This is a genomic window from Nitrospira sp. (assembly GCA_024760525.1).
GTDB lineage: Bacteria > Nitrospirota > Nitrospiria > Nitrospirales > Nitrospiraceae > Nitrospira_D.
In genome coordinates this window covers 3837235-4067920 of record CP060499.1, presented here as the reverse complement: position 1 = coordinate 4067920, position 230686 = coordinate 3837235, and the positions used below count along the sequence as shown (strand labels likewise).

Genomic DNA, 230686 nt, shown 5'->3' with positions numbered 1-230686 from the left:
AGAACGGATTGAAGACCACAACATGCAGGAATTGCAGCTTAAATTAGGGAAACCGTTGCAATAGCGAACCTTCGTCATAACCATACATTTCGAACTTTTAAGGCGAGGGCCTTCATCCCCCTCTGTGTATCGTTGAGATAGTTCTGGTCGCCAACGGCGATAGCCGACCGGCTCACACCTGAGAGGCGCATCGCTCGCGCCAGTATCCTGTCACTCTCGCTGCGTGTCCCTCTCCGGCAAGCCGGTTCCGGCCTCTGCCTGCCGTTTCCTTTGTGAACTGTGCGGTGCCTCTCCTCCTCCCGTGAGAGAGTCACCTGCAGTTCAACAATAAGGAGGAAACACCATGGCGACCAACAACTCATCCAAACGACCGGCAACCACGCTGCGATGTGGGAACATCAAAGCGACGATCTGGCAGAACGTCAGCGAGAACGGACCGTTCTTCGCCGCGACCTTCTCCCGGCCGTTTAAGGATCAATCTGGTGCATGGCGCAATGCCACTTCATTTGGTCTTAACGACCTTGAGGCGCTCATGAATGTCGCCTTTGAGGCCAAAGAGTGGATCGCCGCTCATGTCTTAAAGCGCTGAGCGGTTTCCTGGGAAGCCTCTGGTCCTCTGGGGGCTTCCTTCACCTAGTGAGATCGAGGCTCAGTTCGTCGAACAGAGAAATATAACCAACTTGCTCCGCTGGTTTATCGTTCCTGGGTACCGATCGGTCGGTGAAGAGCGACACAGGTAAAGCGTCATTCCGGTCGGATGCGGCCAACGTACTGCTATGAACCAGATAGCGGCCGCCCGTCATCGAAGGCTCAGTGCGCACTGTCGCCTACAGCCGACGCTGCGGTAAATGGGGGTACGGATCTTTCAACTGATGTGTTTCTTGAAAAACTGTAGCCGGTCGTTGCAGCGTATATGCCGCCGTTAGAATGTCTCAGTTCGGCCACGAGCAGACGTTCGCCGCCGAGATCGCACCGCCGTAAAGCAGTCCTCAGCCCTGCCGCATTAACGTTCGAGCTGAGCCGCCTACCGTAGCGGGTCGGCTCGAACGAGGGGTTAGGCATCGCGGGTCACTCCCAGAACTGCCACCACTTCTTTCTTCGAGTGCTTCGCGAGTAGCACGCGCCATGAAAGGGCACAGACTTGCCTCCTGATCCAGGAGCACTACTGGAGACCCATGTTCCGTCCTTTGGCTTCTTGCAGACCCAACAAACCTCTTCTGGGAGTGGCACAGACTGATGCCGAACTACTACTGCTCCGGAGTCGCTCTTCTCTATGGCATCCCCGAGACAAATGCTCTTGATGTCATCCGATGACAGAGCGAAGCCTAGCTCGTCGAGGAAGGCGCTTGCAAAGAAAGCGCTATCCTCGCGCTTTACCGAAATCGAAATGAGCGCCCCCTATCTCAGAGACCATGTTCGAGGATTCTGATGGCGGCAGGGCGAGCGTTCTCTTGTATCGCTGAAATGATTGGATTGACACCCGCACAGGCTCGAAGTAGACTAAGGTTAGTCTACTTTGGAGGTCTGTATGAAAGCCGCCGCACGAACGGTGAATATTCATGAGGCCAAGACCCATTTTTCCAAACTCCTTGCCGCGGTCGCGAAGGGCCAGCGCATCACCATTTGCAAAGACGGGACGCCCGTGGCGCAGCTTGGACCGCTCGATACTACAATTCCTGCTCGCCGTCCGGGGTTGTTGAAAGGGCGAGTGACCGTCTCTGAGGATTTTGATGCGCCATTACCACCCGACATGAGGGTCGCGTTCGAGGGTGGAGAGTGAATCTCTTATTAGATACCCATATCTTTTTGTGGTTCGTGATTCTGTCTCCAAGACTTTCGAAAGCCGTGTATCACCAGATCGAGAACACCCCCGTGGTCTATATCAGTGCTGCCTCTCTGTGGGAAGTGGTCATTAAGATCCAGCTGAAAAAGCTCTCCGCAGATCCCGACGAGCTTGCCGCCAAGATCGGTGACAGCGGTTTTCAGGAATTGCCGGTGTCAGTGCCACATGCCCTTGCTCTTGAACATTTGCCCCTTCATCATCGTGACCCCTTCGACCGAATATTGTTGGCGCAGGCTCATGTCGAAAACCTGCGCTTGCTCACCTGTGATTCGAGTTTGAAGGCGTATGGTCCATTGTGTCAGATCATCCCTTAGACCAACCAAGCGATCACCTAGTGTAGGTATTGAGGGAATGTCACCTTCGATCTGCAGTCCCTTCGTGTCATTGCGCCACCCTATGTCGTTCATACCCTACAATGCCGCACTTCGTGTGAGCCGCGCGCTAATTATCCTCGTAGCGTAACAAACTGCGCGCGGGAAACCCCCTCCACCGTTCTTTTCAGTAGCTTCAATACCGCACTGCGTATGAGTTTGCGCTCGCAAAGCGCTATCCTCACGCCTTATCGAAATCGAAATGAGCGCTTCCTCCTCAGGCATCATGCTGCCCTGGAGGACTGACATGACTGAAAACTAATTCAGCGGAAAGTTCCAGGACGTGGGCTTTGAATCTTCCAACTCGTGCGCCGGCAGGCGATGCCATGCCCGTAATGCCCGTCGCTGTGCTGCACTGTGCTGAGAAGAGGCCCAGACGAGCGTCCATTGCTTTTGCGCTGGAACACACAGGTTAGTGTAAGGGGTTGCTGTGATCACCCATGTCTCAACACGATCCTCCGGGGGTGGCGTTCGTGGGGTGACCGGTTCCTTCGCAGACCAATCCCCGCAGACCCATCCTCTCGGCGTGAGATGCCATTCAAGATGGACAAACAGGGCCGCGCTGATCGTTTCACGGATGAGCAGTCCATGCTCCATAACAACCTCCCTTGTAATCTGTCCAGCAACCTGTATCCGCAAGTTGAATGCCAAGAGAGATACGCCAGAACACTGGGTGCTATTCGTCTGTAGATGTAATGGGTTACATGTGGAAGCGACATGGGATGAGAGGTAGCGCGGGTATCGCACTGTAGGAAGAAGTGGAGAGTGAAGGTCCGTCTTGTATGGATATCACACTAGGCAGACCCCTGGGTTGCGGACCGTAGCTCCCGCCCGGCAGTGTGGCCACCGCAGCTTGAAACCTCCTCTACACGTTCTCTTACATTAAGAGTACACTCCACCCCACATCGTGCACCCGTGGTGTATCCTTCCGATCCACAATGCCGTGAGGATACACAACCTGACTGAAGGGCCAAGGCTCGAAGCTGATTGGCGCGTGTGCCATCAACGACAAGGGCGAGATTGCAGCGCAGGCCTCATCCAATAACGACCGAGGCGTGCGGTCCTTCTCCTGCCGTCCAGAATTTTGGCGGTTTCGGTCAGACATGCCCGGCTGTGCTAGACTGACGCCCCGGCGCTTCGCTCTTTTGGTTGGATTAGGAAGCCGCTATGGAGCAAGGCCTATGATTCGCTCCACCCGCATCTTGCAATTTGCCAAGCACGATCTCTGGACCACAGATCTCATGGGCGTTTCATTCCTCCGTCGGTTGGGTATTCAGGCGCTTCGGCTGGGGACAGCTGTCGGACTGGAGTTCCGTCATCGCTTGCTGGATGCCCGGGCGGCCGGGCTCGTCTACACCACACTGCTCTCACTGGTGCCCTTTCTGGCCGTGACGTTCTCGGTTCTCAAGGCCTTCGGCGTCCACCATGGAGTCGAGCCCTTGCTGGCCCAGGCCTTGGAGCCGCTGGGTCCGAAGAGCCGGGAGATCACCGCCACGATCGTGGGCTTCGTGGATAATATCCAAATTAGTGTGTTGGGAGCGATCGGGATTGCCGGGCTCTTTTACACAACCTATTCGCTGATCGACAAGGTCGAACAGGCCTTGAACGCGATCTGGCTCGTCAAGCAAGGGCGCACGTGGGAGCGGAAGTTTGCCGATTACTTGAGCGCCGTTCTTGTTGGACCGGTCCTGGTCGTCGGCGCGTTCGGCCTCCTGGCCTCACTCCAAAGCCAAGCTCTGGTCCAGCGCCTTGTGGAGTTAGAACCGCTCGGAACCCTGTTCGTCTGGAGCGGCGAACTGGTTCCCTTCGCGATGTTGTGTGCCGTGTTCACGTTCTTTTACAAGGTCATTCCCAACACGCATGTTGACTTGCGCTCAGCGGCGGTCGGCGGCGTCTCGACGGCGGTTCTCTGGGGCATCGCAGGGGAGGCCTTTGCAAAATTCGTTGCGGCCTCCGCCAATTACAGCGCGATCTATTCGGGTTTTGCGGTCCTCATTCTGTTCCTGCTGTGGCTTTATGCCAGCTGGATGATTGTACTCATCGGCGCGCAGCTCTCATTCTTCCACCAGTATCCCACGGCCTATCTTTCGCGTTTGCTGTGGGAACAGGGCACCTATGTGTTTCGGGAACAACTGGCCCTCAAGGTGTTGCGCGTTCTAGGGCATCACTATCTCAAAGGAGATCGCCCATTGGGTGTGGCCGAGTTGGCCGGCGAGTTGAATCTTCCCTTGTCTCTGGTGGAGGAAGAGGTGGAACGTCTTGTCGACAGGGGCTTTGTAGCCCGGCTCCAGGAACCGAAAGGCGTGAGCTTGATCAAGGCGCCCGATCTGATCTTGGTGAAAGAGGTTCTGGATTCGGTCCGAAACGGAAGTCCGCCGTGGGTGCTCACCCATTTGGAAACGACCGATCCGATCTCCAGCCTTTTGCGCCGTCGAGACAAGGCCGTGGAGCATGCGCTGGACGGTGAAACGGTGCACTCGCTTCTCCAGGAGCAACCACAATCCCGTCAGTAGGTGTCCGATGATATACGGGTCACGAGTCTGAGCGAGGAGGGCTGAGTTGTGTGGATGAGGAATCGGACCGAGTCGGTGTAATCAGGTGTTGGGTTTGAGACGGAATCATCCCCTGAGCGTCCATCATTTCAAACAGCAAACAACACTTCAGTCGGCCACATACGCCCAGCAAACGCGGGTCATCGATCGGTAGGTCGAGTTTTTTCGCCTGTTTGGCCGTGATGGGCTTCACATCAGTCAAAAAGCTCGCGCAACACAGCACCAGCCCGCAGGTATCGATGCCGCCAAGCCGCCGGGCTTCTTCGCGCACCCCGACTTGACGCATTTCGATGCGGCCGCCGAAGCGGCGAGCCAGGTCACGAACCAGTTCGCGAAAATCGATTCGGTCCTCCGCAGTGTAGACAAAGGTGAGTTGCCGGCGATGTATGGCCCCATAGACTTCGACGAGCTTGAGGGAGATATGGAGCTCGGCCGCTTTCGCTCGGCAATAGGCGGCCGCTTCTCGAGAGAGCGCCTCCAGCCTGCCGATCAACGCCGTTTCTTCAGCATCAGGCTTTCGCAAAATGGATTTCATGGCTCGCATGGGAGGGATAAATGGGGTCGAGTAAGGCTCCATATAGACGATCCCATACGTGACCTCGCCTTCAACCTCAAGTAAGACGGGGTCACCGCTGCGTAAGAGCACACCGGACGCACCCAATTTCTTGACCTCTCCTTGATTCCTGATCTTCACTCCAACAAGGCGGACCGAGGTGGGATAGGTGTGGGCAGACTCTTCGGTGATCGCCGGTTCCATGAGGCGATCATACACAAATTTTGTCGATGGGGGAACTAGTAAGGGTGAGTGCGGCGGTCAAAAGATGCCTGGAAGCATTACCGGAGATGAATCGTAACACGCTGATTCTAAATGACAAAATTACCAGTACTCCGCCTGCCTTGTTATGATAGGCTAAATCCAGAGTCGGAGGAAGATGGAGTGACCCATGGCGACGATGCTCAGAGAACGAAAGAAGATGTTGCGCATTCCCAATCAAGTTGTCCTTCCCTTTGGGTATCGGATTTCGGTCAGACAATTGTCGGATGCAGAAATGGACAAACGCGATGCGAATGCCGATGGTATTTGGGATGACGACACCAAGACGATCTACGTACGGAAACGACTTCCTGTCACACGCCGCCGGTACATTTTAGCGCACGAACTGGGTCACGCCTGGCTGGACTGGCAACATCGGTACATGGACGATGGAAAAGCCAGCACGTAACGACCGGAACGGCTCAGTCTTCTACCAGGCCCATGATGTGTTTCCACTCGATCGGGGTGACCGGCTGAACGGAGAGCCGTGAACCCTTCTGCAGCAACACCATTCCTTTGAGCTTGCGATCCTTCCGCAATTCATCCAGCGTCACGGGCCGTGGAAATGTTCTGACATACCTGATATCGACCATGTCCCATCGAGGCTGGAAGGGATTGCTGTCCGGATCGTAGTGCGTGTCCTTCTTGTCGAATTGCGTTTGATCAGGATAAGCGGTCTTGACGACCTTGGCGACGCCAACGACTGCGGGTGGATCAGCGTTGCTATGGTAGAACAGAACGTGATCGCCTACAGCCATGCTGCGCATGAAATTACGCGCTTGATAGTTGCGGACTCCATCCCAACAGGTCGTCTGATCGGGAGCGCGCATCAAGTCGTCAATCGAAAATGAGGAGGGTTCTGACTTCATCAGCCAATACTGTGCGGGACGCATTTATGCTTCTCCTTATCGAACCGGATTGCAGACACGCCGATATCATGCCTTACGGAAGCGAGAGACGGTAGACTCCTCCCTTATGATCGAGGACATAGAGCTCGCCGGCCGCATCGATCCCAAACGATGAAATCTGTAGCGAAGTCTTGAGTATCGGTCGCGGCTCGTTGAGTGCCTGATTTCTAGCAGGGGCGTGCAAGGCAAAGATTTCCCCGCTACAGAAATCGCCGTACACGTAGGCCCCCGTCAGGTCCGTAAGGAGTCGTCCGCGGTAGACATACCCACCGATAATGGAACAGCGCCCATTTTGATGCGAGTATTCGAGAATAGGCAAGCTCAGGGTGACCGTTGAACAATCGGCGGAAGGATGAAAACAATGGGTTCCTTCCATGACTCGCCAGCCGTAGTTTCCGCCGAGGGTAACCAGGTCGATCTCCTCCCAGTTGTATTGCCCGACGTCGGCTACCCAAAGGTGCCTGGTTGTGCTGTCAAAAGAAAACCGCCACGGGTTTCGTAATCCGACTGCATAAATCTCCGGTCGGCCACCAGTTTTCGCGAAAGGGTTGTCGGTCGGAATCCCATAGGTATCGCCGCGGTCCACATCGATCCGGAGAATCTTTCCAAGGAGGTCATTGGGATTCTGAGCGCGGTTTTCCGGGTCGCCTTTTGAACCGCCGTCACCGAGGCCGACATACAAGTAGCCGTCGGGTCCGAAGGCCACCATACCGCCATTGTGATTGGGATAGGGTTGCAGCACGGTCAGGAGAATCCGTTCTTCGTGAGAGGCCGACGTCTCCGCTGCTCCCCGGTGGTACTCAGCCACGATCGTCGCGCCATCCGGCTTTCTCGTGTAATTGACGAAGAAACGCCCGTTCCGGCGATAGTCAGGATGAAACGCAAGTCCTAGAAGGCCGCGCTCCCCGCCGGAAAGTACCCGCTCGGTGACGTCCAGAAAGGGGCTGGAACGCAACGCGTTCGCCTCCAGCACACGGATGCGACCGGGTTGTTCGATCACAAAGAGTCGCGTAGACCCATCACCGGCATGGGTGAGATACACCGGTTGCTCGAGACCCTGTGTGATGAGCGGAGCGAGTGCGACCACATGGCGCCCGTCAGAAGGCTTGGCAGGGGGAGCCAACGCGTCGTCCGCATGCAGACTGCCGGTTGGGACCAGGATGAGTGTCAGGAACCACCGGATGATCCAGGAATCCATACGTCAGCTTCGTCTCGGTGAGCGGGATTCGATGAACTCGATCAAAGCCCGATAGGTAAGCTCTCTCGTTTGAGCCTTGCTGAGGTTCCGACCTTCAATGTTTCCTTCCAGCCAAACCCGGTCGGATACCGGCGCGACCGCCTCATTACAGAGACTCCACATATCATGGAGAAATCCTTCGGGCAATCCGACTTGCACCCCTTCCGATTCGATGCGATCGTCCAGCAGCGCGAGGAGATCGGAAATGGCTTGGTCCGGACGGTATGGGAGTGGAGTAAAGCCGAACTGTTCCTGCGAGAGCGTCTCCTGTGTCGCCTGATCGACGAGATCCCGCATGTATTCTTTCAGCAGGCCGATGACATGGCCGGAAAAGACGATCCGAGGTTCCATGCGCCATTATCGAGTTTCTGTAATGAAGGAGCAAGATCAAGACAGGTTGGATGATGGATGATTCACGTTGGACGTTGGAATGACCGGAACGGAACCACAGGCAGCGATACCGGTTCGGCTTGCTGGGAGCATCCTCTGCAGCGGGGAATGAGCGGGAGGGAATTGAGCGGGGGTACACCTCGCTGGCAGTTATGAAGTAGCGGCTCGTGATAATCGCAGGGTCGGTGTACCCGCGCAGAATAGACTCTACGCCTTTTCACCAACTGCGCAAGGCCCGAAGATGGCCTTATGAGGGAGTCCGTTTGGGCTAGGGGCATACGCACCGGCAGGATCTGCTGGTCCACTTCTTTTCTTAGGTGATTGAGTCGTCGGTCATGGCGAATGGAGGACGAGGGGAGAAGGCTGAAGCGCGGTGATGTTGTTCAATACCGCCGATATGACGGCTATTGATTCATCGAGCAGCGGCATATTACTTTCTGGTGAGCATCACGCGAACATGATGCCTGTCAAGGACCGATCTGTTACCAAGAGAGCCTGCAATGACCGAACGTTTCGAGATAGCCATAAACACGCCGGCTGGTCAGATCACCAGCGCAGTGGAGGTGCCGACCGGATTTGTTCCCATTACAGCGATTGTTCCCTTGATACGGCGTTTGGGAGAGGAGGCACAGACTCTTGAGGTCGAGCGCTCCGTGGAGTCGGGCAAGCCGCCATCCTGTCGCAAGGGGTGTGCAGCGTGCTGTCGAATGCTCGTCCCGCTCTCGGCCCCGGAGGCCTTGGCGTTGCGAGAGTGGGTTCGGTCGCGCCCCGCTGAGCAGCAGGCGCGCATTTCGGCGCGGTTTTCGGAATCGAAGCTTCTGCTGCTGTCCCGCGGGGTATGGCGAAAGCTCTCGGAGTTGTGCGATGCCCCCGAGGAGCCGGGCGATGATGCCTTGGATGGTGTGAATCGCGAGTACTATGCACTGCGGATGCCATGTCCGTTCCTGGAGGAAGAGATATGTACGATTTACGACGAACGTCCCGCTGCGTGCCGTGAGCTGTTGGTGACGTCCCCACCCGAAGACTGCGAAGACATGATCGAAAATCCGGTTGTGCCGGTACCGACACCGATACGGGTCAGCACGGTGTTGGGGCTAGTGTGGCAAGAATTGACGAAGACTCCGACGAGACTGATTCCGCTCCCGGTGGCGCTCGATTGGGCAGAACGTCACGAACATGAGAATCGGCGGACATGGAAGGGGGCACAGTTACTGGATCAGGCTTTGGACAAGGTCTGGCGCTTCTTGAGCCAGTCGTTTTCAGGCGGCGGAGAAAAGGCCGTCAGGTGATCGCCTAAGTCGGCGGTATCGTCTATGGACGAAGAGGAGAGATGCATGCAGAAGCCCGTGGTGGTGTGTTTGGATCTGGAAGGAGTGCTCGTTCCGGAGATCTGGATTAATGTCGCACTGAAGACCGGCATTGATGATTTGAAGATCACAACCCGTGAGATGCCGGATTACGACACGCTCATGAGGCAGCGATTGGAGATACTCGACCGGCACGCGTTGAGAATCGGCGACATTCAAGCTGTGATTGCCAAGATGGGGCCATTAGATGGGGCGACCGATTTCCTCACGTGGTTACGGGAGCGCTGCCAGGTGATTATTTTGTCGGACACGTTCTATCAGTTCGCCGAACCCCTCATGCGACAGCTGGGCTTCCCGACTCTTTTCTGCAATCAGCTGGAGATCGATGGGAGGGGCCGCATCGTGAATTACCATATGAGAATGCAGGATCCAAAGAAGCATGCGGTCGCCGCGCTCAAATCGCTGAACTTCTTTACGATGGCGGCCGGCGACTCATACAACGACACGGCCATGCTGGGAGAAGCTCACGCCGGATGTTTCTTTTGCCCTCCTGCACATCTCCCGAAAGAATTCCCTCAGTTTCCTGTGACACAGACTTACGGCGAACTGCAGGAGCGGTTTGCGAAAGCTGGCCAGTTCGTGATCCCCTGAAAGTGCTGGAAGGGCTTGCGGACCAACGTTAGCCTAGAAGTTGATCCAGAGCTGGGCATAAGCCCAATCCTGGCCGACTGCACGGCGTCCCAGGTTGTGTGAAATATACGGACCGGGAAATAGATGACCATAGCCGGTTTGAAAGGCGACCATGCCGTTCATGAAGAAATGGGTCCAGACAACATCGATTTCGTCCCCGATATAGGTCTTGGTGTTGTCCGGCCGTGAGAAGACATAGACGCCCTGGCTCGCCCGATACCAATTGTCCCGGGCGTTGGCCAGGTGCATGTTCGTGTACCAGACCTCGACGTGATCATTGACGCTGAGCTTCGCTTGGACGTTGCCGGAGAAGCTCATCATGTTCTTCCATCCCTGTACGTCCATGTATCCCATGTGAATGTGATTCGTCGGGAAAAAGTTCTCAAACGTATTGGCGGTTTTACATTCCCCATAGGCGGCGTTTAACGTGCAATTCGCACGGCCGTCTCCCGAGGCATAATCAAAATTGAAGGCAATCCGAGGTTTGCCGGGCAGGTTGAATGCGGTGTACCCGATCCAGTTTCTGGTGGCCCATGCATTGATGTGGAGACATTTGCCTTCACCTCCGGGATCTCCACACAAGCTGCTGGCGCTGGCAGCAGTGTCGCCCATCTGGCCGAACTGATAGACGAATTCGCTGGAGAAATCGAAATAGCCTTTCTTCATGGCGACACGGTTACCGACCACATGACGGGTCTGGTTTCCATGCTTTGGGGTGCCGAGTCCCTGCGACGAAATGTCTCCTCCGCCAAGGTTACTTTTGTAATAGACATAGAACGGTTCGATCAGAAATCCCGGGACCGTTTTGATCTGATTGTAAAAGATGAACACGTCGGCATCGCCGGCGGCATTTCTGGCCTGACCGGTACCGCCGATGTTGGGGTTGCCACTGCCCAGAGGCGCCCCTTGCAAGAGATCCGTTTCTGCAGTGCGAAACCAGCCGAGATGGGTATCGAAGATGTTGGTCGCATACTGCAACATGATTCCGTCGAACGAAAAACCTGTGTTGGCCCAGTCAAAGTGGCCGAACAGGCTCTGATCGCCGAAGACCACATACTGCCGACCGGCTTTGATGCCCAGACCCTGCACGCCGGCAAAGTTGCGGATCAGCATATAACCGGCCCGGATGCCGAGCGTACAGACCGGCCTTCCACCTTGGCTGGGCGTAGATCCACATGTATGGATCAAAGGGTCTCCATTGTTCCCAGCGCCTCCGGCACCGACGGGAGTGCCGTTACCACCCCAAGAACGGGAATCGATGAACTCCATGTAGAAATTGACGTCGGGTGACAGATCGTATCCGATGCCCAACCGGGTCATCTGCTGGACGTATTGATCGTTGGCTTTGCCTGGAAGGTTATTGGGGAGAAGACCGGGGGCGTTACATTGTCCGGCACCACCGATCCCCCCTCCGAAACAGACGTTGTTGCGGTATTCAGGCCGCACGCGCAGATCAGCGCGGATCCAGAGGTTTCGGAGGTCGAAATTTCTACCGATCTTGGGGTCAAACGGCTCGTAGGCTTCCTTTTGGGGAATGCCGCGTCCGATCACGATCGGATTGGTGATCTTTTCTCCTTCCGGCAATTGGAAGGCAGCGTAAGCCGACGAGTGGAACACGATGAAGCCCAGTGCAACGAGAGTGCCTGCGAAAACCCTGACGAACCTGAGCCACACGTTCTGTCCCTCGATTTCAGAGAGAGTCTGCATCTTGCCTGCCGAATGAGTGATGTGCGTTTGTTCGAAACGGTCCCTTCAGGAGGAAGAGCAAATGTTCGTCAGCAGAGATAGTGGAGCTGAATCTCGGTAGGCGGCGACACTAGTCTGAGCTGCAAGGTAACGAGATCCGAAGCAGGAGCCGGAGGAGACTGCACGTTTCCGGTATTGGTGATAGAAAAATTCCGCGCCGATCATGTTGGGTTGTGCTCAGGCGTGTCCCGACTTGTCAACTGACTTGGTGCCGTCGTCTGCCGGTTTGTCTGCGGCAGTGATTTCTTCTTCCGCTTCTTTCATGGAGGCCTGAAAGTCCTGCTCGACCATCTTGACTTCCTGTTGAATGAGATTCAGCTCCGGCTCCACCGACTTACGTAGATCGTCAGCCGTATCTTTGAAACTCTTAATGGCTTTTCCGACTTGCCTGCCGACTTCCGGAAGCTGCTTTGGGCCGAACAGGAGAAACGCGATCACCAGAATAATTAAGATCTCACTGGCTCCCAATCCGAACATACGTCACATTGGTACGAGGATGTTGCTGATCCCCACTCTCCGGTGGTACCGGCGCACGCGGACCTGTCTAACCTTGTTTCACCTGGCCCGTTTGCGTGGCTTGTGATGCGGGCGATGGTTTTTCTTCGGATTGGGCGCTGACTTGAGCGGATGAGGGGGCCTGCGTCTGGGCCTGTTGAGACTGTTCGGCCGGCGTGACATCGATCGCATCGGCCTCATGAACGGACTTCTTGAAGCCTTTGATGGCTTTACCAAGGCCTTCTCCCAATTGAGGAAGCTTGCCGGCGCCGAAAATGATCAACACAATGATCAAGATCAGCATCAGTTCCATCCACCCAAATGAACCGAACATCAGTACCTCATATGAACAAAAGGAGCGTGGACGGAGTACGACAGAGCATCCAGGGCGACAAAGGCAAACCACACCCTCACGTTCTAGTAAACTGAAGGCTATAGAAGATTCTACGACAAGTCAAGATGAAGCGCGTGGGTCACCAGCATTAGAACGCTTGAATGATGCCACCCCCGAGGACTTCGTCACCGTGGTAGAAGACAGCAGATTGTCCCGGGCTTAGGGCTCGCTGAGGTTCGTGAAACCTGATGCGGAGGCTGGATGGGGTGAGTGGTGAAACAGTGGCGGGAGTCGGGGGCGTGGCGTAGCGTACTTTGACGTCAACCGTGATTTCGCTTTCGCGGAGCCATGGGACGAAGAGGTTCAGGTCGCTCACCGTACACTCCTCCTTCCGAAGTGAGTGTTCCGGGCCGAGGAGAACGGTATTGGTCGCCGCCTGAACTTGCTGAACATACAGACGTTCGCCGGTTGCAATGCCAAGCCCTCTGCGTTGACCGGGCGTATAGAATGCAATTCCGTCATGCTGCCCCAGGGGCTGGCCGGCGGTATCGACAAAGAGCCCCGGTTTTTTGGCTTCGGGTGCTTCCTTCTCAATGAAGGTGCGGTAGTCTCCCTGGGAGACGAAGCAAATTTCCTGGCTCTCCTTCAGCTCATCGGCGGGAAGGCCCATGGCTTCCGCTTCAGCCCACACGTCTGACTTCTGGAGCCCGCCAACGGGGAAGAGGAGTTGGGGCAGCCATCGAGGGTTCAGTCGGTAGAGAAAGTAGGTTTGATCCTTGCGTTGATCCGCGGCGCGAGCGAGGACCGAATAGCCGCGGTTCATCCGAAGACGAGCATAGTGTCCCGTCGCGACGTAGTCGAAGCCCCGTGATGTGGCGAGGTCCACGAGCCCCCGAAGCTTGACGCGCTCATTGCAGCGGACGCAAGGGTTGGGCGTGGTGCCGCTGGTATAGCCGCTCAGAAAGTCGTCGATCACCCCCGTGCGAAATGTGTCGCGAGCATCAAACACTTCGTGAGGGATGTGCAGGACTTTCGCGACGTGCTTGGCGATGCCGACTTTGCAACAGCCTCGTTCTTGCCACTTCTTGGAGGTCGCGACCGATTCGTCTTCGTGTTCCCAGACCTGGAGGGTCACGCCGTGGACATCATAGCCTTGGCGCACGAGCAACGCGGCAGCAACGGAGCTATCAACTCCGCCGCTCATCCCAAGCAGAACGGTGGGGCGAGTCATAAGGGGGCCATTGTACCGGGAGAATAGTCAAAGGGCTAGAGGCTGGAGGGGCGTAGCTTGCTACGAAGAGCCGTCAAATCGTGAACGTTCTTGGAGGACGATGGATGCTCATCCACCCATTTGTGAGCACCCATGTCGCACATGCCGTGGAAGTGGGCCCCGTCTTCGATTGAAATCCCCGGGGTTCGGATATCGCCGATAAGAATACCAGGCTTCTGGATTTGAATCTTGGCAGTGGCCGTCACCGTGCCGTTGATCTTGCCGCTGGTCATCAAGACTGCGGCGGAGATAATCCCTTTGACGACCGCTTGTTCGCCGACGATAAGGGTTCCGGTGGTGTGGACTTCGCCTTCGACGCGGCCATCGATACGGATCGTTCCATCAAAGTTGACGATCCCTTTGAAATCGACACCTTTCCCAAGAAAGGTGAAGTTTTGATCGTTACCGGCGTCCTGCGCATGTTTTTCACCGAGAGCCCACATCAGCGTTCCTTGCTCCTTATGACAGAAATCGACGAGGCACTATGCTAAATAGCGTCGAACGAAGAGCTGCTGTGTCCGCCTATGTCTAGAATAGCATATGGCTAGACGTTGACCCTCCTCACTCCGCTATCGGTAGGAGGTGCGACAGGATGAAGGGACGTGTCTCGAGGAACTTCTCTCTGTACAGGGCGCACGGCCTGTTCCATCTCCAGGGTGCCATTAAACAGGACTCCTTCTTCGATGGAAAGCATCGGAGTGACGACTCCCCCGCTGATTACGGCGGGAGCACGGAGTTTCATCTTTTCTCGCGCGTGAATTTCTCCTGTGATCTTGCCTTTGCACACAATGGTGCCGGCGGTGACCTTGGCTGTGAGAACGGCATCCTCACCGACCAATAAGATGCCGTCGGTGTGGATTTCTCCCTCTAGGGTTCCATCGATACGCACAGTCCCGTTATAGGTAATCGTGCCCTTGAAGACCACACCCTTTCCCACAAAGGCGCTGACATCTTGTAGAGCGTCGGGCCTTGTCGAATCAAAGCTCGTTCCGCTGCCCTCAAGGTCCACTTCATCAGGGCGTCTGCCGTCCTGTTTGTCCTTCCACATACGCTCGCCTCCTCTCACAGGGTGGGATAGGGGTGCCTAAGTCAATCCTGTTCGTTGCCGTTAGATGTCGTATCGGTTGGTCCCGACAGGATATTTAGCGTTCATAGGCGTCAAAATGCAATAAGGTGCACCTTTTTTGAGGGTTTGTTAAGACCGGTCGCCCCCAAATGAAGGATTACCCGAGCAGCGTCTCAAGGACGCCATCGAGTTCGTCTGAAGAAAAATAGTGAATGACGAGCTTACCTCCTTGCTTCTGGGGATGAACGGTCACTTTAGTGCCGAGACGCTTCTGTAATCGGGCTTCCAGGTCGGCCCATTGTGTACTGCGGGCGGCCTTTGGCTGCCGCTTCTTCCCCACGAGGGAGAGGTCGACGAGTTTTTCTGTGTCTCTCACAGAAAGGGCGCCGGCTGCGACGAGTTTACCGACTTTCAACTGGTCTTCAGGGGACTGTAGTCCTAAAAGCGCTTTCGCATGCCCGGCTGAAAGGGTGCCCACTTCGACAAGTTCCTGGAGCTCGGGATGAAGATGGGTGAGTCGAACGAAATTCGCGACTGAGGAACGATCACGGCCGACTTTCACGGCCACGGCGTCCTGGGTGAGGCCGAATTCGTTCATCATGCGCGAATAGGCGCGCGCCGTTTCCATGGGGTTCAAGTCTTCACGTTGGAGATTCTCAACCAAGGCCAGCAACAGTGATTCCTGATCGCCGCAATTCTTAATAACGGCCGGAATAACAGCCAAACCGGCTTCTTTGCAGGCCCTCCATCGTCGCTCTCCGGCGATGAGTTCGTAGATCCCGTCGCCCTTCCGACGGACGATAATCGGCTGAAGGACCCCACTCTCCTTAATGGACGCGGTGAGATCGGCGAGTTCTTCAGAGGCAAAGGTCTGCCGTGGCTGATAGCGATTCGGCACAATATCCTCTATGCGGATCCGCTGAACGTCGGCCGTCTCAGCCGGCTTGGCCACCTTGGAGGAAGGTAAGAGGGCGTCGAGTCCTTTACCGAGCGCTTTTTTCTCCATGTGCTATAAACTCCTTAGCTAGAGTTACGTAAGCTTGCGAGCCCGCCGAGGCAACGTTGTACAAGATCCCGGGACGGCCATAACTCGGCGCCTCAGCGAGGGCGACATTTCGTGGAATAACGGTTTGGTAAACCTTGTCTTGGAAGTGAGACCGAATTTGTTCGGCAACCTGCCGTGACAAGGTGTTACGGGAATCAAACATCGTCAGGACTATGCCCTCGACGTCTAGGTCTGAATTAAACGATTGATGGACGAGATCGATACTGCCGATGAGCCGCGTCAGGCCTTCCATGGCATAGTATTCACATTGGACGGGTATCAGGACTGAGCTGGCAGCGGTAAGCGCATTGATGGTGAGAATTCCAAGAGCCGGGGGGCAGTCGAGAAAAATGAAATCGTATTTATCTCTGACGTCACTAATCATAGACCTCAGATGACTCTCGCGGCCTTCAACATTCGCGAGCTCGACTTCCGCTCCAGCAAGATCTGCGTTGGCCGGTAAGAGTGAGAGTCCTGGAACGGGTGTTTCCGTTACAGACTCTTGGATCGTACTGCTTCTAACGAGACAGGTGTAGGTGCTCCCTTTCAGCGATCTTTGGTCGATACCAAGGCCGCTGGTCGCATTTCCTTGAGGATCCATGTCAACCAACAGCACGGACCTTCCCTCCAGGGCAATTGCTGACGAAAGATTTATGGCTGTAGTAGTTTTCCCGACGCCACCTTTTTGATTTGCAAACGCGATAACCTTCCCCATTCAGATGCTCCTACACTCAATTCATGTTCCACGTGGAACATGAAAACAATTTGACTAGGACGCTAGAGAAAAGATGGATATCGTTCGATGCCCATAATCTCCAGGAAGGTCAAATGTATGTTCATTTATCAACTGCCATTCAGTGAAATCATATGACTTTTCAATTGATTGCGAAGAATATAGGATTGCTCCTCCTCCTTGACGAACGACCTTTGTACCTGCCCGCAGAACCAAGGCGGGATTCAATGCTCGAGTGGTAATGTAGTCAAATGATTTTTTGACTTGCTGCATGCCTATAAAACGGTCCAGAGTGATGTTGTATATGTCCACTGTTTCAAGCCGGAGAAGCCCAACGATAAAATGAAGGAACGAGGATTTCTTTTTGGCTGGTTCCAGGAGGGTGACACGAAGATCAGGTCGCACAATCTTTAGCGGAATTCCTGGAAAGCCTGCCCCTGTCCCAACGTCAAGAAGCCGTGATCCAACCTCAATATCCGTCGCCGTTAAGGCGGCAAGAGAATCCACAAAATGTTTGATGACGATCTCCTCGTTGACGAGAATTCTCGTGAGATTGAAGGATTGATTCCAAGTTTGGAGCTGTTTGAGGTACGCCATGAACAGTTGAACCTGTTCGCTTTTGAGAGGAAATCCAATTTCCGCTGAACTTTCATGAAGCAGTGAGGAAAGTGAGCTCTCTTGTTCCACGTGGAACAATTACGCTGATGGTATTAGGAGGTCAATAGGAAAGGAATGGATCAGCCGAATTTTATGGTGCGACTTGTCGGTCAGGAGGGAGTCGGCGCCTATTTTTTTCTATCGCAACCATGAGTAAAGAAATGGCGGCCGGAGTCACCCCTGATATTCTAGATGCTTGGCCGACCGTCTCCGGTCGCACCCGGTTGAACTTCTCGCGAACCTCACGAGAGAATCCGGAGACCTTGTCATACTCAAACGTGTGCGGTATCAATTTTTGCTCGAGTTTCTTAAATTTTTCGACTTGCTGGATCTGTCGACGTACGTAACCTTCGTACTTAATCTGAAGTTCAACCTCTTCGGCTGCTTCATCATCCGGAATCGCAGGCGTTCCAAACACTCCTAAGAGATCTTTATAGTTCGCCTCCTGTCGACGCAGGAGCTGCGCCATGGTCTGTACGTGTGAAGCATTCTCCAGATAGGTTCCTCTGATCTGAGAATGAATCTCGTCCGTGAATCGTGGTCTAGTTGCATGTAAGTGCTCGATTTCATGCTCGATCATTGTCTTTTTCTGTAACAGTCTATCGTACGCTTGTGGCGCAACCAAGCCCATCTCGTACCCAATTTCCATAAGGCGAAGATCTGCATTGCCATGGCGGAGGAGCAATCTGTATTCGGCTCTGGATGTGAACATGCGGTACGGTTCGTAGGCATCTTTCGTAATGAGATCATCGATCAGGACGCCGATATACGCTTGAGATCGGTCTAGGATTAGCGGGGGTCGCTCCCGAAGTTTCAAAACAGCATTGATCCCGGCAACTAAACCCTGTGCAGCAGCTTCCTCGTACCCGGATGTGCCGTTGATTTGTCCAGCATGATACAGACCGGAGACATGTTTAGTTTCAAGCGTTCTGTACAATTGACGAGGGGGGAAGTAATCGTACTCGATAGCATAGCCAGGCTTAAGCATCCTGGCATGTTCCAATCCGGCAATCGTCTTCAACATGGCTGCCTGAACATCGACCGGTAGACTGGTGGAAATACCGTTCGGGTAAAATTCATTCGAGTCGAGACCTTCAGGTTCGATAAAAATCTGGTGACGTTCCTTTTCGGCAAAGCGGACGACTTTATCTTCGATGGAGGGGCAATACCGCGGTCCTACAGATTCGATCACCCCGCTGTACAAGGGGGAGCGATCAAGGTTCTGTCGGATGATGTCGTGCGTCTCAAGTCCGGTATAGGTCAGGTGACAGAGAACTTGTCTCGTTGTGATGCTCTGCGTGCGATAGGAGAAGGGCGGAGGGGGAGAGTCGCCGGGTTGAGGGATCATCGCTGAAAAATCAATCGTAGATTTATCCAATCTGGGCGGGGTTCCCGTCTTCAAGCGTCCGATCTCAAACCCGAGGTCCCTCATGCAATCAGAGAGGTGTTCTGCTGAAGCCTCTCCAGCGCGGCCGGCCGGGAAATGGTTGAGGCCGATATGGATAAGACCCTTAAGGAAAGTACCTGATGTCAGGATGACGGCCTTGGTCCCGATCGTCTCTCCAGAGCCTGTCACAATCCCGGTTATGGTCTCCCCGGTTACGAGCAGTCGATCCACGACTCCTTCCGCCATCGACAAGTGTTTCTCAAAAGCGAGGGTTTCTTGCATGGCGATGCGATACAGCGCCTTGTCACACTGGGCGCGCAACGCACGAACCGCCGGCCCTTTGCTCGTATTGATGAATCTGAATTGAATCCCGGCGCGATCGGTGTTGCGACCCATTTCGCCCCCGAGAGCGTCAATTTCCTTAACGAGGTGCCCCTTGGCGATTCCTCCGACAGCCGGATTGCACGACATCTGTGCGATCCGCCCGAGCTCCATCGTTAAGAGCAAGGTCTTTGCACCCATTCGTGAAGCAGCCAGTGCCGCTTCACAGCCGGCATGGCCTCCTCCGACCACAATGACGTCAAACTCTCTTGCCAATAGACCCTCTACTTGCCGATACAAAATTCAGAAAAGATTTGCTCCAATACCTCATCCGACGTAATGGCTCCGACGATCTCACCAAGCGCGTCAGATGCGCCACGAAGATCGACCGCAACACACTCCGGCTCGACGCCGCCGTGAATCGAGGTCAATGTCTCCTCAATCGAAGCCGCTGCCCGCTCCAAAGCTACGCGATGCCGCATGTTGGTCACCACGACCCCATCGTTGGATTCAAGGGAAGTGCCAAGAAATTGTGATTCAATCGCGCCTTGAAGGTCAGCCAGTCCTTGTCCTGAGCGCACGGAGATGGGAAAAACCCTACGATTCGTGCGTTCAGAAAGTCGACCCACGAGATCCTTGGCTGTGGTCGGGTCGATCAAATCCGTCTTGTTGAGCACGAGCACATCTTCCCGAACCAGAGCCGGAAAGGTCCAGTTCTCAACGCCGGTGTCCGTCAGTTCAGCGGCATCCAAGACATGCAAAATCATATCTGCCTGTTCCTGGGCACCCTTCGAACGATTGATACCTTCTCGTTCAACCGCGTCGGAAGTTTCGCGCAGGCCGGCCGTGTCGACCAACGTAATCCGTAGTCCCTGCCAATTAACCGACTCCTCAATCAGATCACGGGTCGTTCCTGGAGTATCCGTCACAATGGCTCGATTCTCTCGAAGCAAGCAGTTCAACAAACTCGATTTCCCGACATTCGGCTTCCCGACGATTACCACCCGTGCCCCGTCTCTCAGGACGCGACCGGTCTCAGCAGTCGCCAGCATCTTCTGTATCTGGGCCGACGCATCCTGGAGAGACGCGACCAATTCTGCACGTCCCACGAACGCGATATCCTCTCCTGAAAAATCAATCCCGGCCTCAACGTGTGCCAGCAAGGCTGTGAGGCAGCTCCGCAGCCGGTTGACTTGCTGCCCGAGTTCGCCTCGGAGCTGTCGCTGTGCCAACCGGAGACCAAGGTCTGACTTCGACTTGATGGTATCCAGCACTGCTTCAGCCTGAGACAAATCCAACCGTCCGTTCAGGAATGCCCGCTTGGTGAACTCACCCGGCTGGGCCAAGCGAGCACCGGCAGCAACGCAGGCCTCGCAGATTCGCCGAAGGACAATTCCACTGCCGTGGCAATGAATTTCAACGACGTCTTCCGCGGTGAAAGAACGGGGTGCCTTCATATAGACGACGAGCCCTTCATCGATGAGATCACTCTCCCCACTCCTCGTGGGAGGAGTGGGGAGAGACCCGGAAGACGTGTGAGCGCCAAGGATGTCGGCGAGGTACAGTGTGTGAGAGGAGACATTCCGCAGAGATCGATTCGACTGCAATCGAACGACTTTGTCGGCTACATCAGCGGCCTTTTGTCCGCTAACCCGGACGATCCCGATACCTCCCTCTCCAACGGGAGTCGCGATCGCGCAGATTGTATCTTCAGGTGCTCCATCGATAGGCATGATCCCACACGCTCCTAATGCCTATTCGCATCGGAAGAAACCGCCCGACATCATTTCTTGCCGCTCTCTTCATCCGTCGTGAGCGGAATGAGGGGACTCTTAAAGAAGAAACGGTCCGTGACGAACTGCTGGACGATGGTCAGTACATTGTTCGTCAGCCAATACAGTACCAAGCCGGCGGGAAAGTTAATAAAGAGAAATGTCATGAACACCGGCAGCATGAGCATGACTTTCGTCTGGGTCGGGTCCATGGTGGTGGGTTGGATCTTCTGCATGACCACCATGCTGATCCCCATGATGATGGGGAGAATATAGTAAGGATCCTGCACCGACAGATCGGTAATCCATAGCCCCAGCGGCGCTTGGCGTAAATCGATGGTCATATACAGAATATTGAAAAGCGCGACAAAGACCGGCATCTGCAGCACCATCGGCAGACACCCGCCCACGGGATTCACCTTGTGATCCCGGTAGAGCTTGATGAGTTCCTTGTTCAGGCGTTCTCGATCATCTTTGAATTTCTCCTGGACGGCCGCCACTCTTGGTTGAATGCCCTGCATCTGTTTCATGGACTTGTAACTCTTGTACTGCAAGGGCACAAACAGCAGCTTGATCCCCACGGTCAGCAGGATGATGGTCAATCCATAATTGTGCGTATACTCGTTGATAGAGCGGAGTACGTAAAAGATAGGTTTGGCCACGGCTCTGACCGTGTCCCAGCTTCCAAAAAGAAACCACCCAAAATCGATGGTATCTTCCAGGCCGATTTGTAAGCTCTGGAGCGTGTCATACTCCTTGGGGCCGGCGAATAGCTGAAGGCCAAGCGGTGCACCTGACGGATCGATCGGCATACGAACGGCGGTGGAAACCAGCTTGTCGCCTTGTTTCTTGACCACGGCGGACGAACTCACCTTCGGCATGAGCGCAGAAATGAAATACTTATCCTGCAGCGCGGCCCATTTCACGGAGCCTTTGCGCTCTGTCTCGGCATCCGGCGTGTCCTTTTCGACCTTGTCATCGACCAGCGTTGCCGTCCCAACCGAGCCGATGAACCCCTCCCCCCATTCCACAACACCGAAATTGGTCCCCAATTCGACTTTCAGCGACTCGGTAAGGCCTCCGGGCTTCAACTCAATATCCGCCACATAGCTGTCGGCATGAAATATGAGGTGTTTCTCCAGACGCACTCCTGTACCGGGATTTTCATAGGAGAATTTTAAATGGCCGGTAGGATGATCCTGGTCTAAGGTCGTGAAGTCCTTTTCGACCCTATAGATTCCATCACTCAGTTCCTTGGTGAGCGCGGCGTCGTCGGTGGTGACAGTCAATGGTTCGGGAAACTTGCCTCCCTGCCTGACAAGCTGTACAGCCGGTTGTCCCTCGGAACTGCTGCGATAGCGTTTAAGCTCCCAACTCGTCAGCGCTGCTCCTCGTGTTGTGAACTTGGCCCGGTAAAGATCCGTCTCCACCTCGACGACTTCTGACGTTGCCGGCTCTCTACGCGGCTCCTGCGCTTTGGCAGCATCCACCTGGGACTTTTGAGGTGTTGCCGCTTTGCTTGATGGGGCGCTCGTGGGCTCCGACCCTCGAGTGCTCACGGCAGGCGGCGGTGTTTCCGTTCTCGCCGGCTCGCTCGGCTCCGAGATCGTCGGTTCTGGGAACAGTCCCATCTCTTTGAGGACGTACTCCCACCCGAAGATAATCGTCAGGGAGAGGAGCAAGAATACAATGACTCGCTTGTCCATGCGGAGGTTATGCCTTGTTAAAAGATGGAATCGCCGCTACTTGACCGGGTCTTCCCCTCCGGGATGGAAGGGATGACATTTCAACAAACGAACCATGGTTAGACCGAGCCCTTGTAACGTCCCGTACTTGCTGATCGCGTCTGAGGCATATTGGGAACAAGTCGGCTCGAATCGGCAGTTCCGACCGTACATGGGAGAAATCACCATGCGGTATCCCTGAATGAGCCAAAGACACAGATGACGCATATCAATTCAGCTTTGGGCGAAGAAGATGCATGCGCTCCAGCGAGGTTTTCCACGCCTGCGTCAATTCTTCCCGGGATTCAAACAGCGCGTCCCTCTTTGGAAACACGAGAAGCCCGCGACCCGGAACCAAGTCCCGATGTAATTGCCTAACCAGCTCACGAAACACTCGCTTCGCTCGATTGCGTCGAACCGCATTCCCAAAGCGCTTTCCGACGATGATCCCCACGCGACTGGGGGCATCATCCATCTTGTAGGCTAGGAGATTGAAGAGTGCCGTCGAAATTCGACGACCATGATGTTTGACCGTCTCGATATCCCGGTTGCTGCGTAAAAAAATGGTCGACCGTCCACGGGCTTTGGGTGTCATTGGAAAGAGGTATTCGTTCGTCGCATCCCACCAGAGATATTCGAGAGAAGACTGCGAGGTGGTAGGTGACCGTACACAACTCAACAGCACGACGAAGAGATGGGAGAGCAACCTGAAGACCACCCACTGATCAGGCACGTTGGATCTAGACAGTCAGCCGAGCTCGTCCTTTAGCCCGTCGGCGCGCCAAGACCTTGCGCCCGTTCTTTGTGCTCATGCGCTTTCGAAATCCATGCTCGCGCTTCTTTTTCAAGTTGGACGGTTGTTGAAATGTGAAAGACATAGCCTTCCTTTCCACTCCCTAACGATAGGTACGCTTAAATGAACTGCGGATTATAGGGGAGGCACTAAGACCTGTCAATTTTTTGCCGTACCGGTCATTGGATCGCTTTTGGTACCCATAAAGATGATTTGTGATCCATCAGATGTTTGGGGCGCTTTTGCCTTTTCCCACCAGAATGCCACAAGATACGCTGCCTCCCGATGATGGAGTTCAGCTAAATACGCGAAATAGGTTGAATATTGGTCACATAATAGGGAATATCATTGGCACCGAGCTTGCTGCTCCCTTTGATTGTTCGATCCCGGTGAAGGGTTTCTGTCTGTCAAGGCAGGACAGTCCTGGCCCGCAGGTCGGATCGCGGTAACTGATATAACGAACAGAATCAATCCATAGAGCCTGTAAGGAGGATCCTTAGTATGCAGAGAAGAGTATCCCTTGTGTCTCTGGCGCTCGCACTCGTGATCATGGCCGGATGTGCGGATCCGCCCACTCAACAAATCCAGGAAGCGGAAAAGGCTCTGAAAGAAGCACAGCAAAGCGGTGCTGCCAAGTATTCCGCTGATGAATACGCAAAGCTAGAGGGCACTTTGGATACGTTGAGGAAGGAAGTCGCGGAACAGGATGGAAAGTTCGCTCTCTTTCGAGATTACGGCAAGGCTCAACAGTTGTCTGTCTCGGCCAAAGCCGATAGTGACCGGATCAAGGCGGCAGCGGCTCAAAAGAAGGAAGAAGCCAAAGCTGCTGCCATGCAGGCTCAGCAAGTCGCCGAAGAGGCGGTAAAAGCAACACAGGATTTGGTTGCCAAGGCGCCGGTCGGCAAGGATCGGGCGGCCGTGGAGGCCATCAAGAACGATGTGGAAGGGCTTAAATCGTTACTGAAGCAGGTTCAAGTTTCGATCGACAAAGAAGATTATCCGGCAGCGCAGACCCAAGCCAAAGCCATCTATGACATGAGTCAAGGGGTGTCGACTGAAATACAGAACGCCTTGGCGAAGGTGGGAAGAGGAAAGCCTGCTTCTTCGAAGAAAAAGTAGGGTCGCTTGTTATGGTGTTCGGTCACGTGAATAGGACTCTCGCATCGATCGGCTGCGCGCTCTGCCTAAGCGGTTGCGTTCAGGCCGTCCCACCCGACCTCCTGGCAGCCCTTGAGACCATCGATCGGGACCTGATCGCATTGCGTGCTCCGGAAACAGCGCCGAGAGAATACGCTGAATTCGTACGCAATTGGGTCTCTCTCAAATCTCGCGTTGACTTGGACGATGACCTGATCAGGTGGCCGTGGGAGTCAAGCGACCTCGAGAACGATCTCAGACGGCTGTACGTCATCGGCGAGCACACCGTCTCTCAGCTCCACGATCGACAGGCGTCTCAACATCGCACGACAGAATCCAAGCTGGCCCGCCTTGAAGACAAGTTTCACCGCATGACATCGAAGGTCGAGTCGATCGATGGCCGTATCTTGTTGGGAGAACAGGTCGTTCAAACGGGTCTTCTCGTGAAGCAGGCCCGCACGTTCTTCGAGCAGAAGGAGTACCAACGGGCTATGCAGGCTGTAGAGAAAGCGGACCACGCTCTGGCCGCCCAGACTTCACTGCTCACCCGAGAGCTGGGACGGTACGCCGATGACCGACGGATCACTCATTGGCGGACGATGGCTCAACAAACGATCGACTGGTCGAGAATCCACCAATCCACAGCCCTTGTGGTGAGCAAAGCCGACCGGGAGCTGACTCTCTACAAGAACGGCCGGAAGGTGCTATCATACCCTGTCCGATTGGGGTTCAATGGCATGAAGGAAAAACAGTTCCAGGGTGACGGAGCGACACCGGAAGGCCGGTATCGTATCACCGACAAGCGCGGTCAGGGGCAGACTCAGTTCTATCGAGCCCTGGTTCTGGATTATCCCAATGCCGAGGATCATCGGCGCTTCGCCCTGGCGAAGAAGTCCGGGAGGATCGGCTTGGCAAAAGGCATCGGAGGTCAGATCGAAATCCACGGAGTAGAGAACCAATTCATCGAGCAGACTCTTGGGTGCGTCATGCTCGACAATCCGCACATGAACGTTCTCTACGAGGGCGTCTCCCTCGGCACTCCGGTGACGATCGTCGGGGCATTGACCGGCCAGAACGCAGTGGCGCTTGCCTTGTCTGAGTTAGAGAATCACAGAGAAGAAATCTGAGGGTAGGCTGATGGGCCGATTCCTTCTAGCTGCTTCAGCGGTATTCTTACTCGCACTCCTGGTTGTGACCGCGCCGACCGGCCGTGAGGTCGCATTGAAAGATTCACAGGCTGTTCACCAGTCTCCAGTGGTGGACGAAACGAGTCTGCGTACGCTGCAAGCCCGGTACAAGGCGCTTTCGAGACAGTTGGCCCAACTGATGCCCAACCAGCCGTATATCTTGGTCGATACGGCCAGAAACCGGCTTTATGTGAAGCGCCAGGAAGAGGTGGTCCTCGATGCCATCGCGTCGACCGGGAGCGGGACGATTCTCGACAAACCCGGTGAAAGCAACAACCAGTGGATCTTCGACACCCCGCGAGGAGAGTTTCTCGTACAGTCGAAAGTCACCAACCCTACATGGATCAAACCCGATTGGGCGTTCGTCGAGGAAGGACTTGACGTGCCGAAAAACCCCGCTGAGCGAGCCGAGCAAGGCGTTCTGGGCGAGTACGCCCTGGGGTTTGGCAAAGGCTACTTCATCCACGGGACGCTCTATACTCGATTGTTGGGGAAAAACGTGACGCACGGCTGTATCAGGCTGAATGACAGCGATCTTAAAGGTGTCTACAAGCTCGCTCGAGTCGGGACACCGATCCTGATCTTTTGATCCCTCACGAGAGCGCAGACAGCACTCATGAACCTCTGCGCCATTCTTCTCCTTCTCTTGACCTTTGCGGCGCCAAGTTGGGGAAAGGACCTTGAAACCTTTCCCAACCTCAATCTCAACGACCCCATCAGTCTGAAAGAAGCCACGCGCGTTCTTGAAGAAGAACTCAAGCTGGCCGCTCGCCCTCAAACGTACCTGCTGATCGACCTCGTCACAGGCACGATTCACATCAAGAGTCGCGGCATGGAGCTGCATCAGATTCCCATTGTTCGGTGGTCCGCTGGGTCACCGGAGGAATTGAAAGGCATTCATCGATTGGTTGCGCGGCCTCAAGTCGTCAGGCGCAAGATCGAACCCGGTGCCGGTGTCGAACAGGAACCCATCTCCCTCACGGATATGCCTGTCGACTACGCGCTGTCGTTTGCTCCCGGGCTCACCGTCAGCGTGGTACCCTTGGCCGCCAAGGACAATCTCCTTCAGGGAATCGTCTTCCTTGGGAAATCGTGGTGGCGCAGTTTCAAAAATTGGAGCGGCACTGCCGCAACGGACCAGTCATCGGCGACCGCTGCTCATCTCCAGCTGACGATCGCAGTCGATCACGCACAATCCTTGGCATGGTCGATGGTTGACGGTATGCCGTTGGTCATTCGTCGCCCGACCGATAAATAGGAAAGCACAGCATCGAGTCTGTGTTGCCTTTTCTCTACCGGCTCAATAAGATATGAATGAGTTCCCCACCGACTCCACCACCGAGATTTCTTTGAAGAAGGAGGCCCATGTCTATGCGGCTGAGTGACACGCTTCCACCATCGTTTCAATCCGCGATCAACCCCGCTCTTGATGCGCTCCGCCAGACGCAGGTCATTGACCGGTTATGGGCAAAGGACCATCGAATCTGGAAGCCAGATCCCAAGGAGATCAGCGATCGTCTTGGTTGGCTGGTGGTTCACGAGCAGATGCGACAGCAGCTTGCTCAACTGCAGCACTGTGTCTTGTCGGCGAAGGACATGAAGATCAACGATGTCGTGCTGCTGGGTATGGGAGGAAGCAGCCTCGGGCCGGAAGTACTGCGCACCGTGTTTGGATCGCAGAAGCGTGCCCCTCGTCTGTGGGTGTTGGACTCGACCGTTCCAGGGTGGGTTCGACAAGTGACCAAGTCCGTTTCGCCCGCCAGAACACTTTTTCTCGTTGCCAGCAAGTCCGGCGGAACGATCGAGGTCATGTCGCTCTTCAGCCATTTTTGGCAACTGGTATCAAAGGCGAAGGGCAATCATGGGGGGCGCCAGTTTATCGCGATCACGGATCCGAACACGGGCCTGGAGAAATTGGCAAAGGATCACGGATTCGGACAGATCTTTACGAACCCTGCTGATATTGGTGGACGCTACTCCGTCCTCTCTCTCTTCGGCCTGGTCCCTGCTGCGCTCCTGGGCCTCGATATCACTCGCCTCTTGGACAGGGCAGCCAACATGGCTGAGCGATGCCGAAAGCAGCAAGACGTTGAGACAAACCCCGGCGCTTACTTGGGAGCAGCCATGGGGAGTCTTGCGAAAAGCGGGCGCGATAAGGTGACGATCATCGCCTCGCCATCTCTCGCCACGTTTGGTCTATGGGTGGAACAACTCCTTGCTGAAAGTACAGGGAAGCAGGGAACCGGTCTCATTCCCATTGCACAAGAGCCGGTCCTGAAACCAGGTGCGTATGGAACTGACCGATTCTTCGTCTATCTCAAGCTCAAAGGAGAGCGCAACAGACCGCTCGATCAAACAGTCCAACAGCTGCTCAACGCTCAACATCCGGTCCTTCAATTGGATCTACAAGATCGTTACGACTTAGGGGGCGAATTTTTTCGATGGGAGTTTGCGACCGCGGTCGCCGGACACATTCTTGGCATCCATCCCTTCGATCAGCCGAATGTTCAGGAGAGCAAGGACAACACCAATCGGGTCCTGGAAAGGTTCCGATCGACCGGACGACTTCCGGAACAGGCAAGCACCCCTCCAAAGGACATCGCGCAAGATCTGTCAAGTCGTCTGCAGCCGGGAGCCTATGTTTCCGTATTGGCCTATACCACTCCGTCACGTTCATTCGACACAGCGGTTCGTCGCCTTCGCCAAGTCCTGATGTCAGGACATCGGGTCGCCACGACGTTCGGATATGGACCCCGTTATCTCCATTCCACCGGACAACTGCACAAGGGCGGCCCCGCCTCGGGTATCTTTCTGGAATTCGTGGACCGCATGATACCGGATGTGACGATCCCCGATAAACCGTTCTCGTTCGGCACACTCGCGCAAGCGCAGGCGGCCGGTGATCTGGAATCTCTTCGAGCGCACCATCGTCACGCCGTTCGTGTGCAACTCGGGCCGGACCAAGCCGCCGCGGTCAATCGAGTCACGGCATCATTCAAGACGGCCGCCTCACGCCGGCGGCACACGACGGCGAAGAAGCGGCGTACACGTGCTCGGCGTTGACATGGCCGTCACCCCGGAAATTCACGTTTCGCGCGATGGTCGGGAATGGACGCAAGAAGCGGCCGCGTTCATCCTGTCCGCGTGCGAGCAGGCGATTCAGTCCACCGGTCGGTGTCTGGTTGCGCTTTCGGGAGGATCGACGCCGAAGACCCTCTACAGAACCTTATGCGAATCTGAGTGGAAGTCGCGCTTCAATTGGCCGCGAATCTTTTTCCTCTTCGGAGACGAACGATGCACGCCGCCTGAACATCCCGAGAGTAACTTTGGGATGGCCCAGGCCGAGCTCTTTCGGCCGTTGAACATTCCGTCAGACCATATCTATCGGATGAAGGGCGAATACCAAGACTCAACGGTCGCAGCGCAAGAGTATGAGAGGCAGCTTCGAGAATTGACGAAATGTCCTGTTCCAGAGTCACCGCGTCTAGACGTGATCCTCCTCGGCCTCGGGGAAGACGGCCATACCGCATCGCTCTTCCCTGGAACAGAAGCCCTACAGGAACAATCCAAGATCGTCACGGTCGGCCATGCCCCGACAGGTATTCGACATCGCCTAACGTTGACCCTAGGTGTTCTGAATCGGGCCGCTGTGGTACTGTTCCTGGTAACCGGTTCCGGTAAGGCCGAAATGGTTCGCCGGGTCATCGAGTCTGAATCCGACGCAGATCGTTCATTGCCGGCAGCGAGGATCTCACCGGAATCGGGCCGGCTCGTATGGATGCTTGATGAGGCCGCAGCGCGACGGCTTACGAAGTTATCGCACAAAGAGGGGACATGATTCTCGCGGGGGATATCGGCGGAACGAAGACCAACCTGGCGCTGTACGAGTGGACCACCGAGCGAGTGGAACCGTTGCGCCTGGAAAGTTTTCACAGTCGTGACTATCAATCCCTGGAAGACATTCTCGTAGAATTTCTCACGCCGCCGAAAGCGCCGTCCCCTCTGGATTCCGCGACAAACGAAAAGGAGGACCACAGCGAACAAGCCGGCAGTCCTCCGTCTGAGCCGGTACAGTTGTCGGCAGCCTGCTTCGGTGTCGCGGGACCGGTGATCGACAATCGATGTCAAACCACGAACCTCCCCTGGGTGATCGACGGCCGGGCCATCGCCAAACAGTTCACCATTCCGCGCGTGCAGTTGCTCAATGATCTGGAATCCACCGCCTACGGCCTCCTGTGGCTGCGCTCCGACGAGCTGGAAGTGCTGAATGCCGGAAATCCGCCGACCAAGCGGCAGGCGTTGGCGCTCATTGCCGCCGGCACCGGACTGGGTGAAGGGATCCTGTTCTGGGACGGCAAAACCTATCGTCCGATGGCGTCCGAGGGAGGCCACGCAGACTTTGCGCCGAACAACGATCAAGAGATCGAACTCCTTCGCTATCTCCGGAGTCAGTATCTCCACGTGAGCTATGAGCGGATTCTGTCAGGTCCCGGCCTTCATGCGATCTATGAATTTCTACGCGACACCAAAAAGAACGAGCCGACATGGCTCGCGGAAAAGATTAAAGCCGGGAATCCGGCCGCGGAGATTGCCCAAGCAGGGTTGCAGGGACAAGCCGAAATCGCCACACAAGCGTTGGAGCTGTTCGCGTCGATTTATGGCGCCGAAGCCGGGAATCTTGCCTTAAAGGCGCTCTCGCTCGATGGCGTGTATGTGGGCGGCGGGATCGCTCCCAAGCTCATCAAGAAACTTCAAGATGGGACGTTCATGAAGGCATTCATCAATAAAGGTCGGTACAAACGTCTGATGGGTCAGATGCCCGTAAAAGTGATCATGAACCAACAAACAGCCCTCATCGGTGCGGCCTCCGTCGCGGCCGCCATTTCCCTCCCGTCCGCGTCATGACCTCCGAAGATCTAGACAGTCTTAAAAAAGCCGCTGCGATAAAGGCGGTGGAATTCGTTCGCGACGGGATGATTGTCGGCCTAGGGACAGGATCGACCGCAAAACACATGCTGATCGCACTCGGCGCACTCGTCCGTGCCGGCATGAAGCTGCGAGGAGTGCCGACCTCCCAAGAAACCGCTGCACTGGCCAGGAAGGCCGGCATCCCTCTCGTTGACACGGAAGACCGATGGGATATTGACGTTGCCATCGACGGCGCCGATCAGGTGGATCAAAATTTCAATCTCATCAAGGGCGGCGGCGGGGCCCTCCTGAAAGAAAAGATTGTGGCGGCATCGGCCAAACAATTCATTGTCATGGTCGACCACACCAAGCAAGTCCCGGTGCTGGGAGGGTCTTTCCCCTTGCCCATCGAAGTCATTGCCTTCGGCTGGGGAAGTACCGCGCGCGAAATCGAATCGCTCACGAAAAGTCGTGTGATCCTGAGGGAACGAAGCGGAGTTCCGTTGAGAACCGAGTCCGGTAACCTTATTGTCGACGTCCATATGGATCGCATCGATCGGCCAGGAGACCTGGAGAGCGCGCTCAACCTGATTCCTGGCGTGGTGGAAACCGGTCTGTTCGTCCGTCGGACTGACGTCTTGATCGTCGGCACACCGCAAGGCGTCCAGACTCTTTATGCCGCTCGGAGGTGACGATTCAATCAACAGGCGAGAGATACTGCTGGATTTTCTTCGACAGGCCCGCTTCCTTCTGACCCTTCCAATAGCGTATACGTTCTGCGTTCCATCAGTGTCGCCCAGCGCCGCAGCAACGGCGATCAGGCCGAAAGGTGAAGAGATGAATCTTGACGATATTCCAGGCAGCAGTAATCCCTATCGACTCCCACGGCATGTTCTTCCCGCTCGCTATGACTTGCGGCTTGAACCGGATCTCACGACGGGGATATTTCAAGGCCAGGCGACTGTCGCGGTTTCAGTCAGCCAGACGACCCAGACCATCCTATTGAATGCCGTCGATCTCGTCATTACCTCGGCTGTGGTCGAAGGGTCGAACGGCCGGCGATTCGAGGCCTCCATCGAATTGGAGCCGTCGACCCAGCGTGTCCGGCTCTCTTGCAAGCAGCCCGTGACGCCGGGTGAATGGCGGCTGTCTCTTTCCTTTCATGGGAAACTGAACGATCAGCTCCGCGGGTTTTACCGCAGCACGTACAAAGACTCTTCGGGAGCCACCCAAACTCTGGCCGCGACACAGTTCGAAGCCACAGATGCGCGCCGGGCTTTCCCCTGTTGGGACGAACCGGATTTTAAAGCGGTCTTCGCGACGACGCTCGTTGTTGATCCGCAGCTCACGGCTCTCTCCAACACATCAACGGCGTCTGAGGCTCTGGAAAACGACAAGAAGGTCGTGCGCTTTGCCGATACCATCAAGATGTCGACCTATCTCGTGGTCTTCGTGGTCGGTCGTCTGGAAGCGACAGAGCCTGTATGGGTCGGCAAGACACCCCTTCGCCTGTGGACGGTCCCAGGAAAAAAGCCGCTCACGCCGTTCGGACAGGATATTGCGGCGGCATCGTTGAACTTCTTTCAGACCTACTACGCTATGCCCTACCCTGGAGACAAGCTCGATCTCGTGGCGATCCCGGACTTTGCTTCAGGAGCGATGGAGAATCTCGGCGCCATCACGTTCCGTGAAACGGCGCTCCTCGTGGATCAGCGTACCGGAAGCCATGCCGAACTCGAACGCGTGGCCGATGTGGTGGCCCATGAGAACGCCCACATGTGGTTCGGCGATCTGGTGACGATGGCTTGGTGGAACGGGCTCTGGTTGAACGAGGCCTTCGCGACCTTCATGGAGATGCTGGCCGTGGACGCGTGGAGGCCGGAATGGAAACGATGGGAAACGTTCAGCGTGGCCCGCGCAGCCGCGTTTTCCGTCGATGGACTGCATAGCACGAGGCCGATCGAATATCCCGTCCATGCGCCGAAGGATGCCGATGCGATGTTCGACATTTTGACCTATGAAAAAGGTGCGTCGGTTCTTCGGATGCTGGAGCAACACATCGGCTTCACGGCCTTTCGGGACGGTGTGCGGCAGTATCTTCGCACCCATGCCTATGGCAATGCCGATACGAACGACCTCTGGACGGCTCTCGGCACGGTCGCCAAGCAACCGGTTCCCGAGCTGATGAACGGGTGGATCTTCCAACCAGGCTTTCCCTTGGTGACGGTGGACGTGCGCGGTCAAGAACTGCTTCTTTCACAACAGCGCTTCACGTATGTATCGCAAGGGCAGTCCGCCGAGCAGATATGGCAGATCCCTCTCCAGATTCGACTGAGCATCGGGGAACGAACGGAACATCGACGGGTGTTGTTGACGGAACGGGAGACGAGCATCGGCATACCGGCCGGAGTCACCTCCGTGTTGGTCAATGAAGGAGGGCATGGATTCTATCGGGTCCGCCATCGCGATCCGCTCCTGCAGCAACTTCTCGATCAAGGCCTCGATCGTCTGGCGGCGATAGAACGGTTCGCCCTTGTCAGTGATGCCTGGGCTACGACGCAGGCCGGGGTCATGCCGCTCTCCGAGTATCTCCAGCTCACCGCGCATTTTAAGGGTGAACGAGACAAGAACGTGTGGATCGTGTTGCTGGATTCGTTTTCCTATTTGAACAGGCTCATCACTTCAGAGGATCGCGCAACATTGGAAGCCTTCGTTCGCGAGCGCGTGGGGGCGGCTGTGAACGATCTCGGATGGGATCCGCAGCCGAAAGAATCGGATCTCCTCCGGCAATTGCGGGGGGATCTCCTCGGCGCGCTCGGCAGGATGGGCAATGATCTTGCGACGCAACAGCAAGCGACAGAACGGTATCAGCGGTACCTGAACGATCCGTCCACCGCCGACTCGAATGTCGTGCCCGCGCTCGTCGCCATTCTGGCGCATACCGGAGACGGGGCACGGTACGATGAATTTTTAGCCCTTTATCGCACGGCGTCTACTCCGCAGGAAGAACGGCGGTATCTGTTTTCGTTGGCCTCGTTTCGGCACAAGGAATTACTCGCGCGCACGCTGGCCCGTACGATCAACGGCGAGATCCGCACACAAGATGCCCCGTTCGTCGTCGGAGCACTCATGATGAATGTGTATGGCCGTGAAGTCGCCTGGGATTTTGTGAGAGCCAACTGGGATCATATGGACCGGCTGTACCCGAAACAAGGTCTTAGGCGGATGTGCGCGGGAATTGCCGGGCTCGCCACGCCGGAACTCGAACAGGATGTGCGCGAGTTCTTCACCGCCCGCAAGATCGACCTGGGTGGGAAAACACTGGATCAGTATTTGGAACAACTGCGTATTGCCGTGGCTTTCCGGGAACGGGAAGGACGCACGCTTAAAGCTGCCCTCCTCGGTTCGCTAAAGACGTGAAGTGCGTGCTGCGATTATCACCGGCCCATACCGCTTCTTGACAATTCTTGGTCGGCATGCTGGGGAGCTGGCGCATCAATGGCACTCATGATCGTACAAGCGTGTCATCCGTCTGCGTAGACAACCGTGCACTCTTGGAGACATCGGCATGCACGGCCCGAAACATGCCAAAGCGACACAGCCCTGCCCCAAATGCCAGACGCATTAACAGGAACGTGGGCACTTCCCGCAATGATTTAATCAAGCCGACCATGCCAAACCGGACAATCCCTGCCGGACGGACAATTCCCTGCCAGATGGAATCGAGCCAGGAGGGTAAGGTTTCGGCAGTCCAATCCGCTGTGGTGACTTTACCCGCCACCAGTCCAGTTGCCTCCAGTAATTCTGAAAACCCCTCAATGCTGGAAAACGCTGGATGAGACCACTGATCCAGTAGTTGCCGCATCACTGGCTTTTCCCAAAAATTGAGTGGAACCTGGCGATCGTCTCGCTGATTCCAATCGGCAACAAGCAGAATTCCACCCGGTTTCAGAACGCGCAAGAGCTCTCGAGCAAATTGTGCCTTATCGGGCATGTGCGGTCCTGCCTCGACCGACCAGACCACATCAAAACTGGCATCGGGGAACGAAAGTGCCAGCGCATCATCAACCTGAAAGTGCGCATTCACCTCCGGGGAAGTCAGTTCTTGAGCACGTCTGACTTGCTGAGGGCTGATGGTGATTCCTGTGACTGCAAACCCATAATCCCGCGCCAGCATGCGACTGCTGCCCCCAATGCCGCAGCCCACATCTAACACTGTCCTACCGGGAGGAAGCTTGTCTAACCCACCCCAATGCACCATTTCATGCACAAAGTCTGACTTGGCTTTGAGAAAATCCTTTTTGCGCGGGGGAGAGCCATAGTGTCCCAGATGCACATGTTCGCCCCAGTAGAACTCTAGAATGCCGTCGTTCGTCCAGTCATCATAGGAATTGGCGACAGAATCGGCAGACTGATACTTGCGGGGAAAGAGCAGGTACAGCACGAATCCAATCAGCAGAAAGCCCAGGAGAAGGACGATCATCCATATGAACATATTCATCATATCGACTGTCTGAATGAACGAGATTGCATTAGCATGTATGAACCATACAAAGAAAGGGACACGAGTAACCGAGGGAACACCCAAACCCAGCTCTATTGATGAGCCAACAGAGACAAAAAGTGGCGTAGATTAGCCATGGAAATGCTACTCAGTCAATGCGAAGGGCACTGGAATCTCAGGCGACGCAATCCATTTAAGAGACGCCCACTCATACGCATATTCCCCGGTTGTCGCCGGGCTGTGAACCTCGTTACAATTGCCGCACGCCATTCGGAAATGAACATGCTTGATCTACGATGTCCGGCTTGCGGGGCGATCAAAATTCGCCTCGCAGCGAGAACGACTCTGCCTGATGCCGTCCTGAGTGGCTTGACCATTTATCCCTTTCGCTGTCAGCTGTGTGGCAGGCGATTTCGAACATTTCTCGGCCGTCGGACATCCAATCCGCGTCGAAGCTTTGAGCGCATCGACGTATCTTTTCCAGTCTGGTTTAGACATCGCGAATCCGCCTTCTCCTCTGAGACAACGAAGGAAGGGACGATCGACAACCTTTCGATTCGCGGATGCCGAATCCGTTCCACCATTCCGATCAGAATCGGCTCGCGGCTTGAACTGGAGTTCCAGTATTCCGACGATTCATTCCCGGTTACGATTGATGAGGCCGTTGTTCGGTCCGTCGTCGATGGCGCGATCGGCCTGCGCTTCACCCGGCTCCATCGAGACGATGAGCGGCGAATTCGACACATCGTCGATGTGTGGTTGCCTGAATTCCTATAATCGCGCCGGTAGCCTCCCAACCTAAGCCGCTGCCATAGCCATGATCCATCAGCTGGTTCTGCCTCGCATCACCCGTTAAATTCCCTCGCTTCGATCGCAAACTCACGACAGGTGTTTGGCGCGGCGGATTTGCTTACCAGGGTTTTGTCCGAACAGAAGCGAAAGGCAGACGAACGATCCTTTGGAGCAGATACATGAAGATGACGCTCACAGTCCCCAATATCAGCAGCGTCCATATGGACCAGAAGAGCGGCGGGTCCACCAGGGGCGTGATGTAGATGTATAGGTTTCCATTCTGGTGTACTCGCCACGGGATGCCGGGGGCAAGATAATGGCTTGCATATCGATATTCCGCTTCACCTCTGACGATCTTGCCAAGTTCGCGGTCCAGCAGCGTCAGCCAGTCGTGACTGAGCTGCGGAACGCCATGTGCACCGAAAAAGAGCGTATCGGAATTGGTAAGCTGCAACAGCCGACCGCTGTGTGTCTTGTACGCCAGCAGATCAGATCCCGGCGCAAAGGCAATGATGCCGCCAAGATGCTGATAGACGAAATCGCCCGTAAAGACCTGATTGCGGCTTCTGTCGAGCAGGATTATTGATTCCGTGGTATGCCCAGGCATGTTAAACACGTCCAGCTTACGGTCTCCCAAATCAATCACGTCGCCATCGGCAATGAACGCGGCCACCTTGAGCGGTCGTCTTTCAATGTCCAGCGATTCCCAGGGGCCGATGGTAAAGACACCGTCTTTGACATTAGTGCGGATTTCCGGTCGGTCGATAAGATTGGTGCGGTTGAATGTTGTTGCGTCTCCGATATGGTCATAATGAAAGTGGGACAGGATAAGCGTGATGGGTTTGGCCGTGTAGTGCTCCGCTATTGCGCGCATGGATCGCGATCCGGGAGGACGTTCGCCGCTGCCTGCATCGAACATGATGGCTTGCGCGTCCCCGATGATCAGATAGCTGGTGTTGTACTGAGAAGATTTTGGTTCGTTAATGGCGAAGGTCTGACTGTCAATTGCTTCGACCGCGTACCAGTCATCAATCATCGTCGAAGTGAGACTGTAGGTTTCTCCTTGCTTCACGTCGCCGAACACCTCGGTTGAGTCGACAATCCTCTCAAAGCATCCGGCAAGACCGAGACACACAAGCATCGAAGCGACAACCGCCCCATGTCTTATTGCACCGGACGGGATGGACAAATGTTGGGTATACACCTGTAGGTAAGGCGTATCACAAGGCAGGACAACAATAAATACCCAGGTAACTATTATTACGCAATCACTCGTGGCGAAGCACCGCCAACGGAGGTTGGCCCAGAATGCGATAGGTGCTGAGAAAACCGACCGACACCGTCAAGGTGATCGTCGCGATCACGCCTATGGCCAGCACGGCTGGCTGAAGATTCCACGATAACTCAAACACGGTCTCAAGGACCGCCCAAGACAATGCGCTGGCCAGCGTGCTGCCGAGAAACCCGCCCAGGGCTCCAAGCAAGGCATATTCGACCGCAAAGGAGCGGGCGATCACGCTACGTGTCGCTCCAAGGGCTTTGAGAATCACGGATTCATACAGACGGCGATAACGCGTCGCCGCCAAGGCTGCCGCCATCACCACAGCTCCCGATAGGACACAGAACAGCGCCACGGCACGGATAGCGAGAGACAGTCGATCGAGCACGCGCGCAAAGCTGTCGAGGACATCTCCGATGTTGATGGCCGTCACATTCGGGAATGAGGCCACCACTGCTTGCTGGAGCGGCACTTCCTCGGATGGAGCGACTCGAGCGGTTGCCACGTAGGTGTGGGGAGCACCGTCGAGGGCACCCGGGGACAAAATCATGTAGAAGTTGGTGGAGAAGTTTCCCCATTCCACTCGGCGAATACTGCTGATCTCTCCGGTGATGGACGCACCTTGTATGTCAAGTTCCATCGTATCTCCGACTGTCAGGCCGAGTTGCTTCGCAGCCTCTTCTTCGATCGAGATCAGAGGTTTGGTGAAGACTTGTCCCGCTTTCCACCACTTGCCCTGAATCACCGTGTTGTCTTTGGGAAGCTCCTGGAGGAACGTGAGGACATACTCTCGTGTCAGAAACCACTTTTTTCGCCGCTCTTCCTTCTCGGAGGCCTTCTCACGTTGCTCTTCTGCCTCCGATGTGGCTTCAAGTTTGACCGGTTCCCCCTTAAGGGCAGCAAGGCGAGAGCGCACCAACGGTGTCAACCGAGGGGTCGAGTCGCCGGCTCGTTGATGGAGGAGCCGCAGAAACTCACCGGTCTGATCCGGCTGAATATCGATGAAGAAAAACGTCGGGGAATCAGTCGGTCGATTCTCGCCCACCTGCACGAGTAACGACCGTTCGACGAGCGACACGGTCGTCACGACCATCACCCCGATTCCAATCGCGATCGTGATGCCCACCGCCTGGCTTCCCGGGCGCATCACATTTCCCAGCGCTTGGCGAAGGACGAGGCGCTCGGGACGAGGCCATTTCTTGACCGCTGCCAGGACGGCACGGGCTGACGCCCCCAACAGAAGAACCGCTGCTCCAAACGCCAGAATGAACAGCAGGCCGACTTTCCAGGACCCCGCTTGCCACACGGATAAGAGAGCCAACCCCAGGCCGATCCCGCTCGATACGATTCCTTTGATGGGGTCAAAGTTTTCCCAGACCGTCCACCATCGGAATCTCTGCTGCTTTCGAGCCGGGGCAAGCGGAGCGACATCACGGCGAAAGATCCGAGCCGGTTTGACTTCACGGATCGTGAGCAGCGGCCACAGGGTGAACAGCAACGTGGACAGTATGCCCAATGCCAGACCCTTCGCGAGAGGCGTGAAAGCAAGGTTCATCGCGCCTTTCGTGAATCCCAACTGCTCGAGAAGATCCGACGCCACCAGAGCCGCAATCATCCAAGGGAGTCCCTGATGGAGGAGGACGCCGATAATGAGGCCGACCAGACTTCCGACCAGCCCAAGGATCATCGCCTGCAATCCATAGGTTCCGATGATCGTTGGAGAATCCGCGCCGACTGTCTTCAACACCGCGATCGTATTCAACTTTTCTCGCACAAAGGCATGAACCGAAGTTGCGACTCCCAGACCGCCCACGAACAGCGCCGTCAATCCGATCAGTCCCAAGTACCGGGTCAGTTGTTCCAGCGACTGCTTCAGTTGTGGTTGGGCGTCCCGGTATGTCGAGACACGGGCAGATTCAGGTGTCAGGCGTGTTCTCAACTCATACAGCAGAGGCTCAGGCGCCATGTTGCCAGGGACTTTCAAGAGATAGCGTTCACGGATTCTGCTGCCTGCTTTGATCAGCTCAGCCGCATCAAGCCCCTCTCGCGACATCAGGATGCGGGGACCGAGGCTGAACGCATTGGCCATGCGATCGGGTTCCGTCCTGATCACACCGGTGATGACGAACTGACCTTGACCGATCTTGAGCCGGTCGCCGACGGCCAACGCCATTCTGATTAAAAGCGACTCCTGCACTACGACTCCGAAACAGGTACGCCCAGGGCACCCTCGAGTTTGTTGGTGAAGGAGTTCCGCTAAGTTGCTGTTGGGCTCCAATCGCAGCGAGCCATACAGCGGGTACTCAGGTTCGACGGCCTTGAGCTCAACGATCTGTGTCAGCTGGCCAGTGGTGGAAGGTTCTGCCGGCGCCGCCATTGCGACCAGTTCGCTGATATGCGTGCGCGAGATTCCACGATCGCTCAGTGAGTCCAAGATTGCCTGGCCGTTCGGACTGATCTGCCGCGATAACCGGATCTCCAGGTCGCCTCCCAGCAAGCCCCGCGCTTCTTTGGTGACGGTTTGCTCCACTTGCGTACCGAAGAGGGAGACGCCCGTCAATGCGCCGACGCCGATGGCGATACAGACCAAAAAATACAGAAAATGTCGCCACGCCGCGCGTGTCTCCCGCCATGCCATCTTGAACATGAAGGATGTCATGAATTTGATTCGGCGGGGGAATCGGAAGGTGAACGATCGGCGGAGAAGACTCGGTCAGAGCCTGGCAGCCCGGCCGGGAGGTCATCGACAAATTCGGAATACGAGGGCATGGTATCCGACTCCAGGCGTCCGTCGCGGAGCGAAACCACCCGCTGCATCGAAGAAGCCAGCGTGGCATCGTGCGTCACGAGCACAAGGGTGGTGCCGTGATCTCGGTGAAGAGAGAGCAGCAACTCGATGACATGGGCGCCGGTCGAGCTGTCGAGATTACCTGTCGGCTCATCGGCCAGCAAGATCGGTGGCCGGCAAGCAAAGGCGCGAGCCACTGCGACCCGTTGCTGTTCACCACCGGACAATTGCACTGGATAGTGCCCCATGCGGTCGGACAACCCGACCGCGTCGAGCAGTTCTGCCGCACGACCACCGGCCCGACCCACTCCGCTAAGCTCCAACGGAATAGAGACGTTCTCGATTGCCGTCAGGGTGGGAATGAGATGAAACGATTGGAAGATATACCCTACTTTTTCCCGTCTGAATCTGGCCATCTGGCTCTCGGCCATGCCGACGATGTCGGTTCCATCCAGCTCGATCGCTCCGGTGGTCGGCCGATCCAGGCCGGCCATCAAACCGAGTAATGTCGACTTTCCACTCCCTGAAGGTCCCACGATGGCCACGGTCTGTTTGGCCGGAATTTCAAACGAGATGCGGTCGAGGATGGTGACAGAACGCCCCGCCGCGGTTAAGACCATCGAAATCTGTTTCACGTTGATCATTGAGAATCCTTTTTGCCTCAGAACGAGACCATAGAGAATGATATTATACTGTACCGAAGAAGTGAGCGACTGTTGTGTGGGATCATGTTACGAGCCAAGCGATTTCACCATATACTCTTGCCGGTGTTCATCATGCTTCTCTGGACGTCCACGACCGAAGGCGTCTCCTCCTCAACCTCGGACACCAGGCCCCGCATCGTGGCCTTTGGAGACAGTCTCACCGCCGGACTCGGGGTACAAGCCGATGAGTCCTACCCCGCCCAACTCCAGCGCAGGCTGGATCACCTGAACTATCAGTACCGGGTGATCAATGCCGGTGTCAGCGGCGACACCACGGCCGGTGGATTGCGCCGCGTGCCGTGGATTCTCAACAACAAGCCTGAACTGGTGATTGTCGAATTGGGGGCGAACGATGGACTCCGGGGGCTCAGCGTCGATCAAACCAAGAACAATCTCCGCCAGATCGTTCAACGCCTGCTGGAGGCCGGCACGACCGTCGTCTTGGCCGGCATGAAACTACCGCCGAATTACGGACAGGATTACACCGCGAGCTTCGAAGCCGTCTTCCCGGCGATTGCCCACGAATATCACCTTCCCTTGATTCCATTCTTTCTTCAGGGGGTTGGCGGGTCGTCGTCACTGAACCAGGCGGACGGCATTCACCCGACAAAGGAAGGTTACGAGATTATCGTTGAGCAGGTGGTGAACGTACTCAGACCCGTGCTGAATGAGCGAAGACAGAAATCATGACTCGCTCACGGGCGGAGTTGAGTGCGTGACGTTCCCCTCGGAACTTGCGAGAAGTGAAACAAGAGGACCTGCAGTTGAACAAGAGGACGTGACTCGTTACGACTTCTTGAAAAAGGTATCATAGACGCCGTAGACGAGGATCACTCCGATCAAAAAATAGTACAGACCGGTGATTCCGCTATAGTCCGGAGCCCCTCCTCCCTCTGGGGCGTTGGCCATCGCCGGCAACGCGTGGCTTAGCAGAACACCGGTTATCAGACCCATACCTGAAAGTAGCTGTTTCATCTCCGTCTCCCTCCAAATCGGACAAGCAAAAGAAGGGCGTATTTTACTGGACCTCAATTGGAAGGCGCAAGAGGCATTAGAAGCGGAAGTAGGCGCGTAAATGATGGGGGAAATAGCTATTATAGAGGGGGATTCTTGACCGCTGCTCTGAGTGCTTCCGCGACTTCCTTGAAAGAACCGGCGAGCTTATCGAACTGAGAACCCTTCTGAAGCATGTCGCGAGCAGCCGCTTGCATCTGTTCATCATAGCGGACCACCTCGGCCGTCAACTCACCGACTCTGGTGAGCGTCTCTTTATATGTTGCGATTTGGCGTTGAAGCTCTTGTACCGTCATCCGTGTGGTGTCTATCTGCGCCGTTGCAGTTTGGAGTTGTTGAGTCAGGCGTCCCACGTGCGCATGATGACCGTGCAAATCGGCTTCCAGCTGACCAAAAGCGTCTTCACTTTCGCGGCATCGTTCCTCAAGATTTATAATGGCTCGGATCCATGTCGAGATTTCTCCGGGGCCGAGTTTGGGAGGTTCGGGAAGCACCTCTTGCTTCCCGATCGCTTTCGTCGCCGACTGCAACCACTCCATAAGTTGCATGATTTCGTTGAGCTTAACGTCGACTGCAGGCGCTTGCATGGTGGGCGCCTTTCCATTCGTCGGAGAATCGACCTGCGGTAGCGGTTTCGATTCTTTTGGAGACCCCGGTTTGCGCGCTTGCCGAGGTTGGGCCCACCGATGGTATTCCAGCAGGACCGCGATGCAATGTCGGCACATGGGCTCTTCAGCAGCCGTGCAGGAACATTTCGAGATGAGATGACCGTCTTTCAGCCGGATGGTTTGCTCGTACAAACCCGAGTTGCCGATGACGGCCGAAGTGATCTGGGAGTCGTCGGCTTCCACAATACGAACCCGATTCTCGGTCAGGTATTGTTGACCGATTTGATAGGCGGAAGCTTCGCTCACGGCCTTGATCATCTGGGGGTCTAGCAACCCGAGCCGCTCCGCGCTGCAAGGAATCTTATTTCGCATCTTCGACACCCGAGTCTCTAAGACGCCGAATTATGAGAATGATTCTATCAGTGTGACGAGCGAACGAAATCCTGTCAAGCGCTGATCAATTTTGAGTTGCTCTTGGATGGTGGCGCGGTGGAACGCACGGTGAGACGGACCTACCGGCAGGGTTGGGAAGGCTGTCGCTTACCCATAGGCGTCAGCCAGATGTAATCTGCAATGGGTTCCCGCAAGAGCGCGCGTACGTCATCCGTTCGGCTTGCGTCAAACGAAACCATATAGACGGTTACCTGTTTGACAGCACCTCCGAGACGCCTGGCAACCCGCTTCGGCACGGGGAGGTTGTACTGGACATGGCCTCCTCCGGTATAACTTACGATGATGTGGCGGACACCGCCGGCACGTCGGAGTTCTTCCTGCCTGATAGCCAGCGTCTTGGCCATGCCCTCATCACGAACCATCGATGCTTCGTACATCGTTCGGTAGTGCTCCTCGGTTCCTCCATGGCACCGCCTCAGCTGGTCGACAATCCTTTCCCGGTAAGCAGGATCGTCAACGATATCTTCTTGAAGTATTTCCCAGTCGGCCCATTCCGGCTCTTGTTTGGCCTGGTCAAGCCCTAGTTTGACGACGCGACGAACCAACGGTTTGGGAGGGTTCATCGCTCGGACAGATATCCGATGGTCGCGAGCAAACGTGACGAGCGGGGCATAGTCTTCAAACGCTCCACCCCAGTTTTGTTTCCAGCGCACCTGTTCCAAAAACTCGTTCGTAACCGGCTGAGTCGTCGATATGTAGCCGTCCAGTGCTTGTTGGCCGTCCCAGCCGAACATCTCCATGCCGATCGTCGGGTCGATGCCGTCGGCGACCAGTTGGTCCAATACTTTCAGTGCGGCTTGGATATGGGACGGGTTGTGATGCTCCTCCCCCAGATACACAATGTCGTGACGCTCCAAGTCCTTGATCCACTCCGAAAAAGGAAGGGTGCGACCGGTTTGGGTCTCGAGAATTTGCCAGGGCTGCCATCCACCATCACTGGAGCCAGGGTTGCTATGGCGCTCAACCGCGCAACTGGCCGTGAACGTCAGAAGGCAGGCCAGCAGGCCCAGCATGACGGCCGACTTCCACTTTCCAGAGGCAGCAAATCCGAACTGTGTTCCCATGGATTCAGTCCTACCACACCGATTGAGCGTGAACAAGCGGACTTGACGCTATTGTTTGAACGCTACTATGCTCTTGATGTAGTCTCGTTGAATCCCTGATACACAAAGCCGATCACTCTCCGATGAATCCCGACCCGCTCGCTGAATTCCGCCGTGTCGTGAGCCATCGCGCCCGCCGGTCTCCAAGACAATGGGACGCATCAAAGCAGCTGATTGAAAGGACCACTCTTCCTTCCACCCTTCTCCGGCTTCACCAGACCATTCGGGAAAGAGACCTTCCGGTTTTAGTGAAGAAATCCCTGCTGCGTCTTTTCGAATCGCAATCGGCACAATCCGTTCAGGACCTCGACGGAGAGGGTCTGAGATCCGTGACCGGTTTCCCCCCGGCCAAAGCGCTACGGTCGCTCAGTGTCTTTTTTGAACTCGTTCCGGAACCGGGAGCAAGATGGCCGCAGACTCGCCTATCAAATGCAGAGATCGAAGAAGCGATCCGCAATCTGAAGAATCCATTCGACCTCCTTCATCGCGCAGACGTGGCTTCTCTGTTGGATATCGGAGCCGGTGATCTCTCGTTCGCTGAAGAACTGGTTGATCTCTATGGGCCGGCGCTTATGCAGCAGAACCGAGAGTTTATTCTCCATTGCCTGGATCGACTCGATCCTCTTTCGAGGCTGGGTGGACCGCTCCATGCGAATCCGGAGAGGCTGCGGCGACTACAGCAGGAACCCGGGCTTTCGTTCTCCTTCTACAGTAACCAGAATATGTTCGAGCTTGGACAGCTGGATGAGCAGGAGTTGTTGGCACCTCGATATACCATTGCCACCTGTTGGGCTCCGGCCACGCCCACCTTTGCGTATGAACCGACGCGGCTCTCTCAGGCACTCATCAGGCAGGAATTGGAGCGGACCAAGGGCGTATTTCACCAGACACGCTTTGGAAAGGAGCCTGCCTTGGAAGTTCAACATGGTGATCGCGCCCTTCTTTTCCCTCCTTGGAAGTTCGAGATCGCCGGACCCGTCGCTCTCCTGAATCTGCTTGCCCGTCGTGGATCTGTTTGCGTGCTGGGCTCAGTGGATGCGCAAGTCTTCTGGGAACTCCTCGGGCAGCTTCTGGAGAATCCACACTATCGTCCACAGGACGAGCCATTTACCGCCGTCAATCTGCCGAAGATTTTCGGCAAGGTCTACGATGTGCTGGCCGCTCTGCCGGTCGGTGAATCGGTTGATCTCGCCGAGTTGGCGGCTCTTCGGCATCAACCTCCGACATCGACTCCATCTCGTTCACTGGACGGCTTGGATGGGACCTTCCGGTATGTCCGTATCAGCCGAGGCGCAACGTTTCCAGGCACTCCCGCGAGCAGTACCGCTCGGAAGTTTTCCTCTATGATCGAAGAAGTTCCCCCGTGGATGGTCACCCTTGTCCAGGCTTAGAGCGCTCATCGAACACCTCCGCCCAGCGCCAAGATCCTAGAGGCGCAAAAAACATGAATAATTGACCGTCTTTAGACCCTTTGTTAGACTTCGATTGTGTCCGATCACCAAGCAACTCTACAGCCACTTCCCACACGTTAGTCCCAAGATGAATTCAACGCAGACCATTCAGGCCATTCAGGAGAATATTGCCCGAGTTATCAAAGGGAAACCGCATGTCATCGAGATGAGCATCGTCGCCCTCCTGGCGCGAGGGCATCTCCTCATCGAAGATGTGCCGGGGGTTGGGAAAACCACGCTCGCTCATAGTCTCGCGCGATCGCTCGATTGCTCCTTCAAACGCATTCAATTCACGAGCGATCTGCTGCCGTCCGATATCGTGGGAGTCTCCATTTTCAACCGCCAGAAGCAAGCCTTTGAATTTATCCCGGGTCCGATTTTTGCCAATGTCGTACTGGCGGATGAGATCAATCGAACGACGCCCAAAACGCAGAGCAGTCTCTTGGAGGCGATGAGCGAAGCGCAGATCTCGTTCGACAACAAGACCTATCCCCTGAGCCAGCCGTTCATGGTCATCGCGACGCAGAATCCCGCTGAATACCATGGGACCTTTCCACTCCCCGAGTCACAGCTCGATCGGTTCTTGATGCGGCTTCGCATCGGCTACCCATCGCACGAAGAGGAAAAGAAGGTCCTTGATCGAGCGCAATCCCTCCACCCGGCTGAGGAGCTCCAACCGCTGATCACGGCACAGGATGTCCTTCTGCTCCAGGAGCAGGTCGATCGGGTGCTCATGGAGGAGAGCATCACGGACTACCTCCTGGCTGTTGTCCAGAGCACCAGGCAGTCGGACCTGCTGTCTTTGGGGGTGAGCACACGAGGAGCGTTGGCGCTGAGCCGGGCTGCTAAGGCATTGTCGCTCGTTCGCGGTCGGACCTATTGTGTGCCGGATGATGTCAAGGAGCTTGCCCCCATCGTGTTGTCTCACCGCATCATGGTTGCGCGCACGCAGAGTCTGCACCAACGAAGTTTTGAGCAGGCCGAGCGGATCATCCAGGATTTGGTCGAGTCGATTCCTGTTCCGGTCTAGGTCTCGCCTGAAGTCTGCCGGCCGGCGTGGAGCGAATGGCACATGCCTTTTCAATCTCCTTCCTTCGTTCGGCGGATGTTTCGCCACCGCTCAACACGCGTGACCTCAGTGGGCATTCAGTTCCTGATCTTCACCCTCGCCATTGGCGCGGCTGCCATAAATACGGGTAACAACCTCTTCTATCTTCTGCTGGCCATGATGCTGAGCCTCATTTTGGTCTCAGGAATCGTGGCGGAATACTGCCTCCGGCGGCTGGAATTCCACCGCCATCTTCCCGATCTGCTCTTTGTGAACGAGCCCGTCACAGCGACCCTGGTGGTGAAGAACCGCAAATCGAGGCTCCCCAGCTTTTCATTGAAGGTATTTGACGTCAGCGATGGTCGCGATCTGGATCGCGGGGTCGACGTTTCCCAACTTCCTCCAGGCGGCAGCCGCCTGTTGTCGTATCCCTTGATTGCCACGCGCCGCGGGAAGCTCCAATTGGAGGGCGTGCGCATCGCCACGGAGTTTCCCTTCGGACTCTTCATGAAAAAGGCCTTCTATCAAGTCGAAGGGACAGCCGTCGCCTGTCCGGAGATCAAACCGCTTGAAGACACTCTGTTACGAGGTCTTCACGTCACGGGGCAAGAGCAAAGCGTCTATCGACGAGGCCATGGCAACGATTTGTATAATCTACGGCTGTATCAGGCCGGGGATGACTCGCGAAGTATTCATTGGCCGACGACGGCACGGACCTCGCAATTGACGGTTCGAGAAACTGAGGCCGAAGACCAACGCCGAGCCGTCGTTCATTTGCCGACCATTGCTCCGGTCAGCCATGACGCCTTGTTTGAACGAGCAGTATCCCTGACCGCCTCCATCGTTCACTACCTGGCACATCGAGGCTATCTCTTCCAATTGCTTCTCGGGACATCGCGCTCTTCGTTTGGCCAGGGGGAAGCCCACTACTTCGAACTCCTGCGCATGCTCGCCCTCTGTGAACGACGCGCTCCAACTACACAGTTCGTACTATCTGAAGGACTGGGCGCCGACTGTCCAGAAGTCGAAGGGGGGACCCTGATTGTGGTGCGGTCATGGCGCGGACCAGAGGATGTCAAGGCAGAGGACCTTACCCTTCTGATCAACGGAGAAATGGTGGGTGGAGTTTCACATGTCCTTTGATCAGGCCCTTCGACTCACGTCGATTCTGCTGGCATCGGCGTCCTTCATAGGGTTGACGCTCGGAGCCGGTTTGCCTGGATGGCTGGCGGCGCTGGCCGGGGCTTCCCTGATCCTGGTGCTCTCGAGGAACTTAAGAGTTGGATCGATTGAAAATCTTGCAACGCGCACTCCCTTCTCGACCACCGGATGGAATCTGCTTGTGATCGTCGGCTTTCTTGGATTCTGGGTGGACATGTTGTGGGTTTCTGGTGAGCTCCTGCCCGCGGGAATTCACTTCCTCATGATCCTCATGATCATCAAGCTGTTCAACCTCAAGCTTCGTCGGGACTATCTGCATCTCTATGCCATCAGTCTTGTGGCAATCCTCGCATCTGGGTCTCTGACGACGGATCTCTGGTATCTCCCGATTTTCCTACTCTATCTTATTACCGGAGTTTGGACGCTCCTTCTGTTCCAGCTCACCAAACGATCCGAGGGAATGATGGGCTTCGGAATGTCGGACCAGATTCGGCAGGAACAACCGGAGTCTCTCTGTCGGGTCACTCCACAACTCTTCTGGTTTGCGAATGGATTGGCGCTGGCCACCTTTGGGATGACCTTGGTGATTTTCTTCACAATCCCGCGAGTCAGCGCGGGGTTTTATCAGAAAGGCTTCGGTGAGAACATTCGGACGTCAGGTTTCTCCGACACGGTGGACTTAGGAGCCATAGGACCCATCAAACGAGATCCCAGCGTTGTCATGCGGGTCGAATTGATCGATCGCTCGCCGCACGAAACGGACAGGCTGTACGTTCGAGGGGTCGCGTTTGATAGGTACGACGGTCAAAGATGGACGAACAAGCTGAATTATCGGAGAAACCTACACGAAGAGGCTGCAGGTACATTCGTTGTCCGAGGCAGCCGATCTTCTCTCCCGTCCCGCTTCGGGGAGGTCGTTCACCAGAAGATCCTCCTCGAACCGCTGGACACCCCGGTCCTCTTCGGAGCGCCTTTCATTGAGAGCGTCAACGGAAAGTTTCCGACCGTCCAGTCCGATCTCATCGGTTCAGTCTATCTGCCGTTTCCCAGTTCCTCACGGATCGAATACACGGTCGTTTCTCGATCCAATCCTGTGTTGCCGGTAGACCTGGGTTCCGAACCGGGTCAATACTCCGAATCATTTGCCCGACATTTCTTACAACTCCCCACCTATTCCGAGCGGATCGGTGCCTTGGCGCGAGACATCACGCAAACGCAACGTAGCCTCTATGAAAAAACCGCTGCAATTCAAACATACCTGACGCAGAACTATCGCTACAGTCTTGAGGCGCCCCTTGCGGAACAGGACCAACCTCTTGAGGAATTTCTCTTCTCCCGCAAGACCGGTTATTGCGAACACTATGCGACGGCCATGGTAATCATGCTCAGGACCATCGGAATACCCGCGCGCCTCGTGACGGGGTTCCTGGCTACGGAATGGAACGAGTATGGAAATTACTATTTGGTAAGGCAGCAGGACGCCCATGCGTGGGTCGAAGTGCATCTGCCCAATTCCGGGTGGATCATGATGGATCCGACCCCTTCGTTAATCGAAAACGTCGGCAGTGAGTACCCGGCGTGGCAAGCTGTGGGACGAATGATGGACAGCATTCGGCTCCACTGGAGCCGGTTTTTTGTGCAGTACAGCGCAGCGGATCAGCTTGCTGTTGTTCGAGAATTGAAAGCCGGAGGTACATCGGTCAGAAATAAGGCCTTCGATTCCATGACGGCACTCTTCAGCCCATTCATGAATCTAGCCAGGGGAATGACCGAATACGTGGTCAAGGGAACCATGCACCCTTCGGGGAAATTGCTGAGTTTCATACTGATTGGATTTGCAATTTTGTTGTGGTTCGGCATGAAGCGGCCATGGGTAAGTGGAAGGGCCCGGAAAAAGACAACGCGCGACGAGCAGGCCATCGTGCAGCTCTACAGACAAATGATCAAGCATCTCGCCGGGAAAGGCATTTCGAAGCCAACTACCATGGGACCCCTCGAATTTGTTCGAATTGCTCAAGCGAAATGGAGCGAAGCGGATTCAGCCGTCGCGCTTATTACAGAACTGTATTGCCGAACACGATTTGGTCGGGCACTGTTGACCACAGAAGAGCTGCGACGAGCGGAAAATAACCTTCGCCACCTAATAGCCTTACCAAAACCCTAAGAAACTGAGAACGCGACAACCTGTTCGCTCTTTTCCAAGTGCGAAGGTGCAAGGCTTGTGATGGGTTCAAATCCGGCGCGAAGTTGTAAGGGTGCTTGGAACGGGAAAAGGGATTTGAACCGCTCTCCGTCGTCAGCTCAACCCTGAAGCATGTCTCGCTGACTCCTGCAGAGGGGGCCAGCCCCCTCGCATGCTCCCCGCGAAGTGGGCACACCCCCCTCGGCACCCCTTGTCGAGGGTTCAAATCAATTGAACTTGGATGTTGGAGCGGGAAAAGGGATTTGAACCCTCGACCCTCGCCTTGGCAAGGCGATGCTCTACCACTGAGCTATTCCCGCTCGAGAGGCTTGAGGAGCGGAGTGTACTGGCCTCTCAGTACACTGTCAAGCGAGGAATCCAATGCGATCTGAATAAAAACAAGGGTTACCAATTCTACAATGTTACGTTCAGGTAACGCACCAAAACTGGTCGACACTCGAATCCATAAATACCTAATATTACAAACTATATTCGTATAGTCTGCTCTACGGCTCAGCCCTGCGCAGTCCAGCAGTGATACTATAACTACTCATCATGTCTTCCTGATGACCTAAAATTCAGAAAATAGAAAGTAAAAAGTAATCTATTATTTCAGTAACTTATGATTCCTTTCCAAAAGAATGACCGAGTCCATCGTGTGGTTTGAATATTGCGAACGCCCTTGATGAAATTCTTTGCACCTGATTTCTGGATACCCATTATAGGCTTGGCTAAAGAAAAGCTAAGTAAGCAAAGCGGAAGTGAGTCCCGTTCAAGCTCATAAATGTTGAGGAGGTAGCTACAATGTTCTTGTCACGTCGCCAATTTCTGAAGGTCTCCGTCGGCACGGTCGCCGCTGCCGCCGTGGCGGACAAGGTCCTGGCGTTGACCGCGCTCCAGCCGGTGATCGAGGTGGGCAATCCCCTGGGGGACTACCCGGACCGCTCTTGGGAGCGCGTCTATCATGACCAGTATCGGTATGATTCCTCCTTCACGTGGGTCTGCTCGCCCAACGATACGCACGCCTGTCGGATTCGGGCCTTTGTGCGCAACGGCGTGGTCATGCGCGTGGAGCAGAACTACGACCACCAAACCTATGAGGACTTGTACGGCAACCGGGGGACGTTCGCCCATAATCCCCGCATGTGTCTGAAAGGGTTTACCTTCCACCGGCGGGTCTACGGGCCCTATCGGCTGAAGGGCCCCTTGATGCGGAAGGGCTGGAAGCAGTGGATGGATGATGGCTCCCCGGAAGTCACCCCCGAAACCAAGCGGAAGTATAAGTTTGACAGTCGCTTCTTGGACGACATGCTGCGGGTCTCGTGGGATACCGCGTTTACCTATGCGGCCAAGGCCATGATTGTGATCGCCACCCGCTACAGTGGGGAAGCCGGGGCGCGGCGGCTGCGGGAGCAGGGGTATGCGCCGGAGATGATCGAAATGATGAAGGGCGCGGGCACGAGGTGCTTTAAGCATCGCGCTGGAATGCCGGTCCTTGGCATCATCGGCAAGATGGGTAACACCCGGATGAATGGCGGGATCAATGCCTTGCTCGATACCTGGATCCGCAAAGTCAGTCCTGATCAGGCACAGGGTGGTCGCTATTGGTCCAATTACACATGGCACGGGGATCAGAATCCTTCTCAGCCCTTCTGGTCCGGGGTTCAGGGGTCGGACATCGATCTTTCCGACATGCGTTTTTCAAAGCTGAACACGAGCTGGGGCAAGAACTTCGTCGAGAATAAAATGCCGGAAGCGCACTGGAAGTTGGAGTGTATCGAGCGCGGCGCCCGCGTGGTCGTCATCACACCAGAATACAATCCAACTGCCTATCGAGCGGACTATTGGATGCCCTTGCGTCCGGAGTCAGACGGTGCATTGTTTTTGGGCGCGATGAAAATCATTGTCGACGAAAACATGCATGACACCGATTTCTTAAAGCAATTTACAGACGCGCCTATCTTGGTGCGCACAGATACCCTGCAATACTTGGATCCGCGTGATGTGGTGGCGGACTATAAGTTCCCCGATTTTTCACACAGCTACTCGGGCCGCATTCAGTCCCTGAAGCCCGAACAAATTGAGCGACTCGGCGGAATGATGGTCTGGGATCTCAATAAGAAACAGGCTGTTCCTCTGCATCGAGAGCAAGTGGGGTGGCATTACATCAACAGCGGTATCGATGCCGCCCTCAACGGCACCTACCGGGTAAAGCTGCTCAACGGCCGTGAAATCGATGCGATGCCGGTCTGGCAGATGTACTTGGTCCACTTTCAAGACTACGACCTGGATACCACGCATCAGATCTGCCGCACTCCGAAGGATCTCATCGTACGCTGGGCACGGGATTCCGGTACGATCAAGCCCGCCGCGATTCACAACGGCGAAGGGGTCTGCCACTATTTCCACATGACGCCGAACGGGCGTGCGGCTGCGATGGTCCTCATCATTACGGGCAACGTCGGCAAGTTCGGCACGGGGCAGCATACCTGGGCCGGTAACTACAAAGCCGGTTGTTGGACTGCAACACCTTGGTCCGGTGCTGGTCTGTCAGTCCACACCGGCGAAGACCCCTTCAACATCACCTTGGACCCCAACGCCCATGGAAAAGAAATTAAGACAAAGTCCTACTATTACGGCGAGGAAGTTGGGTACTGGAACCATGGCGATACGGCCTTGATCGTCAATACGCCGAAGTACGGCCGCAAGGTGTTCACCGGCAAGACCCACATGCCGACACCAAGCAAGTTCCGTTGGGTGGTCAATGTCAATGTCTTGAACAACGCGAAGCACCATTACGACATGGTGCGCAACGTCGATCCGAACATCGAATGCCTCATCACGCAGGATATCGAGATGACGTCCGACGTCAATCACAACGATATCGCCTTTGCCTGCAATTCCTGGATGGAATTCACCTATCCGGAAATGACCATCACGGTCTCTAATCCGTGGGTCCAGATTTGGAAAGGCGGCATTCGTCCTTTGTACGATACTCGCAACGACCTGGACACCTTCGCAGGCGTTGCGGCGAAACTGTCGGAGATGACCGGCGACAAGCGTATGAAGGATTATTTCGCTATGGTCTACGCGAACCGCGTGGACGTCTATGCGCAACGAATGCTCGATGCCTCCAGCACCTTCTACGGCTATTCAGCGGACGTCATGCTGAAATCGGAAAAAGGGTGGATGGTCATGGTGCGCACCTACCCGCGGCATCCCTTCTGGGAAGAGACCAACGAGTCGAAGCCCATGTGGACCCGCAGCGGACGGTACGAGAACTATCGGATTGAACCAGAGTCTATTGAATACGGGGAGAATTTTATTTCCCACCGCGAAGGGCCGGAGGCAACGCCCTACCTGCCGAACGCCATCTTCACGACAAATCCCTACGTTCGGCCCGACGACTACGGCATTCCGATCACGGCACAACACCATGACGACAAAACCGTCCGGAACATCAAGTTGTCGTGGCATGAAATAATGCGTCACTCGAATCCTCTTTGGGAGAAGGGCTATCAGTTCTACTGTGTGACGCCGAAGACGCGCCACCGGGTGCACAGTCAGTGGTCGGTGAACGACTGGGTGCAGATTTACGAATCCAACTTCGGGGATCCGTACCGCATGGATAAACGGACGCCGGGGGTGGGCGAGCACCAGATCCACATCAACCCGCAAGCGGCGAAAGATCGCGGGATCAACGACGGCGACTATGTGTATGTCGACGGGAACCCCGTCGATCGCCCGTACCGTGGCTGGAAACCGAGCGACCCCTACTACAAAGTCGCCCGGTTGATGATTCGCGCGAAGTACAACCCATCGTATCCGTACCATGTCACGATGGCGAAGCATGCGCCCTATGTGTCGACTCCGAAATCGGTGAAGGGCCATGAAACCCGCCCGGACGGCCGGGCCATCGCGATCGATACGGGGTATCAGTCGAATTTCCGGTACGGTGCACAACAGTCCTTTACACGCAACTGGCTGATGCCGATACACCAAACCGACTCGCTCCCGGGCAAACATGCCATTGCCTGGAAGTTCAAATGGGGATATCAGGTCGACCACCATGCTATTAATACGGTTCCGAAGGAGTGCCTGATCCGCATCACCAAAGCGGAAGACGGCGGGATCGGGGCCCGAGGGCCGTGGGAGCCGGTGCGCACCGGCTTTACGCCGGGGCAAGAGAACGAGTTCATGATCAAGTGGCTCAAAGGCGAACACATCAAAATCAAGGTCTAACCGTCCGGCAGAGAGGGGCGAGGGGCCGCGTCCACGCGGCCCCGTCCCTCGGACCGAACGAAAAGGAGAGACGCAATGCCTGAAGTCTATAACTGGCAACTGGGGCGGAAGATGTTGTACCCGTACGAGGAACGACATCCGAAGTGGCAGTTTGCCTTTGTGTTCAACATCAACCGGTGTCTCGCGTGCCAGACCTGCAGCATGGCGGACAAGTCGACGTGGCTGTTCTCCAAGGGGCAGGAATACATGTGGTGGAACAACGTGGAGACCAAGCCCTACGGCGGGTACCCGCAGTTCTACGACGTGAAAATCACGCAGTTGATCGAACAGGTCAATCCGGGGGGCCAGGTGTGGAACGTGCGGGTGGGCCGCAAACACCATGCGCCCTATGGCGTGTTCGAAGGGATGACCATCTTCGATGCGGGGGCCAAAGTGGGCCAGGCCGCGATCGGGTACATACCGACCGACCAGGAATGGCGGTTCGTGAACATCTACGAAGACACCGCCACCTCCATGCGGGCCTTGGTCGAAGGGATCGACAAGACCGGCTTCTCCCGGGACGAACCGTGGAAAATGACGGGGAGCAGCCTGCCGGAGCACGAAACCTTCTTCTTCTACCTGCAGCGGATCTGTAACCACTGTACCTACCCGGGGTGCCTGGCGGCCTGCCCGCGCAAAGCGATCTACAAGCGGCCGGAGGACGGCATCGTGTTGATCGACCAGAACCGCTGCCGGGGGTACAAGAAATGTGTCGAGCAGTGTCCGTACAAGAAGCCGATGTACCGGGGGACGACCCGGGTCAGTGAAAAGTGCATTGCCTGCTATCCGCGGATCGAAGGCAAGGATCCGCTGACGGGCGGCGAGCCGATGGAAACACGCTGCATGGCGGCCTGCGTGGGCAAGATTCGCATGCAGAGCCTGGTGCGGATCGGGGAGGACGGCCTGTGGGCGGAGGATCGGTGGCACCCCCTGTACTACGCCATCCGGGTCGAGCAAGTGGCGCTCCCGCTCTATCCGCAATGGGGCACCGAGCCCAATGGCTTCTACATCCCGCCGCGGCACAGCCCGCGCGGGTATGCCCGGCAGATGTTCGGCCCCGGGGTGGACAATGCCATCGAGAAGTATCTGGTGCCGAGCCGGGAACTGTTGGCCGTGCTGCAGTTGTGGCGGGCGAGTCAGCAGATCGTCTTCCGCTATGACGTGATTCCCGGGCCGAAAGTCTTCGAGACGCAGATCCACGGCAAGCGGTTCGAGATGTACAACGATACGGTGTTGGGCTTCAACAAGTCGGGCAAGGAAGTCGCCCGCATTCAGGTCGAGGAGCCCATCTATATTCGCCCCGCCGAACGCGTCACCTGGCTCTAGGCCTGGCGCGCGGGGTCCACTCCCGTCGTCGTCGGGGGCGGGCAGGGTAGAGAGAAGGGCGGAGTCCCAACCAGGAACTCCGCCCTTCTCTTTTTATATCCATTCTTAAGATTATGTTTTAGTATCAGATGGCATAGTGCCTATCGTCTCTAGGGCTTATCAGAGCATCATCTATCTCTCCCATCCGTCTTTCGGCTCAGAAGATGCCACTTCTTCTGCGCACTTGACGAGATATATTCCCTCCAGTAGAGTTTTGGAAGGTCGTATTTTGAGCTCTACTACGAGGGAGCACGTTCAGCGTGATATCCGATCAGCAGCAATCAGTCCCCTTTGCTGCGCAGGCCATCCCATTTGACGAGTTCCTCGCCGCCGGCAAACTCCCAGATGGCTACCTCAACAGCGAATATGTCGCCCAGCAATTTGTCGAGCGACTTGTTCACTATATCCTGAGTGTCCCTGCCGGCAGCTATTCCATGGCCCAACTGAGCCAATTGCTCGAGCAACTCGATCCTCGCACTCAGGTCTTCTTTTTCAAACGATTGAAGGAAACCAGCCCAGACTGTCTCAAAGACTTCGCCTCCCTCTACTACGGATTCATGAACGAGTTTCATTCCCTCCTCTTCACATAAACAACAAAAATACTCCTTGTCGGCACGGCAATCTCATGTATAATTGCCCTTCATCCATAAGAGAAGGAGAATCATGAATCCATCGCTGCAAAGGGCCGTCACCAGTTTCTACAATTTGATTTATGAAGCACAAACCTTCGCTACCGCGATGGCGCGGATCGATACGGCTGAACAGGAACATTACGCGGGACGCATTGAAGGGCTAAACTGGGTTCTTGACCGTTGTCAGGAACTTGAAGAGATGGATGCGAATCTCACACCGTCCTCGCTTCAGCGTATCTTGGGTGAAGTGAAATCTGATTTGGAACACGAACTATCCGTTCAACGCAGAGAAAAAGGCCGCCGCGCGGACGGACGCGAAGAAGCCCTCAATTTCGTTGCCGACTATCTCTCCAGCCTGATTACCGCAACCGAGATCGAGTCTGCCAAGACGACCGTCTAATGGGTATGTGTTAAGCGGGGCTCCTCTGTCTCACACAAGAGATGCAGAGGCAAGGCCCCGTCTCACTTTCCCGACTATTCACAATTTCGTCGGTACCCCGCATGCCTTCGCCGAGCAATCCAGACCCGGTCCGCTACGAGATTACTACTTGACCCTACCGGCAGTTCATCAATAATATTGAAATATGTTACAACCTCCACGAAAACCAGGAATCCCCTGGACACCTGGCACTCGCCAGGCACCCAGAACTCGCCCGCGAAGCACCCCCGAAGATGCTCAAGGCCAATTCGGCTCTCTGAATGCTTCTCTGCTCTTCTGCCCCCGTTGCCGAGTGGCCACACCCACCAGAGAACGCTTACTCCTCGTGCTTCCCACAGGCAATCTTTATGAGTATCTCTGCATTCACTGCGGCACATCCACCGGCTCCAAAACGGAAGCGGCGGCGAAGACCGTTCAAATCGTCAGCCCTTAGATCAGAAAGTCCTACCCATTCCAGGTTTCGGTTCGGGCGCCGCGAGATGCACAACAGCAGCTCGACCATCTACAGCCCGGGGCGGTTAACCTCTGTGACCACCAACAGAAGGGAAACTGGAAGACCAGAAACCGAGAGCCTCATACCGGCGGTATTCTGAGCGTGAAGATCAGGAAGGCAGAAGGAAGAACTTCTCTGGATCACTGAAGTTGTTCAAGCGGAATACCTTCCTCGATCAGCATCACCGGGATGCTATCTCGTATCGGGTAAAGGATTTTCTGATCCGCACGAAGAAGACCCCCGTCGATGTGCCCAGTCATCGGCCTGTTCCCTCTATTTTTCACTTCCCCACGTGCAAGGGCCGCATTGATCTTTTCAATAAGGGAAGCCTCGGCGACACTCACCGGCTGTTTGGTCTCAGGGCAACAGAGAATCGCAAGGAGATCCGAATCAATACTCATGAGTCTTCAATCTTCCTGTCTCTAGGAAGGTGCTAGAATAGTCGATAGGAGTAGAGAGCGCAAGCCGTTCCGAAGAACTCCTCTTGATGGACTATTTCTGCTAGACTGAAGCGATTTACCGCAAAGGTGTTTCATCATGATCAAGGCCTTCTGGCGAACCTGCGTGACTGGACTCATTGTCTTACTCCCTGCCTGGGCTACCTTCTTGATCCTGTCAGCTCTTTTTACCACGCTCGATGGCCTGGTCGGTCGGTACATGTTGAATCCACTCCCCGGGCTTGGCTTGCTCCTTTTGGTTCTGTTACTTATTATTGCCGGGCTCATTGCGGATCATGTGATCGGGCATAATTTATTGGCGCGTTTGGAGCAACGCCTCGAGCAGATCCCGCTGGTGCAGAGCATCTACCTCACATTGAAGGGCATGACCGATGTGCTGAACTTCCGATCTCGATTTGGCCGCAGCAAGGTCGTTGCGTTTCCATTTCCTCGAGATGGCTGCTGGGCGCTAGGGTTTGTGATGGGCGCGGCTCCTCCCTCCATCCAGGTCGCGCCTTCGGACACTCTTTTCATGGTGTTCGTTCCAACCGCCATCCATCCCTTTACCGGATTTCTGGCTTTCATCCCGGAACAGGCGCTCGTCCCGATTAATCTTCCCCCTGAGGACGCCATGAAAATGGAATTTTCAGCAGGTTTCTATAAGCCGAAAAACGGCTGGCTCGGCACATCACAATCGATCTCCTCGTGATCAATGACTTCTGGCGGAATCCACATTAGGCCGGCCTGCCTGGACGATGTAGAGACCATTGTCCAGTACAATAGCGCGATGGCACTCGAAACAGAGCATCGCCGGCTCGATCTTTCCACACTTCGCTTGGGGACTCTTGCCTTCCTGGAGAATCCTGAGTATGGGTTTTATCTGGTTGCTGAGCTTCCGGAAGTAAGCGGCCACAAGCCGGTCGGTCAATTGATGATCACGTACGAGTGGAGTGACTGGCGCAACGGGCTCTTTTGGTGGATTCAGAGTGTCTATGTTGCACCGGACCGCCGCGGGCTGGGAGTATTTCGAGCCCTGCACGAGCATGTCGTGACCAGAGCCAAGGCCGATCCGCGAGTCTGCGGGATGCGATTGTACGTCGAACAGCAGAATCACAGGGCTCAATCTGTTTACCAACGGGTTGGATTGTTGCCGTCCGTTTATGCCGTCTATGAACAGGATTTTGTCCTTGGGCTTCCGTCCGTTACAGCAATGAACAAGGAGTTGCCATGAAACTCAGTCGCCACATTTTTGGGCTCTTGGTTCTTGTGTTTCTGTCTCAAGGCTGCGCCTTCAGTCGAGGCACCTTGGGTGACGATATCAAGCCCGATACCATCGCCGCCATTCATACAGGCGCCACCACGAAAGCCGAAGTGTTTCAATTGCTCGGGGCGCCCGATCGGCTGCTGCAGCTCAATGGACGAGACGTTTTTCAGTACTATCGATACGACGCCAAAGCAGGAAGTCTTCTGCTGATCCTCTTCAATTTCACCCGTCTTTCCATTAAAAGTGACGACTTGTTCGTGATCCTGAACCGGGATGGACTTGTCGAAGACGTCATATCATCAAAACGCACGGGAGGTATGGAGTTTCGGTTCTGGCCGTTCGGGGAATGACATGATCGGTGCGTGGAGTAGGAAGGTTACCCTCTTTTTCCTAGTCGTGATGGCCGGTTTGCCATGGCTGGGCTGTAACGTGGTCCGGGTCTCCCTGAATACCTCTCTTTCCCCGGAGGATGTTGCCTTCATTGTACCGGGGAAGACCACATTCGCCGAAGTTGTTGCCAGGTTGGGGGCACCCGACTCCCTTACCGATTCGGATACGGGCATTGTCGCAACATACCGATTTCTCGATCTGAAATACTCACGTGTCAATTTTGGTTATTTGGCGAGGCCTTGGACACCTGTGGATCCAGATTTGATTTTTTCACGCACGGGACTTGGCGTCGATGCGTTTCAAGTATTATGTGACCCTCAGTGGGTTGTGTCAGAGCGGGGATTCCAACGTCATCTCTACCGGCCTCCCCTTCATCCTTATCCCTTCCAACAATCAAGGCTGTCCATTCCCACCGAATTGCCGCCGTCCGGTGGCCCCGCTATAATGACGCGCCATGAGCCGGAGTACTTCGGATCATCCACATCCTCACAACAGTGACGGGCTGTCCTCTTCTTACATCCCGGCCGATAAGGACACTGAGTTTCTTCAACGGGATGAGCTGCGTTCCGTCCGGATCGGGCTTGAGTTGCTTAAACCCGAATTGATTCAACGGGAAGAAGGCATCAGGTCCACCATCGTCGTCTTCGGCAGCGCAAGGCTTCTCGATCCGGCTGCTGCAAGGCAGGCATTACAGGCAGCGGAAGCGGACGCGGCTGGTGCTCCGGACGATCCTGTCCGGCAACAGAAAGTTGCGATCGCCAAAAGGCAGCTCGAACTCGCGAAGTATTATGACATCGCCCGGGAATTTGGTCGGGTGGTATCGTCAACCTGCCAGATCGACGGCCGTTGCGACTACGTCATCGTGACCGGCGGTGGGCCAGGGATCATGGAGGCCGCCAACCGTGGGGCGGCGGATGTGAGCGCCAAATCCATCGGCTTCAACATTACCCTGCCCCACGAACAGCACCCCAACCCCTACGTCACGCCAAGGCTTAGTTTTCAATTTCGCTATTTCGCCATCAGAAAGATGCATTTCCTCATCCGGGCAAAAGCACTCGTCGCATTCCCCGGAGGATTCGGTACTCTTGATGAGTTATTCGAAACCCTCACGTTATTGCAGACCGGGAAAACGGAGAGTGTCCTGGTTGTCCTGGTCGGGCGGCACTTTTGGGAGCGTCTGATCAACTGGCAATGGCTCGTCGACAATGGATTGATCTCTCAAACAGACCTTCGCCTCTTTCATTATGCCGAGACGGCTCAGGAAGCCTGGGACCTGATCGCGCGCCATAGTGGAGTACCTACTGTATGAAGCTCTCATTCCACGGTGCAGCTCGTTCAGTCACTGGGAGCCGACATCTCTTGGAGATACCGGGCTTTCGGCTGTTATTGGATTGCGGGCTCTTTCAGGGACGCCGGGACGACGCGGTCCGGCGAAACCGCGACCTGGGTTTTGAGCCGAAGTCTGTCGGCGCCGTCTTGCTCTCGCATGCGCATATCGATCACTCAGGAACTTTGCCCGTTCTTCCCCGGCAGGGCTTTTCTGGGAAGGTCTACCTCACCAGAGCATCGGCCGATTTGGCCAATCTCATGCTCGAAGATTCGGCTCGTGTTCAAGAAAACGATTGCCGATACGTCAACAAACAGGAACGAAGGCGCGGGAACACCTGTGTTCGCCCGTTGTACGACGGGGAGGATGTCCGGAGGATTGTCAGAAGGTTTGAGGGCGTACGATACGGAGATCAGCTCAAGATCGGGCCACGCCTCACCGCTTCATTTCATGACGCCGGCCATATTCTTGGATCCGCCGCCGTCCGGATCAAGTATACGGCGCGAGGAAATAGCACGACGGTCTTGTTCAGCGGAGATCTGGGGAGATCCCACATGCCGATCCTGCGGGATCCCGAACCTCCGCCGCCCTGCGATGTCCTGATTCTCGAATCCACCTATGGCGACCGTTTACATGAACAAGTCGGTGAAGAGACGAAGAAGAAGGCGCAGGATCTCCTCGAGCATGCCCGGACGCACAAGAGTAAGATCATCGTGCCCGCTTTTGCGGTCGGGCGCACGCAGGAACTCGTCATGCGAATCAAAGAATTGGTCGGCGAAGGTCGGGTGGTCCCCGTTCCGATTTATATCGACTCGCCGCTGGCCGATAAGACCACGGAGGTTTTCAGGCGTCACCCTGATTGTTATGACGAAGAGACCCTTAAAACGTTCTCCGCCGGTGGTGACGTCTTCGCGTCCCGCTATATCCGTTTTATCTCCTCGCCTGAAGACAGCAAACGGCTCAATACGATGCGCGGCCCCTGCGTCATTATCTCCTCATCGGGGATGTGCGAAGGCGGGCGCATCATTCACCATCTCAAACACGCGATTCAGGACGAGGCCAACGTGATCGTGTTCGTGGGTTTTCAAGCAGAACACACACTGGGCCGCAAACTCGTCGAGGGCTGGGACGTCGTTCCGATCTTCGGCGTGCCGACCCCACGACGGGCACAGATCGTCAAGTTCAACGGCTTGTCGGCCCACGCGGACCGCAACGATCTGCTGGCTTACGTCCGAGCCATCGATCCGTGCCCCAGCACGATCTTCATTGTGCATGGGGAAGAAAAGCAGGCCCTCTCGTTGGGCGCCGCGATCCAAGCGGAGCATCCAAAGGTCGATGTGCGAATTCCCCATCAAGGCAGTACGCATGAAGTCTAATGCTCTATTGGCGATGTGGGCCGTCGGCGAACGACCGGCCCGGTTGCTGATTCTGTCCTGTGTGACTGCCCTGCTGTCAGGGTGCCTGTTCACCGCCGCAGCCGAGCCGGATCGACAGCGGCAACGTGCGCGCGATTTGGGGATCGTGGTCGGCCAATACCAGCCCGGCCCATTCAATGCGATTACCGACGTGGAGGGAGTCAAAGTCGGCCATACGACGTTGACACGAGGCGAAGGGCCATTAAGACCTGGAGACGGACCGGTAAGGACCGGCGTGACCGTGATCATTCCGCGCGAGGATGTCTGGCACAAAAAAGTTGCGGCCGGAGCCTTCGTGCTCAATGGAACAGGTGAAATGACCGGCCTCTCCTGGGTGGCGGAGTCGGGATTTCTCGAGTATCCGATCGCCCTGACGAACACGCTAAACGTCCCTCGAGTCGCCAACGGAGTGGTGAGCTGGATGATTCGTCACTATCCTGAGATTGGCATTACCGATGATACGCTGACGCCGGTCGTGGCGGAGTGCGACGACGGCCGACTCAACGACATCCAGGGGCGCCATGTCTCGGAACGGGATGTGATCGCTGCGTTGGACAGCGCGAGTAGCGGTCCGGTCAAAGAAGGTACAGTCGGCGCCGGCACCGGTATGGTGTCGTATGGGTTCAAAGGCGGTATCGGCACAGCGTCGAGAAAAGTATCCGACGAAGAAGGAGGCTATACGCTCGGGGTGCTCGTGAATGCGAACCACGGCCGGAAACCGGAATTGATAGTCGCCAACGTGCCGGTCGGAAAGCTCTATCAACAGCCGCCGCAGCTCTCCGAAGCACGTTCACCCGGTCAAAGCGAAGGGTCTATCATCATTGTGATCGCCACCGATGCGCCGTTGGACGGTAGACAACTTACGCGCCTTGCGAAACGCGCTGCGCTCGGTCTCGCCCGAACCGGCTCGACCGTTCGCCACGGGAGCGGTGATTTCATCTTGGCATTTTCCACCGCGAACGTGATCCCCCACTATCCCAAAGAGCCGGTCTTTACACTCACGCATCTGGCGGATACACACCTCAACCCCCTGATTGCTGCAACGGTAGAAGCGACGGAGGAAGCGATTTTGAACGCCCTGACGACGGCCACGACGGTGGTCGGGCGAGACGGTCATCGGGCCGATGCGATCGACCTCGATCGCCTCAACGCGCTCCTGTCTGGTGGGCGACCAAACTGATCGCAAGGACTCCTGCATACCTGTTGCGAAGCGAGCAACGCTTGCAAATGTGGCTCTTCCCTCGTTATCCTGCGGCACGTTAACCGGGAGGGATGGTATGAGCCAATACCAGATCGGGGGGGGGCTGCAGCTGCTGACGGCGGTGCAAAAGACCGAGGCATTTGGGGAATTCCTGAAAACGAGAATGCTCCATGCGCTTGAAACCGAGGACCCGACTGAACTGCATTACCTCCTGGCTCAAGTCGACGACTACCATTCGTACCTGTGGCGGTACTATAAGAAGCTGGCGCAGACCCGATCTCAGCGGATGGATCCGGGAGTCTGACTCGTAACACCTCGGAATCGTTCGTCGTCCCTTCTTCGTGCTGTTCATCGTTTTTCCTGGCAACGAGGCACGACCGTGCAGTTCGCTGTAGCCCTGTCGAAACAGTCAGAGACGGAAGCCGCCGCCCGTGAGGTGGCCGATGGTATTTGCGCACAGCTGAGCGGTACGGCGATCGACCTTGCCTGCCTGTTCTTCTCGGCACATCATGCCGAACACGCTGAACTTTTGGCGAGCGTGCTCACGCGAACCCTTCGCCCCAAATGGCTGATCGGGTGCAGCGGAGAGGGCGTCATTTCCGGTGCAGAAGAGTTAGAGACAACCCCGGCAATCACCGTTTGGGCGGCCGCGCTCCCTGACGTCGACATCCACCCGTTGCGATCATCGTTTTCACAGACACACGATCAGTTTCAACTCGCTGGATGGCCTCAGCCAGGGGCAGGGGATGACTCTTTCCTCCTGCTGGCAGATCCCTTCACCGCCCCGGTTCAAGAAATCCTTGGGCTGGTGGACGACCGGTATCCGGGAGCCAAGGCCGTTGGCGGGTTGGCCGGAGGTGGGCAGGAGGCCGGCATGAATCGGTTGGTCCTCAATGATCAAGTCTTTGAGGGCGGCCTGGTGGGGATCCGACTATCGGGGGCTGTGGATATTCGGCCTATCATCTCCCAAGGGTGTCGTCTGATCGGCGACCGGTTCGTCGTCACAAAGGCGGAACACAATCTGATTCACGAACTCGGAGGCGTGCCCGCACTGGAGCGGTTGCAGGCCGTCTTCGAATCGCTGACGGAAGAGGACCGCCGCCGCGCGCATCGGGCGCTCCATCTCGGCATTGTCATCGATGAACATCGGAACCGATTTGAGCGAGGAGATTTTCTCATTCGCAATCTGCTCGGGGCTGACCAAACCACGGGCGCTGTCGCGATCGGAGATGTGGTGCAAGAGGGGCAAACCGTGCAATTCCATCTTCGGGATGCGGAATCCGCCAGCGAAGATTTGAACTCTCTTCTGGCTGCCGACCGAGCCGGTCGTCGGCATCCCCCCCTGGGAGCGCTCATGTTCAGCTGTTGCGGTCGTGGTCGAGGACTCTTTGGCCGACCGAATCATGATGCCGCTGCACTGACCCAGCAACTGGGGCGAATTCCCGTTGCGGGGTTCTTTGCGCAAGGCGAGATTGGACCCATCGGTCACCGAAACTTCCTGCATGGGTACACCGCCGGTATGGCGCTTTTTGCAGAGCGCCACTCGTCGTCACGTCACAGTTGACCTGGTGATCTCTTCCGTGCCATAGAACACAAGAAGGAGAACGTGATGAAACGTCTGAGCAGAATAGCTATCTGTACACTGTCGGTTTTACTATCGACACTGGGAGGGGGAAACATTATGGCAGCAGGTGAGAACGCGCAAGAAGTCAGCACGCCGTCCGGGCTCAAATACGTCGACCAGGTGGTCGGCACCGGCGACGTGGCCGTCGCCGGCAAGAACGCGACGGTGCACTACACGGGCTGGTTGGAGAACGGCAAAAAATTCGACAGCTCGGTCGATCGTGGGCAGCCTTTCTCGTTTCCCCTTGGGGCAGGACGCGTCATCAAAGGCTGGGACGAAGGGGTGCAAGGAATGAAAGTGGGTGGGAAACGCAAATTGACCATTCCTTCCGACCTAGGATACGGGCCACGCGGTGCAGGCGGAGTGATCCCACCAAACGCCACGCTGATTTTTGACGTCGAATTGCTCGGAGTGCGGTGACATCGCCGTGCAACAGACCCCTCTCATCCTGCAGCATCGCGCTGCCGGCGCAAAGTTGGTCGACTTCGCCGGATGGGAAATGCCCATTCAATATACCGGCGTGGTGGATGAGTATCAAACCGTCCGCTGCAAAGCCGGCCTCTTTGATGTCAGCCATATGGGCCGAATTGTGGTCAGTGGGTCCGGGGCGGAGTCTTTCCTTCAGCGAATGACGACGAATGATCTCGCTACGCTGAAGCCCTTGTACGCGCAGTATTCGATGCTGTGCAACGAGCAGGGCGGCATCAAGGACGATATCTTCGTCTATCGGCTGGCTCGGGCGGGAGAATTTCTTCTCTGTGTCAACGCCTCAAACCGTGACAAGGTTCTCTCCTGGCTTCGTGAGCACAGTCAGGCATTCCCCGACTGCCACATCTCCGACCGTTCGGCGGAGATCGCTCAAATCGCCTTGCAGGGATCTGCGGCGCGATCGATCGTGGCCGCGCTCGGGTTGATCGAGCTGGATCACCTCAAACTCAGAGAATCAACCACGCTTCGGATCGGCGGCGTGGAGTGCCTGGTGGCCAGAACGGGCTATACAGGCGAGTTTGGCTACGAATTCTATGTGTACGGGCAAGCCTCCACCGTCTGGGAGAGATTGCTGGACACAGGCAAGCCGTTTGGTTTGAAACCGGCCGGGCTCGGTGCCCGCGATCTCCTTCGCCTCGAAATGGGATATCTGCTTTATGGCAACGATATCGACGAAGGAACGACGCCGATCGAAGCTGGGGCGGAATGGGCGGTGAACTTTGAGAAGGGGGAGTTCCTCGGAAAGACCGTGTTGACTGCACAACTGCAAGCGGGCGTATCCCGCCGATTCGTCGGTTTTGAATTGTTGGAAAAGGGCGTTCCCCGACATGGCTTCAAGATTCTCTCTTCATCACCGCCGCAGTCACCGATCGGCGAGGTGACCAGCGGTAATCTTTCCCCTCTTCTTCAGAAGGGGATCGGTTTGGGCTTTGTGTCTTCGGCATACATGAAACCCGGGACGGACGTCATGATCGACATCAGGGGGAAAATGGTTCCAGCGAGGATCGTGAAGCCGCCGTTCTATCGACGTCCTTCCAAGTAAGTGGGACACGCACCGTCAGTGGTCATCTGCCTGATGAAAAACGATGGTGAGCACCTGAGGAGACTATCGAATGGTCCGTAACATCTATACTGGAAAAGTCGTTACGTTGAACGTCGATACCGTACAGTTACCGAACGGGGTCACGGTGGATCTCGAAACCATTCGCCATCCGGGGGCTTCCGCGGTGGTTCCGGTAAAGGACGATGGGGCGGTGGTCTTGATTCGACAGTTCCGGCACGCTGCAGGAGGATTCATTTACGAGATTCCGGCCGGAAAACTTTCTCCCGGAGAAGATCCACTGAATTGTGCTTCACGAGAATTGGAAGAAGAAGTCGGCTATCGAGCGTCGTCGTTTGAGCTGCTTTCCAGTATCTTCACCGCGCCGGGATTTGCGGATGAAGTCATTCACGTCTACAAGGCCACCGGTCTTACAAAAGGACGGCAACAACTGGATCGAGATGAGGTGTTGGATGTCGTCGAAATGCCGCTGGATCAGGCGATTCGCATGATCCAGGATGGGACCATCAGAGATGGAAAGACGATCGTAGGTTTACAAGCGGTCTACATACGGAATGGCACAACTCGATAATTAACGATATCGGTGAAAAGAGTGTACCCCCTTCGCTGTCGGTGCGTGTATGCATGATCACGGAAGAAGATACGTCAGGATGGTTTGGGGGCACATCCACAGCGAGTAAAGTGGAGTACCCCCAGTCAGCTCGCCTCAGCAAACCAAAAGCTTACTTCCCCTTCTTCTCTTCCTTCTTGTCACTGAAGGTCTCAGCCTTGCCGCCCTTCTTCTCTTCTTTCTTGTCGCTGAAGGTCTCAGCCGCATAGATGCTCTCAACAACCTTGCCACCCTTCTTTTCCTCTTTCTTCTCACCGGCGAAAGATGGTGCGCTGAAGGTGACCGCAACCGCCACTGCCATGATTGTCATCAATATGCTCTTCATAAGTAGTTACCTCCCGTGAATGAGTTGTGTGCCGACCACTCGGCACCTAAGAGAGTGCTCAGCAAACATGGTGCCATGCTCTGCCGATCTCGACCGCGCCATCCTTGCGCTCAGTAATCAGCAGGTTTAGAACCTTGCCATCGTGCAGGGTTAGCGCTTTCTACACATCCTTGTGGCAGTATGGCATTACTCCCTACTAAACTGCCCCAGGTTACATTGGTTGATTCAAGCCATGCGTATCTCAGTTCACAGCGAGAACGAATCGTGCTATCTTCCCTTCCCGACTCCAGGGTGTGCCTCGCTACACCTCAGATCTATCCTCAGGTGGAAGGGGCGATTTGTGTGTGAGATGAGGAACCTGGTCGACATCTCATGCCGTCGACAATTGTCGTTGACCTTGAAAGAAGGAGAAGAGGACCAATGTTGCTGACGGGGAAAAAAGGACTCATCATCGGCGTGGCCAACAAACACAGCATCGCGTGGGCGATCGCGCAATCAACCGCCGGACAGGGGGCGCAACTTCTTTTCAATTATCAGAATGAACGACTGAAACAAAATGTGGAGGAGCTCGCTGCGACGTTGCCCGGCGCGAAAGCCTTTCCCTGCGATGTCAGTAATGATGGAGAAATTGCCTCGCTCATGCAACAGGTCCAGAAGGAAGTGGGGCAAATCGATTTTCTTGTCCACTCCCTGGCCTTCGCACCTCGTGAAGAATTGGCGGGTGAATTCGTGAATACCACGCGACAAGGGTTTGCGATGGCGCTCGACATCAGCGCCTATTCACTTGTGGCCGTCACACGAGCGGCATTACCGTTGATGCCTGCCGGAGGCTCGGTCGTCACATTGACGTATCTGGGCAGCGAGCGCGTGGTCCCTCATTACAATGTCATGGGTGTGGCAAAAGCTGCGCTTGAGTCGGCCGTGCGCTACCTGGCCCACGACATCGGCCCGCTGAATATTCGAGTGAATGCGATCTCCGCCGGGCCGATTAAGACACTGGCCGCGCGAGGTGTCTCAGGCATTACCAAAATGGTCGACCACCACAAGGTGGTGGCTCCGCTCCGGCGTCCCACAGAACAAGGTGAAGTCGGCGACACCGCCTTATTCTTGGTCAGTTCTTTGGGGCGAGGCATTACCGGCGAAGTGATCTATGTGGATGGAGGGTTTAATATCCTGGGCATGATAGCCTCGGGAGACTAGGCCATCTAGTGAGCACGACTTTTCAGTATCGGGACATCTTGTACAGCACAATTTAACCTGTTCGGCTGGGAGGTCGAAATTCTCCCTCAGTTATCAAGCAGTTCAGTCTCTGAAGATACGGCACCACATTTGCTGATCAAGACAGTATGAGAATCCATCGCCTCCCCCTAGCCATCGTCGGCATCCTTGCGCTCGGCCTCTCATTGGTTCCACTTCCGGTTCTGGCACAGGAGACGGCCAGGGAGCTGTCGAGTAAGGCCCTACAGGAATGTACTGAAGGGCGGGTGGCCGAGGAACGCGAAGTCAGGCTGGCCCATTTCCAAAGAGGACAGGCGTTGGGGGAACAGGCTGTTGCAGCTGATGAGCAGTACCCGGACGCGCATTTCTCGCTGTTCTGTAACTTAGGTGAGCTGCTTCGCGTCGATGGAGAATCTCTCACGTCGGTCTTCGGGCTCCGCCGCATGATGAAGGAACTCGATCGGACCCTTGAGCTCGCTCCGCATCATATCGATGCGCGCTCGGCCAAAGGAACCTTGCTCGTGAAGCTTCCAGGAATTCTGGGCGGGGACTCCAAAGAGGGCGAGCGACTATTGCAGCAAGTCGTCGATCAGGCGCCCAAGGCGGTCAACGCGAGATTGGCTCTCGCCAAAGTCCGGTGCGAGCATGGACACCATCAAGAGGCGGTGACCCTTGCCTCGGACGCGCTGGCCATCGCTCAAAAACTGAAACGGGTCGACTTCATTCCTGAGGCAAGGGCCGTGCTGCAGCAACTGCTCACTAAGTCGGGCAGCACGAATTACAAGCCTCAGTCCTGACGTTCGCCACGCGCAGTCACTCCAGCGCTTTTCGCAGCGCTTTTAATCGACCCTGCCGCTTTTTCTGCTCAATTCGCCGATCCCGCGCCCCCTTAGTCGGGGTAGTCGCTTTCCTCTTCCTGCGAGGAGTGGCGACACCTTGAATCAGGGCAACCAAGCGATTCAGCGCATCTTCGCGATTGCGCTCTTGAGTACGATATTGCTGCGCCTTGATCGTAATCACGCCGTCCGCTGAAATGCGGTGATCCCGCAACTGCAGCAGCTCGTCCTTATACTGCTGCGGCAGCGACGATCTTCTGATGTCGAACTGCAAATGAATGGCGGTTGCGACTTTGTTGACGTTCTGTCCACCGGCGCCCTGTGACCGCATGGCGTGGAGTTGGATTTCTGAATCGGAGATGGAGATGAAGGGCGTGATAGACAGTACTGCACTCATGGCGGCAAAAGAACTCCATTTTACTGTGCCAGTCTATGCAAACACGTGTCAAATGGTCAAACGAATACTAGGCGATTCGGTCCATTGTCCAGATACGAGGGAAGCCGTGGAGATTCAAATCCGAAACTCAACAGGCGGGGGTCACCGCAACTCCGGCAGGCGGTCAATGATGCGGAGGCTTACTTCATTGCCCAGATGAATCTGGACCATTTTGCTGGAGAGGCGTTCGCGCATTTGTTGGACGTCCTGGACGCTGAATTTCAACTGTCCTCCGCATCGTTCGACTAGATGATAGAGCAACAGGGTCGTGAGGTACTGGACCTCGTCGTCATTGGCATACTCACTGCAGTTGAGAATCTGGGGCATAGTGGCGGCGGTACGGTTGTGTTCTGCGAGGTACATATCGCCAAATTGCCGGCTGTTCCACAATACCTCAAAGGGAGGAGGCGGCTACATTACCCGCATTGCGAGAGAAGACGGGAGCAGTCCGTCACGTCCGCCCTGTAGTCGCTATGTCCTCGAAAGTAGACTCCAGACAGCACATTTAGGCAAGTCTTGCGTCGAGCCGAGGCTTGAACCCAATGTGGGAGCAAGCGATTAGACGACACGGATATGTTCGGCTGGGGAGGCTTCGGCAGTGCGTGCATTCCTCTCGTGGTCACAGAGCGAGGAGTATGGCATGCCGTTCATGTCGTCATGGGGGTAATGAAGGGAGCAGGATTTCGGATATCCTTGTCCGATGGCCTGAGGAATCGCGTAAACAGGGTGCGACTTCTCAATAACCGCCACAATTCTTCCGTCGTTTCTCGGATGCATTTCAGTACCTAACATTTCGATAGAATCCTCGCGCGAGCCGCCTTCCAAGGATGAAAATAGAGTTCTTTTGTGAGAGCGAAATCGCACTATACCATCATCTTTAATTCGCTCACCTTAATCTTGTCACCATAACTATGTGTTAGGCATTTCCGCACATAACATACGGCAACTAATTGTGATTATTGAAGTTATTCGCTCTGTGCGCCTCACTCATGTGAATTGTGTCAATCCACGACGCAGGCACCGGATGTGCTTTATGGTCCACAAGCGCCATGCTGTTGTCATGGCAGCTGGAAGCGAATTTGATTGAGTGATCGACGAAGGACAGGCCTCCCTGAAGCTCAGTGAGGGTGCGGTGTCGTCTCTCGAACACTTGGCTGTCACCTGGGACGAAAAGCCACAAAACGGAATAGCTGGGTTAAAACACTGGCGGTACGACCTCGTAGCAGGGTTGCAAGTTGCGCTGGTAGGGCTACCGCTATCCCTCGGAATCGCACTGGCCTCGGGGGCAGCTCCGATTACAGGAGTGATCTCCGCCATTATTGCCGGATTGGTCTTTCCCTTTCTCGGTGGTGCCTATATCACCGTGAGCGGGCCGGCGGCAGGTCTTGCTCCAGCCCTGCTGGCCGGTATGCTGGCTCTTGGTCAAGGAGATCTCGAAGTAGGGTACCCTCTGGTCCTTGTGGCCATCTGTCTTACCGGAGCAGTACAGATCGTGTTGAGTAGTTATAACGCCGGCCGTTTTGCCATGTACTTCCCGATGTCGGTACTGCAGGGTATGTTGGCCGCGATCGGGATGCTGATTATCATCAAGCAGATTCCCTCGCTTCTCGGCCATTTGACTACTTCGACAAAATCAATTCCAGAAGCCATCCTTCTCCTTCCCGCGCAGATCATGGAAATGAATACCCAGGTCTTTGCCGTCGGAGGCATCGCCTTGGCCCTCCTCTTCGCTCTCGACAGCGACAGAGTCAAGCGCCAAAGATGGGTGCGGAGTATTCCTGCGGCACTCTTGGTCGTTGCGTTAGGAGGCGTAGCCGGTTGGGTGCTGAACTTCCCGGAAACCTATTTGGTTCACGTCCCTCAAGATGTTCTTGCACAAGGCATCCATTTCCCGAACTTCTCGGATGTATGGCAACGGTCGGAGCTATGGCTTACGTTACTGACTACGGTTATCACCCTGACTTTGATCGACGGAACCGAGACCCTGGCCACTATCGCCGCAATCGATAAAATCGACCCCTTCGGCAGAAAATCGGACCCCAATGTTACGCTTCGGGCCATGGGAGTATCGAACATCCTTTCTGGTTTAGCGGGTGGATTGACGATTATTCCAGGGGGGATCAAGAGCACGGCAAACATGATTGCTGGAGGACGAACGTTATGGGCGAATCTCTACTACGCCCTGTTCATGGCTTTCTTTGTATGGTCTGGGACCACCCTGATCAACAGGATTCCACTCACCGTCCTGGCCGCGTTACTCATCTTCATCGGGTGGAGGTTGTGCGCGCCGAGAATCTTCTTAAAGATGTTTTCGATCGGCGCAGAGCAACTCCTGATCGCGACCGTCTGTGTCGTAGTCACGCTGTACACGTCGGACATCTTACTGGGAGTGATCGCCGGAACAGTGACGAAGATTCTCGTCCTCTGTTTTGACCTGGTCAAGGCGCTGACATTTGAACGGCAATCCAACGCCGGTAACATTGGATCCTTCTCCACGCGTGTCCAGGCTGCGTTCAAAGAGCTGTTCGGAGATCCCATTATCAGAATTGGAGACGGGCGCACCCGGGGAGGAGGAGATACAACCATTATGAGCGTCGCAGCGCAAAATATGAAACACCCCTACAAAATCTACCTCTCGTCGCTCAGCTGCATGAATCTGATGAAACTTGACGCGAAGCTCAAGGCTCTTCCCAGTCACAGGGACAACTTCATGATCATCCTGGCTGGACATGTGGTGGATCACACGGCGATGGAATACTTGTATCAGTTCCGTGACCAACATGAGAAGGCAGGCCATAAGTGCGTGATCCTTGGAACGCAGCATTTTCTTTCTCATTCCAACCATCGGTTGGCATACCGAGTGAGTCAATCCGATGACGCTATGGCCTATGGATGAAGATCGGCACATGAAAGGATGTGTCGAGCGCATGATCTGGCAGGGAGCCACGCGTGATGCGCTGGGATACGTCGACGATCAGTTAGGTGGTCGAATCGGAGGTGACGCCGTGTCGATGTCTCAGCCAAGGCCGTATGATGAGAATGTCACAGGTCGGTGAACATGCATGCCCACATCCCCATGATCGATTCTCAATCCAGACAAATGGGCATCGTCAAACGTCTTGCAGCGTACCCGCGCATACAGTAGCATGCCACTAGGGGAATCTCGCATGATGCAAGCGAGTATTTTCGTGGTGGACGATCAGGCTGCGTTCCGTAACGCCCTGGATAAACTGCTTTCACGGATGCAGCACCGGGTTCGGTCGTTTCAATCCGGTGAACAACTGCTAGCTGCAGTTGAAGAGGACGTGCCGGACTTAATTCTGCTTGATTTAAAAATGCCCGGCATGACCGGCATTGAAGTTCTGCAGGCGCTTCGCCCCAAAGGCTGCGATGCCCTCGTCATCCTGCTGACCGCATATGGAACAGTAGAGGATGCGGTGGAAGCCATGAAGCTCGGGGCATTCGATTTCCTCATCAAAACGGTCGACCTTGAAAGCTTGGAACCGGTCGTCAACCGGGCCCTTGAACATATTCTGCTGAAGCGGCGCGTGTCCTACAACAGCGAGCACGAGGCCGATCAATATCGATTGAGCAACTTGATCGCGCATAGCCTGGCGATGAGGGCCTTGCTGGTGCAGGTGCGAGAAGTGGCCCAGAGTCCACATGTGCCCATACTCCTGACCGGAGAAACCGGAACAGGGAAGGAATTCTTAGCCCGTGTCATCCACCACAATAGCGCGCGCGCCAAGGGGCCATTCGTGAAGATCAGTTGCACCACTCTTTCGCCCATGCGGTTCGAGCGCGACCTCTTTGGGTATGAGAGGGGCGCCTTCGCCGGGGCCGAAAGGAGAAAGCTCGGCCTGCTGGATCAAGCGGAAACCGGGACGCTGTTTCTCGATGAGATCGGCGATCTCGATCTCGTGATGCAGGGAAAACTGGTGGGAATCGTGCAGGATCGAATGTTTCGCCGTCTGGGTGGAATTGACGATATTTCCGGAGACTTCCGCGTGATCGCGTCCTCCTACCGGGATCTGAAGGAGGAAGTCTCGGGTGGACGGTTTCGAGAGGATCTCTTCTTTCGTCTGAACGCGATGCAGTTCGTCGTGCCGCCGATCAGGAGCCGTACCGAGGATATCATACCCCTCGCCAAGCTGTTCATGATGAAGTATGGGTTGGAGTTTGGGAAAGAGGTGACCGATATCGATCCCAAAGCCGTCGCCACGCTTCAACACTACTCGTTCCCGGGCAATGTGCGCGAACTTCAAAACATCATCGAACGGGCCATGATGTTGTGCATGGGCAAGACCTTGACCAGCAGTGACCTCCCCGGCGCGCATTGAGTTCTTGAGGTTGGATCAGCTGACCCGGGTGTGTCGGCATGTACGGTGGGTGGCACCGCCCGGATTCCATCGGAGTGTTTATGCAGGAACGCTTTCCTCAGAAGTTCTTGGATGATCTCCCGATCCTTCCCAAGCTCCTTCTCATTCCAACCATTCCCTTCATCTCTCTCATGATCTTCAGCGTGATGACCTATCTGGATGTCCAGAATTTTATACAGGATGAAGAACGCCTGACACGTCTCTATGTTCTTCAAAAGACGGCGGCCCAATACATGCGCTCGGTCGCTGATTTGGAAACGGCATTTCTGGGCTATGTCATCTCTGAGAACAACCGATATCTGGCGCGGTTTCAGGAGGGGCGAAAAAACGTCCTGGAAATGGACCGGCAACTGGAAACCCAACACCCCCAGCAACATGAACAATTCGAAGACATTCGCGCCCTGGTGGAGAAGTCATTTTTGGAGAAAGAAGCACTGCTCCAAGCCATCCAGCTGGGAAATCGGTCCGATGCCGTCAAGTATGTTCGAGATGGACGAAGTCGGGAGATCATGGTTGAGGTTCGGAAATGGATGGCATGGTTTGATCGGGAGCAAGATCGCATGCAGCAACTGGAGCTATCGCGACTGAGCTACGATCGAGCGTGGACACGCTTCCTTATTCTTGGAGGCGGGTTGGTGACCCTCTGCCTCGTCATCTTCGCGTTGGCACTCATTGCGCGTTCAATTGCAACTCCGGTCACCGCCTTGTCTAAGGTCGTAGGTTCGACGGCCGGTCAGGCGATTCCCTCCATTCCGGTCCTTGACCGGAAAGATGAAATCGGGGTGCTGACCGCCGTGATGAAAAAAATGAGCCTGCAGATCCGTAAAGATCTCGAAGAAGTCCAGCAGTCCGAAGCGACCCTCAAGAGGTTGAATGCGCACTTGTCGGCTTCCGAGGCGAAATATCGAGGTCTCGTGGATCACGCGCCACTCGGTATCTTTATGACGAAAGGAGTAAGGGTCACGTTCAGCAATCGGTACAATCAGCAGTTGGCGGGACTGGATCCCGAATCGGATGTTGATCCCGAAACATTCCGGCAACGGGTGCATCCTGAAGATCGTGACCGTGTGCTCACGACATTTTCAGAAGCCGTTGCTGCAGGCCGGCCCTGCGAACTGATTTTCCGATTACTCCATGATGACGGCAGTATCCGGACGGTCTTAAGTCAACGTGTGCCGATCATGGATTTAGAGAGTCCCGATGTGGTCTATGTGGGATTTAATATCGACATTACCACCTTGGACAATCTGCAATTACGGTTAAGGCGGGCAGAAAAGTTGGCGACGTTGGGACAAGTTGCGGCGGGCATCGCTCATGAGCTCAGAAATCCGCTGGTGGGCATCGGTTCGACGGCAAAGGTCCTGTTGGACGACTTCGAATCCGGTGATCCAAAGAGCAAAGAGGTCGAAGTGATCTTATCGGAGACTCGGCGGTTGGATCGAATCGTTAATCAGATCGTGGACTATGCGCGGCCACGACGACTTGCGCCCACACGAATCGATCTCAACCGGCTCGCCGGTGAGGTGTCCAAATTGTTGAAGTCCCGGTTGGAGGATAAGCACCTCACGATCAAAATCAGTATTTCACCCATGATCAGCGAGTTCACCGCCGATCGAGACCTTCTGAGACAAGTGCTGTTGAATATTATAGACAACGCAATTGATGCCACACCGAAGGCTGGCGCTCCTATCGAGATCACGGGACATGAATTGTTCAGAGAGGAGAGGCCCGGTTTGGTGATTCAAGTCAAAGACGACGGTGTCGGCATTTCGCCGGAACTGCTCCCGAATGTGTTTCAACCGTTCGTGACGTCCGGGAAAAAGCATGGGACCGGATTAGGCTTGGCTATCTGTCAGAATATCGTCGAAAGCCACGAGGGGGACATCTACGTGACGAGCGAAGTTGGAAAGGGCACCATTGTCGGCATCTGGTTGCCGTTGGAACAAGAAACTGCACTGGAAAGGCATTGATCCATGCACACAGTTGTTTTTGTGGTCGACGACGAACAAGTTATTCGAACGGCCATCGTCAGGAGGCTGATCAGACTGGGACATTTCGCCACCGGATATGAATCCGGTGAGGTGTTGTTGCAAGAGCTTGAGCACAAGCTTCCCGAACTTGTGCTGCTCGATCTGAAAATGCCCGGCATCAGCGGCCTTGATGCGCTCAAACACGTGCGTCAACTGGCTCCCTCCGCCATCGTCATCATGCTGACCGCGTATGGGACGGTACACGACGCGGTGGAAGCCATGAAATTGGGGGCGTACGATTTCCTGGTCAAAACGGTCGATCTTGAGGGAGTCGAAGCCGTTGTCTCCCGTGCGATCGAGGTCCTGAAGCTCCGCCGCCGTCTGGAATCGGAAGTAAGTGGACAAACCAACCAGTACCATTTGAGCAACGTCGAAGCGCACAGCCGCGTGATGAAACAATTGCTCGAACAAGTACGGGAAGTGGCGGAGAATCCAAAACCTACGGTGATGCTGCTGGGAGAAACCGGAACAGGGAAAGAATTCCTCGCACGGGTTATCCATCATAATGGCCCAAGGGCGTCTGGGCCATTTGTGGGGGTCAACTGCACCGCGATTCCCAAGGATCTCTTTGAGAGCGAATTATTCGGGTATGAGCGAGGAGCCTTTACCGGCGCCAATCAACGCAAGCTCGGTCTGCTCGAAAAGGCGGAAGGCGGCACGCTGTTTCTTGATGAGATTGGTGATCTCGATCTTTCGACGCAGGCCAAGTTACTGCGCGTGATTCAGGAGCGCTCATTCAGGCGGCTCGGGGGAACCGACGATCTCGGGGTGGATTTTCGCCTCATCACGGCGACGAATCGGGAAATCAAGAAGGAGGTGGAACGAGGAGCCTTTCGAGAAGATCTCTATTTTCGTCTCAATGTCGTAGCATTTGAGATTCCTCCCCTTCGCAAGAGATTCGAAGATATTCTTCCCCTCTGCCGGAAGACGATCGTGCGGTTTGCGCAGGAATTCGGGAAACCAGTCCCTGAAATGGACGCAGAAACTCGCGAAATGCTCGAGCGATATCAATATCCGGGGAATATTCGGGAGCTGGAAAACACCCTCGAACGAGCGATGATTTTCTGTTCGGGCCAAACATTGACCGCTAATTATCTACCGCGGGAACTCCATGAACATGTCGGGCAAACCACCATGTCGGTTTCCCAAGGCTCTGAACATCTGATTCGCATTGAGATGCAAGTCGGAAAGCACACTCTGGAGCGAATCGAAGAATCCATCATCGAAGAAGTCCTACGACTGGCGGACTACAACAAGAGCTTGGCCGCTAAGCAGCTTGGCCTCACCCGATTTTCGTTGGACCGGCGTTTGAAAAAGCTCACGGACTCACCAAGGTGAAGCTTCCCCGACCTCACCGAGTTACAAAGAATATCCTCGCCTTGAACACATGACCGCGCCATGCAGTGCTTCCGCCCTGCCCTGACCAGCCGCCAGGATGCGTCTCCATGACGCCCGAAGATCCCGACCGGAGCGTACGGAAGATCGATGGCGCATTAGACGCTCACTCGGTAAGGTTTTCGAGGACTCAACTCGTCGGCTTCCATTGGCCGTGATGTTGTCGTATGATTCACTGTGTGTTCCTTATAGTGTCCTACCTCTCCGGTTAATCGAGGGGATTTCCCAAAGGGCGCGATGCCCTCCCAGACCGAAGACAAAGTGGAGAACGAAGGAATGGGACGCGCTCTTGGGAGGGCATTGTTACCCAAGGCTACGGCAGACATGATAGGTATAGATCCAGAACACCCGCCGCGTCGGGAAGACAGGGGATGGATCCCAACCGGCTCACAATTGAGTAAACAGTATGGTCTAGCTTTCGGGACTACACTCCTCGCCTTCCTCCTGCGCTGGTCCCTTGATTCTTACCTTGGCGACGATAGACTTGCCTATGCTGCATTCCTCATCGCCATTGCGGTTACCACGTGGTATGGCGGGATAGGCCCTTCTTTGGTGGCGTTTGCCTTAGGTGGGTTGCTTGCCAATTGGGTTTTCATTCACCCGCGGTATACACTTAGCCTTGGAGACCTGGAAGATCAAGCCGGCGTTGCCGTTTACTTGACCGTCAGTTTCGCGATGGTCGGGTTTGCACAAACTTGGCGGTGGGCATGGAGAAAAACGGAGGAAATGACACAAGAGCTACGAATGGAGATAGACCGCCATAGACAGACTGAAGAAAGGACCACGCCTGTCGGCTTAACGGAAAGCACACCGACTTCACACTCCGAGCGGACGCTGTAGTTCAAAGCTCTACGAAGGCTTTCACAGTCGTTTTGACTCCTACTTCATGCCGATGCCGCATCCCCAGTTCCTTTCCGCTTCTTAAATCAGCAAAACCCAAGCAGCATCGCTCCGAGCCCTGCTGTCTCGCGCCACGCGAGGAAATGGCATGGATCTCAGTCCCGTGTTCCTGGATCATAATGGATGCGAAACGAGCGATCGCTCGCGCAATCTCGCAACCGGCAATCTACCGCGCTTGACGAACTTTCTCGATTTTTGACTGGCGTTTCTCTTGCTGAAAAGGGTACAAGACGTTGCCGAGTAACGCTCGGGCTTGAGCCGCAGCGTCCACATACCATCATCATGAGCTCGGCAATACCCTGATGGAGAGAGCGTCGCTTCGCTAGCCATGTGATCTCAAGTACCCAGGAAGAACCAGCTTAGGAGACATCATGTATCAGGCCCCACATCACCGAACACGTAAGTTCACGGACATCATCAAGGTCTCGGTTTTCGCCTGGAGTCTACTTTTGAGCGCGGAATCCTTTGCCCAGACGCCTTCAACATTCAACCAGGACCTTCGCCTGTGGACACCGACTTTCCTTACCGTGAAGCTTCCCTCGTCTTTCATCGCCTACATGGAAGTCAACCCGCGCTTCGCCGATCTGGACGATTCCGGCAAGATCGATCAGTTGCTCCTCCGCCCCGCCCTGGGCTATCAACTGACGGAAAATGTCTCCATCTGGCAAGGGTATGCCTGGGTCGGCAACTTTAATCAGAGGCATACACCACCTCAATCGTCCTTCTTCGAAGAAAACCGGATCTATCAACAGATCAATTACACGAGCAAATTCGACTCGTTCAAGATTCTGAGCCGTTTTCGCCTTGAGGAACGTTGGATCGAACATGCAGACGGTACTGCGCTGCGGTTCCGTATGATGGTGCGGGGAATGTATCCCTTGCCCGTAGCTCCGAAATGGGCGCTAGTGACTTACGATGAAATCTTTGTCAACCTCAACACGGTCGGTACGATTCAAGGAAAAGGACCAGCGTCTGGATTCGACCAGAACCGGTTCTTTGTGGGCCTCAACCGGACGTTTGGGAAACATTTCAATATGGACGTTGGGTACCAAAATCAGCTTCTCAATAGCAGGTCGATTCCCAATCTCGCAAACCAGATGAATCACGCCATCTTATTGAATTTTTACATCAATCTATAGACAGGTGCGAACGCCATGTGGTGAAGCATAGGACCGCGGCTTGACAGCCGCGGTTCCTGTTGGTTCGTCGGTGATATGGGTCTGCCTTTGCAGGGCGTTGGAGGACAATGCGTGCGCACGTCTCCACGGATTCACAACGTGGATGAATGCGCAGGCGTCGATAATCTGCCGATGACTCAGGACCCTAACGCGATGTCGTATGTTCTGAAACCTCAGAGAGATACATCGCACCGGTAAACATAGAGGCTACTTCTCCAGAACGAAGCGTTTATGTAAAGGTTGCGTCGGCCGTACATTATCGTGACCCACGAGCGCACGAAATCTCTCAATCTGTGCGGCGGAGACTTCAATGGGATCCTGCATGACCAGCCAGCTGACCCCTTCTGAACAGGGTGGAGTGGTGAAGGACCCGGAGTATAGGTAGTAGGAGCGCCGCTCAGGTAAGAGAGTCATCGGATTGACGGTATGGTTATGGTCATCCACGACTTCCCCAACCTTGGCCGGAGCATGCTGCAAGAATGTCTCAAAAAACGGATTTTCCTTCCCCTCCTCCATGAAGACGGCAACCACTGCTACTTCATGCCGCTCATTGTGATGCACCAGATGCAGTTCCATCGGATAGTGCTTATGATCTATCGTGTGTTCGCTCGGGGCATGGAAATGAAATTGTTCAAGTAAGTAAAGATCCTCGTCGAACACAATCGTGCTGTCCTTATCGAACGTGTTTACTGTTTGGCCGTGTTTGGGGTAACGCGATTTAGTCGCTTCCGAAACCGGTTCCACTTCCTGCAGCGTATGCCCGTTGTTGACCACATGGAACGGAGCTTCTTTATAAGAAAAGTAGATATCGTTGAGCGTCGTCTTGTGGGAACGCAACAGATCGACCGGTGATTGCGCCATGCCCTTCTCACACAGGGAAAATTCCGGTCCGAGCTTACCCCAACGAAGAGGCCCCTGATTCCCCTCATAACCCCATGTGGCAGATCCCGTCTCTCCTGCGTGCAGCCACACCGGCAGCGCCAACGCAAGCATTATCGTTATGTTCAGAACCACCATCTTCCGCCGAGCACTGTTGTGAGATACAGGCACCGCGACCGCGGTGCTCAGCAAAGAGAATGCCTCCATGACTATCCCTCCCTTATAACCCTTCTAACTAATTGATCATCTGTCTGGTCTGGATCTCTTAACCACAAATCATGAAGCAGCACCGCTGGACAGAACAGAGAGGCCTTTGAATGAGTGTTAGCCTTCGGCTGCTATGCCCATCGTAACTTCTTTTGCTGCGGGTGCTTCTCCGCCACGAATTCATATACTTAAACGAGCGTAATCGCACAATGTACACAGTGCGCTTTTAAAAATCAATCCGACTGCTGAATACCTGTTCAGCCTCATCTTGATCGTAAGTCCATACAAAACAACCGCTTAGCGATCATGAAACTCTGCTGACTAGGGTGCGCATCTTGCTGTTGATCCAAGTATGTCCACCTTGCCACAGCAAGCTGCAAGGAGGTCATGGTCCCCATGAACGATCTATCAAAGACGCGAACGGACACGGAAGTGAAATTATTCGGTCGAATGGACGGAATCTCGCCAGGGCAATCGGAAGTCCACGTTCGGGCGAGAAGGAGGGACCATGCACAACCTTACGAAGACCTTACTGCTTGTCATGGTATTGCTCTCCCTGCCAGCCTGCGGGACCACCATCGAACCTGGTCAACGAGGGGTGCGATGGAATCCCTTGACCGGTGGTTTGAGCACCGAACCACTTAAGAGCGGATTCCATTGGCGGGCGCCATGGAACCAAATCTACGTATACAACGTGCGATGGCGCAGTTACACCGAGATAATCAATGCCCTAAGCTCAGATAACCTGCCGGTCACCCTTAAGACCGTGGTTGTCATGAGACCGATTCCCGGAGAGCTGTATTTTCTGGCTAAGGACATCGGACCGGATTTCTATGCTCGCGTTGCCAAACGCGAGTTACTGGCCACCGTCCGAAACATCGTCTCTAACTATCCCATGGTCACTGTGCTGGAGCACAGTTCTGAAATAGCCAGCGAGGTAGAGGCGGCCGTGGTAGAAAAACTCAAAGATCGTCATGTCCAAGTGGCGAGCGTTGCCATGGCCGGTCTCGATCCGGAGGACGTCTGGTTCAAGCTCTACGACAGCTCAAACCCCAAGGTGGTACTCCTGCCGGACAAGCACGATATGCTGCTCTTGATCGACCCTGAAACGGTTCAGGCAACGGCTTCGTCGCATAAGGATTTCCGTGACCGACACTGAGATTCAGGTGTGCTCGCTGCCCAATGGTTCATCCAAGCATGCGAATCGCGAGCTATTGCACCGCCTCCTTTTGCACGAGATAAGGAGATTCACATGCGTACGATAGGCCTGTTCGTGATGTGTGTATCCTTCGCCGCCTGTACAATCACACCGGTATTTCCTCCAGACCTCACAAGAGATATCGACACGGACTCCGGTGTCATGAAGGCCTGGAAGGAGCAGACATCTTACTCCGACGCCACCTTCAGCTCCCATAAAGTGCAATTGGGAGGACAGATCACGCAAGTTATTCGGAGGCCGGAAGGTGTCGTCATTCTCGCCAAGGAGCAGCCAATGGACAAATATCTAGGGTATGGTCCTGTACGCGTGAAACGGGAAGACCGCTTCGAATTCGGAATCATTCTTACCGGCTTCCCAGACGCCGATGCCTTGCAGGTCGGCAATCAGCTTGCCGTCGTCGGAATGACGATCAGTGCCAGACCAGAAACGACCGGTTGGATGTCGAGAGTGATCCCGCACCTTCGCGCGCAATGTCTTGACATCTGGAAGACTCAGGAGTTCGAAACCGACAATATTACCTATCAAGGCTCGATGGGATATTATCCGCTGGAAAAACGAACGTTCTGTCAGGAAGAAGGGAAAGGAGACAGCTCGTCATGACTTCTACCGTCACGTTGATCGCGGCTGGTCCATGAACCAGTTCCCCACCTGCTACACGGTCCCAGGCCGGTACGCGGTGGACAATCACCGACGTCGGCCTGTGAAGGTGGTTCATGCGTGAAGAGAATGAGAACCCGTTGGGCTTGGAACCTGGAAGGAACTAAGTTCAAAGGCAGAAACGTCGAAGTCATGCTAAAAGCGATGGATGACCCCCACTCCCACGTTGGTGTTGAAATCGTGCGTTTGGTGGAAATTCTGCCGACGATTTGCCCGCTGAACGGACAATGTCACGGCGGTGCTATCCGTCAGTTTGTATAGGAGCCTTCCATTCCCTTGGAAGATGTTTTCATGCCCGCCGTTTCGCTCATCCCCCACGATTCCACTCGTCCAATTATTCCGTTCGTAGTGAAAGTCCAGCTCCAATTCCAGGTGTGGCATCAATTCAGCGTCCAGCCCAAGCGCGACGAAGTGCTGAACATATGACAGATCTTCTTCGGGGTCGTGCTCGAGCCGGCCGCTGGCCAACCCACGTTCGTAGTGATAGGCGGCGAAGAGTTTCAGGTGTTCCGTCGCGCGCCAAAACAGCTGGGGACCGATGGTCCATAACGTCGTATTGCGTCGCGCGAAGGGGTCGTTGTAGAGACGTTTCCCCACCCGTCCCTGAAATCGGAATTCCCAATTGTCAGACAGGCGTTGTTCGAGTCTAATGTATCCGATATGGGAAGTGACCCTCTCGTTTGCGAAGACTTCCGGCTCATGGTGGCTCACTTCACTATTTCCAAGAAGTTGATCGGGCGCGGTATAGTAGCGGAGCCGGAGTGCAGTATTGGGTGTAAAGGAGTGCAACGCTTCGGCTGCGACGCTTGCCTGGCTCCATTCGGGATTCACCGCATAAATAAATCCCTGGGGCTTGACGGAAAAGGCCGTCCGACCCAGTCCTGTCGTGACCGCATTGGAGATGAGGAATCCGGGCTCGAACACCATGTCCGAGCCAAACCCAGTGCGCGACACGTCCAAGACCGGTTGAGAAGGATCACCATCGATGTTTGAGCGGCGGGTGGCCGAAAAAAGGGCGACGTCATCAGTGTAGTAGAGGTTGCCGTCAGCTGTGACAGACCATTCTGCCTGGGCCGGAGGTATCATCGCCAGGATGGACATTCCAATCACAAACAAGACCTTCAGCAACATACCGCTTCCTTTCTGTCTCACCCACGAAGAATCAATCTCCGGTTACGTTGTATCGACAACCTATGAAGGCGGGGTATTAGCGCGGATGGCAGTGAATGCGGGTCGAGCAAGGTCTGCTTGGATGAGAATGGAGATGTGATTCCGGTGTCTTGGTTGAAACCAAGGTTTGACCCTATCCTTACCGATCACGATTATTCGATTCCCCTCTTGAGGCGCGATTCAAAACGGTGCCTACTATGCCAAAAGATCCTCTGAATTTTCAAGGCGATTGAGCCGCAACGTAAAAATAGAGCGTTACCGCACTACCGGCACAGTGCGACTATGAGGATCAATCAGACTCATCAACATCTCCTCCCTCTGTTCATCAAATAAATCCATAAAAACCAGCACTTAGATATCTTAAAATTCAGGCCGGCCTGGGTGCGCATCTTGCTGGTTACTAAAGTGCTCCACCTTGTCAAGGCAAGATGCACGGAGGTCATGGCTATGAAAGATCTATCGGGGTATGTTCGATCCTCTCCCGGCTGGTTAAGAAGATTCGTCACGTTCCTGCTCCTCGGCCCGATCGTTACGATGGGCTGCGCCACCATGGTCACCCCGATGAAGCCAGGTGTTGCAACTTCAGTAGAGGGGGCTAATCACGGTTATGTGGTGGGGCGGGTGCATCTTCAGTGGAATGGAAGGACCCAGGCCTTGGGACAGTTCCCCTTCGATATGAAGTGGAGACTCACGGACGAAAAGAGCGGCGACAAGCTGGTTGTTAATCAGGTTCCGGTCGACGGTCCCTTCGTACTGGACCTGCCGTCGGGTTCTTATCAGCTGACAGCGGTCAGTTTCGACAATGCGTTAGGTATCTGGCAAACGCCTCTTTCGACCACGTTCAGCGTTCGACCTCAGGAATGTACGTATATTGGGACCTGGGACCTCACGATGCAAACGGAGTTCTTCTCGGGATCACTGACACGACGAGTGCGCGACCAGCAGGATCAGGCTGAAAAGGACATGCGGACCATCATGGGCGATCGGGAATGGCCGCCGATGGTGACCCAGTTGGGGACGTCGATGCAAAGTCCTCTCGTGCTCACGTTCCAAACTCAGGGCACGCAGCTCACGTCACCACCCTGAAAAAATAGGCGCAACTATAACTTGATACTTGACGCAACAATCTTTCATCAACGGCAGCGGAGGGTAGTCGCGGGTATCGGTTGCAAATCGCTCTCCCATTTTCGCTTATACCGAACGACCTCCCTCCACAGGGTCACGGCTGCGGGTGATCGTCATGGGTGGCCTAAGCCATCAACGCACGCTAAAAACAGAGGTCAGGAGACAGCGAGTGCAGAGCAAGCGGGTAGAGGGAAAGTGTCCTCTATGCTCGAGTGATCGAGAAAGGAGAATTGCCCATGCGTAATATCGGCCTCTTCGCAATGTGTGTGTTGTCGGCGGCCTGCACAACCCCCCCGATGTTTCCTCCAGAGATCATGCAAGATGTTGAAAAGAACGCCGTCAACGTCAAGGCGTGGAAGGAACAGACGGCTCATCCTTCCAGCGCCGATTTTGTTCGTCACAAAGTGGAACTAGGGGGACGGATCATAAAAGTGATTCGCAAACCTGAAGGCGTCGACATCCTTGTTGAAGAGCAACCCATCGAGAAATATCCTCAGTATGGTCCAAGAAACCTCGAACGGGAAGACACATTCATCTTTGCAATTCTCTTCAACGGCTTTCCAGAGTCGGGCATGCTGCAAGTCGGCAATCCCTTGGCGGTTGTAGGAGCAATGGATAGAGCCAGCGCAGAGGTTATAGGCTGGAGTCCGAGCGTTCTGCCGCATCTTCGCGCGCAATGCCTTCATATCTGGAATACCCAGGGAGTGAAAACCATCGACGATTTCGCCTATGCAGAGGCGATGGGATATTACCCCTCGGAAGAACGAACCTTCTGTCTCGAAGAGAACAGGAACAAATCAGTGTCCACGACCAGCGTCCAGGGGATTGAGAAGCCAGATTCCGATACAGAGGGTGAACCGTCGATCAAGCATTGAGCCGGTCCTCCCGCGTGATGAGCAGTGGTTCAGCTCAAATAGATGTTCTTCACACAAGAGGCTAGCATGCAGGGATACGGCAAACGAGTGCTGATCGTTGAGCACGAGAAAGACGAGCGGAACGTGTTGAGTCTAATGCTGGAGAATGAGGGATATAACGTCCACGTAGCGTCCGATGAAGACCTCGCGCTAGAGGAAATGAAACGCCGGCGATTCGATGTGGTGGTCAGCGCCCATCACATGCCCAAGATCAATGGATTTCGACTCGCCTTGTTAGGACGGCTCGATCGGCCTGATACACCCATGATTCTTTTGTTAGGGGACGATAAGAGCGTGTCGGATGCGATGGACCAAGGACACGCGTATGGCAGCATTCGCAAACCTTACGATTCTGTTGAGTTGTTAGAGCTCATGGGGAACGCCATTCAATTGACCCGCGAACCGCGACTCCAAACATCATAAGCAATCGTTTAGAAGCCCACAACAAACAACCGTGAGGCCGTCCTGTTTGCTGAGGAGGCCCTATGAAACCAGCCAGAACTCCTCCCATCACCATGTGTGTCATATTCGGGGTACTCACTTCCTGTACGGCGAACGGCGTGGTGCCTTCACAGAACCCCTACAGCTCCGGTTGTGAGATCGACCATTCCACAGACGCGTGCATCGGATCGAATGTCTTACCGGCGTGAAGAAGCGCAGGATCTCCATATCACGGCAATGCGGCGGGCGCGCGAGGCCGAGTTGGTGTTGAAGAGAAAACCCGGGCCGGCGACCGATGAGTTCGTAACACAGGTGCGATTCTTCGCTCACCGTCTGCTGGAGGCGGCCGGATATGCAGGCGCGCAGGCTCAGCAGGCAGAACATGAAATTCCCCATGATATGATCAAGCAGCGCTACTCAGTGTGGAGATGATTCACTCCCTTGGCGGATGGAACAGCATGTGGGTCTATCAGACAACAAATGGAACAGCTCCTGCCCACTTCCTCAATACGAGCGTTCGTTGAAGCATGATGGCTCCGGGTAAGGCACGCGTGGTGATTTTGGGCGGGGGGTTCGGGGGCATGTATGCGGCGTTGGCCTTCGAACGGGCGTTGGCGCGCGGCGCGGCCGTCGACGTCACGCTCGTCAACCACGATAACTTTTTCCTCTTCACCCCGATGCTGCACGAGGTCGCCGCGAGCGACCTCGACATCACCAATATCGTCAGCCCGATCCGCAAGCTGCTGCGGCGGGTGACGTTCTTTCATGGCGAGATCGAGGCCATCGATCTCGTGCAGCAACGCGTCGGCCTGTCGCATGGGCACGAGCAGCATTGCCACTCGCTGCCCTATGACCACCTCGTGCTGGCCCTCGGCTCCACCACGAATTTCTTCAACATTCCCGGGGTGGCCAGCCGGGCGTTCACGATGAAGTCCCTGAGTGACGCGATTGTGCTCCGCAACCATCTCATTGCCAATCTGGAGGAAGCGGACTTTGAGTGTGGGGGGGGCTTCCGGGCGCCGCTGCTGAACTTCGTCGTGGCCGGCGGCGGGTTTGCGGGGGTCGAAACCATTGCGGCCATGAATGACTTTTTGCGGGAGGCGGTGCGGTTCTTTCCACATCTTCGGGGCGACATGTTGCGGCTCATCCTGGTCAGTGCGGGGCCGGTGATCTTACCGGAACTCGGGGAGAAGCTCGGCACGTACGCTCAGCGCAAGCTTGGGGAGCAGCAGGTGGAAATCCATGCGAACTGTAAAGTCACCGCCGTGACGGATCGCGACGTCATGCTCAGCGATGGGACCACCGTGACGACCAATACGCTGGTCTGGACCGCCGGCATTACCCCGCATGCCCTCTTAGCCACCCTGCCGTGCCCGAAAACGAAGGGCCGGGTCCTCGTCAATGAGTACCTGGAAGTGCCCGGGTGCCCCGGGGTGTGGGCGTTGGGGGACTGTGCGCTCGTGCCGGATGGCCGGACGGGCGCCTTCCATCCGCCCACCGCGCAACATGCGCTCCGGGAAGGGCGGGTGGCGGCGCGGAATATTCTCGCCACCGTGCGCGGTGCCCCGATGAAACCCTTCCGCTACGCGACGATCGGGCTGCTGGCGCCCATCGGGAAACGGACCGGGGTCGCCAACATTCTCGGGGTGAACTTCTCCGGCTTCTTCGCCTGGTGGCTCTGGCGCACCATTTATTTGCTGAAACTCCCGCGCTTGGAGAAGAAACTCCTCGTGGCCTTGGACTGGACCTTAGATGTGCTGTTCTCGAAGGATCTCGTCCACTTTCGCACCTCGCGCCCCCGAACGCCCCCACCGGCGGCGGATGAATTCGAGAAACCGGCCTGAATTCTGTGCGCCGCCTTTCGTGTGGTCGCCGCAACATACCTGATGAAACGAAATAGCCGTCAGAACGAGCGGGCATGTCAGCACGAGCGCGTTCGTATTCCATAATTCATAGGGTGCCGCCCATCAAACCGGGGTTCGCCGCACAAAACCTATGTTAGGAGTGGGTAGCGTCTGAGGTGTCGGCCTCGGAGGAATGCCCATTTTTACCGAGACCGTATCGATCGAGGAGCCGATACAGCGTGCGTCTGCTGATGCCGAGTAACCGCGCTGTTCGCTCCTTATGCCCATGCGTTGATTCCAACATCTTGATGACCTGTTCCCGCTGCAACGCCTTGAGTGTCCCGGGAAACATATCCATATAATCCGAACCACCCCCGCCTTTCTGAATAACTTCAGGTGGAAGGTCGTCAATCGAGAGAATCGCAGGCGACGCGAGAGCCACGGCCTGTTCAACGACGTGTTCTAATTCACGCACGTTCCCCGGCCAGGAATAGTCCGTCAGTGCCCGCAGTGCGGCGGATGAAAAAGACGTGATAGGAACTTCCTTCTGTTCGCCGAACCGTGCAAGAAAGAATTCGGCCAGTAGAGGAACGTCCTCAGGGCGTTCACGAAGCGGCGGCAAGAGAATCGTGACCGCGTTCAGTCGATCGAGCAGATCTTCACGAAACCGGTTGGCCGCGACCAGTTCAGCGAGATTCTGGCGGGAGGCCGCGATAATCCGTATATCGACTCGTGCGGCCTCATTGCTTCCAATTCTTTGGATTTCCCCTTCCTGGAGGAAGCGGAGAAGTTTAGCCTGTCCGGTCGGAGAGAGGTCTCCGACTTCGTCGAAAAAGAACGTGCCGCCGTCCGCCTCCTCAAGTAGCCCCCGGCGCATGGTGTGGGCCCCGGTGAACGAACCCTTCATATGCCCGAAGAGTTCGCTTTCGAGCAGGAAATCAGGAATCGCACGACAATTGATGGCGACAAACCGGTGGGCTGCGCGGGAACTGTTATCGTGAATTGCACGGGCAATCAATTCCTTGCCGGTACCGCTTTCACCCTGGATCAAGACAGCGGTGCTGCTGCGAGAGGCTTTTCCAACGAGTTTGAAGACCTCGACCATCCTTTTGCTTTGTCCGATCAGAGAGGCAGCCCGCAGTCGTTCGCTGAAAGCACGCTCGAGCGTTCGATTATTTTCTATCAGACGCCGGTGTTCAATCGCTCGCTTCATCGTGAGCACGAGTTCCTCGAGATTCACGGGCTTGGCGATGTAGTCGAATGCTCCATGCTTCATGGCTTGGATCGCCATGTCGACGGAACTGGATGCCGTCAAGAACACGATCGGCAACTCCGGCATGGTCTTGTGAAGCGAATCCAAAAGGTCTAAACCGGACAATGGCGTCATGCGAATGTCGCTCAATACGGCGTCATAGGTGACCGCATTGGCCTTCCTCATAGCTTCGGCGCCGTCACAAGCGATACTCACCTCAAACCCGGCATGACTCAACGCCTTCACCAACATCTCTCGATTGGGTTGGTCGCTGTTTACGACGAGGATTGAAGGCAGGCCACTTATTGACATCTACGGATTTCCATTTTTCCAGACAGGCAAATCGATCGTGAGCTCGATGTCCTACCTCGAATCACTCTTCACGAGGGATCCTACCGTCGTTGTCCGTCATTACCCGGTGGTGAGGCAAGTCACCAACCTCAGTTCCATGACTTCCGGCTCGTGTCCCTCGTTAAAACGGCTCGAACATTCGAGACCAGTCCCCCGGAGTGCTCCCTACCGGGCAGGGCGCGCCAGCGAACGGTAAAAGAACGACGTATGTTTTAGGAGTAATCTTGTTACATCCGTAGGAAACCTCTGGCCTCCAACTTGAGGATCCAGCACGTCGGATCAATACCTCACAGACAAACCCTGCAAATCATGATCCTGACGAATCCTCGCTTGTCGCTGATATTCCTATTCGGCTAGGCGCCATAAAAGAGCGTAATCGCACATCTCGCACCTGTCTAATGCGCACAACTTACAATGGAGGGAATCATAACCCTCTCTTTCATTCAGTCGACCGCGTTCATTTGTAACGAATTGTCACAATTTCGGGCTCGGGCATGCCAGGCAAACACCTTGCTAAGCATTGTCTCATGACCCATGACCTAAGAGTTCTTTCAGAACACTGTCCACCCCCAGTCATATCTGCTTTAGGACTATTTTGTTACAGAGACAGTAGGAGTTTCCGGCATGAATAAGCTTGTCCAGGTTGCCTTAAAAAAACCTTATACCTTCGTAGTGCTGGCTATTCTCATCCTCGTATTCGGAGCGTTGACGATCGTCGAGGCACCGACCGACGTCTTCCCAAATATCCAGATGCCCGTCAGCTCCGTGGTCTGGCTCTACGATGGCCTGATGCCGCAAGAGACAGAGGGGCGAGTCACGCGCGTGTTCGAACAAATGTTGACGCAGACGGTCGAAGGCATCAAGACCATCGTGAGCACGTCGTACTTCGGCCACTCCATCATTAATATTTTTCTTCAGGATGGAGTCGATCTGGCTGGGAGCGAGGCCGATATCGTGGGGATCTCCCAGACCTCCGTCAAAGCCTTACCGCCGGATGTTGCCGCGCCCATGGTTATGCGGCTGTTTCCTTCCCAAGTGCCCGTCGCCGTGTTGCAAGTGGAATCCGATGTTCAAACGCCGGCGGAGCTCTACAATCTCTGCGTCATGCGAATTCGCCCCATGCTTGTCACCATCCCCGGCGCCATCCTGCCGCACCCTTACGGGGGGCAAGACATGCAGGTCATGATCAATGTCGATCAGGATAAACTGCTGGCCCGTAACCTCACCACGGAGGACGTGCACCAAGCCATTGAAAAGCAGAATCTCGTGCTGCCCGGCGGGGACATGAAGATCAAGGAAACCGACTGGCTTGTTCTGACGAATGCATCCCCATTGAAGATTGAAGAGTTCGACGACATCCCGATCAAGCGAGACGGTAACTCGTTCATTCACCTGCGCGACGTGGCCACGGTCCGCCTTGCCGGCCGGGTACAAACGAACTCCGTGCTGGTCGACGGCAAACAGGCCGTCATCGTCGTCGTCATGAAGAGCAGCGAGGCGTCGACCATCGATATCGTGGATGGAATCAAGAAAATGATCCCACGCATCTCGGAGGTCGTTCCTCCTGATGTGAAGGTGAGTCTGATCAGCGATTCCTCGGAATTCGTCAGGGATGCCATCGCTGATGTGGTGCACGAAATGGTCATTGCCGCCGCACTCGTCGGATTCATCGTGCTGGTGATGCTCGGCTCTTGGCGCCCGACCGTCATCGTGCTCACCTCGATCCCACTCTCCATCCTCTGCTCTCTCATCGGTCTCCATATGCTCGAAGAATCGATCAATATCATGACTCTAGGCGGATTAGCGTTGGCGGTCGGCATTCTCGTCGACAACGCCGCGGTCATGATCGAGAATATCGATACCCACCTCGCCATGGGCAAGCCGTTGGAAGAGGCGATCATCGACGCCGCGAATCAGATCATTCTTCCCACGTTCGTCGCCACCCTTGCCATCACGATCGTGTGGGTCCCACTGTTCCATCTGAGCGGCATTGCCGGTTGGGTGTTCCCGGCGATGGCGGAGGCCGTCGTCTTCGCCATGTTGGCCTCCTTTATCTTGACCTATACCCTCGTGCCGACCATGGCGAAGTACATTTTGAAGGTTCATCACGCGACCGGGCCGGAGGGCGGCATCTTTGCCCGCTTCCAACATGGGTTCCAGAATGCCTTCGACCGATTCCGCGATGGTTATACAGCGCAACTTGAACAGGTGATCGCCCATCGCGTGGGGTTCGTCGCAATCTCGATGGTGTTCGCAGTGGCCTCGCTCGGTCTGTTTTACTTCGAGGGGCAAGAGTTTTTCCCTCAGATCAAAGGCGGCTTGTTGCAGATGCACATGCGGGCGCCGCTCGGGCTGCGGATCGAGGCCGCAGGTCGTGTGGCTGCCCGCGTCTCGGATGACGTCAGGGAATTACTGCACGGTAACGTCGACGCGGTGGTGAGTAATTGCGGCCTCCCGGTCGGAGCGCATAACCTCGCGTTCATTCCTACGCCGACGATCGGCACGCAGGATTGCGACCTCACCATCACGCTCAAGGATCTACGATCACCGGTGTGGGAGTATCGGCAGATTCTCCGTCAACGTTTGACAGAGCGCTATCCAGGAACCGAATTCACGTTTCAGCCGGCTGATCTGACCGATAAGATTCTGAACTTCGGCTCGCTCGCGCCCATCGACCTGCAAATCAATGGGCCGGACCTCTATGCCAATTACTCGTATGCGCAAAAATTGGCGGGCAAGTTCCGCCAGATCCCGGGCGCCGCCGACGTGTATATCTATCAAACCATGTTCCAGCCGACCATCTTGGTCGAAGGTGACCGGAGATTCGCCCTCGGCTTGAATCTGAACCAGAGGGACTTCGGCTTCAACATGCTGCTGGCAACCGCCGGCAGCCAGCAGATCGATCAGAAATATTGGCTCGACCGCTCGACCCAACAGTCTTACCGCCTCAATGTCTATACCCCTCAGCCACAGCTGACGAGCATTAAAGATCTCCAAACGATCCCGGTCGCTCCGGAAGATCGCGGTCGTGAGGAAGGTGGGGCAACCGGTGTGCAATTGCTGGGCAATATGACCAACCTTTCCTTGATCGGAACACCGGGTGTGGTGACGCATCGGAATCTCCTGCCGATGATCGACGTCTTGGTGTCTGCGGAGGGACGGGATCTCGGCGGGGTGCTCGCGGATGTTCGCCATATAGCGGAGATCATGAAAGATGACCTGCCCCGCGGGGCGGAAGTCGAAATCCATGGCCAATCCGAAGTCATGCACGATGCCTTTGTCGAATTGGGCGGCGGTCTCATAATCGCCATCCTGCTGGTCTATCTACTCATCGTCGTCAATTTCCAATCGTGGCTCGATCCCTTCATCATCATTACAGCGTTGGTGGGCGCGTTTGCAGGCATCGCGTGGTCCCTCTTCGTGACCAAAACGTATATCTCCGTGCCGGCGATGACCGGGGCCATCATGACGATGGGCACGGCCACCGCCAATTCCATCTTGCTCGTCGCATATGCCCGTGAGCGGCTCGCCGTCCACGGCGACGCGATACGGGCTGCGGTTGAAGCCGGGAAAGCACGCATTCGTCCGGTACTCATGACCGCCGCCGCGATGATCATCGGTATGCTCCCGATGGCGACGGCCAATTCCCAAAACGCGCCGCTTGGTCGAGCCGTCATGGGAGGATTGACAGTGGCGACCCTCTTCACACTGTTCTTTGTCCCCTGCGTCTATGCCATCATCTACAACCGTCGAGCTGTTCCTCAAAAGGAGCGTGTGCAATATGAATAACTTAGGTAGAAAATCATTCCTAGTCATCATCGTCCTTGTGGGACTCGTGACTCTCGTGTATCGCTTCAGCGAGAACCAGCACGAGGCCGCCGCATTGCAGGCGGACACTCTGCAGAGCGCCGTCACCCCTGTGGCCCTTACGTCCGCGAAGCGGTCGGAGCCGACCGACACCATCACGCTGCCCGGCACGGTTGAGGGGTGGTACGAGGCGCCCATCTATGCGCGTGTCGAAGGCTATGTGAAAGCGTGGTACAAGGACTACGGTGACAATGTGAAGAAAGGCGACGTCCTCGCCGAACTCAACACGCCGGACCTCGATGCGGATTACAAGCAGGCGATTGCGGATCTGCAATCTGAACGTGCCAGGAACGAGCTGGCTCAACTGACCGCCAAGCGCTACGTGGCTATGCGGGAACATCAAGCACTCTCCGAGCAAGCCATCTCCGTCCAACTCGCCGAGGCGCAGGCCGAGGCGGCGAAGGTCGCGGCAGCGGAACAAAAGGTCAAGAACATTGAGGCCTTCATCGGGTTTAAAAAGATTACGGCCCCCTTCGATGGAGTCGTAATTCAGCGGAACATCAATGTCGGTGATTTGGTGTCCAAAGAAGGCAGCATCAACACCACCAATGCAAAAAACAACTTGTTTACCGTTGCTGTGGTGGATAAATTGCGGCTCTTCGTGAACGTGCCGTCACGTTTCGGGCCCTTCCTGAATCCCGGAGTGTCGGCGGATGTCACCGTACCGCAAATTCCCAACCGTCATTTCACCTTCAACTTTCTGACCGTGGCGAAGGGATTCGATGTGAACACACGCACGGCGGTCACTGTCTTTACCATAGACAACAAGGACCGAGCGCTCTGGCCGGGTTCTTACGCCACAGTTCGTCTGACCGCTCCGGTGGAATCAGGCGTGACGACGATTCCCACCAGCGCATTGGTATTTCAGGAACACGGCACGCAAGTGGCCGTTGTGACGGAGGACGAGCGGGTTCACTTCAAACCGATTGAGGTCACCAAAATCCTCGACAACGTCATTGAACTAACGTCGGGTATTTCCGACGGCGACCGAATCATAAATAATCCAAGTGCCGCGTTGCTCGAAGGAGACAAGGTGCGCGTCGTTACACCAGCAGCCGGGTACGACATAATGAATCCAAAAGAGAAAATGCCGGAGACGGCTGCCTTGAAGAAATAGCCATCCCAATCTCTTTCTAACAGAAGATAACGGACATGATGATTATGACGGGCAACCCCGATCGCTACCGGTTTGCAAACAGACAAACAATGACATATACCCGGCCGACTCGGTTATGGCGAAGCAGCTGCGTGCTGGTGATCCTGACGTTGTCGGCTTGTAGTTGGTTCCCGGCGGTCAATCTGGCGCCAAAATATGACCCCCCGCAATACGTCGTTCCTGACTCGTGGCACGGTTCGAGTCCCTTTGTGGAGGCAAAACCGGCCGATGGAGCACTCCGTCCGGATTGGTGGAAACTGTATAACGATCCGGTGCTGGAAAAGCTTGTTGAACAGGCGATGGCGGCGAATCCGGATCTGCAAGCCGCTGCCGAACGGTTTGTCCAAGCCCGCGATATCATGATGGCGGCCCGGTCGCAGTACTTCCCTCGCATCGGTCTCGAGATGGGCGCTTCTCACAGGAGACAATCTTTCGATCGGATCTTTCGTCCCGAAAACAGTCCGCTGCAGTCCAGCACCGTGGATCCAGGCGGCATTGCATCCTGGGAGCCTGATTTTTGGTCGGCTCTCCGCAATGCTGCACAGGCGGAGATCTACCGTGCCGAAGAACGTGCGGCCGAATATGGCCTTGCGAGGTTGAGTCTGCAAGCCGAGGTCGCGGCAAACTATTTCACTGTGCGTGGTTTCGACGCCCAGACGGCGATCTATAAGCAATCGATTGATCTCTACCGAGATACGCTCAATGTTGTCAAAACTCAGTTCGCCGGTAAGATCGCCTCGGCACTCGACGTCGCCCGTGTCGAATCGTTGCTCTACGGCACAGAGACGAGATTGGCGAGAATTGAAGGCCAGCGTCAGGTGGCTGAACAGGCGATCGCTGTGCTGCTTAATTTGACGCCGGACAGTTTCTCGATTGAGCCGATCGATGAGCTCCGGATGGCGAAGTTCGCGATCCCTGGAACTATTCCGTCCACTTTGCTCGAGCGCCGACCCGACGTCGCCATGATGGAGCGACGCATGGCTGAGGCGAACCGAGTCATTGGGATTGCCAGGGCCGCCTTTTTCCCCAATGTCTCGTTCCGGCTTGACGGCGGATTTGAAGAGAAGGGCCTGGATTTGATCAAGCTCGCGAACAGCTTCTGGTCCTATGGCGCGACGTTCTCGGTCCCGCTCTTTCAGAGTGGCTACCGCCGCGCACAATTGCAACAGGCCTGGTCGGCCTATCGCGAGACGGAAGATCTGTACCGAGTGACCGTACTCAAAGCCTTTCGTGAAGTGGCGAACAATTTGACTATGACAAACCGTCTGACGGTTGCCGGAGAGAGGCAGGATGCGGCGGTCGGAGCAAACTTCAAAACACAAAATCTCACGATGCAACTCTATCGGGGAGGGTTGGCGAACAGTCTTGAAGTGATTTACGCGCAGCTCGCCACCCTTGAAGCCCGCATCAGCTCGGTGGAAATTAAGACGGAACTGCTGAAGTCTACCGTCGATCTCATTCGTGCGTTCGGCGGGGGATGGACCCGTGGTCAACTCCCATCCGATGATCAGATTCAGCCGTTCGGTATTTTCCAATATTCCGATCTCGACAAACCGAAACCGGCGGGGGGAATCGACGTCAATACCGGTGAATCAGCAAAACCCTACAATGATCTGACGAAACCCCATGTTCCATAATAATCACGAGCAAGCTCTGAACGCATGTCTCATGCACGGCTCATGGGGGTTGCCTCGTCGTCATATTGGCTCAAGGGACTGGATAAGGAGTAAGGACAATCCGAGTGCCTACTGGTGTCCCAGTTTGCCACCCACGCTAAGCTGGAAGAGGAAATCATGAAATGGATCGGTCCGTTAACAGTCATTCCAATGATCGTTCTTACTTGGTTCACGGTGAGGGTCGACGCCGCAGACGCACCGGGCGTTTCCCCGGAAACGGTTGCGGATTATATACATGCTATTATTGAAACCCACCGTGACTTCTATGCGACTCATGTCGTCGAACGCCTAGAAGAGCAGGAAGGAGTCAAAGCGGACGGAGAATGGCGCACCCAAAAGAAAACCGTACCACTGCCTGTTCAGGTCATTAATGAAACAAGCCAGATGTTCGCTACGAAAGTCACGGGAATCCGTTACCGATTGATCAGTCTGTGGCCCATCAACCGAAAAAATGGCCCGCGCGACCCTCTGGATAAGAGCGGCCTGGAAGCCGTGGCCGCGAGACCGGAACAGCCTGTTACTCGTACGGTCAAGATCGATGACCAAACATATTTTCATGCGGTGTATGCCGATAGAGCCATCAGGCAGGCCTGCGTGGCCTGCCACAACAACCATCCCAACAGTCCTAAGAAGGACTTTCAGATAGGTGACATTATGGGTGGCTTGGTCATTGAATTCCCGCTGGGGAAGCAGTGACTATTCCTTGAAAACCGGCGAAGAGTTGTGAGGCTGCCACGCCGAGTGATGATGCCATGACGAAGAAGTGATACTTTCTCTACTTATAGCGAGGCCGCTGGGAGCTATAACGGCCTTCCATGGGGAATTAAATTATGGTTGCCCTAATGCTTGTGTTTCGTTCGTCAATGACCAGCGATATACAAGAAGTGCTGCGTGAATGTCATATGGAGGCGTATACTCTGATCCCCAATGCGACGGGAAAAGGAGAAACAGGGGATGTGGTTGGATCGTTTTTCTATCCTGGAAGCAATTCGGTCATCTTAGCTGTGCTTCCTGACGATCAAGTTGACAACACGGTCAACGCTTTGAAGGCCTTCCACACCGCTCGACTCAAGAGTTCACAGGGGCGTCCTATTCCCTTAAAGCTGTTTTCTTTTCCATGTCGGGAATTGATTTGACGCCTTAAGCAGCAAGCTTCTCCGCATGGTCAGCGGCAGGTGCAGGCCGTTACGTGTGTTTCCTCCTGTCGCACGACGTATTGAACTTCTCTCCACCATTCAGTCGATTTATAGACCGTTCCAAGCAGGCCTCCGTTCACTTGGCTTCGGCGCGCGCACTCCTCGGGCCTTTCAGGTGTGAGTGAATCACGAGGAACCGCACAAATGGGGAAGGCTAAGAAGGTGAGGAACCCGACGTCAGGGCTCTTACCGTTTTTTCCCAAAGTATTCCTGGCGACTGACGGTGACATCTGACACGAACATGACGCCGGAATGCCGCTCGAAAAGCGGCCGGAGACCGGCGAGAATCGGCTCGACTTTCTCTTCCGGCACGACCGTCATGATCATCTCGAGGCTCTCCTGCTCGCTGAACATGAAGTGAGCCTCGCGTATGCTGTGATGTCCTTTCCCGGACACATTGCCGATGATGGTATACCCCGTAGCCTTGACGCGGTCGAGCAACTCAGTGACGAACGGACGGTGTTCGCCTCCCACAATCACGCGGATTTCCTTCATTGGATGCAACGTCAAGCTCATTACATCGCTCCTTTCTCGGCCTTCTTCTGATGACAGCTGTCGTCGTCCACGCTACGCTCCGCAGTAACCGCGGGGCGAGTCCTTCACGAATCAGGGGTTGCACTGTACACCTGCTCCTCGATCGCGCTCCACTCGCCGGTGGGCCGATACCGATACCATATCCTCTTTTCAGGATCGAGAGCGATCAGGTGCACCCACTCATTATGATAGAAATGCCGGAGCACTTCGTGCCGCGCGATGAGCTTGTCGATCCGCTCACGCGGCGCCTCAATGATCGTCAACAGCCGCATCGGCTCGTGATAGGCGCCTTCGCCGCTCATGACGGTTTGCCTGGCCAATCCAAGCCGAAGGTCGCTCCATGGGCCCGACATGATGCCCAACCGTCCCACCACGTTGTGGTAAATCTTACTGCCGCTTCCGTAGACCTCGTTGTCCACCGCCGAAAAATAGTGTTCCATGTTGATCCACTGCGCCACGACCTGCGGGGCCGTGAGCAGCACCTCGAGCAATCGGTTGCTGGGATCTTCTCGATAGTCGTACGAGTGCAGGAAGACGCGACCGCCCAGGTCCAGTCCTTTGGTCAGTTCCCTTCGTCCGATCAGGAACGACGTATTGTTTGACAGGCCCCACTCCGGCCTGACTTGACTCCAGTCCATGCTCCGCCTGCGGACATGCGCTTCGGCCTCCGCCTCATTGAGCACGTGTTGGATATCGGGAAAGCGCGCACAGCGTTCTTGACTGGTAAGCACAGAGGCATCTTTGAGGTCTTCTTGGAGTCGGGCTATATCCGCGCGATGGGTCGGGGGGGCGTCTTCAAGGTCGAACAGTTGTACGGCATCGGTCGTCGTATCCATCTGGCCGGCGAGAAAATGCGTGTCGGAGGGGATGTTGATTCCCAGTTTGGCGATTCGCTCACGAACCCTGGGATTGTTCGCCATCATCGCGAGGACACGTGCATTAGGTTTGCCCTCATTGCCGCCGCAGGCCCCGCAATCGAGCGCGGATTCGTAGGGATTATTGTCCGACGTGCTCCCGTGGGCGCAGAAGAGGACGAGCCGGGCGAAATTCTTGGTCAGCCCCATCATACGGAGCGCCGTGTCGACAGTCAGAACCTGTTCTTCCAAGGTGAACCCGGTCCGGGTGAGCCGTTCCTTGTGTCGTGACGCGGATCTCGTCGTCAGATCGTATTGCCGGCGTAGGATTTCGACAAACGCGTTGATCGTCTCCGGTGTGAGACCGGCCCGCTCGATTTCTTCGGCACCGATCGGAGGCTCCGGGTCTCCTTCCACGGTCAACGCACGCTGCCGTAACCCTTCCACGAGCGTGGGCATGATACGGGAACTGCGCAGTCCGAAGTGTTCGTGCAACGCCTCCCTGATCACGGCGTGTTGTTCCGCTTCGAGCATCTCGGCGGTTTCACCAGGCGCCAGTTTGTCTATCGTCAGTGTGGTGGCCAATGAGGGGACGAGCAGGCGTCGCAACCAGGCGGTCCAGCGCTGATAGAGCGCCGGGACCAACGTCTTGCCGAAAATCGGCAGGCCGTAAAACCACCCCAGCGATTCCACCATGACATAGGGAGTCACGACATTCTCTTTCAGGTCGTGCAAGAGCGTGTGACCTGCATGTACCCACTTGGCTCGTGCGGCGTGCTGCGATACCTTATGATCGAGATAGCTACGCGGAATTTCCCGCACCTCGTTCTTCGCCCGCATGATCACGGGGAACTGTTCCGTATCATGCTCCTTTCCCCAGGCTCGATAGCGGATAAAGGCGGCAAAGAAACCCGCGAAGCCATACGTTTCGTGCGGGCCGACCGATTCGAGATGGCGGCGGAACGGTTCGGAACGCACGTCGATGCAGTAGACCGACTGTGAGTACGGGCGAGCCGTCTCAGAGGGCGCGGTATGCTCGGTGCGCGCGCGCAAGTGTCCCAACAGCTGTTCCTGGTAGCCGGCCTCCAGGGCCTTGAGCCATACGGGTCCATGGTCCGATTCGGGGAATGCCTCCAACCAGTCGACGACTTGTTTGAGATCCGCCGGGGTGCTTTCAACGAGTGCCGTTGCATCAATGGTCAAGGAATGGGCCAAGGCGAGAAGCCGGCGTGCGGCCCCGCGACGAGAGGCCGCTTGCAGCCGGGGAATGACCTCGGCACGGTACCGTGTGAGGATATTGTTCCAGCTTTGCCCTTTCCGATGTGAAAGCCGGTCAACTTCTTCGGCGTAGAGGGCGGGCAACCGGCCGGCCACCCGCTGCCGTCGAAGATAATATTCTTCGGGATAGTCGCGCATGTAGGCAGAGATGGCGTCAAGTCGACCCTGAATGCCCAGATAGTCCTGACACGCCGCCTGCACCAGTTCTCGCGCATACCAGAGTCGAATGGCTAAAAATTTGACGAGGCCTACCGGATTGGCCTGTTGCCACGGATAGTCACGTTCCTCGCCTCGCCATTTAATGAAGCCGGCCCACCCCGGCAGCGCGGTCAATTGTAATGATAAGTAATCTTGAAGCAGTTCATCAGGAATCCCCAGTGCACCCAGGCTTTCGAGAAGGGCGTCCTCCGGATAGTCCGGCAGCTTCGCAATCTTCCTGGAACTGTCTTTGATCCCACAGGGAGACCATTCGTGGGAGGCCATGGCCTTCCAGGCTTCATACAGCCCCTTTTCGCGTCCCGGCATGACCCATGTGGCATGGCCCTCGTCCAGGAAGGCGCCGCACCACTTGATCATTTGTTCGTTGATCTGCTGGACGATCTGTGTGCCGAGCGTGTCGTCGCACCAGTGCGAAAGGGTGAGCCATTTGCAAAGCGCGGCGTGGCTCTCATCCACGACTTTGCGGATGCGATCATCCAGTGAAAAAGGAAGCAGCACGCATTCCAGCTTATGGGCCAGTGCGTCGATCAGCGGCCTGTCGGGATCTTCAAGTTGATCGTCAAGCGGTTCCATGGCCGGAGCACACAGTCCCTCAGCCAAACAAGCGCGCAAGACCGAGCCGTGCGTGACGACGTGCGATCCGATGGTCACATGCTTGTCGATGACACGCGGCTTGAGCGCGTCATCGAGATGAGCGGGCCGGATTCGGCCGGCCTTGAGATACTCACGATACAGATGGCTGGGAAGATACCCGTTACCGCCCATGAACTGCTTTCCGCGCTTGACGGCTTCTTCGAAGGGCAGATACTCGATGCTGTGCAATGGATTGTGATGGACGAAGGTCCTCATCGGCCAGTACTGCGCAATGACTTCCCCAGCAAGACGGACGACCCCGCGCAATTCCATCCGCCTGGACTCAATGTCAGTCACGTGCTCTAGCGGTTCCATACGAGAGAATGCTCCATGGCGGCGGTCTTATTCGGAACCTGATTCGAGGCATACCAGTGGGTCGGGGCCAGGCCGAGCGCCAGCAAGGCCAGCACCACAATCAACAGTGAAGTAAATTCAGGTTGCCGGAGATCGGCATACCGTAAATCCGGCCGGCGAGCGCCGAAGAGCAACTGTTGCATCATTTGCATGATGTACCAGGAGGCGGCCAGCCAAGCCGCAAGCGCGATGAAGAGGCCGATCGTTGACGAGGGAGGGGCCGTCAGCAGCAATCCCATGAATCCAGCGAACACTCCGAAGGGCGGGATTCCCATCGCGGCCAGGCCCAACAGAGAAAACAGAACCGCATATTTGGGCATCGCCGCGGCCAGGCCGCTGATGGACTGCGGATCCACATCGTCGCCGTATCTCGTGCGGATCACCTGCCAGGCCACTAATAGCCCGCCGGTGGCCAGGCCGACTGCTCCGGCCAGCACGACCGCGCGCGGCGTCGCCGTATGGGCTCCGGCCACAAACCACCAGAGGATCGAAAAGAACGAGACGCTGCCGTAGCCCACCAAGAGACGGACCCGCGACTGGGCCAACGCCTTGATCGCCCCGTACAGCGCGCTGGCCAGGGCCAGGAGGCTGACGACCGCAACGAATTCGTTCGGGATCGTCGGCATGGCAGTCGCCAGTCCATGAAGGCCGAGCACGGGCAGCAGCAACACAATGAACGGCGGCAAGCTACCCGGGAGCCTGGTCAGCGCCGTCAGGTACCCGTCATGAAAAGGCATAAGCGGTAACAGAACGGCACAGGTCGCCAAGGATGCCACCGATGAGATGGGCGGTCCAGCCGCGAGAGACAGGGCCGCGCCGGCAACACCGACACCGAAGGAGCCGATGCCCCACCAGGAGATGGGCCAGAGCGTGGTGTGATGGCGATACAGAAGGAACATGATGATCAGCATGAGCGAAATCAGGCAGAGCGGGCCGATCGAATTCCCGCCGGTGAGCACGGCCATTCCTAAACCGAGACAGACTAAGGTCATGGTCCAGGAGAGCCGATGGTTCTCGTGAACCGGCTGGCCTAATGCGGACACGACGGCTGCGATGGGCAGTAAATAGAGCGGCAAGAGGCCATCGGGCAGAGTCGGGAGCCGGTTGGCCACGCCGGTGATCGACGCAAGGCTGATGACGGAACTGATGATCGCGCACATCTTCACGCGGTAGGGATCGGACCAACACGCCAGACAGACGAGTGCACCCGCGAACGGAATCCCGGCGCACAGCCATGGGATGAACACGTCCATCATCGAGACCACCCGCGTTCCAGCTTGTCGATCCGATGAACCAGTTGCGCGGTCATCGAGCCGACAAACTGATAGAGCTCATCGGCATAGATCCGATTCAGGAACACCGTATAGAGCCGAATCCTGATACTTTCGATCCAAGCCGGCATCCAGACCGTCCGACCGTGGGCACGCATGTAGAGATAGGTCCAGCCCAAGACCGTCATGAACGCAGCCATCACGACAATGAGGTCGAAGAGCCAGTCCGGGAGATCGGCGGTCTTGAAATAGGAGGCCACTTCATCCGGGTTGGGGTAGAGAAATGCGGTGAACGACTCGACGGCGAACAAATAGACGAACACGATGAAGAGGAGCGTCAGCAACATGATGACCGACACCTTCCATGAAGCCACGGCACGAAGTCGCGTGAGCGTCAAGATCGCTTGGGACGAGGTGATCCAGATGAAAAACAGGATAATAACGGTTCCCTGTGATTCCAGCAATGGAATGCGCAGGACTCCATGCGTGACCAATAAGATAAGCAGCGGAATAAAGAGTGTCGTTACAAACCCCGTCGACCAGGTCAAGCGAGAGAATCCCGCCCCGTCATCTGCATGGTCTGCATGAGGAAAATGCGGCTCCTGGCGCGCCTTATGGATGACATTTCCACAATTGAGGAAGACCGTGGCCTTGAAGAGGCCATGGGCGATCAGATGGAACACGGCCAGCGAGAAGGCGCCGAGGCCGCATTCCATGATCATATAGCCCATTTGGCCGATCGTGGAGAAGCCCAGCGTCTTCTTGATGTCGTTTTGCGCCAGCATCATCGTCGCGCCGAGGGCGGCCGTCAGGGTTCCGATGACGAAGGCGGTGTGCAGGGTGGTTGAGCTCATTCCGAAGAGTGGCGCGAGACGGTTGATGAGAAAGCCTCCGGCATTGATGATGCCCGCGTGCAGCAATGCGTGGACCGGCGTGGGGGCGAACAGCGATCCCGGCAGCCACAGATGCAGAGGAAACTGGGCGGATTTGCCCATCGCCCCGATAAAAAGGAGAAACGTCACGGCCGTTGTCGCGCTGACCTCCATTCCAGGCAGAATCGAAAGGGTGATGGGCGTGACAGCCGCTCTGGCAAACAACTCTTGGAATTCGAGGGTGCCGTAGAGTTGATACGCGAGCGCAATACCGGCAAGAAACGCCGTATCGGCGACACGCAGCAGCGTGAACGTCTTGAATGCGCCCGCCAACGTCCCAGGGTGGATATGGTTATGGGCAAGCAGGTAGAGCAGGTAGCTGAGGATCTGCCAAAAGAGAAACAGCATCATGAGGTTCCCGCTCGAGACCATGCAGATCAGGACGAAGTCGGTCAGGCAAATCAACGCGAGATATCGGCGCGCATGCCCATCCTGGTACATGTAGCTCGTCGAGTAGCAGTAAATGATGGTGCTCACGCCCGTGATCAACGTCATCATGACCGCGCTCAGCCGGTCGACATAGAAACCGATGGGAATAATGAAGGCCGTGACGGAAGCCGGATCATAGAACCGAACGGTGACAGGACCCTGCGATGGGATCAGCGTCAGGATGCCTATGGAGCCCAGGAACGCCAGACCGACGGGATAGGCGGCCGCCTTCGCACGGGTGAAACGCGGCGTCTTACCGCCGAGCATCACGATGCCGGCGGCGGCCAGGAGGAGAAATGGAACGATGAGGGTCAGCGATAGGAGCACGTCATTCCCCTTCGCCTCTAAGATACTGGGCGCTCATAACCTCGCACCCATCCGCAAACGGCAGGCTCCGTATTCGTCGCCCCGCGGACCTTGCTTCGGCTGCCCCGTGGAAGCGCGCGTCTTGACGCTCTGGGGTTGGACGGGTGAAAACCCGGCCTTTTTGAACAGCCTGCAGGCTCTCTTGAAAAGCGTTTGTCCTCTCTCAATCAGGCAATCGGCACACCACTTACAACGGTAAGAGGGTAACCATTAATACGGGCTCTCTATTTTCGTCAAGCAAAGACTGACCGTTCCCCCCGGACCCTCCTCATGCGCCGACGTGCACGAGGCATCTCCGTCGTTCACAATTCGGCGATCTCACTCGGTGCGCTCCTGCCGGTGCCGGTCAAAGCGAGCGTTCCTGGGCGCGCTTATCCAAGCGTTGAATGGCGGATGTCAGGGTGTGCCCCACTCGATGTAAGACCGCGTCGACATAGAGTCGATTGAGAAACAGCACATAGAGGCGGATCCGGATGTCACTGATCCATGATGGTGTCCACACGGTCCGGCCGTGGGCTCGCATGTAAAGATAGATCCAGCCTCCAATCGTGACCAGCGTCGATACCACGAGGAGGAGGTCGAAGAGCCAGTCGGGGAGATCGGCGGCCTTGAAGTATGAGGCGACTTCTTCCGGGTTCGGGTAGAGGAATGCCGTGAACGATTCGACGGCAAACAGATAGACGAACACGATGAACAACAACGTCACTAGCATCGCCGCTGAGACCTTCCAGGAGGCAACGGCACGCAACCGCGTCAGCGTCAGGATCGCTTGCGAAGACGTGATCCAAATGAAGAAGAGAAAAATGACGGTCCCCTGGGATTCCAACAGCGGGATCCGTAGCACACCGTGAGTCGCCAGCAAGATGAGTAAGGGAATCAACAGGGTCGTGAGAAATCCCGTCATCCAGGTCAGGGGCGAGTAACTTTCTTCTTCGGTCTCTCGTTTTGAATGGGGGAGGATCGGTTCCTGTCTCGCCTTGTGAATGACATTCCCGCTGTACAAGAACACGGTCGCTTTGAACAGACCGTGGGCGATCAAGTGGAAGACCGCGAGCGAAAAGGCCCCGAGACCGCATTCCATGATCATGTAGCCCATCTGGCCGATCGTCGAAAAGCCGAGCATGTTCTTAATGTCGTTTTGCACCAGCATCATCGTTGCGCCGAGGATGGCCGTCAGCGTTCCGATCACGAGGGCGATGTGCAGAGTGGTCGAGCTCATCCCGAAGAGCGGAGCCAGGCGGTTGATGAGAAAGCCTGCGGCATTGATGATGCCCGCGTGCAGGAGTGCGGTGACCGACGTCGGGGCATAGAGATACCGGGGAAGCCAGCCGTGGAGTGGAAACTGGGCTGACTTACTCATCCCGCCGACAAGGAGCAGGAAGGTGACCGCGGTCGCGCCGTTGAATTCGACACCGGGGAACAGAGACACGGTCGCCGTCGATTGCACGGCGACGGCGAACAGATCAGGAAATTCCAGGGTGCCGTACAGCGAGTAAGCCAGCACCGTCCCGCCCAAGAAGGCGACATCACCGACCCGCAAGAGCGTGAACGTGCGAAACGCGCTCTTCAGCGTTTCTTGATGGCTATGATTGTGGACCAGCAGATACAGGAGGTAACTCAGCAACTGCCAGAGCATGAACAGCATCAACAGATTCGCGCTCGACACCATGCAGAGGAGGACGAACACGGTGACCCCGATCAAGGCGAGATACCGGCGCTCGTGCAAATCTTGGTACATGTACTCGACGGAGTAGGTGTAGATGATCGTGCCGATGCCGGAGATCAAGACCATCATGACTGCGCTCAATCGGTCGACGTAGATGCCGATCGGAACAGCCAGCACCGTGGAGGCGACCGGATCGTACAGTCGAAGCGCAATCGGGCCGTCCGTGGCCACCACGTACAGCGTGGCGATGGCGCCGCAGAAGGCCCCGCCGATCGGCCAGGCAGCGATTCTTGCACGAGCGTGACGCGTGGCTTCACTCCCGACACTCACGAGAAGCGCGGCGATCAAGGGAAGCAGCGGCACGAGCAATACAGCGGACATCATGACCTCTAACAGGATGCTGAAAAAGTCCGCCAGCGGCGTTCTCACATCTCTCAGAGGTTCAACGTACCGAAGCGTACGCCTCACCTCTTCGCTCGCTGCGGCCTTGCTGGACAGCCTTTTTGAGCATCCTGAAGTTATTCTGGGGTTAGCACCATACTGACTATTTCATCCATAGTGATGAGATCAACGGAGTCTTTTTGCAGCCTGATAAAGAGCCCTAAAAACACAAAAGCCAACCGCCCGCTCGATTCGTGATCGAGCCATGTTCGGTTGGCTTGTACTGCGACCGGCCTCTCCCCGTGAATTGCCGGTCACCCTACGGCCCGTAAAGAAAGTATCAGGCTTTCTTGCCAGCCCACTCGGAATCGTGGGATAGGCAACATTGCGCTTTAGTAAATGCGACTCCATGAATAATATGGTCCAAAGGATAGCGTCAAGTCAGAAATGGTGGACCAGGACTTCCAGCCGGAGATGTCCGGAACCGAAAGACCCAGTACGGGTCCTATGGTGGAGACAAAAGACCTAGACGGCACTTGTTCGCGTCCTCACGCAATTCTATAATTGCACAGGAAGAATGTATGGAAAGCGCGATACGCAATGCCGTCATCAAATTCGAGCAGGAGTTTCTGGGTCGAGGCCCTGATGAAGTCCGTGCGCTTGTCGCCCGCGATCTCGTTGTCGTACGCCTGAAAGGCGTTCTGACCCCGGCCGAACGTCAACTCGCGAAGACCGCGGAAGGGATCGAGATGGTGAAACGGCTGCGGCAAAATCTGATCGCGCAGGGCCGTGACAGGCTGTGCGAACAAGTCAGCGAGATCACCGGGACCAAAATCCTGGGGCTGTTCACCGATATCGACGTACAGCTCGGAGAGCGAGTCTTCGTCTTTACGATGGATCGCGATATCCAGAACGGTAGCCGATGAGCTATAGTCTTCCATGACTCGGCGCACACTGGAAACGCTCTCCTTCGACAATACCTATGTCCGTCTTCCCCAGGCCTTTTACACGCGATTGAATCCGACTCCGTTCAGCGCCCAGCCTTATCTGGTTCATGCCGACCCGGTCGCAGCTGAACTGATCGATCTTGATCCAGAGCAATTTACCCGGACAGAGTTCGCGGCTCTTTTCGGAGGCAGCGTGTTGGCCCCCGGAATGGAGCCGCTCGCGATGCTGTACTCGGGCCATCAGTTCGGTGTCTACGTTCCGCAACTCGGTGACGGCCGCGCGATTCTGCTCGGCCAGGTGAAGAACGAGAAAGGAGAGCGGTGGGACCTGCATCTCAAAGGTGCGGGGATGACGCCGTTTTCGCGTGACGGAGACGGCCGAGCGGTCCTGCGCTCGACGATCCGCGAATATCTCTGTTGCGCCGCGATGCGGGGTCTCGGGATCCCGACCACACAAGCGCTCTGCCTCGTGGGCAGCGACGACAAGGTCTATCGCGAACAGGTCGAAACCGGCGCGATGCTGGTCCGTATGGCGCCCTCTCATGTCCGGTTCGGCACGTTCGAGGTCTTCTATTACCGGAAACAGCATGAGCACCTAAAAGCCCTCGCCGACTATGTGATCGAGCAACATTTTCCCCATCTTGGTGAGACCGGCGACAAATACGCGCGCTTCTTTGCCGAAGTGGTCGAGCGCACGGCGAAGTTGATCGCCCAATGGCAGGCCGTGGGATGGGCGCATGGGGTGATGAACACGGACAACATGTCCATTCTTGGGCTTACGCTGGACTATGGACCCTACGGCTTTATGGACGACTATGACGCCGGTTTCATCTGCAACCATTCGGACCACAACGGCCGCTATGCCTTCAACCAGCAGCCCTACATCGGGCTTTGGAATCTGAGCTGCTTGGCTCAAACGCTGTTGCCGTTGGCGGAAAAGGAGGCGTTGAAGGCGGGCCTTGAGATGTATCAACCGCTCTTTGAGCGCGAGTTCATGAAGCTCATGCGGGTGAAATTCGGATTGATGGACGAGCGAGCGGAAGACGACGAACTCATTCGCGACCTCCTGGGCCTTCTTCAGGGCAGCCATGCGGATTATACGATCGTGTTGAGGGAGCTGAGCGCCTTCTCCACGGCTGACGGCGCGCCCAACGACCAGCTGCGCGAACACTTCCTCAACCGTGACCGTTTCGATGAGTGGGCGAAGCGCTATCGAGATCGACTGCGGAATGAACGCAGCCATGACGATGAGCGACGAGACCGGATGAACCGTGTGAATCCCACATACGTGCTGCGCAATTATCTCGCGCAGACGGCCATTGAGAAGGCTCAACACAAGGACTTCTCCGAAATCGATCGCCTCTTCACTCTGTTGCAAGATCCCTTCAACGACCAACAGGGCATGGAAGCCTATGCCCTTCCGCCGCCCAACTGGGGCAAGCATCTCTCGGTCAGTTGCTCATCGTAAGGTGAGCATCACCCTTCGCCGTGTGCTTTCGAAACGTCCCTCATCCGGACTCGCTTCCCTCTCCGAAGCGTCTGTTGTAGAGTGTCACCGCTTCAGGTCGAATCGAAGCGTCCTCTTTCCCAGACGGTTCGAAGAACATGGCGAAGAAGCCAAGCGACTCCAAAATCGCGATAGCAGGAGCTCTCACGCTCGTGCTGGCGCTCGCCGGCGTCTTGCTCGTGAAGGAACCATTGCGAAGCTCTCGGCCGGTCGGCACCGGACTGGACATGAAGGCGACGATCGAGGAGCAAACCATTCGTGCGCGCTTGTGGGAAGATCCGGTCGCGGCGGTTCAACGCGGCATGCGCGAGGTCAAAACGAACCGCGCGACCACAACCCCGCCTCCGCCTCTGACACAACGACTCCGGGCCCTTCGACAAGCCATTGCCGAACGAGTTCTCAAGGAGGGCCAGCCCCTCACCGTCCTCCTCGTGACGACCAGCGGAGGACCGTACGTCGAAAACACCGAGTCGCGTATCAGAGACCGCTACGCAGTCGGCACGGCGTTGGGGGTGTCCTGCTATGTGCCGGAACAGGAAGGCCACCTATCGTTTGTCGAGTGGGACCCGCAAAGCCCTATTCCGGCGCTCCCGTACGAATGGTATCGACTCAGGAAGACGAGGGTCTGTGACGAAGAAACGCCGAGGTCCCGGAGTGTGCTGGTCGTCTGGTTTCCGGACGAAGCGCTCAGCCGAGGGTTTTTCGCGAGCTTGACGTCATTCTCTCAAGCCCTCGTGTGCCGGGAAGCAGAGAAGAAAAGCGAATGTCTCCTGACGGACGATAAACGTAAACTCGTTCAGCTGGATCCGCGGCTGCAACAGGCCGTGACCTTCAGAATCCTGGGGCCTCGCAGCTCTTCTGCGTTTAGAGCATTGCTGGCGGAGGCGGGGGAGTCCTATGCCGAGCCGCACGAGGGTATCGGTGTCTGGCCGAACGCCGATGGATGGATCGATCTGTATTCGCCCTGGAGCAGCGCGATGAAGGGGTTGTTGGCCTATGGGCTCAAGACAGGGGTTGGGAAAGGTACGGCCTGCGCGACATACGAATCCTGCGAGCAGGAATTCTACCGCCGTTTGTCGGACGCGAATATCAGGCTGGCCTACGATATCGGGTCCGACGATCAGCTGTTCGAATCATTGGTCGAGGAGCTGGAGCGGCGGCAAGTGCGTCTTGGGTGGGACGCCGTAATTTTGATCGGTGAATGGGACTCGTTCTATGGGAGGACGCTCCCGATCGAATTTCGGGCCGCGGCCTGCAAAAAGATCGCGACCTTTTCCGAGCACGACCTGGAACTGATCGAGGTTCCGGTGGCGATCAAACAGGGATGTTCCGATATTCCCCATGCGGTCGACCTGCAGATCCAGCGGCAGGCTGAGTACGAGTCGCTGCGTCTCAATGTGCAACGATACAGCTACCTGAGCGGACTGGACGGCGAGGTGCCGGGTGAAGATAAAGGGAAAACCGCTCGTGCCGACAGCGCGAAAGATACCCAGCAGGATCGCCCTGAAGGCACGAGCCAGGTGGACTATGTGCGGGCCTTGGTCAACCGTATTCACGAAGAAGGAGAGGGCGCGCGAGCCATCGGGATTTTCGGGACGGATCCCTATGACTCGTTGCTCATCATCAAAGCGCTCCGTCCCGCATTTCCTCACGCGATTTTCTTTACGATCGGTCTCGATGCCCGGCATCTCCACCCGAGTGAATATAAATGGACACGCAACATGGTCATCGCCTCACCGTTCGGGTTGCAGTTGGATGGCGGTCTCCAGCGCGATGTCCCGCCGTTCCGAAGCAGCTATCAGTCCTCCGCCTACTTCGCCGCTTTGCAAGCGGTCGGTCATGTTGTGTGCCGTCGGGAGAACCAGGCTGATACTGCAAGCGGTCCCTGTACGACGGCGTACCACGCCTTACTGACGCCGGAGAATCGTCTGTACGATGCCGGAGCGCATCTACGGTTGTTCGAGGTGGGGAGACAGGGCGCGGTCGACTTGAGCATCGTCAAGAAGGAAGAGGTGCGCACCGTGCATCCCTTGCGGACCGATCTGGCCTACACGAAGGGGTACGGTGCGCTGAGCCAAGGGGTCGGGTTCAATAATACGGCGGTGGCCGCGGCGACGGCGGTGGGCTTTGCCCTCGTCATTGTCGTGGCCTGGAGCAATCAGCGGCTTTGGTCGGGGATCACGAGGTATCCGCGCACACTGAGCATCGCAGCAGTGGTACTCGTGACATTGTTCATGGTGTTCGTCTTGGCCGGTGGCGCAACCGCGTTGCTCGCCAACCATGATGAAGGAGAGCCTTTTTCGTGGACCGCCGGGGTCAGCGTCTGGCCGAGCGAATTACTCCGGCTGATCGTGGTGGTGCTGGCGATGCTGCTGTTTGTGAAAGGAGCCCGCGATCTCAAGAAGAACGGCGAACAGATCGGGGAGAAATTCCGATTCGAAGACCTATCGGAACGTCCTCGGTTTTCATCCGGAACATTCTGGACGAATCTGCAACGAGTCTACCACCCCATCGCCACCATCGCCTCGATGAAAGTGGACCAAGCCTGGGTTCGGTATCGCGAGGCGAGTCAGCTGGGCCAATGGATGGTCCGCACGATGCTGTTGTTCCTCCTGTATTCGGGGGCGATGTGGGCCATCGGGTATTTCGTGCTCGACGAAGAATATATCCATCCCTGCCGCGGGCTCCTGAGCTGTAGAGTGGATTCGTTCATGACGCTCGCCAGCGTCGGCATCGTCGTGTTGCTGAATCTGGCGGTCTTCGACGCCGTGATGCTCTGCCGGCGATGGATCGGATGGGTGATTGGTTCGACGGGAGGCTGGTCAGAGCAGGTTCAGGAAGAATACCTTCGCGAATATGGATTGGGTGAAGCGCACAAGGCCGAGTTCGAAAAGTTGAAGTACCTGGCGGTCGTGGATCTCATCGCTCAGCGGACGCAGGTGGTCAACCGACTGATCCGGTATCCCTTTATCGCCCTCTTGATCATGATCGCCGCCCGGAACGAGTATTTCGACATCTGGAATTATCCACTCCTGCTCTTGCTCTCTTGGTCGGTCAATGTGCTGATCGCTCTGCTCGGCGCGTTTCTCCTCTATCAGTCCGCCAGCCATGCGAAAGCGGCGATGCTGGCCGGACTCAACCGGCAGATCGTCCAGACCTTGGGAATCGGCAAGGATCACGACGTGCGGGTCAGACAGATCCAGCACATCATCGGTGAAGTGGAGGACAACGAACAAGGCGCCTTTGTGCCGCTCTATCAGCAGCCGGTAGTCGAATCATCACTGTATGGGCTCGTGGCGCTGCTGCAGTATCTCTATCTGAGCTAGGGGACTCGAATGCGTGAAGCCTTCCTGGGTGGATTGAAGGTCCGACTCCTTGGTGGATCGGACGGTCACGGAGGCGGGCATGGGCCGGTCGTCATGCTCCTCCATGGCTTCGGCGCACCGGGGGATGACCTCGTGCCGCTCGCGGAGGTCATCGATGTTCCGGCGGGAACCAGATGGCTGTTTCCCGAAGCCCCTCTCTCGCTTAATATGGGCTTCGGTGATTCGCGCGCCTGGTGGATCATCGATTTCGCGAAAATACAGGAAGATCGTGCCGCCGGTCGGATTCGTGACCTGTCCGTGGAGACTCCCCAGGGTCTCGCGTTGGCACGGGACCGCCTGCTGGCATTTCTCAAGGAACTGCCGCGGCAGCTGCCGATCGATTACAAGAGGACGGTCGTGGGCGGATTTTCACAAGGTGCGATGCTCACCTGCGATGCGGTCTTGCATACCGATTATCCGTTTGCCGGCCTGGTGCAGCTGTCCGGCAACCTCCTGGCTCAGTCGGTGTGGAGTCCGCTCATGCCCAAACGGAAGGGACTGCCGGTCTTTCAAAGTCATGGAACCTTGGATGACATTCTCGCGCATATCGGGGCGGAACGTCTCCGAGACGCGCTGAGTCAATCGGGCCTTGCCGTGGAGTGGCACAGCTTTCGGGGTGGGCACGAGATCCCCGAACCGGTGCTCAGACGATTGAGCGGGTTCATCATGAAGGCGCTCGAGGCATGAGCATGCAGCCGTTCGAGCTGATCGGCGCCGACGGCAAGCGTCTCAAGGGCGATCGTGCCGATGGGACAGACCGGCAAATCCTGTTCATCACCGGCTTTCTCTCGAAGCGCTGGGGCAACAAGAGCAAGAAGTTGGCGCAATGGTGCCAGGAGCGAGGCTGGGGGTTCTGTTGTTACGACGTGCGCGGATTCGGCGATTCGGAAGGCCAGTTCACGGACTACACGCTCTGCGATTGGATTGCCGATGCGAAGACCGTCCTGGAATCCGTCGAATCCGGACCACCCATCACCCTGGTTGGGAACTCGCTCGGCAGTTGGATCGCCTGGCTGGTCGCGCAGAAATTTCCCCTCGTGGAAGAATTGATCTTGATCGCTCCGGCGTTCAATATGATGGGGGAACGAGCCAAGACCATCTCCAAGGAACGGCTCGATGACTGGTATACGGCCGGATGGATGCCGTGGGATGAGGACCCATTGCATAAGGATTGGCCGCTCTCTTGGAAGTGGGTGGAAGAAAGCGAGCAGGCTTGGGCCAAGACGTTTGACACGGTCCGTCAGGTGAAGACGACGATTCTCCACGGCCTGGAAGACACCGTCATCCCGCCGGAGGGCAGCCGTCGATTTGCCGATGAACTGCGTCGCCGTGATCCGAGCTTTCCGCTCGACCTCCGGCTGATACCGGGCGACCATCGGCTCAGTAGTCCGGAACATCTCGAGCTGTTCCGCCGGATGGTCATGAGGCGAACCTGATGCTGGTAGTGATTCACAAGGAATGCGGAGGCCCGGCGTTGGAAGACTCACCGGTCGGCGAAGTCTGTGCGATTCCGGTCGATCGCTTTCCCTTTCCCTGCTTCACCTGCCTGGAAGAGATCCTTGACGAGTCCGAAGTGCGGCTGTCGGAAGAGTTGGGAATTTAGTTCCACTTGATCGCCCAGCCTAAGCGCCAGGTCCTCATGACCTTCCTAGGCGCCACACCTCGGCTTTAAGGCCGAATCCCTGATAGCCCTCAAAACCTCGAATATATCGTCTTTGGATCATAATCCATGAATATGTGTCAATGACGATATTGTAATTTTATCGTGAATAGCACATAATGCATCACTAACGGAGGAGTTATGGGAGATCTTGCTCGCGACCCGAGACAGATCGGGAATCTGATCAGGCGCATCAGAAAGAAAGAGGGACTCAGTCAAACGCAATTGGGGGAAAAGGCTGGTCTGCGGCAGGAGACAATCTCCTTGATTGAAACAGGGAATCCGTCGGCGACTATGGAAACCATACTGAGCGTGCTGGCCGCGCTCGATCTAGAATTCCGAATTGTGCCGAGATCCAAAGGGCGAGTCGCCGATATTGAGGAGATCTTCTGATGGCGCGCCGCCGCACTCATGCGCCATTGCGTGTGCTGCTGAACAACCGGCCGGTCGGCCAGCTCAGCAAAGCGTCCACCGGCGCGATTGACTTCCGGTATGACCCTCGCTGGTTGGAATGGGAGCATGCGCTACCGGTTTCTTTGTCGCTTCCACTGCGGGAGGATGCCTACAGAGGAGAGGCAGTCGCGGCGGTGTTCGAGAATCTATTGCCGGATTCCGACGCGTTGAGGCGGCGCGTCGCCGAAAGAGTGGGAGCAGCCGGAACGGATGCGTATAGTTTACTTGCGGCCATTGGTCGGGATTGTGTCGGAGCGCTGCAATTCACCGGGATCGATGATCCCCATGAAGGTGACACGGCTACGATAAAGGGGGAAATGGTCGATGATACGGCAATCGAACAACTATTGCGAAACCTCTCTCAAGCGCCTTTGGGATTGACCAGTGATGAGGCATTCCGGATTTCTGTGGCCGGCGCACAGGAAAAAACCGCCCTGCTTCGCCATAAAGGCCGGTGGTGGAAACCGACAGGTCCCACGCCAACAACGCACATTTTCAAGAAGCAGATTGGGCGGTTGTCCAATGGCCTTAACCTGTCGGACAGCGTCGAGAACGAGTTCTACTGCCTGAAACTCGCCGAAGCCTTCGGTTTCCAGGTTAACAAGGCGGAGATGCGCACCTTTGGGGACACGAGGGCGCTCGTCATTGAGCGGTTTGACCGCCGGTGGACAAAAGACAAGCGGCTCTTACGCCTGCCGCAGGAGGATTGTTGCCAGGCCTTGTCTGTTCCACCCACAAGAAAATATCAGAGTGAGGGAGGGCCAGGACTCGTCCGGATCCTGGACTTGCTGAAAGGTGGCGACCAGCCGGCAGTGAACAGGATCACCGTCTTGAAGACGCAAATGTTTTTCTGGCTGATCGGCGCGACAGACGGACACGCGAAGAATTTCAGCATCTTTCTCGGCCCAGGGGGCCGCTATCAACTGACACCCATGTATGATGTGCTGACAGTTCAGCCGAGCTTCGATAAGGGACAGATCGACCGTAAGCAAATGAGGCTGTCCATGTCGGTCGGCACAAACCGCCATTACCGAATCGGTGAGGTCCGGGGTCGGCATTTCGTCCAGACGGGGAAAGCGGCGGGTATTGCGGAATCTGTTGTCGTGGCCACGATGGAGGAACTGGCGGAGACGGCGCCGCGCGCGCTTCGAAAAGTTGCGAGCGCGTTGCCCGAGAATTTCCCGGAGTTTCTTCATGCATCAGTGAGTAAGGGTGTGATGGGACGGTTAGATCAGCTCAAGATCGGAACCGGATAAGCCCAAGTTTTCCCGACGGAGGGAAGGTGACTATTCAGCCGGCCGGCGTCCGTACATGCTCAGGCCGGACCCCAAGACCGATCAATCTTGCGGGAATTCGCCGTAGAAAGGGGAACCGCGCCAGGAGCCGGACGGCCCAGGGAAGCGACAGTGGAACCTTGCTATCCAATACACGGCTGATGACACGATCTTGGATAGTCAGTTGAGCCTGTTGTGTCAGCCGAGTGGGCCACATGCGGCGGGCTTGTACCTTGGCCAAATCTGCCTCGGTCACTCGGCCAAAGCGCAACGGATGGGCCAACAGATTCGCCGACGCCACTGCATCCTGAATCGCCAGGTTGATGCCGACGCCCCCGACCGGCGACATGGCGTGGGCCGCATCGCCGATACAGAGCAGTCCAGGCTTATACCACTGCCGCAACCGATCGACTTGAACGGTCAGCAGTTTGATCGGTTCCCAGTCGCGTAGCTCGTGGACACGGTTTGCGGCAAACGGGGCCAACTTCGCCACGCTGTCGCGGAACAGCGGAAGGCCTTGTGCGTGGATCTCGCCGAGTGAGCCCTTCGCAATGACAAAGCCGCATTGCCAGTAGTCACCCCGGTTCAACATGACGAAGATTCGACCGGCGTCGAAGCGGCCCATCGGATCGACCGGGTCATCGGGACGGCGTGACAATCGGAACCAGAGCACATCCATGGAGGCGCCGAATTCTTCCACCGAGAGATTCGCTCTTTCGCGGACAATGGAGTGCCGGCCATCGGCTCCCACCACGAGCGCGGCATGAACGTCCAGCGGCCCCGTTGACGTTTCAGCGCGAAGCCCTACGATCGAGCCTCCGCTCTCGATCACGTCCGTCACCTCCGCGTTCATTCGGACCTGAAATCCGGGATACCCCTTTCCCACCTCCACGAGAAAGTTGAGAAAGTCCCACTGCGGCATGAAGGCCACATAGCGGCATTGAGTCGGCAGATGAGAAAAATCAGCAACCGTGAACTCCAGATCTCCGAACCGGGCATTGATCCGCGTCACCTTCTGGTGCGGCAAGCGAAGGAAGCGTTCCAGCAGCCCCAGCTCATGGATGATTTCCAACGTCGAGGGGTGCAACGTGTCGCCGCGAAAATCACGGAGAAAATCCTGGTGCTTCTCGAGGACCAGCACCGAAACACCGGCCCTTGCCTGCAGAAGGCCCAGCATCATCCCGGCCGGCCCTCCGCCGGCAATGCAGCACTGGACCGACAGGGTTTCCGGCATCACGCCTCCAACCATAATAAGAGGAGAATGAAGGTCGGCGAGATTATAAGCTGAAAACTCGAAATTGCAGAGTTATCGCGCGACGAGCCTGCGGAGAATGGAGATCGACTAACGTCTGTGCCAACCACGGCCTCTCAAGTTTTTCAATCGTGGACAATGTTTTCTGAAGGAGTCACTTCAAATTCGCGAGTGCATTCTTCGCCATATCCACACCTACCATCGTCTTGTCCCATTCTGATGGGAATGCTTCTCTTGAATAGCTCAGGAAGACGGTAGGCATCCGAGGAGGTCCTCAGTTGGCAAGTCGGGCGGTACGATACCGTAAAGCGGGTTACTGCTCAAGGCAGCAGGGTCACGGAGGATAACCGAATGTGTTGTTCAAGCTTGAGATCAATCGGGTCCAGAAGTGGGTAACAGACAAAGGAGGGACATTTCCGTATCAGCGTCATTGTATTGGTTTATGTGTGGTCGGTATCTTACGGAATTCTCAAAGCTGACCGCGCTCTCAGTGGAAATGTTCACCAGATCCGGGTAATGTGTCACGCAATTCATTGGGTGCCGACACACGATCATCATATGTCTTCATCACGACAGCATAACAGCGGGGCGGAGTCAGACGGTCCTGATGTTCCTGAACCGTCCCATGCTGAGCGGGCCAAGACGCTTGTGTACTTGCAGCAGACAGGAAGTCTCTCGACGCTCTCGCGCAAGCAGCCAGGTTGGCCCTTCGGATCGGTGATGCCCTACGGATTGGATGCACAGGAGCAACCGGTCTTTCTGATCAGCACGATGGCGATGCACACACAGAACCTCCTGGGCGATCCACGTGCCAGCTTACTGGTGACTCCGCCTCAGAGCAGGATTGATCCCCTTGGGGCGGCCAGGGTCACGTTGATGGGCTCCGTGACCAAGGTGCGGAAAGAGGAGAACGCCGAGGTTCGCGCATGCTACTTGGAACGTCATGCCAACGCCTCCTACTGGGTGGACTACCAAGATTTCGGTTTCTTCCGCATGGCTATCGCGGAGATTTACTTTGTTGGAGGGTTTGGGTCGATGGGCTGGGTGGCACCGGCAGACTATGGAGCGGCGACTGTGGACCCGCTTGCGGATGCAGCCTCGAACCTGATTCGCGAGCTCAATGCCGAGCAAGCGGAGACGTTGGTACTGCTGGCACGTGCGTTGGGCCACGTGGAGGTGCAGCAGGCGACGGTGACGGCATTGGATCGGTTCGGATTTCATCTTCGATTTACCACTCCCGACCGGATGCAGGGCGGGCGTGTGGCATTTGCGCGCCCAGTTCGTAGTGAGTCAGAAGTCAGAGCCGGCTTGGCCGGCCTGGTTGTTCAGGTGAACGCAGGACTCTCAATCCTGCATTCGCTGTAGGCGGCCCGTGCACTCATTTCTTGAGGAGAACGTGCAGTTCAGCGCAGGTGTAGGTTACTAGCTAGATAGGGGAATGTATGGCCACGAACGATAAACAGGTTATTTTTTCACTCGTCAACGTCGGGAAGGTCTATCCGCCGAAGCGGCAGGTGCTGCGGGAGATCTACCTGGGCTTCTACTACGGCGCGAAGATCGGGGTACTGGGTTTGAACGGGTCGGGTAAGAGCTCGTTGCTCAAGATCATTGCCGGTGTGGATCCGAACTATACGGGCGAGATCACACGATCGAAGGGTTACAGTGTGGGGCTGCTTGAACAAGAACCCCAGCTCGATGCCAACAAAACGGTCAAGGAAGTGGTCGAGGAAGGGAAGGCCGACTTAGTGGCGTTGCTGCACGAATACGAGGCGGTCAGCAACAAGATCGGCGAGGTTGGGCCTGATGAGATGGAAAAGCTGCTCGACAAGCAAGCGCAACTGCAAGAGAAGATCGAAGCAGCGAACGGATGGGAGCTTGAAAACGAGCTCGACATCGCCATGGATGCGCTGCGCTGTCCACCGGCTGATCAGAAGGTGGGAACTTTGTCAGGTGGTGAGAAGCGTCGGGTTGCGCTCTGCCGCTTGATGATCCAGGAGCCGGATATTCTGTTGCTCGATGAGCCGACGAACCATCTGGATGCCGAGTCGGTCCAATGGCTTGAGCAGCATCTGCAACAATATAAAGGCACAGTCATTGCCGTGACTCACGATCGGTACTTTCTCGACAATGTCGCCGGATGGATTTTGGAGCTGGATCGTGGCCATGGTATTCCGTTCCAAGGCAATTACACGTCTTGGTTGGAGCAGAAAAAGGACCGACTGGAAAAGGAGGAAAAAGCGGAGTCGAAGCGGAAGAAGACGCTGGAGCATGAATTGGAGTGGATCAGGATGTCGCCGAAGGCTCGGCAGTCCAAGGGCAAGGCGCGCTTGAATCGCTACGAAGAATTGGTCAACCAAAAACAGGATCAGGTGTCGGACGATCTGGAAATCTACATTCCACCGGGGCCACGGCTCGGCGATGTGGTGGTCGAAGCGAACGGCATCAGCAAAGCGTTCGGTGATAACGTGCTCTATGAGAGCGTGAACTTCAGTCTGCCGAAGGGCGGCATTGTCGGTGTGATCGGCCCGAACGGCGCCGGCAAGACGACCATGTTCAAGATGATCATCGGCAAGGAGAAGCCGGATGCCGGATCGATCAAGGTCGGCGAGACCGTCAAGCTCGGCTACGTGGATCAGGATCGGAGCTTGGACGGCAACAAGAGCGTGTATGAGATCATTTCGGACGGCCAGGATACCATCAAGCTGGGGAAGGCCGAAGTCAATGCCCGCGGCTACTGCGCCCGCTTCAACTTTGCCGGGACGGATCAGCAGAAAAAGGTGAAGGATCTCTCAGGCGGTGAGCGCAATCGAGTGCATCTGGCCCGCATGCTGAAAGAAGGGGCGAACCTGATCATCCTCGACGAGCCGACCAACGATCTCGACGTGAATACCCTGCGGGCGCTTGAAGAAGGGCTGGAAAATTTTGCAGGCTGTGCCGTGATCAGCAGCCACGACCGTTGGTTCCTCGACCGAATCGCCACTCACATTCTCGCCTTTGAAGGCGACAGCAAGGTCGTCTGGTTCGAAGGGAACTATAGCGAATACGAAGCCGATCGCAAAAAACGCTTGGGCAGGGAAGCCGATCAGCCGCATCGAATCCGATACCGGAAGCTGACGCGCAATTAGCCTGCATGAACCCTGGACACTTCCGCTTCACGCGCGGATTTTAAGCGAGATCTAGTTCGCAATAGTTGCTCGCTCGCCGTGCTGGGCTCTACCAGACCCAGTCTACCGCCGATCAGCACAGCGTCTCACCACTCAGCTCGTGCCCCGACAGAGCCCTCTAGCCCTATCAAGAATCGTCAGCGGCGTCCGAGAAGACACTGAGAGGGAACGTCCCTCTTTGTCTCGGAAGCACTTGTTTCTATTGCGCAAAAGGTTCTTGTCGTGATGACCAGTGTGGGCACCTTGCTGGAACGCATATGGCAAAATTTGCCTGAAGGCCGGCTTTTGCCTCAGGACGCCTGGCAGCAACGGCACCGGACTCTCCTGATCATCTTATGGGGTCATGCCATTGTTCTCCCGGCGTTCGGACTCTGGATGGGCCATGGCCTCATGCTCACCAGCTTGGCTGGAGGCTTGGTAGGGGTTGCCACGCTCCTGGCATCGATCGGCCGGTTGTCTCACCGGCTCCGCGCGGTGCTCGCGTCGATCAGTGCATTCATGTCATCGGCGCTGCTTGTGCACTTCTCCGGCGGCTACTTCGAGATGCATCTGGATGGGTTCGCCATGCTCGTGCTCATTGCGCGCTATCAGGAGTGGCCGCCTCTCTTGATCAATGCGGGACTCGTGACGCTCTACCACGGTGTGGTCAGCCAGCTGGCCCCTGCCTCCATCTATAATCATCCCGCAGCCATCGAGCATGCTTGGATTTGGGCCTTGATGTACTGCGGCTTCAACTTCGTCGAGTGCGCCGGCCTTATCACCTATTGGAGGCATGATGAGATTCAGCGTCAGAGAGAGGAGCGCTTCCGACAGATTGCGGAACATATCACGGAGGTGTTCTGGCTCTCCGACCCCGAAAAGAACCACATCCTCTATATCAGCCCCGCCTATGAAAACATTTGGGGCCGCACCTGTGAGAGTCTGTACGCGTTTCCGCGATCGTGGCTGGAAACGATCCATTCGGACGACCGCGACCGAGTGCTTCAGGCGGCGTTGACCAGACAGAGCTCCGGTACCTATGACGAAGAATACCGCATCGTGCGGCCCGACGGGTCCGTGGGATGGATCAGGGATCGAGCGTTTCCGATCCCTGACGCGGCGGGACGGGTCCATCGGATTGCCGGTATTGCCGATGACATCACCGAGCGCAAGCAAGCCGAGGAACGGCTTACGCGCAGCCGTGATCTCCTCAAGTCCTTTGTGGAACACACGCCTGCCGCCGTCGCGATGTTCGACAAGCATCTGCGGTATGTTGCTGTCAGCAGGCGTTGGATACAGGATTACCATCTCGGCGACCAGGATTTCATTGGCCGGCATCATTACGACGTGTTCCCTGAAATTCGGCAGTATCCTGATTGGCAGGCCGTTCATCAGCGCTGTCTGGCCGGCGCCGTAGAGCGCCGAGAAGAGGACTGTTTCGTGCGAAAGGACGGCAGCAAGGACTGGCTTCGATGGGAAGTGCATCCGTGGCACGATGAAATCGGTGAGATCGGCGGCATTATCATGTCTACCGAGGTCATCACGGAGCGCAAGCAGGCCGAGGAACGGTTACGTCAGACCCTATTCGCTATGGACCAAGCGGTGGATGCGGTGTACTGGATCGATATTGACGCCAAGATCCTCTACGCCAACGAGGCGGCCAGCCTCATGGTGGGCTATTCGAGAGACGAGCTCCTCGGCATGACGGTACATGACCTCAATCCGGACTTTCCGGCGTCCCTGTGGCCGGGCTTTTGGGAGGAGACGCGGCGAAACAGGACCATGTCCTTCGAGACCAACCATCGGGCCAAGGATGGGCGGCTCGTCCCGATCGACCTGCGCGTCAGTTTCCTCGCCTATGAAGGGCAGGAGTTCCACTGTGCCTTCGTCCGTGACATCACCGACATCAAGCGTGCGGGAGAAGCGCTCCAAACCAGCGAGGCGCGCCTCCGCTGCACGCTCGATGTCGCCACGGACGGCTTGTGGGACTGGAACCTCGCGACCCTCCAGGCCTACTACAGTCCCAGTTGGATTCGTCTCCTGGGCTTTGAGGACCAGGACATTCCCATGAACAACGTCTTCGATTGGAAGCGCCGCATTCATGAGGACGACCGGCCTTGGGTCGAGCAGGCACTGGACGGTCATCTCGAGGGCAGAACCGCCAGCTATATCGTGGAGCATCGCATCCGCCACCGCTCAGGTGAATGGAAATGGTTCGCCATGCGCGGAAAGGTGGTGCAGTGGGATGAGCAGGGGCGCCCCCTTCGCATGATGGGCACGATGATCGATATCACGGAACGTAAGGTATCGGATGGCGCGCTGACACAAGCCGCGCAAATTCTTGAACGGAAAAACAGAGAACTGGCGGAAGCCCGGGATAAAGCGCTCGAAGCCGCGAAGATCAAGGCGGAGTTTCTGGCCACGATGAGTCATGAAATCCGGACGCCGATGAACGGCGTCATCGGTATGACCGAGCTGCTGCTGGATACGGCACTGACGTCGGAGCAACGCGAGTATGCCGAGACGGTCAGACTGTCCAGCGAACATCTGTTGGACATCATCAATGACATCCTCGACTTCTCCAAAATCGAAGCCGGCAAGCTTGATCTGGAAGAGCTCAACTTCGACCTGCATGCGACGATGGAGGAAGCCGTCGGCCTGCTGGGTGAGCGCGCCTATGACAAAGGCCTTGAGCTGAGCTGCCTCGTACAGTCCGGCGTGCCCACGACGCTGCGAGGGGACCCCGGCCGCCTGCGCCAAATCTTGGTGAATCTGATCGGCAATGCCATAAAATTTACGGATCAGGGCGAAGTCGTCGTCACCGTGAGCGCCGAGCGTGAGCCCGAAGGGGTGACTGCCGCGAGTGCCGATGGCACCGGCCGAACGATTCGATTCGAAGTATCGGACACCGGAGTCGGAATCTCTCCAAAGCAACAAGCGAAACTATTTCAGCCGTTCACGCAGGCCGACGGCTCCACCACAAGGAAATACGGGGGCACCGGCTTGGGTCTTGCCATCTGCAAGCAGCTCGTGGAGTCGATGGGAGGGCGAATCGGCGTGGACAGCAAGGTCGGACTTGGGAGCGTCTTCTGGATCACTGTGCCCTTTCTCCTCCAAGCAGAGGGAGCTCAGCAAACCACGCCTCCTCCGGCCGCGCTCAACGGTCGTGCCGTCTTGATTGTGGACGATCACGCCACGAATCGGCGGGTTCTTGAGCAGAGTTTCCGTGGAAAAGGCGTGAGATATGAAAGTGCCGAGAGCGGGTTGCAAGCCTTGCAGTGCCTGCGCAACGCAGCCGATCGGCATACCCCGTTCGATCTGGCCATTTTGGATATGCAGATGCCGGGAATGGACGGATTGGAGTTAGCCAGGCGGATCAAAGCCGAACAGGCGATCAGCGCTACGCGCCTCGTTCTTCTGACCTCGGTTGGCCGGCGTGGTGATGCCCAAGCCGCTCAAGACGCCGGGATCGTCGCGTATTTGACGAAGCCGATTCGCCGGTCACTGCTGTTTGAGTGTCTCAACATGGTTCTGGGGAGCTCGTCCGAACCTCCTGGCTCGACCGCTCCGCCTCCGATTATCACCCGGCATAGTCTGATGGAAACGCAGATGCGGTCCCGGCCGCTTATCCTGGTGGTCGAGGACAACCCGGTCAATCAAAAAGTGGCGGCGAATATGATTGAGAAACTCGGTTATCGGGTCACCGTTGCCGCAAATGGGCGAGAAGCCGTCGAATCACTGGCACGGATTTCCTATGCCTTGGTGTTTATGGACTGCCAGATGCCGGAAATGGATGGTTTTGAAGCCACAAGGGTCATCAGAGATCAAGAGGCGTGTGTACAACAAGGTGGCGGTAAGCCACCTCGCATCCCTATCATTGCCATGACAGCCAACGCGATGGCGGAGGACCGAGAGCGGTGTCTGGAGGCAGGGATGGACGACTTCCTCAGTAAGCCTGTCGTCACCAAGTCCCTGGCTGCGATCCTGGATCGCTGGCTGCCTCACGACACGGCCTCCACGAAAGCCGCATAGGAAGAGACTGCAGATATGAAGTGACATCGAGTAGCATCGCGTACCTTTCCGCAATTGCAGCCGGTCCATGAGTCCATAGAGGCAGCCTCACGGTCATCACGACGTGAACTCCATCTTCCCCTCAATCTGCTTCATTCGCAGTATCTTCCAAACCGGCAGTGTGAAATCGTAGAATCCTCCCTCTCTTGAGTCTTGTGCACCTCGATGGCATCTCTGTTGATAGACGAGGGGTGGTTCATCGAAAGGGATCACGTGAGAGACTCTCTGCAAACGCGATGTTTTCCGATGGAATCTTCATGAAGCCACGTGTCCTCATCACCGGGGCGGCGGGATTGATCGGGCGATATTTCACGGAGACCGCTTCTCGATGGGCGCCCGGCTGGGAAGTACATGGACTCACGCGCGCCGGCCTCGATCTCACGGATCATGCCGCCGTCGAGCAAGCCTGGCGGCTTCTGAAGCCCACGGCCGTCATCCATTGTGCGGCCTTGAGCCGAACAAAGGACTGCGAACAAAACCCCCACCTTGCTCGATGCATCAATGTGGACGCCACGGTGCGTCTCGCGCATCTTTCCAAGAACATTCCCTTTATTTTCCTGTCGAGCGGCGAAGTCTTCGATGGCCGACAAGGCTGGTATCGGGAAAACGACGACCCCACGCCGATCAATTTCTACGGCAAAACGAAGCTTGAAGCAGAACAGCTGGTATTGCAGAATCCTCGGCATACGGTGGTTCGGATCGTCCTGACGGCAGGAACCTCGCCGCACGGCGATCGAAGTTTTGTCGAGGATATGTCCCGAGGAGCCAAGAGCGGCAAGAACATGACGCTCTATTGCGATGAGTTTCGCTGTCCGCTGCCCGCGGGCGCTATTGCGCGTGCGATCTGGGAGTTGACCGGAGCCGACGCACCGGGTCTCTATCATCTTGGTGGCCGGGAACGATTGTCCCGCTGGGAAATAGGGCAGGCGCTGTTGCCATGGTATCCGGAACTGCGAGGCCGGCTGGTGGAAGGCTCCGCGCGTGTTCATACCGGCGCGCCGCGCCCTGCCGATCTCTCGCTGAACTGCGAGAAAATCCAGGCGGTCTTATCGTTTCCCATTCCAGGGTTCCGAAGCTGGCTGGATAGCAGGGTGCGTCGGGGCACGGACTTGTGGGATTATGAGGCCGGTTTGTCGTAAAGCGTAGGTGATGATGGAACCTGAAAATGGGATGTTCGTATCGGATCCGTTGCCCCTTGTGCTGGCGGCCTATCTGGTCATGACCATCGTCATGACTCTGTTATGGGCCGTGCAGCGGAAAACAAGGAACGCGGCGATCGGGGACGTCGGGTGGTGTGTGGGGCTCATCCTCACGGTCCTATGGTACGCCTCGCAGGCGGGCGGCGGCACGGATCGCATATTCCTCACGGTGATGCTGGTGACGCTCTATGCGGGACGGCTCGCGCTCCACATTCTATTCAATCGTGTGATCGGGAAAGAGGAAGATGCTCGGTATCGCCGACTGCGTGAGGAATGGGGTGAGTCAGAGTCGGCGAAAATGCTCGCGTACTTTCTCCTGCAAGCGCTGGCTGTGGCGGCGTTCTCGCTCCCATTTCTGGTGCTGATGTGGAATCCCCGGCCTCCTTCCGCCTTGGTCGAGCTCATCGGTTTGCTGATCTGGGGAGTGGCCGTAGCCGGTGAAGCGAGAGCCGACCGGCAACTCGCGCATTTCCGTGCCGATCCGAGAAATCAGGGCCGCGTCTGTCGAGAAGGCCTCTGGAACTACTCGCGCCATCCGAATTATTTTTTTGAATGGCTCCACTGGTGCTCTTATGTTGTGATGACCTTGGGAGCGCCCGGGTGGGTATTCACATTGATCGGCCCGATCGGTATGGGGTTGGCCCTCCTCAAGATAACGGGGATTCCTCGGGCAGAACGGCAGGCGCTTTCAAGTCGAGGTGAAGAATATAAAGCCTATCAGGCGACGACCAATGCGTTCTTTCCGTGGTTTCCTCGACCAAGCCCATACATATCCGTTAAGTCCTGACACCGTCAAGGCGGCTGATGGCTAGCGCCGACGCACCTTGTCCGATGTTTTCGAGGTCAATTCAGCCGCTTTGAACTGTTCGATGAAATCCATCAGGCGGGCCCGGCTGGCTTCATCCATCCGCGTAATTTCCCATCCCGCTTCGCGTCCCTCCGACCAGCGCACCACCGCAGTATCGATGAGAATCTTGTGTCCATTACTCAGGGTGATGTAGACGGTCGTCTCGGACCCAACGGGTATGGGATGCTCTCCCGTCGAACGCCAGCCTGCTTCCGAAAGGTCCCAGACAATCCCATTGGCGAGCGCGCCGTCGCAGAAATAGCAGAACTGACATTGAACGTGGGTCCGTAGCTTCTTGCGGATCGCGTATGTTTTCATCATGCCCTCTCCCGGCTAGGTGGTTACATTCAGATCGTTGTTCCTTCTCAAATCTAGTCGAAGAGAGAGGATTCGCTATGCCACCAAAGGTGGGCGTGAGAGCGGCAAAGGTAGGGCGCCGTGCGTAAGCTGTTGAAAGAGCGCGGCCGGATGCTTGAGCGAGTCAAACTGATACGTACAGGCGACAGCGTCTATTGCCTGCTGTTGAGATCTGCAATCCGGGAGCGAGCGATTTCGGCTTCTCTGGTAGTTGGATAGAGATTCACCAGTTCTTGGTAGAGCTGCTTGGCGTGGGCTGGATTGCTTTGAGCCTCTTCGAAGGCGGCGGTTTCGAACAGTTCCTTGGCCTTCTGATCGGAACAGCTGAGCAGTGTCAAGCAGAGGGCACAGAGTACGAGTCGTGCTGTCGTCATGGTTGTCCTTTCCCGGCATCTCTCCGGCGTGATGTGAGTGTATCAATGCGATAGCGAGGAGAGGAAATCCCTTCGCTGCGGCACTGCGGGCAGCGGCTTGGTCGTGTCAATCTTGTTCGATCACGGAACATGAATCCACAATCTACGCAAATGGACGGCTCGAGGACAAACCGTCGTGAGCGGTCCCGAGACACCGTTTTTACCACATGAACCAAGTGCTCCTCTACCTGCCGTTCCGGAATCCCCAGCATCCGGGCCAGCTGCTCGGTGGTCAGCCTAGCCTCGGTCAGGAGATCGACCATGCGCTGACGCAGGGTGCGTTCAGGAGGCAGCATGCCGGTATGGTAAGCATCCGACCGAGTAAATGCCAGATCGCCTTGGTCGGTTCAAGCTTCGATGGGCTAGTGGTAAAAGGTTGCACCTCAGGCTCCATTCTGTCAAAATCCGTCCCCGCGTCGAGTGTCACGTCACGAATAACCAGGTGGGCCGGTCTCGCCGTTCGAATTCCAGGACCAGTGTATCGGCTCAGTGTGCCATAGATCAGGAGGTTTGGGGTCATGAAGTTCCTCGCAGTCCATCCCGGTCCGCTCATGTACACCAAGATTTATCTTCGTCTGGAGCCCCTTGGACTTGAGATGGTGGCTCAGGCGTGCCGCCAAGCGGGACACGAGGTCCGTTTGATCGACTTGCAGGCGGATACGTGGAAGGACTATCAGGCGCTGATCAGAACGTGGAAGCCCGACGCCGTTGCGTTCGGCTGCAATTACCTGGCGAATGTTCCGGAGATCGTGGATTTGGCGAAGCTGACCAAGCAGGAACTGCCGAACTCGTTCGTCTTTGTCGGGGGCCATAGCGCCTCGTTCGTGGCGAAGGATTTTTTGGAGCACGGCAACGGCGCCATCGATTGTGTGCTCAAAGGCGAAGGAGAAGTGGCCGCGCCTAAGTTGCTCATGGCGGTCGAACAGGATCGCAAGGCGATCACGAAAGTGCCGGGGGTTGTGACTCTTGATGGCGAAGGACCTCCCGCACAATTCATTGAAAATTTGGACGATATCCGTCCTGCGCGCGATCTGCTCCGAAACCGTCACAAATACTTTATCGGTGTGTTGGATCCCTGCGCCTCGGTCGAGTTCGCGCGGGGCTGCCCGTGGGATTGTTCCTTCTGCAGCGCCTGGACTTTTTATGGCCGCAGCTATCGAACGGTCAGCACGGAAAAGGCTGTGGAGGAGCTGGAGCAGGTTCAAGAACCGGGCATCTTCCTGGTCGACGACGTGGCCTTCATCCAAGCCAAGCAGGGCATGGAGATCGGCGAAGCCGTGGCGCGGCGAGGGATCAAGAAACAGTATTACATGGAGACGCGTGGTGATGTCCTGCTGCGCAACAAGGAGGTTTTCCAATTCTGGAAGACGCTCGGGCTCCAGTACATGTTCCTGGGTGTGGAGGCGATCGATGCGGAAGGCCTCAAGATGCATCGCAAACGCATCTCGTTGGGCAGAAACTTCGAGGCGCTCGAATTCGCCCGCTCTCTTGGAATCACCGTCGCCATCAATCTCATCGCCGATCCCGATTGGGATCGGGAGCGGTTTGAGATCGTGCGGCAGTGGTGTTTGGATATTCCGGAGATCGTGAATATCAGCGTCAATACTCCGTATCCCGGCACTGAGAGCTGGGTCACGGAATCCCGCAAGCTCCACACGCGGGATTACCGTCTGTTCGATATTCAGCACGCCGTGATGCCGACCAAGATGCCGCTGGCTGATTTTTACGCGGAACTGGTCAAAACCCAACAAGTCTTGAACAAGAAACATCTCGGCTGGGCCGCGCTCAAGGGCACGGCCAAGATTGCGGCAGGGCATTTGATGCGGGGCCAGACCAACTTCATCAAGATGCTGTGGAAGTTCAACAGCGTCTACAATCCCGAGCTGCAAATGGCCGATCACCGACGGCCCGTGGTCTATGAAATGTCGCCGCCGCCGGAGAAGAAAGACAAGGTCGACGCGAAACAGCTCTACATCCTACCGGCGAAAGGCCGCCAGGGCCGGGCTATCGACGATTCCACCGAGACATTCGTCGACGAGTCCCGTATGGGAACCGCGGTCTGATCGTTGCGGTCGGTGTCGTGGGGCGTGAGTTTCGCTGATCCCTGTTCGCCTTTGCCGATCACGCGCGCGTTCACTCCTGCACCTTCAACGTGAAGACACTCACCTCCTGATCGCACATACCGCCGCACGTGCTCCTCAGCGTTTTGGTCGCCACGACACCGTTCTGGCCGACGTAGGTCCAATCTTTCAGCAGGAACATGACCATGGGATCCGTGGAGACTTCACCCCGTCCGCTGATGAACATGGGCGACCAAAAGGGCGACAGTTCGGGACGATTGGGGACGCATTCGTAATTCACCATGGCATGCATGCCCGTGCTGGTTTCCTGGGACGTTCCGGGAATGCCATAAAGCAATTCGACCTTCGCGGAACCTCCCGATAATGTTTCAGGCCCACTTCGCGGTTCTTCTATCTGAATAAAAGCCTGAAACACGCGCAAAGGGAGAGTTCCTTGTCCACGAACCAACGGATCACAGGCATTCCAGTTCGGCAACGGGCCGGTTTGATAGCTGATCGTACCCTGTCCGGTGTATTTCGGAACGGCACTGGAGGATTCCTCGTCTTGTCTTTCAAGGCGAATGGTCCCTTCTGCTTGAGATTGCGCGGGATCGACCAGCCCTGAAGAGACAATCCTTGATTGAAACTCCAAGACGTATGCCCCCTCTCCCAACACCCATTCACCGTCCTTGGCTTCCGCCACTCCTGCGCGTGAAACGGCCCCCACCCTGAATCCACTATGCCGCACGCGTGTGGGCGGAGCGTTGTAGGTAAACTTGGCCGGTGCGCCGGGCTGTGACCTCTCTTGCCGCGGGGATACGGTGCCGTTTCTCTCTCTGGGCCGCTCTCTCGCTTCCTTGAACTTTGCCGGAACGATCACCTGCTCTCTTTTGGTCCGCAGTTCGGTCTTAACGTCAAACGATTTGCTCGGAACAAATCTCTGCGTCTTCGTCACAGGGTTGAAGGTAATCTCCACGCAGGTGTTTTCTCTGGACCAGGTAAGTTCCGCGTCCAAGTAAATCGGACCGGAGAACACTGTTGCGGCCAGCAGCAACATACTCATGGAGTCACGTTCCGACGCACCAACCAGTTCCGAGGTCCATTCCGAAATGGACCAATTGGAGAACTGTGTGGGAAGCCCTGCAGACTGGTGATCGGGTACAAATCGGACATGCTGGCGCTGACGGGACCAGAGCGTCGGGCCATCGGTCACTCCGCGTCCGATCACCAGCGTGGCATCGAGGTCGACATACTGAAGCTTCGCATCATCGTCGACTTGTCCCTTCAATGTGGCAAACACACGCCGGGCGTTATACAACGTTCGAATCGTCCCGGCATCGTCCGTTGTCTGATGAACGATCAGCGCAAATTCGTACTCACCCTCAACCACTCCTTCCGGCGTCGGGCATTTGCGTGCTTTCCCACCATTGACCAGCGTAAAGGCGTTGATATTGCCGGCATTCCTTCCTGTCCCGACCTCTTTTCTCCACTCCCTCGTCTTATGGCCCACGTATTCAGGCGGAATATCCAATTTCGTCGATCCCTTGGTGATGGTATACCCCTCCCTCTCTCCCTCTGGAACCGTTGTCTGGGCTATCTGAAAGGGCGCCCTCGACGGCCCAGACGTGCGCAGGATACGAGCCGCGTTCACCAGATCTTCGAAGCCGTTGTTGTGGCTGGTCGTAAGCGTCGAACAGGTCCCTGCGCCGGGACCGAATTGTTGCTTGAAGGTGTCAAACAGTAGCCGGTCCAGCGACCACGCGGTCGAGTCAGCTTGTGCGCTAAGCGATTTCCTCGACGCCCCGCTGTCTGCACCAGAAAAAAGCTGCGCGCTTCCCAGGCCTTGCACAAGTTTCGACAGAACATCGCAAACCGTCTTCGCGTCCTTCAATGGTTGCATGGACTGCGGCGCAACCGGAAGTTTCCGCCATTCGCCTTTCTCATTCGGTCCAGGTTCGAGCGGCGGCAATTCAAATAGAGGCGACTTCGACTCTTCTGATCTTTTGTCCGACTGTGGCGCAAATGCTGGCGCTGCAGCAGGCAAGGTTGGCGGTGAATAGTCTTTCTTCGGATCGTACTCAGGCGGATTGGAAGCCGGCAGATGGTTGTCGCCGCCGCACCCTTGAAGCAGCAGAACAATAATTGCAACCCAGAGAGCTCCGGTTTTCACGGCTTCCCTAGTACAGTCACATTTCATCTCGCTGGGGATGCACCTTCGCCCGGCTCATCCGCTTGCTTCAAGGTCAGTGTCGTCTCTTCCCGGCAGGTCTGTAGCCCTATGCTGCAATTGACGGTGAGAGTTTTTTTGGCGATGACGTCAGAATCGCGTACCTGTGTCCAGCCGCCGATCTCGTAACCTTTTTTCGCCATATTGAATGTCCTGAAGCGAGTGAAGCTGAAGGCCCCGCTCCACCCTCCGGCTTTTCCCGTCACGCCATGCGCCTCACCGCCATGCACACCCTGTGTCGCAAACAACTCTTTCAATTTTTCAGGGGTATTGCCGCTCGTACAGTGGGTCTCCAGCACTTCTCCTGATTGCCCCGGCAGAATGATCATGTTCACGGCAAATGGCTCCGGGTCACTGCTGATCGAGCCTCCGTTCACATGAAACGTGGTTGTGCCGGTGCCCTGAACGCGGAATTCGCACTGAGCCGGCAGAGTCGTTGTGCGAGTTGCGTAGTGCATCACGCCTTCCCCAACCCATCCGCGATCGTCCGTATGCCTGAGGGGGACTGTCGCCTCGACATGGGCGTCAAACCCATTCGAACTTAACCCCATGCCGAACTGCGGGTTCACAATATTCAACGGTTCCTGAACGATGTGCGACTTGAACTCGAGGACATAATCCGCCGGAGCGAGTTCCCATTCCCCGTCCTTGGGTTCGGCCACCCCCGCGCGGGAGATTGCCTTCACACGGAATCCGCTATGCCGAACCCTGGTCGCGGGAGCTTGATAGGTGAATATAGCAGGAGCCCCAGGCCGGGAATCCGCCTCCCTCGGCGACACACGGCCATTGCCCTCCCTCGGCCGCTCTCTCGCCTCCTTGAACTTGGCCGGCGCCACCGTCTGGTCCTTCTTGGTGCGCAATTCTGTTTTCACCTGGTACGATTTGTTTGGAGCGAATCTCTGTGTCTTGGTGGCCGGATTAAAAATAATCTCGACACAGGTATTCGGGTGGTTCCAATACAGTTGGGCCCTGTAATATTCTTGACCTGAAAAATAGGCCACCAGCGCCGTGAGCGTTCCAATGAGATGCGCATCGTTTGCCTGAGCCCCCGCTTCGGAAAAGTCCGAGACCGTAATGATTCGAAACTCCTGGGGAAGACTCGTTTGATGATCGAGCGTGAAGTGGCCCCTGCTCCCGTAGGATTGGGAATAGGGCGCAAGCTCCGTGCCGATGTGTTGAAGCGTGACCGTGACGTCAAAATCCACCTGTTTGATCTTGGCGTTATCGTCGACCTCTCCTTTGAGTGTCGCGACGACGTGCTGGCGATAGAACACTGCCTGTCCCATCGCCCTCCGATACATCACAAATGACCATTCGAAGGTCCCGTCCGCGATGCCCTTCAGATCCGGCCCTTCCAGATGCGGGCACTGTTTCGCTTTCGGGGCAATGACCATTTCATAGCTTTCGTAAATCCCCTCTGTGCGCGGTGGCTTGCCGATACGCGTCATGGTATCCGTGGTCTTGTAGCCCACCCAGCCTGCAGGGGCATTCTCTCGGCGCATCGGAGGTTTGTTCACATCGTAGTCGTCCTGAGATGTGTCGGGGATCGTCGTTTGCGCCAACAGGAACGGTTGGGTGGAGGTCGTGGAAGCCAGCACGACGCGCGCCCGATGAAACCGGTCTAGTCGGCCACTGCTCTTACGGGGCCTTACCGAGATCGGACAATCCGCTGCGCCGGACCCGAGCGAAAGTTTCAGGCCCTCCGCCAGTTGCTCATCCATTCGCCGCGCGATCTCGTCGGCCTCCGGGCCCAAGGCCTTCTTCAACGCCGAACCCTCATGGCCTGCAAAGAGCTGCGCGCTGCCCAGGCTCGGCGCGAGTCTCGACAAGATTTCGCAGGGATTGGTGACGCCTTTGAAGGGTTGTAGTGAATTGGAATCGAACGGGACCTTCTTCTCCTTACCCGTTGCTTTCTGACCTGCCTCAAGCGCGTCGAGCTTGGATCGGAGCGATTCCAGTTCAGTCGGTGCGGTCGGAAGAGTTGCGGGCCGGGGCGGTGCAGGCGGCGCGGTATAGACCTTCGTGGGATCGTATTCCGGTGGATTCGAGGACGGCAGATGCTTGTCGCCGCTGCAACTGTAACTGAACAATAGAGCGGCGACGGTCAGGAACCGCATCCCGAACTCTCCTCGGTCACCGGCCCGGTTCATCGATTCCCTCCATGACCGTCACATTGAGCTGCTCCAGAAGTTTTCCACCACGACCACCGAAGTCCTGCGAGGTGCCTGTTTTCGCCGTCATCTGCACGGATTTCAATCGGCTGTGCACGTCGACCGTCAGTTCCTGAGTCCAGGTCCCAGCCGGCCCTGTGCATGTCCATGATGCTTGTTCATCCGAGGTAACAAAACCCAAGTGAATCAGGATGGACTTGGATGTAGGGTCGACTTGAGCCGAGACCTGCCAATGCTCGGTTTCGGAACCAGAGCCGGCGCAGGGATTGGCCGCAGGCCTCACATGGCGGACCACCATGGGTCGGACCACATCGATTTCTCCTCTGAACCATCCTTCCGCCACCGGTTCGAGCGGGATATCGAACTGGACAGTTCCGTCGAATTGCGCACCGCCCATCTTCGCATACGATGACTCAGGGTCATGCCAAATGCGATCGGTCATTCGCAGTCTCAGCCCTCCATCCACCACTTCCCATTCCCCGTCCAGCGCTTGAGCCACTCCTGCGCGGGAGACGGCGCCGACCCAAAAGCCGCTGCGCTTCACCCGTTTCTCCGGCATGGTGTAGGTAAAGGTGGCGGGAGATCCAAGTGCGGACTCCGCTTGCTTCGGGGACACGGTGCCATTGCCTTCTCGTGGCCTCTCTTTCGCCTCCTTGAACTTGGCAGGAACGACGGCCTGTTCTTTTTTGATGCGCAGCTCAGTCTTCACCGAGACCGACTCGTTCGGACTGAACTTCTTCGTCTTGGTCGCCGGTGTGAACGTGATCTCCACGCAGGTGTTGGGCTTGTTCCATTCGGTCTGGGCATTGAAATATTCCTGACCCGCATAATAGGCCATCAGCGCCGTGAGCGATCCGAGGAGGTGGGCGTCCTTTACCTGAGCCTCGCTTTCCGAGAAGCCGGAGACCGTGATGATCTTTAGCTCTTGGGGAATCCCCTTCTGGCGTTGATCGAGGGTGAAGCGGCCACGGCTTCCGTACGTGTGAGAGGAGTGAGCGAGCGCGGTGCCGATATGTTGCAGCGTGACCGTGACATCGAAATCCACATGCTTCACCTTGGCATCGTCGTCAACCTCGCCCTTGAGTGTGGCCCGGACGAGTTGGCGATAGAGCACCCCATGGGGTTCGCCGGCCGGTCCGGTCGTGGCCCGGTACATCACCAAAGACCACTCAGCAGTCCCCTCCACCATCCCAGCCGGATCCGGGCATCGCTTCGTCTTGGGAGCAATGACCATCTCATAATATTCTCGAACGCCTTCCGTGTGCGGCTTCTTGCCGATCCGTGTCATGGTCTCCGTCGACTTCCAGCCCACCCAGTCGGGAGGAGGCTGTTCTTTGCGCACGCTCTTTTGCACGTCGTAGTCATCCTGCGACGCATCAGGAATCGTGGTCTGCGCCAAGAGGAACGGCTGGGTAGAGGTCCTGTGAGCGAGCACGAGGCGTGGCGGCTGAGAGAGGCGACTTTTCTGCTGTGGCCGCACGGAGATCGGACAATCCGCCGCGCCGGGACCAAGCGAATGTTTGAGTCCCTCCTCCAGGTACTCATCCATTCGACGGGCAATCCCATCGGCGTCCGGACCCAAGGCCTTCTTCAGCGCTGCACCTTCATGACCTGTAAAGAGCTGCGCGCTGCCCAGTCCGGGCGCCAGCCGCGAGAGCGCCTCGCACGGGTCGGTGACTCCCTTGAACAGGTGGAGCAAGGTTGGATCGAGCGGGACCTTTTTCCCCTCGTCCTTGGCGTTCCGGTCGATTCCCAGCGAATCGAGCTTGGACCGGAGCCGTTCGAGTTCAGTCGGTTGAGTCGGCTTGATCGACGTTGACTGTGCACCGGGCGGTCCGGCTGGTGCCGTGTAGACCTTCGTTGGATCGAACTCCGGCGGATTCGAAGACGGCAGGTGCTTGGTTTCGCCTCCGCACGCAGCGGTCACAAGGAGGACAAGGACCAGTGAGACGCGAAATCGCACCGAAGTTCTCCCTACTGGCGCGCCGAAAGCGGCTGGAATGGCCGCCCATGCTAGCCGACGAGAAACGATTCTTCAAGGTCGTCCATGATGAAACCCGTACATTTTCAGCTCAGGTTGGCCGTTGCTATTTGATCTGTCGCGCGCCTAGGATCCGTGCCACAAGGCTGAGGGCGCTCGATGCGATATATCTTGCTGTTCTTTTTGTTCGCCTTTCCCTTCAATGCCGATGCTCAGCAACCCCGCAAACCGTCCGACAGACCCTCGTCGCTGAACGCAGAAGAACAACGGGACATTCACGATCACATTATCGAGAGCATCCGTCTGCACTCGGTGTGGATGACGGTCACGGCCGAGCCGACTTCAGAGCAGAGGAACCGTCTCTTCTTTGAACAGATCCTGTCGAACGACTGGCTTTCACCGGACGCGCGGCCGGCGTTTGACAAGATGCTCGCTCCCCATGTCTCCACCCTCCGCGCCATGTTCCCGCAAGTCGAACAACAGGCGCGCAAGGATCTGGAACGGCGGCGACAAGCGCTGCCGAATGCGTCATGGCTGGAGTTGGATGAATCGCAAGCCGTCGTGCGACCGGCATCCTATCCAAACCCTCCATCGTTCAAACGCTTCTTCCCTTCTGTCCGTGCGGCGCGCGATCAAAATCCTCATCTGACTCTGGTGGACGGGCCTATGGGGGGCGCCATGCACAGCGGCGGCGGGTCGGTGACTCAATCCAGCGACAAGGGGTCCGCGATCTTGTCGATGACGCTCGATGCGCTGGCAGTCGACGATGAACATGTCGGCTCGGATGACGGCTACGGGTTCGGCATCGATACCGAGGCTAAGGACAAGAGCGTCTCGGGAGGCGGAAAATTTGGGATGAAGATCAGGGCCGTCGTACCGCGCTGCCCGACGGCTGAAGGGATTTTGTCAGGAGATGCGCAACTCACCGTAGATATTTCCAGCTCAGTCAGCGAGGGCGGTCAGACGACGATAAGCCGTAAGATGGAGAGCGTCACCGCGCAAACTGAGGGCGAGGTGACGGACGAGGCCATGCTCAAAGAGATTCGGGTGGATGTGACATTCGTGAGCGAAATGACCACACGAAATGGAGGTCTGGCCAAACATGCTACGGGAGGAACCACGGCCGTGCGTGCCATGGTCAAGGCGGTGCTCGACCCGGGCGGCGGCATTCAGCAGATGTCGGCTCCGACCTGCGCCGTGTCACAAGGGGCGAATGTCGTCTCCGGGGTGTTGGAGAGCGATTGCCTCTCTATGGCCAGAAAAGGTGTAGACGTCATTGCGTATCTTGCGAAGAAAGCCTATGGCGAAGCCGAAGATAAATGGAATAAGCCGGAGGACCAGCAAAACGGCAGCGAGTGCGTGAAATTGCACGTTACCCCACCGACGAAAACGGAGGAGGTGGGGCCGGGCCAATCCACCGACGTGACAACGGAGATCCACACGGTGAAGAGCGCTCAACCGACCTGGGGTCGGCTATCCGAGATCGAAGATTATCGAGGCGGCCATGCGTCGCCGGCTTCCGTTGGAACTGCGCCCAAGACGCCGGCGGTGTTTCGGTTCGTCGCTCCATCGGACTTGGGCGACCCGAACGATCCACCGGGTTTTTACGTCAACAAAGGCACATCGCGGGCCGGACGCATCAAGTCCAAGAATCTCTGGCAACTGGCCGCGCCGTCGCTGGTGCTGGAATTCGACAGCATGATCGTCGGGACGGTGCAGTATGGGAAATCGCATGCCCGCGCCGTCGTGCCCTTGCGCTATACGAGAGAGCGAGGCTACGTCGGTCAGGGACCGCTGTATTACGAGACGGTCCCGTCACAGATGATTCCCTGTATCGTGGTCGTCGAGGGCAAGGGAGTGACCACGTTCGATGTGACAGCGGGCGTGCCCCAACAGCGCAATGGAGCGGTGGTGGATTATGGGCTGTTCATCCGACCTGGGGATACGGATGAGGTCGGCCGCGTCACACCCTGCAAAGGGCCGCCCCCGCCTCCGGTGCCGACGGCATTCTGGAGCGGCCTGTTCACGATCACACGGTTTATGACGTTCAATTGGCAACTGGCGGGTTTTCCCGTGAACGGCTGGACGATCGTGAACCAAGGCGACGTGTTGGCAACCAAGATCATGACCACCACCTGCAGCAAGCTCTGCAACGAAACCACGACGATGACGCTCAAACGGAAGTCGAGACCAGCGGCTCAGCCGGCCGGCGGCGGACCATGAGCAGGACGCATTTGCGCGACGTTTCGCAGTTGCCGTTGAATTGTCGTTGGCGTACAATCCGTGCGGTTTTGTCGAGGGGGGTCGATGCGATACCTGGCACTGTCCATTCTCCTTCTGTTGCCGCTCACCGCCTCCGCCGGCAACATCAAAGACACGGATCTTATTTCCAGCAACACGTTCTTCCTGCCGCCCAGCACACAGAAAACAGTCTTCATTCAGGCTCGTAACTCGTCCGACAATCAGGGCGTTTCGTTTCATGATCTGGGACCACGCTTAGCCGCGAAGGGGTATCAGGTCGTGAGCGATCCGGATAGCGCGCATTACATCGTGTTGGCGAACATCGTCTACTGCAACATCACGAAGCCCGAGATGCCGGTCGAGTCAATGGTGGCGAGCGGCTATGGGTCGGCCTTCAGCTCGACGATGGGGGCCATGCAAGGCCTGACCAGCATGGCGAGCATGGCGGGCCCGTATGGCGCGATGGGCGGCGCGGCAGCCTCCATGGGATTGAGCGCGATTCAAGGGATCAGCGATCTGATCAGCTCCTCGTCATCAGGTCCCAAAATGCCGGACGACGTGAACTATGCCTGCGTGGCCGACATCCAGATTACAGAACAAGCTGTCGGGCAGCTTCCCGGCGGAATGAAATCAGGAACAGGGGAGGAGCCCGGCGTGTACCAGACGAGGCTGGCCGCCGATGTGCACCAAAAGAAATTGGATGAAGCCGAAGCGACGCCGTTACTCCAACAGAAACTCAGCGCCGCTGTGGCAGGCAACTTTTAGCAGGATGCTGAAAAAGTCCGCCAGCGGCGTTCTCGCATCGCTCAGAGGCTCAACCGTGAAGAAGAATCAAACTGGTGGAGTTTATCCGTTCACCAGGATCAATTCGATGGGTGAACGGTTCACACGAAGTGCGGTATGTACCTCCTCGCTTCTTCGCTCGCTGCGGCCTTGCCCGGTGAAATGCGCGTCTTGGCGCGCTGGGGTGGGCGGGTGAGAATAATGGTTTTTTGAGCATCCTAAAATAATTCTGGCGTCAGCACCGAGTTTTTCCGCAGTCTGCTAGATCATGAGATCACGCGCCCTCATCCTCACGTTCGTCATGCTGGCTGCAGCCACAACCGGCTGTTCCAACGTGATCCGATCCGGCCTTATGAACAGCAACACCATCTTCCTCGATCCCAATACCAATCGTAGCGTCTACACCCAACTCAGGAATGTCTCGGAAAACCAGCAGGTGACGTTGAATGAGGTCAACACGAAGCTGACGGCAAAGGGATATCAACTGGTGCCAGTGCCGGAACAGGCCAACTACTGGATACAGGCCAAGGTGATCTACTGCCACAAGGCCGCCGACGATGTGACGCCGGAAAGCGTGGCCAAATCGGGCCCGGGCGCGGGTATCAGCAGCGGAGGCACCGCGATGGCCTCGGCCGGTTCCATGGGTGACGGGCCTGCCATGGGAATGGCCGGCATGCCGGACATGAGCGCGATGATGAGACAGGCCATGGCCATGAGCGGTGGACGAGCAGGATTCGGCGGGATGCCCGGCATGTCCGGTATGCAGCCGCCGCCGAAGGAAGACGGTGTGACCTACGTGTGCATCACCGACGTGCAGATTACCGACCGCAAGATGGGCAAGACATTGGGTCAGCCGTCGGGAAGCCAGACGGCAGCCGTGCAGAAAGTGCAGAAGATGAGAATGGTCGGCCACGTGCGGCAAAAAAGTTTAGACATTCCCGAAGCCACCCCGATCGTCCAAGAAAAAATCTCCACCGGGATTGCAGGACTGTTCTAGCCCGGTTCGCATAAGAACTCGTACCAAACGTTTCCGTCTCGGTCACTCATTGAAACGGCACCGGGTCTGGCGTATTGGTCACCAACAAAAGTGAAGGTGCCATACGAATAGAACTGGGCAGATCAGGCTCTTATGCAGATCTGACTAAGCATAGCTAGACTGCATGAAGGTCGCCATGAGTATTCTCGCTAAGTTGAAGAGTCCAGGCCACATCACTGAGGCCGTTATTCACGTGAACGAAGCTCGGAACGCGATAGAAAGCTCCCGGTCATTCGTCGAGATTTCGCGTGGGCTCTTTGATGCTTTGAACAAGATTCAGACCGAATGGCTCCTAGATCATCCCAGGCAGCCCGGTGAGAAGATCGGCGAAGTCAAAACATTTCAATTGATGACACACGGGCTGCCACCTGAAGCAAGAACCAGCTTTCTTCGCAGTTCGCAGCTCGGGTCGCTCGTGGACTTCGAACCACGGGTCATGAACCATGACACCCTGAGGAATGGTGGATATCGCCCGGCCAGCGAGATCCCTGTTGCCTTGGCCAAGGCTGCCTCGAAAGAGCACCAAAAGCTCGTGACAGCGTACCGACAGCTTGAGTCGTCAAGGGACAGCGAGACTGAAGATCGTGTGCTCAAACGTGCTGCGGAAATGCTCTACGTAGTGCGATCCAATATTGCCCATGGTGAAAAGCCTCCCTACGACCCGAATCATGAAAAAAGGAAGCGTGATGAAAGCGTCTGCGCGATTATCATACCTCTGCAACTCATGTTGATCGATCTCCTTCTTGATCGGCCCAGCACGAAGCTTGTCGCTTACGGCACGCTTGCACCTGGCAAATCTAACCACCGATTCATTGAGAACATCTCGGGTGCTTGGAGAAATTGTACCCTGCGAGGATCAATGGACGTAATTGACGGGCTTCCCATCCTTTCCTGGGACCCTGCAGGACCGAACATTGATGCGCAAGTTCTGCTGTCTGAACAGTTACCGGAGCACTGGCCCCGTATTGATGATTTCGAGGGCAGCGCGTACAAGCGACGACTGATTACGATCAGCACATCCGGTGCAATCGACGTGGCATTCATCTACGTCGGAACAAGCCAATGACATAAGAAACAATCAAGGGGTCCGCCCCCTTAACTTCCATGCGATTCCGTAGTTATCTTCACCGTAATTAGGTGTCCAGGGAGGACTATGAAGACCCCAAGCGTCAAGAGCTACTACTCCGCGCTTCAGGCGCAGTTTCGCCTTCAGTCCAGCATCCTGACAGACGTACTACCTCATTCAGGAGAGCGCGGACGTAACAACGAGGAACGATTTCGCGAGTTTCTTAGCCGAGTTCTACCGCGGAAGTATTCAGTTGGTTCCGGATTCGTTGTTTGCTCGGACGCCTCGGTATCGGTTAGCAGCCAAACCGATGTTGTGCTGTTTGATGAGTTCCAGAATGCACCGATACATAGAGAACTAGCATCTCATGTGTATCCGGTCGAGATTGTCTACGGCACAGTAGAGGTTAAGGGTCGCCTTGAGAGGCGGGATCTTCCGAAGATTTGTACCGACATAGCGAAGATACGTACTCTCGGACAATACCGCTATTATCTAAAGTACTCAGCTGTCCATAAATCGGACGAGCAACCTACAAAGCAGATTGTTGGCAGATCCGAACTCCATTCCAACGTTCCACCAAGAGCGTTTGTCTTTGCCTACGAACAGAAAGGTTGGGAGTCCCTTAGTGACTTTGTAGACGATCTCGCGGAAGAGGCGCGTAGAGTCTCGACCCATATTCATGGATTAGCTGTTTTGGATTCTGACTGGCACGTGAGCCAAGAGGCATATGCGGAAGATCCCCCAAAATTCGAGGTGGCGGAAGGAGATGCGCTCCTCAATTTCGTCAATGGAATGCTACATTCCATTGGAAGTGTGGAGATGATGCAGATGTCGATTGACAGGTACTACCATGAGAGCTCCTAATCCCCAACCATGACACAGACCCTTCGTAGCCTCGCTTCGCGCGTTCCGAACCAACGGCTGCACCGGACATCTGATACGCAGCTATACAGGTGTTCCAAGTCTGTTGGTGGGTCCCCGTAGGTTTCTATGAACGACATTGAGACCATCCTGCAGTGGCCTGATATGGAAACTTCGAGGACCCCACAGGAGCTCTACGACTGGGTAAATTCAAAATCATCTGAGCTATCCGAAACTGCTGAAGGGAAACGCTATGCTCGCTCTGGGGCGTTACTGCCGAAAAAGCTTTGGGATGAAATTCGACCGCTTGGACTCTTTGCTTATTGTCTTTACGGTCAGAGAACTGACGTGAAATGTACGCCAAGTCTTACGAACGACAACTATGATGGCAGGATCGATTTTTGCGATTCATCCATGCCATCGATTTATGTCGAAGTGACTTATGCGAAAGACGGCTACGAAGAACATTTACGACTAGAGGTCTTAACCGCGAAAGGTTCAGTAAATGCTCTGGGGAAAGTATCAAAGTCCGGAACGAAAGCATCTGGCAATCGAACCGTAGAGGTGGAGAATGAGGCTGTTAAGCACGATGAAACGCGGAGCAAGGCACTGGAGATCGTGAAGACGAGAATCCACGGAAAAAGTGGTAAACAGTACGGACCGAATCACGTACTCGTTATCGTAGTGGACGACTATCTAGCGTTCCGAAGAGAAAATGATCGAGTAGTATTGGTCGAATTTGTGAAACCCATCGTCAAAAGCGTACAGCTGGATTTTAGGGCGGTATTTGTGCTTGGTGCTACAGGGAACTACTTGGATTGTGTTTACGGGGAACTCTAATTATTAGAACAACAAAAGGGGTCCGACCTTTTAGCTTCTCCTGAGAGGACATGAGCATGAACGATAGCAAGAAGCCCCTGGGCCGCCTCGAGCGGGTCTCGCTTCGAGAGTTTTGGCAGGACGAAGCTCGACATTTCACACCGTGGCTGGCGCAGCCAGACAATCTAAAGCTTCTCGGCGATGCACTTGGAATCGAACTGGAATTCGAGGCAACGGAGTCACGCGTCGGCGTCTTTAAGGCCGACATTGTAGCGAAGGAGGTGGGTACCGACGATCGTGTGATCATCGAGAACCAACTCCAGCGCACCGATCACGATCACCTCGGTAAGTTGCTGACCTATGCCGCCGGGCTGGGCGCCAAGACGGTAGTGTGGGTCGCCGAGGAAATCAGCGACGACCACCGTCGTGCTCTCGACTGGCTCAACGAGATCACCGGGGAGATGTTTTCCTTCTTCGCACTCGAAATTGAACTGTGGAGGATCGGTGAGTCAGCACCAGCGCCAAAGTTTAACCTGGTATGCCGACCAAACGATTGGGCCAAGAGTCTGACTAGCCCAGACTCGGTCGGTGAGCCGACTGAAACGAAGCTTTCGCAGTTGGAATTCTGGTCCGCGCTCGTCGAATGCGGAAGGAACAAAGTAGCTTCTGTCAACTTTCGAAAGCCGAGAGCCCAGCACTGGTACTCACTTGCCGTTGGCCGGTCTCGATTCAACCTGTCACTCACGGCAAACACGAAGTTGCACCGTATTGGATGTGAGCTCTACATTCGACATCCGACGCACTCGAAGAAAGCATTCGCTTTGCTGCTCACTCAGAAAGAGGCGATTGAGGCTGAACTGGGTCCTCTCGATTGGCAAGAACTTCCACATCGTCGGGACTGTAGGATCGTTCAGTATCGTAGCGCTGACATCGAAGATCGTACCCAGTGGACAGAACAGCACGCATGGCTGCTGGAACGCCTGGGCGCATTCAAGCGGTCCTTCTCAGAACGTGTACGAGCGCTCGCTCTAGGAGTAGATGACGCCGAGGAAATGGATGACGCCGAGGAAACCGCCTAACGACGTACTGCAGTGGACGGCCCTGCGCGCCGCTGCGGAAAGCCACGTTCGGCGGTACGGCACACAATCTCCATCTTTATGGGAGGCAGCGAGGACATGAGTGTTCAACCCATCGTTTTAAGACCGGATCAGCATGAGCCCGCGTTGAATGTGGTCGGCACGCAGGTGACGGTGTTGGCGTCGAACGCGGCCACGCAGAGCTATGGGATCACCTTGCAGCAGGGCGCGCAAGGAACAGGCCCTCAACCGCATCGCCACGATTGGGACGAAGCGTTCTACGTCCTGAAAGGTGAGATTCGTTTCCTTTGCGACGGGAACGTCTACGACTGCACGGTCGCGACTCTCGTGCACGTTCCCCGAGGAACCGTGCATGGCTTTAGCTACGGAAGTGGCGGTGGTCAGATGCTCGAGATTACCGGGCCTGGTGCGTTGGCGGCTCAGATGTTCACGGCGATCGACAAGGAGATTCCTCCTGGACCGCCGGATGTGCCAAAGTTGCTTGAGGTGCTCACGCGCAACGGCGTAACTGTTGTGGTGTGACCAGCATCGCCCGCTTGCCGGACACATGCCCGATCCCATGCGCTGTTCCAAGGCTGACCTCCTTTGCAATAGTAACGGCTTTGTGGCGACATATCCTTATAGGGGTTACGCACCAACGCGCTGTGATATATTAATGACCATATTCGGAGGTATCGGCGATGGACTGGAGGGCCTGCATTTCGACTGACCCACGAATCATGCATGGTGCCGTGTGCTTTCGAGGGACGCGAATCCCTGTATCGGTGGTTCTGGACAATCTCGCTGCAGGCGAAACACCTGAACGCATTCTCGATCAATACCCCTCGCTTCGGCCCGAGCATATTCCTGCGGCGATCGGCTACGCTGCGGACTTAGCAAGAGAACGTATTGTTCCCATATCCGTCTAAGTGCCTAAAGGATTTGGAAATAAGTTTCTAAGGAAGTAGGGTGAATCATGGGATCCAGAAGCTACACGGCGATTGTGGAGAAGGAAGGAACGGGATATGTCGCGCTCTGCCCTGAACTCGATGTAGCCAGTCAAGGGGACACCGTTGAATCCGCTACCGCGAATTTGAAAGAGGCTGTCGAGCTGTTTTTAGAATGTGCCGATCCTGCCGAAGTAGAACGCCGGCTTCACACCCAGGTCTATGTCACCCGTTTTGAAGCGGCGCATGGGTAAGCTCCGCATCCTTTCCGGCCGGGAGGTCTGCCGTATTCTTGAACAACACAGCTTCCAGCTCGTTCGGCAACGAGGTAGTCATATGGTTATGCAACGGCGTACCGATGGTGACACCGTAACGATCCCGGTTCCTGATCACCCCGAAATCAGAATTGGCACGCTGCAAGCCATCATCCGTCAAAGTGGCATCCCTCGCACCGCTTTCGAGTCCTGATTCATACCCGAAATACAACGGCCAAGTCATCCACCGCGAGCTATGCACAAAAAAGCCTTCATGGCTTGTCGTTGCGTTGGCATGCCACGGCAGATTTTCGATTGGGGCTAAGAACAAAATGGTCGTGGGCGGTGGGTGTCCGTAGCCCACAGCCGCAGCTCATTGAAACAGCATTCGGTCTGGCGTATGGTTCACCAACAGTTGTGGTGTGCTGCGCGAACAAAAAAAGGCAGAACCCGCTGTTATAGGATTCACAAGGTCGCGCTCGAGCAGAAATAACAACGGCGCACTTCTACATTCCAGGAAGGGAGCAAACCCCATGGCAGACGCAAAAGAGCAGATGACGAAAGCGGTGGAGTATCTCAAGCAGCAGCGAGACGAGTTGCAAGTCCAGCTTCATCTGGCGAAGGCGGACGCGAAGGACGAATGGGCTCGCTTAGAGAAACAGTGGGAAGAGATAAAACCAAAATTGGAGGGAGCGCGGGAGGAAGCCGGGAAGACCGCAGAATCCGTCAGCACCGCGCTGGGTCTGGCCATCGAAGAATTGAAGAAGGGTTATGAGCGGTTGAAGGGCCGGTTGTGAAGGAGATATCACGAAAGCATCGGTAAGCTCGTCGAAGATTATCAGCAAGATCGAGTTTCATTGCCGCGGCCATACAGTTGGATCATCGCTATGGCTTGTTATTAGGAATGCTCGTCGCGTTCCAGTGATCTCAATACGCTCACCGTTTCGCTTCCCACCTGTTATACTGATTTCGTTCTGCATTCGTCCTCTGTGAGAATCGCAATATGAACACTCCGACGTGGGACGAGTTCGCCGAGCTTGCGCTCAAACGTATTGCGGCCTCGGGCGCCGAGTACGGCGATATTCGCATTCAGGACAGCACTACGGAACACCTCGAAGGTGAAGATCGGCGAATCGCCTCGATCCGAGACCTTCATGACCGAGGGTTCGGCGTGCGTGTGCTCTATCATGGAGCCTGGGGGTTTGCGGCGAGTTCGATTCTGTCCCTTGAAGAAGTGCCGCGAGTCGCAGATCTGGCTGTCGAGATCGCTAAAAGCTCCGCGTCGGTCGCCATCGAAAAAGTGCGGTTGGCGGCGGAGCCGGTGTATCGGGACCGCGTCGTCACACCCTATCGCATCGATCCGTTCAGCGTACCGTTGGAGAAGAAGGCCGACTTGCTGCTTCAGACGATGGACACACTGCAGCGGCAATCCGGTATTGCGAGAAGCAGTGCCGGCCTGTGGGCGCGCCGGGACAAAAAGTTGTTTGTCTCGAGCGAGGGATCGCACTTGGAGTTCGATCTATTGGCGGGGCAAGGCGAGTGCACGGCGACCGCGCTGCACGAAGGCCGGTTCGCCTCGCGCAGCTTCAACACGCCCCACCTCAGGAAAGGCTATGAACTGATCGAGGAGGCCGACTTCCTGCGGGAGGCTTCGCGCGTTGCCGGACAGGCGGTCGAAAAAGTCAGGGCTCCGGCGGTCGATGCCGGCCACTATGATCTGGTGCTCGACCCGGAGCACCTGTCCTTGACCATCCACGAATCCTGCGGTCATCCGAGCGAACTGGACCGCGCGATCGGGTACGAGGCCAATTACGCCGGGACCAGCTTCCTGACGACCGACAAGCCGGGTAACTTTCGGTATGGCTCACCCGCCGTGAACCTCGTGGCCGATAACACCGAATCAGGGACGCTCGCTGCGACCGGCTACGATGACGACGGGGTGTTGTGCCAGCAATGGGACATCGTTCGCAATGGGATCTTCGTCGGGTACTGTACGAACCGGGAAGTGGCGCCGAAGATCGGCGAGTCTCGTTCGCGCGGCTCGAATCGGGCCGACGGCTGGGCGAATATTCCGATCGTGCGCATCGCCAATATCGGGCTCGAAGCGGGCGAGGCCACGCGCGATCAACTGATCGAAGACGTGCAACGCGGCATCTATATCGAAGGCCATGGGTCCTATAGCATCGATCAGCGCCGCTACAATTTCCAGTTCGGCGGCGATGCGTTTTGGCTGATTGAAAACGGCAGACGGACGCACATGCTGCGGGACGTGATCTATCATGGGATCACCCCGGAATTTTGGAACAGCTGCGACGGGGTTGCCGATCGGACCTCTCGCCGCCGGTACGGCTTCATCACCTGTGGGAAGGGGCAGCCGGGGCAGTCTGGATGGATGACCCATGCCGCCTCTCCGGCAAGGTTTCGCCGCGTCCAAGTGATCAGAGGCGAAGGCAGCTCATGACCGTCCTGAGCGATAAGTGGCCGAAGATGACCGGCCACGACGAGTTCCGCTTTCTCAGCGACATGATCATGACTCGCTCGTCCGCTGATCATACGATCGTGAGTCTTCGCGACCACCATGCCGGAACGACACGGTTTGCCAACAATCAGGTCATCCAGAATGTCGATGCCCGGCGTGGCATGCTGACGGTCACGGTCGCCTTTGGCGGGCGGCATGGGACGGCGAGCACGACAGATTTTTCTGCGGGGGCGATCCAGGATGCGTTGGCCCGTGCCGAGCGGATCGCTCGAGTGTCACCGGCCGATCCCGAATATCTTCCGCCTCCCGCTCCTTGCCGGTTTCCCAACCGGGAGGCGGCCAAATCGGAGACAGTGGCGGCAGGGCCGGTGCGACGGCTGGAATACGCCAATGAAGCGATCGGTCAATGCCGAATGGAAAATCTCATGGCTGCGGGCGTGGTGTCGTCATCAGGGACCGCGGTGGGGATCGCCGCCGAGAATGGACTGTTCGGCTATGAACGTCGAGCCGATGCGAGGTTCAGCTTGACGGTGCAAGCGGGTGATGCGACGGGGTGGAGCGCGGCAGCCCACCGATCGATCGATCATTTGAAAGTTCAAGAGCGGACGCTCGCCGCTATTACGAAGGCGAAGCGAGGCCGTGATGCATGCGAGCTTCCGGCGGGACGTTATCCTGTCATTCTTGAACCGGCTGCCGTGGCCGGCCTCTGGGCATGGCTGCTATGGTCACTGGATGCCAAGTCGTATGTGAAAGGGACGAGTCCTTTCGCCGGTAACCTGGGACACACGATCGTGGACGAACGGCTGACACTGCGGAATATTCCGGATCATGCCGATCTACTTGGAGAAGGATTTACCCATGAGGGGTTGCCGAGTACGGATTCGGTGTGGATCGATCGTGGCGTCTTAAAACAGCTGGCCTACGACCGATACACGGCGAAGACCGATGGAGTGGAAACCATTCCGACACTGGAAGCCCCTGCCTTGTCGGTCGAAGGGCCCGCGGCACATTCGATTCAGGACCTCATCAAGGGTGTGGAACGCGCGATTTTGGTAACGAACTTTTGGTACATCCGCCCCGTGAATCCTCGCGAGCTCATACTGACCGGCATGACCCGGGACGGCACGTTTCTGGTCGAAAAGGGTGAGGTTGTCTCGGCGGTCAAGAACTTCCGCTTTCACGAAAGCCCCCTCCAGGTATTTCGGCACATCGACCGGTGGACTTCGCCGATGGAGGCGGTGAATTCAGAAACCGGAAAGATGCTGGTCCCGGCCATGGCGTTGCCCGAGTTTCGGTTCTCCAGCGTGACCCGGTTCTAGCAGGGTCATGAGGAATTCGAACCTCTTTGCAGGCCTATCCGGATAAAAAGATTGACTCTTTCGTCTGCCGGTAGTAGGTAATTGATTTGGGCTGCGAAGGAACGTCGTCATATGGCACAGCGATTCAACAAAGAGCCGATCAACCTCATTCATCGGATTCCCTCGCAGAAGCAGATCGACGAGGCACGGCCGGTGCCTCCGCCGTATGGGCAGTTTCTTCTCGATGCCGTAGCCGTGTGCTGGCGCAAGGCGGTTGAATTCTTTGCCCGTGTGACGCGATACGAAGAAGAAACTCCGCCGCCCGGTCCTGCTGCCGCCGAATCACAGCCCATCAGCCTCACAACCGAGCAGATTGAGATCAAGCCGGATCACGTCGCTGACGGTGCGCCCAGCGCAGCGGCAAGCGTAGAACAAGTCCGAAAAGTTGAGACCACCGTTGTCGAAGACGTAGTGACCGGCCAACAGCCGGCACCGGCTCTTGTTCAACCGGAGGAAGTCGCTGAACTCAGAGCGTTTCTTCTTGGGCAGCAGGAAGATATCGCCCGCCTCTCCACACAAATTCAGGAACTGAAATCGCTGGTGGTTTCTCAGCAGCAGGTGCTTGTCCACCTTGGGAAGGAACTCGAAGCGGGTGTCTTTTCCGCGGCGGCCGGTGAGAGTATTGCCGCTTCGGCCAAACGGAATCGAGTCGTCCGGAAAAAGCCGATCCTAAAGGACAAGCCGATTGCGCCTCAGGAAAGCGAAGGCCCGTCCCTCAATCTGTAAACCGCGCGTGGTGTGACCGACTTGATCGCTGAGCCTGGTTCGACGCACACCCGGAACTCCGGCACCTCTTCCCTCCCATCACGACGACCATCGAAGAAGCCTTCGGTCGGAACCCTGTCTGCCGTCTGCTCAGAATTCATCCCGAGAGTGTTTCAACCAAGAGAGGGCGAGCCCTCCTGATCCACCCCATCGATCACAGAGAGCACTCATCATCTAGCCAGGTCGAGGTCGTGTCTGCTACAAAGCTGGTCATGAGGATTCCTAGCCTGCTGCTGTGGAGTGTGTTTACGCTGACTCTGGTACCGCACGCCACCGGAGTGGCCGCCGAACTCCATACGCCTCGGGTCCTGCTTTTTGATAATCTCGGCACCCACCATCACGCCATCACGACAACATCCGAGGAGGCCCAAAAATACTTTGATCAAGGGTTGCGGTTGCTCTACGCCTTCAACCATGAAGAGGCGATTCGGGCCTTCGAAGAAGCCGCTCGTCTCGATCCGTCGGCAGCGATGGCCTACTGGGGAGTGGCGCTCGCGCTGGGACCGAACATCAATGCGACGATGAATAAGACGGACGAACGGCGCGCAGGAGATGCCCTGCAGAAGGCCCGATCGCACAGCGCGCATGCCAGCGCCGGAGAACAGGCGTATATCGACGCGCTCGGCAAGCGATACAGCGGGAAGAATCATGGGCGCGCGGCTCTTGATAAGGCCTATGCGGATGCGATGCGCGCGTTATGGCGACGGTTTCCTGACGATCCGGATGCAGGGGTGTTGTTCGCTGAGGCCATGATGGATTTGCGACCGTGGGATTTGTGGACAGTGGATGGGCGCCCCAAGGCCGGCACCGAGGAAATCGTCTCCACGTTGGAGTCCATTCTGGCGCGGTTCCCGAATCATCCTGGGGCCTGCCATTTTTATATCCATAGTGTGGAAGCCTCCCCTGCTCCGGAACGGGCGCTGGCCTGCGCGGAGCGTTTACCCGGGCTCATGCCGGGCGCGGGTCATTTGGTCCACATGCCCGCCCATATCTATATCAGGCTGGGACGGTACCATGAGGCCGCTGAACGCAATACACATGCGGCAAAGGTGGATCAGGACTATCTGAATGGGAGAACGTTGAGCGGCAATTATGCCGATGGCTACTATACGCACAATCTCCATTTCCTCTGGGCTTCGTTGGCGATGGAAGGACGAAGAACTGAAGCCTTGAAGGTTGCCCGTCAACTGACCGGAACGATCACCGAGGAGGAAGCGCGCAAGGACCGGTGGAAAGAACTGTATCTTCCGGTACCGTTGTGGTCGATGATCCGGTTCGGGCAATGGGACGAGCTGCTGCGCGAACCGGCCCCTCCTAAGGGGTTGCGGCTACAGCAGGCCATGTGGCGGCTGGGTAGGGGAATGGCGCTCGCGGCTTCGGGCCGCCTGCCGGGATCCGAGGGCGAACACGCGGTGCTGGCCGACATGGCGAAACGATTTGGACGCCATCGCACCACGGAGGAGAAAACCGAACGGGCCTTGGTCAAGCTCGCGGAGCGACTCCTGGCCGGCGAGATCGCGACCCATCGCAAACGCTACGATGAAGCCATCAAGGCGTTGGTGGAGGCGGTCAAGCTGGAAGAGGCCCTGCCGTATGCCGAGCCTTCCTTCTGGCCGATTCCGGTGCGCCACTATCTGGGTGCGGTATTGCTGAGGGCCGGTCAACCAGGTGAGGCGACCGTGGTCTACCGGGCTGATTTGGCCAAAAACCCTCAGAACGGCTGGGCCTACTTCGGGCTGATCCAGAGCCTCCGTGCTCAGCAGAAAGACAGTGAGGCGACCGCCATCGAGGAGCAATTCAAGAGTATCTGGGCACACGCCGATGTGACGTTAACGTCCTCTCGATTGTAAGAATCTACACGAGCACTGTGGGAGACCGTGATGCGATTTGTTGTAGGGGTGATGGGGCCGGCGAAGGCGGCAAAAAAGGATCTCGATAATGCGCGCGTCCTTGGAGAATTCATTGCGCGGCGCGGCTGGGTCGTCTTGACGGGTGGCCGTGACGTCGGGGTGATGGATGCCGCTTGTGAAGGCGCCAAACGGGTCGGTGGAAGCTTGACCATCGGGATCCTGCCGACAGCCAAAGACAAGGTGTCTCGCCATGTGGATGTGTCGATCATCACGGAAATGGGGAGCGGCCGCAACAACATCAATGTCTTGACGAGCCACGTCGTCGTGGCATGCGGACTGACTGGATCAGGGACCGTGTCGGAGGTCGCTCTGGCGGTGAAAGCCGGCAAGCCCGTCATTCTCGTGGAAGCCTCGTCAGCCGACGTGGCCTTCTTCCGCAAACTCGACAAGCGATTGGTCAATGCGGCGGCATCCCCGGAAGAAGCGATTGAGCTCATCATGAAGCTCATGGATGGGCGTCAACGCCGCGCGCGGCGGGCCGACCCGGACCTCTATCCCTATCTGCCTGTGTGAAGACCGAGGGACGCCCACCCACCTTTCCATCGATCGCCGTAGTAAGATGTAAGAAACGCCGCCCTGGGACGACGATGGAGGGGGAGGACGCAATCATGGCTATTCGTCGGCAACTGACATTCCTCGCAGTTGGTTTACTGACCTGTGCGACGCTTTTTACTTGGCCTTGGAGCGGATCACTGAGCGCGGCGACCACCGCGAAAGCGTACTTTGCGGGCGGTTGTTTCTGGTCCATGGAATTGGCTTTTGAGAAAGTTGATGGCGTGCTCGGAGTGGTCTCCGGCTACATGGGCGGCACGGTCGCCAATCCCACCTATGAACAGGTCTCAGCGGGGAAAACGGGGCACGCGGAGTCCGTCGAGGTGACCTATGACCCTTCGAAGGTCAGTTATCAGAAACTATTGGATGCTTTCTGGCACAACAGCGACCCCATTACGCCGAACGGGCAATTCTGCGACTTTGGCAATCAATACCGATCGGTCGTGTTCTATACGACCGATGACGAAAGGCGGCTTTCGGAAGAATCCAAGAGCGCGCTCGATCAATCCAAACGGCTCCCTGCACCGATCGTGACCCAATTGGTCAAGGCTTCAGCCTTCTATCCAGCCGAGGACTATCACCAGGATTTCTACAAGAAGAACCCGATCCGATATAAGTACTATAAAATCGGATGCGGCCGAGACCAACGGTTGGAAGCGCTCTGGGGGAAGCCGTAGGTCCGGGTATTCGTGAAATGTATCCTCTAAGAGGCCTCAGTCTGGAACACGTTCCAGCCTGATGGCCGAAACTCCTCCGATTGTTGCGCTTCTGCTGCTAGTCGCCGGCCTTCGAACGTTCCAGTCCAGAACCTGCCTCCGAACTGAGAGCGGCCCGTATCGGGCCAATCATGGTTTTCCAGTCAATGGATAGCGCATACTACTTACGGTGCTCCACGTCCGTATATTGTATTGCTTGAATAGCTGCAGTATAGTCGCGGCGGATGGAGAGCGCAGGCGCTCGACTGCGTGTTGCATGATGCAGCGCTCCGCAGCGAGTCGGTGCAAGTCGTGCGGGAATGATGGAGACTTCGGGAGCCATACCACGTAGTACTGCCGGGTTTTCACATGACCCCTGACGAGCAGGTGAGACAGAGAGCGAGTATCACCCTGTTCGCCTATCTCGCTGCGGCGTATGGTGCCGTCTGCACGGTCCTGTTGTTCTTTCTGCCGGAGGGTACTCAGCGCTCGGAACAATTCTTGGTGATGTCGATATTCAGCATCGGTGGGTTTTGCAGCCTCTATAGCTGGTTGTTATTGCTCCTCCTCACAACACAACAAGGCGAAGCGCGAGAAAGGACCGAGAGGCGCCTTAAGCTGGTTTCCTTGGCAGGAATCATGCTGGTGGCCACTCTCTTCGTAGCTTTGCTCGTCGTGTAGCATCCAGAAGAATGGGATGTTGCTGTCCAACGCCGAAGTAAAGGTCTGTGGCACGACTTCTTCGGACGTCCAAGGACCCAGACGATCAACCCCACATCGATCAATTTTGTGCGTGACTGGTTGAATCCTGTACAAAAGGGGGACGGGCGACGGTCACAGCAAACTTCCTGCCAAAGCTGCGTATCGACGAACTCATCACGAAAGCCGCGTTAATCGAAACGCATTCCTTGCACAGCGATCGATCGGCTCACCGATTGCATCCGGTGCTGCACGCTCCAACCCAGGACACAATGACCATGTCGCAAAGTGTCACAGGACGATGGTTCCCCAAGAAGAGACCGAATGGCCTTTCGGCTAGAGCCATTTTCTGGTCTTGCAACAAATCACAAATACCGTAAGTTATTTAACGTAAGATAAGTCTCACGCATGAACTGGTGAAGTTGCGTGGTGATTCTCCCTTTGCGTCAATGACCCTGAAGACGGAGCAACGATGAGCGCGATCCTCTTTCGTGTGTATCAGCGGGTCACTAGCAGTCTAGCTGTCACCACCACCGCCACCGTCGTTGCCCTGGTACTCTTTGGGCCTGCCAGCCCCGCGGCCGATATCAGTTACGTCTACGACGATGCGGGCCGTCTCTTGGCGGTCATCGATCCGGCCAGCGACACAGCCATCTACGTCTACGATAGCGTCGGCAATCTGACAGGAATCACGCGGCAAGCGTCCTCGACCCTGGTTATTATCCAGTTCACGCCTTCGTCGGGTCCAGTCGGTACTCCTGTGACCATCTATGGGACCGGCTTCAATGCTACGCCGGCATCGAACACCGTCAAGTTCAATGGCACGACGGCGACGGTTCTTACAGCTTCCACCACAGTGTTGACCGCGAATGTCCCCGGCGGAGCGACGACTGGGCCCATCAGCGTGACCGTTGGGGCCAACACGGCGACCAGTGCGACGTCGTTTACCGTTGGAACCGGCGGCGTCCCGACCTTATCGAGTTTCAGCCCTGCCGTTGGGAACTACGGTGCGACAGTGACCCTGACGGGAACGAATTACGAGACGACGCCGATCAATAACCGCGTCGCCTTTACGGCCGCCATGGGAGCGGTGGCCACGGCATCCAGTACCAGCCTCACCGTGCCGGTCCCCAGTACTGCCCAAACCGGACCGATCTCGATCTCGACCATCTACGGCAAAGCAACGAGCGCCCAGGAATTCTATGTCGCACCGCCTGGGGTGGTCGCGGCAGATGTCCAATATACCGGCCGTGTCACCGTGGATGGGTCGACCGTAACGGCGTCCGTCACGACGGCCAATAAAACTGGCTTGATGGTGTTCGATGGAACCGCAGGGCAACGCGTCAGCATTGGTTTCAGCGGCGTGACGGCTCCGCAGTTCGCGGCGTCCGTCTATCGCCCCGATGGCGTCTCGATGACCATTCCGGTCCCCTCATTCAGTACCAGCGGCGGCAGCATCGATCTGGCAGTCCTGCCCCTCACCGGCACGTATACGATCTTGCTCGATCCGGTGAGCACCTACACCGGGAATATCAGTGTCACCGTTTCGACGGAATTGACCGGCACGATTACACCCGGTGGGGCGGCGGTGCCGATCTCCGTCACGCGGGTGGGCCAGAACGCGCGGTACACCTTTACCGGGACTTCCGGACACACCATCAGCCTCGGGGTCACCTCTGTCACGATGGCGGCGTTCAATGCGTCCATCCTCAAGCCGGATGGGACGACCCTTGTTGCGCCGACTTCTTTTGGCACCAGCGGCGGCGCGATCGATAGCCAAATCCTGCCGGCCTCCGGGACCTATACGATTCTCATCGATCCGTCCAGTGCCGCTACCGGCAATGTCACGCTCACGCTCTATAACACCCCCGATGTGACGGGCACAATCACCATCGATGGTGCCACGGTCACTCCAACCTTGACCGTCCCTGGGCAGCGTGCCCGTTATACATTCACCGGCACGGCCGGGCAATGGGTGAATCTCGGGATGACCGGCGTGACGATCAGCTCGAGTACCGTTTCGATGCTCAAACCGGATGGGACGACGTTGGTCTCCACTTTCATCGGAACCAGCGGCGGAAGTCTCGATCCCACGACGACGCTGCCCACGGCTGGCACCTACACGATTGTCGTGGATCCCTCCGGTCTTGCGACCGGCAGCATGACCCTTACGCTCACGTCGCCGCTGACGGGGACCATCACGCTGGATGGCGCCGCAGTGCTGCTCAGTCTCACGAAAGCGGGTCAAACCGCCCGCTATACCTTCAGCGGGACCAGCGGGCAGTGGCTCAGTCTGGGCCTGACGTCGGTGACCATTGCGTCCAGCACGGTGACGCTGCTCGGTCCCACTGGAACACAACTCGCCTCGACGACTGTCGGAACTAGTGGGAGTGGACTCGAACCTTCTGGCGTACTCCCCACGACCGGCACCTATACGATCGTCGTCGATCCATCTGGGACCAACACCGGCACCATCACGCTCACGCTGATGTCGTATCTCTCCAGCACACTCAATCTGGACGGTACTCCAACCACCACGAACATCACCCCCATCGGCCGGAATTCGCTCTACACGTTTACGGGGACGGCGGGTCAGTGGGTCAGTCTCGGCATGACAAGTGTGACCATCACCTCGGCCACGGTCACTCTGTGGAAGCCGGATGGCACTCAGTTCGCGTCTACGACCGTCGGCACCAGCGGGGGGAGCCTCGATGCGCCGACCGCTCTCCCGACGACCGGAACCTATACAGTCACCGTCAATCCCACTGCACAGTACACCGGCAACATCACCTTGACGCTCTCGACGGAGGTTTCAGGCAGCGTCACGATCAATGCGGCGGCCACTCCGGTCACGATCAGCCGGGCCGGGCAGAACGCCCGTTACACATTTGCGGGAACCGCCAGTCAACAGGCGACCGTTAAGATCACGAGCAATACGCTGGGCAGCGTCAGTGTGTATCTGTACACCCCGAGCGGGAGCTTTCAGACGGGGACTACGAACTCAGCGGCGAGCTTCAATCTCCCGACGGTAACGCTGGGCACGACAGGAACATACACGATTACCATCAATCCGCTGACGACAGCGACGGGGAGTCTTAACCTTCAGGTGACGAGCCCATGAGAACCACATGGCGAATCCTACTATGTGTTGTGACATTGTGTCTGATGAGCGGAGCCATTCTGCCAGCCCATCTTGAAGCTCAAGTGCTGCTCGACCGAGGTATGGTGGGGGATACCCCGATTCGTCCCGGTGAACTCCTCCAAACCGGGCAAACCGGCACCATGTATTTTATGGGGCGTGCGGGTACCACCTCCTTAGAAGCCTCGCCGATCTATGACGCAGCGGCCTGGATCAAGGTCTGCTGCCCAGCAGATTCTATTCCTCCCGGTTGGGCGGGCCCTTATTTCGGAGGGGCCATGGTGCAGTGTGCACCTGGTGGAGGCGATGCAGGTGGCATTAGTTATCGAACTCCCCTGCTTTATGGCGCAATCACAAGCATTTCATGGGGTACGTACTGTATGGCAGGGAATAATCCTGCGTACAATACGATCTTTCATCTTGCTGGTCAGCCCAATGCGCCCACATTTCTGCCGTGGCCTGCCAATGAGGCTAATACGCCGTGCCCGGATGATAAGTGTGCTGATCCGGTCAGTATGATGACTGGGTTGTACTATCAGGAAGACGTCGATATTGAGATTCCCGATGTCCTCCCAATTCGACTGGTTCGGACCTATCGCACTAAGGACACCGGGGTCCGAGCATTTGGAATCGGGTCGAGTCATCCTTATGAGCAGTACATGCTGCGCGATGATCTCTGCAGCGTCGTGCGCATCATTCTGCCGGATAGTGGGTATCGGGAATTTACTAGAACGACGGGAACCAATTGCCTAGACTCGACCCTGCAACATACCACGACGCAAACCGCTTTCTATGCCGCAACCTTTGCATGGGATCAAAATCTCCAGCGCTACCGTTTAAAATTCAAAGCCGGGACGGAGTGGCACTTCAGCGACTATGGCTCGCTCGTGGCGATGGTGGATCGAAACGGCAATACCTTCACACTGACTCGGGCTGCCGCTGGCGGTATGGCAGGGAATCTCACGAAAATCACCACCCCCAATGGACGCTATCTGACGTTCACCTATGACTCCAGTAATCGGATTACCCAGGTTGCCGATATCCTGGGCCGCACGGTGACTTACACCTATGATGGAAGCGGGCGGCTCTGGAAGGTGACCAATCCCCTCAGCGGCGTCAGCGAGTACACCTATGATGCCTCCCATCGCTTGCTGACCGCCAAAGAGCCCAACGGTAATCTCCATGTGACCAATACGTATGATGCTAACGGACGGGTGGCGACGCAGACGCAAGCCGACGGCACGACCTATCAATTTGCCTATACACTCGATGGAAGCGGCAAGGTCACGCAGACCGACATGACGGACCCACGCGGCTATGTCAAACGGGTTACGTTTAGCAGTGCAGGCTATACATTGACCAGTACTGACGCATTCGGCCAGCCCGAAGCCCAATCCACCACCTATGAATGGCAAGCCGGCACGAATCTCTTGCTCAGTGTGACCGATACAATGGGGCGCAAGACGGCCTATACCTATGACAGCAAGGGCAATGTGCTGACCGTGACGAGACTGGCGGCGACGCCAAATGCCGTCACCACGACATTCACGTATGAGCCCACCTATAGTCAGGTCGCCACCGTCACCGATCCTCTGAGCCATACCACGACATTCGGCTACAACACCAAGGGCAATCTCACGACGATCACCAATGCCTTGAGCAAAACCACGACGATCACGGTCAATGGCCAAGGCCAGCCGCTCACGATCAAAGATCCACTCAATCACACGACGACGTTCACCTATGAGCTCGGTGATTTGATCTCGGTCAAAGATCCGTTGAATCGCGAGACCAAACGGATGCTGGATGCGGCGGGCCGGCTGCGTAGCCTCATCAATCCCCTCGGGCAGAAGACGGTCTACACGCCTGATGCCCTCGATCGCATCACCCAGCTCACCGACGCGATCAACGGCGTCACCCAATTCGGGTACGATGCGAACAGCAATCTCTTGACCGTCACCGATGCCAAGAGCCAACAGACGGTCTACACCTACAGCAACATGAACCGGACGAGCACCCGAAAAGATCCGCTCCTCAATACGGAAACGTACACCTATGACAACAACGGCAATCTGGCGACCATCCTTGACCGCAAAAGCCAGACGACCACCTATACCTATGACCCATTGAATCGCAGGACGAAGACGACTTTCCAGGATGGCACGTCCACGAACTACACCTACGACGCGGGCAATCGGATCACGCAGGTGCAGGAAAAGAATTCTGTCGGAACGGTGGCGGCGACAATCACGAGGGCGTATGACGGCTTGGATAGACTCACACAGGAAGTGACCCCACAGGGCCAGATTGACTACACCTATGACAACGCGAGCCGAAGAGCAACGATGACGGTCGCGGGCCAACCACAAGTGACCTATACCTACGATAACGCCAATCGCCTGACGGCGATCACCCAGAACACGAGCACGGTGACGATTGGGTATGACGATGCGGATCGACGGACCAGCGTGACGTATCCAAACACCAACAAGGTGGAGTACGCGTATAACGGCGCCTCCGAACTCACGAGCCTGACCTATAAGCAAGGCGCCACGACCCTCGGCGACCTTACATACACCTACGATGCGGCCGGTAACCGGATCAAAACCGGCGGCACGTTTGCTCGGAGCAACATTCCTCCGGCTCTTACGACGACGAATTACAACGCCAACAACCAGCAAACTACATTCGGGACCACGACTGAGACCTATGATCTGAACGGGAATCTGGCGACATCCGCCGATGCCGGAGTGACGACCACGTATACCTGGAATGCCAGAAACCAACTCACGGGCATCAGCAAGACCGGTTTCACTGCGTCCTTCACCTACGACTCCTTTGGCCGTCGGACTGGTCGGACTGTGAATGGAGCGGTGACCAACTATGTTTATGACGGGCTCAACCCTGTACAGGAAAAGAACGGAGGCACCGTTACTGCCAATCTGGTTACGGGGATCGGCATTGATGAGCTCTTTACCCGAACTGATGGAGTTGGAAGTCGCGCTCTGTTGCCCGATGCACTTGGTTCGACTGTTGCCTTGGGAGATGGCACCGGCACGCTGCAAACACAGTACACCTACGAGCCATTTGGGTTGACGACACAGACTGGTGCCGACAGCACGAATAGCTACAAGTATACCGGACGGGAAGACGATGGCACCGGGCTCATGTACTACCGCGCACGGTACTACCAGCCGAGACTGCAGCGGTTTATTAGTGAAGATCCGGTACGGTTTGCCGGTGGAGATACCAATTTCTATGCATATGCGTTTGGCAACCCAATCCGTTTTCGAGATCCGGTTGGGAAGAACGCAATGCTTATTGGTCCGCTGGTATTGTCGCCCCCTGCTCTATTGGCAACAACTATTGTCATTGGCGGTGTTGGTGCATATTATTACTATCTACAACAAAGTCAGGTTCCATCCCCTGATGATCATCTTATTTTTAACAAGCCAGATCGATCGGCCAAGCCTAGAAACTGTCCGACTGGCACGAAACCTATAGACCAATTCCCTGACTTGGACACCGATGATATTCACGCGATAAAGAAAGGTCTTGGTGCCAAGCCTAAAGATTGGGTTGGCATTACTCCTGATGGTGATGTGATCGTAGGCGGTGATGAAGGCCAAGCAACAAACCAAGGGCCATACAAAAAATTTCTCCCCTGGGATAAGTGACGTAAGAAACCATGTATCCAGCTAAATATAAGATTTCTCTTCGCATAACCCATCCCAGCATGGATCCTGAAGACATTTCTGGGCAACTAGATCTGAGCCCGTCGAGGAAATGGAAAGCAGGATCCCAAAGAAGCACCCCGGCAGGTGAACAGCTCGCGGGGACCAATAAGGAAACATATTGTGTATTTGATCTAGACGAGAAGGTCGGGAGTGACCTTGAATTAACACTGTGCGCATTGACGACAAAGTTCCGTAACTTCGAGAAGTTTTTTAAGAAAGTTCGGTCGACTGGTGGGACCATTGAATTTTTTGTCGGACTATTTGTCAAAGTAAATACGGGGATCGTGCTGGACAGGGGTTTGATGGCCCAGTTAACTAAGCTTGGTATCGATCTATCCTTCGACATTTATGAGTCCCATCGTCCTAGAAAAGTGGCAGCTCGACAGGTTGCGAGATGAAGCCGACTCACGAGATTCCCATTGTAGACATGGCTGTTTTACCTCATACATCCACATTTGATTAAGACCTCGGCGATCTCGTTACAGCACCGATGCACTCAACTGAATGCATCTTCTATCGAGCGACCATGACGGTCGCGGGGCAGCCGCAAGTGACCTATACCTACAATAACGCCAATCGCTTGACGGCAATCACCCAGAACACGAGCACGGTGAGCATTGGCTATGACGATGCCGACCGGCGAACGAGTGTGACCTATCCCAATACCAACAAGATTGAGTACGGCTACAATGCCGCCTCGGAATTGACCAGTCTCACTTACAAACAGGGCGTGACTACACTTGGGGATCTGACCTATACCTACGATGCCTCTGGCAACCGGATCAAAACCGGCGGCTCCTTTGCCCGTACGATCCTCCCTCCCGCCTTGACCACCACCGATTACAATGCGAACAACCAGCAGCTGACCTTCGGCACGAGCACGGAAACGTACGATCTCAACGGGAATCTGGCAACATCCACCGATGCAGGAGTGACGACCACCTACACCTGGAATGCGAGGAACCAGCTTACGGGGATTACCAAGACAGGGTTTACTGCATCGTTCACCTATGACTCCTTTGGCCGGCGCACGGGCAAAACCATCAACGGCACGACAACCAATTTTGTGTACGATGGCCTGAATCTCGTGCAGGAAAAGAATGGAGGCACCGTCACGGCGAATCTCTTGACCGGGCTCGGGATCGACGAGTTCTTCACCAGAACCGACGGAGTTGGGAGTCGCGCCCTGTTGCCCGATGCGCTTGGCTCTACCGTTGCTCTTGGGGATGGAACAGGTGCGCTCCAGACCCAATACACGTACGAGCCCTTTGGCTTTACAACACAGACGGGGTCAGCCAGCACGAATAGCTACAAATACACCGGACGGGAAGACGATGGCACCGGGCTCATGTACTATAGGGCTCGGTACTATCAGTCGAGGCTGCAACGGTTTATCAGTGAGGACCCAATTGGGTTGCGAGGCGGTATTAATTTATATCGGTACGTGAGCAATAATCCAATCCGTTTTCGTGATCCGCTTGGTCTGGAGCATCCTCGATGTGCAGATATCAGGGCAGCAATAAACAGCCTTAATGAAATGCTCAATGCTCCAGGCCAATGTCCAGATAGGGTGGGTATTCTTAAGGAACTTAACAGGCTTGCAGATGAGTACCGGGCACTTGGATGTGATGGAGGTAATGATGGCGGCCATACAGTTGATCCAGTACCAAGCAGGCCTGGACAAGAGGATCAGAAGCTAAAACAAGCAGCACGCATAGCAGCGGCAACGGCCTTAGCTATAATCACCACAATTATTACAAGAGTTCCGGTGCCACTCTTTCCTTAGATACTTGGCAATGGATTGCAAGCCTTGAACGATTCATGATGACACCACTACCAAATACAGAATCTTTTGTCAGCGCGACGCTATACCTCACATCCGGAGAGTTAGCACCTTCTGTAATAGCAGAGCGGCTTGGACTGACTCCCACAAGAATGCGGTACAAGGGAGAGTTTGTGGCAGTGGAACGTCCAGAGCTCGGGCGTGACCCTGATAACTATTTTATTTTGGAGGTCCGGCGAGTTGTGCAGCGAACTGAAGCCACGTTCACACAGGATGATTCCGCTACCCAGCTGCTCAGGACTGCTATTGAGGAACTGATGGGCATGATTGAGCCTGTTGCAGACAAACTGCTTCAGTTGCAGGTTTCCGCGACTCTCATGTGTGCGTATCGTGCCATGCATGCACCACAATGGTTTATCTTGCCAAACACGCTTCTCTGTCGACTCGCAGCACTGAACCTATCAGTTAAGGTGCTCTGGACCTCCCCTGATTCAAAGCCAGAAGCTTAGGGCAGCAGTGTACAGCCTCATCACGATACGAACGAATTAATGAGAATCCAACAGAACTCAAGTAACGTGACGTTGGTCTACAATCACGTGGAGCAGCGAACCAGCGTGACGTATCCCAATACGAACAGCGTCACCTATGCGTACAATGCGACCTCCGAACTCACGAGCCTGACCTATAAACAAGGCGCTACGACTCTGGGGGACCTCACGTATACGTATGATGCTGCCGGCAAGCGGATCAAAACCGGCGGCACGTTCGCGCGGTCCAATATTCCCCCGGTCCTTACCACCACGAGCTACAACGCGAACAATCAACAAACCACATTCGGGACCACGACTGAGACCTACGATCTCATCGGGAATCTGGCGACATCCACCGATGCCGGAGTCACGACCACCTACACGTGGAATGCGAGGAACCAATTGACTGGCATCAGTAGGACAGGATTAACGGCTTCATTCACCTACGACAGTTTCGGGAGAAGAACTGGAAGAACTGTGAATGGTGTTGTGACCAACTATGTCTACGACGGGCTGAATCCGGTCCAGGAGAAGAACGGGGGGACCGTCACGGCCAACCTCTTGACCGGGCTTGGCATTGACGAGTTCTTCACGCGAACGGATGGAGTTGGGAGTCGTGCACTGTTACCTGATTCGCTTGGCTCAACGGTTGCACTCGGCGATGGAACAGGGGCATTGCAGACCCAGTACACCTATGAGCCGTTCGGCTTGACGACTCAGACGGGATCAGCCAACACAAACTCGTATAAGTACACAGGACGGGAAGAAGACGGAACAGGGCTCATGTACTATCGGGCTCGGTACTATCATCCGAGATTGCAACGGCTTATCAGCGAAGATCCGATCGTGTTTGGAGGGGGAGACATTAATCTATATGGCTATGTCTGGGAGAATCCTCTCAACTATGTCGATCCATCTGGATATACTGCCGCTGCAGGAGCCATCGCTGGCGCTGCAATGAGCGGCCCGCCAGGCGCAGTTATTGGCGCGGCAATCGGTGCGATAGGCACTGCTGGTGTAGCCTGGTGGATTCTTCACAGCAACCCTTCTGCCGATGACCCTGCTGTTTACCCTGATAATCCTAAGACTGCACCAGAGAAGTTTAAGAAGATTCGTAAATCGAAGGGTAAACAATGCATTGATGATGGTTCTGTCTGGGAGCCGGATACCTCCGGCCATGGTGGAGATCAATGGAAACGATGGCCAGATAAAGGGTCATGGGAAAAGGGTGAAACACCGACCAGCGTTTGGCCTGATGGACGTATTCGAAAATGAAGGAGCGAGAGATGGACCTGAAGTTTGACACGCTGCTGGCTAGAGCCTTACAGGATTGGCCTCCTGAAGTAGATCTGAGCCAGCTGGAGAAAGGTAGTCCTGAGTCGTCACGATATACGATTAAAGGCCTATACGATAAGGAAGGGGAGATCGACGAACGGTACTTCGGTACCGCTGAAGAAATTATCATGCGCAATCTACATAGCGGAATTTACACCGTGCTGCACTCGATTGGACCTTATGTTACCCATGTGCGGTTGGCGGACTTACGACCGGAGGCTATCCGCGTCAAATTTGAAAAGCACCTCCGTGACTGTATGGAGGGACCCGATCCCACGTTTCCACCAGAGGATATCAGGCTCGGTGAGCAATACTTTTCCGCTAACCAGCCATGATGACATAACGTATGTAGAAGTTGCTTTGCAAATGAAGATTGAAGGCGTCTCTTCTAGACCATTACTATTGTTGAAAATAATAAGTTAGTCTCTAAGCGGGAAAGGGGCAAACGCAACTCACTTATGGCAACAATGACAATCTCACGCAGGTCAAGGACGCAAAGAACCAACCCACAAACTTCGGATACGATACACGGAATCGGCCAACCTCTGGGCAAGATGTCCTGCTCAAGACAGAAACGGCGATCTATGATGGAATGAACAACGTGACGAGTGTCACCGACCGCAAGGGGCAGACGACGAGCTATCAATACGATCACCTCCATCATCCCAGTGTCACGACATATCACCGCGGCACGACCTCCACCACCTATACCTTCGACGCCGGCAATCGACTGACGCAGGTCAATGGCTCGGTCTCCGGTCAGATCACCCGAACCTATAATGGGCTCAATCAAGTGACCAACGAAACCACGCCGCAAGGCAGCGTCACCTACACCTATGACAACGCGAGCCGGCGCACCAGCATGACGGTTCAGGGTCAGAGCGCAGTGAACTGTACGTACGACAATGCAAACCGGCTGACTCAGATTGCAAAGGGGAGTGATACGGTTACGATCGCCTATGACGATGCGGATCGGCGAACGAGCGTGACGTATCCGAATGCCAATAGCATCACTTATGCGTACAACACTGCATCCGAGTTGACCAGCCTCACGTATAAGCAAGGCGCCACAACTCTGGGCGATCTCACATACATGTACGATGCTGCCAGTAATCGGATCAAAACCGGCGGTACGTTTGCGCACACCAACGTGCCTCCCACACTCGCGTCTGCCAGTTACAATGCCAACAATCAACAGACTGCATTTGGAGCCGCCACCGAGACCTACGACCTCAACGGCAACTTAGCGACGTTTACTGATGCAAGTGGCACGACGACGTATACCTGGAATGCGAGGAATCAACTCACAGGTATCAGCAAGACCGGATTTACAGCCAGCTTTACTTGCGACAGTTTCGGGAGACGAACCGGCAAGACGATCAACGGTACCATCACCAATTTTGTCTACGACGGACTCAATCCCGTGCAGGAGAAGAACGGCGGGACCGTGACAGCGAATCTTTTGACCGGCCTAGGCATCGACGAATTCTTCACGCGAACGGATGCGGTTGGGAGTCACAGTCTCCTTCCTGACGCCCTCGGTTCAACCGCCGCCTTAGGCGACAATGCCGGCACGCTCCAAACCCAATACACGTACGAGCCCTTTGGCGTTGTGTCACAGACGGGACCCGCAAGCACCAGCAGCTATAAATACACCGGGCGAGAGGATGATGGCACGGGGCTCATGTACTACCGAGCACGATACTATCAGCCGAGGCTGCAGAGGTTTATTGCGGAAGATCCGATCGGGGTCAGAGGTGGAGATGTGAACTTGTACGTGTACGTCAGAAACATGCCATCTTCCTTGATCGATCCACTTGGTCTGCGACCACTAACTGAACGTGAGAAGCGATGTCTGGCGCCATATATTCCGCAGGTGGATTTGGATGCCGCAGATCTGCACGAGGATGAGGTGCCGTGGTGGTTACTGCCAGGCTATCGTGGGATCACGCTAGGAAACGATATCTATTTCCGCCCTGGAGTGTACGATAGCTCGACATCAGGCGGAATTGCGCTGTTGGGCCACGAGCTTTACCATGTTGACCAATACCGCAGAGGTGCGACGCGGTTCGATTTTCTTATCCAAGGACTTCTACACGGCCATGATGAGAGCCCATTGGAGATACCGGCAATTGAGTTGGAAGAGCGTATTCAAAAAGACTTGAGGGGCAGAAGGAACACTACCTGCGAGTGCCGGCAATGAGAACGTCCTTCCCGCGCTGGACTATTCTGTTTGTGCTTCTCCTTCCCAATTGCCATCACGCGCCGTCGGAGCCTCCGACCTCAGGTGAATGTTGGACGCTGGTCACCTCGTTTTTCCAACTACCTACGAGAGAACAAGTGGCTGCTTTCTCAACCATGGATCTCGAACGGCAGTATGTTACGTATATGTGTGGGATGAAATCCACTCATCCCCCTCCCTTTCATTTGGCATTGGAATTTGCAAGGGAAGGCAAAGTAGCGTTTCCGTTTCTTGCCAAGAAGCTGCGGGAAACACAGGAGGATTCCTATTTTCGCTACATTGTCTGGGTTCTCAGCGACATGCAACAGGAACAGACCTATGACGTGGTGGCGGAGAAAGAGCTGATGCTGTACATGCGAAAACGTGCGGATGAAGTTAGGAACGAATCCTGGCGTAATCATCTTCACAAGGTGCTTGATCGGATGGTTAAGCCACAGGGATAGCTGGTTATAAGGCATAAGAGCAGTACATAGGATGACGGCATGACGCAAGAGTCTTCCCCCCACTTATTTACAAACGCAACAAGTACCCAACACACCAGCACGGTGACCATTGGCTATGATGATGCAGACAGGCGCACAACTGTGACGTATCCCAACACGAACAGCATCACCTACGCCTACAATGCGGCATCCGAGTTGACCAGCCTGACTTATAAGCAAGGCGCCACGACCCTGGGCGACCTCACGTACACCTACGATGGCACGCATCAAAACCGGTGGCACGTTTGCGCGCACTAACGTGCCTCCCACACTCGCGTCTGCCAGTTACAATGCCAACAATCAACAGACTGCATTTGGAGCCGCCACCGAGACCTACGACCTCCACGGCAACTTAGCGACGTTTACTGATGCAAGTGGCACGACGACATATACATGGAACGCGAGGAATCAACTCACAGGTATCAACAAAACAGGCTTCACAGCATCGTTTACCTATGACTCCTTTGGTCGTCGTACCGGCAAATCGATCAACGGCACCACCACCAACTTTGTGTACGATGGGCTGAATCCCGTTCAAGAAAAGAACGGCGGGACCGTGACCGCGAACTTACTGACGGGCCTAGGCATTGACGAGTTCTTCACGCGAACGGATGGAGTTGGGAGTCGTGCACTGTTACCTGATTCGCTTGGCTCAACGGTTGCACTCGGCGATGGTACCGGCACGCTGCAAACGCAGTACACCTACGAACCCTTCGGCTTTACCACCCAGACTGGCTCGTCCAGTACGAGTAGTTATAAGTACACCGGTCGAGAGGACGATGGCACCGGGCTTATGTATTACCGCGCCAGGTACTATCAACCGCGGTTGCAGAGGTTCATTGCAGAAGACCCACTCAGGTTCAGAGGTAGGGATGTTAACCTTTTTGCGTATGCATTAAATAACCCCACGAATTGGACAGATGCAAGCGGTACAGGCCCGATTGGAGTGGGAGGAGCACTTGCGTGTGCCGCGATAGATATCCTCGATGCTCACGACACGTTTAAGCGTCTAGGTAAGTTGTCTGACGACATCAATGCCCTAAACACCGTAATCCGTCCTTTAGAAGAACGGTGTTCATCTGGCAAAGGTTCTGATCAGGATGTAGAGCGATTACGCGAGTTGAAGCTAGAGGGGCTGAGAAAAAGCGCCGAGCTTACTGAAGGGCAGCTCAAAGGGTACATCCCCAATATTGCGCTATTCTTCATATGTGCTGCAATCGGGCTGCTACCGTATTAGGATCATCCTAAGATTACTAACGTTCCTTTTGTGATGTAGCTAGGTCAAATTCAGGAGATGGAGTCGTAGTATGGCGAATCCGGACTTCTTGATTCGGGTGGCTGACTTGTCACTGCTAGTCTATTGCGTTTTGTTGGTCGGAATTGGTCTGTGGGCGATGCAAGGCAGGGTGCCATCGGTGATTAAGTCCAAGTATGCGAGTGGCATCATGTATAAGAGTCAAATGCCTTTTGCCTACGGCTGGAGACTAGCCGTTAACAAGGAAGACTTGCATATATTCGAACAAGCTAGAATGCGACACCACATATTTCTCATCTCAATTGTTGTCGGCGCTTTAGTAATCGCAATCTATGGGTACGTGCATGTTGTGGTGTCGCTTTGGAAGTGTAATATGCAAGGGGCGGGCTTATTGCACGGCCAGTGACATCCATACTTGACCTATATCTTCTTGCTCCTACCCATCTCCCAAATCACACCATTGGTATTCACGATGCCAACAGCAATCTCCTGACCGTCACGGATGCCAAGAGCCAACAGACGGTCTACACCTACAGCAACATGAACCGGACGAGCACCCGAAAAGACCCGCTGCTCAACACCGAAACCTACACCTACGACAACAGCGGCAATCTGGCGACCATCCTTGACCGCAAAAGCCAGACGACCACCTATACCTATGACCCATTGAATCGCAGGACGAAGACGACTTTCCAGGATGGCACGTCCACGAACTACACCTACGACGCGGGCAATCGGATCACGCAGGTGCAGGAAAAGAATTCTGTCGGAACGGTGGCGGCGACAATCACGAGGGCGTATGACGGCTTGGATAGACTCACACAGGAAGTGACCCCACAGGGCCAGATTGACTACACCTATGACAATGCGAGCCGAAGAGCGACCATGACGGTCGCGGGCCAGCCGCAAGTGACGTACACGTATGACAATGCCAATCGGCTGACCGGGATAACCCAAAACGCGAATACGGTGACCATTGGCTATGACGACGCGGACCGCTGGACCAGTGTCACGTATCCAAACACCAACAAGATTGAGTACGGCTACAATGCCGCCTCGGAATTGACCAGTCTCACTTACAAACAGGGCGTGACTACACTTGGGGATCTGACCTATACCTACGATGCCTCTGGCAACCGGATCAAAACCGGCGGCTCCTTTGCCCGTACGATCCTCCCTCCCGCCTTGACCACCACCGATTACAATGCGAACAACCAGCAGCTGACCTTCGGCACGAGCACGGAAACGTACGATCTCAACGGGAATCTGGCGACATCCACCGATGCCGGAGTGACGACCACCTATACCTGGAATGCTCGAAACCAGCTTACGGGCATCAGCAAGACAGGGTTTACGGCATCGTTCACCTATGACAGTTTCGGGAGAAGAACAGGACGCACGGTGAGTGGAACCGTAACGAATTATGTCTATGACGGGCTCAATCCTGTGCAGGAAAAGAATGGGGGTACTGTCACGGCGAATCTCTTGACTGGGCTCGGCATCGACGAATTCTTCACCAGGACTGATGGAGTGGGTGTAAGGGCTCTTTTGTCCGATGCCCTTGGTTCAACGGTTGCGCTTGGAGATGGTTCAGGTACGCTGCAGACCCAGTACACCTATGAGCCATTCGGGTTTGTCAGTCAGACTGGCTCAGCTAGCACCAGCAGTTATAAATACACCGGGCGGGAAGATGATGGCACAGGGCTCTACTATTACCGCGCTCGGTACTATCAGCCACGCTTCCAGCGGTTTATTGCCGAGGATCCGATTGGGCTTAGAGGCGGAATAAACGTTTATCGTTATTCAAATAATAACGCGATACTATTTGCCGATCCCCTTGGTCTTTTTGAAATAAAGGTAAGCGTGCTGATTGGTATGACCAATTACCAATTGGATATTCCGCGATTAAATATATCTAAAGAGATTGTGTTCCCACCAAACATCGGGGGAGGTCTTCAATGCAAGATCGGTGAGCCCCCACCCACTCCAGGCGAATTCTCGATCGACGTTGGAATTTCAAGGCATCTCTCAGTCGGCACTAACTTTGTTCCAAACCCCGATTTTGATGGGAGCAATCAGTCTTATCTCACGCAAGGTCTGAATCTAAACATTGGAGTGGATCTGCTTCGCACTGGTGGAGCAATTAGTGCGCCTCAGAGATAAAATTGGCACCAGTTCTTGCGTGGCCTGATGTTATGAATATGAATAATGCGATCAATCTTCAAAACCTTTATCGTGATCTTCTTATATATGGGGTATTTATTTTGATTGGCGCGGCAATCGTGTATGCGAACTGGAGACGGGTGAAGTTTTTTGTTGATCCTTCTTCCGATATACCCTTCGGTAGTTCTGGTGTTGTGCTCAAGAAACTTCTTGGCGGCACAGGCTTCCGAATCTATTGGTATGTGTTTGGAGGCCTCTGTTTTATGGCAGGGTTCGCAGGATTTATTGCTGGGCTTCGAAGGCTTTTCTTTGGTCTCCAGCCATAGCATACTCTTCACCACCTTCACCACGATGTGAACAGCAATCTCCTCACGGTGACCGATGCCAAGAGCCAACAGACGGTGTATACGTACAGCAACATGAACCGGACGAGCACCCGAAAGGACCCGCTGCTCAATACCGAAACCTACACCTACGATAACAACGGCAATCTGGCCACGGTCCTCGACCGAAAGAGTCAGACGACCACCTATACCTATGATCCGTTGAATCGCCGAACGAAGGCGACATTTCAAGACAACACCAGCACGAACTACACCTACGATGCAGGCAATCGGATCACGCAAGTTCAAGAGAAGAATGCTGGTGGGACCGTCACGGCCACAATCACTCGAACCTATGACGGCTTGGATCGGCTGACGCAGGAAGTGACCCCACAAGGGCAGATTGATTACACCTATGACAACGCGAACCGGAGAGCGACCATGACGGTCGCGGGCCAGCCGCAAGTCACCTACACGTATGACAATGCCAATCGGTTGACGGCGATTACGCAGAACGCGAGCACGGTGACGATTGGGTATGACGATGCGGATCGACGGACCAGCGTGACGTATCCAAACACCAACAAGGTGGAGTACGCGTATAACGGCGCCTCCGAACTCACGAGCCTGACCTATAAGCAAGGCGCCACGACCCTCGGCGACCTTACATACACCTACGATGCGGCCGGTAACCGGATCAAAACCGGCGGCACGTTTGCTCGCACGAACCTCCCTCCCGCCTTGACCACAACCAATTACAACGCGAACAATCAGCAGCTGACCTTCGGCACGAGCACGGAGACTTTTGACCTTAATGGCAACTTAGCCACATCCACCGATGCAGGAGTCACGACCACCTACACATGGAATGCTCGAAACCAATTGACTGGTGTCAGCAAGACCGGTTTCACCGCGTCGTTCAAGTACGACTCCTTTGGCCGTCGCACAGGACGCACGGTGAACGGAACCGTAACGAATTATTTCTATGACAGGCTCAACCCTGTGCAGGAAAACAGCGGCGCGATGTGTGAGGGTTATTTGAGTAGGACTGCGGTTACGGCTTGACCTTCATGATCAAGCCTCGTAGCCGTTCACGCTGGGCGAGACGAATCATCGTGAATTCCAGGCCGAATTGTTTGCCGTCGATCCACCGCACGATCGCCTGATCGACGCGCAGGGGCCACTTAAAGTCCGGAAGGAACAGCGACAGCTTCAACGACGTTCCGATCTTCAATTCAACCTCCGATTCCGCCCGGCAGCCGTTCGTCGACACGTCAAGCAGCGTCGCTTCACCCTCAAAGTCATCTTCCCCGAAAAAGAACACGCGGCACGAGAGAGCGATTCTCCGCCCTCGCCGGTCTTGCAGGTTCGCGCCTTCCTCCGCGTCTGGTGAAGGCTTGCGGGCTGCCCTTGATGTCATCGTGCAGGTCCCTTCCTTGGACAAATACTGGTTTTGTCGATTCGTATGGTCTTCTTGGGAGCGACTGTTTGTAGTGTAAGCGATGGGATGCTATCGGCAAGACAAAACGGTATTTGTTAGCTGGTTGTCGGCCTGTCCCATCAGCGTTCCGGATCTTGAGGGTATCTTGACGCGGCTGCTATCCTCTGCGACAAAGGGGGCTGGCGAAAGGGGATGCGATTGTGACGCGAACGGTAAGTCAGCGGATGGCCGACCTGGCTCAATCAGAAATTCGGGCGATGACCCAGGCTTGCGTGACCATGAAGGGGCTGAATATGGCGCAAGGGGTCTGTGATACGCCGGTGCCTCCGGTCGTGCTGGCAGGTGCCGAGTCCGCCATCCGAGAAGGGCACAACGTGTACACCCGCTTCGACGGGTTACCGGAGCTGCGGCAAGCCATCGCCAAGAAGCTGGCCAACTATAACGGAATTCAAGCGGACCCGGACACGGAGGTCACGGTCAGCGCCGGGGCCACCGGTGCCTTTCACTGTGCCTGCGCAGCCCTGCTCAATTCCGGTGATGAAGTCATTCTGTTCGAGCCGTACTACCAATACCATATCAGCGCGCTGGTGGCGGTGGAGGCGATTCCGGTCGTGGTCCATATGCAAGCCCCGGCATGGACGTATTCGTTGAGTCAGCTTGAGCAGGTGGTGACTCCCAAGACGAAGGCGATCATCGTCAATTCTCCCGGCAATCCGTCGGGTAAGGTGTTCAGTCGAGCGGAGTTGGAAGCGCTGGCGGAGTTTGCATGCCGGCACGATCTCTTCGTGTTGACCGACGAAATCTACGAATACTTTCTCTATGACGGACGAACCCATCTCAGCATGGCTGCGTTGCCGGGCATGGCCGAACGAACGGTGACGATCGGCGGGTACTCCAAGACCTTCAGCGTGACCGGTTGGCGCATCGGGTACAGTGTGGCCGCCCAACCCTGGGCGCAGGCCATTGGGGCGATGAACGATTTACTCTATGTGTGCGCTCCAGCGCCGCTGCAAATGGGTGTGGCTCAAGGGATCAAAGAATTGCCCGACAGTTTCTATCGGAGGTTGGCGCATGACTACCAGAACAAGCGTGACCGGTTTTGCAGCGCGCTAGCCGATGCGGGGCTCGCGCCGTCGATCCCGCAAGGGGCCTATTATGTGCTGGCGGACGTTTCCCGCCTTCCGGGCGACACAGGGAAGGCGCGCGCCATGCACCTGTTGCAACACACCGGTGTGGCCGGTGTGCCGGGAGAGGCCTTTTTCTCCGGCCAGGCAGGCGCCAACTTCATTCGCTTCAGCTACGCGAAGACGGATCCTGATCTCGATGAGGCCTGTCGCCGTTTGACTCAAGCCGATTTCTAAAGCGGCTCGTCGTCGCCTCCGGCGACCGACCGCGTCAGACGCTTGAGTTGTCGTGTGAGGACATCCGGACAGTGCGGGCTGGTGGCGACGATCCCGCGATAGCGAGGCTCGGGCCGATTGAAGGTCAGCGTGAGTCCGCTCCCATCCGATATCACCCCGCCGGCTTCTGTGATCAGGAGTGCTCCCGCCGCAACATCCCACTCATTTTCCGGCTCCAGCGTTGCAGCGCCGTGGAGACGGCCGCCTGCCGTCAGCGCCAGAGCCCACGCGATCGAGCGCATGGGACGGCTGTCGGCATGCGGCTCAAGCGCCGAGAAGCGGCCGATTTGGCGCTCCCACGGACTCAGGGCAATGACCGGCAATTGGTCGCCGTATAGTGCCTGTGGAGTCACCGGCTTGTCATTGAGATAGAGACCGCTTCCTCTGATGGCACTGAACAATTCACCGGTCGACGGGTTGAAGACGGCTGCGACGATCGGCCGGCCTTGCTCGATGAGGGCGACGGAGATACAGAATTCGGGCTCACCACGGATGAACGCTTTCGTTCCATCGATCGGATCAACGACCCAGACCCGTATTTTGCGAAGCCGATCCAGATCGTCCGGCGACTCCTCCGACAACCATCCATCGAGAGGAAAGGCCGACTGCAGGCGAGATTGGAGAATCTGATTTACGGCCAGGTCTGCCGAAGTCACCGGCGAATGATCCAGCTTCTTGATCGTCTCAAATCCTTCGACGGCGCAACGTAACGCTTCCGTCCCGGCCGCTCGGATCGCCTCGATCAAGACCTTCAATTCGTCATCCCATGCCATGATACGAGAGTACCAAGCCTCGAGCCGGAAGAAAAGAACCGATCTCGTACGCACCTTGACCTGGCATGAGAATGTGCGTACAAGCTCGCTACCATGAAGCTGGTTCAGAAGCGGTCAAAGAAAACCGGCCTGTCGCCTGGGACACTCATCCATATCGGCGAGACGCGAACCGAACCCGTCCACATCACGCTGTTCAGCTACGCCGGCGCACGGTGCGAGGAGCGCGTCGTCACAGACGTCCATGAGCTTCAACCGCCTGTCGACGAGACGGTGGCCTGGATCAATGTCGGTGGTGTCCATCAGATCGACGTCCTGGAAGCCTTCGGGAAACATTTCAACCTTCACCCGCTTCTGCTGGAAGACATTGCGAATACCGATCAGCGTCCCAAGCTCGACGACTATGACACCTATTTCTTTCTCGTCATGAAGATGCTCACGACCACTGATCGGGGGGACATTCTGGTCGAGCAGATCAGTTTCGTCATGGGGCGCAATTATGTTCTCTCCTTCCAGGAGAATGGGACCGATGTGTTTAACTCGGTGCGGGATCGTCTGAAGGGCGGCAAGGGCCGCCTCCGGCAAAACGGTTCGGACTATCTTCTGTATGCGCTCATCGATGCCGTGGTCGACCAGTATTTCGCCGTTCTCGAAATGCTCGGCGAACGGATTGAATCGCTGCAGGAGCGAGTGGTGGCCGATCCGAAGCCGGAGACGCTCAGGGACATTCACGCGCTGAAACGGCAGTTGTTATTCGTGCGCCGAGCCATCTGGCCGTTGCGGGAAGCGATCAACAACCTGTCTCGTTCGGACTGCCCGTTTCTGCATGAGCCGACCAGGGTGTTTTTCCGAGATGTCTATGACCATGTGGTGCAGATCGTCGACACGATCGAGACGTTGCGTGAAATGGTCTCGTCGAGTCTGGATATCTATCTCTCAAGCGTCAGTTATCGGCTGAACGCCGTCATGCGAGTGCTGACGGTGATTACTACGATTTTCATGCCGCTCAGCTTCATCGCCGGCATCTATGGCATGAATTTCGAGTACATGCCGGAGCTGAAATGGCACTGGGGTTACCCGATGGCGCTGGGGATCATGGGAATGGTGGCGGTGATCATGCTAGTGGGGTTCCGTCGAAAAAAGTGGCTGTAGCAGGATGTTGAAAAAGCCCTCCAGCTTCGTTCTCGCGTCGCTCAGAAACTCAGCGTACGGCAAAAAGTACGTCTCGTCTCCTCGCTAGCTGCGGCCTTGCTGGAAGGACTTTTTGAACATCCTGGGACTGAGACAACTATTCTTGGATTTCTACGTGATCCACGAAATAGGTGGTCTCACCGAAGCAGGTGGTCGGAATATAGCGGTACTCTTTGTAATGCAAGATCACGCGTTTCCCCATCACCGCTGACAATTGCGTGGCGACCTTGTCGTCCCAGATGGTGAATTGCCAGAGGACGGGAGCCGTGCCCGGCACGGTCGTCATCGCCAATTCCCCTTCGTAGGTCTTGCAGAGCCAGCCCTTCTTTGAATATTTCTGAATATAACCGGCTCGGCTCCCATCGGAGTAGGTCCAATTGAAGGCAACGGTCAGGTAGGCGGCGCCTGCAAAAAACACGATGGTCAAGAACAGCTTCGGGATAGAAGACCAGCTCACCGGCACCTCCTCCGCTATGAGCGCAGATCAGTGAAGAGCCACGGCGCTTCGGCGTTTCGACGGGTTTCATAGGCCGTGATCGCGTGCTCATGCTGGAGCGTAAGGCCGATCGAATCCAGCCCTCGATACAGGCAATCCTTGCGGAAGGGGTCGATCTCAAACCGATACGTGGTTCCGTTCGGGGTGGTCACTGTTTGGCGACCCAAGTCTACGGCGAGCCGGTAGCCTTCGGTGTCCATCACGTCCTTCATGATCGGGAGCACTTCCTCCGCTTTCAACACCACGGGAAGGATGCCGTTTTGAAAACAATTGTTGTAGAAAATATCCGCGAAGCTCGGGGCCACGATGCATCGAAATCCTTGATCCAACAACGCCCACGGTGCGTGCTCACGAGACGAGCCGCAGCCGAAATTGTCACGAGTCAGGAGGATCGATGCGCCCTGATACCGGGGCTGATTTAAAAAGAAGGAGGGATCAGGCGAGCCATCCTTGAGTTTCCGCCAGTCAAAGAACAATCCCTCGCGCAACCCCGTGCGCTTGATGGTTTTGAGAAACTGCTTCGGAATGACTTGGTCGGTGTCGACGTTCACACGATCCAGCGGAGCGACAAGACCGGTCAGTGTGGTGAAGGGTTCCATAATATCCAATCAGGCGATAGGTAAATGTTGTACTCGAAGGGCCTTGCGCGATCAGCTCCAGTGGCGGATATCGACAAAGTGTCCTTCAATGGCTGCGGCAACTGCCATGGCCGGAGATACCAAATGAGTCCGTCCGCCCGCTCCCTGGCGACCTTCGAAATTCCGGTTGCTCGTGGAGGCGCAACGCTCGCCAGGCTTCAGGACATCGGCATTCATGGCGAGACACATGCTGCACCCGGCCTCCCGCCACTCGAACCCGGCCTCGCGGAAGACTCGGTCGAGCCCTTCCGCCTCCGCCTGTTGCTTGACGAGCCCTGATCCAGGCACCACCATGGCGTGAACGGTCTTCGCCACCTTCTTGCCCTTTGCGAAGCCGGCCGCGAGGCGAAGATCTTCGATCCGTGAGTTCGTGCATGAACCGATGAAGACCTTGTCGATTCGAATATCCGTAATCGGCATATTAGGTGACAGCCCCATGTAGGCCAACGCCCGCTCGGTGGCATGCTTGATTTTCTCGTCGGGCATCGTTCGAGGGTCCGGAACCTTCTCGTCCACCCCGATGACCATGCCGGGACTGGTGCCCCAGCTGACCTGCGGTGCGATCTGTTCCGCTTGCAGGATGACCGTCGAATCATACGTCGCGCCCGCCTCCGTCTTGAGTGTTTGCCACGCCCGGACGGCCTGTTCAAAGAGCGCTCCCTGTGGGGCGAGCGGCCGTCCTTTGATGTATGCGAACGTCTTGTCGTCGGGAGCGACGATCCCTGCGCGGGCGCCGCCCTCGATCGACATGTTGCACAGGGTCATCCGACCTTCCATGCTGAGCGCGCGAATGGCGGAGCCGGTGTATTCGATTACGTAGCCGGTTCCTCCGGCCGTGCCGATCTTCCCGATGATCGCCAGAATAATGTCCTTGGCCGAGCAGCGGTCGGAAAGCGTGCCATCGACGCGTATCTCCATCGTCTTGGGCCGCTTCTGTATCAAACATTGCGTGGCCAAGACGTGCTCCACTTCGCTGGTGCCGATCCCGAATGCCAAGGCTCCAAACGCCCCGTGAGTCGATGTGTGGGAATCGCCGCACACGATCGTCGTACCGGGAAGGGTGAATCCCTGCTCGGGGCCGATCACATGGACGATGCCCTGTCGGATATCGCTCATGTTGAACAGGGTGATGCCGAAGTCGTTGCAGTTATCCTCGAGTGTTCGGATCTGAAGCGCGCTCACGTGATCGGCGATGCCCAGCCGCCGGTCCGTCGTCGGCACATTGTGATCCGGCACCGCGAGTGTCGCCGCCGGTCGCCGTGGGCGCCGTCCTGCAAGCTTCAACCCTTCGAACGCCTGGGGAGACGTCACTTCGTGCACCAGCTGGCGGTCGATATAGAGCAGCGTCGTACCGTCGGCCTCTGCCCGCACGACATGCGAATCCCAGATTTTGTCGAACAGCGTCTTGCCCGTCATCAGTACCCCTGGTTGTTTCAGATGAGAGCGCCATTATACAGAGAAGTCCCATGGTCTTGACAAGGTGCCTGTCACGCTTGCCCCGCCTCGCGAGTCGTGGTACCACCTCCCCGATGAACACGGCACAGTGGAACGATCCGGGTATTGTGCTATGGAGCCAGCACCTGCTGGACAGTTATCGTCGTTGGACGGGAAAAGAGTTGATCGAGCGGGGCGGTGACGCGAGACGACAGGCACGTACGTTGTTCGAGGCACCCTTTATCGTCGTGTCTCATGGCGTGGAACTGGACCCGATCTTGAACTATGGAAATCAGGCGGCCTTGAGCTTGTGGGAACTCTCCTGGGATCGATTCATCAAGACGCCGTCGCGCCTCACGGCCGAGCCGGATAACCGCGCCGAGCGAGAACGGATGTTGGAGCACGCCAAGGTCAATGGGTACTTTGACGGATATCGAGGGGTCAGAATTTCATCGACCGGCCAGCGTTTCCTTGTCGAGCGGGCACTGATCTGGAGTGTGATCGATTCGGCAGGGACGCCGATCGGTCAAGCAGCGACCTTCTCACAGTGGTCGAAGGTGCCGTGAGAAGGAAACCTTACCGACCGGCAGCCGATTCTGCGGCTCACCGTCGTTCATGACTCTTTCCATTGCTGATCGTGGAGCGTTCGCCAGTGTTGTTCACCCCGTTCGATGCGCTCCACTCTGAAACAGACACGGGTCTTCCAGAAGCGACGCGTGATTGAGACGGGGCTGACCGTCAGAGCCACGCGAGGCAGTTCCAACAGACTTTCAACCAGCGACCCTTTTGGAGCCGAAGAGAAGAGCACGCTCACGCCTGTATAGGACATATCTTTCAACCTTCCGGTCCGCAAGGATGTCGAGGAGCTCAATCGACAAGAGGTTTCGTGGAGAATACGTGGAATCCGGCGTCGCTCCCATGTATAGGATCGCCAAGGAGCCGTGACGGCGACAAGCAGCGAGCGTACACTGCTCGCGATGCCGGGTTGGAAACGATAGCTCTCTTCCCACGGAGCAGGATCACCGAAGATCTTATCGACGAGTATGAGCCGGGTCGTCCTATCCAGAGCGATAAATTGAAGTGCGGCCACGATGTCACCGGACGGCAGTCGCTCCTGCCTGATGATGCGGCCGGTCAGTCGAACGATGGCGCCCCGGGACGACGTCAGAAGCAGTGAGACGGTTTCCAACGCCGTAAAGAGCGGGTGCTCCAACAAGAGCGCGGCACCATGTTCGTTGATGTTGAGAATACGCGCAGAGACGGAGGTATCGTCCACAAACACCTCGCTCACGAAATCTCGGTTGAGCCGAAATGCCCGACGGCCCTGTGTTTGCTCATTGGCGACGAACATGGCTACGATCAAGAGGGCGAGATTGACGCATCCCCAGAGAAGGCTGACCGGAAGACCGGGATCTCCTGTGCCGTGTCGAAGGTCCCGAATTCCAACCATCAAGCCGGCAATCAACACGCCGAACGTCAGCAAGTGCGGCCATGCCAACATCAATTCGGCGGAAGTGTTTTTCTCGATGCGCTGTCCCTTCGGTGTCACCTCGAAGGGACGCTCCTTATGCGGAGCGATGAGGGCGCTGAGCGCGACTGCGCTGAGCGCGAAACACATGGCGATTTCATAGATGTCCGACCAAAACGGATTGCGCGACCCACTGCTGACAGGCCGCATCGCCAACGCCGATGCGATGTAAAAGGAAAAGAAGTGAAGGCCCAACAGCATGAGGTTTGCCTGAATCGGCGGCGTATGGAACAAGAGACTCGACAGTGGAGCGACCAGGCAAATGATACGTGGAAGACCGAAGAAGAAATAAAAGATCGACCCGAAGTAATCCAGCCGCTGTGACAGGGTGAGGCCGCGCTTTGTCAGCGGGTTGTCGCGCAGCAGCATTTGGATGCAGCCCATGGCCCAACGCTTCCGCTGTTTCAGATATCCTTCGAACGTCTCCGGCATCAGACCGGCGGACAGGACGCGATTGAGGTAGCAGGACCTGTACCCTTGGGCATGCAGGTTCATGCTGGTGTGAATGTCTTCGGTGATGGTCTGGGTCTGAAAACCGCCGATCTCCTCCAGCGGTTGCCGTCGGAACAGGCCACCGCTGCCCGCAAAGAAGGCGCTGTTGTGCGCGTCACGGCCCGCCTGCAACGAGCGGAAGAACAGTGCTTGCTCGTTCTTGACGAGATCTCCGATACGCAGGTTTCGTTGAAAAATGTCGGGATTATAGAAGTGGTGAGGAGTCTGAACGATGGCCACTTCGGGATCATCGAAGAAGCCAACGGTTTCTTTGAGGAACGAACGGGCAGGGATATGGTCGACATCGAACACGGCGATGAGGTCGCCGTCGGTCACGCGAAGTGCATGGTTGAGATTGCCGGCCTTGGCATGGCGGGGATAATCCGGGCGTCTGATGTATCCACAGCCCAGTGCGGTTGCTAACTGCTTGGCTGCCAGACGATGGCCGTCATCGAGCACGTACACCTTGAACCGATTCTTGGGATATTCTTGCGATAAGCATCCCATCACGGTTTGCCGCAGGAGCGACAGCGGTTCATTCACAACGGTGACCAGAATGTCCACCGTTGGATACGTTGTAATCGGCGCCGGGGAACGGTCTGTCGGTGACCAGGACTGATAGGTAAAGAAACAAAATTGGCAGAGCCCATACAGTTCCGCCAGAAAAACAATCCCCCCCACGGTCGCATTGCTCACATCGTCAGTGGGCAATGTGTAGAGCGCCCGCCAGACCATATAACGGACGTATAACAGGAGGCTCAGGCCCAGGACCCAGCGACGCCCCCGGTTCTCCTTGAGGAGAAGACCAATGATCAGGAGGACTAGAGCGGAAACACCTGCTGCAACCGGTGTGTCGAAAAATGTGTCGACCAGCCTCATGTATGAATGTTCCCGGGGGACGAAGTGTCTTGCGGTTCTGTGGTGGGTACCACCGTATTACCGGAGAGTCAGTCTGACTATCCTACGGAGGAGGCACAGTCTTTTGAGGGGACATCCGACGGACGGATTGATCAAATGAGGGGCTTGTGCCTCCAATCGGTATGTCTTTTCAAGGGATTAGGAAGTCAGGTCCAGAGCTCGAGTGGACCATGGTTTGCGATGCCTTGAAGCAGGTCTTGCGTAGAAAGAATGCCGACTAGACGGCGGTCATGGTCCAGGATGGGAACTGCATGAATCTGTTCATCCAACATAACGCGGGCGATTTCTCGGATCTCCGTGGTGGGTGATGCAGAGATCACTCGGGAAGTCATGATCTCGGCTAATCGCCTCGTCGCAGCCTGTCTCTTGTCGGCCGCTGTGATCAGTTCCGGCACATGATCCAGCAGATCACGATAAGAAATCATGCCGACCAGTGTGCCATGCAGCGACGTGACGGGGATATGGTGGAACCCTTTGTGCGACATGATGCCCCAGGCGTCGAGCAACGTACTGTCGGACGGGAGTGAAAGGACCGGCGTCTTCATCAAGTCCCGCGCCAAAATCGCCTGTTTCGGATGTGGTCGTTCGCGGCTCTGTTGTTGATAGGCGGTTTGCGCTGCTAAGGCCGAGTGATCCAAGGACGATGAGTCTTGGCCATGATGTTCCCGATCTCCAACAGATTCGGCGCGGGTAGGTCGTTGGTCTATCGTTTTGGTCGGGTAGGTCTCCACAATTCCATTGACCGCCAAAATGATGGACATGGTGTAGTTCCTCAACTGCCGTATCGGCACTTTCGGCAAATACTTAAGCGAGCTCGGGGAGCAGGGCCTTCCGGCGAAACAAGGGGTACGAACAGCGAGGTTACATTCGACAGAATCGATTCGACGAATGTCTTGAGTTAATCAGGGATTCCAAGGCCAGGAGGGGTGCCGGGCTGGAGAGACGAGCCTTGTCATTTCATGGTCTGACAATAGTGGCGCCGATACGTACGACAAGGATCCTTCCAATTCGTTTGCTTCCGTTTTGACCCCTATGTTATAAGAATCGCCGCGCGAGGTGGTACAAGGCGCCAATACTCTATAGACAAAAACAAGGGTGCACATTCACAGAAGTCTTCACGTCCTCCAAAGTTTAGCGTCATATATTCACAAACCTCTATTTATCTCTTCTTTTCTTGCAAGGGGGGTAGTTATGGGCAAGATAATATTGTCGGTCTTCCTCGGCCTTGGAATGGTGTTGGCTGGGGCTTCGGGTTCGTACGCGCTTCAAGCAGGTGGTGTTGAGGTCGGTGATCTTGAAACCGGATCTGTCGTCGGCCAGCCGTTTAAGGAACTGAGTGTCGATGCCGCGTTCTTCGCCATCGAAATTGGTACCATGAAGACCTGGTATCCTCCCACGACAGTCATCGATTTCAAATCGCGCCCAGGTGCGCCTGTACTCCTCAAGGTGACGAACAATGCCACAGCTGAACACGGGTTCCATCTGATGAGCGGCACTGTGAATCAATCGGCACCGACTGTTCTGGACACAAAGCTGGTGCTCAAGCCAGGGGAGACGCGGTACATCGGTGTTCCGACCAGCGATTTGTTTTATGCGGCGGGGAGCGTCCTTGAATATCGTTGCCACTTGCATCCGGGTCATGTCGGCGGCAAACTGGTGATGTTGAAATAGCGCACCGCGTTTCGGGTCGATTGAAAGGCTTCGGTGAAGATCACTGAGGCCTTTCTTTTTAGACGCGACAGAGTCAAAAAGAAAAGGCCCCGGTTCTTGAGGAACCGGGGCCTTTAGCAGTGCGAATCGGCAGCAGGTCAGTTTCTTACCCCACTCCACACTTTGGCGGGATCTATCGATTTATCGGGATTCAACGTCTTTGCTCTTTCCAGAAGCACATCCGTCGTTTCAGGATAGAGGGGGTCCGAAATACAGCAATTATCAACGGGGCAAACCGCGGCACATTGGGGTTCATCAAAGTGACCAACACACTCGGTACAGCGGTCATGCGCGATTACGTAAATATTATCGCCGACTCCTTGCCCATCGCCGACGTGATTGCCTTTGTTCTCCGCGTCGCTCCTGGTTTCAAAGATCGCTTCATTCGGGCATTCCGGCAGGCACGCCCCGCAAGAGATGCATTCGTCCGTAATCAATAAAGCCATGACCCAAGCCTCCTTCTCACTCCATAAGGACTGTACAACATTGACAAGCTCGCGCCGCTGCCACCATAGTGCTCCCAGTATCGTGGTGGGTCGGCGCGGACGGGCATTTTATTCTGCGATTCTTTTCCAAGTCAACAGAACGCAATCCGGTCAGAAGGCCTAGATCGCAAATGCGCATGGGCCATTGGGCTCAGTGAAGAAAAACCCATCACTCTTCTCCATGTCAACCGGTCAGACTCAAGCGAACAATCGAGAACAGAGGAAGAAGCGGATCATCATGATGGTCCTGCTCGCCCTCCTTCTGATGAGCGCATCGGTTTTTCTCGTTGAGCGTAAAGAATCGAGCATCATTGTCGTCACGTTCCCCAGCGGAGTCGAGCTGGAAGCTGAAGTGGCGGATACCCCGGAGAAGTTGCTCTTTGGACTCGCCTTTCGCGATGCATTGCCTCCAAACAGTGGCATGCTTTATATCTTTGAACAAAACGGTCCGCATCGCGTCACGACCAAGGAATATCGATTTCCCATCGACATTCTCTGGGTGGACGAAAGTCATCATGTGGTGCACATGCTGGAGCATGCGGAACCATGCGCCCAAGATCCATGCCCATTCTACGGACCGCCGCCGGAAGACGCGCGCTATGTGATCCAGACGGAATCGGGGTTCATCAAAAAGGCCGGAGTTGCAAAAACCGACGAACTCAAATACGCCCTTCGCCTGTAGGCGTTGAGGCGCGGGAAAAGGATAGAATCACAATGGACGGGTTTCAAAAGGTTGCACAGATCGAAGAATTGCCTCCGGGAAAGTCAAAGATCGTCACAGTCAACGACCGGCCGATCGCCTTGTTCAACGTTGAGGGAAGATTGTATGCCATTCATAATAGCTGTCCCCATGAGGGGGGCCCGCTTATTGAGGGGAGACTCAAGGGATATGTCATTGCCTGCCCTTGGCATGATCTCGCCTTTGATATCCGAAACGGGCAGGGCACCGACGGCGGCGGGTATTGTGTGGGAAGCTACGAAGTGCGGGTGGATGGAAACGATATTATGGTCGGTCCTCGGCGGAAAATGTAAGAAGAGAGATACAGCGTAACGAATGTCTTTTTGTGCGAGGATAGAGACATGAATGTGTCCGGCACCGATCACAGCCAAGCGTTGGACAGAAGCGACTGCCGCAAGGTCACGGTCGACCGGCCATTCGTCATTCATCTATGGGAAGATCGGACAAGAGGAGAGCAGTGGGTGCCGTCCTATGACACGACGGGACTCGCCCTCCTCAGTGACGAGTTCCTCCGTATTGCGAGCAATAATGCAGTGGAAAATGGACAGCGAATCTTTGAGTTCAAAGCCGTGCAGCCGGGCGTGTATCAGCTGGTGTTTGAAAAGCGGATGGGATGGAAGTTTACCGCAGAAGATCGACGGCTGTTCAGAATAGAGGCGGAACCTCTATCCGGGAATTGAGCGATGCCCGATATCGCCTTTATCAACGGTCGTTTTCTCCCATGGCAGGAGGCAACCGTTTCCATCGATGACCGAGGCTTCCAATTTGGAGATGCCGTCTACGAAGTCATTCGGACTTATCGAGGAGTTCCGTTCGAAGTGGGAGCACATCTTGACCGACTTGAGCGGAGTGCCAATGAACTCTCCCTTCCTCAGTCGTATACCAGAGCGCGATGGGTACAGTGGATCCAACACGGACTCAGCCTAGCCGGCTATCAGGATGCCAAGATTTATATCCAGATTACCAGAGGGGTGGCTCCTCGGGAGCATCGCTTTCCTTCGGACGGCCGTCCAACAGTCGTCATGACGATCAGGGAGTTTCATCCCTTGACCCCTGAGGTACGTCACACCGGCGTGACGGTATGTACGCGGGACGATCTACGCTGGGGGCGGTGCGACATCAAAAGTGTCAATCTGCTGCCCAACGTGCTTGCGCGTGAAGAAGCGAAAAAGGCGGGCGTCTTCGAAACGATTTTGGTACGAGACGGTCTCGTGATGGAAGGTGCCTTGAGCAATGTCATGGCTGTTCAAAACGACGTGATTGTGACGGCTCCGGAAGGGCCTCGAATTTTGTCCGGTGTCACAAGAGCAGTGGTATTGGAGTTGGCGAAGAAAGAGACCATCGCGATAGAAGAGCGGTTTATTCCAGTCGAGTCTCTGTACGCGGCAGACGAGGTGTTTCTGACCGGAACCACGCTGGAAGTCCTTGGGGTTGTCCGAGTCGATGGAACAACCATCGGCTCCGGCCGACCCGGCCCGATCACGAAGACGCTGGCGGCTCGATGGGCGCTCATGACCGGCTAGTGCTCTTGCTTTGCTCCGGGGTGCGTGGTATGGTGCTCCCTCTGTAAGTGGGCTCAAGCCCACTTTTTTGTTTGGACACATGTCAAGGGAACATAGGTTGAGCATACCGGGTGATGGTCTGCAACCGGTTGCCGACCGGTTGCACGGGATCATTGCACCGATCTTATGGACGCTCGGACTAGAGTTGATTGACGTGGTGTGTGTTGGACGAGGTCCTCGCTCGGTCGTTCGTGTGCTCATCGATAAACCGGGCGGAGTCACCATAACAGACTGTGAGCAGGCACATAAAACCTTAGGGCCGGCACTCGACGTCGCCGATCCGTTCCCTCACGCATATACCCTTGAAATCTCTTCGCCAGGTTTGGATCGGCCCTTTAAACGGCTACAGGACTATCAGCGAGCAATCGGAAAAGAGGTCAGTGTCAAGCTTCGACAGCCACTCGACGGTCAATGGAAGATCATCGGGCAGCTGATACAGGCGGATGAGCAGGTGGTCGTGCTGGCTGTCGCCACAACACGGATACCTCAGACGATCGAATTAGACCGGGAGATGATTGCGGAGACAAAGCTGGTCGTGAAGATTTAGTGCGCGAAGTAGGTCATCGTGTGTGGTCACCGGATGCAGGAGCGTAAGGTATGAACCGAGAACTGATTTCAGTGATCGACGAAATCGGGCGCCAGAAAGGAATCGACAAGGCCCGCGTCATCGGGGCCATCGAGTCCGCCCTGCAGACCGCCGCCAAGAAGCGTTTCGGCCAGGCCGAAAATATTCAGGTGGAGATCGATCCAAAGACCGGAGAAATTTCTGTCGTCTCCAAAAAGACAATCGTGGAAACCGTCAGTAATCCCAAAGCGGAGATTTCGCTCCAGGAAGCTCGTCAGTACGATAGTGAAGCCGAAGTGGGCGATGAAATCGGATCGCTGATCGAAATGAACGAACTGGGGAGAATTGCCGCGCAAACCGCGAAACAAGTCATTTTCCAAAAGGTTCGCGAGGCGGAATGGGAGGCCGTTCAAAAAGAATACTCAACGCGTCAGGGGGATCTGGTCACCGGTATTATTCTCGGCATGGAGCGCCGAAACTACCTGGTCGATCTGGGGAAAACGGAGGCCATCCTGCCGATTCAAGAGCAGATTCCCCGCGAAACCTATCGGCGCGGCGATCGTGTGAAGGCCATGTTGTTGGAAGTCCGTCGTACTCCGAAGGATGTTCAGGTTATTTTGTCGCGGAGCCACCCCCAATTCGTGGCCAAGCTGTTTGAACTCGAAGTGCCGGAAGTCATGGAAAAGATCATCGAGATTAAATCGGTGGTTCGAGAGCCGGGAGATCGAACGAAGATCGCGGTGACCTCGCGGGAAAAAGCCGTGGACCCAGTGGGAGCGTGCGTCGGCATCAAGGGATCCCGCGTGCAGGCCGTGGTCCGTGAGTTACGTGGCGAGAAGATCGACATCATTACCTGGACGCAGGACCCGCGAGTCTTCATTGCCGAAGCGTTGAACCCCGCGACGATCGAAAAAGTCGGTATTGACGAAGAAAAAAAATCGGCGCTCGTCGTCGCGGCAGACTCGCAACTGTCGTTGGCGATCGGCAAGAACGGCCAGAACGTCCGACTGGCGGCGCGCTTAACCGGCTGGAAAATCGATATCATCAGCGCAACCGAATACGAAAAGGAAAAAGTCGAACGAGACAAGGAAATCAAAGCGGCGCTTGCAGAGGAAGCCGAGGCGCAACGACTGCAGGAAGAAGCTCGGCAAGCCGCCAGAGCCGAGGAAGCGACGAGCGGATAGAGCACGGGACTGTCTAGATGACCATGCGTGTATACGAACTCGCGAAGAAGTTAGGAATGGAGAATCGTGTGCTCATCCCCGAGCTCAAAAAGATCGGGGTATCAGTCACGTCTCATAGCAGCACTCTGGACGATGACATCGTTCAAAAAGTGTTGGATAAGCTTGCCCCGAAATCGAAAGGTCAGGGAACGGGAACCGAGGGAGAGGCTGGTGCCAGATCCGTTCACGATGCGGCTCACGGCAAAGCCGTGACGGCCAGGAGTCAGCCCGCCGAAGAACCGCCGAAGCCTGACAAGCGCCGTATTCTGATCAAGCGAAAGAAAGAAGATGAACCGCTTGAGGTCGTTTCTCCCGCTCCGGTTATTGAAGGTGACCGTTTTGTGCAGCCTGCGGTGGTCAGCGCGACACCTAGTGCATCCGTGTCTCCTGAGCATCCCGTTCTCGGCGGAGTGCTTGATCCTAGCTCTCGAACAGAGGAAGTTCCAGATGAGATCCTACCACCGGCTCCCGCTCCGGTTGTTCCCAAGCCGGAAGAGATTCAGCCGAAGCCGACGCTAGCCCCACCCACTGTCGTGGCGGCGACTGTGGAGGCTGTGACGGGCAAAAAGAAAAGTATGGCTTTCGAGGCCATCCAGGCCGAGGGGCAAAAGGACAAACTCAAGAAAGTACGAAAACCAGGTCGTCAAAGAGACGAGCAGCAGGATGTGAAATTTCGCGAGGATGCCGCCCGCTGGCAGGATCTTCGCGCCATTCCTTTACAGCGACGCGATGACCGGTCCAAACATGTGCACCATAGCACGCCGGCAGAAATCACCAAGCCACGTCGAAAAAGTGTCAAGGTTACCCCGCGGACGACGGTGAAGGAATTTGCCGAGTTGATCGGTCAGCGGCCGGCGGACATCGTTCGAAAGCTGATGGATATGGGCCAAATGCTGACATTCCACCAGCCGATGAATTTGGACGCCGCTTCGATTTTTGCCGAGGAAAGTGGTGTGAAAATTGAAATAGCAGTCGAGAAGGTGGGTGAGGAGTTGCTGCAAGATGTGGTTGAGGCAGCTAGTGACGAGCGAGTCGAGCCTCGGCCGCCCGTCGTCACTATCATGGGCCACGTCGATCACGGGAAGACGTCTTTGCTGGATGCGATTCGACAAACAAAAGTGGCCGAAGGTGAGGCCGGCGGCATTACTCAACATATCGGAGCCTACACGGTCTCAGTCCGCGGGAAACAAGTCACATTCCTGGACACTCCCGGTCATGAAGCCTTTACCTCGATGCGAGCGCGTGGAGCCAAGGTCACGGATATCGTCATTTTGGTTGTCGCGGCCGACGACGGCGTCATGCCTCAAACGATCGAAGCGATCCACCATGCCAAGGCAGCCGGTGTACCGCTGATCGTGGCGATGAATAAGATCGACAAACCCACCGCCAATCCTGACCGTGTGAGAAACGCACTCTCAGAGCATGGGTTGATCTCTGAAGCATGGGGCGGCGATACCATTATGGTGGAGGTGTCCGCCAAGCAGAAAACGGGACTCGATACCCTCCTCGAGATGATTCTCCTTCAGGCCGAGGTGCTGGAACTCAGAGCCGATCCGCACCGACAGGCTAAAGGCACCGTCATCGAAGCCAAAATTGAACGAGGGCGAGGACCGGTTGCGACGGTACTGGTCCAGAGCGGGACTCTCAGGGTGGGAGACGCCTATGTCGTGGGAGCGTTCAGCGGGCGTGTCCGGGCCCTTATCAATGATCGTGGCGAAAAAACGCAGCAGGCAGGACCATCCATTCCTGTGGAAATGATCGGATTGCCCGGGGTGCCGTCTGCGGGAGATGTGTTCCACGTCGTCTCCAACGAGAGAGTCGCCCGAGAGATTGCTGAAGAGCGAGCTCAGAAGAGACGGGCTGCAGAGTTGACCGGCCCGGCCAAAGTCACCCTTGATGATCTCTTCGCGAAGATTCAAGAAGGGTCGGTGAAAGAATTGGCCATCGTCATCAAAGCCGACGTACAAGGATCGTCGGAAGCGCTGGCCGGCGCCGTCGAAAAGCTGTCGACAGACGCCGTCAAACTTCGTGTGATTCATAACGGAGTTGGAGGCGTCATGGAATCCGATGTGCTGCTGGCCGCTGCGTCGCGAGCCATCATCATCGGCTTCAACATCAGGCCCGAACCCAAGGCGACCGCCTTGGCCGAGCAGCAGGGCGTTGACATCAGGCTCTACACGATCATCTATGACGCCATTGCCGATATTAAGGCCGCGATGGAAGGCTTGCTCGAACCCACGCTGAAAGAGCGCGTCCTGGGAAGAGCCGAAGTCAGGCAGGTGTTTACGATTCCGAAGGTGGGTCCTGTCGCGGGATCGTACGTTGTGGATGGGACGATCTCCCGCTCAAGCGCCGGGGTCCGGGTGATCCGGGACAACGTCGTGGTGTATCAGGGCAAGCTTGCCTCCTTACGGCGGTTCAAGGACGACGTGCGTGAAGTTCAACAAGGATATGAATGTGGTTTGAGCATCGAAAACTTCAATGATGTCAAATCCGGCGATATCGTCGAGGCCTATGCCATCGATAAAATCGCTGCGAAGCTCTAACGGGATCTCAAGACGTTCATGATGAAAGTATCCTTCGATCCAACGCCGGAACAACTCATAAGACGAACTCGATGGGCTTCATGAAGTGCCGGGTGTGAATGAGCGGTTGATATGGTCGTGGGGCTCTGCACTGTCGAATTATTCATCGCAGGAAGCCAATCGCTGAAAGACAAACGGCAGGTGATTCACGGGCTGAAAGATCGACTTCGGGGGAAATTTAATCTTTCCATCGCTGAAGTCGACGGTCAGGACCTCTGGCAGAAGGCGATCCTGGGAATGGCGTGTGTCGCCAATGACGGGAGCTACGTGAACCAAGTCCTCGAACAAGCGTTGAATGTGATCAAGAGCATGCCGGCGGTCGAGGTGGTGCGAACCCAACGGGAATTGCTCTAAATTCCTCACAATGATCGCAATGGTCTCGGCCGGAATAGATAAGATGTCAAAGGCAACATACAAGCGGGCAGATCGGGTCGCCGATCAGATCCGAATGGAAGTAGCCGACATTCTCATGCGAAAGATCAAGGATCCCCGGGTGCATGATGTGACCGTGACCGACGTCGAACTGACAGGGGATTTGCGCATTGCGTATGTCTTTGTCACGACTATGGAAACGGGTGACGCTGAGCGCGAGATCTTCGCCGGACTGTCAAAGGCCAGTGGCTTTGTGCGCGCGGAGTTAGGTCGGCGACTCTCTCTCCGCTACCTTCCGGATGTGATCTTTAAGAGAGATGTCAGTGGACCACGCGGTGATCGCATCATGCAGTTATTGGAAGGCTTACACGGGGACTCCGAGCAGCAGCAGACACCTGAATTACCGAGCGGCAGGGAGAGGGCAGCAGACTCGTAAGGTATGAACACGGCAGGAGTCAGGATCGACCAAGAGGACGCCATTGAGGGAGTCCTCATTCTCAATAAAGAAGCCGGCTGGACTTCACACGATGTGGTAGCCAAGGTACGAAGGCTGCTGGGAGAAAGCAAGGTCGGCCATGCCGGGACATTGGATCCCGGCGCCACGGGTGTCCTCCCCATCCTTGTCGGGCGTGCCACCAGAATTGCTGAGTATCTCGTTGATTGGGATAAGGAATACCGTGCCGTTCTGCGCCTTGGGGAAACGACTGATACTCAGGATGCGTCAGGCCGAGTGTTAACGAAGACCGATCCATGCGACATCACTGTGGATGCGATTCAGACGGTCCTCGCTGGCTTTCGAGGGGTGCAACAACAACTCCCACCGATGTATTCAGCCGTCAAGGTCGGTGGGCAGCCGCTTTATAAGGCAGCCAGAGCGGGCAAGACGATCGAAAGATCGGAGCGGTCGATCACGATTCATCAACTGGAGATCGTGGCCGTTGATGGACGTGACGTGACCTTGCGCATCGTGTGTTCAAAAGGAACGTATGTGCGCACATTGTGTGCCGACATCGGCCAGATTCTGGGCGTCGGCGGTCATCTCTACGCGCTTGAACGTCGTCGTGTTGGACCCCTTTTCATCGAACATGCCTTGACGATCGATCAGCTCGTGGGCCATCTGACAGCGGAAACTCTCCGAACGCAGTTCATTTCGTTGGACCAACTCTTGTTCCAGCTCCCAGCCGTGGTTGTGAACGATGAGCAGGCCCAACGCGTCCTGCATGGATCTCCTGTGTCTCCCGTGGGAATCGGCCAACTCCTCGCATCACCCTGCCCGGTTTCTGTGCGGCTGAAGAATGAGGCTGGTCAACTGTTGGCAATTGGCATGCATGATCGAAGTGGAGTGGGGGCGATTAGAATTCGTAAGGTACTGAGTCTCTCGAGTCATTAAGGTGGAAGGAGCAGCAATGGCACTACTGAAAGAAGCAAAGACGGAACTCATCAAGCAATATCAGCAGCATGACAGGGATTCCGGATCGCCGGAGGTTCAGATTGCTGTGTTGACCAATCGAATCACGTATCTCACCGAGCATTTCAAGAGCCATAAAAAAGATCACCACTCGCGGCGTGGGTTATTACAGCTGGTCGGACGGAGACGACGTTTATTGGACTATCTCCGCGATGTGGACGATGTGCGCTACCGAGCCGTGATCGATCGACTCGGCATTCGCAAGTAACCGGTCGTGTTCAAAACGGCGCTGACCCGCGCCATAGGGTAGTTCCAATGTCCCACAGATGAACACCGACATGCGCTCTGACCATGCACTGTTCACTCATGAACGTGTGCGATTCAGCGGAAGGCGTACCGCCGACTCAACATTCCCGGCTGCGCATTGAACGTTGCCGATCCGAGCGTATCTCAGTGGGCATCTGTGGATCTAACCAGAGGAGACCATAGATGGTACACGTCGTAGAAGTCGAGATTGCAGGTCGGACTCTTCGCCTAGAAACTGGTCGGGTCGCAAAGCAGGCCGACGGATCGATTTGGGCCTCGTACGGTGACACGGTCGTCCTTGCGACAGCCGTGGCCGCGCAAACGGCCAAGCCGGGCATAGATTTTCTTCCTTTGACCGTCGACTATCAAGAAAAGGCCTACGCAGCCGGAAAAATCCCCGGTGGCTACTTCAAACGAGAAGGTCGACCGGCTGAGAAGGAAGTGCTGACCAGCCGCTTGATTGACCGTCCGCTCCGTCCCCTCTTTCCGGAAGGGTACTACTTCGAAACGCAGGTCATAGCGTCCGTGCTGTCGGCGGATAAGACCGGTTCTTCCGATGTCATCGGGATTACCGCCGCCTCCGCCGCCCTTGCGGTGTCGAACATTCCCTTCAACGGCCCGGTTGCCGGAGTCAAGATCGGCCGAGTCAACGGCCAGCTCGTCGTCAACCCCGATCTCGAAACCATGGAGCAGAGCGAACTCCACCTGGTGGTCGCGGGCACGGCAGATGCCGTGATGATGGTGGAAGCGGGAGCCAATGAATTATCCGAGCAGACGATGCTCGAAGCCCTGGAGTTGGCGCACGCTGAGATTAAGAAAATCGTCCTGAAGATCAATGAATTGGCCAAGAAAGTGGGCAGAGCGAAGCGGGAAGTTGTGGCGGAATCGATCGATCCTGCGTTGCAGGCAAACATCAAGGCGTTGGTTGCGCAGCCCATTCGTGATGCCATTATGATTTCCAACAAGACGGCACGCCAAGAACGATTGGATGAAATTCTGGCCGACGCGATCGCAAAACTGAAGAACCCGGAAGAGTCCTCGAGCGAACGGCACATCAAGATTGTGTTCCATCAATTGGAGTACACCGAAGTCCGGAAAATGATTTTGGAGAACCAATCACGCGCCGATGGGCGCGGCCCCGCCGATATTCGGCCGATCAGCTGCGAAGTCGGCGCTCTGCCGCGCGCTCATGGCTCGGCGATCTTTACCCGAGGCGAAACTCAGAGCTTGGCGGTCGTGACCTTGGGCACGACCGATGATGAGCAGCGGATTGATGCTTTGGAAGGGGAATACACGCGGACGTTCATGCTGCATTATAACTTTCCGCCGTTCAGTGTCGGCGAAGCGCGGCCGCTACGATCGCCGGGCCGGCGTGAAGTCGGGCATGGAGCATTGGCTGAGCGGGCGTTGAAGCCCGTCATTCCGACCAAGGATGTGTTCCCGTATACGTTACGAATTGTTTCTGAAATTCTGGAATCAAATGGGTCATCCTCGATGGCGACGGTGTGCGGCGGAACGCTGGCCATGATGGATGCCGGTGTTCCTATCAAGGAGCCGGTGGCCGGTATCGCCATGGGGTTGATCAAGGAAGACAACGACGTCATCATTCTTTCGGACATCCTGGGTCTTGAGGATCATCTAGGCGATATGGACTTCAAGGTCTGCGGAACGAAGAATGGAGTCACGGCGTTGCAAATGGACATCAAGATCGGAGGAATTACCACCGCACTGATGCGACAGGCGTTGGAGCAAGCCCGTTCGGGACGTCTCCACATTCTCAGCCACATGACGAAGGCTCTGGCCGGTCCCCGCGCCGACCTGTCGCCGTTTGCGCCGCGCATCCATACGATGAAGGTCAAGCAAGATAAGATCAGAGACATTATCGGGCAGGGTGGCAAAACGATTCGCGGAATTCAATCCGATTGCGGAGTCAAGATCAGCGTGGAGGATACCGGTATAGTGACCATTGCCTCCGCGGATGGCGCGTCACTACAGAAGGCGAAAGACATCATCAGCCGTTTGACTGAGGAAGTCGAAGTCGGAAAAGTCTATATGGGTACGGTGAGAAAGATCATGGACTTCGGCGCATTTGTGGAGGTGTTGCCGGGTACGGACGGGTTAGTCCACATCTCGCAGCTGGCGCATCACCGTGTGAAAGCCGTGTCCGACGAAGTGGCCGAAGGCGACCAAATTCTCGTGAAAGTGCTGGAAATCGATAAGCAGGGGAAGATCAGGCTGAGTCGAAAAGAAACCATGCCTGCACCAGGCAGCAGCCCCAAAGATTCATCGAGCGAATAACACTTGTACCGCAAGCTCATCCTCGATAATGGAATTCGCTTGGTCACCGAGCGTATTCCGACACTCAAATCCGTGACGGTCGGTATCTGGGTGAATGCGGGCTCTCGTGATGAGGGCCCCGCAGAGGCCGGATACTCGCACTTCATCGAACACATGTTCTTTAAGGGGACGACCGCCCGCTCTGCGACGGACATCTCTCGAGAAATAGACGCGCTGGGGGGGGAAATGAACGCGTTCACCACGCGTGAAACGACGACATTCTATGTCAAGGTGTTGGATCAACACTTACCCAAAGCGCTGAATCTTCTTTCGGATCTGTTTCTCCGGTCTCGGCTGGGGAGGAAAGAAATTGAGAAAGAAAAGCAAGTCGTGCTCGAAGAGATTCGCATGGTCCGAGACGATCCCGAGGACTTGGTTCAGGAGCTGCACACCAAGTTGGTGATGGGACGACATCCCTTGAGTCGCCCAATCCTTGGGCGGGAATCGACGATCGCCCAGGTCGGGCGGCAGAAGCTCCTTGAGTACATCAACACGCACTACCGTTCCGAAGAGATCGTCCTCGCGGTAGCCGGGAATTTCGATCAACAGCAGCTCGAAAAGACCATCGTGCGCACCTTTGGGGGCTATCGTCCTTCACCCCGTGTTGCCCCTCGAAAACGGTGGCCTCCGGAGCTATGTGGCGGAGTGATCTTGAAACAAAAGCCGTTGGAACAGGTGCACCTCTGCGTGGGACTCAAGGGTGTTGCAGCCGGTCATAAAGACAGGTATGCGGTCTATGCGTTGAATAGTGTGCTGGGGGGAAGCGTCAGTTCGCGGCTGTTTCAAGAGGTCCGAGAAAAACGCGGTTTGTCCTATTCAATCTATTCATTTTTGTCAGGCTATTCCGATGGCGGGACGATCACTGTCTATGCGGGAACTCAAGCGCGGGAAGTTGAGCGGGTCCTCAATCTGATCGGTCGCGAGGTTCGGAAATTGGGCAGACAGGGGATCGATCGCGGTGAACTGAAACGGACAAAGGATCAAATGAAAGGCGGGCTCATGCTGAGCTTGGAAAGTTCGCATAGCCGCATGAATAAACTTGCCAAGGATGAATTGATTGCCGGAGCACACACGACCTTGGAAGATATGATTCAAGAGATCGACGCGGTCACGGAAGAACAAGTATGTCGCGTTGCCCGGGACTTATTTATCCCGGAAGGTATGGCCTTGACAGGCTTGGGTCCTCTCTCTTCGCGGCAGGTGGGTGGGCTGAGCGCGGGAATTTCTTAGCTGCTCCTATTCGGATATGCCATTCCCTTCACGCAGGTTCTCTTAACAGATTGTTTTTAATGAGCATTTAAGGCTCGACGCTTCCTGCTTCAAATCCACCAAACATTCCCTTGACAGGACATCGCAGTTTCAGTACCGTTCGGGTACGATTGTGTCGGTTTCGTGCCAACTTTGTGCATGAGTATGTAGGATTTCCGAAGACCACTAAGCTTTCTCAAGATCTCGCTCCGTGACATACATTTGGATACGAGAGATGTCTTTCATTAGGGCTATCGGGTTCAATTTGAGAAGGAGGGACTAGGTATGAAGAGGGCTGTCGTTCTAGCTGCCGTGGCAGTTTTTTCAGGATTCGGCTTGCTAGCGGCCGAGTTTTCACTCGCTGACGGTGGCATCGAAAAGCTAGGCATCGCTGACGCCGTCGTCGGAGGGAAGCCGCTGAAAGCTGAAGCCGCGACTAAGACATTGCAAGGCCGAGTCTGGTCGCAGTGGGCGGATAACCCGGACGGAGAACTTTTGTTCGGGATTCAATATTGGAACAGCGGAGAGCCGGGTTCCGGTATGCCCGGCGGGCGATCTTCCACGATGCTTGATGTGAAGCCGCCGGATCCCTTGTTCAGTTGTTGTGCGTGGGGCTTTATGGGCGGTACTGAAAAGAATTCCGCCTATTCGGGTTGGTACCATGCAGCAACCACGGTTCGTCTTGCGGTCAAGGATAAGACTCTCATGGATAAGATCATTAAGGCCTCCCAAGAATTGGTCGCCATGGAGGTTACTCTGGATGGGAGAACCATCACTGACTTCAAGGTGCTGAAGGCGGACTAGATACACCTTAGGTTTTGAAGACGTTGTTGAAGGAGGATTTGATTATGATGTTGCAGAAGCAGGGGGGAGCCATTCTGGCAGCCGTTGCGCTGGTAGTCGGTATGGCGTCGACCGCCTCGGCCATTGAGTCATTTCAGGAACGATTCGAGTGGGGTGACATGAGTAAACCGACCACCATCCAAGGTCGGGTGATCGTGCTCGATCCCTACGATGAAGCCGTGTGGGTCAACGTTGCCGTGTTTGGCGGCAACGCCGAGAGCGGGTTGTACTGGCAAAAAGTGCATCCAGGTAAGACGCTGAAGTTTTATGCCGATAAGTCTGCCTGGCAGGATCTGAAGAAGATGGGTCGGACTCATGCTGGACCGGCGGCGGCGAAAGAAGTTCCTCCGGGCAGCACGACGGATCTGATCGAATTTGTCGTCACGGAAACTGAGCAGAATCATCGAGTAATTTCGTCGGTCAAGAAGATTCCGGAGGTGGCTGGGACCATGGGCAAGCCGCTGAGCATGTCCGCGCTACGCCTCAAGGAGTGCGCCGGTAAGAATGAATTCGAGTCAGGTTGTTCAAAGGCCAAAACGGGTCTCAATACCTCTCCGGTCACACCGGATGGGAGCAATGTCGGTATGCAATATGATGTGATGCTTCCTGGGGGGAAAACGGTGGGTGGCTTGATTCCCTGGACGGCACAGTACAATCAGGCCCACTAAAAAGACCATTCTAGACCATGGGAAAGGGGCGGTGTTCCTGAAGGGAATGCCGCCCCTTTCATTTTGCGTTTGTCGACCGACGGGCGCTATTGATCAGCTGGAAGGCTGCTATCGGGTCCAACCATCCGCTGCAGCTCGGCAAGCCGATTCAGGGCATCGAGCGGTGTCATCGAGAACAGGTCGATCTGCTTGACTTCTTCGATAATGGGATGAGGTTGGGGAAGTGGTTGAGATGTCGGTAGGGGTTGTTCCTGACTCCTCACGAAACAAACGGATTCCGGCTGCTCCAGTTGCAGCAACACCGCGCCCGCTCGATCAATGACGTCGGGTGGGAGCCCGGCTAGCTTGGCTACATGAATGCCGTAACTTCGATCTGCCTTGCCGGCCACGATTTTTCTCAGAAAGACTACGTCTCCGCCGCGTTCCTGGACGGCAACGCGATAATTCTTGATCCCTATCCGTTGCTGCTCCAACTGGGTCATCTCATGGTAATGAGTAGCGAATAAAGTACGAGCGCCTAATCGTGTGCAGTCATGGAGGTGCTCCGCTATCGCCCAGGCGATGCTGAGTCCATCGTAAGTGCTTGTGCCGCGTCCGAGTTCATCCAATAAAATCAGACTGCGTTGAGTGGCTTTTCGGAGAATATTGGCAGTCTCCACCATTTCCACCATGAATGTGCTCTGGCCTCCGGCAAGATTGTCCGAAGCCCCCACCCGCGTGAAGATGCGGTCGGCCAGCCCGATCTCCGCATCTGCTGCCGGAACAAAGCTCCCGATCTGAGCCATCAGAACAATCAGCGCAACTTGCCGGAGGTACGTGCTTTTCCCCGCCATGTTTGGTCCGGTAATGATCAAGAGCCGGTTCATTCCAAGGTCCAACACCGTATCATTCGGGACAAATCCAGAGTCCGTACAGAGTCGTTCGACTACAGGGTGGCGCCCTTCTCGGATGGTGATCTGGCCCCCCTCTATGACCGTCGGCTTCGCGTACCGGTGCAGAGCAGCGATCTCGGCCAAACCCGCCAAAACATCAATGCGTGAGAGCGTATTGGCCATCGCATCCAATCGATGGGCTTCCTTGGCCAAGCGTGAGCGAAGCATGACAAAAGCCTCCTGTTCACGGGCAAGAAGCTTGATGTCGGCCCCGATCACACGGTCTTCCAACTCCTTCAACTCTGCGGTCATAAACCGTTCTGCATTGACCAGCGTTTGCTTGCGGACGTAATCGAGCGGCACCCGGTTCAGATTGGCTTTGGTGATCTCAATGTAGTAGCCGAACACGTGATTGTAGCGGACCTTCAATGAATCGATGCCCGTTCGCTCACGCTCCTGTGCTTCAAGTCCCGCAATCCAGGTTTTCCCTTCCTTGCTGGCTTTACGCAGTTCGTCAATGCCCGGATCGTACCCATCATTGATAAGATTTCCATCGCGAATGGAGAGCGGGGCATCGGGTCGAATCGCTTGTTCGATCAGCTCGTAGAGATCGTGGCCGTTGTCCCAGGATGCGCCGGCCTCACAGAGCAGGCGGCTCCGAAGGGAGCTCAACTGACTAGATATTTCAGGGAAAGCCGAGAGAGATTGTTTCAGGCCAAGAAGCTCACGAGGACCGGCTAACCCCAGCGCGATACGACTCCCCAGTCGAGCGATGTCCTGAACCTCCCGCAAGGCTGTCCGTAACGCAGTCCGTACTTGTAGCTGGTCCTTGAGTTCTTCCACCGCATCCAGCCGCAAACGGATCTGGTCACAGTGGAGTAACGGTCTCACCAGCCACTGACGAAGAAGTCGGCTGCCCATCGCCGTGACCGTCCGATCCAACACGGTTAGCAGGGTTGCCGGTTTCAAGCCGGAGGTGCTCTCGCTCGACACCAGCGGTTTCAGCAGTTCCAGGTTACGGATGGTGGTACTGTCCAGGTCCATCACCTGATCAAAACCACGGACCGAGAGCCGGCGGATATGATTCAACGCCACGGCCGGTTGCGTCTCACGAAAATATTCGAACACGGCGCCTGCCGCTCCTATGGCAGCGGTCAAGCCGTGACACCCAAAGTCATCCAGAGACTGCACTTGGAAGTGTTCACTCAACACCCGCGCAGCAATGTGATGGTCGAACGAAGTGAGTGGACGTTTGCATTGGCGCGCCCCGGTGATCTCCTGCATCCAAACCGAGTCCTGACCACTGAGTTCTGCGGGGAGAAGCACTTCTCGGGGGTCCAATCGAGCGAGCTCGTTCACCACATCCGTCGCGGCCTGAGGGCCATGAAATTCCATCAGCCAGAATTCACCGGTCGACACCTCCAGGACTGCTAGACCGATTCGTGCCCCGTGGCCGGAGTCTGGTCGACTGACAAGCGCGGCAAGGTAGTTAAGCTCGTCGGGGGAAAGAAACTCGGTATCAACCAACGTGCCAGGAGTATAGACTCTGACGACTTCGCGGCGAACAAGGCCTTTGGCAGCCTTGGGGTCTTCCACTTGCTCGCACAAGGCCACGATCCGTCCGGCCTTCAATAACTTCGCGATATAGGTGGTTGCCGCGTGATGGGGGACCCCGCACAACGGAACCGGATCCGGGCAGTTCTTGTCACGCGAGGTCAGCGCAATAGACAACAGCCGTGACGCCTCTTGTGCGTCCTCGTAGAACATCTCATAAAAATCTCCGACCCGAAAAAACAAGATAGCTTCGGGATATCCTCGCTTGATGTCACGATACTGCCGCATGAGCGGGCTGAGGTTCATCTCACTCATCGTCGAGATTCCTGGAAGGGTCTATCTGTGTGGTTGCCGGGGTTCGTCCGGACATCTTCTCAAGCGATTGACGGAGCCGCTCCAAGTCGACCTCGGCTTCTTGCAATGCCTTGGTCTTTCGCCGGAGTTCGATTCGCCCTCGCACCCAGGGAGGGAAGAGCAGGATGGCGGCGACCAACAGGCCGACGACGAACCCGGCCATGATGGGCTTATAAATCGGAGTAGAAGCTTCGAGCAACCCAAAGAAATAGCGGAGGGTGACTTCCTGCTCTTGGTTTTGTAGAAAAAAAGCCAGCGAGAGGAGCAAGAGAATGCCGACTAAAATCAGTCGTGTCATCGCTGCGAAACCTTTCTGCTGACAGCGAGGCTCGTCTGAATTGCTCGAGCCGAGCGCCGAACCGGAGGGATCGCTTTCTTGATCCGTGCTAGGAGTGAACGAGATCGTGATCCTCTCGCCTCCAGCTGTGCTTTTCTGCTGGTAGGGGTCCGGTGCGTCAATCGCACCTCCAGCCGGTCCCCAGGAAGTAAGCCAGGAAATCGATCGGCCCATTCAATGGCGGTCACCGCTTCATCCGTGAAGTGATCCGACAGTCCCATCGATTCAGTCTCCTCAGGTGTTCGCAACCGATAGAGGTCGATATGAATCAACGGAAGCCGTCCCTGGTATTGGTGCACCAGGACAAAAGTCGGGCTTGTCACGGAGGCGGAAAGTACTCCGAGTCCCGCTCCAATCCCGCGGACCAATGCAGTCTTGCCCGCACCCAATTCGCCGATCAATGCAAAGGTTTCTCCTCCACGGAGCAGCTGACCGATGGTATACCCGAACCGTTCCGTCTCACCGGCAGACGAAAGGATGAGATTCAGAGAGACAACAGATCTAGCCATAGGTAGGCCGTCACACAGGATCATTCCATGGTCGAACTGGATTGGATCGGTGTCGCCTCCTGGATGAGCTTGAGGGCATAGGGGATCTGCTCGATCACGTCTCCCGCAATCATCCCCGCTTGCCCCTTGCTGTCCGCGGCCAAATCGCCGGCTGCTCCATGCAGGTAGGTCGCCGCACAGGCAGCCTCCCATGAGGGCAGGCCTTGGGCCAGGAGTCCGACCATCATGCCGGTCAACACATCGCCCGTTCCTGCCGTCGCCATACCCGAGTTGCCGGTTGGACAGATAGCGGCGGTCCCATCCGGTCGCGCGACAATCGTCCTTGCGCCTTTTAGGACGACGAACAGTCCCCGCTCTCGTGCGAAGCGGGTGGCGGTACCGATCCGATCGCTGTTGACGGTCTGAGTCGTGGAGTCTGCCTCCAGTCGCGCCATTTCACCGGGGTGGGGTGTAATGATCGGCGGTGTCTTGCAGGCTGCCAGATGCGAAGTACGCCCGGTCAACGCATTCAGTGCATCCGCGTCCAGAACGGTGGGTCTGTCGAGCTGTTTCGTCAAGGCCTGGACGAGTTCAACTGTCTCAGGATGAGTTGAGAGTCCTGGCCCGATGGCGATGGCCGTTCTGGCCGTCATGAACGAGACGAGCCGTTCCAACGCAGTCCGCGCAAAAGTCCGTGCTTTGGTTTCGGGCATCGGGACGGTCATCGCTTCCAATAGCTTTGCTTCCAAGACATCGTTGACACTCGAAGGGGTGGCGACCGTCACCAAACCGGCGCCGATGCGAAGAGCGGCTCGCGCAGCCATAGCTGCCGCACCGGTCTTTCCGACCGACCCGGCTATGATGCCCGCATGGCCGAATGTCCCTTTGTGACTCGATGGTTTTCGTCGAGGGAGATACGCCTGTACCTCCTTTTCTGTGATCAAGATGGTTCGGCTTCCCACAGCCTCGATGTAGGCTGGTGGAATTCCGATATCGACTATGGCGACCTCCCCGGCAAGGTCGATCCCATGGCTCTGATAGAGACCGAGCTTCGGGAGTCCGAAGGTCACGGTGAGGGCAGCGCCAACAGCCCGGCCGAGGATGGCTCCTGTATCAGCATGGAGCCCAGATGGAAGGTCAACAGCCACTACGGGACGATGTGCCTCATTGATGCTATCAATGGCATCGGCATAGCGCCCCGTGACAGCAGAGGAAAGACCTGTCCCAAGCAGTGCATCAACGAGGATGTCGCTGTCCTGAAAAAGCGCTTGTGCCTGAGCTTTGGACGTGTACGCATGAACAGGAGACTTGCCTGCGCCGCGAACGAATTGCCTGTACATGGTGGCCGCATCACGGCTCAGTTCGGAGACCGGTGTCATGACAAGAACATGCACGTTCGCATGGCGCCGACGGAGTAGTCGAGCCGCGACGAATCCGTCACCGCCATTGTTCCCCTTGCCGCAGATAACGGTGATATTTTTTCCGCGAACGGGTCCCAACCGTGCTTCAAGGCAGGAGACGACACCCGACCCGGCGCGTTCCATCAATGTGGTCGCAGGGATGCAAGCTTCTGAGATCGTTCGGTGGTCGAGTTCCTGCATCTGTGCAGCGGTGATGATCTTGGTCATGAGGAACCGAGGATGGTGAACGGACGGACCCAGTGGGCCGACGACATCGGATTAACTAAGCAAGGCCTTCATTTCTTTCACGGCCTGTTCGAGACCAACGAGGACCGCGCGCGCGATAATACTATGCCCGATGTTGTATTCAACGATTTCGGGAATATGTGTCAGGCGTTTGATATTGCGGTAGTTCAGTCCATGCCCGGCGTTGACCCCGATTCCGAGCTTGTAGGCCAGCTTCGCAGCGTGGGTGATAGCTTCGAATTCCGCATCGGCCTCTTTTGAACGTGTGGCATTCGCGTATCGGCCCGTATGTAATTCCACGAAATCGGCCGCAATTTTGTGCGCAGCCTTGACTTGATTCAGATCCGGCTCGATAAACACGCTGACCGGAATCCCGCCGTCATGTAAAAGGGTCACAACGCCCTGGATCCGGTCCCGCTGTCCTGCAACGTCAAGGCCTCCTTCAGTCGTGAGTTCTTGTCGTTTCTCGGGCACTAAGGTCACGAGAGCGGGCTTGATGGCCAGTGCGATCTTTGCCATCTCCGCATCCGCGGCCATCTCAAGATCGAGTTTTGTGCGGACTATCTCCCGAAGGAGTTGAAGATCACGGTCTTGGATATGACGTCGGTCTTCCCGCAGGTGAACGACTAGACCGTCTGCTCCTGCCAGCTCGACGAGCACCGCCGCTGCCAACGGATCCGGATCGGTTCCTCCGCGTGCCTGTCGTAAGGTCGCCACATGATCGATGTTCACGCCTAGTCGAGCCATGCGCTTCCCTTCATCCAGCCTGCTGAGAGCCACGATGCGAAACAGACGAGCAATCAAAATCCAACGATATTAGTAACAGAAAGGAACGAGAGGGGGCAAGAACGGGTTTCCCGATGCGTCCAGGATTCGTAGAAGCGCAGACCTACAGGGCAATTTGGGAAGTCCGTAGAAAATGAGGCAAATTGACTCGATCCGAGCCCTCCATTAAAATAAGCCCTTCTCCCGTCCCCTCACTCGTTCATTGTGATGAGCCGGTTGAGAATTATCTAAAAACAGTCAAAGGAAGTTCATGGGGTTGGGCGACGGTTTTTATCGACTCAAGCGACTCCCGCCGTATGTCTTCGCGCAGGTTCAATCCCTCAAACTTGAGGCTCGACAGCGCGGCGAGGACATTATCGATTTTGGGATGGGTAACCCGGATCAACCGACGCCGCCTCATATCGTCGAGAAGATGATCGAGGCCGCGCGCAAAGGAAAGAATCATCGCTATTCGGCGTCACGCGGAATCACGAAACTGCGGCATGCCATTTGTGGATGGTACAAGCGAAATTATGATGTCGATCTGGATCCGGATACGGAAGCGATCGTCACCATTGGATCAAAAGAAGGTCTCGCGCATCTTGCCCTGGCCATGATTGGTCCCGGCGATGTGGTCCTGACTCCGACCCCTACGTATCCTATCCATATGTACAGTTTTATTATTGCGGGGGGCGAGGTCCGTGGAATCGAACTCCGCCAGGACAGCGACTTTTTCGAAGATCTGACACACGTCTATCGGCAGACCTTCCCTCGTCCTAAAATTCTCGTCATCAATTTCCCGCACAATCCAACCACGGCAGTCGTGGATCTGGAGTTTTTCAAGAAGATCGTGGCGTTTGCCAAGGAGCACAACGTCATCGTCATCCATGACCTCGCGTATGCTGATCTCGTGTTCGACGGCTATAAGGCGCCGAGCTTTCTTCAGATCCCAGGTGCGAAAGACTGCGGGGTGGAGTTCTATACCTTATCCAAGGCCTACAACATGCCGGGCTGGAGGGTGGGGTTTTGCGTGGGCAATCGAGAAGTCGTCGGAGCATTGGCGAAAATCAAAAGCTACCTCGACTATGGCATTTTTCAGCCTCTTCAAATCGCCAGTGTGATCGCGCTGAACGGCCCTCAGGACTGCGTCAAGGAGACGGTTCTGCGGTATCAGAAGCGAAGGGATGTGCTGGTCGGCGGGCTGAATCGGATCGGCTGGCAGGTGGCTAAGCCACTGGCAACAATGTTCGTGTGGGCACGCATCCCCTTGCCCTATCGCCATATGGGCTCGTTGGAGTTTTCAAAGCTCCTGCTCAAGGAGGCGAAAGTCGCGGTCTCGCCGGGGATTGGGTTCGGCGAAGGCGGCGATGAATATGTGCGATTCGGCCTGGTGGAAAATGAACACCGTACCAGGCAAGCTGTCAGAGGAATCCGCAAAGCCCTCAAGCTCGATGGGGGCCAAGAATGACGTCACGCATCGGAGTCGGGATTGTGGGGTTCGGCACGGTCGGTACCGGTGTTGCCAAGATCCTCTTAAACAATGCGTCACTCATTACCCGTCGCGTCGGTGTGCCTGTGGAACTTGTTCGCGTGGCGGATCTTGATATCGTGAGGGATCGCGGAGTGTCATTGGGCTCCGGGCTATTGACCACCGATGTCGGGCAAGTCCTCTCTGACCCCAATATCGATATCGTGATCGAACTCATCGGTGGATACGATACGGCCAAGCGGGTCATCCTGGATGCGATTGCCGCCCAGAAGCATGTGGTCACGGCGAACAAAGCGCTCTTAGCCCTTCACGGCGAAGAGATTTTTGCGGCCGCCACGCGCAAGAATGTGGAGGTGGGGTTTGAAGCCAGCGTCGGCGGCGGTATTCCTATCGTTCGGGCGTTGACGGAGGGGCTCGCCGGCAATAGGATCGAATCCATCTACGGCATCATCAATGGAACGTCCAACTATATTTTGTCGAAAATGACCCATGAAGGGCACAGTTTCAAAGAGATCCTCCAAGATGCCCAACGAGCCGGTTATGCCGAAGCCGACCCGACGTTTGATGTCGCGGGGATCGATTCGGCGCACAAACTCGCCATTCTCGTCAGTCTCGCCTACGGAACACCGGTCAACTTTAAGGACATTTATACGGAAGGGATTACGAACCTCACGCCGACCGATATCGCGTACGCCAAACAGTTCGGGTATACGATCAAGTTGCTGGGGATCGCGAAGTTCGTGGACGGAGAAATCGAGGCTCGGGTTCATCCCACGATGCTCCCCTCCAATTCGCCCATCGCTCAAGTTGAAGACGTGTACAATGCGATCCAACTGGTCGGTGATGCCGTCGGTGACGTCGTGCTGTATGGACGAGGCGCCGGATCCATGCCGACCGGGAGCGCCGTCGTGAGTGACGTGATCGCGATCGGGCGGAATCTGCTCAAAGGTGCCGTTGGTCGAGTGCCGGTCGCGTCGTTCCAGCAGGATCAGCGGCGACCTCTTCGGCTGAAATCGATGGAAGAGATCAGTTCGCTCTATTATCTGCGGTTTACCGTTGTGGACCGACCCGGCGTATTGGCGCAGATCGCCGGTGAGTTGGGGCGCTGCGGGATCAGTATATCGTCGATGATGCAACAGGGACGCCGTGAAGGGCAAACGGTGCCGGTTGTCATCAAGACGCATACCGCAAAGGAGCGTGATGTGCAAACCGCGCTCCGTGAAATCAACCGAAAGGCGTTCGTCTCCGAACCGACGACGCTCATTCGCGTCGAAGGCAAGGACGAGTGACCGATGAATCGTTGGCGCGGAGTCATTGAAGAGTATCGCAAGTTCCTCCCGGTGACCGAAAGAACCCCCGTGGTCAGCCTCGGAGAGGGCAACACGCCTCTGATTCGTGCCACGAGATTGGCCAAGGCGATCGCACCGGGAGTCGAACTCTACCTGAAGTTTGAGGGGGTCAACCCGACCGGGTCGTTCAAAGACCGCGGGATGACCTTGGCCATCTCGAAGGCAGCGGAAGGCGGCGCACGGGCCGTCATATGCGCGTCAACCGGTAATACGTCCGCCTCGGCCGCGGCATACGGGGCTCGAGCCGGGTTATCCGTGTACGTATTGATTCCTGCCGGCAAGATCGCCATGGGTAAGCTGTCCCAGGCGATGATGCATCAGGCGACGGTCATTCAGATCGAGGGCAACTTTGATCAAGCCCTGACCCTCGTCAAGGATTTTTCGGCCTCGTTGCACATCGAATTGGTGAACTCGGTGAATCCGTTCAGAATCGAGGGTCAGAAGACTGCCGCCTTTGAGGTCTGTGATCAACTCGGCGATGCGCCGGCCGTTCATGTGCTCCCGGTCGGGAACGCCGGGAATATCACGGCCTATTGGCAGGGGTACAAAGAGTATCGCGCGGCGAATCAGACCATGAGAGTGCCCCGCATGATGGGATTTCAAGCTGCCGGGGCTGCTCCGATCGTATTGGGCAGAGTCGTCGAACAACCGCAAACTGTCGCGACCGCGATACGAATCGGTAACCCCGCCAGCTGGTCTTCGGCGTTGAAGGCCGTGGAGGAATCAGCCGGCGCGATCGATATGGTGACGGATGAAGAGATTCTCCAAGCCTATACGACGGTGGCGGCCACCGAAGGGGTCTTTTGTGAACCGGCCTCGGCCGCGTCCGTCGCCGGCGTGGCGAAGCTGCATCGAGCCAAGGTTCTGCGAGAAGGAGAGACGGTCGTATGTACGCTTACAGGGCATGGTCTGAAGGATGCCGACACGGCAATCGGGGTATCGCGGCAACCACAAACCGTCAAGGCGACGCGCGACGACGTTGCCCGTCTGTTGAAGGTCTGAAACGCGTGTGGATCTCATGAAGTATGTGATCGTACACGCCGGGGGAATGGCGGACCGCCCGCAATCGGAACTAGGTGGAAGGACACCGCTGCAAGCGGCCGCGACGCCCTATCTCGATCAACTCGCGCAGAGCGGAGAACTCGGTCGGCTCGTGATATCTGCCGAGGGCATTCGACATGGAAGCGGTCTGGTCGGTTCGGCGATTCTCGGGTACGATCCACGAAAGTTTTATCAAGGGCCGGGGCCGCTTGAAGCTGCGAGCTTAGGCGTGTCTGTGACGGAACACGATGTCGTGTATCGCTGTACGATGGTCACCTTGCGGCCGGAGGGTGGGAAAGGCGTCGAAATCAAGAAATTAGGGCCGCACGTGATTATGGACGATGCCACGGCGGGCTTGATCGAGACCGAGGAGGCTCGCGAACTGATCGAGGCTCTCAACGAGCAAGTCGGTTCCGAAACCATCCAGTTCTATCCGGGCGCGGGTCATCGGCATCTGATGGTATGGGTCAATGGGAAGCCGCGAGCCATCTGCAATGATCCGCAGACCATACTTGGTCAATCTCTCGCCGATGCGTTGCCCACGGGGGACGGCGCAGACATTCTGCGGAAGCTCATGGACACCGCGCATTTTATCTTGCGGGATCATCCCGTGAACGAGGAACGGATGGCAGCGGGGAAGAAACCGGCCAACTGTGTCTGGTTGTGGGGTGAAGGACGAGCCGTCATGTGGCCGAGTTTGGTCGAAAAGCATGGCATTTCAGGGACGGTCGTGTCGACGAGTGATGTCTATCGCGGTGTAGGGATTTGTGCCGGTCTCGAAGCGGTGGATCCCGATAGGCTGCCCGGCGATGATCTCCGCAACATGGCGACGGTGGCCCTGGAGGAGTTCGTCAAGAAGGATTTCGTCTATGTTCATGCCGAGTTAACGGACGAGATCACACATGGTACGGATATGAAGGCCAAAGTTCGCGGGATCGAAGACTTCGATCGCAACCTTGTCGCTCCGTTGGTGGAAGGGTTGGCCGGCCAAGGCCCCTATCGGTTCCTCGTGCTGTGCGATCAGGCTGCAGCAGCCGAAGATCAGGCCTTTTATGCGTTTGGTGAGGGAGGCGGAAAAGGTTCGGAGGGCGTCGGCCGCCGCTTCACAGAAGCCGATGCGTTTGCCGCAAACATGCCTGCCCGCGACGCCACCAAGTTCATAAACAAGTTCTTCGTAAAGCTCTGACGACCGTGGCGCTGATCGTCCAGAAATACGGCGGGACTTCGGTCGGGACGATTGAGCGAATCCATCGTGTTGCCGACCGCGTGGCTCAGACACAGCGGGATGGAAATCGAGTCGTGGTCGTGCTTTCCGCGATGAGCGGTGAGACAGATCGACTCATCAAGCTGGCACACGCGGTGACGGCCGCTCCCGATGAACGCGAATTGGACATGCTGCTGTCAACAGGAGAACGAGTCACCATCGCACTGTTGGCGATGGAATTACGAGGGCGAGACATCAATGCCCGGTCCTTTACCGGTCGGCAGGTCGGGATCATTACCGATAGCGCACATACCAAGGCGCGGATCGCGCGCGTAACGGCAGATCGCGTCCGTGAGGCTCTTGAACAAGGAGTGGTCCCCATTGTGGCCGGATTCCAGGGGATCAACGAGCGCTCGGATGTCACGACGCTCGGACGTGGGGGTTCCGATCTTTCGGCGGTCGCATTGGCAGCGGCTCTGAAAGCCGACCGGTGCATTATCTTTACCGATGTGGATGGCGTCTACACGGCGGATCCCAACATCGTCCCTGCGGCGAGACGGATCGAGAGGATCGCCTACGAAGAAATGCTGGAAATGGCCAGTCTCGGAGCAAAAGTTCTCCAAACGAGATCGGTCGAGTTCGCGGCCAAGTTCAATGTCCCGATCGAGGTGAATTCCAGCTTCAAAGAAGGAAAGGGAACGCTCGTGACGAAGGAAGATGCGGACATGGAGGCGGCGGCCATCGCCGGTGTCACCGGAGATCGCAATCAGGCGAAGATTACGATCATCGGAGTGCCGGACAAACCGGGGATTGCCGCCAGGATTTTTGGACCGGTCGCCGAGGCCCACATCAACGTCGATATGATCATTCAGAACATGAGCCAGGCAGCCATGACGGACCTCTCCTTTACCGTCCCGCGTGCCGATCTGAAGAACGCTGTGCCAATCATTCAGGCCGTGGCGAAGGACATCGAGGCCAAGTCGGTGTCGGTGACCGAAACCATCGCCAAAGTCTCGCTCATCGGAGTGGGTATGCGGTCTCATTCGGGGGTTGCGGCCAAGATGTTCGAAGTCCTCTCTCGAGAAGGGATCAACATTATGATGATCAGCACCTCTGAGATCAAAATTTCTTGTGTCATCGATGAAAAGTATCTCGAATTAGCTATGCGATCTCTCCATTCGGCATTCGATCTCGATGCGGCCTAGCGCTTTTGTCGTCATGGGATGCCTGCGGTCGTATGGATTCTATCGGATGGACGACGCCAAAGACTCATCCGTTCGAGTCTCGACAGATCACCTGACGACCTGATACCCTTTCTCACCATGGGCCGAAAAACATCTCAGCCCCGCGTTTCCCGAGCTTCTCGTGAGCACCAGCCGGTTGTTGAGCAAGAACCGGCTGAGGATCGCACCGCATTCCTGGAAATCTACGACACCACCTTGCGCGACGGAGCTCAGGCGGAGGACGTCAGTTTCTCAGCCGACGACAAGGTCCGCATTGCGCAAAAGTTGGATGATCTGGGCGTTCATTTTATCGAGGGCGGCTGGCCCGGGGCGAATCCAAAAGACATAGAGTTTTTTAGAATCATCAAGACCATTCCGCTCAAGCACGCGGACGTCATCGCGTTCGGATCGACCAGGAAAGCCAGCCATACCGTTCGAAAGGACCCCAATCTCCAGGCGTTGCTCGCCGCCGAAACAAAAACGATTACGCTCTTTGGGAAAACCTGGTCGCTGCATGTGACCGATGCCCTCGGAATCTCGCTGACAAAGAACTTAGAATTGATCGCAGATTCCATCGCGTATTTGCGCGGGAAGGGGCGCCGGGTGTTCTACGATGCAGAGCATTTCTTCGACGGATACAAGACCAATCCTGAGTATGCGCTCACCACCATCAGAAAGGCGGTGGAGGCCGGGGCAGAACGGGTGATTCTCTGCGACACCAACGGTGGCACAATGCCGTGGGAAATCCGACAGATCTGCAGTGTGGTTCAACGCGAATGCGGGGTCCCGCTCGGCATTCATGCGCACAATGACTGCGAAATGGCGGTGGCGAACTCGCTCGTGGCGATCGAGACCGGTATCGTGCAGGTACAGGGAACGATCAACGGGATCGGGGAACGGTGCGGGAATGCAAATCTCTGTTCGATTATTCCCAATTTAGAGTTGAAGATGAAGCGTCCTGTCCTAATTGATCGATTGAGCCATCTGAAGGATGTCGCAGGTTTCGTCACCGAGATCGCGAATCTGATGCCGAACAAACATCAGCCCTATGTCGGTGATGCCGCGTTTGCGCACAAAGGCGGAGTGCACATTCATGCCGTGCTGAAGAATTCGGCCACCTATGAACATGTCGATCCGGTCCGAGTCGGTAATCGGCAGCGGATGCTGATTTCTGACTACGGAGGGCGGAGCGGTCTGCTCGACAAGATCGAAACGTACGGCATCAAGCTTTCAAAGAACCACGCCAAAGTCGACGAGCTGATCCATACGTTGAAGGAGCGAGAGAACCAAGGCTATCAATTCGAAGGGGCTGAAGGATCATTTGAGCTGTTGATGCGGAAGGCGATGGGGAGCCACAGACCCTCGTTTCAATTGCTCGGGTTTCGCGTCATCGTCGAGAAGAAGCAGGAAGATGGAACGCCTCTTGCTGAGGCGACGGTGATGGTCAAGGTGGGTGAAGCGGTTGAACATACAGCCGCCATCGGTGCCGGACCGGTGAATGCTCTCGACCATGCCTTGCGCAAGGCGCTGGAAAAATTCTATCCGCAACTGCGGGAGGTGAAACTTCTCGACTACAAGGTGCGTGTACTGGCGGCCAATCGAGGGACCGAGTCAAAGGTCCGCGTATTGATCGAATCAGGAGACCACAAAGATAAATGGGGGACGGTCGGCGTCTCTGAGAACATCATCGAGGCCACCTGGCAGGCTCTGGCGGATAGTATCGAGTACAAACTTCTTGCCAAGGATTAGATGAGTTTCGTAAGCATTCGCCAAATTTATTCTTGACAGGGTGTGTAACCTCACGTAACTTAAGCAAAACTCATCGCATTGCGGTGTAGGTCCGCAAGCGTGAAGCGCGATGGGTTGCAGTGGTCACGTAGGGGGGTGGCATGAGAAAGGCGGATATTGCTGACGAAATTTTCAAGCAGGTCGGCATTTCGAAGAATGAAGCGGCTGATATTGTGGAGTTTGTGCTGAATCTGCTCAAGTCTGTCCTGCAGAAGGGAGAATCAGTCAAAATTGCCGGGTTTGGAAATTTTGTTGTGCGGAGCAAGGGTGCCCGTAAGGGACGAAATCCCAGGACTGGAGAAGAAATCGGGATTACCCCCCGTCGCGTCGTGACATTTCGGCCAAGCCAAGTGTTCAAGAAATACGTCAATTCATAGCAGGATGCTGAAAAAGACCGCCCGCTTTTTTCTTGCGTCACTCAAGGCCTCACCGTACGAGGCACGGTACGACTTGGCTTCTGGCTCGTTGCGGCCTCAATGGCGATCTTTTTGATCATCCTGCGTAAAAATAACAGACAGATCGACGATCAGCTCAGCTCCACTGCACAACCACAACGCGCACCGTGAGGCCGGTCATGGGAACTGAGCCCAGGCTGGGGAGTAAGGTTTTCTATAAGATCGGAGAGGTGAGTCAGCTAACGAAGCTTCCCGCGTATGTGCTCCGTTTCTGGGAATCACAATTCACCTTTTTGAAACCCAAGAAGAGTCGGGGCAATCAACGTCTCTATGTTCAACGGGACGTCGAAACCGTGCTGCAAATCAAGCGGATGCTGTATGACGAGGGGCATACCTTGGAGGGAGTAAAGCGGTATTGGGTCCGTCGTGGTCGGGCTGCCTCTCGAAAACTGAGTACCAAGGATGTTGCGAAAAAGTTGAGAGGAGACCTCCAAGTCATTCTCAAGATCATCGAATCGCATCCATGATGCGTGTCATCGGCGACGGTCGCCGAGATCCGAGATCATAGGCGAAGATGAGAACCAACGGAGATAGAAACATGTCGGGGCGTAGCGCAGCCCGGTAGCGCACTCGCTTGGGGTGCGAGTGGTCGTGGGTTCAAATCCCGCCGCCCCGACCAGTTTACCTATGTATTGAGCGTGCGGAGAACGGAGTGATGGATTCATGTCACTCAGTTCCACCCCCGGAGCTGCCTCAGGCAGCTCTTTTTGTTGAACACGGACCATGCGCATCCTTGTGACCAACGATGACGGGATCCACTCACCGGGAATCACCGTTCTGGCCAAGGCTCTTGCCTCGATCGGTGAGGTGTGGGTTGTGGCTCCGGATCGCGAGCGGACCGCCGTGGCGCATGCGGTTACATTGCACAAACCCTTGCGACTCCATCGAGTCGCGGCGCGTATCTTCTCTGTCAATGGGACACCGGTGGATTGCGTGAATCTAGCACTGCTCAAAGTCATGCCCAAACGGCCTCACCTCGTAGTGTCCGGCATCAATAAAGGTGTCAACCTCGGCGATGATGTGATGTATTCGGGGACTGTATCCGCGGCAGTGGAAGGGACTATTCTGGGCGTGCCATCCCTGGCGGTATCCCAAGAAGGGGCGGAGAAATTCCGTTTTGAAGTGGGCGCCATTTATGCCGTACGTGTCGCGCGGCTCATCCTTGCTCGTGGCCTTCCTGAGGAGACGCTGCTGAACGTCAATATCCCGGATCGGTCGCGACAGGGAGTCAGGGGAGTGCGGGTCACCTGCCTCAGCCGCCGGCGATTCGATAATCCGATTATCGAGAAGCTTGATCCACACGGACGCAAGTATTATTGGATCGCAGGCAAGCGCATATCATGGAGTCGCAGTAAGGACGCCGATCACGAGGCGATCGGAGAGGGGTGTGTGTCCATCACCCCGATCCGTCTGGATAGTACTCACCATGGAGTACTTGATCAGTTTCGTGCGTGGGAGCCGCTGATCAAGCGTGATGTCAAACGGTCTTCCGCATCGCGGTTTGCTATTGGTCTTACGAGGGAGTCGGGTGTGTGATAGGAGGATTGATCGAAGCTGTCATCAGTGAGCTGAGCCGATTCATCATTGCCTGTATTTCGAAATTCGGCTATGCGGGCATCATCTTTACCATGGCTGTCGAGAGTGCGTGCATTCCCTTGCCGAGCGAGATCATCATGCCCTTCTCCGGTTACCTTGTGCTGACCGGGGAATTCACCATGCTGGGAGTCACGCTGGCCGGTGCGGTTGGCAATGTTCTTGGTTCCATCGTGGCGTACTATGCGGGTGTGTGGGGAGGGAGGCCGTTTGCGGAGCGCTATGGGCCTTATTTCCTCCTATCGCATCATGATCTCGATGTTGCCGATCGCTGGTTCGCCAAATACGGCGAGGCCGCTGTTTTCTTTAGCCGCATGCTTCCGGTTGTGCGCACGTTCATTTCGCTTCCGGCGGGCATCGCGAGGATGAATTTCCCCCGCTTCGTCCTCTTCACCTTTGTCGGCGCGCTGCCCTGGTGCTATCTGCTGGCCTACATCGGCCTCCGCATGGGGGAACAGTGGGAGCATCTGCGTGACTATTTTCATCAATTCGACATCGTGATTGGACTCGTGCTTGCTCTGGCCGTAGGGTACTTCCTCTGGTCTCACTGGCCTAAGCGACGTATGAATCCAGAGGCCTAAGCCGTATGCTCAAGTTATTCAATACCCTCACCCGGAAACGAGAACCTTTCGAACCCATCGAGCCGAAGAAAGTCCGCATGTATGTCTGCGGCGTCACGGTCTACGACTATTGCCATATCGGCCATGCGCGGAGTGCATTGGTGTTTGATGTGCTGCGACGTTACTTGGAATACAGCGGCTATGGCGTGACCTTCGTGAAAAACTTCACCGATGTGGACGACAAGATCATCAAGCGCGCGAACGAACAAGATATTTCCTGTGACGCCGTGACCGCGAAGTACATACGAGCATACCAGGAAGATATGCGAAAGTTGGGAATCAGGCCCGCGACGGAAGAGCCGAAGGCCACTGAGCATATGAGTGACATCATTCAATTGACGGACGCGCTGGTTAGGAAGGGTTTGGCCTACGTCGTGGGCGGCGATGTGTATTTTGAAGTCTCGAAATATCCCGAATACGGGCGTCTGTCAAAACGACGACTCGAAGACATGCAAGCTGGCGCGCGTGTGGATGTCGATGCACGAAAACATCACCCGATGGACTTTGCGCTGTGGAAGAGCAGCAAGCCGGGGGAGCCGGCATGGGAGAGCCCGTGGGGACCCGGCCGGCCGGGCTGGCATATCGAGTGTTCGGCGATGTCGATCAAACATCTCGGTGAAACCTTCGACATCCATGGCGGCGGGATGGATCTGATTTTCCCCCACCATGAAAACGAAATGGCCCAGTCTTGCGGCGCAACGGGAAAAACCTTCGCGCGCTATTGGGTGCACAACGGCTTCGTGCAGATCAATCAGGAGAAGATGTCCAATTCGCTCGGCAATTTCTTCACGGTTCGTGAGATTTTCGAGAAATCTGAATGGTCGGAAGAGGTGACAGGGGAAATTCTCCGGTACTTTCTCCTTTCAACCCACTACCATGGGCCACTCGATTTTTCTGATCAAGCATTGAAAGAGGCCAAAAACGCCCTGAATGGTTTCTATGACCTCTTTGGACGTCTCGGCGAGTCCGATGAGAATTTGATAGCGGACCGGGACCTGGAACAGTCGGTCCAGCGCTTTAGGAACTCCTTCAAAGCCGCAATGGATGACGACATGAATACACCGATGGCCGTTGCCGAATTTCAGAAACTGCGGAGCGACATCAATAAACTTCTGGATCGGGGAATTTCCACGAAAGCGCGACAGATTGCCAGAGATGAATTTCGCGCCATGGGCAATCTGTTGGGGCTGTTTGGGTTGGACAAGTGGCAGTTTCACGACTCAGTTTCCGACGCATTGTCGGCCCATGCCATGGAGACCGCAACGGTTCGAACTGCCCTATCTGAAACGGACATCGAAATGTTGCTGGCTGAACGGAAACAGGCCCGTAATCGAAAAGATTTTTCGCGGGCGGACGAGATCAGGAAATCGCTCGCCGCTCAAGGAATCATCATCGAGGACAAACCGGATGGCACCAGCCGCTGGAAGCGCTGACGGACAGGAGATTCTCTATGGCCTCCATGCCGTACGTGAAGCCCTGAAGGCCGGTCACCGGCCATTGCAGCGCGTGCTGGTTCTTCGGACCAATAAACAGTTTGCCGATCTAGTGCAACTGGCTCGCTCTCGTCATGTTCCGATCCATGTCCAGCCTCTGACCGCTCTTGACCGCCTCATACCCAATGGCAAGCACCAAGGCGTCGTGGCATTTGCCGCAGCAAAAGCCTATCAAACGGAGGATTCAATTCTGGCTCGCGCAGCCCAACGCCATGAGCAGCCGCTCGTGGTCATCTTGGACGGTGTAGAAGACCCGCACAACCTTGGAGCGGTGCTTCGGACCGCGGAGGGAGCCGGGGCTCACGGTGTATTTGTTCCCGAACGAAGAGCCGCCGGACTCACATCGGTAGTTGCGAAGGCTTCAGCCGGAGCGATCGATCACATTCCTGTGGCGCGTGTAACGAATCTGAGCAGATTACTCGAGTCGTTGAAGACAGCTGGAGTCTGGATCTACGGAGTCACGCCGTCGGCAAACAAGGTATTCACCGACGTCGATCTGCGAGGACCCATCGGGCTTGTCTTGGGAGGTGAGGGCACGGGCATTCGGCCGGGAGTTCTGCAGCATTGCGACGAATGTATCCAAATTCCTCTGAGAGGCCAGGTCCAATCGTTGAATGTGTCGGCAGCCGCCGCGGTAGTCTTGTTCGAAGTGGCTCGTCAACGTCGTCCAAACAATCAGAAGCGGGACGACTCTACCGGATTCTGAGCGCGCCCCCCTGGATCGCGGTCTTCAGTAATTGAGCGGTATTCGATACCCGCATTTTCTTCATCATATTGGCGCGGTGTGCCTCGACGGTCTTCACGCTGATCTTCAAGCGTTGACCGATCTCCTTGTTCTTAAATCCTGCCCATATCAATTCCAGAATTTCCTGTTCGCGTGACGTGAGCGATTCAGGACGCTTTACGCGAGGAGGAGGCTCAAGGTCGGCAAGAGATTTCCGAGGCCGAGGCTTCGCAGTCGCTTTAGCCATGATGATGAGTTCTCCTTTCATAAGGATGAGTTCTCCTTTGATAGTGATGCATTTCAGGTATACTCGATATAGACCGAACAAAACAGAACGCAGTCATTATGAAATGATCGATTACGATTGTAAATGCAGGGCCTTCGGCCCTAGTAGGGTTGCTGGGTAAGGAAAGCACTCTGAGCAATTATGCATGAGAGCCAAACTCTACTGCCGTTGGTGATTGCCGGCCTTTTTGGCGGGCTCGTCGGCAGCTTCTTAAATGTGTGTATTTATCGTCTTCCACGGCAGGAGTCGATTGTGTGGCCGGGATCTCATTGCCCGACTTGCTCCCACTCGATCGCTTGGCACGATAACATTCCCGTCGTGAGTTATCTGGTTCTGGCCGGCCGCTGTCGACAATGTTCAGTGCCGATTTCCTTCCGCTATCCGTTGGTGGAGATTCTGAATGCATTGGGTTATGTAGGGATCCTTTGGTTCTTCGGTCTTAGCTGGGCTGCCATGGCGTATGGATTGCTCTATTCGGCTCTCCTCGTCGTAGCCGGAACGGATCTTTCTCATAAGCTGATTCCCAATGCCGTTACGTTCCCCGGAATCATTGTAGGTCTCATCAGTGCCGCGACCATTCTTCCGCTCGGCTTTCTGAACGGGTTATTGGGAGTTCTCGTCGGAGGAGGAATTCTATGGCTCTTGGCGTGGGCCAGCCCCTATGTCTTTGGAAAAGAGGGCATGGGAGGGGGAGACATCAAGTTGCTCGCTATGATCGGGGCGTTTCTTGGGTGGAAACCCGCGCTGATGACGATCATGGTGGGGTCCTTCTTAGGGTCGCTCGTCGGCGTGACGCTCATCGTCGCACGAGTAATCAGGCGGGAAGACTACATTCCATTCGGACCGTTTCTTGTGTGCGGCGCCTTGGTGGCGCTCTTCTTTGGGCAATCACTTCTCGACTGGTATCAAGGGGTGCTGGCTGGCTAATGGCTCCCATGGCCACTTCGGAGCGTTTAGTCACTGTATCTCTTCCGTAAGGAACTGTATCTATTGGTGTATAGTTGTGCTCTTCCGCGATCCCTTTCTCTTCTGACACTGCCCCTTCTTCCTTATTCCACGCCTTCTCCGTTTTCTTTCCTTGATTCCATGGTTTAGAGCATCCAGATCCTCCTCATCGTTGTTGGGACACGATCCGCGAACGGTCTATCCCTGAGCGGCACGACTCTTGACATAGCGATCGGCCAAGCTCACCGGAGCAGTCACGGGGGGGAAAGAGATGAGGCAGGACGGTAAAACTTTGACGGAGCTGATGGTCGTTGTGGGAATCATCGGCATGGTCTCGATCATGGCCATTCCCAACCTCTTGGGCCTCAACTCACGTACGCAGGTCCGCTGTACCACGGAGGAGGTCGCCTCGGAACTGCGCCTTGCGAAGCAGCTCGCGTTGACCTATCGCGATCGGGTTCGGATCCTCATCGATATGGAGCAACAGGAACTGATTACGCAGTTCGTCAACGGCGGCACCATTCACCATGTGTATCGCTATGGGGGGAAGGGTCTTGTGATCGAGGAACCAAGTACAGGGCCGGAGATCCAGTTTCATCCCAGCGGGCGATCGGCCACTGCAACGACGATTCTACTACGCAGCCATGAGGGCCAGACCCAAAAACTCACCGTGAGCCTTACGGGTCGGGTATCAATCCTATGAACGGCTCACTTCAACAGAACGGATTCAGTCTTGTCGAGGTGATGGTGGCGATGATGATTTCCGGAATCGCGTTGATGGGGGCACTGGGCGCGGTGGAGGTTTCGTCGAGGCATCTGCAACAGGGTGGCCTGAGCCATCAGGCATTGGAACTGGCCCAGGCCAGATTGGAAGTGAAGCGTTCTGTTCGCTGGCAGTCACTTCTGGAGGATGATCTGGATCGCGATGGTGTTCCTGAAACGTTCATGGCCGATGACGGCCGAGGCTACGACGTCACCGCGGGCGATGGGATCTACACGGCCATGCATGAGCGCGATGGGGTGACGGTTGTGTGGACAATCGAAGGTGAGCGTCCGGGACCACTGAGTGCGTCCGGCATGGTGACCATCCGAGCGGTCGCTTCCTATCCTGGGTTGCGAGGGCAACCGAGAGAAATCCATGTGGCGACTATTCGAGCCAATCCCGGATATGTGGGGCAGCAATGAGCCGCGAGGGCGCTGTCACTTCTGAGCTGAGACGTCAGGCTTGTTTCCATGCCCTGGTCAATGTGCGCGGGGTCTGTCTGACTGAGTTGATGATCAGTTTGACCGTCGGGGCTGCTGTGCTGGCCGCAGTGCTGAGTGTCTTCAATGTGGTTCATGCCCACGCAGAGAAGCAGCACCGGACATTGAAACTCCAGCAGGATCTGCGATTGGGGCTGGAAGTATTTGAGCAGGAAGCTCGATTGGCGACGGCCGAGTCGATCGTCACGGTGACTCCCGATGAGTTTGTGTTTCAGGCCAATCTCAGCGCCTATCGGACGACCACGACCGGTGCGATTCTTCCCGGCCAATCCGTCATCCCGGTTCAGGATGGGCGCGGATGGGGTGAAGGAAAGACAATCCTTGTTTGTGGCCCGGGCGCCTGCGAATCGCATCGACTCTCTCGCGGAGGACAACGATATCAGTTGGCTCTGGCAGAGCCGGTGGGGGTGTCATTCCCGGCTGGGGCTGCTGTTGAAGTACACAATCGAGTTCTCTATTACGTGAAGCACGAGAAGGAAGGTACGTCAAATCTGATGCGCATGGTCGATGGGGGCGCGAGTACGCTTATCGGAGAACTCGACGACGTCAGGTTCTCGTACTGGAGTGAGATGGGACAGGAAACGAATCAGCCGTCGCAGGTGAAGCGCATCGTTCTGGAAATTCAGTCAAACCAGTCATTGCATAGAATGGCCCGCGAAGTGAGCATTCGATCATAGGAGGAGACGAGACATGTTGCCGATGAACACCCACACAGGCCAGCAGGGGATTGCACTTCTGGGGGCTATGGTTATCGTGCTGATCTTATCGTTACTGGCCACCACCCTTCTGAATCTGGCCGGGCAGGAGGCCATCAGTGCCAATGCTGGAAGCCAAGCGGCCGTTGCCCAGCAACTTGCCGATGCGGCGAGCGAACTCGTGGTCGCCTGGTTTCACGACCCGCGGTCGACCGCCATGACACCAAGGATTGCGTCACTGCGCGAAAAAAGAAATCGTGATGCAGAAGGAGCTCCTTCCTTTTTCGACCCGACCGGCCGCTCACAGTTTGTGGGAACGGCGAATCAGCCGGATTTTCGCGTTCATGCAGAGAACGCTACGGAGAATCAGATATTAAATGATCCTGAGGCCGGGATGTTTCGTGTCATGCAGCACCTTGGACATGTGGAAGAACTCAAAGTGTACGCACCCTCGAACCCGGGTCTTTTGTGCTCCGTCGACGCCACCATTGCAACCCATACCAATCCGCCTGTCCGGCAATCAGTTTCCCTTCAGCTTGGTGCGCTGGACTTGCCGCCCCTGAAAGCCGCTGTCCAGGTGGGTAAGTCCTTAGGCGTGTACCAACCGGGGAGTGAGTCGCCTGTCAGCGTGCATTGGGGCGATTTACGGGTCGGTGAAGACCTTGTTCTGAGGCAAGGCGGCGATATCCCCACACACAGTTCGCTTGCTCCTGTGACCGGGCAGGGATATGACGAAACGGCTCAACGGGAGGATCGGTGGATGCAAGCCTGGGTGGGAGGAAACGTTCAAATAACCCAACCCCCTTCGAGCCAAACCACTAGTCTCCCACACAATCTTCACGAGGCCCAGAATCCTATTCCCGGGGTGCGCCTCGATCAGTGGAACTACGAACACGTGAAGCGACTGGCAAAACGGTTTGGTCGGTACTTCGGCATCGATCGCGGCGGTCTTCTGTATCCGCAAGGTGTCGTAGCACCTGGACATGGCTTATCTCCCGATGAGGTACTCCGGTCCCAAGCCCCTGGTGATCATCGCGGCCTGATTTTCATCGATACGCTCGACCAAACCGCACCACGTCTTGATAATCTCGGCACCCTCAAACTGCAGACCCAATACGTAGAGGGTACCGTGGTGATGCAGGGTCACGTTGTGCTTGCTCCGAATGGGCTCGGTTCGTCCATCCCTGCTCTCAGCCCTCCAGAGACGGATCAGGGCGATGATCCTACCCGCGCACCCGTTCAACTCTCGGGCATACATTTCAACGGAGTGCTGTATGCCAGCGGTACCATCACGGTCGCGGGAAGCGTGAGGCTGTATGGAGCTGTGGTTGCCGGAGAGACGATTGCGCAATCGAGTTCAAGAGGCACGTTCGAAGTGTGGTACGAGCACGAACTCGGACAAGGTCTGTTTCGGGGATTGCCGGTCGTGTATCGAGCCCCAGGCACATGGATGGCACGCTACTGAATTGCATACGCCGCCTGTGGTGTCTCGGCGAGCGGGTAAGGCGTGCACATAGCGTACAAAAGCAACTTCTTATTGTCGGCGACGCGGGATGAGATAGAATGATCACGCACGGTGCTGAAGCGCATGGTAAACGGCACGTTCTTTCCGCTGCCTGTCTGAAAAAGCCACAGATGGCCAAACCACCTCGCAAGATGACGATGGCGCGCAGTCTTTTGGACTGTATCGCCTATCGTGGGCTCATCAGTCAGACCGAACTCGAAGCGGCGGTGGAGGAATCGTTATCAAGGGAAGTAGATCTGGAAACCATCTTGCTCGAGAAGTATCGTGTGCCGAGAGCCGCACTCGGATCAGCGCTCAGCGAATTCTATCAATGTCCGTATGTTTCCTATGATGAACGGACCGTCATCGACCCGGAACTCTTAAAGAACCTCAGTTTCGATTATCTCAGAAGAAACTCCTGGATTCCCATGAAGCGACAGGGAACCGTGCTTGATATCGTCATCAACGATCCCCACGACTTAGAAAAAGGTCTCGATATCCGTCGCGCGTTCCCCGGCACGACGGTCCGCTTCTCTGTCGGGCTTCGGAGGGACATCGAGCAATACCTCCTTGTCGCAACAGGCCAGGCCAATGGCGGCTCGATCACTGAGATTCTTGGGGAACTCGTCGATGAGGCCGGTATCGAGCGACACGGTGATGGCGAGTCGGGCGAGATCGATGAAAACGATTCAGCCATCGTGCGCCTGACCAACCAGATTATCGCCGAAGCGTATCGATTAGGGGCGTCCGATGTGCACGTAGAGCCCTATTCGGATCGCAAAGAAACAGCTGTGCGGTTCCGTGTCGATGGGACGTGTTTTACGTACATGCGGATCCCGGCAGTCTATCGACGAGCCATTGTCTCGCGTCTGAAGATCATGGCCAACTTGGATATTGCCGAGCGAAGGAAACCTCAAGACGGAAAGATCCGTTATAAATTGGCGAAGGATCGGGAAATCGAATTACGCGTCGCCACATTGCCGACCGCAGGAAGCAATGAAGATGTCGTGCTGCGTCTTCTGACCGCCAAGGAAACGATGCCGTTGGAGGCGATGGACTTTTCGCCGGACGTGCTGGAGACCGTCAAGGCGCTTTCCGAGCGTCCACATGGAATTTTCCTCTGTGTGGGACCGACCGGCTCAGGGAAAACCACCACGTTGCATGCCGTCATGCAACACATCAACACGGATGAGCGAAAAATTTGGACCGCCGAAGACCCCATCGAGATCACACAGGAGGGTCTCAGGCAAGTGCAGGTGCATCCAAAGATCGGGTTTACCTTTGCCTCGGCGATGCGCGCATTCCTTCGAGCCGACCCGGACGTGATCATGATCGGAGAGATGCGCGATAAAGAAACGGCCGATACTGCGATAGAAGCCTCGCTCACCGGTCATCTGGTGATGAGCACGCTGCATACCAACAGTGCGGTAGAAACCGTCACTCGATTACTGGATATGGGGTGCGATTCGTTCAACTTTGCGGATGCGATGTTGGGGATACTCGCGATGCGTCTCTGTAAACGTCTTTGCCTCCAGTGCAAAGAGGGCTATCATCCGACTCAACAGGAATACGACGAATTGGTGCAAGGCTACGGAGCGCGGTATTGGGATAAGCTTGGCGTGATGTACACCGACGACTTCACTCTCTATCGTGGAAAGGGTTGTGATGTCTGCAATCACAGTGGGTTTAAGGGACGGGTGGCGTTGCATGAACTCCTGGTCGCATCTGAGGACATCAAAAACCTGATTCAAGGGAGGGCGCGAACGGCTGAAATCCTCAGTGTGGCAATGCGCGATGGAATGGCCACACTGCTGCAAAATGGCATTCAAAAAGTGCTGAAGGGTGTTACGACATACCGGCAGGTCCGCGCCGTAGCGATAAAGTAGCGCGAGTAGTAAATACGAACCACTGAGTTTGCTAAGGGGTCTGCTCCAACATCGATACGAACGTCTTCAGCTTCAGAAGCATCTCGGGCGCAACTTTGATAAATTCCAACCCGCATCGATGCCCTGAGACCCAGCGAACGGCTGCCAGTTCAATGTCAGCCGGCGCCTCCCCGTTTAGCAAATCAATCTCCAGAGAAACATAAGTCGAGATGGCGGGAAGTTGCTCCGCCGTGATGGCACATCCCTGTGACGAAAGGTTCAGGGCTGTTCCCTCGGTCTTGTGAGCAACGTGGCCGAATTTACAAGGAAGTTGGATGGCAAATCGTGGGACCTTACGAGATTCCTGTGTCATCCACCGCTCGCGAGCCGGCATTTAGACTCCCTGTGCTTGATTGGCGCTGCCCATCCGTAGTTGCCTCAACAAGAACCCTAGTGGTGATTGCGCATTCTGTCAACCAAAGACATCCGCTCTCCCGTACGAAACGGTACAGCGCCTCAGCCGAAAATTGTCGTGCATTCGCGCGAAAAATGGCCGCGCTCATTGGATCTCGTCGGATAAGGATTGCCATAAAATCAAGAAGTTAGGTGGAGGAAACGACTCGCTTAAAACGGCATGCCCCTTGCTCGATTAGGAAACGCCATGAAGCAAACAGCAAAACCCATGAGCAAGCTCCGTTCAAACGAAAGTGGCTTCACTTTGGTAGAAATTGCCATAGTCGGGGCGATTATAGGCATCGCGGCGGCAGTGTCTGTTCCGAGTTTTCTTCAGATGTACGCAAAGCATGAGCTCTATCAAGCTACGACCAGTCTTTATAACCGGTTGGTCCTTGCTCGTTCTTCAGCGATCAGCCGCAATATCTTGATTGCCGCTACACCGGCGAGTGTTCCAGCGGGACTAGACACAGTGGCATTTACCGCTCCTTTGAGCACCGAAATCCTTCCCCAGAACGTACGCTTCATAACGCCCTTACCGGTGAACCCACTCGGCTTTACTCCTCGAGGGTTGAGCACCACACCCTTGGCTGTCCAAACCGTTCAGCTGCAGAGTACGCGAGACTCAAATCTCATTTACACAATTTCATTGATGCCCTCGGGAAAGGTGACCTGGTGTCGACGAGCGATTAATCCGTGCACCATCAATGAAACATCGTGAACAAGAAGGTAAGCGAATGTTGAAAGTACGCAATGAAAAAGGATTTACGTTGGCTGAGGTGATGATCTCCGCGGCCATCCTCGGTGTGGGGGTCATGGGCATGGCTGCCATGCAAGGCGTGTCATTTACGAAGAACGTTGATGCCAACGACTTATCCATTGTCACCAATGTCGCGGCCGACATGATGGAGAGGATCCAAAGCAATCGACGCTTCGCTTGGGCCTACAACAACTTGGACACCACAGGGCCGGGGAACTGTTTAGCCGGCGGGATTCCTGCTCCCCTGCCAGCCATGCCATTTCCTGCGATCGCCGCTTCGCAAGCGGCGACAAGAGCGATCCAAGGTGATTGTACTCAGTGGCGAACTTTGGTTCTAGCCACGAACCTGCTCAATGCACGAGGTACGGTCCAAGCTGCTCCTGTGATTCCACTACGAGCTGATTCAAGCGCTGTACAAGTCACAGTACGGCTTCAGTGGAATGATCGTGCCGCGGGACAACGGGCAAGAGCAGTGGCCTTCCAAACACTGATTGAGCCGGAATAAGGCTTCTTGATGAGGACCACCAAGAGGATACGCGGGGGACTCGCAATGAGACAATTATCCGATTCGCGAGACCAGAGCCAGAGAGGCTTTACACTGACGGAGATCATGGTCGCGACGGCGATGACGACGGCCATCATTGCGGCCGGGTTTGGAGCTCTGGTCGTCAGTCAGAAGACCACGCGCATAACCGGACAAGTAGGAAGCACGCAGGCAACGGCGCGGAATGCCATGGACATGATCACGGCCGATCTCAAGTTAGCCGGATTCGGGATGCGCGGTCTTTCAACGGCGGTAGGGGGATGCCACATCAACGGCACGCCTTCGTCCTTGGTCCCAGGCGACAACAACCCTCTTGGAGCAGACACCGGCCCGGATACCATCTCAATGGTTGTTCCAATGACAAACTCCATTACTGCGGTGGGACCACTGTGGCAAGTCTTCGTTCCTGTAGCACCCGGTACTATTGGAGGAATCGATGTATCGATAGCGAGTATTCCCTTGCCGGCAAATGCGACTACAGCGATGGGGAATGCGATTCCTGGTGGTGCGGCGGCGCTGCTTGGCATGCCTGTGTCAATCGGTGGCGTTGCTGGTTCAAGGATTCAGTCTGTCAATCCAGGAAGCTTGACGCTGAATCCAGCGATTCCTGCTCCCACGGCTTTTGGGACTGGGGCGCAGGTGTATTTGCTGCAATGCATCACGTACCAGGTGATTCCTCCTCCTGATGCCCTCAATCTCTGCCAGGGAGCTACCCCCTGTCTCGTCCGTGGCGCTGTTCCGGCCGCACTCGTAGGTCTTGGTGGGCCGCCCAACTGTAATCAGGTGAATTCAGGATGCATCCCTATCATGGACGGAGTCGAGGATCTGCAACTCGCCTATGCCTGTGATGGCTGTGACCCTCGTGTCAATAACGGTAGGCCTGATTTGCAGCCGGACGATCTCAATCTTTCGAATCAGTTCGACCAGGCTGATTTCATCACGAATCGAAATTGGTTTGGTGTGGCCGCACCGTATGGGAATCGCATGACACCCAGCACGATTCGGCTGGCTCAGGTCAACATCGTCGCACGTCAAACCAGAGCCGATCAAGGCATGGGGGAAGCCCAATCGACTCCACTGCATACGACCACCTTCCCTGTCATCAGCGATCACAACCACGCGAATGGGCTCTTTGCTCCTGGCGACACCGCATCTCCGACACAGCAGGCGAACTATTTTCAGTTTCGCCGGCGCATTCTGACTCGAACGATCGAACTCCGCAACCAAAGGCTCTAACTATGAGGATTTCTCGTGTGGTTCCGAGTGAAGTCTGGACGCTCAGCAATGAGCGTGGCACGTCATTCATGACGGTGATGTTGCTGATGTTGATCATCGGTGCTCTCGGCGTTGCAGCACTGACAATGACGGGAATGGAAAACTCAATGGCTGGAGCAGTCCGCATGGTTGAAGAGGGAACGGATGCCGCAGAGGCATGTGTGGGATCCGCGGTCCGCGCAATTCGATTGACGATGGAGGATCCTCAAATGACCGGTCAGGCAGCTGTACTCATTGCACCTCAGGGACCGGTGCCGGCTATCAATCAGGGGGTATTTACCCAGGAAATTAACGGAGCACTGGCATTTCGAAATTACCCCGACACCCCTGTTGGGGCGGGTAATGCGCCAAATCTTACAATGAATGTGAATGGCTATATCGTCAATGGGGACATCGATTTTCTTTATTCCAAGCGACGAACCGGCAGTGATTTCGCTGATCCGGACAAGCCAACCTTTGATCAGTTCTATCGAGTGGACTGTGTGGCGGCAAATGCAGCGACGGGTGCCACCAGTCGGGTGATTGTGACCTTCGATTGCCTTAACACCACTGGGGAAGGATGCGTGAAACGAGCGACGAATGGTTAAGACATGATGGGTGGGAGGCCATGCAACACTATGAAACTCAAAAGTCAGGGTAGTCATTCATCGCTGGATCTTCGCAAGCTGATAGTTCTTTGTTCGATCCTCGTTTTGGCTGGCGCGGGAGTAGCTCAAATAAGTCGTGCCGATGAGCCGCTTCCCTCCGCTATGACCAGTTATCCCAAGGGAACAATCACCGCAGTATATGAAGCGACGTTTCAAATTGACGGGCGTACATTTAGTCTCACACCTGAGGTTGTGCTCGTCGATCGCCATGGTGATCCATTGGCGCCAACCGCCATTCGAGTGGATATCGATGCGAAATATCGCATTCAAAAAGGGACCACAGACAAGATCGACTGGATGTTACTGTATTTGCCGCGGTAAGTAGCGAACAATGCGAGCCAGCACGCCGAAAGAAAGTCAATGGAGGGTGCCATGAAATGCGGGGATGTTGTACTTCGTGGGACCATTCGGATGTTTGTGTTGGTGGGATGTCTTGTAGGGACCGGCGTCAGCCATGCCCAAACGATGGATCAATACTTCGCCGTGCCACCGTTCGTCAGCGATCAGGTTGCGCCGAATATCATTCTCGTGCTGGATAATTCCGGGAGTATGAGTGGTCTTGGATGCGATCGCAATGATGACGGAGATTGTTCAGATGGAGGCGGTGACCAATTCGTTAATACAACCAACTGGTCCGGCTATTTCGACACATTGCGTTGTTATACCTACGACTCCGGTGCCGATGCACGCTTTGAGCCAGCCACAGTCAAGGCAACCTTGGCAACAGCGTGCGGTAACACAGAATGGGATGGCAATTTCGTGAATTGGGCGACGTTTCGGCGGTTCGACGCCCTGAAAAAAGCCATGATTGGGGGAGACTGCTTCGTCGCTCGTGCGGCCGACGGAACCTGTCCCACGAACGGAACCCCCGCCTTGAAGACCGTTAGAGCCCAAGCTTCTGGTGTGAATACCGAACTTGCCGCAGTGAACTACAATGCTGGTGCCGGCCCCAACACCTATTTGGGAAGGATTCCTTCAGCCGACAGAGGGACTAATCCAGGCACGATCTATATCGGCACCGACGCCGCTTATTTTTGCGTAGACAACGACAATAATTTTGATAGCAACTGCGGCGATGGCTTCAGCCAGCGGAAATACGAACTCAAGATTGGCTATAGCGCTGAACCGACCGGTACCATCCAACAGATTGGCGCGCAAGCACGATTCGGGCTCTTTGAATTCAAACCGACTGGGGACGGTGCCCGCATGCTGGTCGGTGTCGGGTCCCGCCAATCGATCGACTTTTCCGGAACAGGCGTAGAGACGTTTAATACAAATACAGCTGCCATGATCGACGCGGTTCAGGAATCCTTCCCCTCGACCTGGACACCTCTGTCAGAATCGCTCTACGAAACGACTCGCTACATTGCCCAAATCAATTCGACCTATCTCACCACAGCATACGTATATCCCATTGCCTATGCAGGGGGCAATTCGAACGGCGTGGCGTTCCAGGGGACAGGAGTAGGTTCGATAGGCGGATCAGAAATCTCGGTTCTGACCGGCACAGAAGCGTGCCCCGCCGGCTACATTACGAATGGGTGCGGCCGGGACCCGTACTTTTTCGGCAGCAACCACACGCCGGCCTGGGCAACAACTTCCACACAGGTCGCATGTTGTAAAACTTTCGTGATCCTTGTCACGGATGGAGCGCCAACGCAGGACACCAATATTCCAGTCGGATTGCGGGACTACGCTCACGGACAACACGGCCTCCATTGTACGGGAGGCAATGCGACCATTCATGCACCGAACGGGACGTGCAATACCAACAATTCGACTCCACCGGCAACTCTTCTTGGCGAGCACAAAACTGATTATGATGACAGTGGAAACCATTACCTGGATGATGTGGCCTTTTGGGCTCATACGAATGATCTACGGCCTTGTAACGGGTCAGCCGATGGCGTCATTTCAGTCCTGAGCTTGACTGGCCACTGTTTGCCGGGCTTGCAGAATCTCACTGTCTACACATTTTTCGCCTTCGGAAACATCGCTGGTCGAGAGATTCTCATGCATACAGCGAAACTCGGAGGCTTTGAGGACAGTAACGGGAATAACCTTCCTGACCAAGTGTCTGAATGGGATAAGGTCATCAATGCCACTGGTGCTCCAGGCACGGATGGAATTCCGGACAACTATTTTGAGTCATCCAATGTCGATGATTTGCAGGACCGCCTGATGGCGACCATTACCGCAATCCTGAGGAAAAGTGCGTCAGGTACCTCCATTTCGGTGCTTGCGACTTCCGCCACCGGTGAAGGATCGATCTATCAAGCCTATTTCTACACGAGTGACGTCGGTCAGGGCGGAGCGAATGTCAAGTGGACGGGGTACGCGCACGCACTCTTCGTAGACGGATTCGGTAATTTCAGAGAGGATACAAACCAGGACGGCGTCTTGACCTACGATGCTGATCTAATCGTCACGACGCGCTACGACAATAATCCCGCAAGTCCGACGTATCAGAAAGTACTCGTCGACAAGTACGCCGATACGAGTCCGGCTGACGGAGTGGCCGATAGTGCGACACCCACGGTCACCGGCGATCTCAAGTCAATCAAGCCCATTTGGGAGGCGGGCAAAGAACTTGCGAACACGGCCTCGGCCTCACGCAAGGTGATTACGTGGGTAGACACCAATAATGACGGGATTGTCGACCCCACAGAGCAGATTGATTTCAGTACGGCTAACTGTGCGGCGCTTCGGGCCTATTTAAGATACGCAGCCGATACCTGCGCCGGGAGCACCAACGCTACGAATTTGATCAACTTCATTCGCGGTGATGAGATTGCGGGATTGAGGACCAGGATGCTCGAGGTTCCGATTGGAAGCGGGAACTTCAAGGTCTGGAAGCTGGGTGATCCGATTCACTCAACCCCGACGGTAGTGGGCGCCCCCAAGGCACGCTACGATTTGGCCTTTGGAGATGCCACCTACACAGCCTTTTATGCGAAATATCGAACCCGACGTCAGGTGGTCTATGTCGGCGCGAATGATGGGATGCTTCATGCATTCAACGGAGGCTACTACCACAAGGGTGATGATCCTACGACAGCGGCCGTTACGGAGCATGGCTGGTACACGAAGAACCCAACGGACAATTCCAGCGGCTTAAGTCTTGGGTCGGAGCTCTGGGCCTATATTCCCCAGGAATTGTTGCCTCATCTCCAGTGGCTTGCCAGGACGGATTACACACACGTGTACTACGTCGATCTCAAGCCGACGATTACTGAAGCGAGAATCTTTACACCGGATGCCGATCACCCGGGTGGTTGGGGAACCGTGCTGATCGGAGGATTTCGGATGGGTGGCAGCTGTGGGAACTGTGCCGCAGGCTCGGGGGCACCGCCGATGACGGTCACGATTGGAGGTGTGCCGCGCACATTCTACAGTGCATACTTCGCTTTGGATGTCACCAATCCTGAAGTCGATCCCAAGGTGCTCTGGGTATTTACCGACAGTGGCCTTGGGCTGACCACAAGTTATCCAGCGGTTGCTCGCATGAACCCGAAGACAGACAGTCCCATCAATCCAGCCAATGAAAAGTGGTATGTCCTGTTTGGATCTGGACCGAACGGGTATCAGGCGGATCTCACCGCCGCTTCGCCACAGACTGCAAAGCTATATACCGTAGACCTAAAGAAGGGGCCTAAGGTGGCCGCGGGTGGGAGTTTGACGACCATGCCGGTCGGCTCATGGCAATCATTCTTGGGTCATGTAGTTGCGGTAGATAAGGATTCCGACTGGAGGACAGACGTAGCGTACATGATGCGGACCGCCCACGACGGAGCCCTCCCATGGCGAGGCAAGCTCCATCGTCTCACCATGGGATGCAGCGCAGCGCCGTGCAGTCCAACGACATGGGGCATAGCTAATGGAGTCAACCGAACTCCGACGGAAGTGATCGACACGTTCTACGACGCAACTCTTGGGACGACCGTGGAGGTTGGACCTTCTGCGTCGGCTCCGGCCGTGACCCTGGATGACACAGACAAGATGTGGGTATTTTTTGGAACTGGTCGGTATTTCAGTAATGCCGACAAGGTCGATAATACGATTCAGCGGATTTTCGGAATCAAGGATTCTGTGCTGAGTGCCACCTGTACCGAGACTTCCACAGTGAGTTGTCTGGATGATGATCTCGTGGATGTCACCAAGGCGGTGATCTGTATTGTCTGCAGTGGGAGCACGAATGAAGTGACAGATCCAACCAATACAGGCGTCACGACCTTCAACGGCACCGGAACGACGTCGATGATGGGCTTGGTTGCCTCGAAGGATGGCTGGCGTGTTACGTTGCCTGGGCCGGCCAGCATCACAAATCCAACGACTTTCGTGACAACGAACTATTCGGCCGAACGTTCCGTGGTCAACCCGACCTTGGTAGCGGGGTCGATATTCTTTCCAACATTTGCCCCGACGAACGACTTTTGCGCGTCGGATGGCACAAGCTACCTGTATGCGCTCTTCTATAAGACCGGAACGGCGTCGACAGCTCCTGTAATCGGCACGGCGACATCCGGCGGCAATACCAATGTAAATGCGAAGATGTCCTTAGGAACTGGTCTTGCCTCGAGCGGAACGATCCACTGCGGGCAAGGGTGTAGCTTTAACATCCAAATGTCTACCGGCGCGTTCACTCAAGGCGACGCGAATCTCGAAGGCAACTACAGCCGCTATGTGAACTGGGTGCATCAACGTGACTGAAGTAACGCTAAGGGAGTGTCTTGGTCAGGTCATGGCGCGGACCATTCGCGCCATGACCTGAATCACGCGATTGGAAGAAACAGCTTTGAGCAATGTGCGCAGGTACAACGTAATTTCTGTCAATTCGTGGCTCTTCGTTCTTGGTGTCTGTACGGCCTTCTTCAACGTGTCCTGTACCGAATCCTCTCCAAACGCTATCACTAGTTCAGCTCCTGCCAAGGGAAACCTGCCTCCCGCTATCACTTCTGCGAGGATCATGAATGACCCCATTCCACTGACCGGACCGGTCGAGGTCCAGGTTGATGGACAAGATCCGGAACGGGAAGCAGTCTCATTCGAATACCAATGGTATATAGATAATGCCCCGGTTTCTCGACAAACCAACTCGACTCTCCCGGCTGAATTGTTGAAACGTGGCCAAACGGTTTTCGTAGAGATTATTCCTTCAGACGGTGCGAACAAAGGGCAACTCTATCGAACGAAGAGTGTGGTGGTGGGAAACACTGTCCCGAAAGTGACGGCTGTTTCGCTAACGCCTCAGATGGCTCGCGCCGGCGAT

General features: G+C 55.9%; 210 protein-coding genes and 2 tRNA genes (1 of these 212 cut by a window edge). 149 read left to right on the top strand and 63 right to left on the bottom strand.

Features of this window, described 5'->3' with window-relative positions; translation table 11 throughout:
- The first annotated feature begins 343 nt into the window (after positions 1 to 343).
- From H8K04_19070 to H8K04_19060, 3 genes are all read left to right on the top strand, one after another.
- Positions 344 to 589: a hypothetical protein gene (locus H8K04_19070; protein UVT15873.1), complete on the top strand. Its 246-nt coding sequence runs from the start codon at positions 344 to 346 to the stop codon at positions 587 to 589.
- 939 nt (positions 590 to 1528) lie between these two features.
- Positions 1529 to 1780: a type II toxin-antitoxin system Phd/YefM family antitoxin gene (locus tag H8K04_19065; protein ID UVT15872.1), complete on the top strand. Its 252-nt coding sequence runs from the start codon at positions 1529 to 1531 to the stop codon at positions 1778 to 1780.
- Positions 1777 to 2157 carry a type II toxin-antitoxin system VapC family toxin gene (locus H8K04_19060; protein ID UVT15871.1) on the top strand — a complete coding sequence of 127 codons (381 nt, stop codon included), beginning with the start codon at positions 1777 to 1779 and terminating at the stop codon, positions 2155 to 2157. The genes H8K04_19065 and H8K04_19060 overlap by 4 nt, the downstream gene beginning before the upstream one ends.
- Before the next feature lie 315 nt (positions 2158 to 2472).
- Here H8K04_19060 and H8K04_19055 read toward each other — a convergent pair whose 3' ends face one another.
- The gene (locus H8K04_19055; protein UVT15870.1) at positions 2473 to 2811 is read right to left on the bottom strand and encodes a hypothetical protein; all 339 of its coding nucleotides are present in this window, start codon (positions 2809 to 2811) and stop codon (positions 2473 to 2475) included.
- A 584-nt stretch (positions 2812 to 3395) separates the two neighbouring features.
- Between H8K04_19055 and H8K04_19050 the strand changes: the two genes are divergently transcribed.
- Positions 3396 to 4727, top strand: a complete 1332-nt coding sequence (locus H8K04_19050) for a YihY family inner membrane protein (protein ID UVT15869.1) — start codon at positions 3396 to 3398, stop codon at positions 4725 to 4727.
- 19 nt (positions 4728 to 4746) lie between these two features.
- Here the strand turns inward: H8K04_19050 and H8K04_19045 are convergent, their stop codons facing one another.
- Positions 4747 to 5523: a stage 0 sporulation family protein gene (locus tag H8K04_19045; protein ID UVT15868.1), complete on the bottom strand. Its 777-nt coding sequence runs from the start codon at positions 5521 to 5523 to the stop codon at positions 4747 to 4749.
- Between the two features lie 187 nt (positions 5524 to 5710).
- Between H8K04_19045 and H8K04_19040 the strand changes: the two genes are divergently transcribed.
- Complete coding sequence (locus tag H8K04_19040; GenBank protein UVT15867.1) at positions 5711 to 5989, top strand: ImmA/IrrE family metallo-endopeptidase; 279 nt, start codon at positions 5711 to 5713, stop codon at positions 5987 to 5989.
- Between the two features lie 13 nt (positions 5990 to 6002).
- On the opposite strand, the gene H8K04_19035 is transcribed toward H8K04_19040, so the two are convergent.
- Genes H8K04_19035 through H8K04_19025 form a run of 3 tightly spaced genes read right to left on the bottom strand, consistent with a single transcriptional unit; the run spans position 6003 to position 8076 of the window.
- Positions 6003 to 6473, bottom strand: a complete 471-nt coding sequence (locus H8K04_19035; protein ID UVT15866.1) for an EVE domain-containing protein — start codon at positions 6471 to 6473, stop codon at positions 6003 to 6005.
- 49 nt (positions 6474 to 6522) lie between these two features.
- Entirely contained in the window at positions 6523 to 7686 is a 1164-nt protein-coding gene (locus tag H8K04_19030) for a PQQ-dependent sugar dehydrogenase (GenBank protein ID UVT15865.1), read from the bottom strand.
- 3 nt (positions 7687 to 7689) lie between these two features.
- On the bottom strand, positions 7690 to 8076 hold the full coding sequence (locus H8K04_19025) for a hypothetical protein (GenBank protein ID UVT15864.1): 387 nt from the start codon (positions 8074 to 8076) through the stop codon (positions 7690 to 7692).
- Between the two features lie 539 nt (positions 8077 to 8615).
- Here H8K04_19025 and H8K04_19020 point away from each other — a divergent pair.
- Positions 8616 to 9404, top strand: coding sequence for a YkgJ family cysteine cluster protein (locus H8K04_19020; protein ID UVT15863.1), 789 nt, complete (start codon positions 8616 to 8618; stop codon positions 9402 to 9404).
- A 45-nt stretch (positions 9405 to 9449) separates the two neighbouring features.
- Positions 9450 to 10073, top strand: a complete 624-nt coding sequence (gene thrH, locus H8K04_19015; protein UVT15862.1) for a bifunctional phosphoserine phosphatase/homoserine phosphotransferase ThrH — start codon at positions 9450 to 9452, stop codon at positions 10071 to 10073.
- Positions 10074 to 10106: 33 nt separating this feature from the next.
- On the opposite strand, the gene H8K04_19010 is transcribed toward thrH, so the two are convergent.
- The 15 genes from H8K04_19010 to rpmH all read right to left on the bottom strand — a co-directional run bounded on the left by H8K04_19010 (position 10107) and on the right by rpmH (position 23540).
- Positions 10107 to 11819 carry an alginate export family protein gene (locus H8K04_19010; GenBank protein UVT15861.1) on the bottom strand — a complete coding sequence of 571 codons (1713 nt, stop codon included), beginning with the start codon at positions 11817 to 11819 and terminating at the stop codon, positions 10107 to 10109.
- 216 nt (positions 11820 to 12035) lie between these two features.
- The gene (locus H8K04_19005) at positions 12036 to 12335 is read right to left on the bottom strand and encodes a twin-arginine translocase TatA/TatE family subunit (GenBank protein UVT15860.1); all 300 of its coding nucleotides are present in this window, start codon (positions 12333 to 12335) and stop codon (positions 12036 to 12038) included.
- A 67-nt stretch (positions 12336 to 12402) separates the two neighbouring features.
- The gene (gene tatA, locus H8K04_19000) at positions 12403 to 12687 is read right to left on the bottom strand and encodes a twin-arginine translocase TatA/TatE family subunit (GenBank protein ID UVT15859.1); all 285 of its coding nucleotides are present in this window, start codon (positions 12685 to 12687) and stop codon (positions 12403 to 12405) included.
- A 148-nt stretch (positions 12688 to 12835) separates the two neighbouring features.
- Complete coding sequence (gene mnmA, locus H8K04_18995) at positions 12836 to 13918, bottom strand: tRNA 2-thiouridine(34) synthase MnmA (protein UVT15858.1); 1083 nt, start codon at positions 13916 to 13918, stop codon at positions 12836 to 12838.
- A 35-nt stretch (positions 13919 to 13953) separates the two neighbouring features.
- The gene (locus tag H8K04_18990) at positions 13954 to 14400 is read right to left on the bottom strand and encodes a polymer-forming cytoskeletal protein (protein UVT15857.1); all 447 of its coding nucleotides are present in this window, start codon (positions 14398 to 14400) and stop codon (positions 13954 to 13956) included.
- 101 nt (positions 14401 to 14501) lie between these two features.
- Positions 14502 to 15005 (bottom strand): polymer-forming cytoskeletal protein, encoded by a 504-nt coding sequence (locus tag H8K04_18985; protein UVT15856.1) that lies wholly within the window; start codon positions 15003 to 15005, stop codon positions 14502 to 14504.
- A gap of 175 nt (positions 15006 to 15180) precedes the next feature.
- Complete coding sequence (locus H8K04_18980; GenBank protein UVT15855.1) at positions 15181 to 16029, bottom strand: ParB/RepB/Spo0J family partition protein; 849 nt, start codon at positions 16027 to 16029, stop codon at positions 15181 to 15183.
- Positions 16007 to 16783: a ParA family protein gene (locus tag H8K04_18975; GenBank protein UVT15854.1), complete on the bottom strand. Its 777-nt coding sequence runs from the start codon at positions 16781 to 16783 to the stop codon at positions 16007 to 16009. The genes H8K04_18980 and H8K04_18975 overlap by 23 nt, the downstream gene beginning before the upstream one ends.
- Positions 16784 to 16837: 54 nt before the next feature.
- Complete coding sequence (rsmG, locus tag H8K04_18970) at positions 16838 to 17488, bottom strand: 16S rRNA (guanine(527)-N(7))-methyltransferase RsmG (GenBank protein ID UVT15853.1); 651 nt, start codon at positions 17486 to 17488, stop codon at positions 16838 to 16840.
- A 61-nt stretch (positions 17489 to 17549) separates the two neighbouring features.
- The gene (gene mnmG, locus H8K04_18965) at positions 17550 to 19442 is read right to left on the bottom strand and encodes a tRNA uridine-5-carboxymethylaminomethyl(34) synthesis enzyme MnmG (protein ID UVT15852.1); all 1893 of its coding nucleotides are present in this window, start codon (positions 19440 to 19442) and stop codon (positions 17550 to 17552) included.
- A gap of 8 nt (positions 19443 to 19450) precedes the next feature.
- Entirely contained in the window at positions 19451 to 20899 is a 1449-nt protein-coding gene (gene mnmE, locus H8K04_18960; protein ID UVT15851.1) for a tRNA uridine-5-carboxymethylaminomethyl(34) synthesis GTPase MnmE, read from the bottom strand.
- A 50-nt stretch (positions 20900 to 20949) separates the two neighbouring features.
- Positions 20950 to 22644, bottom strand: coding sequence for a membrane protein insertase YidC (gene yidC / locus H8K04_18955; protein UVT15850.1), 1695 nt, complete (start codon positions 22642 to 22644; stop codon positions 20950 to 20952).
- A 36-nt stretch (positions 22645 to 22680) separates the two neighbouring features.
- Positions 22681 to 22890: a membrane protein insertion efficiency factor YidD gene (gene yidD / locus H8K04_18950; GenBank protein UVT15849.1), complete on the bottom strand. Its 210-nt coding sequence runs from the start codon at positions 22888 to 22890 to the stop codon at positions 22681 to 22683.
- A 1-nt stretch (position 22891) separates the two neighbouring features.
- Positions 22892 to 23395: a ribonuclease P protein component gene (gene rnpA / locus H8K04_18945; GenBank protein UVT15848.1), complete on the bottom strand. Its 504-nt coding sequence runs from the start codon at positions 23393 to 23395 to the stop codon at positions 22892 to 22894.
- A gap of 7 nt (positions 23396 to 23402) precedes the next feature.
- Positions 23403 to 23540, bottom strand: coding sequence for a 50S ribosomal protein L34 (rpmH, locus tag H8K04_18940; protein UVT15847.1), 138 nt, complete (start codon positions 23538 to 23540; stop codon positions 23403 to 23405).
- 416 nt (positions 23541 to 23956) lie between these two features.
- Here rpmH and H8K04_18935 point away from each other — a divergent pair, with 416 nt between their 5' ends.
- The 9 genes from H8K04_18935 (at position 23957) to H8K04_18895 (ending at position 34107) form a co-directional block, all read left to right on the top strand.
- Positions 23957 to 24574, top strand: a complete 618-nt coding sequence (locus tag H8K04_18935; protein ID UVT15846.1) for a hypothetical protein — start codon at positions 23957 to 23959, stop codon at positions 24572 to 24574.
- A gap of 26 nt (positions 24575 to 24600) precedes the next feature.
- Positions 24601 to 25719 (top strand): L,D-transpeptidase family protein, encoded by a 1119-nt coding sequence (locus tag H8K04_18930; GenBank protein UVT15845.1) that lies wholly within the window; start codon positions 24601 to 24603, stop codon positions 25717 to 25719.
- 10 nt (positions 25720 to 25729) lie between these two features.
- Positions 25730 to 26368, top strand: a complete 639-nt coding sequence (locus H8K04_18925; protein UVT15844.1) for a L,D-transpeptidase — start codon at positions 25730 to 25732, stop codon at positions 26366 to 26368.
- A 27-nt stretch (positions 26369 to 26395) separates the two neighbouring features.
- Positions 26396 to 27037, top strand: a complete 642-nt coding sequence (locus tag H8K04_18920; protein UVT15843.1) for a hypothetical protein — start codon at positions 26396 to 26398, stop codon at positions 27035 to 27037.
- Between the two features lie 113 nt (positions 27038 to 27150).
- Positions 27151 to 28842 carry a glucose-6-phosphate isomerase gene (locus H8K04_18915; GenBank protein UVT15842.1) on the top strand — a complete coding sequence of 564 codons (1692 nt, stop codon included), beginning with the start codon at positions 27151 to 27153 and terminating at the stop codon, positions 28840 to 28842.
- Entirely contained in the window at positions 28829 to 29617 is a 789-nt protein-coding gene (pgl, locus tag H8K04_18910; GenBank protein UVT15841.1) for a 6-phosphogluconolactonase, read from the top strand. The genes H8K04_18915 and pgl overlap by 14 nt, the downstream gene beginning before the upstream one ends.
- Complete coding sequence (gene glk, locus H8K04_18905) at positions 29614 to 30684, top strand: glucokinase (protein ID UVT15840.1); 1071 nt, start codon at positions 29614 to 29616, stop codon at positions 30682 to 30684. The genes pgl and glk overlap by 4 nt, the downstream gene beginning before the upstream one ends.
- Complete coding sequence (gene rpiA / locus H8K04_18900; GenBank protein UVT15839.1) at positions 30681 to 31379, top strand: ribose-5-phosphate isomerase RpiA; 699 nt, start codon at positions 30681 to 30683, stop codon at positions 31377 to 31379. Before glk ends, rpiA begins: the two co-directional genes overlap by 4 nt.
- Positions 31363 to 34107 carry a M1 family metallopeptidase gene (locus H8K04_18895; GenBank protein ID UVT15838.1) on the top strand — a complete coding sequence of 915 codons (2745 nt, stop codon included), beginning with the start codon at positions 31363 to 31365 and terminating at the stop codon, positions 34105 to 34107. The genes rpiA and H8K04_18895 overlap by 17 nt, the downstream gene beginning before the upstream one ends.
- Positions 34108 to 34192: 85 nt before the next feature.
- On the opposite strand, the gene H8K04_18890 is transcribed toward H8K04_18895, so the two are convergent.
- Positions 34193 to 35191, bottom strand: coding sequence for a methyltransferase domain-containing protein (locus H8K04_18890; protein ID UVT15837.1), 999 nt, complete (start codon positions 35189 to 35191; stop codon positions 34193 to 34195).
- Positions 35192 to 35473: 282 nt separating this feature from the next.
- Here H8K04_18890 and H8K04_18885 point away from each other — a divergent pair, with 282 nt between their 5' ends.
- The gene (locus H8K04_18885) at positions 35474 to 35968 is read left to right on the top strand and encodes a PilZ domain-containing protein (protein ID UVT15836.1); all 495 of its coding nucleotides are present in this window, start codon (positions 35474 to 35476) and stop codon (positions 35966 to 35968) included.
- 133 nt (positions 35969 to 36101) lie between these two features.
- Here H8K04_18885 and H8K04_18880 read toward each other — a convergent pair whose 3' ends face one another.
- From H8K04_18880 to H8K04_18870, 3 genes are all read right to left on the bottom strand, one after another.
- Positions 36102 to 37055, bottom strand: coding sequence for an MBL fold metallo-hydrolase (locus tag H8K04_18880; GenBank protein ID UVT15835.1), 954 nt, complete (start codon positions 37053 to 37055; stop codon positions 36102 to 36104).
- Between the two features lie 196 nt (positions 37056 to 37251).
- Positions 37252 to 39909: an ABC transporter permease gene (locus tag H8K04_18875; GenBank protein UVT15834.1), complete on the bottom strand. Its 2658-nt coding sequence runs from the start codon at positions 39907 to 39909 to the stop codon at positions 37252 to 37254.
- 8 nt (positions 39910 to 39917) lie between these two features.
- The gene (locus tag H8K04_18870) at positions 39918 to 40694 is read right to left on the bottom strand and encodes an ABC transporter ATP-binding protein (protein UVT15833.1); all 777 of its coding nucleotides are present in this window, start codon (positions 40692 to 40694) and stop codon (positions 39918 to 39920) included.
- An 84-nt stretch (positions 40695 to 40778) separates the two neighbouring features.
- Here H8K04_18870 and H8K04_18865 point away from each other — a divergent pair, with 84 nt between their 5' ends.
- Entirely contained in the window at positions 40779 to 41444 is a 666-nt protein-coding gene (locus tag H8K04_18865) for an arylesterase (GenBank protein UVT15832.1), read from the top strand.
- Positions 41445 to 41540: 96 nt separating this feature from the next.
- Here H8K04_18865 and H8K04_18860 read toward each other — a convergent pair whose 3' ends face one another.
- The 3 genes from H8K04_18860 to H8K04_18850 form a co-directional block, all read right to left on the bottom strand.
- Entirely contained in the window at positions 41541 to 41729 is a 189-nt protein-coding gene (locus tag H8K04_18860) for a hypothetical protein (protein ID UVT15831.1), read from the bottom strand.
- Between the two features lie 119 nt (positions 41730 to 41848).
- Positions 41849 to 42748 (bottom strand): hypothetical protein, encoded by a 900-nt coding sequence (locus H8K04_18855; GenBank protein ID UVT15830.1) that lies wholly within the window; start codon positions 42746 to 42748, stop codon positions 41849 to 41851.
- A gap of 140 nt (positions 42749 to 42888) precedes the next feature.
- The gene (locus tag H8K04_18850) at positions 42889 to 43893 is read right to left on the bottom strand and encodes a ChaN family lipoprotein (protein UVT15829.1); all 1005 of its coding nucleotides are present in this window, start codon (positions 43891 to 43893) and stop codon (positions 42889 to 42891) included.
- A 122-nt stretch (positions 43894 to 44015) separates the two neighbouring features.
- On the opposite strand from H8K04_18850, the gene H8K04_18845 reads away from it, so the two are divergent.
- The 4 genes from H8K04_18845 (at position 44016) to H8K04_18830 (ending at position 49756) form a co-directional block, all read left to right on the top strand.
- Positions 44016 to 45323 carry a hypothetical protein gene (locus H8K04_18845; GenBank protein UVT15828.1) on the top strand — a complete coding sequence of 436 codons (1308 nt, stop codon included), beginning with the start codon at positions 44016 to 44018 and terminating at the stop codon, positions 45321 to 45323.
- A gap of 148 nt (positions 45324 to 45471) precedes the next feature.
- Positions 45472 to 46413: a MoxR family ATPase gene (locus tag H8K04_18840; protein ID UVT15827.1), complete on the top strand. Its 942-nt coding sequence runs from the start codon at positions 45472 to 45474 to the stop codon at positions 46411 to 46413.
- A gap of 42 nt (positions 46414 to 46455) precedes the next feature.
- A complete protein-coding gene (locus H8K04_18835; protein ID UVT15826.1) occupies positions 46456 to 47574 on the top strand; it encodes a DUF58 domain-containing protein in 1119 nt (372 codons plus the stop codon).
- The gene (locus H8K04_18830) at positions 47564 to 49756 is read left to right on the top strand and encodes a DUF3488 domain-containing protein (GenBank protein ID UVT15825.1); all 2193 of its coding nucleotides are present in this window, start codon (positions 47564 to 47566) and stop codon (positions 49754 to 49756) included. The genes H8K04_18835 and H8K04_18830 overlap by 11 nt, the downstream gene beginning before the upstream one ends.
- A gap of 263 nt (positions 49757 to 50019) precedes the next feature.
- Here H8K04_18830 and H8K04_18825 read toward each other — a convergent pair.
- Positions 50020 to 50094 (bottom strand) — tRNA-Gly (locus H8K04_18825).
- A gap of 484 nt (positions 50095 to 50578) precedes the next feature.
- Between H8K04_18825 and H8K04_18820 the strand changes: the two genes are divergently transcribed.
- From H8K04_18820 to H8K04_18805, 4 genes are all read left to right on the top strand, one after another.
- Positions 50579 to 54016 (top strand): molybdopterin-dependent oxidoreductase, encoded by a 3438-nt coding sequence (locus H8K04_18820; GenBank protein ID UVT15824.1) that lies wholly within the window; start codon positions 50579 to 50581, stop codon positions 54014 to 54016.
- A gap of 75 nt (positions 54017 to 54091) precedes the next feature.
- Positions 54092 to 55381: a nitrate oxidoreductase subunit beta gene (locus H8K04_18815; GenBank protein ID UVT15823.1), complete on the top strand. Its 1290-nt coding sequence runs from the start codon at positions 54092 to 54094 to the stop codon at positions 55379 to 55381.
- A gap of 299 nt (positions 55382 to 55680) precedes the next feature.
- Positions 55681 to 56010: a hypothetical protein gene (locus H8K04_18810; GenBank protein UVT15822.1), complete on the top strand. Its 330-nt coding sequence runs from the start codon at positions 55681 to 55683 to the stop codon at positions 56008 to 56010.
- Positions 56011 to 56083: 73 nt separating this feature from the next.
- Entirely contained in the window at positions 56084 to 56452 is a 369-nt protein-coding gene (locus tag H8K04_18805; GenBank protein ID UVT15821.1) for a hypothetical protein, read from the top strand.
- 672 nt (positions 56453 to 57124) lie between these two features.
- On the opposite strand, the gene H8K04_18800 is transcribed toward H8K04_18805, so the two are convergent.
- On the bottom strand, positions 57125 to 57385 hold the full coding sequence (locus tag H8K04_18800) for a Trm112 family protein (GenBank protein UVT15820.1): 261 nt from the start codon (positions 57383 to 57385) through the stop codon (positions 57125 to 57127).
- Positions 57386 to 57521: 136 nt separating this feature from the next.
- Here H8K04_18800 and H8K04_18795 point away from each other — a divergent pair, with 136 nt between their 5' ends.
- From H8K04_18795 to H8K04_18745, 11 genes are all read left to right on the top strand, one after another.
- A complete protein-coding gene (locus tag H8K04_18795) occupies positions 57522 to 58130 on the top strand; it encodes a DUF502 domain-containing protein (GenBank protein UVT15819.1) in 609 nt (202 codons plus the stop codon).
- A gap of 3 nt (positions 58131 to 58133) precedes the next feature.
- Positions 58134 to 58652, top strand: a complete 519-nt coding sequence (locus tag H8K04_18790) for a GNAT family N-acetyltransferase (protein UVT15818.1) — start codon at positions 58134 to 58136, stop codon at positions 58650 to 58652.
- Entirely contained in the window at positions 58649 to 59035 is a 387-nt protein-coding gene (locus tag H8K04_18785; protein ID UVT15817.1) for a hypothetical protein, read from the top strand. Before H8K04_18790 ends, H8K04_18785 begins: the two co-directional genes overlap by 4 nt.
- Positions 59036 to 59529: 494 nt before the next feature.
- Entirely contained in the window at positions 59530 to 60384 is an 855-nt protein-coding gene (locus H8K04_18780; protein ID UVT15816.1) for a TIGR00730 family Rossman fold protein, read from the top strand.
- The gene (locus H8K04_18775) at positions 60381 to 61778 is read left to right on the top strand and encodes an MBL fold metallo-hydrolase (protein UVT15815.1); all 1398 of its coding nucleotides are present in this window, start codon (positions 60381 to 60383) and stop codon (positions 61776 to 61778) included. The genes H8K04_18780 and H8K04_18775 overlap by 4 nt, the downstream gene beginning before the upstream one ends.
- Positions 61779 to 61791: 13 nt before the next feature.
- Positions 61792 to 62997: a P1 family peptidase gene (locus H8K04_18770; GenBank protein ID UVT18045.1), complete on the top strand. Its 1206-nt coding sequence runs from the start codon at positions 61792 to 61794 to the stop codon at positions 62995 to 62997.
- A gap of 97 nt (positions 62998 to 63094) precedes the next feature.
- Positions 63095 to 63322 carry a hypothetical protein gene (locus tag H8K04_18765; protein ID UVT15814.1) on the top strand — a complete coding sequence of 76 codons (228 nt, stop codon included), beginning with the start codon at positions 63095 to 63097 and terminating at the stop codon, positions 63320 to 63322.
- Positions 63323 to 63397: 75 nt separating this feature from the next.
- A complete protein-coding gene (locus tag H8K04_18760) occupies positions 63398 to 64582 on the top strand; it encodes an FIST C-terminal domain-containing protein (GenBank protein UVT15813.1) in 1185 nt (394 codons plus the stop codon).
- A 45-nt stretch (positions 64583 to 64627) separates the two neighbouring features.
- Complete coding sequence (locus H8K04_18755; protein UVT15812.1) at positions 64628 to 65062, top strand: FKBP-type peptidyl-prolyl cis-trans isomerase; 435 nt, start codon at positions 64628 to 64630, stop codon at positions 65060 to 65062.
- Positions 65063 to 65069: 7 nt separating this feature from the next.
- Complete coding sequence (gene gcvT / locus H8K04_18750) at positions 65070 to 66173, top strand: glycine cleavage system aminomethyltransferase GcvT (protein UVT15811.1); 1104 nt, start codon at positions 65070 to 65072, stop codon at positions 66171 to 66173.
- 70 nt (positions 66174 to 66243) lie between these two features.
- Complete coding sequence (locus tag H8K04_18745) at positions 66244 to 66762, top strand: NUDIX hydrolase (GenBank protein ID UVT15810.1); 519 nt, start codon at positions 66244 to 66246, stop codon at positions 66760 to 66762.
- Between the two features lie 151 nt (positions 66763 to 66913).
- On the opposite strand, the gene H8K04_18740 is transcribed toward H8K04_18745, so the two are convergent.
- A complete protein-coding gene (locus H8K04_18740; protein ID UVT15809.1) occupies positions 66914 to 67126 on the bottom strand; it encodes a hypothetical protein in 213 nt (70 codons plus the stop codon).
- Between the two features lie 420 nt (positions 67127 to 67546).
- Here H8K04_18740 and H8K04_18735 point away from each other — a divergent pair, with 420 nt between their 5' ends.
- Both H8K04_18735 and H8K04_18730 read left to right on the top strand, forming a co-directional pair.
- Positions 67547 to 68326: an enoyl-ACP reductase gene (locus H8K04_18735; protein UVT15808.1), complete on the top strand. Its 780-nt coding sequence runs from the start codon at positions 67547 to 67549 to the stop codon at positions 68324 to 68326.
- Between the two features lie 146 nt (positions 68327 to 68472).
- Positions 68473 to 69141 (top strand): hypothetical protein, encoded by a 669-nt coding sequence (locus tag H8K04_18730; protein ID UVT15807.1) that lies wholly within the window; start codon positions 68473 to 68475, stop codon positions 69139 to 69141.
- 16 nt (positions 69142 to 69157) lie between these two features.
- On the opposite strand, the gene arfB is transcribed toward H8K04_18730, so the two are convergent.
- Positions 69158 to 69577: an aminoacyl-tRNA hydrolase gene (gene arfB / locus H8K04_18725; GenBank protein ID UVT15806.1), complete on the bottom strand. Its 420-nt coding sequence runs from the start codon at positions 69575 to 69577 to the stop codon at positions 69158 to 69160.
- 141 nt (positions 69578 to 69718) lie between these two features.
- A complete protein-coding gene (locus tag H8K04_18720; GenBank protein ID UVT15805.1) occupies positions 69719 to 69979 on the bottom strand; it encodes a hypothetical protein in 261 nt (86 codons plus the stop codon).
- Between the two features lie 724 nt (positions 69980 to 70703).
- Here H8K04_18720 and H8K04_18715 point away from each other — a divergent pair.
- From H8K04_18715 to H8K04_18685, 7 genes are all read left to right on the top strand, one after another.
- Positions 70704 to 72512, top strand: coding sequence for a SulP family inorganic anion transporter (locus tag H8K04_18715; GenBank protein UVT15804.1), 1809 nt, complete (start codon positions 70704 to 70706; stop codon positions 72510 to 72512).
- Between the two features lie 10 nt (positions 72513 to 72522).
- Entirely contained in the window at positions 72523 to 72672 is a 150-nt protein-coding gene (locus H8K04_18710) for a hypothetical protein (GenBank protein ID UVT15803.1), read from the top strand.
- Positions 72673 to 72783: 111 nt separating this feature from the next.
- Complete coding sequence (locus H8K04_18705; GenBank protein ID UVT15802.1) at positions 72784 to 73956, top strand: sigma-54-dependent Fis family transcriptional regulator; 1173 nt, start codon at positions 72784 to 72786, stop codon at positions 73954 to 73956.
- 80 nt (positions 73957 to 74036) lie between these two features.
- On the top strand, positions 74037 to 75965 hold the full coding sequence (locus tag H8K04_18700; GenBank protein UVT15801.1) for a CHASE3 domain-containing protein: 1929 nt from the start codon (positions 74037 to 74039) through the stop codon (positions 75963 to 75965).
- 3 nt (positions 75966 to 75968) lie between these two features.
- On the top strand, positions 75969 to 77363 hold the full coding sequence (locus H8K04_18695; protein ID UVT15800.1) for a sigma-54-dependent Fis family transcriptional regulator: 1395 nt from the start codon (positions 75969 to 75971) through the stop codon (positions 77361 to 77363).
- A gap of 294 nt (positions 77364 to 77657) precedes the next feature.
- Positions 77658 to 78260 carry a DUF4118 domain-containing protein gene (locus H8K04_18690; protein UVT15799.1) on the top strand — a complete coding sequence of 201 codons (603 nt, stop codon included), beginning with the start codon at positions 77658 to 77660 and terminating at the stop codon, positions 78258 to 78260.
- A 431-nt stretch (positions 78261 to 78691) separates the two neighbouring features.
- Positions 78692 to 79459: a DUF2490 domain-containing protein gene (locus H8K04_18685; protein ID UVT15798.1), complete on the top strand. Its 768-nt coding sequence runs from the start codon at positions 78692 to 78694 to the stop codon at positions 79457 to 79459.
- A 246-nt stretch (positions 79460 to 79705) separates the two neighbouring features.
- Here H8K04_18685 and H8K04_18680 read toward each other — a convergent pair whose 3' ends face one another.
- On the bottom strand, positions 79706 to 80584 hold the full coding sequence (locus tag H8K04_18680) for a carbonic anhydrase family protein (protein UVT15797.1): 879 nt from the start codon (positions 80582 to 80584) through the stop codon (positions 79706 to 79708).
- 508 nt (positions 80585 to 81092) lie between these two features.
- Between H8K04_18680 and H8K04_18675 the strand changes: the two genes are divergently transcribed.
- A complete protein-coding gene (locus H8K04_18675; protein ID UVT15796.1) occupies positions 81093 to 81743 on the top strand; it encodes a prohibitin family protein in 651 nt (216 codons plus the stop codon).
- 93 nt (positions 81744 to 81836) lie between these two features.
- Positions 81837 to 82403 (top strand): Slp family lipoprotein, encoded by a 567-nt coding sequence (locus H8K04_18670; GenBank protein ID UVT15795.1) that lies wholly within the window; start codon positions 81837 to 81839, stop codon positions 82401 to 82403.
- A 192-nt stretch (positions 82404 to 82595) separates the two neighbouring features.
- Here H8K04_18670 and H8K04_18665 read toward each other — a convergent pair whose 3' ends face one another.
- Positions 82596 to 83591 (bottom strand): hypothetical protein, encoded by a 996-nt coding sequence (locus tag H8K04_18665; GenBank protein UVT15794.1) that lies wholly within the window; start codon positions 83589 to 83591, stop codon positions 82596 to 82598.
- A gap of 486 nt (positions 83592 to 84077) precedes the next feature.
- Here H8K04_18665 and H8K04_18660 point away from each other — a divergent pair, with 486 nt between their 5' ends.
- The 5 genes from H8K04_18660 (at position 84078) to H8K04_18640 (ending at position 87954) form a co-directional block, all read left to right on the top strand.
- Entirely contained in the window at positions 84078 to 84716 is a 639-nt protein-coding gene (locus H8K04_18660) for a hypothetical protein (GenBank protein ID UVT15793.1), read from the top strand.
- 275 nt (positions 84717 to 84991) lie between these two features.
- A complete protein-coding gene (locus tag H8K04_18655; GenBank protein ID UVT15792.1) occupies positions 84992 to 85630 on the top strand; it encodes a Slp family lipoprotein in 639 nt (212 codons plus the stop codon).
- A gap of 66 nt (positions 85631 to 85696) precedes the next feature.
- Entirely contained in the window at positions 85697 to 86092 is a 396-nt protein-coding gene (locus H8K04_18650) for a response regulator (protein UVT15791.1), read from the top strand.
- Between the two features lie 171 nt (positions 86093 to 86263).
- Positions 86264 to 86542, top strand: a complete 279-nt coding sequence (locus H8K04_18645; GenBank protein ID UVT15790.1) for a hypothetical protein — start codon at positions 86264 to 86266, stop codon at positions 86540 to 86542.
- A gap of 95 nt (positions 86543 to 86637) precedes the next feature.
- A complete protein-coding gene (locus H8K04_18640; protein UVT15789.1) occupies positions 86638 to 87954 on the top strand; it encodes an NAD(P)/FAD-dependent oxidoreductase in 1317 nt (438 codons plus the stop codon).
- A 154-nt stretch (positions 87955 to 88108) separates the two neighbouring features.
- Here H8K04_18640 and H8K04_18635 read toward each other — a convergent pair whose 3' ends face one another.
- Positions 88109 to 89518 (bottom strand): sigma-54-dependent Fis family transcriptional regulator, encoded by a 1410-nt coding sequence (locus H8K04_18635; GenBank protein UVT15788.1) that lies wholly within the window; start codon positions 89516 to 89518, stop codon positions 88109 to 88111.
- A 663-nt stretch (positions 89519 to 90181) separates the two neighbouring features.
- Here H8K04_18635 and H8K04_18630 point away from each other — a divergent pair.
- From H8K04_18630 to H8K04_18615, 4 genes are all read left to right on the top strand, one after another.
- Positions 90182 to 93346, top strand: coding sequence for an efflux RND transporter permease subunit (locus H8K04_18630; GenBank protein ID UVT15787.1), 3165 nt, complete (start codon positions 90182 to 90184; stop codon positions 93344 to 93346).
- Positions 93339 to 94541, top strand: a complete 1203-nt coding sequence (locus H8K04_18625; protein UVT15786.1) for an efflux RND transporter periplasmic adaptor subunit — start codon at positions 93339 to 93341, stop codon at positions 94539 to 94541. The genes H8K04_18630 and H8K04_18625 overlap by 8 nt, the downstream gene beginning before the upstream one ends.
- Before the next feature lie 89 nt (positions 94542 to 94630).
- Positions 94631 to 96217 (top strand): efflux transporter outer membrane subunit, encoded by a 1587-nt coding sequence (locus tag H8K04_18620; protein UVT18044.1) that lies wholly within the window; start codon positions 94631 to 94633, stop codon positions 96215 to 96217.
- A gap of 156 nt (positions 96218 to 96373) precedes the next feature.
- Positions 96374 to 96952: a DUF3365 domain-containing protein gene (locus tag H8K04_18615; GenBank protein UVT15785.1), complete on the top strand. Its 579-nt coding sequence runs from the start codon at positions 96374 to 96376 to the stop codon at positions 96950 to 96952.
- A gap of 686 nt (positions 96953 to 97638) precedes the next feature.
- On the opposite strand, the gene H8K04_18610 is transcribed toward H8K04_18615, so the two are convergent.
- From H8K04_18610 to H8K04_18590, 5 genes are all read right to left on the bottom strand, one after another.
- Entirely contained in the window at positions 97639 to 97968 is a 330-nt protein-coding gene (locus H8K04_18610; GenBank protein UVT15784.1) for a P-II family nitrogen regulator, read from the bottom strand.
- An 83-nt stretch (positions 97969 to 98051) separates the two neighbouring features.
- The gene (locus H8K04_18605) at positions 98052 to 101285 is read right to left on the bottom strand and encodes a DUF2309 domain-containing protein (protein UVT15783.1); all 3234 of its coding nucleotides are present in this window, start codon (positions 101283 to 101285) and stop codon (positions 98052 to 98054) included.
- A complete protein-coding gene (locus tag H8K04_18600) occupies positions 101273 to 102580 on the bottom strand; it encodes a hypothetical protein (protein ID UVT15782.1) in 1308 nt (435 codons plus the stop codon). The genes H8K04_18605 and H8K04_18600 overlap by 13 nt, the downstream gene beginning before the upstream one ends.
- Entirely contained in the window at positions 102577 to 104223 is a 1647-nt protein-coding gene (locus H8K04_18595) for an NADH-quinone oxidoreductase subunit L (GenBank protein ID UVT18043.1), read from the bottom strand. Before H8K04_18595 ends, H8K04_18600 begins: the two co-directional genes overlap by 4 nt.
- A gap of 445 nt (positions 104224 to 104668) precedes the next feature.
- Positions 104669 to 106369 (bottom strand): NADH-quinone oxidoreductase subunit L, encoded by a 1701-nt coding sequence (locus H8K04_18590; GenBank protein UVT18042.1) that lies wholly within the window; start codon positions 106367 to 106369, stop codon positions 104669 to 104671.
- Between the two features lie 581 nt (positions 106370 to 106950).
- Here H8K04_18590 and H8K04_18585 point away from each other — a divergent pair.
- From H8K04_18585 to H8K04_18550, 8 genes are all read left to right on the top strand, one after another.
- Positions 106951 to 107295, top strand: coding sequence for a DUF2294 domain-containing protein (locus H8K04_18585; protein UVT15781.1), 345 nt, complete (start codon positions 106951 to 106953; stop codon positions 107293 to 107295).
- Between the two features lie 13 nt (positions 107296 to 107308).
- Positions 107309 to 108784 carry a YdiU family protein gene (locus tag H8K04_18580; GenBank protein UVT15780.1) on the top strand — a complete coding sequence of 492 codons (1476 nt, stop codon included), beginning with the start codon at positions 107309 to 107311 and terminating at the stop codon, positions 108782 to 108784.
- A 137-nt stretch (positions 108785 to 108921) separates the two neighbouring features.
- A complete protein-coding gene (locus H8K04_18575) occupies positions 108922 to 112149 on the top strand; it encodes a hypothetical protein (GenBank protein ID UVT15779.1) in 3228 nt (1075 codons plus the stop codon).
- A gap of 9 nt (positions 112150 to 112158) precedes the next feature.
- Positions 112159 to 112875 (top strand): esterase, encoded by a 717-nt coding sequence (locus H8K04_18570; GenBank protein UVT15778.1) that lies wholly within the window; start codon positions 112159 to 112161, stop codon positions 112873 to 112875.
- On the top strand, positions 112872 to 113624 hold the full coding sequence (locus H8K04_18565) for an alpha/beta fold hydrolase (protein ID UVT15777.1): 753 nt from the start codon (positions 112872 to 112874) through the stop codon (positions 113622 to 113624). Before H8K04_18570 ends, H8K04_18565 begins: the two co-directional genes overlap by 4 nt.
- Positions 113624 to 113791, top strand: a complete 168-nt coding sequence (locus tag H8K04_18560; GenBank protein ID UVT15776.1) for a hypothetical protein — start codon at positions 113624 to 113626, stop codon at positions 113789 to 113791. The genes H8K04_18565 and H8K04_18560 overlap by 1 nt, the downstream gene beginning before the upstream one ends.
- A gap of 198 nt (positions 113792 to 113989) precedes the next feature.
- Complete coding sequence (locus tag H8K04_18555; protein ID UVT15775.1) at positions 113990 to 114241, top strand: helix-turn-helix transcriptional regulator; 252 nt, start codon at positions 113990 to 113992, stop codon at positions 114239 to 114241.
- Entirely contained in the window at positions 114241 to 115557 is a 1317-nt protein-coding gene (locus tag H8K04_18550; GenBank protein UVT15774.1) for a type II toxin-antitoxin system HipA family toxin, read from the top strand. The genes H8K04_18555 and H8K04_18550 overlap by 1 nt, the downstream gene beginning before the upstream one ends.
- Before the next feature lie 34 nt (positions 115558 to 115591).
- On the opposite strand, the gene H8K04_18545 is transcribed toward H8K04_18550, so the two are convergent.
- Positions 115592 to 116809: an FAD-dependent oxidoreductase gene (locus H8K04_18545; GenBank protein UVT15773.1), complete on the bottom strand. Its 1218-nt coding sequence runs from the start codon at positions 116807 to 116809 to the stop codon at positions 115592 to 115594.
- Positions 116810 to 117385: 576 nt separating this feature from the next.
- Here H8K04_18545 and H8K04_18540 point away from each other — a divergent pair.
- The 5 genes from H8K04_18540 to H8K04_18520 all read left to right on the top strand — a co-directional run bounded on the left by H8K04_18540 (position 117386) and on the right by H8K04_18520 (position 126027).
- On the top strand, positions 117386 to 118192 hold the full coding sequence (locus H8K04_18540) for a pyridoxamine 5'-phosphate oxidase family protein (protein ID UVT15772.1): 807 nt from the start codon (positions 117386 to 117388) through the stop codon (positions 118190 to 118192).
- A 77-nt stretch (positions 118193 to 118269) separates the two neighbouring features.
- Positions 118270 to 119952, top strand: a complete 1683-nt coding sequence (ettA, locus tag H8K04_18535) for an energy-dependent translational throttle protein EttA (protein ID UVT15771.1) — start codon at positions 118270 to 118272, stop codon at positions 119950 to 119952.
- Positions 119953 to 120213: 261 nt separating this feature from the next.
- The gene (locus H8K04_18530) at positions 120214 to 124002 is read left to right on the top strand and encodes a PAS domain S-box protein (protein ID UVT15770.1); all 3789 of its coding nucleotides are present in this window, start codon (positions 120214 to 120216) and stop codon (positions 124000 to 124002) included.
- A gap of 296 nt (positions 124003 to 124298) precedes the next feature.
- On the top strand, positions 124299 to 125180 hold the full coding sequence (locus H8K04_18525) for an SDR family oxidoreductase (protein UVT15769.1): 882 nt from the start codon (positions 124299 to 124301) through the stop codon (positions 125178 to 125180).
- A gap of 31 nt (positions 125181 to 125211) precedes the next feature.
- Complete coding sequence (locus tag H8K04_18520; protein ID UVT18041.1) at positions 125212 to 126027, top strand: DUF1295 domain-containing protein; 816 nt, start codon at positions 125212 to 125214, stop codon at positions 126025 to 126027.
- 21 nt (positions 126028 to 126048) lie between these two features.
- Here the strand turns inward: H8K04_18520 and H8K04_18515 are convergent, their stop codons facing one another.
- From H8K04_18515 to H8K04_18505, 3 genes are all read right to left on the bottom strand, one after another.
- On the bottom strand, positions 126049 to 126408 hold the full coding sequence (locus tag H8K04_18515) for a PilZ domain-containing protein (GenBank protein UVT15768.1): 360 nt from the start codon (positions 126406 to 126408) through the stop codon (positions 126049 to 126051).
- 188 nt (positions 126409 to 126596) lie between these two features.
- On the bottom strand, positions 126597 to 126818 hold the full coding sequence (locus tag H8K04_18510) for a hypothetical protein (protein UVT15767.1): 222 nt from the start codon (positions 126816 to 126818) through the stop codon (positions 126597 to 126599).
- Positions 126815 to 127153, bottom strand: a complete 339-nt coding sequence (locus H8K04_18505) for a transcriptional regulator (GenBank protein ID UVT15766.1) — start codon at positions 127151 to 127153, stop codon at positions 126815 to 126817. The genes H8K04_18510 and H8K04_18505 overlap by 4 nt, the downstream gene beginning before the upstream one ends.
- A 222-nt stretch (positions 127154 to 127375) precedes the next feature.
- Between H8K04_18505 and hpnR the strand changes: the two genes are divergently transcribed.
- Positions 127376 to 128920, top strand: coding sequence for a hopanoid C-3 methylase HpnR (hpnR, locus tag H8K04_18500; GenBank protein ID UVT15765.1), 1545 nt, complete (start codon positions 127376 to 127378; stop codon positions 128918 to 128920).
- Positions 128921 to 128990: 70 nt separating this feature from the next.
- Here hpnR and H8K04_18495 read toward each other — a convergent pair whose 3' ends face one another.
- From H8K04_18495 to H8K04_18485, 3 genes are read right to left on the bottom strand one after another with little or no spacing between them, the layout of a single operon-like run.
- Complete coding sequence (locus H8K04_18495) at positions 128991 to 131087, bottom strand: hypothetical protein (GenBank protein ID UVT15764.1); 2097 nt, start codon at positions 131085 to 131087, stop codon at positions 128991 to 128993.
- A 23-nt stretch (positions 131088 to 131110) separates the two neighbouring features.
- A complete protein-coding gene (locus H8K04_18490; GenBank protein ID UVT15763.1) occupies positions 131111 to 133294 on the bottom strand; it encodes a hypothetical protein in 2184 nt (727 codons plus the stop codon).
- Positions 133278 to 135278, bottom strand: coding sequence for a hypothetical protein (locus H8K04_18485; protein ID UVT15762.1), 2001 nt, complete (start codon positions 135276 to 135278; stop codon positions 133278 to 133280). The genes H8K04_18490 and H8K04_18485 overlap by 17 nt, the downstream gene beginning before the upstream one ends.
- A 177-nt stretch (positions 135279 to 135455) precedes the next feature.
- Between H8K04_18485 and H8K04_18480 the strand changes: the two genes are divergently transcribed.
- The 33 genes from H8K04_18480 (at position 135456) to H8K04_18320 (ending at position 170891) form a co-directional block, all read left to right on the top strand.
- Positions 135456 to 137519, top strand: coding sequence for a hypothetical protein (locus H8K04_18480; GenBank protein ID UVT15761.1), 2064 nt, complete (start codon positions 135456 to 135458; stop codon positions 137517 to 137519).
- Positions 137520 to 137603: 84 nt separating this feature from the next.
- Complete coding sequence (locus tag H8K04_18475) at positions 137604 to 138302, top strand: hypothetical protein (GenBank protein ID UVT15760.1); 699 nt, start codon at positions 137604 to 137606, stop codon at positions 138300 to 138302.
- Between the two features lie 286 nt (positions 138303 to 138588).
- Entirely contained in the window at positions 138589 to 139317 is a 729-nt protein-coding gene (locus H8K04_18470; GenBank protein UVT15759.1) for a hypothetical protein, read from the top strand.
- Positions 139318 to 139492: 175 nt separating this feature from the next.
- Positions 139493 to 140422, top strand: coding sequence for a gamma-glutamylcyclotransferase (locus H8K04_18465; protein ID UVT15758.1), 930 nt, complete (start codon positions 139493 to 139495; stop codon positions 140420 to 140422).
- A gap of 87 nt (positions 140423 to 140509) precedes the next feature.
- Positions 140510 to 141286 carry a hypothetical protein gene (locus H8K04_18460; protein ID UVT15757.1) on the top strand — a complete coding sequence of 259 codons (777 nt, stop codon included), beginning with the start codon at positions 140510 to 140512 and terminating at the stop codon, positions 141284 to 141286.
- A gap of 126 nt (positions 141287 to 141412) precedes the next feature.
- The gene (locus H8K04_18455; GenBank protein UVT15756.1) at positions 141413 to 142123 is read left to right on the top strand and encodes a hypothetical protein; all 711 of its coding nucleotides are present in this window, start codon (positions 141413 to 141415) and stop codon (positions 142121 to 142123) included.
- Positions 142124 to 142173: 50 nt separating this feature from the next.
- Positions 142174 to 143181: a DUF4268 domain-containing protein gene (locus H8K04_18450; GenBank protein UVT15755.1), complete on the top strand. Its 1008-nt coding sequence runs from the start codon at positions 142174 to 142176 to the stop codon at positions 143179 to 143181.
- A gap of 96 nt (positions 143182 to 143277) precedes the next feature.
- The gene (locus tag H8K04_18445; protein ID UVT15754.1) at positions 143278 to 143721 is read left to right on the top strand and encodes a cupin domain-containing protein; all 444 of its coding nucleotides are present in this window, start codon (positions 143278 to 143280) and stop codon (positions 143719 to 143721) included.
- A 158-nt stretch (positions 143722 to 143879) separates the two neighbouring features.
- Complete coding sequence (locus H8K04_18440) at positions 143880 to 144107, top strand: DUF433 domain-containing protein (protein UVT15753.1); 228 nt, start codon at positions 143880 to 143882, stop codon at positions 144105 to 144107.
- A gap of 47 nt (positions 144108 to 144154) precedes the next feature.
- Positions 144155 to 144379, top strand: coding sequence for a type II toxin-antitoxin system HicB family antitoxin (locus H8K04_18435; protein UVT15752.1), 225 nt, complete (start codon positions 144155 to 144157; stop codon positions 144377 to 144379).
- Entirely contained in the window at positions 144372 to 144593 is a 222-nt protein-coding gene (locus tag H8K04_18430) for a type II toxin-antitoxin system HicA family toxin (protein UVT15751.1), read from the top strand. The genes H8K04_18435 and H8K04_18430 overlap by 8 nt, the downstream gene beginning before the upstream one ends.
- A 319-nt stretch (positions 144594 to 144912) precedes the next feature.
- Entirely contained in the window at positions 144913 to 145176 is a 264-nt protein-coding gene (locus H8K04_18425; GenBank protein ID UVT15750.1) for a hypothetical protein, read from the top strand.
- A gap of 206 nt (positions 145177 to 145382) precedes the next feature.
- Positions 145383 to 146840 (top strand): TldD/PmbA family protein, encoded by a 1458-nt coding sequence (locus H8K04_18420; protein ID UVT15749.1) that lies wholly within the window; start codon positions 145383 to 145385, stop codon positions 146838 to 146840.
- Positions 146837 to 148177 carry a TldD/PmbA family protein gene (locus H8K04_18415; GenBank protein UVT15748.1) on the top strand — a complete coding sequence of 447 codons (1341 nt, stop codon included), beginning with the start codon at positions 146837 to 146839 and terminating at the stop codon, positions 148175 to 148177. The genes H8K04_18420 and H8K04_18415 overlap by 4 nt, the downstream gene beginning before the upstream one ends.
- A gap of 111 nt (positions 148178 to 148288) precedes the next feature.
- Positions 148289 to 148942 (top strand): hypothetical protein, encoded by a 654-nt coding sequence (locus H8K04_18410; GenBank protein ID UVT15747.1) that lies wholly within the window; start codon positions 148289 to 148291, stop codon positions 148940 to 148942.
- Positions 148943 to 149193: 251 nt separating this feature from the next.
- Positions 149194 to 150831 (top strand): hypothetical protein, encoded by a 1638-nt coding sequence (locus H8K04_18405; GenBank protein UVT15746.1) that lies wholly within the window; start codon positions 149194 to 149196, stop codon positions 150829 to 150831.
- A 27-nt stretch (positions 150832 to 150858) separates the two neighbouring features.
- Positions 150859 to 151404: an LOG family protein gene (locus H8K04_18400; protein UVT15745.1), complete on the top strand. Its 546-nt coding sequence runs from the start codon at positions 150859 to 150861 to the stop codon at positions 151402 to 151404.
- A gap of 95 nt (positions 151405 to 151499) precedes the next feature.
- A complete protein-coding gene (gene msrA / locus H8K04_18395) occupies positions 151500 to 152120 on the top strand; it encodes a peptide-methionine (S)-S-oxide reductase MsrA (GenBank protein ID UVT15744.1) in 621 nt (206 codons plus the stop codon).
- Positions 152121 to 152507: 387 nt separating this feature from the next.
- A complete protein-coding gene (locus H8K04_18390) occupies positions 152508 to 152819 on the top strand; it encodes a hypothetical protein (protein UVT15743.1) in 312 nt (103 codons plus the stop codon).
- A 490-nt stretch (positions 152820 to 153309) separates the two neighbouring features.
- The gene (locus tag H8K04_18385; GenBank protein UVT15742.1) at positions 153310 to 155958 is read left to right on the top strand and encodes an IPT/TIG domain-containing protein; all 2649 of its coding nucleotides are present in this window, start codon (positions 153310 to 153312) and stop codon (positions 155956 to 155958) included.
- Positions 155955 to 159653 carry an RHS repeat protein gene (locus tag H8K04_18380; protein ID UVT15741.1) on the top strand — a complete coding sequence of 1233 codons (3699 nt, stop codon included), beginning with the start codon at positions 155955 to 155957 and terminating at the stop codon, positions 159651 to 159653. The genes H8K04_18385 and H8K04_18380 overlap by 4 nt, the downstream gene beginning before the upstream one ends.
- Before the next feature lie 11 nt (positions 159654 to 159664).
- A complete protein-coding gene (locus H8K04_18375; GenBank protein ID UVT15740.1) occupies positions 159665 to 160111 on the top strand; it encodes a DUF4279 domain-containing protein in 447 nt (148 codons plus the stop codon).
- A 128-nt stretch (positions 160112 to 160239) separates the two neighbouring features.
- Complete coding sequence (locus tag H8K04_18370) at positions 160240 to 161499, top strand: RHS repeat-associated core domain-containing protein (protein UVT15739.1); 1260 nt, start codon at positions 160240 to 160242, stop codon at positions 161497 to 161499.
- Positions 161500 to 161534: 35 nt separating this feature from the next.
- The gene (locus tag H8K04_18365; protein ID UVT15738.1) at positions 161535 to 162005 is read left to right on the top strand and encodes a DUF4279 domain-containing protein; all 471 of its coding nucleotides are present in this window, start codon (positions 161535 to 161537) and stop codon (positions 162003 to 162005) included.
- A 39-nt stretch (positions 162006 to 162044) separates the two neighbouring features.
- Positions 162045 to 163301 (top strand): RHS repeat-associated core domain-containing protein, encoded by a 1257-nt coding sequence (locus H8K04_18360; protein UVT15737.1) that lies wholly within the window; start codon positions 162045 to 162047, stop codon positions 163299 to 163301.
- 11 nt (positions 163302 to 163312) lie between these two features.
- Positions 163313 to 163696: a hypothetical protein gene (locus H8K04_18355; GenBank protein UVT15736.1), complete on the top strand. Its 384-nt coding sequence runs from the start codon at positions 163313 to 163315 to the stop codon at positions 163694 to 163696.
- Positions 163697 to 163953: 257 nt separating this feature from the next.
- The gene (locus tag H8K04_18350; GenBank protein ID UVT15735.1) at positions 163954 to 165564 is read left to right on the top strand and encodes a DUF4157 domain-containing protein; all 1611 of its coding nucleotides are present in this window, start codon (positions 163954 to 163956) and stop codon (positions 165562 to 165564) included.
- A gap of 137 nt (positions 165565 to 165701) precedes the next feature.
- Positions 165702 to 166046, top strand: a complete 345-nt coding sequence (locus H8K04_18345) for a hypothetical protein (protein UVT15734.1) — start codon at positions 165702 to 165704, stop codon at positions 166044 to 166046.
- Positions 166047 to 166085: 39 nt separating this feature from the next.
- Positions 166086 to 166343 (top strand): RHS repeat protein, encoded by a 258-nt coding sequence (locus H8K04_18340; GenBank protein ID UVT15733.1) that lies wholly within the window; start codon positions 166086 to 166088, stop codon positions 166341 to 166343.
- Entirely contained in the window at positions 166303 to 167322 is a 1020-nt protein-coding gene (locus H8K04_18335; protein ID UVT15732.1) for an RHS repeat-associated core domain-containing protein, read from the top strand. Before H8K04_18340 ends, H8K04_18335 begins: the two co-directional genes overlap by 41 nt.
- A gap of 420 nt (positions 167323 to 167742) precedes the next feature.
- Complete coding sequence (locus H8K04_18330) at positions 167743 to 169503, top strand: RHS repeat protein (protein ID UVT15731.1); 1761 nt, start codon at positions 167743 to 167745, stop codon at positions 169501 to 169503.
- 38 nt (positions 169504 to 169541) lie between these two features.
- Positions 169542 to 169829: a hypothetical protein gene (locus H8K04_18325; protein ID UVT15730.1), complete on the top strand. Its 288-nt coding sequence runs from the start codon at positions 169542 to 169544 to the stop codon at positions 169827 to 169829.
- Between the two features lie 27 nt (positions 169830 to 169856).
- Complete coding sequence (locus tag H8K04_18320) at positions 169857 to 170891, top strand: RHS repeat protein (protein ID UVT15729.1); 1035 nt, start codon at positions 169857 to 169859, stop codon at positions 170889 to 170891.
- Here the strand turns inward: H8K04_18320 and H8K04_18315 are convergent.
- A complete protein-coding gene (locus H8K04_18315) occupies positions 170881 to 171246 on the bottom strand; it encodes a PilZ domain-containing protein (GenBank protein UVT15728.1) in 366 nt (121 codons plus the stop codon). The two genes, H8K04_18320 and H8K04_18315, sit on opposite strands and share 11 nt — an antisense overlap.
- Before the next feature lie 245 nt (positions 171247 to 171491).
- Between H8K04_18315 and H8K04_18310 the strand changes: the two genes are divergently transcribed.
- Positions 171492 to 172628, top strand: coding sequence for an aminotransferase class I/II-fold pyridoxal phosphate-dependent enzyme (locus H8K04_18310; protein UVT18040.1), 1137 nt, complete (start codon positions 171492 to 171494; stop codon positions 172626 to 172628).
- On the opposite strand, the gene H8K04_18305 is transcribed toward H8K04_18310, so the two are convergent.
- Positions 172625 to 173440 (bottom strand): 3'(2'),5'-bisphosphate nucleotidase CysQ, encoded by an 816-nt coding sequence (locus H8K04_18305; GenBank protein UVT15727.1) that lies wholly within the window; start codon positions 173438 to 173440, stop codon positions 172625 to 172627. The genes H8K04_18310 and H8K04_18305 overlap by 4 nt on opposite strands.
- A 93-nt stretch (positions 173441 to 173533) precedes the next feature.
- Between H8K04_18305 and corA the strand changes: the two genes are divergently transcribed.
- Positions 173534 to 174589, top strand: coding sequence for a magnesium/cobalt transporter CorA (gene corA / locus H8K04_18300; GenBank protein ID UVT15726.1), 1056 nt, complete (start codon positions 173534 to 173536; stop codon positions 174587 to 174589).
- Positions 174590 to 174725: 136 nt separating this feature from the next.
- Here corA and H8K04_18295 read toward each other — a convergent pair whose 3' ends face one another.
- From H8K04_18295 to leuC, 3 genes are read right to left on the bottom strand one after another with little or no spacing between them, the layout of a single operon-like run.
- Positions 174726 to 175091: a hypothetical protein gene (locus tag H8K04_18295; GenBank protein UVT15725.1), complete on the bottom strand. Its 366-nt coding sequence runs from the start codon at positions 175089 to 175091 to the stop codon at positions 174726 to 174728.
- A gap of 8 nt (positions 175092 to 175099) precedes the next feature.
- Positions 175100 to 175723, bottom strand: a complete 624-nt coding sequence (gene leuD, locus H8K04_18290; protein ID UVT15724.1) for a 3-isopropylmalate dehydratase small subunit — start codon at positions 175721 to 175723, stop codon at positions 175100 to 175102.
- A gap of 51 nt (positions 175724 to 175774) precedes the next feature.
- Positions 175775 to 177178, bottom strand: a complete 1404-nt coding sequence (gene leuC / locus H8K04_18285; protein UVT15723.1) for a 3-isopropylmalate dehydratase large subunit — start codon at positions 177176 to 177178, stop codon at positions 175775 to 175777.
- Positions 177179 to 177291: 113 nt separating this feature from the next.
- On the opposite strand from leuC, the gene H8K04_18280 reads away from it, so the two are divergent.
- Positions 177292 to 177762 (top strand): MEKHLA domain-containing protein, encoded by a 471-nt coding sequence (locus H8K04_18280; GenBank protein ID UVT15722.1) that lies wholly within the window; start codon positions 177292 to 177294, stop codon positions 177760 to 177762.
- 47 nt (positions 177763 to 177809) lie between these two features.
- Here the strand turns inward: H8K04_18280 and H8K04_18275 are convergent, their stop codons facing one another.
- Both H8K04_18275 and H8K04_18270 read right to left on the bottom strand, forming a co-directional pair.
- Complete coding sequence (locus H8K04_18275; GenBank protein ID UVT15721.1) at positions 177810 to 180095, bottom strand: glycosyltransferase; 2286 nt, start codon at positions 180093 to 180095, stop codon at positions 177810 to 177812.
- A 185-nt stretch (positions 180096 to 180280) separates the two neighbouring features.
- Positions 180281 to 180895 (bottom strand): CBS domain-containing protein, encoded by a 615-nt coding sequence (locus H8K04_18270; GenBank protein UVT15720.1) that lies wholly within the window; start codon positions 180893 to 180895, stop codon positions 180281 to 180283.
- A gap of 430 nt (positions 180896 to 181325) precedes the next feature.
- Between H8K04_18270 and H8K04_18265 the strand changes: the two genes are divergently transcribed.
- Positions 181326 to 181805, top strand: a complete 480-nt coding sequence (locus H8K04_18265; GenBank protein ID UVT15719.1) for a hypothetical protein — start codon at positions 181326 to 181328, stop codon at positions 181803 to 181805.
- Between the two features lie 137 nt (positions 181806 to 181942).
- Here the strand turns inward: H8K04_18265 and H8K04_18260 are convergent, their stop codons facing one another.
- Positions 181943 to 182290: a 4Fe-4S dicluster domain-containing protein gene (locus H8K04_18260; GenBank protein ID UVT15718.1), complete on the bottom strand. Its 348-nt coding sequence runs from the start codon at positions 182288 to 182290 to the stop codon at positions 181943 to 181945.
- 277 nt (positions 182291 to 182567) lie between these two features.
- Between H8K04_18260 and H8K04_18255 the strand changes: the two genes are divergently transcribed.
- The 15 genes from H8K04_18255 (at position 182568) to H8K04_18185 (ending at position 196185) form a co-directional block, all read left to right on the top strand.
- Positions 182568 to 183011, top strand: a complete 444-nt coding sequence (locus H8K04_18255; protein UVT15717.1) for a DUF192 domain-containing protein — start codon at positions 182568 to 182570, stop codon at positions 183009 to 183011.
- 32 nt (positions 183012 to 183043) lie between these two features.
- The gene (locus H8K04_18250) at positions 183044 to 183361 is read left to right on the top strand and encodes a Rieske 2Fe-2S domain-containing protein (protein ID UVT15716.1); all 318 of its coding nucleotides are present in this window, start codon (positions 183044 to 183046) and stop codon (positions 183359 to 183361) included.
- 48 nt (positions 183362 to 183409) lie between these two features.
- Entirely contained in the window at positions 183410 to 183748 is a 339-nt protein-coding gene (locus H8K04_18245; protein ID UVT15715.1) for a protease inhibitor I42 family protein, read from the top strand.
- Between the two features lie 3 nt (positions 183749 to 183751).
- Complete coding sequence (locus tag H8K04_18240) at positions 183752 to 184591, top strand: D-amino acid aminotransferase (protein ID UVT15714.1); 840 nt, start codon at positions 183752 to 183754, stop codon at positions 184589 to 184591.
- A gap of 97 nt (positions 184592 to 184688) precedes the next feature.
- On the top strand, positions 184689 to 185177 hold the full coding sequence (locus H8K04_18235; GenBank protein UVT15713.1) for a ribosome maturation factor RimP: 489 nt from the start codon (positions 184689 to 184691) through the stop codon (positions 185175 to 185177).
- A 50-nt stretch (positions 185178 to 185227) separates the two neighbouring features.
- Positions 185228 to 186379 carry a transcription termination/antitermination protein NusA gene (gene nusA, locus H8K04_18230; protein UVT15712.1) on the top strand — a complete coding sequence of 384 codons (1152 nt, stop codon included), beginning with the start codon at positions 185228 to 185230 and terminating at the stop codon, positions 186377 to 186379.
- 17 nt (positions 186380 to 186396) lie between these two features.
- Positions 186397 to 188964 carry a translation initiation factor IF-2 gene (gene infB / locus H8K04_18225; GenBank protein ID UVT15711.1) on the top strand — a complete coding sequence of 856 codons (2568 nt, stop codon included), beginning with the start codon at positions 186397 to 186399 and terminating at the stop codon, positions 188962 to 188964.
- Positions 188965 to 189075: 111 nt separating this feature from the next.
- Complete coding sequence (locus H8K04_18220; GenBank protein ID UVT15710.1) at positions 189076 to 189357, top strand: DUF503 domain-containing protein; 282 nt, start codon at positions 189076 to 189078, stop codon at positions 189355 to 189357.
- A 43-nt stretch (positions 189358 to 189400) separates the two neighbouring features.
- Entirely contained in the window at positions 189401 to 189811 is a 411-nt protein-coding gene (rbfA, locus tag H8K04_18215) for a 30S ribosome-binding factor RbfA (protein ID UVT15709.1), read from the top strand.
- A gap of 3 nt (positions 189812 to 189814) precedes the next feature.
- Positions 189815 to 190765: a tRNA pseudouridine(55) synthase TruB gene (gene truB, locus H8K04_18210; protein ID UVT15708.1), complete on the top strand. Its 951-nt coding sequence runs from the start codon at positions 189815 to 189817 to the stop codon at positions 190763 to 190765.
- A 16-nt stretch (positions 190766 to 190781) separates the two neighbouring features.
- On the top strand, positions 190782 to 191051 hold the full coding sequence (gene rpsO / locus H8K04_18205) for a 30S ribosomal protein S15 (GenBank protein ID UVT15707.1): 270 nt from the start codon (positions 190782 to 190784) through the stop codon (positions 191049 to 191051).
- A gap of 221 nt (positions 191052 to 191272) precedes the next feature.
- The gene (gene pnp / locus H8K04_18200; GenBank protein ID UVT15706.1) at positions 191273 to 193387 is read left to right on the top strand and encodes a polyribonucleotide nucleotidyltransferase; all 2115 of its coding nucleotides are present in this window, start codon (positions 191273 to 191275) and stop codon (positions 193385 to 193387) included.
- Between the two features lie 3 nt (positions 193388 to 193390).
- Complete coding sequence (locus tag H8K04_18195) at positions 193391 to 194656, top strand: insulinase family protein (protein UVT15705.1); 1266 nt, start codon at positions 193391 to 193393, stop codon at positions 194654 to 194656.
- 303 nt (positions 194657 to 194959) lie between these two features.
- Positions 194960 to 195478, top strand: coding sequence for a hypothetical protein (locus H8K04_18190; protein UVT15704.1), 519 nt, complete (start codon positions 194960 to 194962; stop codon positions 195476 to 195478).
- 44 nt (positions 195479 to 195522) lie between these two features.
- Entirely contained in the window at positions 195523 to 196185 is a 663-nt protein-coding gene (locus H8K04_18185; protein ID UVT15703.1) for a hypothetical protein, read from the top strand.
- A gap of 86 nt (positions 196186 to 196271) precedes the next feature.
- On the opposite strand, the gene mutS is transcribed toward H8K04_18185, so the two are convergent.
- From mutS to H8K04_18160, 5 genes are read right to left on the bottom strand one after another with little or no spacing between them, the layout of a single operon-like run.
- The gene (mutS, locus tag H8K04_18180) at positions 196272 to 198926 is read right to left on the bottom strand and encodes a DNA mismatch repair protein MutS (GenBank protein ID UVT15702.1); all 2655 of its coding nucleotides are present in this window, start codon (positions 198924 to 198926) and stop codon (positions 196272 to 196274) included.
- A complete protein-coding gene (locus H8K04_18175; protein UVT15701.1) occupies positions 198919 to 199263 on the bottom strand; it encodes a LapA family protein in 345 nt (114 codons plus the stop codon). The genes mutS and H8K04_18175 overlap by 8 nt, the downstream gene beginning before the upstream one ends.
- Positions 199260 to 199811 carry a tRNA (adenosine(37)-N6)-threonylcarbamoyltransferase complex ATPase subunit type 1 TsaE gene (gene tsaE / locus H8K04_18170; GenBank protein ID UVT15700.1) on the bottom strand — a complete coding sequence of 184 codons (552 nt, stop codon included), beginning with the start codon at positions 199809 to 199811 and terminating at the stop codon, positions 199260 to 199262. Before tsaE ends, H8K04_18175 begins: the two co-directional genes overlap by 4 nt.
- Positions 199812 to 199831: 20 nt before the next feature.
- Positions 199832 to 201418: an NAD(P)H-hydrate dehydratase gene (locus H8K04_18165; protein ID UVT15699.1), complete on the bottom strand. Its 1587-nt coding sequence runs from the start codon at positions 201416 to 201418 to the stop codon at positions 199832 to 199834.
- A 51-nt stretch (positions 201419 to 201469) separates the two neighbouring features.
- Entirely contained in the window at positions 201470 to 202183 is a 714-nt protein-coding gene (locus H8K04_18160) for a pyridoxine 5'-phosphate synthase (GenBank protein ID UVT15698.1), read from the bottom strand.
- A gap of 289 nt (positions 202184 to 202472) precedes the next feature.
- On the opposite strand from H8K04_18160, the gene alaC reads away from it, so the two are divergent.
- The 13 genes from alaC (at position 202473) to rlmB (ending at position 215162) form a co-directional block, all read left to right on the top strand.
- On the top strand, positions 202473 to 203669 hold the full coding sequence (gene alaC / locus H8K04_18155) for an alanine transaminase (GenBank protein UVT15697.1): 1197 nt from the start codon (positions 202473 to 202475) through the stop codon (positions 203667 to 203669).
- Positions 203666 to 204979, top strand: coding sequence for a homoserine dehydrogenase (locus H8K04_18150; protein UVT15696.1), 1314 nt, complete (start codon positions 203666 to 203668; stop codon positions 204977 to 204979). The genes alaC and H8K04_18150 overlap by 4 nt, the downstream gene beginning before the upstream one ends.
- A 3-nt stretch (positions 204980 to 204982) precedes the next feature.
- The gene (locus H8K04_18145; GenBank protein UVT15695.1) at positions 204983 to 206041 is read left to right on the top strand and encodes a threonine synthase; all 1059 of its coding nucleotides are present in this window, start codon (positions 204983 to 204985) and stop codon (positions 206039 to 206041) included.
- Positions 206042 to 206057: 16 nt separating this feature from the next.
- Positions 206058 to 207266 (top strand): phosphoglycerate mutase, encoded by a 1209-nt coding sequence (locus tag H8K04_18140; GenBank protein ID UVT15694.1) that lies wholly within the window; start codon positions 206058 to 206060, stop codon positions 207264 to 207266.
- 5 nt (positions 207267 to 207271) lie between these two features.
- On the top strand, positions 207272 to 208489 hold the full coding sequence (locus H8K04_18135; GenBank protein ID UVT15693.1) for an aspartate kinase: 1218 nt from the start codon (positions 207272 to 207274) through the stop codon (positions 208487 to 208489).
- 117 nt (positions 208490 to 208606) lie between these two features.
- On the top strand, positions 208607 to 210256 hold the full coding sequence (locus H8K04_18130) for a citramalate synthase (protein ID UVT15692.1): 1650 nt from the start codon (positions 208607 to 208609) through the stop codon (positions 210254 to 210256).
- Between the two features lie 140 nt (positions 210257 to 210396).
- Positions 210397 to 210672: an integration host factor subunit alpha gene (locus H8K04_18125; protein ID UVT15691.1), complete on the top strand. Its 276-nt coding sequence runs from the start codon at positions 210397 to 210399 to the stop codon at positions 210670 to 210672.
- Positions 210673 to 210869: 197 nt separating this feature from the next.
- A complete protein-coding gene (locus H8K04_18120; protein UVT15690.1) occupies positions 210870 to 211217 on the top strand; it encodes a MerR family transcriptional regulator in 348 nt (115 codons plus the stop codon).
- Between the two features lie 75 nt (positions 211218 to 211292).
- A tRNA-Pro gene (locus tag H8K04_18115) sits at positions 211293 to 211369 on the top strand.
- 104 nt (positions 211370 to 211473) lie between these two features.
- Positions 211474 to 212286, top strand: a complete 813-nt coding sequence (surE, locus tag H8K04_18110; GenBank protein ID UVT15689.1) for a 5'/3'-nucleotidase SurE — start codon at positions 211474 to 211476, stop codon at positions 212284 to 212286.
- 8 nt (positions 212287 to 212294) lie between these two features.
- Positions 212295 to 212924 (top strand): DedA family protein, encoded by a 630-nt coding sequence (locus H8K04_18105; protein UVT18039.1) that lies wholly within the window; start codon positions 212295 to 212297, stop codon positions 212922 to 212924.
- Positions 212925 to 212929: 5 nt separating this feature from the next.
- Positions 212930 to 214396: a cysteine--tRNA ligase gene (locus H8K04_18100; protein UVT15688.1), complete on the top strand. Its 1467-nt coding sequence runs from the start codon at positions 212930 to 212932 to the stop codon at positions 214394 to 214396.
- Between the two features lie 10 nt (positions 214397 to 214406).
- Positions 214407 to 215162, top strand: coding sequence for a 23S rRNA (guanosine(2251)-2'-O)-methyltransferase RlmB (gene rlmB, locus H8K04_18095; GenBank protein UVT18038.1), 756 nt, complete (start codon positions 214407 to 214409; stop codon positions 215160 to 215162).
- Here rlmB and H8K04_18090 read toward each other — a convergent pair.
- Positions 215149 to 215448 (bottom strand): response regulator transcription factor, encoded by a 300-nt coding sequence (locus H8K04_18090; protein ID UVT15687.1) that lies wholly within the window; start codon positions 215446 to 215448, stop codon positions 215149 to 215151. The genes rlmB and H8K04_18090 overlap by 14 nt on opposite strands.
- A gap of 159 nt (positions 215449 to 215607) precedes the next feature.
- On the opposite strand from H8K04_18090, the gene H8K04_18085 reads away from it, so the two are divergent.
- The 6 genes from H8K04_18085 to H8K04_18060 all read left to right on the top strand — a co-directional run bounded on the left by H8K04_18085 (position 215608) and on the right by H8K04_18060 (position 221759).
- On the top strand, positions 215608 to 216393 hold the full coding sequence (locus H8K04_18085) for a prepilin peptidase (GenBank protein ID UVT15686.1): 786 nt from the start codon (positions 215608 to 215610) through the stop codon (positions 216391 to 216393).
- Positions 216394 to 216682: 289 nt separating this feature from the next.
- On the top strand, positions 216683 to 217114 hold the full coding sequence (locus H8K04_18080; GenBank protein UVT15685.1) for a prepilin-type N-terminal cleavage/methylation domain-containing protein: 432 nt from the start codon (positions 216683 to 216685) through the stop codon (positions 217112 to 217114).
- Positions 217111 to 217596 (top strand): prepilin-type N-terminal cleavage/methylation domain-containing protein, encoded by a 486-nt coding sequence (locus H8K04_18075; GenBank protein UVT15684.1) that lies wholly within the window; start codon positions 217111 to 217113, stop codon positions 217594 to 217596. The genes H8K04_18080 and H8K04_18075 overlap by 4 nt, the downstream gene beginning before the upstream one ends.
- Entirely contained in the window at positions 217593 to 218351 is a 759-nt protein-coding gene (locus H8K04_18070) for a hypothetical protein (protein ID UVT15683.1), read from the top strand. Before H8K04_18075 ends, H8K04_18070 begins: the two co-directional genes overlap by 4 nt.
- A 13-nt stretch (positions 218352 to 218364) precedes the next feature.
- Complete coding sequence (locus tag H8K04_18065) at positions 218365 to 219834, top strand: hypothetical protein (GenBank protein ID UVT15682.1); 1470 nt, start codon at positions 218365 to 218367, stop codon at positions 219832 to 219834.
- Between the two features lie 197 nt (positions 219835 to 220031).
- Positions 220032 to 221759 (top strand): type II/IV secretion system protein, encoded by a 1728-nt coding sequence (locus H8K04_18060; GenBank protein UVT18037.1) that lies wholly within the window; start codon positions 220032 to 220034, stop codon positions 221757 to 221759.
- Between the two features lie 31 nt (positions 221760 to 221790).
- On the opposite strand, the gene H8K04_18055 is transcribed toward H8K04_18060, so the two are convergent.
- Positions 221791 to 222132 (bottom strand): PilZ domain-containing protein, encoded by a 342-nt coding sequence (locus tag H8K04_18055; protein UVT15681.1) that lies wholly within the window; start codon positions 222130 to 222132, stop codon positions 221791 to 221793.
- Between the two features lie 267 nt (positions 222133 to 222399).
- Here H8K04_18055 and H8K04_18050 point away from each other — a divergent pair, with 267 nt between their 5' ends.
- The 6 genes from H8K04_18050 to H8K04_18025 all read left to right on the top strand — a co-directional run bounded on the left by H8K04_18050 (position 222400) and on the right by H8K04_18025 (position 230127).
- Complete coding sequence (locus tag H8K04_18050) at positions 222400 to 222912, top strand: prepilin-type N-terminal cleavage/methylation domain-containing protein (GenBank protein ID UVT15680.1); 513 nt, start codon at positions 222400 to 222402, stop codon at positions 222910 to 222912.
- A gap of 16 nt (positions 222913 to 222928) precedes the next feature.
- Positions 222929 to 223456: a type IV pilus modification protein PilV gene (gene pilV / locus H8K04_18045; GenBank protein UVT15679.1), complete on the top strand. Its 528-nt coding sequence runs from the start codon at positions 222929 to 222931 to the stop codon at positions 223454 to 223456.
- 45 nt (positions 223457 to 223501) lie between these two features.
- Positions 223502 to 224731 (top strand): PilW family protein, encoded by a 1230-nt coding sequence (locus H8K04_18040; GenBank protein ID UVT18036.1) that lies wholly within the window; start codon positions 223502 to 223504, stop codon positions 224729 to 224731.
- A 68-nt stretch (positions 224732 to 224799) separates the two neighbouring features.
- Positions 224800 to 225357 (top strand): hypothetical protein, encoded by a 558-nt coding sequence (locus H8K04_18035; protein UVT15678.1) that lies wholly within the window; start codon positions 224800 to 224802, stop codon positions 225355 to 225357.
- Between the two features lie 30 nt (positions 225358 to 225387).
- Entirely contained in the window at positions 225388 to 225738 is a 351-nt protein-coding gene (locus H8K04_18030; protein UVT15677.1) for a hypothetical protein, read from the top strand.
- 51 nt (positions 225739 to 225789) lie between these two features.
- Positions 225790 to 230127, top strand: a complete 4338-nt coding sequence (locus tag H8K04_18025; GenBank protein UVT15676.1) for a hypothetical protein — start codon at positions 225790 to 225792, stop codon at positions 230125 to 230127.
- Between the two features lie 24 nt (positions 230128 to 230151).
- On the opposite strand, the gene H8K04_18020 is transcribed toward H8K04_18025, so the two are convergent.
- Positions 230152 to 230385: a hypothetical protein gene (locus H8K04_18020; GenBank protein UVT15675.1), complete on the bottom strand. Its 234-nt coding sequence runs from the start codon at positions 230383 to 230385 to the stop codon at positions 230152 to 230154.
- Between H8K04_18020 and H8K04_18015 the strand changes: the two genes are divergently transcribed.
- Positions 230384 to 230686, top strand: partial view of a hypothetical protein gene (locus H8K04_18015; protein ID UVT15674.1) — the start only. 513 nt of this gene lie beyond the right edge of the window; the window shows 303 of its 816 coding nt (coding positions 1–303); its start codon is at positions 230384 to 230386; the stop codon falls past the right edge of the window. The genes H8K04_18020 and H8K04_18015 overlap by 2 nt on opposite strands.

Excerpts from the sequence above, each read along its gene's own strand:
- H8K04_19070 (UVT15873.1), top strand. The coding sequence starts at position 344 with ATGGCGACCAACAACTCATCCAAACGACCGGCAACCACGCTGCGATGT.
- H8K04_19065 (UVT15872.1), top strand. The coding sequence starts at position 1,529 with ATGAAAGCCGCCGCACGAACGGTGAATATTCATGAGGCCAAGACCCAT.
- H8K04_19055 (UVT15870.1), bottom strand. The coding sequence starts at position 2,811 with ATGGAGCATGGACTGCTCATCCGTGAAACGATCAGCGCGGCCCTGTTT.
- H8K04_19050 (UVT15869.1), top strand. The coding sequence starts at position 3,396 with ATGATTCGCTCCACCCGCATCTTGCAATTTGCCAAGCACGATCTCTGG.
- H8K04_19045 (UVT15868.1), bottom strand. The coding sequence starts at position 5,523 with ATGGAACCGGCGATCACCGAAGAGTCTGCCCACACCTATCCCACCTCG.
- H8K04_19040 (UVT15867.1), top strand. The coding sequence starts at position 5,711 with ATGGCGACGATGCTCAGAGAACGAAAGAAGATGTTGCGCATTCCCAAT.
- H8K04_19035 (UVT15866.1), bottom strand. The coding sequence starts at position 6,473 with ATGCGTCCCGCACAGTATTGGCTGATGAAGTCAGAACCCTCCTCATTT.
- H8K04_19030 (UVT15865.1), bottom strand. The coding sequence starts at position 7,686 with ATGGATTCCTGGATCATCCGGTGGTTCCTGACACTCATCCTGGTCCCA.
- H8K04_19025 (UVT15864.1), bottom strand. The coding sequence starts at position 8,076 with ATGGAACCTCGGATCGTCTTTTCCGGCCATGTCATCGGCCTGCTGAAA.
- H8K04_19020 (UVT15863.1), top strand. The coding sequence starts at position 8,616 with ATGACCGAACGTTTCGAGATAGCCATAAACACGCCGGCTGGTCAGATC.
- thrH (UVT15862.1), top strand. The coding sequence starts at position 9,450 with ATGCAGAAGCCCGTGGTGGTGTGTTTGGATCTGGAAGGAGTGCTCGTT.
- H8K04_19010 (UVT15861.1), bottom strand. The coding sequence starts at position 11,819 with ATGCAGACTCTCTCTGAAATCGAGGGACAGAACGTGTGGCTCAGGTTC.
- H8K04_19005 (UVT15860.1), bottom strand. The coding sequence starts at position 12,335 with ATGTTCGGATTGGGAGCCAGTGAGATCTTAATTATTCTGGTGATCGCG.
- tatA (UVT15859.1), bottom strand. The coding sequence starts at position 12,687 with ATGTTCGGTTCATTTGGGTGGATGGAACTGATGCTGATCTTGATCATT.
- mnmA (UVT15858.1), bottom strand. The coding sequence starts at position 13,918 with ATGACTCGCCCCACCGTTCTGCTTGGGATGAGCGGCGGAGTTGATAGC.
- H8K04_18990 (UVT15857.1), bottom strand. The coding sequence starts at position 14,400 with ATGTGGGCTCTCGGTGAAAAACATGCGCAGGACGCCGGTAACGATCAA.
- H8K04_18985 (UVT15856.1), bottom strand. The coding sequence starts at position 15,005 with ATGTGGAAGGACAAACAGGACGGCAGACGCCCTGATGAAGTGGACCTT.
- H8K04_18980 (UVT15855.1), bottom strand. The coding sequence starts at position 16,029 with ATGGAGAAAAAAGCGCTCGGTAAAGGACTCGACGCCCTCTTACCTTCC.
- H8K04_18975 (UVT15854.1), bottom strand. The coding sequence starts at position 16,783 with ATGGGGAAGGTTATCGCGTTTGCAAATCAAAAAGGTGGCGTCGGGAAA.
- mnmE (UVT15851.1), bottom strand. The coding sequence starts at position 20,899 with ATGCCTATCGATGGAGCACCTGAAGATACAATCTGCGCGATCGCGACT.
- yidC (UVT15850.1), bottom strand. The coding sequence starts at position 22,644 with ATGGACAAGCGAGTCATTGTATTCTTGCTCCTCTCCCTGACGATTATC.
- yidD (UVT15849.1), bottom strand. The coding sequence starts at position 22,890 with ATGCGTCATCTGTGTCTTTGGCTCATTCAGGGATACCGCATGGTGATT.
- rpmH (UVT15847.1), bottom strand. The coding sequence starts at position 23,540 with ATGTCTTTCACATTTCAACAACCGTCCAACTTGAAAAAGAAGCGCGAG.
- H8K04_18935 (UVT15846.1), top strand. The coding sequence starts at position 23,957 with ATGCAGAGAAGAGTATCCCTTGTGTCTCTGGCGCTCGCACTCGTGATC.
- H8K04_18925 (UVT15844.1), top strand. The coding sequence starts at position 25,730 with ATGGGCCGATTCCTTCTAGCTGCTTCAGCGGTATTCTTACTCGCACTC.
- H8K04_18920 (UVT15843.1), top strand. The coding sequence starts at position 26,396 with ATGAACCTCTGCGCCATTCTTCTCCTTCTCTTGACCTTTGCGGCGCCA.
- H8K04_18915 (UVT15842.1), top strand. The coding sequence starts at position 27,151 with ATGCGGCTGAGTGACACGCTTCCACCATCGTTTCAATCCGCGATCAAC.
- glk (UVT15840.1), top strand. The coding sequence starts at position 29,614 with ATGATTCTCGCGGGGGATATCGGCGGAACGAAGACCAACCTGGCGCTG.
- rpiA (UVT15839.1), top strand. The coding sequence starts at position 30,681 with ATGACCTCCGAAGATCTAGACAGTCTTAAAAAAGCCGCTGCGATAAAG.
- H8K04_18895 (UVT15838.1), top strand. The coding sequence starts at position 31,363 with ATGCCGCTCGGAGGTGACGATTCAATCAACAGGCGAGAGATACTGCTG.
- H8K04_18890 (UVT15837.1), bottom strand. The coding sequence starts at position 35,191 with ATGATGAATATGTTCATATGGATGATCGTCCTTCTCCTGGGCTTTCTG.
- H8K04_18885 (UVT15836.1), top strand. The coding sequence starts at position 35,474 with ATGCTTGATCTACGATGTCCGGCTTGCGGGGCGATCAAAATTCGCCTC.
- H8K04_18875 (UVT15834.1), bottom strand. The coding sequence starts at position 39,909 with ATGTTCAAGATGGCATGGCGGGAGACACGCGCGGCGTGGCGACATTTT.
- H8K04_18870 (UVT15833.1), bottom strand. The coding sequence starts at position 40,694 with ATGATCAACGTGAAACAGATTTCGATGGTCTTAACCGCGGCGGGGCGT.
- H8K04_18865 (UVT15832.1), top strand. The coding sequence starts at position 40,779 with ATGTTACGAGCCAAGCGATTTCACCATATACTCTTGCCGGTGTTCATC.
- H8K04_18860 (UVT15831.1), bottom strand. The coding sequence starts at position 41,729 with ATGAAACAGCTACTTTCAGGTATGGGTCTGATAACCGGTGTTCTGCTA.
- H8K04_18855 (UVT15830.1), bottom strand. The coding sequence starts at position 42,748 with ATGCGAAATAAGATTCCTTGCAGCGCGGAGCGGCTCGGGTTGCTAGAC.
- H8K04_18850 (UVT15829.1), bottom strand. The coding sequence starts at position 43,893 with ATGGGAACACAGTTCGGATTTGCTGCCTCTGGAAAGTGGAAGTCGGCC.
- H8K04_18845 (UVT15828.1), top strand. The coding sequence starts at position 44,016 with ATGAATCCCGACCCGCTCGCTGAATTCCGCCGTGTCGTGAGCCATCGC.
- H8K04_18840 (UVT15827.1), top strand. The coding sequence starts at position 45,472 with ATGAATTCAACGCAGACCATTCAGGCCATTCAGGAGAATATTGCCCGA.
- H8K04_18835 (UVT15826.1), top strand. The coding sequence starts at position 46,456 with ATGCCTTTTCAATCTCCTTCCTTCGTTCGGCGGATGTTTCGCCACCGC.
- H8K04_18830 (UVT15825.1), top strand. The coding sequence starts at position 47,564 with ATGTCCTTTGATCAGGCCCTTCGACTCACGTCGATTCTGCTGGCATCG.
- H8K04_18820 (UVT15824.1), top strand. The coding sequence starts at position 50,579 with ATGTTCTTGTCACGTCGCCAATTTCTGAAGGTCTCCGTCGGCACGGTC.
- H8K04_18815 (UVT15823.1), top strand. The coding sequence starts at position 54,092 with ATGCCTGAAGTCTATAACTGGCAACTGGGGCGGAAGATGTTGTACCCG.
- H8K04_18805 (UVT15821.1), top strand. The coding sequence starts at position 56,084 with ATGAATCCATCGCTGCAAAGGGCCGTCACCAGTTTCTACAATTTGATT.
- H8K04_18800 (UVT15820.1), bottom strand. The coding sequence starts at position 57,385 with ATGAGTATTGATTCGGATCTCCTTGCGATTCTCTGTTGCCCTGAGACC.
- H8K04_18795 (UVT15819.1), top strand. The coding sequence starts at position 57,522 with ATGATCAAGGCCTTCTGGCGAACCTGCGTGACTGGACTCATTGTCTTA.
- H8K04_18790 (UVT15818.1), top strand. The coding sequence starts at position 58,134 with ATGACTTCTGGCGGAATCCACATTAGGCCGGCCTGCCTGGACGATGTA.
- H8K04_18785 (UVT15817.1), top strand. The coding sequence starts at position 58,649 with ATGAAACTCAGTCGCCACATTTTTGGGCTCTTGGTTCTTGTGTTTCTG.
- H8K04_18780 (UVT15816.1), top strand. The coding sequence starts at position 59,530 with ATGAGCCGGAGTACTTCGGATCATCCACATCCTCACAACAGTGACGGG.
- H8K04_18775 (UVT15815.1), top strand. The coding sequence starts at position 60,381 with ATGAAGCTCTCATTCCACGGTGCAGCTCGTTCAGTCACTGGGAGCCGA.
- H8K04_18770 (UVT18045.1), top strand. The coding sequence starts at position 61,792 with ATGTGGGCCGTCGGCGAACGACCGGCCCGGTTGCTGATTCTGTCCTGT.
- H8K04_18765 (UVT15814.1), top strand. The coding sequence starts at position 63,095 with ATGAGCCAATACCAGATCGGGGGGGGGCTGCAGCTGCTGACGGCGGTG.
- H8K04_18755 (UVT15812.1), top strand. The coding sequence starts at position 64,628 with ATGAAACGTCTGAGCAGAATAGCTATCTGTACACTGTCGGTTTTACTA.
- H8K04_18745 (UVT15810.1), top strand. The coding sequence starts at position 66,244 with ATGGTCCGTAACATCTATACTGGAAAAGTCGTTACGTTGAACGTCGAT.
- H8K04_18740 (UVT15809.1), bottom strand. The coding sequence starts at position 67,126 with ATGAAGAGCATATTGATGACAATCATGGCAGTGGCGGTTGCGGTCACC.
- H8K04_18735 (UVT15808.1), top strand. The coding sequence starts at position 67,547 with ATGTTGCTGACGGGGAAAAAAGGACTCATCATCGGCGTGGCCAACAAA.
- H8K04_18730 (UVT15807.1), top strand. The coding sequence starts at position 68,473 with ATGAGAATCCATCGCCTCCCCCTAGCCATCGTCGGCATCCTTGCGCTC.
- arfB (UVT15806.1), bottom strand. The coding sequence starts at position 69,577 with ATGAGTGCAGTACTGTCTATCACGCCCTTCATCTCCATCTCCGATTCA.
- H8K04_18720 (UVT15805.1), bottom strand. The coding sequence starts at position 69,979 with ATGTACCTCGCAGAACACAACCGTACCGCCGCCACTATGCCCCAGATT.
- H8K04_18710 (UVT15803.1), top strand. The coding sequence starts at position 72,523 with ATGAAAGGATGTGTCGAGCGCATGATCTGGCAGGGAGCCACGCGTGAT.
- H8K04_18705 (UVT15802.1), top strand. The coding sequence starts at position 72,784 with ATGATGCAAGCGAGTATTTTCGTGGTGGACGATCAGGCTGCGTTCCGT.
- H8K04_18700 (UVT15801.1), top strand. The coding sequence starts at position 74,037 with ATGCAGGAACGCTTTCCTCAGAAGTTCTTGGATGATCTCCCGATCCTT.
- H8K04_18695 (UVT15800.1), top strand. The coding sequence starts at position 75,969 with ATGCACACAGTTGTTTTTGTGGTCGACGACGAACAAGTTATTCGAACG.
- H8K04_18690 (UVT15799.1), top strand. The coding sequence starts at position 77,658 with ATGCCCTCCCAGACCGAAGACAAAGTGGAGAACGAAGGAATGGGACGC.
- H8K04_18685 (UVT15798.1), top strand. The coding sequence starts at position 78,692 with ATGTATCAGGCCCCACATCACCGAACACGTAAGTTCACGGACATCATC.
- H8K04_18680 (UVT15797.1), bottom strand. The coding sequence starts at position 80,584 with ATGGAGGCATTCTCTTTGCTGAGCACCGCGGTCGCGGTGCCTGTATCT.
- H8K04_18675 (UVT15796.1), top strand. The coding sequence starts at position 81,093 with ATGCACAACCTTACGAAGACCTTACTGCTTGTCATGGTATTGCTCTCC.
- H8K04_18670 (UVT15795.1), top strand. The coding sequence starts at position 81,837 with ATGCGTACGATAGGCCTGTTCGTGATGTGTGTATCCTTCGCCGCCTGT.
- H8K04_18665 (UVT15794.1), bottom strand. The coding sequence starts at position 83,591 with ATGTTGCTGAAGGTCTTGTTTGTGATTGGAATGTCCATCCTGGCGATG.
- H8K04_18660 (UVT15793.1), top strand. The coding sequence starts at position 84,078 with ATGAAAGATCTATCGGGGTATGTTCGATCCTCTCCCGGCTGGTTAAGA.
- H8K04_18655 (UVT15792.1), top strand. The coding sequence starts at position 84,992 with ATGCGTAATATCGGCCTCTTCGCAATGTGTGTGTTGTCGGCGGCCTGC.
- H8K04_18650 (UVT15791.1), top strand. The coding sequence starts at position 85,697 with ATGCAGGGATACGGCAAACGAGTGCTGATCGTTGAGCACGAGAAAGAC.
- H8K04_18640 (UVT15789.1), top strand. The coding sequence starts at position 86,638 with ATGATGGCTCCGGGTAAGGCACGCGTGGTGATTTTGGGCGGGGGGTTC.
- H8K04_18635 (UVT15788.1), bottom strand. The coding sequence starts at position 89,518 with ATGTCAATAAGTGGCCTGCCTTCAATCCTCGTCGTAAACAGCGACCAA.
- H8K04_18630 (UVT15787.1), top strand. The coding sequence starts at position 90,182 with ATGAATAAGCTTGTCCAGGTTGCCTTAAAAAAACCTTATACCTTCGTA.
- H8K04_18625 (UVT15786.1), top strand. The coding sequence starts at position 93,339 with ATGAATAACTTAGGTAGAAAATCATTCCTAGTCATCATCGTCCTTGTG.
- H8K04_18620 (UVT18044.1), top strand. The coding sequence starts at position 94,631 with ATGACATATACCCGGCCGACTCGGTTATGGCGAAGCAGCTGCGTGCTG.
- H8K04_18615 (UVT15785.1), top strand. The coding sequence starts at position 96,374 with ATGAAATGGATCGGTCCGTTAACAGTCATTCCAATGATCGTTCTTACT.
- H8K04_18610 (UVT15784.1), bottom strand. The coding sequence starts at position 97,968 with ATGAGCTTGACGTTGCATCCAATGAAGGAAATCCGCGTGATTGTGGGA.
- H8K04_18605 (UVT15783.1), bottom strand. The coding sequence starts at position 101,285 with ATGGAACCGCTAGAGCACGTGACTGACATTGAGTCCAGGCGGATGGAA.
- H8K04_18600 (UVT15782.1), bottom strand. The coding sequence starts at position 102,580 with ATGATGGACGTGTTCATCCCATGGCTGTGCGCCGGGATTCCGTTCGCG.
- H8K04_18595 (UVT18043.1), bottom strand. The coding sequence starts at position 104,223 with ATGCTCGGCGGTAAGACGCCGCGTTTCACCCGTGCGAAGGCGGCCGCC.
- H8K04_18590 (UVT18042.1), bottom strand. The coding sequence starts at position 106,369 with ATGTCCGCTGTATTGCTCGTGCCGCTGCTTCCCTTGATCGCCGCGCTT.
- H8K04_18585 (UVT15781.1), top strand. The coding sequence starts at position 106,951 with ATGGAAAGCGCGATACGCAATGCCGTCATCAAATTCGAGCAGGAGTTT.
- H8K04_18580 (UVT15780.1), top strand. The coding sequence starts at position 107,309 with ATGACTCGGCGCACACTGGAAACGCTCTCCTTCGACAATACCTATGTC.
- H8K04_18575 (UVT15779.1), top strand. The coding sequence starts at position 108,922 with ATGGCGAAGAAGCCAAGCGACTCCAAAATCGCGATAGCAGGAGCTCTC.
- H8K04_18570 (UVT15778.1), top strand. The coding sequence starts at position 112,159 with ATGCGTGAAGCCTTCCTGGGTGGATTGAAGGTCCGACTCCTTGGTGGA.
- H8K04_18565 (UVT15777.1), top strand. The coding sequence starts at position 112,872 with ATGAGCATGCAGCCGTTCGAGCTGATCGGCGCCGACGGCAAGCGTCTC.
- H8K04_18560 (UVT15776.1), top strand. The coding sequence starts at position 113,624 with ATGCTGGTAGTGATTCACAAGGAATGCGGAGGCCCGGCGTTGGAAGAC.
- H8K04_18555 (UVT15775.1), top strand. The coding sequence starts at position 113,990 with ATGGGAGATCTTGCTCGCGACCCGAGACAGATCGGGAATCTGATCAGG.
- H8K04_18550 (UVT15774.1), top strand. The coding sequence starts at position 114,241 with ATGGCGCGCCGCCGCACTCATGCGCCATTGCGTGTGCTGCTGAACAAC.
- H8K04_18545 (UVT15773.1), bottom strand. The coding sequence starts at position 116,809 with ATGCCGGAAACCCTGTCGGTCCAGTGCTGCATTGCCGGCGGAGGGCCG.
- H8K04_18540 (UVT15772.1), top strand. The coding sequence starts at position 117,386 with ATGTCTTCATCACGACAGCATAACAGCGGGGCGGAGTCAGACGGTCCT.
- ettA (UVT15771.1), top strand. The coding sequence starts at position 118,270 with ATGGCCACGAACGATAAACAGGTTATTTTTTCACTCGTCAACGTCGGG.
- H8K04_18525 (UVT15769.1), top strand. The coding sequence starts at position 124,299 with ATGAAGCCACGTGTCCTCATCACCGGGGCGGCGGGATTGATCGGGCGA.
- H8K04_18520 (UVT18041.1), top strand. The coding sequence starts at position 125,212 with ATGTTCGTATCGGATCCGTTGCCCCTTGTGCTGGCGGCCTATCTGGTC.
- H8K04_18515 (UVT15768.1), bottom strand. The coding sequence starts at position 126,408 with ATGATGAAAACATACGCGATCCGCAAGAAGCTACGGACCCACGTTCAA.
- H8K04_18510 (UVT15767.1), bottom strand. The coding sequence starts at position 126,818 with ATGACGACAGCACGACTCGTACTCTGTGCCCTCTGCTTGACACTGCTC.
- H8K04_18505 (UVT15766.1), bottom strand. The coding sequence starts at position 127,153 with ATGCTGCCTCCTGAACGCACCCTGCGTCAGCGCATGGTCGATCTCCTG.
- hpnR (UVT15765.1), top strand. The coding sequence starts at position 127,376 with ATGAAGTTCCTCGCAGTCCATCCCGGTCCGCTCATGTACACCAAGATT.
- H8K04_18490 (UVT15763.1), bottom strand. The coding sequence starts at position 133,294 with ATGAACCGGGCCGGTGACCGAGGAGAGTTCGGGATGCGGTTCCTGACC.
- H8K04_18480 (UVT15761.1), top strand. The coding sequence starts at position 135,456 with ATGCGATATATCTTGCTGTTCTTTTTGTTCGCCTTTCCCTTCAATGCC.
- H8K04_18475 (UVT15760.1), top strand. The coding sequence starts at position 137,604 with ATGCGATACCTGGCACTGTCCATTCTCCTTCTGTTGCCGCTCACCGCC.
- H8K04_18470 (UVT15759.1), top strand. The coding sequence starts at position 138,589 with ATGAGATCACGCGCCCTCATCCTCACGTTCGTCATGCTGGCTGCAGCC.
- H8K04_18465 (UVT15758.1), top strand. The coding sequence starts at position 139,493 with ATGAGTATTCTCGCTAAGTTGAAGAGTCCAGGCCACATCACTGAGGCC.
- H8K04_18460 (UVT15757.1), top strand. The coding sequence starts at position 140,510 with ATGAAGACCCCAAGCGTCAAGAGCTACTACTCCGCGCTTCAGGCGCAG.
- H8K04_18455 (UVT15756.1), top strand. The coding sequence starts at position 141,413 with ATGAACGACATTGAGACCATCCTGCAGTGGCCTGATATGGAAACTTCG.
- H8K04_18450 (UVT15755.1), top strand. The coding sequence starts at position 142,174 with ATGAGCATGAACGATAGCAAGAAGCCCCTGGGCCGCCTCGAGCGGGTC.
- H8K04_18445 (UVT15754.1), top strand. The coding sequence starts at position 143,278 with ATGAGTGTTCAACCCATCGTTTTAAGACCGGATCAGCATGAGCCCGCG.
- H8K04_18440 (UVT15753.1), top strand. The coding sequence starts at position 143,880 with ATGGACTGGAGGGCCTGCATTTCGACTGACCCACGAATCATGCATGGT.
- H8K04_18435 (UVT15752.1), top strand. The coding sequence starts at position 144,155 with ATGGGATCCAGAAGCTACACGGCGATTGTGGAGAAGGAAGGAACGGGA.
- H8K04_18430 (UVT15751.1), top strand. The coding sequence starts at position 144,372 with ATGGGTAAGCTCCGCATCCTTTCCGGCCGGGAGGTCTGCCGTATTCTT.
- H8K04_18425 (UVT15750.1), top strand. The coding sequence starts at position 144,913 with ATGGCAGACGCAAAAGAGCAGATGACGAAAGCGGTGGAGTATCTCAAG.
- H8K04_18420 (UVT15749.1), top strand. The coding sequence starts at position 145,383 with ATGAACACTCCGACGTGGGACGAGTTCGCCGAGCTTGCGCTCAAACGT.
- H8K04_18415 (UVT15748.1), top strand. The coding sequence starts at position 146,837 with ATGACCGTCCTGAGCGATAAGTGGCCGAAGATGACCGGCCACGACGAG.
- H8K04_18410 (UVT15747.1), top strand. The coding sequence starts at position 148,289 with ATGGCACAGCGATTCAACAAAGAGCCGATCAACCTCATTCATCGGATT.
- H8K04_18405 (UVT15746.1), top strand. The coding sequence starts at position 149,194 with ATGAGGATTCCTAGCCTGCTGCTGTGGAGTGTGTTTACGCTGACTCTG.
- msrA (UVT15744.1), top strand. The coding sequence starts at position 151,500 with ATGGCTATTCGTCGGCAACTGACATTCCTCGCAGTTGGTTTACTGACC.
- H8K04_18390 (UVT15743.1), top strand. The coding sequence starts at position 152,508 with ATGACCCCTGACGAGCAGGTGAGACAGAGAGCGAGTATCACCCTGTTC.
- H8K04_18385 (UVT15742.1), top strand. The coding sequence starts at position 153,310 with ATGAGCGCGATCCTCTTTCGTGTGTATCAGCGGGTCACTAGCAGTCTA.
- H8K04_18380 (UVT15741.1), top strand. The coding sequence starts at position 155,955 with ATGAGAACCACATGGCGAATCCTACTATGTGTTGTGACATTGTGTCTG.
- H8K04_18375 (UVT15740.1), top strand. The coding sequence starts at position 159,665 with ATGTATCCAGCTAAATATAAGATTTCTCTTCGCATAACCCATCCCAGC.
- H8K04_18370 (UVT15739.1), top strand. The coding sequence starts at position 160,240 with ATGACGGTCGCGGGGCAGCCGCAAGTGACCTATACCTACAATAACGCC.
- H8K04_18365 (UVT15738.1), top strand. The coding sequence starts at position 161,535 with ATGATGACACCACTACCAAATACAGAATCTTTTGTCAGCGCGACGCTA.
- H8K04_18360 (UVT15737.1), top strand. The coding sequence starts at position 162,045 with ATGAGAATCCAACAGAACTCAAGTAACGTGACGTTGGTCTACAATCAC.
- H8K04_18355 (UVT15736.1), top strand. The coding sequence starts at position 163,313 with ATGGACCTGAAGTTTGACACGCTGCTGGCTAGAGCCTTACAGGATTGG.
- H8K04_18350 (UVT15735.1), top strand. The coding sequence starts at position 163,954 with ATGAACAACGTGACGAGTGTCACCGACCGCAAGGGGCAGACGACGAGC.
- H8K04_18340 (UVT15733.1), top strand. The coding sequence starts at position 166,086 with ATGACGCAAGAGTCTTCCCCCCACTTATTTACAAACGCAACAAGTACC.
- H8K04_18335 (UVT15732.1), top strand. The coding sequence starts at position 166,303 with ATGGCACGCATCAAAACCGGTGGCACGTTTGCGCGCACTAACGTGCCT.
- H8K04_18325 (UVT15730.1), top strand. The coding sequence starts at position 169,542 with ATGAATAATGCGATCAATCTTCAAAACCTTTATCGTGATCTTCTTATA.
- H8K04_18315 (UVT15728.1), bottom strand. The coding sequence starts at position 171,246 with ATGACATCAAGGGCAGCCCGCAAGCCTTCACCAGACGCGGAGGAAGGC.
- H8K04_18310 (UVT18040.1), top strand. The coding sequence starts at position 171,492 with ATGGCCGACCTGGCTCAATCAGAAATTCGGGCGATGACCCAGGCTTGC.
- H8K04_18305 (UVT15727.1), bottom strand. The coding sequence starts at position 173,440 with ATGGCATGGGATGACGAATTGAAGGTCTTGATCGAGGCGATCCGAGCG.
- corA (UVT15726.1), top strand. The coding sequence starts at position 173,534 with ATGAAGCTGGTTCAGAAGCGGTCAAAGAAAACCGGCCTGTCGCCTGGG.
- leuD (UVT15724.1), bottom strand. The coding sequence starts at position 175,723 with ATGGAACCCTTCACCACACTGACCGGTCTTGTCGCTCCGCTGGATCGT.
- leuC (UVT15723.1), bottom strand. The coding sequence starts at position 177,178 with ATGACGGGCAAGACGCTGTTCGACAAAATCTGGGATTCGCATGTCGTG.
- H8K04_18280 (UVT15722.1), top strand. The coding sequence starts at position 177,292 with ATGAACACGGCACAGTGGAACGATCCGGGTATTGTGCTATGGAGCCAG.
- H8K04_18275 (UVT15721.1), bottom strand. The coding sequence starts at position 180,095 with ATGAGGCTGGTCGACACATTTTTCGACACACCGGTTGCAGCAGGTGTT.
- H8K04_18270 (UVT15720.1), bottom strand. The coding sequence starts at position 180,895 with ATGTCCATCATTTTGGCGGTCAATGGAATTGTGGAGACCTACCCGACC.
- H8K04_18265 (UVT15719.1), top strand. The coding sequence starts at position 181,326 with ATGGGCAAGATAATATTGTCGGTCTTCCTCGGCCTTGGAATGGTGTTG.
- H8K04_18260 (UVT15718.1), bottom strand. The coding sequence starts at position 182,290 with ATGGCTTTATTGATTACGGACGAATGCATCTCTTGCGGGGCGTGCCTG.
- H8K04_18255 (UVT15717.1), top strand. The coding sequence starts at position 182,568 with ATGATGGTCCTGCTCGCCCTCCTTCTGATGAGCGCATCGGTTTTTCTC.
- H8K04_18250 (UVT15716.1), top strand. The coding sequence starts at position 183,044 with ATGGACGGGTTTCAAAAGGTTGCACAGATCGAAGAATTGCCTCCGGGA.
- H8K04_18245 (UVT15715.1), top strand. The coding sequence starts at position 183,410 with ATGAATGTGTCCGGCACCGATCACAGCCAAGCGTTGGACAGAAGCGAC.
- H8K04_18240 (UVT15714.1), top strand. The coding sequence starts at position 183,752 with ATGCCCGATATCGCCTTTATCAACGGTCGTTTTCTCCCATGGCAGGAG.
- nusA (UVT15712.1), top strand. The coding sequence starts at position 185,228 with ATGAACCGAGAACTGATTTCAGTGATCGACGAAATCGGGCGCCAGAAA.
- infB (UVT15711.1), top strand. The coding sequence starts at position 186,397 with ATGACCATGCGTGTATACGAACTCGCGAAGAAGTTAGGAATGGAGAAT.
- H8K04_18220 (UVT15710.1), top strand. The coding sequence starts at position 189,076 with ATGGTCGTGGGGCTCTGCACTGTCGAATTATTCATCGCAGGAAGCCAA.
- rbfA (UVT15709.1), top strand. The coding sequence starts at position 189,401 with ATGTCAAAGGCAACATACAAGCGGGCAGATCGGGTCGCCGATCAGATC.
- truB (UVT15708.1), top strand. The coding sequence starts at position 189,815 with ATGAACACGGCAGGAGTCAGGATCGACCAAGAGGACGCCATTGAGGGA.
- rpsO (UVT15707.1), top strand. The coding sequence starts at position 190,782 with ATGGCACTACTGAAAGAAGCAAAGACGGAACTCATCAAGCAATATCAG.
- pnp (UVT15706.1), top strand. The coding sequence starts at position 191,273 with ATGGTACACGTCGTAGAAGTCGAGATTGCAGGTCGGACTCTTCGCCTA.
- H8K04_18190 (UVT15704.1), top strand. The coding sequence starts at position 194,960 with ATGAAGAGGGCTGTCGTTCTAGCTGCCGTGGCAGTTTTTTCAGGATTC.
- H8K04_18185 (UVT15703.1), top strand. The coding sequence starts at position 195,523 with ATGATGTTGCAGAAGCAGGGGGGAGCCATTCTGGCAGCCGTTGCGCTG.
- mutS (UVT15702.1), bottom strand. The coding sequence starts at position 198,926 with ATGAGTGAGATGAACCTCAGCCCGCTCATGCGGCAGTATCGTGACATC.
- H8K04_18175 (UVT15701.1), bottom strand. The coding sequence starts at position 199,263 with ATGACACGACTGATTTTAGTCGGCATTCTCTTGCTCCTCTCGCTGGCT.
- tsaE (UVT15700.1), bottom strand. The coding sequence starts at position 199,811 with ATGGCTAGATCTGTTGTCTCTCTGAATCTCATCCTTTCGTCTGCCGGT.
- H8K04_18165 (UVT15699.1), bottom strand. The coding sequence starts at position 201,418 with ATGACCAAGATCATCACCGCTGCACAGATGCAGGAACTCGACCACCGA.
- H8K04_18160 (UVT15698.1), bottom strand. The coding sequence starts at position 202,183 with ATGGCTCGACTAGGCGTGAACATCGATCATGTGGCGACCTTACGACAG.
- alaC (UVT15697.1), top strand. The coding sequence starts at position 202,473 with ATGGGGTTGGGCGACGGTTTTTATCGACTCAAGCGACTCCCGCCGTAT.
- H8K04_18150 (UVT15696.1), top strand. The coding sequence starts at position 203,666 with ATGACGTCACGCATCGGAGTCGGGATTGTGGGGTTCGGCACGGTCGGT.
- H8K04_18145 (UVT15695.1), top strand. The coding sequence starts at position 204,983 with ATGAATCGTTGGCGCGGAGTCATTGAAGAGTATCGCAAGTTCCTCCCG.
- H8K04_18140 (UVT15694.1), top strand. The coding sequence starts at position 206,058 with ATGAAGTATGTGATCGTACACGCCGGGGGAATGGCGGACCGCCCGCAA.
- H8K04_18130 (UVT15692.1), top strand. The coding sequence starts at position 208,607 with ATGGGCCGAAAAACATCTCAGCCCCGCGTTTCCCGAGCTTCTCGTGAG.
- H8K04_18125 (UVT15691.1), top strand. The coding sequence starts at position 210,397 with ATGAGAAAGGCGGATATTGCTGACGAAATTTTCAAGCAGGTCGGCATT.
- H8K04_18120 (UVT15690.1), top strand. The coding sequence starts at position 210,870 with ATGGGAACTGAGCCCAGGCTGGGGAGTAAGGTTTTCTATAAGATCGGA.
- surE (UVT15689.1), top strand. The coding sequence starts at position 211,474 with ATGCGCATCCTTGTGACCAACGATGACGGGATCCACTCACCGGGAATC.
- H8K04_18100 (UVT15688.1), top strand. The coding sequence starts at position 212,930 with ATGCTCAAGTTATTCAATACCCTCACCCGGAAACGAGAACCTTTCGAA.
- H8K04_18090 (UVT15687.1), bottom strand. The coding sequence starts at position 215,448 with ATGAAAGGAGAACTCATCATCATGGCTAAAGCGACTGCGAAGCCTCGG.
- H8K04_18085 (UVT15686.1), top strand. The coding sequence starts at position 215,608 with ATGCATGAGAGCCAAACTCTACTGCCGTTGGTGATTGCCGGCCTTTTT.
- H8K04_18080 (UVT15685.1), top strand. The coding sequence starts at position 216,683 with ATGAGGCAGGACGGTAAAACTTTGACGGAGCTGATGGTCGTTGTGGGA.
- H8K04_18075 (UVT15684.1), top strand. The coding sequence starts at position 217,111 with ATGAACGGCTCACTTCAACAGAACGGATTCAGTCTTGTCGAGGTGATG.
- H8K04_18070 (UVT15683.1), top strand. The coding sequence starts at position 217,593 with ATGAGCCGCGAGGGCGCTGTCACTTCTGAGCTGAGACGTCAGGCTTGT.
- H8K04_18065 (UVT15682.1), top strand. The coding sequence starts at position 218,365 with ATGTTGCCGATGAACACCCACACAGGCCAGCAGGGGATTGCACTTCTG.
- H8K04_18060 (UVT18037.1), top strand. The coding sequence starts at position 220,032 with ATGGCGCGCAGTCTTTTGGACTGTATCGCCTATCGTGGGCTCATCAGT.
- H8K04_18055 (UVT15681.1), bottom strand. The coding sequence starts at position 222,132 with ATGCCGGCTCGCGAGCGGTGGATGACACAGGAATCTCGTAAGGTCCCA.
- H8K04_18050 (UVT15680.1), top strand. The coding sequence starts at position 222,400 with ATGAAGCAAACAGCAAAACCCATGAGCAAGCTCCGTTCAAACGAAAGT.
- pilV (UVT15679.1), top strand. The coding sequence starts at position 222,929 with ATGTTGAAAGTACGCAATGAAAAAGGATTTACGTTGGCTGAGGTGATG.
- H8K04_18040 (UVT18036.1), top strand. The coding sequence starts at position 223,502 with ATGAGACAATTATCCGATTCGCGAGACCAGAGCCAGAGAGGCTTTACA.
- H8K04_18035 (UVT15678.1), top strand. The coding sequence starts at position 224,800 with ATGACGGTGATGTTGCTGATGTTGATCATCGGTGCTCTCGGCGTTGCA.
- H8K04_18030 (UVT15677.1), top strand. The coding sequence starts at position 225,388 with ATGAAACTCAAAAGTCAGGGTAGTCATTCATCGCTGGATCTTCGCAAG.
- H8K04_18025 (UVT15676.1), top strand. The coding sequence starts at position 225,790 with ATGAAATGCGGGGATGTTGTACTTCGTGGGACCATTCGGATGTTTGTG.
- H8K04_18020 (UVT15675.1), bottom strand. The coding sequence starts at position 230,385 with ATGATCCTCGCAGAAGTGATAGCGGGAGGCAGGTTTCCCTTGGCAGGA.